The sequence below is a fragment of the Pseudomonas sp. P7759 genome (assembly GCF_013386445.1).
GTDB lineage: Bacteria > Pseudomonadota > Gammaproteobacteria > Pseudomonadales > Pseudomonadaceae > Aquipseudomonas > Aquipseudomonas azotoformans_A.
This window is the reverse complement of record NZ_JACART010000006.1, coordinates 172,099-402,057: the sequence shown is the minus strand read 5'-3', so window position 1 is coordinate 402,057 and position 229,959 is coordinate 172,099. Positions and strand designations below refer to the sequence as shown.

The 229,959-nt window shown below is 59.4% G+C and carries 213 protein-coding genes, 2 tRNA genes and 4 pseudogenes (2 of these 219 cut by a window edge); 103 read left to right on the top strand and 116 right to left on the bottom strand.

The window, feature by feature from the left end; all coding sequences use genetic code 11:
- From gltB to HX823_RS07770, 9 genes and pseudogenes are all read right to left on the bottom strand, one after another.
- Positions 1–4,358, bottom strand: partial view of a glutamate synthase large subunit gene (gene gltB / locus HX823_RS07810; protein WP_038846427.1) — the 5' portion only. The gene continues 88 nt to the left of window position 1, outside the view; the window shows 4,358 of its 4,446 coding nt (coding positions 1–4,358); it begins with the start codon at positions 4,356–4,358; its stop codon lies off the left edge, out of view.
- A gap of 352 nt (positions 4,359–4,710) precedes the next feature.
- On the bottom strand, positions 4,711–6,276 hold the full coding sequence (locus HX823_RS07805; RefSeq protein ID WP_038846424.1) for an SPOR domain-containing protein: 1,566 nt from the start codon (positions 6,274–6,276) through the stop codon (positions 4,711–4,713).
- 10 nt (positions 6,277–6,286) lie between these two features.
- A complete protein-coding gene (gene aroB / locus HX823_RS07800; protein WP_177074566.1) occupies positions 6,287–7,387 on the bottom strand; it encodes a 3-dehydroquinate synthase in 1,101 nt (366 codons plus the stop codon).
- A gap of 125 nt (positions 7,388–7,512) precedes the next feature.
- Positions 7,513–8,031 (bottom strand): shikimate kinase AroK, encoded by a 519-nt coding sequence (gene aroK / locus HX823_RS07795; RefSeq protein WP_016979191.1) that lies wholly within the window; start codon positions 8,029–8,031, stop codon positions 7,513–7,515.
- 4 nt (positions 8,032–8,035) lie between these two features.
- A pseudogene (locus HX823_RS07790) lies at positions 8,036–9,292 on the bottom strand (type IV pilus secretin PilQ); the annotation flags it as partial.
- Positions 9,293–9,430: 138 nt separating this feature from the next.
- On the bottom strand, positions 9,431–10,390 hold the full coding sequence (locus HX823_RS07785; protein WP_177074565.1) for a pilus assembly protein PilP: 960 nt from the start codon (positions 10,388–10,390) through the stop codon (positions 9,431–9,433).
- On the bottom strand, positions 10,387–10,941 hold the full coding sequence (locus HX823_RS07780) for a PilN domain-containing protein (protein WP_038846416.1): 555 nt from the start codon (positions 10,939–10,941) through the stop codon (positions 10,387–10,389). Before HX823_RS07780 ends, HX823_RS07785 begins: the two co-directional genes overlap by 4 nt.
- Positions 10,938–11,378 (bottom strand): annotated as a pseudogene (gene pilM / locus HX823_RS07775) (pilus assembly protein PilM); the annotation flags it as partial. The pseudogene pilM and the gene HX823_RS07780, both read right to left, overlap by 4 nt.
- Before the next feature lie 66 nt (positions 11,379–11,444).
- Positions 11,445–11,591 (bottom strand): hypothetical protein, encoded by a 147-nt coding sequence (locus HX823_RS07770; RefSeq protein ID WP_021492324.1) that lies wholly within the window; start codon positions 11,589–11,591, stop codon positions 11,445–11,447.
- A gap of 51 nt (positions 11,592–11,642) precedes the next feature.
- Here HX823_RS07770 and HX823_RS07765 point away from each other — a divergent pair, with 51 nt between their 5' ends.
- Positions 11,643–14,102 (top strand): penicillin-binding protein 1A, encoded by a 2,460-nt coding sequence (locus tag HX823_RS07765; protein ID WP_371317947.1) that lies wholly within the window; start codon positions 11,643–11,645, stop codon positions 14,100–14,102.
- Positions 14,103–14,375: 273 nt separating this feature from the next.
- On the opposite strand, the gene HX823_RS07760 is transcribed toward HX823_RS07765, so the two are convergent.
- From HX823_RS07760 to rpmE, 3 genes are all read right to left on the bottom strand, one after another.
- A complete protein-coding gene (locus tag HX823_RS07760; protein WP_016979185.1) occupies positions 14,376–15,644 on the bottom strand; it encodes a malic enzyme-like NAD(P)-binding protein in 1,269 nt (422 codons plus the stop codon).
- 181 nt (positions 15,645–15,825) lie between these two features.
- Entirely contained in the window at positions 15,826–16,632 is an 807-nt protein-coding gene (locus HX823_RS07755) for a thermonuclease family protein (RefSeq protein WP_177074563.1), read from the bottom strand.
- Positions 16,633–16,646: 14 nt separating this feature from the next.
- Positions 16,647–16,877, bottom strand: a complete 231-nt coding sequence (gene rpmE, locus HX823_RS07750) for a 50S ribosomal protein L31 (RefSeq protein ID WP_033897755.1) — start codon at positions 16,875–16,877, stop codon at positions 16,647–16,649.
- Between the two features lie 215 nt (positions 16,878–17,092).
- On the opposite strand from rpmE, the gene HX823_RS07745 reads away from it, so the two are divergent.
- From HX823_RS07745 to HX823_RS07700, 10 genes are all read left to right on the top strand, one after another.
- Positions 17,093–19,312 (top strand): primosomal protein N', encoded by a 2,220-nt coding sequence (locus HX823_RS07745; RefSeq protein WP_177074562.1) that lies wholly within the window; start codon positions 17,093–17,095, stop codon positions 19,310–19,312.
- Between the two features lie 110 nt (positions 19,313–19,422).
- Positions 19,423–21,159, top strand: a complete 1,737-nt coding sequence (gene argS, locus HX823_RS07740; protein ID WP_038846408.1) for an arginine--tRNA ligase — start codon at positions 19,423–19,425, stop codon at positions 21,157–21,159.
- Between the two features lies 1 nt (position 21,160).
- The gene (locus HX823_RS07735) at positions 21,161–21,862 is read left to right on the top strand and encodes an SPOR domain-containing protein (protein ID WP_038846407.1); all 702 of its coding nucleotides are present in this window, start codon (positions 21,161–21,163) and stop codon (positions 21,860–21,862) included.
- A 245-nt stretch (positions 21,863–22,107) separates the two neighbouring features.
- Positions 22,108–22,638, top strand: coding sequence for an ATP-dependent protease subunit HslV (hslV, locus tag HX823_RS07730; protein ID WP_049710414.1), 531 nt, complete (start codon positions 22,108–22,110; stop codon positions 22,636–22,638).
- A 36-nt stretch (positions 22,639–22,674) separates the two neighbouring features.
- Positions 22,675–24,012, top strand: a complete 1,338-nt coding sequence (gene hslU, locus HX823_RS07725) for an ATP-dependent protease ATPase subunit HslU (protein WP_038844805.1) — start codon at positions 22,675–22,677, stop codon at positions 24,010–24,012.
- 79 nt (positions 24,013–24,091) lie between these two features.
- A complete protein-coding gene (locus tag HX823_RS07720; protein ID WP_033897751.1) occupies positions 24,092–24,469 on the top strand; it encodes a gamma-butyrobetaine hydroxylase-like domain-containing protein in 378 nt (125 codons plus the stop codon).
- A gap of 249 nt (positions 24,470–24,718) precedes the next feature.
- Positions 24,719–26,398 (top strand): class II poly(R)-hydroxyalkanoic acid synthase, encoded by a 1,680-nt coding sequence (gene phaC, locus HX823_RS07715; protein ID WP_177074561.1) that lies wholly within the window; start codon positions 24,719–24,721, stop codon positions 26,396–26,398.
- A gap of 149 nt (positions 26,399–26,547) precedes the next feature.
- Positions 26,548–27,393 carry a poly(3-hydroxyalkanoate) depolymerase gene (phaZ, locus tag HX823_RS07710; protein WP_016979176.1) on the top strand — a complete coding sequence of 282 codons (846 nt, stop codon included), beginning with the start codon at positions 26,548–26,550 and terminating at the stop codon, positions 27,391–27,393.
- A gap of 89 nt (positions 27,394–27,482) precedes the next feature.
- Complete coding sequence (phaC, locus tag HX823_RS07705; protein ID WP_177074560.1) at positions 27,483–29,165, top strand: class II poly(R)-hydroxyalkanoic acid synthase; 1,683 nt, start codon at positions 27,483–27,485, stop codon at positions 29,163–29,165.
- A gap of 27 nt (positions 29,166–29,192) precedes the next feature.
- Positions 29,193–29,813 carry a TetR/AcrR family transcriptional regulator gene (locus tag HX823_RS07700; RefSeq protein ID WP_033897748.1) on the top strand — a complete coding sequence of 207 codons (621 nt, stop codon included), beginning with the start codon at positions 29,193–29,195 and terminating at the stop codon, positions 29,811–29,813.
- Positions 29,814–29,826: 13 nt separating this feature from the next.
- Here the strand turns inward: HX823_RS07700 and HX823_RS07695 are convergent, their stop codons facing one another.
- Positions 29,827–30,501 carry a response regulator transcription factor gene (locus HX823_RS07695; RefSeq protein ID WP_235165415.1) on the bottom strand — a complete coding sequence of 225 codons (675 nt, stop codon included), beginning with the start codon at positions 30,499–30,501 and terminating at the stop codon, positions 29,827–29,829.
- Positions 30,502–30,869: 368 nt separating this feature from the next.
- Here HX823_RS07695 and HX823_RS07690 point away from each other — a divergent pair, with 368 nt between their 5' ends.
- The 6 genes from HX823_RS07690 to HX823_RS07665 all read left to right on the top strand — a co-directional run bounded on the left by HX823_RS07690 (position 30,870) and on the right by HX823_RS07665 (position 37,262).
- The gene (locus HX823_RS07690) at positions 30,870–31,451 is read left to right on the top strand and encodes a fimbrial protein (RefSeq protein ID WP_038844798.1); all 582 of its coding nucleotides are present in this window, start codon (positions 30,870–30,872) and stop codon (positions 31,449–31,451) included.
- 63 nt (positions 31,452–31,514) lie between these two features.
- Positions 31,515–32,291: a molecular chaperone gene (locus HX823_RS07685; RefSeq protein ID WP_038844797.1), complete on the top strand. Its 777-nt coding sequence runs from the start codon at positions 31,515–31,517 to the stop codon at positions 32,289–32,291.
- Between the two features lie 6 nt (positions 32,292–32,297).
- Positions 32,298–33,053: a molecular chaperone gene (locus tag HX823_RS07680; protein ID WP_038844796.1), complete on the top strand. Its 756-nt coding sequence runs from the start codon at positions 32,298–32,300 to the stop codon at positions 33,051–33,053.
- Positions 33,054–33,176: 123 nt separating this feature from the next.
- Positions 33,177–35,738 (top strand): fimbria/pilus outer membrane usher protein, encoded by a 2,562-nt coding sequence (locus HX823_RS07675; RefSeq protein ID WP_177074559.1) that lies wholly within the window; start codon positions 33,177–33,179, stop codon positions 35,736–35,738.
- Between the two features lie 43 nt (positions 35,739–35,781).
- Positions 35,782–36,717 carry a fimbrial protein gene (locus HX823_RS07670; RefSeq protein ID WP_177074558.1) on the top strand — a complete coding sequence of 312 codons (936 nt, stop codon included), beginning with the start codon at positions 35,782–35,784 and terminating at the stop codon, positions 36,715–36,717.
- 17 nt (positions 36,718–36,734) lie between these two features.
- Entirely contained in the window at positions 36,735–37,262 is a 528-nt protein-coding gene (locus HX823_RS07665; RefSeq protein WP_038844790.1) for a fimbrial protein, read from the top strand.
- A 61-nt stretch (positions 37,263–37,323) separates the two neighbouring features.
- Here the strand turns inward: HX823_RS07665 and HX823_RS07660 are convergent, their stop codons facing one another.
- From HX823_RS07660 to HX823_RS07650, 3 genes are all read right to left on the bottom strand, one after another.
- Positions 37,324–38,319 carry a phasin family protein gene (locus HX823_RS07660; RefSeq protein WP_038844787.1) on the bottom strand — a complete coding sequence of 332 codons (996 nt, stop codon included), beginning with the start codon at positions 38,317–38,319 and terminating at the stop codon, positions 37,324–37,326.
- A gap of 12 nt (positions 38,320–38,331) precedes the next feature.
- Entirely contained in the window at positions 38,332–38,754 is a 423-nt protein-coding gene (locus HX823_RS07655) for a phasin family protein (protein ID WP_038844785.1), read from the bottom strand.
- Positions 38,755–38,859: 105 nt separating this feature from the next.
- The gene (locus HX823_RS07650; protein WP_177074557.1) at positions 38,860–39,135 is read right to left on the bottom strand and encodes a polyhydroxyalkanoic acid system family protein; all 276 of its coding nucleotides are present in this window, start codon (positions 39,133–39,135) and stop codon (positions 38,860–38,862) included.
- A gap of 144 nt (positions 39,136–39,279) precedes the next feature.
- Between HX823_RS07650 and ubiE the strand changes: the two genes are divergently transcribed.
- The 12 genes and pseudogenes from ubiE (at position 39,280) to HX823_RS07595 (ending at position 49,573) form a co-directional block, all read left to right on the top strand.
- A complete protein-coding gene (gene ubiE, locus HX823_RS07645) occupies positions 39,280–40,050 on the top strand; it encodes a bifunctional demethylmenaquinone methyltransferase/2-methoxy-6-polyprenyl-1,4-benzoquinol methylase UbiE (RefSeq protein ID WP_033897738.1) in 771 nt (256 codons plus the stop codon).
- On the top strand, positions 40,050–40,673 hold the full coding sequence (locus HX823_RS07640; RefSeq protein WP_038844781.1) for an SCP2 domain-containing protein: 624 nt from the start codon (positions 40,050–40,052) through the stop codon (positions 40,671–40,673). Before ubiE ends, HX823_RS07640 begins: the two co-directional genes overlap by 1 nt.
- Positions 40,670–42,274 carry a ubiquinone biosynthesis regulatory protein kinase UbiB gene (gene ubiB, locus HX823_RS07635; protein ID WP_033897736.1) on the top strand — a complete coding sequence of 535 codons (1,605 nt, stop codon included), beginning with the start codon at positions 40,670–40,672 and terminating at the stop codon, positions 42,272–42,274. The genes HX823_RS07640 and ubiB overlap by 4 nt, the downstream gene beginning before the upstream one ends.
- Positions 42,275–42,315: 41 nt before the next feature.
- A complete protein-coding gene (gene hisI, locus HX823_RS07630; RefSeq protein ID WP_012721796.1) occupies positions 42,316–42,708 on the top strand; it encodes a phosphoribosyl-AMP cyclohydrolase in 393 nt (130 codons plus the stop codon).
- Positions 42,709–42,710: 2 nt separating this feature from the next.
- Positions 42,711–43,043, top strand: a complete 333-nt coding sequence (locus HX823_RS07625; RefSeq protein WP_003187881.1) for a phosphoribosyl-ATP diphosphatase — start codon at positions 42,711–42,713, stop codon at positions 43,041–43,043.
- A gap of 26 nt (positions 43,044–43,069) precedes the next feature.
- The gene (locus HX823_RS07620; protein WP_003171180.1) at positions 43,070–43,348 is read left to right on the top strand and encodes a twin-arginine translocase TatA/TatE family subunit; all 279 of its coding nucleotides are present in this window, start codon (positions 43,070–43,072) and stop codon (positions 43,346–43,348) included.
- A gap of 10 nt (positions 43,349–43,358) precedes the next feature.
- Positions 43,359–43,763, top strand: coding sequence for a Sec-independent protein translocase protein TatB (gene tatB, locus HX823_RS07615; protein ID WP_038844779.1), 405 nt, complete (start codon positions 43,359–43,361; stop codon positions 43,761–43,763).
- Complete coding sequence (gene tatC / locus HX823_RS07610) at positions 43,760–44,548, top strand: twin-arginine translocase subunit TatC (protein ID WP_010213805.1); 789 nt, start codon at positions 43,760–43,762, stop codon at positions 44,546–44,548. Before tatB ends, tatC begins: the two co-directional genes overlap by 4 nt.
- A complete protein-coding gene (locus HX823_RS07605) occupies positions 44,545–45,252 on the top strand; it encodes a 16S rRNA (uracil(1498)-N(3))-methyltransferase (RefSeq protein ID WP_177074556.1) in 708 nt (235 codons plus the stop codon). The genes tatC and HX823_RS07605 overlap by 4 nt, the downstream gene beginning before the upstream one ends.
- 391 nt (positions 45,253–45,643) lie before the next feature.
- Positions 45,644–46,654, top strand: a pseudogene (locus HX823_RS32265) (methyl-accepting chemotaxis protein); the annotation flags it as partial.
- A 33-nt stretch (positions 46,655–46,687) separates the two neighbouring features.
- Positions 46,688–47,560 (top strand): methyl-accepting chemotaxis protein, encoded by an 873-nt coding sequence (locus HX823_RS32260; protein ID WP_371317946.1) that lies wholly within the window; start codon positions 46,688–46,690, stop codon positions 47,558–47,560.
- Between the two features lie 105 nt (positions 47,561–47,665).
- On the top strand, positions 47,666–49,573 hold the full coding sequence (locus HX823_RS07595; protein WP_177074554.1) for a methyl-accepting chemotaxis protein: 1,908 nt from the start codon (positions 47,666–47,668) through the stop codon (positions 49,571–49,573).
- Here HX823_RS07595 and HX823_RS07590 read toward each other — a convergent pair.
- The 20 genes from HX823_RS07590 to hutU all read right to left on the bottom strand — a co-directional run bounded on the left by HX823_RS07590 (position 49,568) and on the right by hutU (position 74,178).
- Positions 49,568–50,302, bottom strand: a complete 735-nt coding sequence (locus HX823_RS07590; RefSeq protein WP_038844774.1) for an amino acid ABC transporter ATP-binding protein — start codon at positions 50,300–50,302, stop codon at positions 49,568–49,570. The genes HX823_RS07595 and HX823_RS07590 overlap by 6 nt on opposite strands.
- Positions 50,295–51,254 carry an amino acid ABC transporter permease gene (locus tag HX823_RS07585; RefSeq protein ID WP_038844772.1) on the bottom strand — a complete coding sequence of 320 codons (960 nt, stop codon included), beginning with the start codon at positions 51,252–51,254 and terminating at the stop codon, positions 50,295–50,297. Before HX823_RS07585 ends, HX823_RS07590 begins: the two co-directional genes overlap by 8 nt.
- 141 nt (positions 51,255–51,395) lie before the next feature.
- The gene (locus HX823_RS07580; RefSeq protein ID WP_025999974.1) at positions 51,396–52,193 is read right to left on the bottom strand and encodes a transporter substrate-binding domain-containing protein; all 798 of its coding nucleotides are present in this window, start codon (positions 52,191–52,193) and stop codon (positions 51,396–51,398) included.
- Between the two features lie 219 nt (positions 52,194–52,412).
- Positions 52,413–53,213, bottom strand: a complete 801-nt coding sequence (locus tag HX823_RS07575; RefSeq protein WP_038844770.1) for a transporter substrate-binding domain-containing protein — start codon at positions 53,211–53,213, stop codon at positions 52,413–52,415.
- 186 nt (positions 53,214–53,399) lie between these two features.
- Positions 53,400–55,970 (bottom strand): glucans biosynthesis glucosyltransferase MdoH, encoded by a 2,571-nt coding sequence (gene mdoH, locus HX823_RS07570; RefSeq protein ID WP_038844768.1) that lies wholly within the window; start codon positions 55,968–55,970, stop codon positions 53,400–53,402.
- Complete coding sequence (locus tag HX823_RS07565; RefSeq protein ID WP_038844817.1) at positions 55,963–57,699, bottom strand: glucan biosynthesis protein G; 1,737 nt, start codon at positions 57,697–57,699, stop codon at positions 55,963–55,965. The genes mdoH and HX823_RS07565 overlap by 8 nt, the downstream gene beginning before the upstream one ends.
- Positions 57,700–57,966: 267 nt before the next feature.
- On the bottom strand, positions 57,967–58,404 hold the full coding sequence (gene dtd, locus HX823_RS07560; protein ID WP_033897726.1) for a D-aminoacyl-tRNA deacylase: 438 nt from the start codon (positions 58,402–58,404) through the stop codon (positions 57,967–57,969).
- Positions 58,401–59,372: a prolyl aminopeptidase gene (gene pip / locus HX823_RS07555; protein WP_177074552.1), complete on the bottom strand. Its 972-nt coding sequence runs from the start codon at positions 59,370–59,372 to the stop codon at positions 58,401–58,403. Before pip ends, dtd begins: the two co-directional genes overlap by 4 nt.
- A gap of 103 nt (positions 59,373–59,475) precedes the next feature.
- Positions 59,476–60,411, bottom strand: coding sequence for an alpha/beta hydrolase (locus tag HX823_RS07550; RefSeq protein WP_177074551.1), 936 nt, complete (start codon positions 60,409–60,411; stop codon positions 59,476–59,478).
- Positions 60,408–61,340: a choline ABC transporter substrate-binding protein gene (locus tag HX823_RS07545; RefSeq protein ID WP_038844762.1), complete on the bottom strand. Its 933-nt coding sequence runs from the start codon at positions 61,338–61,340 to the stop codon at positions 60,408–60,410. Before HX823_RS07545 ends, HX823_RS07550 begins: the two co-directional genes overlap by 4 nt.
- A gap of 129 nt (positions 61,341–61,469) precedes the next feature.
- Positions 61,470–62,270: an N-formylglutamate deformylase gene (gene hutG, locus HX823_RS07540; RefSeq protein ID WP_177074550.1), complete on the bottom strand. Its 801-nt coding sequence runs from the start codon at positions 62,268–62,270 to the stop codon at positions 61,470–61,472.
- A 12-nt stretch (positions 62,271–62,282) separates the two neighbouring features.
- Positions 62,283–63,488: an imidazolonepropionase gene (gene hutI / locus HX823_RS07535; RefSeq protein ID WP_038844757.1), complete on the bottom strand. Its 1,206-nt coding sequence runs from the start codon at positions 63,486–63,488 to the stop codon at positions 62,283–62,285.
- 15 nt (positions 63,489–63,503) lie between these two features.
- Positions 63,504–64,913, bottom strand: coding sequence for an amino acid permease (locus HX823_RS07530; RefSeq protein ID WP_177074549.1), 1,410 nt, complete (start codon positions 64,911–64,913; stop codon positions 63,504–63,506).
- Between the two features lie 215 nt (positions 64,914–65,128).
- A complete protein-coding gene (hutH, locus tag HX823_RS07525; protein ID WP_152514709.1) occupies positions 65,129–66,667 on the bottom strand; it encodes a histidine ammonia-lyase in 1,539 nt (512 codons plus the stop codon).
- A gap of 32 nt (positions 66,668–66,699) precedes the next feature.
- Positions 66,700–68,208 carry a histidine ammonia-lyase gene (gene hutH / locus HX823_RS07520; protein WP_177074548.1) on the bottom strand — a complete coding sequence of 503 codons (1,509 nt, stop codon included), beginning with the start codon at positions 68,206–68,208 and terminating at the stop codon, positions 66,700–66,702.
- Positions 68,209–68,224: 16 nt separating this feature from the next.
- The gene (locus HX823_RS07515) at positions 68,225–69,049 is read right to left on the bottom strand and encodes a glycine betaine/L-proline ABC transporter ATP-binding protein (RefSeq protein WP_050572407.1); all 825 of its coding nucleotides are present in this window, start codon (positions 69,047–69,049) and stop codon (positions 68,225–68,227) included.
- A complete protein-coding gene (locus HX823_RS07510; protein WP_010213842.1) occupies positions 69,046–69,897 on the bottom strand; it encodes a proline/glycine betaine ABC transporter permease in 852 nt (283 codons plus the stop codon). Before HX823_RS07510 ends, HX823_RS07515 begins: the two co-directional genes overlap by 4 nt.
- Before the next feature lie 71 nt (positions 69,898–69,968).
- Positions 69,969–70,934 (bottom strand): ABC transporter substrate-binding protein, encoded by a 966-nt coding sequence (locus tag HX823_RS07505; RefSeq protein ID WP_038844753.1) that lies wholly within the window; start codon positions 70,932–70,934, stop codon positions 69,969–69,971.
- A 69-nt stretch (positions 70,935–71,003) separates the two neighbouring features.
- Positions 71,004–72,449, bottom strand: a complete 1,446-nt coding sequence (locus tag HX823_RS07500) for a cytosine permease (protein WP_038844751.1) — start codon at positions 72,447–72,449, stop codon at positions 71,004–71,006.
- A gap of 43 nt (positions 72,450–72,492) precedes the next feature.
- Entirely contained in the window at positions 72,493–74,178 is a 1,686-nt protein-coding gene (gene hutU / locus HX823_RS07495) for a urocanate hydratase (protein ID WP_016979142.1), read from the bottom strand.
- Positions 74,179–74,632: 454 nt separating this feature from the next.
- Between hutU and HX823_RS07490 the strand changes: the two genes are divergently transcribed.
- Positions 74,633–75,031, top strand: a complete 399-nt coding sequence (locus tag HX823_RS07490; protein WP_156487790.1) for a hypothetical protein — start codon at positions 74,633–74,635, stop codon at positions 75,029–75,031.
- Between the two features lie 42 nt (positions 75,032–75,073).
- Here HX823_RS07490 and HX823_RS07485 read toward each other — a convergent pair whose 3' ends face one another.
- Positions 75,074–75,631, bottom strand: a complete 558-nt coding sequence (locus HX823_RS07485; protein ID WP_033897716.1) for a HutD family protein — start codon at positions 75,629–75,631, stop codon at positions 75,074–75,076.
- Entirely contained in the window at positions 75,628–76,338 is a 711-nt protein-coding gene (gene hutC / locus HX823_RS07480; protein ID WP_232920667.1) for a histidine utilization repressor, read from the bottom strand. The genes HX823_RS07485 and hutC overlap by 4 nt, the downstream gene beginning before the upstream one ends.
- Before the next feature lie 147 nt (positions 76,339–76,485).
- Between hutC and HX823_RS07475 the strand changes: the two genes are divergently transcribed.
- Complete coding sequence (locus HX823_RS07475) at positions 76,486–77,850, top strand: formimidoylglutamate deiminase (protein ID WP_177074547.1); 1,365 nt, start codon at positions 76,486–76,488, stop codon at positions 77,848–77,850.
- 116 nt (positions 77,851–77,966) lie between these two features.
- Here HX823_RS07475 and HX823_RS07470 read toward each other — a convergent pair whose 3' ends face one another.
- The 6 genes from HX823_RS07470 to HX823_RS07445 form a co-directional block, all read right to left on the bottom strand.
- Positions 77,967–78,536 carry a lipocalin family protein gene (locus HX823_RS07470; RefSeq protein WP_038841684.1) on the bottom strand — a complete coding sequence of 190 codons (570 nt, stop codon included), beginning with the start codon at positions 78,534–78,536 and terminating at the stop codon, positions 77,967–77,969.
- Positions 78,537–78,566: 30 nt separating this feature from the next.
- Positions 78,567–78,821 carry a lipoprotein gene (locus HX823_RS07465; RefSeq protein WP_033897714.1) on the bottom strand — a complete coding sequence of 85 codons (255 nt, stop codon included), beginning with the start codon at positions 78,819–78,821 and terminating at the stop codon, positions 78,567–78,569.
- Between the two features lie 176 nt (positions 78,822–78,997).
- The gene (locus HX823_RS07460) at positions 78,998–80,008 is read right to left on the bottom strand and encodes a class 1 fructose-bisphosphatase (RefSeq protein WP_033897713.1); all 1,011 of its coding nucleotides are present in this window, start codon (positions 80,006–80,008) and stop codon (positions 78,998–79,000) included.
- A gap of 109 nt (positions 80,009–80,117) precedes the next feature.
- Positions 80,118–81,473 (bottom strand): DUF3999 domain-containing protein, encoded by a 1,356-nt coding sequence (locus HX823_RS07455; RefSeq protein ID WP_177074546.1) that lies wholly within the window; start codon positions 81,471–81,473, stop codon positions 80,118–80,120.
- On the bottom strand, positions 81,473–84,523 hold the full coding sequence (locus tag HX823_RS07450; protein WP_177074545.1) for a DUF2339 domain-containing protein: 3,051 nt from the start codon (positions 84,521–84,523) through the stop codon (positions 81,473–81,475). Before HX823_RS07450 ends, HX823_RS07455 begins: the two co-directional genes overlap by 1 nt.
- An 84-nt stretch (positions 84,524–84,607) precedes the next feature.
- Entirely contained in the window at positions 84,608–87,058 is a 2,451-nt protein-coding gene (locus HX823_RS07445) for a glycogen/starch/alpha-glucan phosphorylase (RefSeq protein WP_177074544.1), read from the bottom strand.
- A 240-nt stretch (positions 87,059–87,298) separates the two neighbouring features.
- Here HX823_RS07445 and HX823_RS07440 point away from each other — a divergent pair, with 240 nt between their 5' ends.
- A complete protein-coding gene (locus HX823_RS07440; protein WP_017734855.1) occupies positions 87,299–87,733 on the top strand; it encodes a YkgJ family cysteine cluster protein in 435 nt (144 codons plus the stop codon).
- Between the two features lie 203 nt (positions 87,734–87,936).
- Here the strand turns inward: HX823_RS07440 and typA are convergent, their stop codons facing one another.
- Together typA and thiI are read right to left on the bottom strand one after the other, a co-directional pair.
- Positions 87,937–89,757 carry a translational GTPase TypA gene (gene typA / locus HX823_RS07435; protein ID WP_032890153.1) on the bottom strand — a complete coding sequence of 607 codons (1,821 nt, stop codon included), beginning with the start codon at positions 89,755–89,757 and terminating at the stop codon, positions 87,937–87,939.
- Between the two features lie 139 nt (positions 89,758–89,896).
- Entirely contained in the window at positions 89,897–91,351 is a 1,455-nt protein-coding gene (gene thiI, locus HX823_RS07430) for a tRNA uracil 4-sulfurtransferase ThiI (RefSeq protein WP_177074543.1), read from the bottom strand.
- A gap of 334 nt (positions 91,352–91,685) precedes the next feature.
- Here thiI and glnA point away from each other — a divergent pair, with 334 nt between their 5' ends.
- The 5 genes from glnA (at position 91,686) to ntrC (ending at position 97,066) form a co-directional block, all read left to right on the top strand.
- Complete coding sequence (glnA, locus tag HX823_RS07425) at positions 91,686–93,092, top strand: type I glutamate--ammonia ligase (protein ID WP_016979133.1); 1,407 nt, start codon at positions 91,686–91,688, stop codon at positions 93,090–93,092.
- Between the two features lie 128 nt (positions 93,093–93,220).
- Positions 93,221–93,757, top strand: a complete 537-nt coding sequence (locus HX823_RS07420) for a chorismate mutase (RefSeq protein ID WP_177074542.1) — start codon at positions 93,221–93,223, stop codon at positions 93,755–93,757.
- A 77-nt stretch (positions 93,758–93,834) separates the two neighbouring features.
- Positions 93,835–94,260 carry a cupin domain-containing protein gene (locus HX823_RS07415; RefSeq protein WP_177074541.1) on the top strand — a complete coding sequence of 142 codons (426 nt, stop codon included), beginning with the start codon at positions 93,835–93,837 and terminating at the stop codon, positions 94,258–94,260.
- Positions 94,261–94,547: 287 nt separating this feature from the next.
- Positions 94,548–95,633: a nitrogen regulation protein NR(II) gene (gene glnL / locus HX823_RS07410; protein ID WP_016979130.1), complete on the top strand. Its 1,086-nt coding sequence runs from the start codon at positions 94,548–94,550 to the stop codon at positions 95,631–95,633.
- On the top strand, positions 95,630–97,066 hold the full coding sequence (gene ntrC / locus HX823_RS07405) for a nitrogen regulation protein NR(I) (protein WP_016979129.1): 1,437 nt from the start codon (positions 95,630–95,632) through the stop codon (positions 97,064–97,066). The genes glnL and ntrC overlap by 4 nt, the downstream gene beginning before the upstream one ends.
- A gap of 395 nt (positions 97,067–97,461) precedes the next feature.
- Here the strand turns inward: ntrC and HX823_RS07400 are convergent, their stop codons facing one another.
- Complete coding sequence (locus tag HX823_RS07400) at positions 97,462–97,902, bottom strand: hypothetical protein (RefSeq protein ID WP_038841677.1); 441 nt, start codon at positions 97,900–97,902, stop codon at positions 97,462–97,464.
- Here HX823_RS07400 and HX823_RS07395 point away from each other — a divergent pair.
- Positions 97,901–98,356 (top strand): tRNA (cytidine(34)-2'-O)-methyltransferase, encoded by a 456-nt coding sequence (locus tag HX823_RS07395; RefSeq protein WP_016979127.1) that lies wholly within the window; start codon positions 97,901–97,903, stop codon positions 98,354–98,356. The genes HX823_RS07400 and HX823_RS07395 overlap by 2 nt on opposite strands.
- Positions 98,357–98,477: 121 nt before the next feature.
- Here HX823_RS07395 and secB read toward each other — a convergent pair whose 3' ends face one another.
- Genes secB through HX823_RS07380 form a run of 3 tightly spaced genes read right to left on the bottom strand, consistent with a single transcriptional unit; the run spans position 98,478 to position 99,668 of the window.
- On the bottom strand, positions 98,478–98,957 hold the full coding sequence (gene secB, locus HX823_RS07390) for a protein-export chaperone SecB (protein ID WP_010213875.1): 480 nt from the start codon (positions 98,955–98,957) through the stop codon (positions 98,478–98,480).
- Between the two features lie 41 nt (positions 98,958–98,998).
- Positions 98,999–99,253, bottom strand: coding sequence for a glutaredoxin 3 (grxC, locus tag HX823_RS07385; protein WP_033896917.1), 255 nt, complete (start codon positions 99,251–99,253; stop codon positions 98,999–99,001).
- 1 nt (position 99,254) lies between these two features.
- A complete protein-coding gene (locus tag HX823_RS07380; protein WP_010213877.1) occupies positions 99,255–99,668 on the bottom strand; it encodes a rhodanese-like domain-containing protein in 414 nt (137 codons plus the stop codon).
- A gap of 151 nt (positions 99,669–99,819) precedes the next feature.
- On the opposite strand from HX823_RS07380, the gene gpmI reads away from it, so the two are divergent.
- Positions 99,820–101,346 (top strand): 2,3-bisphosphoglycerate-independent phosphoglycerate mutase, encoded by a 1,527-nt coding sequence (gpmI, locus tag HX823_RS07375; RefSeq protein WP_038841672.1) that lies wholly within the window; start codon positions 99,820–99,822, stop codon positions 101,344–101,346.
- Between the two features lie 216 nt (positions 101,347–101,562).
- Here gpmI and HX823_RS07370 read toward each other — a convergent pair whose 3' ends face one another.
- Positions 101,563–102,075 (bottom strand): PBECR2 nuclease fold domain-containing protein, encoded by a 513-nt coding sequence (locus HX823_RS07370; RefSeq protein WP_177074540.1) that lies wholly within the window; start codon positions 102,073–102,075, stop codon positions 101,563–101,565.
- A gap of 243 nt (positions 102,076–102,318) precedes the next feature.
- Between HX823_RS07370 and HX823_RS07365 the strand changes: the two genes are divergently transcribed.
- The 5 genes from HX823_RS07365 (at position 102,319) to HX823_RS07345 (ending at position 108,785) form a co-directional block, all read left to right on the top strand.
- Entirely contained in the window at positions 102,319–103,614 is a 1,296-nt protein-coding gene (locus HX823_RS07365) for a murein hydrolase activator EnvC (RefSeq protein WP_061434945.1), read from the top strand.
- A gap of 30 nt (positions 103,615–103,644) precedes the next feature.
- Entirely contained in the window at positions 103,645–104,961 is a 1,317-nt protein-coding gene (locus HX823_RS07360; protein WP_038841666.1) for a S41 family peptidase, read from the top strand.
- 1 nt (position 104,962) lies between these two features.
- On the top strand, positions 104,963–105,748 hold the full coding sequence (locus HX823_RS07355; RefSeq protein ID WP_177074539.1) for a divergent polysaccharide deacetylase family protein: 786 nt from the start codon (positions 104,963–104,965) through the stop codon (positions 105,746–105,748).
- Between the two features lie 66 nt (positions 105,749–105,814).
- The gene (locus HX823_RS07350) at positions 105,815–107,404 is read left to right on the top strand and encodes a trypsin-like serine protease (RefSeq protein WP_177074538.1); all 1,590 of its coding nucleotides are present in this window, start codon (positions 105,815–105,817) and stop codon (positions 107,402–107,404) included.
- Between the two features lie 88 nt (positions 107,405–107,492).
- Positions 107,493–108,785, top strand: coding sequence for a Vps62-related protein (locus HX823_RS07345; protein WP_177074537.1), 1,293 nt, complete (start codon positions 107,493–107,495; stop codon positions 108,783–108,785).
- On the opposite strand, the gene HX823_RS07340 is transcribed toward HX823_RS07345, so the two are convergent.
- The 7 genes from HX823_RS07340 to HX823_RS07310 all read right to left on the bottom strand — a co-directional run bounded on the left by HX823_RS07340 (position 108,738) and on the right by HX823_RS07310 (position 114,609).
- The gene (locus tag HX823_RS07340) at positions 108,738–109,493 is read right to left on the bottom strand and encodes an ABC transporter substrate-binding protein (protein ID WP_177074536.1); all 756 of its coding nucleotides are present in this window, start codon (positions 109,491–109,493) and stop codon (positions 108,738–108,740) included. The two genes, HX823_RS07345 and HX823_RS07340, sit on opposite strands and share 48 nt — an antisense overlap.
- Before the next feature lie 67 nt (positions 109,494–109,560).
- On the bottom strand, positions 109,561–110,331 hold the full coding sequence (gene hisF / locus HX823_RS07335) for an imidazole glycerol phosphate synthase subunit HisF (protein WP_003171107.1): 771 nt from the start codon (positions 110,329–110,331) through the stop codon (positions 109,561–109,563).
- 9 nt (positions 110,332–110,340) lie between these two features.
- Complete coding sequence (gene hisA / locus HX823_RS07330) at positions 110,341–111,078, bottom strand: 1-(5-phosphoribosyl)-5-[(5-phosphoribosylamino)methylideneamino]imidazole-4-carboxamide isomerase (RefSeq protein WP_003187784.1); 738 nt, start codon at positions 111,076–111,078, stop codon at positions 110,341–110,343.
- A 39-nt stretch (positions 111,079–111,117) separates the two neighbouring features.
- Positions 111,118–111,375, bottom strand: coding sequence for a DUF2164 domain-containing protein (locus HX823_RS07325; protein ID WP_010213888.1), 258 nt, complete (start codon positions 111,373–111,375; stop codon positions 111,118–111,120).
- On the bottom strand, positions 111,376–112,014 hold the full coding sequence (gene hisH, locus HX823_RS07320; protein ID WP_038841654.1) for an imidazole glycerol phosphate synthase subunit HisH: 639 nt from the start codon (positions 112,012–112,014) through the stop codon (positions 111,376–111,378).
- Complete coding sequence (hisB, locus tag HX823_RS07315; RefSeq protein WP_003218037.1) at positions 112,014–112,607, bottom strand: imidazoleglycerol-phosphate dehydratase HisB; 594 nt, start codon at positions 112,605–112,607, stop codon at positions 112,014–112,016. The genes hisH and hisB overlap by 1 nt, the downstream gene beginning before the upstream one ends.
- A 340-nt stretch (positions 112,608–112,947) precedes the next feature.
- The gene (locus tag HX823_RS07310) at positions 112,948–114,609 is read right to left on the bottom strand and encodes an OFA family MFS transporter (protein WP_033896905.1); all 1,662 of its coding nucleotides are present in this window, start codon (positions 114,607–114,609) and stop codon (positions 112,948–112,950) included.
- A 327-nt stretch (positions 114,610–114,936) separates the two neighbouring features.
- Here HX823_RS07310 and HX823_RS07305 point away from each other — a divergent pair, with 327 nt between their 5' ends.
- The 7 genes from HX823_RS07305 (at position 114,937) to HX823_RS07275 (ending at position 121,794) form a co-directional block, all read left to right on the top strand.
- Positions 114,937–117,147: an AsmA family protein gene (locus HX823_RS07305; RefSeq protein ID WP_177074535.1), complete on the top strand. Its 2,211-nt coding sequence runs from the start codon at positions 114,937–114,939 to the stop codon at positions 117,145–117,147.
- Complete coding sequence (gene mutY, locus HX823_RS07300; RefSeq protein WP_038841646.1) at positions 117,144–118,211, top strand: A/G-specific adenine glycosylase; 1,068 nt, start codon at positions 117,144–117,146, stop codon at positions 118,209–118,211. The genes HX823_RS07305 and mutY overlap by 4 nt, the downstream gene beginning before the upstream one ends.
- A complete protein-coding gene (locus tag HX823_RS07295; RefSeq protein WP_010213895.1) occupies positions 118,208–118,480 on the top strand; it encodes an oxidative damage protection protein in 273 nt (90 codons plus the stop codon). Before mutY ends, HX823_RS07295 begins: the two co-directional genes overlap by 4 nt.
- 103 nt (positions 118,481–118,583) lie before the next feature.
- A tRNA-Phe gene (locus tag HX823_RS07290) sits at positions 118,584–118,659 on the top strand.
- A gap of 209 nt (positions 118,660–118,868) precedes the next feature.
- Positions 118,869–120,074: an integrase arm-type DNA-binding domain-containing protein gene (locus tag HX823_RS07285; RefSeq protein WP_177074534.1), complete on the top strand. Its 1,206-nt coding sequence runs from the start codon at positions 118,869–118,871 to the stop codon at positions 120,072–120,074.
- A 48-nt stretch (positions 120,075–120,122) separates the two neighbouring features.
- Positions 120,123–121,439, top strand: coding sequence for a hypothetical protein (locus HX823_RS07280; RefSeq protein WP_177074533.1), 1,317 nt, complete (start codon positions 120,123–120,125; stop codon positions 121,437–121,439).
- Positions 121,440–121,572: 133 nt separating this feature from the next.
- Complete coding sequence (locus HX823_RS07275; protein WP_177074532.1) at positions 121,573–121,794, top strand: AlpA family transcriptional regulator; 222 nt, start codon at positions 121,573–121,575, stop codon at positions 121,792–121,794.
- 466 nt (positions 121,795–122,260) lie between these two features.
- Here HX823_RS07275 and HX823_RS07265 read toward each other — a convergent pair whose 3' ends face one another.
- The gene (locus HX823_RS07265; protein ID WP_177074530.1) at positions 122,261–122,566 is read right to left on the bottom strand and encodes a hypothetical protein; all 306 of its coding nucleotides are present in this window, start codon (positions 122,564–122,566) and stop codon (positions 122,261–122,263) included.
- On the opposite strand from HX823_RS07265, the gene HX823_RS07260 reads away from it, so the two are divergent.
- The 11 genes from HX823_RS07260 (at position 122,556) to HX823_RS07210 (ending at position 136,989) form a co-directional block, all read left to right on the top strand.
- The gene (locus HX823_RS07260; protein ID WP_177074529.1) at positions 122,556–122,861 is read left to right on the top strand and encodes a hypothetical protein; all 306 of its coding nucleotides are present in this window, start codon (positions 122,556–122,558) and stop codon (positions 122,859–122,861) included. The two genes, HX823_RS07265 and HX823_RS07260, sit on opposite strands and share 11 nt — an antisense overlap.
- Positions 122,858–123,190 carry a hypothetical protein gene (locus HX823_RS07255; RefSeq protein ID WP_177074528.1) on the top strand — a complete coding sequence of 111 codons (333 nt, stop codon included), beginning with the start codon at positions 122,858–122,860 and terminating at the stop codon, positions 123,188–123,190. The genes HX823_RS07260 and HX823_RS07255 overlap by 4 nt, the downstream gene beginning before the upstream one ends.
- A 302-nt stretch (positions 123,191–123,492) precedes the next feature.
- The gene (locus HX823_RS07250; RefSeq protein WP_177074527.1) at positions 123,493–123,711 is read left to right on the top strand and encodes a hypothetical protein; all 219 of its coding nucleotides are present in this window, start codon (positions 123,493–123,495) and stop codon (positions 123,709–123,711) included.
- Positions 123,708–124,589, top strand: a complete 882-nt coding sequence (locus tag HX823_RS07245; protein WP_177074526.1) for a toprim domain-containing protein — start codon at positions 123,708–123,710, stop codon at positions 124,587–124,589. Before HX823_RS07250 ends, HX823_RS07245 begins: the two co-directional genes overlap by 4 nt.
- Positions 124,576–126,372 (top strand): DUF927 domain-containing protein, encoded by a 1,797-nt coding sequence (locus HX823_RS07240; protein ID WP_177074525.1) that lies wholly within the window; start codon positions 124,576–124,578, stop codon positions 126,370–126,372. The genes HX823_RS07245 and HX823_RS07240 overlap by 14 nt, the downstream gene beginning before the upstream one ends.
- A gap of 662 nt (positions 126,373–127,034) precedes the next feature.
- A complete protein-coding gene (locus tag HX823_RS07235) occupies positions 127,035–127,496 on the top strand; it encodes a GNAT family N-acetyltransferase (RefSeq protein WP_177074524.1) in 462 nt (153 codons plus the stop codon).
- Positions 127,493–127,951, top strand: coding sequence for a hypothetical protein (locus HX823_RS07230; RefSeq protein ID WP_177074523.1), 459 nt, complete (start codon positions 127,493–127,495; stop codon positions 127,949–127,951). The genes HX823_RS07235 and HX823_RS07230 overlap by 4 nt, the downstream gene beginning before the upstream one ends.
- A gap of 2 nt (positions 127,952–127,953) precedes the next feature.
- Complete coding sequence (locus HX823_RS07225) at positions 127,954–128,493, top strand: hypothetical protein (RefSeq protein ID WP_177074522.1); 540 nt, start codon at positions 127,954–127,956, stop codon at positions 128,491–128,493.
- Positions 128,493–130,625, top strand: a complete 2,133-nt coding sequence (locus HX823_RS07220) for a transglycosylase SLT domain-containing protein (RefSeq protein ID WP_177074521.1) — start codon at positions 128,493–128,495, stop codon at positions 130,623–130,625. Before HX823_RS07225 ends, HX823_RS07220 begins: the two co-directional genes overlap by 1 nt.
- Positions 130,622–136,735 carry a hypothetical protein gene (locus HX823_RS07215; protein ID WP_177074520.1) on the top strand — a complete coding sequence of 2,038 codons (6,114 nt, stop codon included), beginning with the start codon at positions 130,622–130,624 and terminating at the stop codon, positions 136,733–136,735. Before HX823_RS07220 ends, HX823_RS07215 begins: the two co-directional genes overlap by 4 nt.
- A 2-nt stretch (positions 136,736–136,737) precedes the next feature.
- Positions 136,738–136,989, top strand: coding sequence for a hypothetical protein (locus HX823_RS07210; RefSeq protein WP_010563107.1), 252 nt, complete (start codon positions 136,738–136,740; stop codon positions 136,987–136,989).
- A 209-nt stretch (positions 136,990–137,198) separates the two neighbouring features.
- Here the strand turns inward: HX823_RS07210 and HX823_RS07205 are convergent, their stop codons facing one another.
- Both HX823_RS07205 and HX823_RS07200 read right to left on the bottom strand, forming a co-directional pair.
- Positions 137,199–137,459: an AlpA family transcriptional regulator gene (locus tag HX823_RS07205; RefSeq protein WP_177074519.1), complete on the bottom strand. Its 261-nt coding sequence runs from the start codon at positions 137,457–137,459 to the stop codon at positions 137,199–137,201.
- Positions 137,449–137,715 (bottom strand): AlpA family transcriptional regulator, encoded by a 267-nt coding sequence (locus HX823_RS07200; RefSeq protein WP_010563105.1) that lies wholly within the window; start codon positions 137,713–137,715, stop codon positions 137,449–137,451. Before HX823_RS07200 ends, HX823_RS07205 begins: the two co-directional genes overlap by 11 nt.
- A 245-nt stretch (positions 137,716–137,960) precedes the next feature.
- Here HX823_RS07200 and mobV point away from each other — a divergent pair, with 245 nt between their 5' ends.
- Positions 137,961–138,938 carry a MobV family relaxase gene (mobV, locus tag HX823_RS07195; protein WP_371317943.1) on the top strand — a complete coding sequence of 326 codons (978 nt, stop codon included), beginning with the start codon at positions 137,961–137,963 and terminating at the stop codon, positions 138,936–138,938.
- Between the two features lie 46 nt (positions 138,939–138,984).
- On the opposite strand, the gene HX823_RS07190 is transcribed toward mobV, so the two are convergent.
- From HX823_RS07190 to HX823_RS07180, 3 genes are all read right to left on the bottom strand, one after another.
- Entirely contained in the window at positions 138,985–140,085 is a 1,101-nt protein-coding gene (locus tag HX823_RS07190) for an ImmA/IrrE family metallo-endopeptidase (protein WP_177074517.1), read from the bottom strand.
- Entirely contained in the window at positions 140,082–140,738 is a 657-nt protein-coding gene (locus tag HX823_RS07185; RefSeq protein ID WP_177074516.1) for a hypothetical protein, read from the bottom strand. The genes HX823_RS07190 and HX823_RS07185 overlap by 4 nt, the downstream gene beginning before the upstream one ends.
- 542 nt (positions 140,739–141,280) lie before the next feature.
- Entirely contained in the window at positions 141,281–141,493 is a 213-nt protein-coding gene (locus tag HX823_RS07180) for an AlpA family transcriptional regulator (RefSeq protein WP_177074515.1), read from the bottom strand.
- 360 nt (positions 141,494–141,853) lie between these two features.
- Here HX823_RS07180 and HX823_RS32255 point away from each other — a divergent pair, with 360 nt between their 5' ends.
- Positions 141,854–142,159 (top strand): hypothetical protein, encoded by a 306-nt coding sequence (locus HX823_RS32255; protein ID WP_371317945.1) that lies wholly within the window; start codon positions 141,854–141,856, stop codon positions 142,157–142,159.
- 75 nt (positions 142,160–142,234) lie between these two features.
- Positions 142,235–142,753 carry a hypothetical protein gene (locus HX823_RS07175; protein WP_064054108.1) on the top strand — a complete coding sequence of 173 codons (519 nt, stop codon included), beginning with the start codon at positions 142,235–142,237 and terminating at the stop codon, positions 142,751–142,753.
- A gap of 73 nt (positions 142,754–142,826) precedes the next feature.
- Here HX823_RS07175 and HX823_RS07170 read toward each other — a convergent pair whose 3' ends face one another.
- Positions 142,827–143,558 carry a hypothetical protein gene (locus HX823_RS07170; protein WP_064054109.1) on the bottom strand — a complete coding sequence of 244 codons (732 nt, stop codon included), beginning with the start codon at positions 143,556–143,558 and terminating at the stop codon, positions 142,827–142,829.
- Between the two features lie 156 nt (positions 143,559–143,714).
- Here HX823_RS07170 and HX823_RS07165 point away from each other — a divergent pair, with 156 nt between their 5' ends.
- Together HX823_RS07165 and HX823_RS07160 are read left to right on the top strand one after the other, a co-directional pair.
- Positions 143,715–144,398, top strand: a complete 684-nt coding sequence (locus HX823_RS07165) for a hypothetical protein (RefSeq protein ID WP_177074514.1) — start codon at positions 143,715–143,717, stop codon at positions 144,396–144,398.
- Between the two features lie 146 nt (positions 144,399–144,544).
- Positions 144,545–144,769 (top strand): hypothetical protein, encoded by a 225-nt coding sequence (locus HX823_RS07160; protein WP_177074513.1) that lies wholly within the window; start codon positions 144,545–144,547, stop codon positions 144,767–144,769.
- Between the two features lie 97 nt (positions 144,770–144,866).
- Here the strand turns inward: HX823_RS07160 and HX823_RS07155 are convergent, their stop codons facing one another.
- The 5 genes from HX823_RS07155 to HX823_RS07135 form a co-directional block, all read right to left on the bottom strand.
- Entirely contained in the window at positions 144,867–145,289 is a 423-nt protein-coding gene (locus HX823_RS07155; protein ID WP_177074512.1) for a hypothetical protein, read from the bottom strand.
- A gap of 1,034 nt (positions 145,290–146,323) precedes the next feature.
- Complete coding sequence (locus HX823_RS07150) at positions 146,324–147,916, bottom strand: glycosyltransferase family 39 protein (protein WP_177074511.1); 1,593 nt, start codon at positions 147,914–147,916, stop codon at positions 146,324–146,326.
- Positions 147,917–148,003: 87 nt separating this feature from the next.
- Positions 148,004–148,969, bottom strand: coding sequence for an arsenic resistance protein (locus tag HX823_RS07145; RefSeq protein ID WP_177074510.1), 966 nt, complete (start codon positions 148,967–148,969; stop codon positions 148,004–148,006).
- A 78-nt stretch (positions 148,970–149,047) separates the two neighbouring features.
- Positions 149,048–149,317: a type II toxin-antitoxin system RelE/ParE family toxin gene (locus HX823_RS07140; RefSeq protein ID WP_080642320.1), complete on the bottom strand. Its 270-nt coding sequence runs from the start codon at positions 149,315–149,317 to the stop codon at positions 149,048–149,050.
- On the bottom strand, positions 149,307–149,498 hold the full coding sequence (locus HX823_RS07135; RefSeq protein WP_016979109.1) for a hypothetical protein: 192 nt from the start codon (positions 149,496–149,498) through the stop codon (positions 149,307–149,309). Before HX823_RS07135 ends, HX823_RS07140 begins: the two co-directional genes overlap by 11 nt.
- 183 nt (positions 149,499–149,681) lie before the next feature.
- On the opposite strand from HX823_RS07135, the gene HX823_RS07130 reads away from it, so the two are divergent.
- Entirely contained in the window at positions 149,682–150,668 is a 987-nt protein-coding gene (locus tag HX823_RS07130) for an alpha/beta fold hydrolase (protein WP_177074509.1), read from the top strand.
- A 4-nt stretch (positions 150,669–150,672) separates the two neighbouring features.
- Entirely contained in the window at positions 150,673–151,086 is a 414-nt protein-coding gene (locus tag HX823_RS07125) for a hypothetical protein (protein ID WP_177074508.1), read from the top strand.
- Between the two features lie 54 nt (positions 151,087–151,140).
- Here HX823_RS07125 and gabP read toward each other — a convergent pair whose 3' ends face one another.
- On the bottom strand, positions 151,141–152,532 hold the full coding sequence (gabP, locus tag HX823_RS07120) for a GABA permease (RefSeq protein WP_033896896.1): 1,392 nt from the start codon (positions 152,530–152,532) through the stop codon (positions 151,141–151,143).
- A 554-nt stretch (positions 152,533–153,086) separates the two neighbouring features.
- Between gabP and HX823_RS07115 the strand changes: the two genes are divergently transcribed.
- From HX823_RS07115 to HX823_RS07095, 5 genes are all read left to right on the top strand, one after another.
- A complete protein-coding gene (locus tag HX823_RS07115) occupies positions 153,087–153,860 on the top strand; it encodes an ABC transporter ATP-binding protein (RefSeq protein ID WP_016979105.1) in 774 nt (257 codons plus the stop codon).
- 13 nt (positions 153,861–153,873) lie between these two features.
- Complete coding sequence (locus HX823_RS07110) at positions 153,874–154,626, top strand: ABC transporter substrate-binding protein (protein WP_177074507.1); 753 nt, start codon at positions 153,874–153,876, stop codon at positions 154,624–154,626.
- Between the two features lie 74 nt (positions 154,627–154,700).
- Positions 154,701–155,396, top strand: coding sequence for an ABC transporter permease (locus tag HX823_RS07105; protein ID WP_177074506.1), 696 nt, complete (start codon positions 154,701–154,703; stop codon positions 155,394–155,396).
- A 38-nt stretch (positions 155,397–155,434) separates the two neighbouring features.
- Positions 155,435–156,124, top strand: coding sequence for an ABC transporter permease (locus HX823_RS07100; RefSeq protein ID WP_038842240.1), 690 nt, complete (start codon positions 155,435–155,437; stop codon positions 156,122–156,124).
- Positions 156,105–157,292 carry a methyltransferase gene (locus HX823_RS07095; protein WP_177074505.1) on the top strand — a complete coding sequence of 396 codons (1,188 nt, stop codon included), beginning with the start codon at positions 156,105–156,107 and terminating at the stop codon, positions 157,290–157,292. Before HX823_RS07100 ends, HX823_RS07095 begins: the two co-directional genes overlap by 20 nt.
- 241 nt (positions 157,293–157,533) lie before the next feature.
- Here the strand turns inward: HX823_RS07095 and bcsQ (HX823_RS07090) are convergent, their stop codons facing one another.
- Both bcsQ (HX823_RS07090) and bcsQ (HX823_RS07085) read right to left on the bottom strand, forming a co-directional pair.
- A complete protein-coding gene (bcsQ, locus tag HX823_RS07090; protein WP_177074504.1) occupies positions 157,534–158,445 on the bottom strand; it encodes a cellulose biosynthesis protein BcsQ in 912 nt (303 codons plus the stop codon).
- Positions 158,446–158,655: 210 nt separating this feature from the next.
- Complete coding sequence (bcsQ, locus tag HX823_RS07085; protein WP_371317942.1) at positions 158,656–159,606, bottom strand: cellulose biosynthesis protein BcsQ; 951 nt, start codon at positions 159,604–159,606, stop codon at positions 158,656–158,658.
- A 346-nt stretch (positions 159,607–159,952) separates the two neighbouring features.
- On the opposite strand from bcsQ (HX823_RS07085), the gene HX823_RS07080 reads away from it, so the two are divergent.
- The 4 genes from HX823_RS07080 (at position 159,953) to HX823_RS31925 (ending at position 162,035) form a co-directional block, all read left to right on the top strand.
- Complete coding sequence (locus HX823_RS07080) at positions 159,953–160,186, top strand: DUF2790 domain-containing protein (protein WP_038842052.1); 234 nt, start codon at positions 159,953–159,955, stop codon at positions 160,184–160,186.
- A gap of 123 nt (positions 160,187–160,309) precedes the next feature.
- Positions 160,310–160,385 (top strand) — tRNA-Thr (locus HX823_RS07075).
- A gap of 1,099 nt (positions 160,386–161,484) precedes the next feature.
- On the top strand, positions 161,485–161,730 hold the full coding sequence (locus HX823_RS07070) for a hypothetical protein (RefSeq protein ID WP_177074503.1): 246 nt from the start codon (positions 161,485–161,487) through the stop codon (positions 161,728–161,730).
- A gap of 8 nt (positions 161,731–161,738) precedes the next feature.
- Positions 161,739–162,035, top strand: coding sequence for a hypothetical protein (locus HX823_RS31925; protein ID WP_256350018.1), 297 nt, complete (start codon positions 161,739–161,741; stop codon positions 162,033–162,035).
- Positions 162,036–162,063: 28 nt separating this feature from the next.
- On the opposite strand, the gene HX823_RS07065 is transcribed toward HX823_RS31925, so the two are convergent.
- From HX823_RS07065 to HX823_RS06940, 26 genes are all read right to left on the bottom strand, one after another.
- On the bottom strand, positions 162,064–162,954 hold the full coding sequence (locus tag HX823_RS07065; RefSeq protein WP_177074502.1) for an SGNH/GDSL hydrolase family protein: 891 nt from the start codon (positions 162,952–162,954) through the stop codon (positions 162,064–162,066).
- 51 nt (positions 162,955–163,005) lie between these two features.
- Positions 163,006–164,721 (bottom strand): GDSL-type esterase/lipase family protein, encoded by a 1,716-nt coding sequence (locus HX823_RS07060; protein WP_177074501.1) that lies wholly within the window; start codon positions 164,719–164,721, stop codon positions 163,006–163,008.
- 1 nt (position 164,722) lies between these two features.
- The gene (locus tag HX823_RS07055) at positions 164,723–165,673 is read right to left on the bottom strand and encodes a hypothetical protein (RefSeq protein ID WP_177074500.1); all 951 of its coding nucleotides are present in this window, start codon (positions 165,671–165,673) and stop codon (positions 164,723–164,725) included.
- Positions 165,646–166,356, bottom strand: a complete 711-nt coding sequence (locus HX823_RS07050; protein ID WP_177074499.1) for a hypothetical protein — start codon at positions 166,354–166,356, stop codon at positions 165,646–165,648. Before HX823_RS07050 ends, HX823_RS07055 begins: the two co-directional genes overlap by 28 nt.
- Positions 166,353–166,895, bottom strand: coding sequence for a DNA-binding protein (locus HX823_RS07045; protein ID WP_177074498.1), 543 nt, complete (start codon positions 166,893–166,895; stop codon positions 166,353–166,355). The genes HX823_RS07050 and HX823_RS07045 overlap by 4 nt, the downstream gene beginning before the upstream one ends.
- Positions 166,892–167,812, bottom strand: coding sequence for a hypothetical protein (locus HX823_RS07040; RefSeq protein ID WP_177074497.1), 921 nt, complete (start codon positions 167,810–167,812; stop codon positions 166,892–166,894). The genes HX823_RS07045 and HX823_RS07040 overlap by 4 nt, the downstream gene beginning before the upstream one ends.
- Positions 167,809–168,516 carry a phage tail protein gene (locus tag HX823_RS07035; RefSeq protein WP_177074496.1) on the bottom strand — a complete coding sequence of 236 codons (708 nt, stop codon included), beginning with the start codon at positions 168,514–168,516 and terminating at the stop codon, positions 167,809–167,811. Before HX823_RS07035 ends, HX823_RS07040 begins: the two co-directional genes overlap by 4 nt.
- 7 nt (positions 168,517–168,523) lie before the next feature.
- The gene (locus HX823_RS07030) at positions 168,524–170,125 is read right to left on the bottom strand and encodes a phage tail protein (RefSeq protein WP_177074495.1); all 1,602 of its coding nucleotides are present in this window, start codon (positions 170,123–170,125) and stop codon (positions 168,524–168,526) included.
- Complete coding sequence (locus HX823_RS07025; RefSeq protein WP_177074494.1) at positions 170,115–170,717, bottom strand: phage tail protein; 603 nt, start codon at positions 170,715–170,717, stop codon at positions 170,115–170,117. Before HX823_RS07025 ends, HX823_RS07030 begins: the two co-directional genes overlap by 11 nt.
- Positions 170,710–171,885 (bottom strand): baseplate J/gp47 family protein, encoded by a 1,176-nt coding sequence (locus tag HX823_RS07020; protein ID WP_177074493.1) that lies wholly within the window; start codon positions 171,883–171,885, stop codon positions 170,710–170,712. The genes HX823_RS07025 and HX823_RS07020 overlap by 8 nt, the downstream gene beginning before the upstream one ends.
- Positions 171,882–172,199 (bottom strand): DUF2590 family protein, encoded by a 318-nt coding sequence (locus tag HX823_RS07015; RefSeq protein WP_177074492.1) that lies wholly within the window; start codon positions 172,197–172,199, stop codon positions 171,882–171,884. Before HX823_RS07015 ends, HX823_RS07020 begins: the two co-directional genes overlap by 4 nt.
- A complete protein-coding gene (locus HX823_RS07010) occupies positions 172,196–174,178 on the bottom strand; it encodes a phage tail tape measure protein (RefSeq protein WP_177074491.1) in 1,983 nt (660 codons plus the stop codon). Before HX823_RS07010 ends, HX823_RS07015 begins: the two co-directional genes overlap by 4 nt.
- A gap of 7 nt (positions 174,179–174,185) precedes the next feature.
- Positions 174,186–174,326, bottom strand: coding sequence for a hypothetical protein (locus HX823_RS07005; protein WP_371317944.1), 141 nt, complete (start codon positions 174,324–174,326; stop codon positions 174,186–174,188).
- A gap of 23 nt (positions 174,327–174,349) precedes the next feature.
- The gene (locus HX823_RS07000; protein ID WP_177074490.1) at positions 174,350–174,643 is read right to left on the bottom strand and encodes a putative phage tail assembly chaperone; all 294 of its coding nucleotides are present in this window, start codon (positions 174,641–174,643) and stop codon (positions 174,350–174,352) included.
- 42 nt (positions 174,644–174,685) lie between these two features.
- Positions 174,686–175,138 carry a lysis system i-spanin subunit Rz gene (locus tag HX823_RS06995; RefSeq protein ID WP_177074653.1) on the bottom strand — a complete coding sequence of 151 codons (453 nt, stop codon included), beginning with the start codon at positions 175,136–175,138 and terminating at the stop codon, positions 174,686–174,688.
- 2 nt (positions 175,139–175,140) lie between these two features.
- A complete protein-coding gene (locus tag HX823_RS06990) occupies positions 175,141–175,674 on the bottom strand; it encodes a glycoside hydrolase family protein (protein WP_177074489.1) in 534 nt (177 codons plus the stop codon).
- Positions 175,671–175,877, bottom strand: coding sequence for a hypothetical protein (locus tag HX823_RS06985; RefSeq protein ID WP_177074488.1), 207 nt, complete (start codon positions 175,875–175,877; stop codon positions 175,671–175,673). The genes HX823_RS06990 and HX823_RS06985 overlap by 4 nt, the downstream gene beginning before the upstream one ends.
- Positions 175,874–176,086, bottom strand: coding sequence for a TraR/DksA family transcriptional regulator (locus tag HX823_RS06980; protein WP_177074487.1), 213 nt, complete (start codon positions 176,084–176,086; stop codon positions 175,874–175,876). The genes HX823_RS06985 and HX823_RS06980 overlap by 4 nt, the downstream gene beginning before the upstream one ends.
- On the bottom strand, positions 176,086–176,535 hold the full coding sequence (locus HX823_RS06975; RefSeq protein ID WP_068932245.1) for a phage protein: 450 nt from the start codon (positions 176,533–176,535) through the stop codon (positions 176,086–176,088). The genes HX823_RS06980 and HX823_RS06975 overlap by 1 nt, the downstream gene beginning before the upstream one ends.
- 6 nt (positions 176,536–176,541) lie before the next feature.
- Positions 176,542–177,657: a DUF2586 domain-containing protein gene (locus HX823_RS06970; RefSeq protein WP_177074486.1), complete on the bottom strand. Its 1,116-nt coding sequence runs from the start codon at positions 177,655–177,657 to the stop codon at positions 176,542–176,544.
- A gap of 11 nt (positions 177,658–177,668) precedes the next feature.
- Positions 177,669–178,352, bottom strand: a complete 684-nt coding sequence (locus HX823_RS06965) for a phage virion morphogenesis protein (protein ID WP_177074485.1) — start codon at positions 178,350–178,352, stop codon at positions 177,669–177,671.
- The gene (locus HX823_RS06960) at positions 178,339–178,785 is read right to left on the bottom strand and encodes a phage tail protein (protein ID WP_177074484.1); all 447 of its coding nucleotides are present in this window, start codon (positions 178,783–178,785) and stop codon (positions 178,339–178,341) included. The genes HX823_RS06965 and HX823_RS06960 overlap by 14 nt, the downstream gene beginning before the upstream one ends.
- A complete protein-coding gene (locus HX823_RS06955; protein ID WP_177074483.1) occupies positions 178,782–179,243 on the bottom strand; it encodes a head completion/stabilization protein in 462 nt (153 codons plus the stop codon). Before HX823_RS06955 ends, HX823_RS06960 begins: the two co-directional genes overlap by 4 nt.
- A gap of 97 nt (positions 179,244–179,340) precedes the next feature.
- Positions 179,341–180,063 (bottom strand): phage terminase small subunit, encoded by a 723-nt coding sequence (gene gpM / locus HX823_RS06950; RefSeq protein WP_177074482.1) that lies wholly within the window; start codon positions 180,061–180,063, stop codon positions 179,341–179,343.
- Positions 180,060–181,079 (bottom strand): phage major capsid protein, P2 family, encoded by a 1,020-nt coding sequence (locus tag HX823_RS06945; RefSeq protein WP_177074481.1) that lies wholly within the window; start codon positions 181,077–181,079, stop codon positions 180,060–180,062. Before HX823_RS06945 ends, gpM begins: the two co-directional genes overlap by 4 nt.
- Before the next feature lies 1 nt (position 181,080).
- Positions 181,081–181,998 carry a GPO family capsid scaffolding protein gene (locus HX823_RS06940; RefSeq protein ID WP_177074480.1) on the bottom strand — a complete coding sequence of 306 codons (918 nt, stop codon included), beginning with the start codon at positions 181,996–181,998 and terminating at the stop codon, positions 181,081–181,083.
- 162 nt (positions 181,999–182,160) lie between these two features.
- On the opposite strand from HX823_RS06940, the gene HX823_RS06935 reads away from it, so the two are divergent.
- From HX823_RS06935 to HX823_RS06925, 3 genes are all read left to right on the top strand, one after another.
- Positions 182,161–184,218 (top strand): terminase large subunit domain-containing protein, encoded by a 2,058-nt coding sequence (locus HX823_RS06935; protein ID WP_177074479.1) that lies wholly within the window; start codon positions 182,161–182,163, stop codon positions 184,216–184,218.
- On the top strand, positions 184,130–184,999 hold the full coding sequence (locus tag HX823_RS06930; RefSeq protein ID WP_177074652.1) for a phage portal protein: 870 nt from the start codon (positions 184,130–184,132) through the stop codon (positions 184,997–184,999). The genes HX823_RS06935 and HX823_RS06930 overlap by 89 nt, the downstream gene beginning before the upstream one ends.
- A 74-nt stretch (positions 185,000–185,073) precedes the next feature.
- A complete protein-coding gene (locus HX823_RS06925) occupies positions 185,074–185,331 on the top strand; it encodes an ogr/Delta-like zinc finger family protein (RefSeq protein WP_177074478.1) in 258 nt (85 codons plus the stop codon).
- 38 nt (positions 185,332–185,369) lie between these two features.
- Here HX823_RS06925 and HX823_RS06920 read toward each other — a convergent pair whose 3' ends face one another.
- Together HX823_RS06920 and HX823_RS06915 are read right to left on the bottom strand one after the other, a co-directional pair.
- On the bottom strand, positions 185,370–185,555 hold the full coding sequence (locus HX823_RS06920) for a hypothetical protein (RefSeq protein WP_177074477.1): 186 nt from the start codon (positions 185,553–185,555) through the stop codon (positions 185,370–185,372).
- Between the two features lie 81 nt (positions 185,556–185,636).
- On the bottom strand, positions 185,637–185,987 hold the full coding sequence (locus tag HX823_RS06915; RefSeq protein WP_177074476.1) for a helix-turn-helix transcriptional regulator: 351 nt from the start codon (positions 185,985–185,987) through the stop codon (positions 185,637–185,639).
- A gap of 84 nt (positions 185,988–186,071) precedes the next feature.
- Here HX823_RS06915 and HX823_RS06910 point away from each other — a divergent pair, with 84 nt between their 5' ends.
- From HX823_RS06910 to HX823_RS06835, 17 genes and pseudogenes are all read left to right on the top strand, one after another.
- Positions 186,072–186,284 (top strand): DNA-binding protein, encoded by a 213-nt coding sequence (locus tag HX823_RS06910; RefSeq protein WP_177074475.1) that lies wholly within the window; start codon positions 186,072–186,074, stop codon positions 186,282–186,284.
- 29 nt (positions 186,285–186,313) lie between these two features.
- The gene (locus HX823_RS06905; RefSeq protein WP_305729212.1) at positions 186,314–186,793 is read left to right on the top strand and encodes a YmfL family putative regulatory protein; all 480 of its coding nucleotides are present in this window, start codon (positions 186,314–186,316) and stop codon (positions 186,791–186,793) included.
- Positions 186,790–187,155, top strand: a complete 366-nt coding sequence (locus HX823_RS06900; RefSeq protein ID WP_177074473.1) for a hypothetical protein — start codon at positions 186,790–186,792, stop codon at positions 187,153–187,155. The genes HX823_RS06905 and HX823_RS06900 overlap by 4 nt, the downstream gene beginning before the upstream one ends.
- 73 nt (positions 187,156–187,228) lie before the next feature.
- Positions 187,229–187,468, top strand: coding sequence for a hypothetical protein (locus HX823_RS06895; RefSeq protein ID WP_177074472.1), 240 nt, complete (start codon positions 187,229–187,231; stop codon positions 187,466–187,468).
- Positions 187,465–190,158, top strand: a complete 2,694-nt coding sequence (locus tag HX823_RS06890) for a toprim domain-containing protein (protein ID WP_177074471.1) — start codon at positions 187,465–187,467, stop codon at positions 190,156–190,158. Before HX823_RS06895 ends, HX823_RS06890 begins: the two co-directional genes overlap by 4 nt.
- Before the next feature lie 21 nt (positions 190,159–190,179).
- Positions 190,180–190,497, top strand: a complete 318-nt coding sequence (locus tag HX823_RS06885; RefSeq protein WP_177074470.1) for a hypothetical protein — start codon at positions 190,180–190,182, stop codon at positions 190,495–190,497.
- A 140-nt stretch (positions 190,498–190,637) separates the two neighbouring features.
- On the top strand, positions 190,638–190,820 hold the full coding sequence (locus tag HX823_RS06880) for a hypothetical protein (protein ID WP_256350016.1): 183 nt from the start codon (positions 190,638–190,640) through the stop codon (positions 190,818–190,820).
- 274 nt (positions 190,821–191,094) lie between these two features.
- A complete protein-coding gene (locus tag HX823_RS06875) occupies positions 191,095–191,328 on the top strand; it encodes a hypothetical protein (RefSeq protein WP_177074379.1) in 234 nt (77 codons plus the stop codon).
- Positions 191,325–191,537 (top strand): DUF4224 domain-containing protein, encoded by a 213-nt coding sequence (locus tag HX823_RS31915; protein ID WP_371317941.1) that lies wholly within the window; start codon positions 191,325–191,327, stop codon positions 191,535–191,537. The genes HX823_RS06875 and HX823_RS31915 overlap by 4 nt, the downstream gene beginning before the upstream one ends.
- Complete coding sequence (xerC, locus tag HX823_RS06870) at positions 191,534–192,682, top strand: tyrosine recombinase XerC (protein ID WP_177074468.1); 1,149 nt, start codon at positions 191,534–191,536, stop codon at positions 192,680–192,682. Before HX823_RS31915 ends, xerC begins: the two co-directional genes overlap by 4 nt.
- Positions 192,683–193,003: 321 nt before the next feature.
- Complete coding sequence (locus HX823_RS06865; RefSeq protein WP_177074467.1) at positions 193,004–194,332, top strand: integrase arm-type DNA-binding domain-containing protein; 1,329 nt, start codon at positions 193,004–193,006, stop codon at positions 194,330–194,332.
- A gap of 901 nt (positions 194,333–195,233) precedes the next feature.
- A pseudogene (locus HX823_RS06860) lies at positions 195,234–196,212 on the top strand (integrase domain-containing protein).
- The gene (locus HX823_RS06855; protein WP_256350013.1) at positions 196,209–196,484 is read left to right on the top strand and encodes a hypothetical protein; all 276 of its coding nucleotides are present in this window, start codon (positions 196,209–196,211) and stop codon (positions 196,482–196,484) included. The pseudogene HX823_RS06860 and the gene HX823_RS06855 overlap by 4 nt, the downstream one beginning before the upstream one ends.
- Before the next feature lie 256 nt (positions 196,485–196,740).
- A complete protein-coding gene (locus HX823_RS06850) occupies positions 196,741–197,361 on the top strand; it encodes a hypothetical protein (RefSeq protein ID WP_177074466.1) in 621 nt (206 codons plus the stop codon).
- A gap of 207 nt (positions 197,362–197,568) precedes the next feature.
- On the top strand, positions 197,569–198,156 hold the full coding sequence (locus HX823_RS06845) for a hypothetical protein (protein ID WP_177074465.1): 588 nt from the start codon (positions 197,569–197,571) through the stop codon (positions 198,154–198,156).
- Between the two features lie 360 nt (positions 198,157–198,516).
- Positions 198,517–200,205, top strand: coding sequence for an ATP-dependent endonuclease (locus HX823_RS06840; RefSeq protein WP_177074464.1), 1,689 nt, complete (start codon positions 198,517–198,519; stop codon positions 200,203–200,205).
- Positions 200,206–200,282: 77 nt separating this feature from the next.
- Entirely contained in the window at positions 200,283–202,055 is a 1,773-nt protein-coding gene (locus HX823_RS06835; RefSeq protein WP_177074463.1) for an NACHT domain-containing NTPase, read from the top strand.
- Between the two features lie 538 nt (positions 202,056–202,593).
- On the opposite strand, the gene pelG is transcribed toward HX823_RS06835, so the two are convergent.
- The 9 genes from pelG to HX823_RS06790 form a co-directional block, all read right to left on the bottom strand.
- Positions 202,594–203,964, bottom strand: coding sequence for an exopolysaccharide Pel transporter PelG (gene pelG, locus HX823_RS06830; protein ID WP_038842095.1), 1,371 nt, complete (start codon positions 203,962–203,964; stop codon positions 202,594–202,596).
- Complete coding sequence (pelF, locus tag HX823_RS06825) at positions 203,965–205,479, bottom strand: GT4 family glycosyltransferase PelF (RefSeq protein WP_038842098.1); 1,515 nt, start codon at positions 205,477–205,479, stop codon at positions 203,965–203,967. It lies immediately after the preceding gene.
- Positions 205,469–206,464: a HEAT repeat domain-containing protein gene (locus HX823_RS06820; protein ID WP_038842100.1), complete on the bottom strand. Its 996-nt coding sequence runs from the start codon at positions 206,462–206,464 to the stop codon at positions 205,469–205,471. The genes pelF and HX823_RS06820 overlap by 11 nt, the downstream gene beginning before the upstream one ends.
- Positions 206,442–207,809 carry a PelD GGDEF domain-containing protein gene (locus HX823_RS06815; protein ID WP_038842103.1) on the bottom strand — a complete coding sequence of 456 codons (1,368 nt, stop codon included), beginning with the start codon at positions 207,807–207,809 and terminating at the stop codon, positions 206,442–206,444. The genes HX823_RS06820 and HX823_RS06815 overlap by 23 nt, the downstream gene beginning before the upstream one ends.
- 5 nt (positions 207,810–207,814) lie before the next feature.
- Positions 207,815–208,333, bottom strand: coding sequence for a hypothetical protein (locus HX823_RS06810; protein ID WP_016979090.1), 519 nt, complete (start codon positions 208,331–208,333; stop codon positions 207,815–207,817).
- 26 nt (positions 208,334–208,359) lie between these two features.
- Complete coding sequence (locus tag HX823_RS06805; protein WP_177074462.1) at positions 208,360–211,959, bottom strand: tetratricopeptide repeat protein; 3,600 nt, start codon at positions 211,957–211,959, stop codon at positions 208,360–208,362.
- Positions 211,937–214,750 (bottom strand): bifunctional glycoside hydrolase 114/ polysaccharide deacetylase family protein, encoded by a 2,814-nt coding sequence (locus tag HX823_RS06800; protein ID WP_038842109.1) that lies wholly within the window; start codon positions 214,748–214,750, stop codon positions 211,937–211,939. The genes HX823_RS06805 and HX823_RS06800 overlap by 23 nt, the downstream gene beginning before the upstream one ends.
- A 62-nt stretch (positions 214,751–214,812) precedes the next feature.
- The gene (locus HX823_RS06795) at positions 214,813–215,745 is read right to left on the bottom strand and encodes an SDR family NAD(P)-dependent oxidoreductase (RefSeq protein WP_177074461.1); all 933 of its coding nucleotides are present in this window, start codon (positions 215,743–215,745) and stop codon (positions 214,813–214,815) included.
- Between the two features lie 457 nt (positions 215,746–216,202).
- A complete protein-coding gene (locus HX823_RS06790) occupies positions 216,203–216,694 on the bottom strand; it encodes a hypothetical protein (RefSeq protein WP_177074460.1) in 492 nt (163 codons plus the stop codon).
- A 122-nt stretch (positions 216,695–216,816) separates the two neighbouring features.
- Between HX823_RS06790 and HX823_RS06785 the strand changes: the two genes are divergently transcribed.
- The 4 genes from HX823_RS06785 (at position 216,817) to HX823_RS06770 (ending at position 221,140) form a co-directional block, all read left to right on the top strand.
- Entirely contained in the window at positions 216,817–217,695 is an 879-nt protein-coding gene (locus HX823_RS06785; RefSeq protein ID WP_177074459.1) for an AraC family transcriptional regulator, read from the top strand.
- Positions 217,696–217,799: 104 nt separating this feature from the next.
- Positions 217,800–219,146: a CHASE2 domain-containing protein gene (locus tag HX823_RS06780; RefSeq protein ID WP_177074458.1), complete on the top strand. Its 1,347-nt coding sequence runs from the start codon at positions 217,800–217,802 to the stop codon at positions 219,144–219,146.
- 36 nt (positions 219,147–219,182) lie between these two features.
- A complete protein-coding gene (locus HX823_RS06775) occupies positions 219,183–219,548 on the top strand; it encodes a hypothetical protein (protein WP_038842122.1) in 366 nt (121 codons plus the stop codon).
- A gap of 14 nt (positions 219,549–219,562) precedes the next feature.
- The gene (locus HX823_RS06770; RefSeq protein WP_038842125.1) at positions 219,563–221,140 is read left to right on the top strand and encodes a M48 family metallopeptidase; all 1,578 of its coding nucleotides are present in this window, start codon (positions 219,563–219,565) and stop codon (positions 221,138–221,140) included.
- A 3-nt stretch (positions 221,141–221,143) separates the two neighbouring features.
- On the opposite strand, the gene HX823_RS06765 is transcribed toward HX823_RS06770, so the two are convergent.
- The 3 genes from HX823_RS06765 to HX823_RS06755 all read right to left on the bottom strand — a co-directional run bounded on the left by HX823_RS06765 (position 221,144) and on the right by HX823_RS06755 (position 223,574).
- Complete coding sequence (locus HX823_RS06765) at positions 221,144–221,845, bottom strand: SDR family NAD(P)-dependent oxidoreductase (protein ID WP_177074457.1); 702 nt, start codon at positions 221,843–221,845, stop codon at positions 221,144–221,146.
- A 20-nt stretch (positions 221,846–221,865) separates the two neighbouring features.
- Positions 221,866–222,069, bottom strand: coding sequence for a 4-oxalocrotonate tautomerase family protein (locus HX823_RS06760; protein ID WP_016979078.1), 204 nt, complete (start codon positions 222,067–222,069; stop codon positions 221,866–221,868).
- A gap of 203 nt (positions 222,070–222,272) precedes the next feature.
- On the bottom strand, positions 222,273–223,574 hold the full coding sequence (locus HX823_RS06755; protein WP_095014293.1) for an OprD family porin: 1,302 nt from the start codon (positions 223,572–223,574) through the stop codon (positions 222,273–222,275).
- A gap of 411 nt (positions 223,575–223,985) precedes the next feature.
- On the opposite strand from HX823_RS06755, the gene HX823_RS06750 reads away from it, so the two are divergent.
- Positions 223,986–226,073, top strand: a complete 2,088-nt coding sequence (locus tag HX823_RS06750) for a TonB-dependent siderophore receptor (RefSeq protein WP_177074456.1) — start codon at positions 223,986–223,988, stop codon at positions 226,071–226,073.
- Positions 226,074–226,132: 59 nt separating this feature from the next.
- On the opposite strand, the gene HX823_RS06745 is transcribed toward HX823_RS06750, so the two are convergent.
- The 3 genes from HX823_RS06745 to HX823_RS06735 all read right to left on the bottom strand — a co-directional run.
- Positions 226,133–226,348, bottom strand: coding sequence for a hypothetical protein (locus HX823_RS06745; RefSeq protein WP_038842134.1), 216 nt, complete (start codon positions 226,346–226,348; stop codon positions 226,133–226,135).
- 234 nt (positions 226,349–226,582) lie between these two features.
- A complete protein-coding gene (aguA, locus tag HX823_RS06740; RefSeq protein WP_177074455.1) occupies positions 226,583–227,689 on the bottom strand; it encodes an agmatine deiminase in 1,107 nt (368 codons plus the stop codon).
- Positions 227,690–227,812: 123 nt separating this feature from the next.
- A protein-coding gene (locus HX823_RS06735) for an aminotransferase (protein ID WP_177074454.1) crosses the window boundary here: on the bottom strand, positions 227,813–229,959 show its 3' portion. 754 nt of this gene lie beyond the right edge of the window; 2,147 of the gene's 2,901 nt are visible here — the last part of the coding sequence; the start codon falls outside the window, past its right edge; the stop codon is at positions 227,813–227,815.

Below are 229,959 nucleotides of genomic sequence, written 5' to 3'. Positions count from 1 at the left end.
TCGAGGTTTTCGGCGAGGTTGCGGCCCCATTCGCTGCCGGTCTCCTCGACATACTCGTCCAGCACGTGCTGCAAGTGGTTCCGGTAGGACTCCATGGCTTCGCCGCTGATCCGCTGGATCTCGACCAACTCGTGGTTGACCTTGTCGACGAAGGTGTTGTCCTGATCGAGCACGTAGGCGAAACCGCCGGTCATGCCCGAACCGAAGTTGTAACCAGTCTTGCCCAGTACCGCGACAAAGCCCCCGGTCATGTACTCGCAGCAGTGATCGCCAGTGCCTTCCACCACGGTGTGGGCACCGGAGTTACGCACGGCGAAACGCTCACCGGCGGTGCCGGCGGCGAACAGCTTGCCACCGGTGGCGCCGTACAAGCAGGTGTTGCCGATGATGGCACTGTCCTGGGTCTTGTAGACGCTGCCTTTAGGCGGAACGATCACCAGCTTGCCGCCGGTCATGCCCTTGCCCACGTAGTCGTTGGCGTCACCTTCCAGGTACATGTGCAGGCCACCCGCGTTCCACACGCCAAAGCTCTGGCCCGCAGTGCCCTTGAAGCGGAAGGTGATCGGCGCTTTCGCCATGCCCTGGTTGCCGTGCTTGCGCGCGATTTCGCCGGAGATGCGGGCGCCAATCGAACGGTCGCAGTTGCAGATATCCAGGGCGAACTCACCACCGCTGGCGTCGTTGATCGACGATCCGGCGATTTCCACCATCTTCTCGGCCAGCAGGCCTTTGTCGAAGGGCGGGTTGCGTTCGACGCCGCAGAACTGCGGTTTGTCGGCCGGAATGTGATCGCTGCCCAGCAGCGGCGTGAGGTCCAGGTGATGTTGCTTGGCGGTCTGGCCTTCGAGGATTTCCAACAGGTCGGTGCGACCGATCAGCTCTTCGAGGGAACGCACGCCCAGCTTGGCCAGCCACTCACGGGTTTCTTCGGCGACGTAGGTGAAGAAATTCACCACCATGTCGACGGTGCCGATGTAGTGATCTTTGCGCAGCTTCTCGTTCTGAGTGGCGACGCCGGTGGCGCAGTTGTTCAAGTGGCAGATGCGCAGGTATTTGCAGCCCAGGGCGATCATTGGCGCAGTGCCGAAGCCGAAGCTTTCGGCGCCGAGGATCGCGGCCTTGATCACGTCGAGGCCGGTTTTCAGGCCGCCGTCGGTCTGCACACGTACCTTGCCGCGCAGGTCGTTGCCGCGCAGGGTCTGGTGGGTTTCGGCCAGGCCGAGTTCCCACGGTGCGCCGGCGTACTTGATGGAGGTCAGCGGCGAAGCGCCGGTGCCGCCGTCGTAGCCGGAGATGGTGATCAGGTCGGCATAGGCCTTGGCAACGCCAGCGGCGATGGTGCCCACGCCAGCTTCTGCTACCAGTTTCACCGAGACCAGCGCCTGCGGGTTGACTTGTTTCAGGTCGAAAATCAGCTGCGACAAATCTTCAATCGAATAAATGTCGTGGTGCGGCGGCGGCGAAATCAGGGTTACGCCCGGCACTGCATAACGCAGCTTGGCGATCAAACCGTTGACCTTGCCGCCTGGCAGCTGACCACCTTCGCCAGGCTTGGCGCCCTGGGCCACCTTGATCTGCAGCACTTCGGCGTTGACCAGGTATTCCGGGGTCACACCGAAACGACCGGTCGCGACCTGCTTGATTTTCGAGCTCTTGATAGTGCCGTAACGCGCCGGGTCTTCACCGCCTTCGCCGGAGTTGGAACGCGCACCCAGGCGGTTCATGGCTTCGGCCAGGGCTTCGTGAGCCTCAGGCGACAAGGCGCCCAGGGAGATACCTGCGGAGTCGAAGCGCTTGAGGATCGACTCCAGCGGCTCGACTTCGCTGATGTCCATCGGCGTGTCCAGGGTCTTCACCTTGAACAAATCGCGGATCATCGACACCGGGCGGTTGTCCACCAGCGAGGTGTATTCCTTGAACTTGGCGTAGTCGCCCTGCTGCACGGCGGCTTGCAGGGTGTTGACCACGTCCGGGTTGTAGGCGTGGTATTCGCCACCGTGCACGAACTTGAGCAGGCCGCCTTGCTGGATCGGCTTGCGCGCGCTCCAGGCTTCGGCTGCCAGGGCTTTTTGTTCGGCTTCGATGTCGACGAAACGCGCGCCCTTGATACGGCTCGGCACGCCACGGAAGCTCAGGTCGCAAACCTCTTCGGACAGGCCGATGGCTTCGAACAGCTGTGCGCCACGGTACGAGGTAACGGTAGAGATGCCCATCTTCGACAGGATCTTCAGCAAGCCCTTGGTGATGCCTTTGCGGTAGTTCTTGAATACCTCGTAGAGGTCGCCCAGCACCTCACCGGTACGGATCAGGTCGCCTAGCACTTCGTACGCGAGGAACGGATACACCGCCGAGGCGCCGAAACCGATCAGCACCGCAAAGTGATGCGGGTCGCGAGCGGTGGCGGTTTCCACAAGGATGTTGGAGTCGCAGCGCAGGCCTTTTTCGGTCAGGCGGTGGTGCACTGCGCCGGTTGCCAAGGAAGCGTGGATCGGCAGCTTGCCTGGGGCGATATGGCGGTCGGTCAACACGATCTGAGTACGACCGGCGCGCACAGCTTCTTCAGCCTGGTCGGCGACGTTGCGCACAGCGGCTTCAAGGCCGAGGCTCTCGTCGTAGTTCAGGTCGATGATCTGGCGATCGAAGCCGGGGCGATCCAGGGTCATCAACGAGCGCCACTTGGCCGGGGACACGACCGGCGAGCTGAGGATCACGCGGGAAGCGTGCTCAGGCGATTCCTGGAAGATGTTGCGCTCGGCACCGAGGCACACTTCCAACGACATCACGATGGCTTCGCGCAGCGGGTCGATCGGCGGGTTGGTCACCTGGGCGAACTGCTGGCGGAAATAGTCGTACGGCGTGCGCACGCGCTGGGACAGCACGGCCATTGGCGTGTCATCGCCCATGGAACCGACCGCCTCGTAGCCTTGCTCGCCGAGCGGACGCAGCACCTGGTCGCGCTCTTCGAACGTGACCTGGTACATCTTCATGTATTGCTTGAGCTGGTCGACATCGTAGAAAGCCGAACCGTGGTCGTTGTCTTCCATGGTCGCCTGGATGCGCAGGGCGTTCTTGCGCAGCCATTGCTTGTACGGGTGACGGGACTTCAAGCGGTTGTCGATGGCGTCGGTGTCGAGGATCTGACCGGTTTCGGTGTCCACGGCCAAAATCTGGCCAGGGCCCACGCGGCCTTTGGCGATAACGTCTTCAGGCTTGTAGTCCCACACGCCGATTTCCGACGCGAGGGTGATGAAGCCGTTGGTAGTGGTGACCCAACGCGCCGGGCGCAGGCCGTTACGGTCGAGCAGGCACACCGCGTAGCGGCCGTCGGTCATGACCACGCCGGCCGGGCCGTCCCACGGCTCCATGTGCATCGAGTTGTACTCGTAGAACGCACGCAGGTCCGGGTCCATGGTCTCGACGTTCTGCCACGCTGGCGGAATGATCATGCGCACGCCACGGAACAGGTCGATGCCGCCGGTGACCATCAGTTCGAGCATGTTGTCCATACTGGAGGAGTCGGAACCCACGCGGTTGACCAGCGGGCCGAGCTCTTCCAGGTCCATCAAATCGTTGGCGAACTTGGTGCGACGGGCCACGGCCCAGTTGCGGTTGCCAGTGATGGTGTTGATCTCGCCGTTGTGGGCGAGGAAGCGGAATGGCTGGGCCAGCGGCCATTTCGGCAGGGTGTTGGTGGAGAAGCGCTGGTGGAACACGCAGATTGCGGTTTGCAGGCGCTCATCGCTCAGGTCTGGATAGAAGGCGGTGAGGTCCGCCGGCATCATCAGGCCTTTATAAATGATGGTCTTGTGGGAAAAGCTGCAGATGTAGTGGTCGGTGTCGGCGGCGTTGGAAACCGACGAACGACGACGGGAGGTGAACAGCTTGATCGCCATGTCCTGGTCGCTCAGGCCTTCGCCTGCGATGAACACTTGCTCGATCTGCGGCAGGCGCTCGTTGGCCAAGCGACCAAGTACGCTGGTGTCGATCGGCACTTTGCGCCAGCCGACGAGCTGCAGGCCGGCGGCCAGGATCTCGCGGTTCATGTTTTCGCGAGCGGCTTCGGCCTTGACCGGGTCCTGGTTGAAAAACACCATGCCCACGGCGTACTGCTTGGGCAGGTCGACCGCAAATTGCTCTTTTGCGACAGCGCGCAGGAACTGGTCGGGCTTTTGAATCAGCAAGCCGCAACCGTCACCGGTCTTGCCGTCGGCGTTGATCCCACCGCGGTGGGTCATGCAGGTCAGGGCCTCGATGGCCGTTTGCAAAAGGGTATGACTGGGCTCGCCCTGCATATGGGCTATCAGGCCGAAACCGCAGTTATCCTTGAATTCATCGGGTTGGTACAGACCTGCTTTCATAGACACTTTCTCACCAGGCTGCCTCTTATATCGAGGCAAATTTCTTTTCAATTCAACCGGTTACCTTCCACGCCGAACGTACGCCGGCTTAGCGGGGGCAAAAGGGAGGTCATTGTACACACCGACACAGACGCTCACAAATTTAGCGACGAAATGTCGCAAATCTATGTCGCATTTATGAAAGGTTTAAAGCGATATGCTGTGCTAGTCAAAACTTTTTTAATTCTGACCGCTACGACTCAAAAGCTACTGTGACGCAGACACCACAAAGCGCGCGGCCTGTAAGGGCAGCACGCACTTGCGGATTTTTTTGAGGTGCCGGGAGGGCGGCCTGGGTAAGGCCGCCGGATCTTCAGCGAGTTGTTGCGAGTTCTTGTTGAACGCTGGCAACAGTGCGAGGCCAAGGTTTACCAGCCTGAACCTTCGCTGGCAAGGTTTTGATCGCAGAATCGGCGGCTGCACGGCTGGAGAAGTTGCCGTAGGTGATCACGTAGAGAGGCTTGCCGTTGAGCACTTTCTTGAAATAACGGTACTCGCCGCCCTGCTCTTTCACGAACGCCTGGGCGTTGGCTTCGGAGCTGGTGCCGAGAATCTGCACCACGAAGTTGCCGGTCGGCTGGCTGGCATACCAGCTGCTACCAGCAGCGCCGGCTTTGGCAACGGTGGCGGCCGGTTTTTCAGCAGGCTTGGCAGCCGCAGCCGCAGCTGGCTTGGCGGCTGGCGCAGGCGCGACCGGCTTGGTCACAGGCGCAGGCTTTGCAGTGGCAACGGTCGGCGCCGGGGTCGGCTTGGCAACTGCTGCCGGCTGGCCCGCTGGCACGCCCGCAGGCGGTGCAGTGGTGGTCACGGTAGGCGGTGTAGCGCTGGAACCTTCCAGCGGCACGCCGTCGTCGCCTTCGGAGATGCCACCGGCTTCTTCGGCGAGCGGACCGCGCATCACCGGCTGGCCGACCATCGGCAGGTTGGTCGGTTGGCCGGAGTTGGCGAACTCGACGTTTGGCGTGGGCTTGCCCAGTGGCAACTGCGCCTGTTCGGTTGGCGCGCCGGCCGTGGTCGGTGCCTTGCTGCGGCCTGGAATCAACCAGGCGGCGGCGACAGCGACCACGACAACGGCGGAAATAGCCAATACGTGTTTCTTAGGCATAGTGAACCCCATCTTTGGACGCTTGACCGCAGTGCGGCTGGCAATCATGGCTTCGATCATGGCATCGCGGGCAACCTGGTTGATGGTGCCAGGCCAGCCGTCGGAGCTTTCGTGAATATCAGAGATCTGCTGAGCGGAGAAAAGTTCGATACCGGCCCCTGCGCCTTCAAGGCGTTGAGCCAGGTATTCGCGGGTTTCTTCCTCTTCGTACGGCTGCAGCTCGATGACGTGGAACAGCTCCTGGTCACCGCTGATCTGCTCCAACTCGGCGATCAGCGACGACTCACCAAACAGGAACACGTGCGGGCGACCTTCCGGTGTACCGGCTGCCAGCGCCAGCAGCGCTTCCAGGGCGGATTCGTCGAGCTGCTCGGCGTCATCCACCAGCAGGTAGACTTCCTGGCCGGTCAGGCCCAGCTGCACCACTTGCTTGAGGATCGCATTCGGCTCGGCAGTCGCTACGTCCAGCGCCTGGGCGACCTGGCGCAGAACGCCCGCCGCATCACCGGCACCACGGGCCGACACCACCACACTCTGCACCGACTGCTTGTTGGTGCTGGCCACCAGGGCCTGGCGCAGCAGGGTCTTGCCGCTGCCCAGCGGGCCGGTCACGACCAGCAGCAGCTGGCTGTAACGCGCGAGGTGGTGCAGCTGGCCGAGCACTGGCTTGCGCTGGGCCGGGAAAAATTTGAAGCCAGGCACCCGTGGAGCAAAAGGGTCGTGGCTTAACTGGTAATGGCCGAGGAACGCCTCGTCGGCATGCAAACTAGTCATCGGGATCTTATTAACCTTTAAGCTGGGCCAGGGCGCGGTAATCCGCTCCCAGCGTGGCCTGTAAAATCTCTTTCGGATAATCGTCGGTCACCACCGCTTCGCCCATGTGGCGCAGCAGCACCAGTCGCAGTCGACCGTCGATCACTTTCTTGTCTATTGCCATATGTTCGAGGAAATCCGCCTCAGTCATCTCCTCCGGCGGGATCACCGGCAAACCGGCGCGCTGGAACAGGCGGATGCCGCGATCACGCTCCTCGGCGCTGATCCAGCCCAGGCGCTGCGACATCTCCAGTGCCATCACCGTGCCAGCAGCTACGGCCTCCCCATGCAACCACACACCATAGCCCATGTGAGTTTCGATCGCATGGCCGAAGGTGTGGCCCAGGTTCAGGGTAGCGCGTACACCAGACTCCCGTTCGTCGGCATTCACCACCAGCGCCTTGGCGGCGCAGGAGCGCGAAATCGCTTCGGTGAGTGCCGCCTGGTCGAGGTTGCGCAGGGCATCCACGTGTTCTTCCAGCCAGGCCAGGAACGGCTCGTCGCAGATCAACCCGTATTTAATGACTTCCGCCAGGCCCGCCGACAGCTCGCGCGGCGGCAAGGTGTTGAGGGTCGCGGTGTCGATCAGCACGGCTTGAGGCTGGTAGAACGCGCCCACCATGTTCTTGCCCAGCGGGTGGTTGATGCCGGTCTTGCCGCCCACCGACGAATCGACCTGGGACAGCAACGTGGTCGGCACCTGGATAAAGTCCACGCCACGCTGGTAACAGGCCGCCGCAAAGCCGGCCATGTCGCCGATCACACCGCCGCCCAGGGCGATCACGGTGGTGCGGCGGTCATGACGTGCGGTGAGCAGGCCATCAAAGATCAGTTGCAGGGTTTCCCAGTTCTTGTGGGCTTCGCCGTCGGGCAGGATCACGGAGATCACCGAATAGGCCGACAGGCTGCGGCTCAGACGCTCAAGATACAGCGGCGCGACCGTTTCGTTGGAGATGATCGCCACTTGCCGCCCGGCAATATGCGGTGCGAGCAACTCGGGCTGGTCCAGCAGACCTTCGCCAATATGGATCGGGTAGCTGCGCTCGCCTAGATCGACCTTAAGTGTCTGCATGTGTCCCCGCGTTAGAGATATTGTGACGACCGATGACGCCACGTTCTGACGTCACCTGATGGCTCTACGCCACACCCCACAGGGTGATAGCGCGCCGCCGAGAATAGCGCATTTCGAGCCGGGCTTTAACGGGGTGGCAGCCGTTGCAGGCGCTCAAGAATGTCGAGGACCACCATCCGAGGTGGCCGCTCATCGGTTTCTACCACCAGATCGGCGATTTCCCGATACAGCGGATCGCGCAGCGTGAGCAGGTCCCGCAGGGTTTTCTCCGGGTTGGCCGTGCGCAGCAACGGGCGATTGCGATCGCGGGCGGTACGGCCCACCTGCTGCTCGACCGACGCATGCAGATAGACCACCCGACCACCGGCATGCAGCGCGCGACGGTTTTCTTCGCGCATCACTGCGCCACCGCCGGTGGCCAATACCACGCCGTCGAGTCCGCAGAGCTCGGCGATCATCGCCTGCTCGCGGTCACGAAAGCCCAGTTCGCCTTCCTTATCGAAGATCCATGGGATATTGGCACCCGTGCGCAATTCAATTTCCTTGTCGGAATCTTTGAACGGCAGGCGCAGCTCTTTGGCCAGCAAACGGCCGATGGTGCTTTTTCCAGCGCCCATCGGTCCTACAAGAATCAAATTTCGCACAGAATCAACGACTCACAGCAATCGCCTGGTTATTCATAATACGCGGAGTCAGGAATACCAGCAGCTCGGATTTTTTCTCCGCCAGCACATCGCGCCGGAAAAGGCGGCCAAGATACGGCACATCGCCCAAAAATGGCACTTTATCTACCACTTTGCTTTGGGTATTGGAGAAAACCCCGCCGATGACGATGGTCTCGCCATCCTTGACCAACACCTTGGCGTTGACCTCGTTCTTCTTGATCGGTGGTACGTCGTTGAGTTTGTTCAGGTAGTCGGGCTCGTCCTTGGTGACCTTGACCTCCATGATCACGCGGTCATCCGGGGTGATTTGCGGGGTGACTTCCAGCGACAGCGAGGCCTCCTTGAACGACACCGACGTAGCGCCACTGGAGCTGGATTCCTGATAGGGAATTTCTGTGCCCTTGAGGATGCGCGCGGTTTCCTTGTCGGACGTGACCACCTTGGGTTGCGAGACGATTTCGCCGTTGCCGGTTTTCTCCATGGCGGTGAGTTCCAGGTCCAGCAGCAGGTTGTCGGTGATATACGCGATACCCAGGCCCGAAGTGCCGGTGAGTGACCCCAGGTCCACAAAGGGTGAACTGGGTGGGTTCTCCGGCGGTTCCGCGCCTTCAGGCTGAGGTTTCGGAATGCCTCCTGCGCCCCAGTTGCCGCGATTGAGCCGCCCACCCCAGCGCGCACCCAGGCTTTTGTCGTAATCGACATTGGCCTCGACAATCCGCGCTTCGATCATCACCTGGCGTACCGGAATATCCAGCTGTGCCACGATCCGCCGCAGCTCCTCCAGCCGCTCAACGGTCTGGTAGGCGATGATGTTGTTGGTGCGATCATCCACCGCCACCGAACCGCGCTCATCGGTCACGCCTTCAAGGCCAGTGACCGACTGGAACAACTTGGCCAGGTCCGCCGCCTTGGCGTAATTGACTTGCAGCAACTCCCGGCGCAACGGCGCCAATTCGGCCATCTGTTTGCGCGATTCCAGCGTCAGCAGCTCACGCGCAGCCAACTCTTCGGCCGGCGCCACCAGCAACACGCCGGCCTTGACCCGCTTGTCCAGGCCCTTGGCTTGCAGCACCAGGTCCAGCGCCTGATCCCAGGGCACCTCCTTGAGACGCAGGGTGATCGAGCCTTGCACATCGTCACTGGCAACCAGGTTGAGGCCCGCCACGTCGGCAATTTGTTGCAACGCGGTGCGCAACTCGATGCTCTGGAAGTTGAGGGTGAGCTTATCGCCTGTGTAGGCGTTCAGTGTAGCGAGGCCGGGAGGCGGCAAGTGGATCAGATCCACACGATTGGGCACAGCAACAGCCATCGGTGTCGTGAACGCTATCCATAGCGCCACACCGAAGGACGAGAAAGTCCTTTTCATTGTTTGATTCCGTTATGAGTTGATGTTTAACAACAAGGTTCGCGGGCGTTCCAGCCATGCGCCCTGACCATCAGGAAACAGCTCGACCAGTTCTATAGCGCGCTCATGGATGGCTGTGATCCGACCATGGTCCGGGCCGAGGTAGTCCCCGACCGCCAGGCGATGGACCTTGGAGGCAGCCCGTAGCAAGGCAAATACCTGCACCCCACGGGACAGCGTGCCCACCATTTCAAACTGCTCCACCGCGAGGTTTTCCAGAACGCCACGTGGCCGGGCGAGGTCCGGCGCTCGGGTAGGCCGACCCTTCGGATGGTCGACCTGCGCTGCGAGCAGTTGAAATGGATCACGCAACCCCGACAAGTCGTAGGCAAAAGGCTGTCGCGGTACACGCTGCCCGCCGCCCTGCGCATGCCAGTAAGTCTTGACCAGCAGGTCCAGACGCAGCAGCTTGCCATGACGCCGCATGGCCATATCGTGCACCGTGGAGATGCGCGACAGGCTGCCCAGACCCGTGAGGAACATTGCCAGATCGTGATAAGTGCCCATGACGCCGACCTGCACGGGTTGTTCGTGAAAGAACGGCTGAGACTCCTCATCCAACGGCGTGACGCTCTCGACCAGCAAGCCATTGGCCAGTGCCAGGCGCGCGATATCTTCGAGCAAGCCAGGCATTCCGGACTCGCCGGGCAACGCCTGCGTTAGTTCATTGACCTTAACTTGCATCCGTTGAAGCTGCTGCGCGCGCGCTTCAAGGCTGGCGGCCAGGCCAGTCTTGTGTGCGATTTGCTGCTGTAGGGCCACTTCCCGCGCTTCGACCTGACGCAACCGCTCCCGCGAAGGACTCAGGTACACAAGGTCACCCACCACAAACACCACGCCCGCCAGCGCACAGCCCAACAGGGCCTTGCCAGTCAGGGGCCATTTTGCAGTGTTGTGAGTGAGTACGGAAAGATTGAGCCTTGGCAGGCTCAAGGTTGAGCCTCGGAGGACTCTCCCTGACGCACCATCAGCTGGAATTCATTGTTACCGCGCGCGCCATCCGTTCGCACATGCTGCAACCGCGCGGAATGGGCACCTTCCGCCGCCTCCAGGCGACGCATCAATTGGGCGATGTCCTGGCTGGACTCAGCGCTGCCGCTGATACTGACCGTATCGCCCTTGGCCACCACTTCATGCAGGTGCACCCCATCGGGGACCGCTCGCGCCAGTTGGTCCAATAGCTGCGCGCCTGGCGAGCGGGCATCGTGCAGGTCTTGCACGACCTTCATGCGCTGGGCCAATTGCTGGCTTTGCTCCTGCAGGTCATCGATGGTCTTGATGCGTGAATCCAGGCCGACGACCTCCTTGCCCAGATGGTCATTGCGGGTCACTTGACGATCAATGGCCTGGTCGATGACCTGGTCCGCCAGCCACACGGCCGCGAGCGCCGCACAGGCGAACGCCAGCAAGCACGCCAGTAGATACTTGCGTCGCCGCTCTGCCAGCGCCTGACGCCAAGGCAGTAGGTTGATTCGTGTCTTCAAGCGAAACTCCTCAGGGCCAACCCGCAAGCAATTCCCATCCCCTGGGCATCCACGGCCCATTGTGCACCATCGACGCGATGGCTCGGCGTGAAGCTGGCGAAATCCTGACGGCAAGCGCGCGCCAATGCAAACGCTTCGATATCGATTACCTTCGACACCAGCCCCGCCAGGGTCAAAACCGCCTCGCGGGCCTCCACGTGTTCCTTCAAGCATGCAGCCAGCAGTACCTCGACCCGACTCGGATCCAGGGCCGTCGGCCCGCGCACTTGAAAGTCGATAGCCACATCATCCAGCGGATAAGGAATGTACTGGTCCGCCTCCATCTGGATCATCCAGCTCATCTCATCATCAGAGAGCCCAGCGTCCATCTCGATCATCCGCGTGATCACCGAGGGCCCGGACACCGCAGCGACAGCACCACGAACCGATGTCGACACCCAGCAAGGTGCCACCTTTTCCCGTGAAAAATCCCTTTCCCATAAAACTCCCTAAAGCTTTGCCTGTCATACCGCCTGATTGCCGCTGGGCGCCATGCATTCGGTCGACTTGTTGAACAGGTGCGAATGACGTCCCAAGTCGAAAAATGCTTTAATGCCCAGCGTTTTTTCCCGCTTTTTATCTGCAGCTCGGGTCGATCCATCGTTTGCCATGCATGCCCCGACGCCTAACTCATTCTTTTCTCTGGAAATCCAAAAGCCTTGATTCGTCTGCTGAAGTTTTTCGGGTACTCCATTGTCGCCATCGTTTGCGGGCTGCTGCTCGTGCTCAGCGGGGCCTACCTCTACCTTAGTCCGGGTTTGCCCTCGGTAGAGGCCCTCAGAAGTATCCAGTTGCAGATTCCTTTGCGGGTCTACAGCAGCGATGAAAAACTGATCGCGGAGTTCGGCGAAATGCGCCGCACACCGATCCGTTTTGCCGATATTCCGCCCAATTTCATCAGCGCCCTTTTGTCGGCTGAAGACGATAATTTTGCCAACCACTATGGCGTCGACCCCAGCAGCCTGGTGCGTGCGGCGACACAACTGGTAAAAAGCGGACACATCCAGTCCGGCGGCAGCACCATCACCATGCAGGTGGCGAAGAACTTCTTCCTCACCAGCGAGCGCAGCTTTTCGCGCAAGGCCACCGAGATCCTCCTGGCGCTGCAGATCGAACGCCAGCTGACCAAGGACGAGATCCTTGAGCTGTACGTCAACAAGATCTACCTGGGCAACCGTGCCTACGGCATCGAGGCGGCTTCGCAGGTCTACTACGGCAAGTCCATCCGTGACGCCAGCCTGGCGCAGATGGCGATGATTGCCGGCCTGCCCAAGGCCCCTTCACGCTTCAACCCCCTGGCCAACCCGGCGCGCAGCAAAGAACGCCGCGACTGGATCCTGGGCCGCATGTACAAGCTGGGCAAGATCGACCAGGCCGCTTACGAAAGCGCCATCGCCGAACCGCTGAACGCCAGCTACCACGTGCCGACGCCGGAAGTGAACGCGCCTTATATTGCTGAAATGGCGCGCGCCGAGATGGTCGGCCGCTATGGCAGTGAGGCCTACACCGAAGGTTTCCGGGTGACCACCACGGTGCCAAGCAACCTGCAGGAAATCGCCAATGACTCGGTGCATTCCGGCCTGATCACCTACGACCAGCGCCACGGCTACCGTGGCCCTGAATCGCGCCTGCCGGGCAAGACCCTGAGCGCCTGGACCACCGAGCTGGGCAAGCAGCGCGCCATCAGTGGCCTGGAGCCGGCTATCGTCACCCAGGTGAAGAAAGACGGCGTACAAGTGCTGACCCGCACCGGCGAAGCCCATGTAGCGTGGGACAGCATGAAATGGGCACGCCCGTTCCTGAACACCAACAGCATGGGCGCGCTGCCCAAGCAGCCGTCTGACGTGGCGCAAGTGGGTGATTTGATCCGCGTGCAACGCCAGAAGGACGACAGCCTCAAGTTCAGCCAGGTGCCCCTGGCCCAAGGCGCGCTGGTGTCGCTGGACCCGCAAAACGGTGCAATCCGCGCGCTGGTCGGTGGCTTCGCCTTCGAGCAAAGCAACTACAACCGCGCCACCCAGGCCAAGCGCCAGCCGGGTTCGAGCTTCAAGCCGTTCATCTACAGCGCCGCACTGGACAATGGCTACACCGCCGCCAGCCTGGTCAACGATGCGCCGATCGTGTTTGTCGACGAGTACCTGGACAAGGTCTGGCGCCCGAAGAACGACACCAACACCTTCCTCGGCCCGATCCGTATCCGCGAGGCGCTGTACAAGTCGCGTAACCTGGTATCGATCCGCTTGCTGCAGGCCATGGGCGTCGGCAAGACCATTGACTACATGACGCGCTTTGGCTTCAACAAGTCGGACCTGCCGCCAAACCTGTCCCTGGCCTTGGGCACCGCGACCCTCACGCCGATGGAAATCGCCACCGGCTGGAGCACCTTTGCCAACGGCGGCTACAAGATCGCGCCGTACCTGATCGACAAGATTGAAAGCCGCAACGGCGACACCCTGTTCACTGCCAACCCGCCGCGAGTGCCGGGGGATGTGGTCAATGGCGTGGCGGCGACGGATGGTCTGGCGGCACCGAGCAATGGCGGTATCACCATTGAGCCGACGCCAGGCACTGCACCTGCCACAAACACTGCTGCAACCGAGCCGCAGGCGCCTGCCGTGGCCGAGCGCATCGTGGATGGCCGTACCACCTACATCCTCAACAGCATCCTGGAAGACGTGATCAAGAAAGGCACCGGCCGCCGCGCCCTGGCCCTGGGCCGTCCGGATATTGCGGGCAAGACCGGTACCACCAACGAATCCAAGGATGCCTGGTTCTCCGGCTACAACGCCGATTACGTGACCACCGTGTGGACCGGCTACGACCAACCGGAAAGCCTGGGTCGCCGCGAGTTCGGTGGCACCGTCGCGCTGCCGATCTGGATGAGCTACATGGGCGCCGCCCTGAAGGACAAGCCGCCGCACACCCAGCCGGAGCCGGAAGGCATTCTCAGCCTGCGCATCGACCCGGTGAGTGGCCGCGCGGCCTCGCCAAGCACGCCGAATGCGTACTTCGAACTGTTCAAGAGCGAAGACACGCCGCCGTCGGTCAACGAGCTGGGCAATGGCGTTGTGCCGGGCAGCCCGCTGCCGGCGGATGAGGCGGCACCGATCGATCTGTTCTGACTGTGAGGGAGGGCTTGTTGTGGTGAGCGGGCTTGCTGTGGTGAGCGGGCTTGTCCCGCGCTGGGCTGCGAAGCAGCCCTAAAACATACAACCGAGCTCTAACTGACTTACCGCATTGCCTGGATTAGGGCGGCTTCGCCACCCAGCGCGGGGCAAGCCCGCTCACCACAAAAAGCTCGCTCGCCACAAGAGCCTGCCCAGCACAAAATGATTCGCCACAAAAAAGCCCCGACTCGCGAGAGCCGGGGCTTTTTGTTGGTGCGTTACAACGGCTTAGCCGTTGAACACATCATCCACGCTTTGCAGCGGGTAGTGCTTCGGATACGGCAGGGTGGCCACGCCGGTCTCGATGGCGGCTTTGGCCACGGCATCGGAGATCAGGGTGATCAGGCGCTTGTCCATTGGTTTCGGAATGATGTACTCACGACCGAACTCCAGCTTGATACCACCGTAGGCGTCGCACACTTCCTGAGGCACCGGCAGCTTGGCCAGTTCACGCAAGGCGTTGGCGGCAGCCACTTTCATCTCTTCGTTGATGCGCTTGGCGCGAACGTCCAGGGCACCACGGAAGATGAATGGGAAACCCAGTACGTTGTTGACCTGGTTCGGGTAGTCCGAACGGCCGGTCGCCATGATCACGTCACTACGGGTGGCGTGAGCCAGTTCCGGAGAGATTTCTGGATCAGGGTTGGAGCAAGCGAACACGATCGGGTTGGCCGCCATGGACTTGAGGCCTTCGGCGCTCAGCAGGTTCGGGCCGGACAGGCCGACGAACACGTCTGCACCGTCGAGGGCGTCAGCCAGGGTGCGCTTGTCGGTCGCGTGGGCAAACATCGCCTTGTACTGGTTCAGGTCGGTACGCTCGGACTGGACCACGCCCTTGCTGTCGACCATGAAGATGTTTTCCAGCTTGGCGCCCATGCTCACCAGCAACTTCATGCAGGAGATGGCCGCAGCGCCGGCGCCCAGGCAGACGATCTGTGCGTCAGCCAGGGTTTTGCCAGCGATTTCCAGAGCGTTGATCATGCCGGCCGCAGTAACGATCGCGGTGCCGTGCTGGTCATCGTGGAATACCGGAATGTCGCACTGTTCGATCAGGGCCTTTTCGATCTCGAAGCACTCAGGTGCCTTGATGTCTTCCAGGTTGATGCCACCGAAGGTGATGGAAATGCGCTTGACCGTGTCGATGAAAGCCTGCGGGCTTTCGGAGTCGACTTCGATGTCGAAAACGTCGATGCCGGCAAAGCGCTTGAACAGCACGCCTTTACCTTCCATGACTGGCTTGGAAGCCAATGGGCCGAGGTTGCCCAGGCCCAGAATCGCGGTGCCATCGGAAATCACTGCAACCAGGTTGCCTTTGCCGGTGTACTTGTACGCCAGTTCAGGGTCGCGGGCGATTTCACGTACGGGCTCGGCAACACCAGGGCTGTAGGCCAGCGACAGGTCGCGAGCGGTGGCAGTGGCTTTGGTGAGCTCTACACTCAGCTTTCCTGGACGAGGATGGGCATGATATTCGAGAGCGGCAGTTTTCAAATCAGACATATCGGCATTCCGCTTTTACTGTTGGTCGACGGACCGCCGAGGATACGCGTGTCGCAAAGTCCCTACAAGACTGGGCAGTCACAGGTGTCAAGGGCCCTGCGCTACGACTTTCGGCCAAGAGCCACGGGATACAAGGGCTTAACTGTTCACAATCGACTAAAAAAATGTCTACAATTTTTTCTTAATCAGTCGATTTGAGCATGCTGGGGTCCGTCAATGGCAGCATCCAACGTGCCTGGCCGTTTTTAAGGCCACCGCGTTTGGCGCGATCCTGCACCCAGCCCCGCGCCTCGACTGCCTTGCCTTGCAGACCACTGAGGGTTGCGGCGTCGAATTGTCGGACGAGGTCGGGTGCAATGCGTAATACCAGTGAACCCTGCAATTCGATCCAGATTCCGCCGCGATTGCGTTCGATCTTGCTCACTCGGCCGCTGACCAAGGCGAAGCCGGATTGCTTGAGCCGGGCCACGTTTTGCACCGGCGATTGCCGCCACAGGCCCGACCGCGTGTCACGGGCGCTGTTTTCAGCGGCCTGCTGGCAGGCGACAAGATCGACGTTCGGCGCAACACCTACCTGAAAGCCCAGGCCTTCGGCCAGCAGCCGCGCCTCAAGATTCTCGCCATCCGCGCCGTACAGGTGGGCCAACGTGCGGCCATAGCGGTCCTTGCTCTCGCGCCCAGGCACCAACCCGACGCGACCGTCGCTCGCGTCGACCAATACCTGTAAACGCTGGCGGGCGGCAACCGCGTAAGGCTCGTCGGTGTGGCCTTTCTTGCCGGTTTCCGGGGCATTGAGGCCGATCATCCGCACGCTGCGGCCATCCGTGAGGCGCACCGTGTCGCCATCCACCACGCGCTGCACTTCTACCGGGACCAAGGAGGCCGGCGCAGGGCAAAACACCTCGGCCTGGGCAGCCGGCAGCCAAATCCCAGGCACAAAAAAGGCGCCCGCAAGGGACGCCTTTTTCAACAGCTGGCAAAAGCCCATAAGGCTTTTGAGCCTTACTCTGCTGGAGTAGCAGGCTTCTTGCCGAAAGCACCAAAGCGATCTGCGAAGCGCTGTACGCGGCCGCCGGTGTCCAGAGTTTTCTGCTTACCGGTGTAGAACGGGTGGCACTCGTTGCATACGTCAGTACCCAGTGGCTTGCACAGGTTCGAACGGGTCTGGAACTTGTTGCCGCAGCTGCAAGTTACGTCGATGACTTCGTACGCTGGATGGATATCGGCTTTCATGGCACTTCCTCGGGCTAGCGTGCCGCCACTCGACACTATTGTCGAATACCGCACGTAATTAGGCCGCGGATTCTACCAGACCTTTTTAATCGCGCAAGCCGCGTATCCGGCTGAAAACCGCCTTTCATCAGAAAACCGTGGCATACCCAAGCCCTCCCCTGTCTGCTAGGCTCCCGCCCCTGCGCCACCGCCTGCCTTTATATGAGACCCCCCGCGTGCCCGACGCCATTTTGCGCCTAGCCCTGCCCTCGCCCCTGCGCCGCCTGTTCGACTACCGGGCCCCGGCCGGCGTGCTGCGGGCACAGTTGCAGCCGGGCATGCGCGTGCGCGTGCCGTTTGGCCGGCGGGAAATGATCGGCATATTGGTGGAGGTCGCGGATCACAGCGAAGTGCCTGCGGAAAAGCTCAAGCCCGCGCTGGCCATGCTTGATGCCACGCCGCCGCTGCCGCCCGCCCTGTTCAAGCTGTGCCTGTGGACCGCCCAGTATTACCAGCACAGCCTCGGCGACACCCTCAGTTGGGCGCTGCCGGTGCTGTTGCGCCAAGGCGAACTGGCCGAAGCCCGCCAGGAACGTTTCTGGTCGATGGTGCCCGGTGCGCGCCTCGACGACCCGCGCATCGCCCGCGCCCCGCGCCAGCGTGAAGCCCTGGCGACACTGGCCCAGCACCCCCATGGCGTCGCGCATCAGCTATTAAGCAAGCTGATGCTGAGCAAAGACAGCCTCGACCTGTTGCTCGCCAAGGGCCTGGTGCAGGTGGAAATCCGCAAGCACGCCCCGGATGCCCGACACGAACACTGGCTGGCCCAACCGGAATTGCCGCTGAACCCCGAGCAACGCGCCGCTTATGAAGCGATTCGCGCCGGCTTCGACAGTTTCCATGCGTTCCTGCTGGCCGGCGTCACCGGCAGCGGCAAGACCGAAGTCTATCTGCAGTTGATCCGTGAGACCCTGCAAGCCGGCAAACAGGCGCTGGTGCTGATTCCCGAGATCAACCTGGGCCCACAGACCCTGGCGCGCTTCGAACAGCGCTTCAACGCGCGCATCGCGCTGGTGCACTCGGCAGTCAACGACCGTGAGCGTCTCGAATCCTGGCTGGCCGCACGGGATGGCGAGGCCGACATTATTATCGGCACCCGCTCGGCGCTGTTCACGCCGATGAAAAACCCTGGGCTGATCATCATCGACGAGGAGCACGACGGCTCCTATAAACAGCAGGAAGGCTTGCGTTACCACGCCCGCGACCTGGCACTGGTGCGTGCGCGCCAGGAAGACATCCCGATTGTGCTGGGCTCGGCCACGCCATCCCTGGAGAGCTTGCACAACGCCTACACCGGGCGTTACGGCCTCCTGCGCCTCAACGAGCGTGCCGGCGGCGCCAAGCAGCCAAAATTCCTGCGCCTGGACGTCAAAAGCCGTCCACTGGACAGCGGGATTTCCGGGCCGATGCAACAAGCCATCGGCCAGACCCTCGCCGCTGGCCAACAGGTCCTGGTATTCCTCAACCGGCGCGGCTTTGCGCCGACCCTGCTGTGCCACGACTGCGGCTGGATGTCCGAATGCGAACGCTGCGATGCGCGTATGACCGTGCACCAGCGCTACGGCGAGCTGCGCTGCCATCATTGCGGCCATGTGGAACGCGTACCGCGCCACTGCCCGCAGTGCGGCAAAGTCGACCTGCGACCGGTGGGCGCGGGCACCGAACGGGCTGAAGAGCGCCTGGGCATTCTGTTCCCGGATTACCCGGTTTTGCGGGTCGACCGCGACAGCACCTCGCGCAAGGACGCGATGAACCAACTGTTCGCCACCATCCAGAAAGGCCACCCATGCATCCTGATCGGCACGCAGATGCTTGCCAAAGGGCACCACTTTCCACGGGTGACCCTGGTGTCGATCCTGGATGCCGACGGCGGGTTGTTCTCCGGGGATTTCCGCGCCAGCGAGCGTATGGCGCAGTTGATCGTGCAGGTTGCTGGCCGCGCAGGGCGTGCCGAAGAGCCAGGCCGGGTCATCATCCAGACCCACTTGGCCGACCATCCACTGCTGATCCAGCTGACCGAACAAGGCTACTTCGCCTTCGCCGAGCAGGCGCTGAGCGAACGTCGCGCGGCGGGCCTGCCGCCGTTTTGCCATTTGGCCCTGCTGCGCGCCGAAGCCCACAAGCCAGGGCAAGCAGAGAGTTTTCTGGATGAGGCGTGCAGCGCCGCCGAACGTTTGCTCGGCGAACTGGGCCTGAGCGGCATCGAACTGCTCGGCCCGGTGCCCGCCCCGATGGAGCGTCGCGCCGGGCGTTATCGCGCTCAGCTACTCTTGCAGGCAACCTCGCGCGCACCCCTGCATCGGTTATTAAGTAGCTGGTTGCTTGCCCTGGAGCAAATGCCCAGCGGCCGGCAAGTGCGATGGTCATTGGACGTAGACCCGGTAGATTTGTATTAAGCCTGGCCATAGGTCCCGCGAAGGTTGGCAAGCCCGCCCTCGCCACGGATAATGCCCAGTTTTTCCACCTGCGCATCGCGCGCCGCCGCTTGCGGTCGAAAGAGAACACCATGAAAGACACCATTCGCCAGCTGATCCAACAAGCCCTCACCCAACTCGTCAACGAAGGTGTGTTGCCTGAAGGCCTGACGCCGGCGATCCAGGTGGAAAACACCCGCGACAAGACCCACGGTGACTTCGCCAGCAACATCGCGATGATGCTGTCCAAGCCTGCGGGCATGAAGCCGCGCGACCTGGCAGAAAAAATCATCGCCGCGCTGCCGGCCGACGAAAGCGTGACCAAGGCTGAAATCGCCGGCCCTGGCTTCATCAACTTCTTCCAGAACACCCAGGCCCTGGCTTCGCGCCTGGATGCTGCCCTGGCCGACGCCAAGATCGGCGTGCGCAAGGCCGGCCCGCTGCAACGCGTGGCGATTGATCTGTCGGCACCGAACCTGGCCAAAGAGATGCACGTGGGCCACCTGCGCTCCACCATCATCGGCGACGGCGTGGCGCGGGTCCTGGAATTTCTCGGCGACACCGTGATCCGTCAGAACCACGTGGGCGACTGGGGCACCCAGTTCGGCATGCTGATGGCCTACCTGCAGGAAAACCCGATCACCAGCAACGAGCTGTCGGACCTGGAAAACTTCTACCGCGCCGCCAAGAAGCGCTTCGACGAGTCCGAAGAATTCGCCGACCGCGCCCGTGGCCTGGTGGTCAAGCTGCAAGCCGGTGACAAGGAATGCCTGGAGCTGTGGAACCGCTTCCGTGAGATTTCCCTGTCCCATTGCCAGGAAATCTACGAGCTGCTCAACGTCAAGCTGACCATGGCCGATGTGATGGGCGAAAGTGCCTACAACGACGACCTGATCAACGTGGTCAACGACCTCAAGGCCAAAGGCCTGCTGGTAGAAAGCAACGGCGCGCAGTGCGTGTTCCTCGAAGAATTCAAGACCGCCGAAGGCGAACCGCTGCCGGTGATCATCGTCAAGGCCGATGGCGGCTATCTCTACGCCACCACCGACCTGGCCGCCGTGCGCTACCGCAGCGGCGTGCTCAAGGCTGATCGCGCGCTGTATTTCGTTGACCAGCGCCAGGCCCTGCACTTCCAGCAGGTGTTCGAAGTGGCGCGTCGCGCCGGCTTCGTCACCCACCCGATGCACATGGAACACATGGGCTTCGGCACCATGAACGGCGCCGATGGCCGCCCGTTCAAGACCCGTGACGGCGGCACCGTGAAGCTGATCGACCTGCTGACCGAAGCCCAGGAACGTGCCTACAACCTGGTGAAGGAAAAGAACCCGGAGCTGGCCGAGGCCGACCTGCGCAACATCGCCCGCGTGGTGGGCATCGGCGCGGTGAAATACGCCGACCTGTCCAAGCACCGCACCAGCGACTACAGCTTCAACTTCGAGCTGATGCTGAACTTCGAAGGCAACACCGCGCCGTACCTGTTGTACGCCTACACCCGTGTGGCGGGCGTGTTCCGCAAGCTGGGCAAGGACTTCAGCGAAGTCGAAGGCCAGATTGTGCTGGACGCCCCGCACGAACAGGAACTGGCCGCCAAGCTGGCGCAATTCGGTGAAGTGCTGAACAGCGTCGGCGAAAAAGGCACGCCGCACATCCTGTGCACCTACCTGTACGAAGTCGCCGGCCTGTTCTCCAGTTTCTACGAGAACTGCCCGATCCTGACCGCCGACGACGAAGCCCAGAAGCAAAGCCGCCTGCGCCTCGCCGCGTTGGCGGGACGGACCCTCAAGCAAGGCCTGGAACTGTTGGGCCTGGAAACTCTGGAGCGTATGTAAGTTGGCTGCCAAGAAAAAACCTGCACCCAAGCGCGGCGCCAGCCGCTACCAGGCCCCGGCGAAGAAGCCTATTCCAGGCTGGTTGTGGATGGCGATCGGCCTCACCGTCGGCGCGTTTATCGTGTTCCTGATGAAGCTGGACCCGGGCAAGGGCGATGACGTCAAACGGGTCAAGCAGGAACAGCAGAAGGCCACGAAAATGGCCGAAGCCAACAAGACGGCGCCGAGCCCGACCGCACCGGTGAAGCCGAAGTACGATTTCTACACGTTGTTGCCGGAATCGGAAGTGATCGTGCCGCCTGACGCCGTACCGGAGAAAACCCTGCCGACGCCACAGGTGCCGACCACCCCGGTCACCCCGGCGGAAGCGGCAAAAATCGACACGGCGCGCGCCCAGGCCGCGCTGGCCGGCATTACGCCGCCGCCAGCACCGCCGGTTGCCGAGACCAAAGCCGCGCCGGTGACCAAGTTCTTCCTGCAAGCGGGTTCGTTCCCGAAACAGGCGGATGCGGATCGCGTGCGGGCGCAGATTATTCTGCTGGGCCAGTCGGTGACGGTTGAGTCGGGTACGGTGAAGGAGGCGACCTGGTATCGCGTGCTGGTGGGGCCGTTCAGCAACCGTGAACAGCTGACCGTGGCGCAGAAGCAATTGGCCGGCGCGGGCTTTAGCAACCTGTTGTTACAACAACGCCAGAGTCGCTGAGACTAAGAGCGCAGCAGGCCCCATGTGGGAGCGGGCTTGCTCGCGAAAGCGGTATTTCAGTCAGTATTTCGGCGACTGACCCACCGCATTCGCGAGCAAGCCCGCTCCCACATTTTGTTTTGTGGCGTGTCAGAAAGATAAACACCACTCGTCCGCACACTGCCCCCGCGGTTGAAATCCCCCCCACCATCCCCATATCAGTTTCCATCAGGGCATTTTCGCCCCGCTGCGTGGAGACTCTCCCCTTGACCACCATCGTTTCAGTACGTCGCCACGGCAAAGTCGTCATGGGCGGCGACGGCCAGGTTTCCCTGGGTAATACCGTGATGAAAGGCAACGCCAAGAAAGTGCGTCGCCTGTACCACGGCCAGGTTCTCGCAGGCTTTGCCGGCGCCACCGCCGACGCCTTCACCCTTTTCGAACGTTTCGAAGGCCAACTTGAGAAACACCAGGGCCACCTGGTGCGCGCGGCGGTTGAACTCGCCAAAGAATGGCGCACCGACCGCACCCTCAGCCGCCTGGAAGCCATGCTGGCCGTCGCCAACAAAGACGCGTCCCTGATCATCACCGGCAACGGCGATGTGGTTGAGCCTGAACATGGCCTGATCGCCATGGGTTCCGGCGGTGGCTACGCCCAGGCGGCCGCCAGCGCACTGTTGAAGAAAACCGACCTGTCGGCTCGCGAAATCGTCGAGACCGCCCTGGGCATCGCCGGTGATATCTGCGTGTTCACCAACCACAACCAGACCATTGAGGAGCAGGACCTCGCCGAGTAAGCCGTAGGCTTATTCCGCTTGAGGCCGCCAAACACTATGTCCATGACTCCCCGCGAAATCGTCCATGAACTCAACCGCCATATCATCGGCCAGGACGATGCCAAGCGCGCCGTAGCGATTGCGCTGCGTAACCGCTGGCGCCGGATGCAACTGCCCGAAGAACTGCGCGTTGAAGTAACGCCCAAGAACATTCTGATGATCGGCCCGACCGGCGTCGGTAAAACCGAAATCGCCCGCCGCCTGGCCAAGCTGGCCAATGCGCCGTTCATCAAGGTCGAAGCCACCAAGTTCACCGAAGTGGGCTACGTTGGCCGCGACGTCGAGTCGATCATCCGTGACCTGGCCGACGCCGCCCTGAAAATGCTGCGCGAACAGGAAGTGACCAAGGTCAGCCACCGCGCCGAAGACGCCGCCGAAGAACGCATCCTCGACGCCCTGCTGCCACCGGCACGCATGGGTTTCAACGAAGACGCCGCGCCGGCCTCGGACTCCAACACCCGCCAGCTGTTCCGCAAGCGCCTGCGTGAAGGCCAGCTGGACGACAAGGAAATCGAGATCGAAGTCGCTGAAGTCTCTGGCGTCGACATCTCCGCCCCGCCTGGCATGGAAGAAATGACCAGCCAGTTGCAGAACCTGTTCGCCAACATGGGCAAGGGCAAGAAGAAAAGCCGCAAGCTCAAGGTGAAGGAAGCGCTGAAACTGGTGCGCGACGAAGAAGCCGGGCGCCTGGTGAATGAGGAAGAACTCAAGGCCAAGGCCCTGGAAGCGGTCGAGCAGCACGGCATCGTGTTTATCGACGAGATCGACAAAGTCGCCAAGCGCGGCAATTCCGGCGGCGTCGATGTGTCCCGCGAAGGCGTACAGCGCGACCTGCTGCCGCTGATCGAAGGCTGCACGGTGAACACCAAGCTGGGCATGGTCAAGACCGACCACATCCTGTTTATCGCCTCCGGCGCGTTCCACCTGAGCAAGCCAAGCGACCTGGTGCCGGAGCTGCAAGGCCGCCTGCCGATCCGCGTGGAGCTCAAGGCGCTGACCCCAGGCGACTTCGAGCGCATCCTCAGCGAGCCGCACGCGTCGCTCACCGAGCAATACCGTGAGCTGCTGAAAACCGAAGGCTTGGGTATCGAATTCCAAGCGGACGGCATCAAGCGCCTGGCGGAGATCGCCTGGCAGGTCAACGAGAAGACCGAGAACATCGGTGCCCGTCGTTTGCATACCTTGCTGGAGCGGCTGCTGGAGGAAGTGTCCTTCAGTGCTGGCGACCTGGCTGGCGCGCAAAATGGCGAAGTGATCAAGATCGACGCTGAATACGTCAACAGCCACTTGGGCGAATTGGCGCAGAACGAAGATCTGTCGCGCTACATTCTGTAGAGTTCAAGCTGTAAGCTACAAGCGACAAGTTGACCCCATTCAACTTGAAGCCTGTAGCTTGCAGCCCAAGGTCTTCCCAATGTCAAAATTTCCCACCGCTGTAAACCTGCACAAAACCTCCAACACCCTTGGCCTCACCTACGGGCCCGACGAGGTGTACCAACTCCCCGCCGAACTGCTGCGCACCCACTCGCCTTCCGCCGAGGTCCAGGGGCACGGCAAACCGATCCTGCAATTCGGCAAGCTCAACGTGAAGTTGATTAAGGTAGAACCCGCTGGCCAGTACGCACTGAAATTGACCTTCGACGACGGTCATGACAGCGGACTGTTCACCTGGGACTACCTCTACCAGCTCGCCGTGCGCCAAGACGCGTTGTGGGTCGATTATCTGGCCGAACTCAAAGCCGCTGGCAAAACCCGCGATCCGGATCAGTCGGTCGTGCGGCTGATGCTCTAGCCCAGGCCTCTTGCTCTTTAGAGGGCATTTTCTAATTTCATCTGCTTGAATGCCCTGTCGCGTGACCAACGATTGGTCCGCTTGCGAAAAAAATTAAACTCGGGTAACCAATGGAGCTGGCAAGTTCCCTGCATTTGACGATGCGGTATCAACGGTCACCCGAGTCGCAGTACCAGGCTTGTGTTGTGTATCGAAACTGGGTGCGCAGCGGTCCCCGGTACTCGTCTTTCGGACAATGGAGCGTCGTAGATGAGTAACAAGAACAACGATGACTTGAAACGCCAGGCCTCGGAAAACACCCTGGGGCTCAACCCGATCATCGCGTTACGTAAAAAGGATTTACTCGCCTCGGCGAAGATGGTGCTGACCCAAGCCATCAAACAACCGCTGCACAGCGTCAAGCACGTCGCGCATTTTGGCGTCGAGTTGAAGAACGTGATGTTCGGCAAATCCGCGTTGGTGCCCGAAAGTGACGACCGTCGCTTCCAGGACCCGGCCTGGAGCCAGAACCCGCTCTACAAACGCTACCTGCAAACCTACCTGGCGTGGCGCAAGGAACTGCACGACTGGATCGGCGACAGCAACCTGTCGGAACAGGACATCAGCCGTGGTCACTTTGTGATCAACCTGATGACTGAAGCCATGGCCCCCACCAACAGCGCGGCCAACCCGGCGGCGGTCAAACGTTTCTTTGAAACCGGCGGCAAGAGCCTGCTCGATGGCCTGTCCCACCTGGCCAAGGACATGGTGCACAACGGCGGCATGCCGAGCCAGGTCAATATGGGCGCCTTTGAAGTGGGCAAGACGCTGGGCACGACCGAAGGCGCCGTGGTGTTTCGCAACGACGTACTGGAGCTGATCCAGTACAAGCCGATCACCGAACAGGTGCACGAACGCCCGCTGCTGGTAGTGCCGCCGCAGATCAACAAATTCTATGTATTCGACCTGAGCCCTGAGAAGAGCCTGGCGCGCTTCTGCCTGCGCAATAACCAGCAGACTTTTATCGTCAGCTGGCGCAACCCGACCAAGGCCCAGCGCGAGTGGGGCCTGTCGACCTATATCGAGGCGCTCAAGGAAGCGGTGGATGTGGTCACGGCGATTACCGGCAGCAAAGATGTGAACATGCTCGGCGCCTGCTCGGGGGGTATCACCTGCACCGCCCTGCTCGGCCACTACGCGGCGCTGGGAGAGAAGAAGGTCAACGCCCTGACCCTGCTGGTGAGTGTGCTCGACACCACGCTGGACACCCAGGTAGCGCTGTTCGTCGACGAACAGACCCTGGAGGCGGCCAAGCGCCACTCCTACCAGGCCGGCGTGCTGGAAGGCCGCGACATGGCCAAGGTGTTTGCCTGGATGCGGCCCAACGACCTGATCTGGAACTACTGGGTCAACAACTACCTGCTGGGCAATGAGCCGCCGGTGTTCGACATCCTGTTCTGGAACAACGACACCACGCGTCTGCCAGCGGCTTTCCACGGTGACCTGATCGAGCTGTTCAAGAACAACCCACTGGTGCGCGCCAACGCACTGGAAGTGTGCGGCACGCCCATCGACCTTAAGCAGGTCACCGCCGATATCTATTCCCTGGCTGGCACCAACGACCACATTACGCCGTGGCAGTCGTGCTACAAGTCGGCGCAGTTGTTTGGCGGCAAGGTGGAGTTCGTGCTGTCCAGCAGCGGGCATATCCAGAGCATCCTCAACCCGCCGGGCAACCCCAAGGCGCGCTACCAGACCAGCGACAGCCTGACGGCGAAGCCCCTGGAATGGCAGGAGAATGCGACCAAGCATACCGATTCGTGGTGGTTGCATTGGCAAGCCTGGCAGGCGGAACGGGCGGGCAAGTTGAAGAAAGCCCCGACGGCGCTGGGTAATAAAACGTACGCCGCAGCCGAAGCAGCACCGGGCACATACGTACATGAACGCTAGATTGAAATGAGATCCAAATGTGGGAGCGGGCTTGCTCGCGAACGCGGTCCATCAGTATCAAATGTACTGACTGACACACTGCTTTCGCGAGCAAGCCCGCTCCCACATTTAGACCGCATTCCGGCTGTCACACTTCACAGGGCTTGAGCATGCCGCAACCGTTCATCTTCCGCACCATCGACCTGGATGGCCAGACCATCCGCACGGCGGTGCGCCCGGGCAAGCCTCACTTGACGCCGTTGCTGATCTTCAATGGCATCGGCGCCAACCTTGAGTTGGTGTTTCCGTTCGTCCAGGCGTTGGACCCAGACCTGGAAGTGATCGCGTTCGATGTACCCGGCGTGGGCGGTTCCTCCACACCCAATCGACCGTACCGTTTTCCCGGCCTGGCCAAACTCACCGCACGCATGCTCGATTACCTGGACTATGGCCAGGTGAACGCGGTGGGTGTGTCATGGGGCGGCGCGTTGGCGCAGCAGTTTGCCTACGACTACCCGGAGCGCTGCAAGAAGCTGATTCTGGCGGCCACGGCGGCGGGTGCGGTGATGGTGCCGGGCAAGCCGAAAGTGTTGTGGTTGATGGCCAGCCCGCGCCGTTACATCCAACCGTCCCATGTGGTGCGCATCGCGCCGATGATCTACGGCGGCTCGTTCCGCCGCGACTCCAAGCTCGCCGCCGAACACGCGAGCAAAGTGCGCTCGGCCGGCAAGCTGGGTTACTACTGGCAGCTGTTCGCCGGGTTGGGCTGGACCAGCATCCACTGGCTGCACAAGATCCGCCAACCCACCCTGGTGCTGGCCGGGGACGACGACCCGCTGATCCCGCTGATCAACATGCGCATGCTGGCCTGGCGCATTCCCAATGCACAGTTGCACATCATCGATGACGGCCACCTGTTCCTGATCACCCGGGCGGAAGCCGTGGCGCCGATCATCATGAAATTTCTCGAAGAGGAGCGCATGCGCGCGGTGATCCATCCGCGACCGGCCGTGTAAGGACCGCACCGCCGCGCAACTTGCCAGGAACCGGCTATGGTTCTGAATTGGCGTGCCTGTTTGATGGCTTGACGAAGGAGTGTTGGCTCATGCGAGAAAGACCCGTGACGAACCCGGCGCCCACCCCTGCCGTGTTCATCAATGCGCAAAATGCGATCACCGGCCTGCGCGGTCGAGACCTGCTGTCGACCCTGCGCAGCGTGGCCGCCCATGGCTTGCGCAACCCGGTGCATACCGCTCGCCATGCCTGGGCGTTGAGCGGTCAACTGGGCCGCGTGCTGCTCGGTGAAACCGTGCACGAACCCAACCCCAACGACGGCCGCTTCACCGACCCCACCTGGAAACTCAACCCGCTGTACCGGCGTAGCCTGCAAGCCTATTTGAGCTGGCAGAAGCAGACCCGTCACTGGATCGATGACAGCAACCTGAGCGCCGATGACCGCGCCCGAGCGCATTTTGCTTTTTCGTTGATCAACGATGCGGTCTCCCCTTCCAACACCCTGCTCAACCCGCTGGCGATCAAGGAACTGCTCAATTCCGGCGGCAACAGCGTGGTGCGCGGAGTGACCAACCTGTTCGAAGACCTGCTGCACAACAATGGCCTGCCGCGCCAGGTGAGCAAACACGCCTTCGAGGTGGGCAAGACGGTCGCCACCACCCCAGGCTCGGTGGTGTTTCGCAATGAGCTGCTGGAGTTGATCCAGTACAAGCCCATGAGCGAAAAACAGTACGCCAAGCCGCTGTTGATCGTGCCGCCGCAAATCAACAAGTACTACATTTTCGACTTGAGCCCGGCCAACAGCTTTGTGCAGTACGCCCTGAAAAATGGCCTGCAGACGTTCATGGTCAGCTGGCGCACCCCGGACGTGCGGCATCGCGAATGGGGCTTGTCCACCTACGTCGCTGCGCTGGAAGAAGCCCTCAACGTGTGCCGCGCCATCACCGGCGCCCGTGAGGTCAACCTGATGGGCGCCTGCGCCGGTGGCCTGACCATCGCCGCGCTGCAAGGCCACTTGCAAGCCAAGCGCCAGTTGCGCCGCATCTCCAGCGCCAGCTACCTGGTGAGCCTGCTGGACAGCCAGATCGACAGCCCCGCCACCCTGTTCGCTGATGAACAAACCCTGGAAGCCGCCAAGCGCCGGTCTTATCAGCAAGGCGTGCTGGACGGCCGCGACATGGCCAAGGTGTTCGCCTGGATGCGCCCCAATGACCTGATCTGGAACTACTGGATCAACAACTACCTGCTGGGCAAAGAACCGCCGGCCTTCGACATCCTGTACTGGAACAACGACAACACGCGCCTGCCCGCCGCGCTGCACGGTGACCTGCTGGACTTCTTCAAGCACAACCCGCTGAGCCATCCCGGCGGCCTGGAAGTGTGTGGCACGCCGATCGATTTGCAGAAGGTCACGGTGGACAGCTTCAGTGTGGCGGGCATCAATGACCACATCACGCCGTGGGACGCGGTGTATCGCTCCACCCAATTGCTGGGCGGCGAGCGGCGCTTCGTGCTGTCCAACAGCGGGCATATCCAGAGCATTCTCAACCCGCCGGGCAACCCCAAGGCCAACTACGTCGAGAACCTCAAGCTGAGCAGCGACCCGCGCGCCTGGTACTACGACGCCAACCACGTCGAAGGCAGTTGGTGGCCGCAGTGGCTGGACTGGATCCAGCAGCGCTCCGGCGCGCAACGGGAAACCCTTACCGCCCTGGGCAACCAGAATTACCCACCGATGGAAGCGGCGCCCGGCACCTATGTGCGCGTGCGCTGAGCTCAACGATCACATTAAGAAGACTGGATGAAGACCCGCGACCGTATCCTTGAATGTGCCCTGCAGTTGTTCAACCAGAAGGGCGAACCGAACGTGTCGACCATGGAGGTGGCCAATGAAATGGGGATCAGCCCCGGCAACCTCTACTACCACTTCCATGGCAAGGAACCGTTGGTGCTCGGGTTGTTCGAGCGTTTCCAGAATGAGTTGGCGCCCCTGCTCGACCCTCCCGCGGACGCGCAACTGGAAGCCGAGGATTACTGGCTGTTCCTGCACCTGATCGTCGAGCGCATGGCGCATTACCGGTTCTTGTTCCAGGACTTGTCGAACCTGGCGGGACGCCTGCCAAAGCTGGCCAAGGGCATTCGCAACCTGCTGACGGCGCTCAAACGGACCTTGGCGTCTCTGCTGGCACGGCTCAAGGCCGCCGGGCAATTGGTCAGCGACACCCAGGCGCTGGGGCAACTGGTTGAGCAAATCACCATGACCTTGCTGTTCTCCCTGGATTACCAGCGGATTCTCGATCGCGAAGGTGAGGTGCAAGTAGTGATCTACCAGATCATGATGCTGGTGGCGCCCCATCTGCAGTCGCCGGCACGACAAGCCACAGAGCAATGGGCGCTGCGTTATCTGGACAATCCGACTTAAAGACTCATTGAAATCAATCAGGTCGACCAAACTGTTTAGTGAACATGAAAAGTTCACTGTCGGTCCTGATCCCCAGCTTTCGATAAGCCGATTGTTTTTGTGTACTGATGGTACTTGCACTGCGCGAAAACTTTGCCGCAATTGAGTTCACGGACATGCCATCCAAAAAACAACGCAATACTTCTTGTTCTTTGGGCGTTAAAGAGCCACTTAATCGCAACGGCATAGCCGTTTCAAGTTTCGATTCGATATTCATCTGCCACAAAGCAGACTCCCCCTCCTGCAATACCGACAACATGCCGCGTTGCAGGTAAATCCGCCCTTGGGCGACGGTTCGAATAGCCACGACCAATTCCGTGAGCTGTTGGGTCTTGCCCAGTACCCCCAGGCTGCCTGCCTTCAGCGCCAGCGTGACCCTTGCACGTGTGCAGTGCGACGACACAACGAGCACCTTGCAGCGCTTAAAGCGCCGGCTCAGCATCTGGATCAGGCTGAGGCCATCGATGTCCGACGGCCCCAGCGTAAAGTCCATCACCACCACATCCACAGGTCGCTGTGTGAGCGCATCCAGTAACGCCCTGGACGTGCTGAATGAGCCGATAACGTCCAGATCGGTCTCTTTACGCAGGCCCAGTTCGATCCCCTGTCGAACCATCTCGTGATCATCCAACAACATGATGGTGTGCATATCGGCCACCAGAAAGTTCGCCAAAGTAGGTACAACTTAGTTCAAATACGCTCATTGCACGAACAGGGTATAGCGCAGCTTTTTTGATGCTTCAACATAGGAAAATCAACTCGACCCGCCCTTACAACTTAATCCTACATATATGCCTTACACCTGATTCTTACAGACGCAGACCCATACAATTGTTTTAATTAATATTTTGGACTTCGAACAATTACGAGATAAATCTCGTTACATCTCTATAGGCATCGTTAACGTTCCCAGCCAAATTAGAGCTCCCCGCAACTCGGTAAAAAAACGAAACAAATTACCGATGCAGCACATCACTGTGCGGCGGATTACTCAAATAACGCACGATTGGGAGCTCTATGACAGTCAACACTTTCTCCACCCTTGCCGCCGCACTTGCCTTGGCTGCGGCCGTTTCGCAAACGGCACACGCCGCCAACGACGGAACCATCAATTTCACCGGGCTGGTGAACGATACGACCTGCACCATCGAAGGCGCAGCGCCGGGCACCGGTGCCGTGGTCAAAGACGTCAACCTCGGCGGTGTGTCTGCCGCACGCCTGGCGAAGCCGGGTGATCGCGCCAACCTCACCGGTTTCACCATTCGCATTGGCGCGCCAGGCGAAGGCGGTTGCACCAACGGTCGCACCGCGATGGTTGCGTTCGACCCAACCAGCCCGGCCATTGATGTGGCAACCGGACGCTTGAACATCGACGGCTACGATGACCCGTCCGACACCACCAACGCCAAGAACGTACAGGTTGAAGTGACGAACCGGAACGGCTCGCCAATCAACGTCTACACCGAAAAATCCGAAGGCGTGGTGATCACCGACAACCAGGCGGTCATCCCACTGGCCGCGCAGATGTACGCCAGCGGTGCCGCAACTGAAGGCACGGTCAAGACCCGCGTCGGCTTCATGGTCGTGTACGACAACTAAACCGCAAGCGGGCCTGCAGTTGCCAGGCAGGCCCATCCGCCTGATTCGTAGAGAACATTGAGCATGAAAAAGCTGGTCTGCCTCGCGCTTGCCACCTGGGGTATCGCAGGGTTACTGCTGCACGCATTTCCCGCCCAGGCTGGGGTCATTATCTATGGCACCCGCGTGATCTACCCCGCCGATCAGCAGGAAGTGGTCGTGCGCCTGGAAAACAAAGGTGACCGCCCGGCCCTGGTACAAACCTGGCTGGACACGGGCGACATCCGCTCCACGCCAGCCACGGCGCAGACACCGTTTACCCTTTCGCCACCGATCTTCCGCATCGAGCCGCACCAGCAACAGGCGCTGCGCCTGCGCTATTCCGGGGAGGCCGCGGCCACCGACCGCGAAAGCCTGTACTGGCTGAACGTGCTGGAAGTCCCGCCGCTGACCGCCGGTGCCGAACAGAACAACCAGATCGAATTGGCCTTCCGCACCCGCTTGCGGGTGTTTCTGCGACCGCAGGCATTGCCTTACTCGGTGGGCAGCGCGGCGTCCAAGTTGCAATGGAAACTGGTTGCCCACCACCAGGGCTATGCCCTGCAAGCGACCAACCCCACGCCGTACCATGTTTCCCTGAGTTCAGTGGTCTTGGTGAGCGAAGGAAGACGCTTCGGCAAAGCCGCCAACAAGGAAGCCAACGACAGCCTGATGATGCCGGCCGGCGACGTGAAAGTATTCGCGCTGCCGTCGCTGCGCGAACGCCCTAACGGTGCGCTCAAGGTCGAATTCACCGCCGTCAGCGACTTCGGTGCCCGCGTTCGCCACTCGGCAGACCTTACGCCTCCAGTCGCCGGGTAACAGACCATGAACGCCGTTTTCGCTTCACACCTGTCGGCCCGCCTGATCGCGTTGGCCTTTGCACTGCTGAGCGCCGCCGCGCAGGCCAGCGTGGTCATCAGCAGCACCCGGATCATCTACCCACAGGACGACAAGGAGGTGACGGTCAGGCTGGAAAGCAAGAACCAGGCGCCCGTGCTGATCCAGGTGTGGCTGGACAGCGGTGACGAACACTCCACCCCGGATCGGGCCACGGTGCCGTTTATCGCCACGCCGCCGATCTTTCGTATGGAACCGGGCAAGCAACAGGTTCTACGCCTGGCGTACACGGGTGACAGCCTGCCGACGGAACGGGAAAGCCTGTTCTGGTTCAACCTGCTGGAGGTGCCCGCGCATTCCCAGGAGGCCAATCAGCTGCAACTGGCCTTCCGTTCGCGGATCAAGCTGTTTTTCCGGCCACCGAACCTGCCGTATGGCGTCGACGCCGCGCCCGGAAAACTGCAATGGCGGCGTGAGTCGACCGAGCACGGCCAGGCCTTGGAAGTCTATAACCCCACGCCCTATCACGTGACCTTCGAGCAGGTCGACGTACTGGACGCTCAGCAGCGTCATGCACGCAAACCCTCGGCTTCTGGTGCCGGGAACATGGTGCCGCCTGGCGGTCGCACGCGTTTTGAACTACCCAGCCTCAAAAAACCGTCGGGCAGCGCCGCCACCGTGGAGTTCCAGACGCTCGACGACTACGGCGTGCGCAGCACCCACAGCAGCCCGCTCTCGACATGACCCACACGGCCAGTCTGGCCGACGACTGACCTCACCGCACACGTTCGTCTGATGCCCATTTCTCGGGGCAGGGCTTTGCTTTGCCCGAATTCGGACAGCGCCCACTTTTTGGAAAGGGTACACATGAGTCTGAACACCCACGCCAGCCCGAACAGCTGGCCCCTTGCACATCATCGTTGGACGCTGATGACGCGCTGCCTTTGGCTGCTGAGCAGCGCCTATGCCGTGGGCGCCCAAGGTGCCGAGAACGTGGGGTTCAACCCCGCCTTCTTTCCGGATGGCGTGGGCGGCCGGCAGGTCGATATCGCCAAATTCAGCCAGGGCAACGTGGTGCTGCCCGGCAGTTACCGCACCGACGTTTATCTCAATGGCCAGTGGATCGGCCGTGAATCCCTGACGTTCGTCGCGGTCAAGGGCCGGGACGCTGCACAGATGTGCCTGGAGCGGGACGCCGTGCTCAGGTTTGGCATCGACTTGGAAGCGCCGCACAATCAACCCGCCGAAGCGGGTCAGGCGCCTATTCCCGCATTCGCCCCCTGCGAAGACATTGCAACCTACCTGCCAGGCAGCACCGCTCAATTCGACTCGGGCGAAAACCGCCTGGCGTTGCAGGTTCCACAGATCTACCTGGCGCGCAAAGCGCGCGGGTATGTCGACCCCAAACACTGGGACGGTGGGGTCGATGCGGCGTTTGTGCGCTACAACGCCAACACCTTCACGACGCGCACAAAGGGTCGCTCCATCGACTCTCATTACTTGGGCCTGAACACCGGGCTTAACCTGGGTGACTGGCACTGGCGCCACAACGGCAGCTTCAGCCAGAGCGATGCCGTCGCGGGCTACCAGGGCAGCAGCACCTATGTGCAGCGCGAATTGAGCCCGTTGCGATCACAGCTGATGGTCGGCGAAATCTACACCCCAGGCCAGCTCTTCGACAGCGTGCGCCTGCGCGGCGCCAGCCTGTTCAGCGATGATCGGATGCTGCCGGATTCCCAGACCGGTTTTGCCCCGGTCGTGCGCGGCATCGCCGAGACCAACGCGCGGGTCACCGTGCGTCAGCGCGGTGTGTTGCTGGATGAAGTGTCGGTCGCGCCTGGCCCGTTCGTGCTCAACGACTTGTTTGCCACCGGATATGGCGGCGACTTGACCGTCACAGTGACCGAGGCCGATGGCCGTCAGCGCGAATTCATCGTGCCGTTCGCCGCCAACGCCAACCTGTTGCGCACCGGCCACAGCCGCTATTCGCTGAGCGCCGGCTTGCTCGACGAAATCGGCCTGCGCCATCCCCCAAGGCTGATGCAAGCCACTTACCAGCACGGCCTCAGTAACCTGCTGACCGGCTACACCGGGGCGGTGGCGGGTGACGACTATCTGTCGCAGTTGCTGGGTGCGGCGTTCAACACACCGTATGGCGCACTGTCCCTTGACCTGACCCACTCGAACGCAGCGCTGCCAGGCCACGGCGCTCGCCAAGGGCAAAGCCTGCAGTTGCGCTACAGCAAGAACTTCACCGACACCGGCACCCACTTTGCCCTCGGCGCCTACCGCTACTCCACGCAAGGCTTTCTGAGCGTCGCCGACGCTGCACAGATTCGCGACCTCGCCATCGACGGGAACAACCTGGATAACGTCTCGCGCCTGCGCGACCGGATGGACATCAGCCTCAACCAAGGCCTGGCGAACGGTACGGTCTACCTGACCGGTTCCTCGCAAAACTACTGGAACCGCAGCAGCGGCAACCTGACCTTCACCACCGGCTACAGCGGCAGTTGGAAGGGCTTGCACTACACCGTCAGCGCCCAGCGCAGCAAGGATCTGCTGAGTGAGCGGGTCGACAAACAAGTGGAACTGACCCTGAGTCTGCCCCTGGGCAGCGACGCTCGCTCCCCCACCCTGACCACCACCGCCTATCGCGGCGATCAAAGCAGCGGTGAGCGGATGAACCTCGGCGGCACCCTGGGCGAACGCAGCCAATTCAGCTACGGCGTGGGCGGCAGTCGCACGCAGGGCAGCAGCAACTCAGTGACCGCCGACATGAAATACCAGGCCAGCCATGGCGTGCTGTCCGCAGGTTTCGGGCAAAGCAACGCCTACCGTGCGACCTCCCTGGGCATGACCGGCGGCATCGTCGCCCACGCCGATGGCGTGATTTTCGCCCCGGAACTGGGCGACACCCTTGGCATCGTCCAGGCGCCTGATGCGCAGGGTGCGCGGATCAACGGCAACCACGGCGCCCAGGTCGGCAAGCGCGGTTATGCCGTGGTGCCCCACCTCACTCCCTATCGCCAGAACGTGGTCGAACTGGATCCCAAGGACCTGTCCGTCGACGTAGAGCTCAAGACCGCCGCGCAAAACGTCGCACCCCGTGCGGGCTCGGTGGTGAAGCTGCAATTCGACACGGTCAGCGGCCAGGCGATCTTGATCACGGCCCTGCGCGAGGACGGTAGCTCGCTGCCGTTCGGTTCGGATGTGTTCGATGAAGACGGCGCCAGCGTCGGCATTGTCGGGCAAGGCGGTAAAGCCTTTGTGCGGGTCTCTCGCCCGCAGGGGCAACTGAAGGTCAAGTGGGGGGCCAATGCCTCTTGCCGGTTGCAATACGGCGTGGGTCCGCAGCGGGGGCCGGAGGGCGGCAACCGATTGCGCCATCTGGACGCAGGCACTTGCCAAGCCGCGGCCAACGGTTGATCAGGCGCGCTCGAACGCCCTATTTCTTACGACGGGACTGAAGATGAAACACTCCATCAAATTCGTTTTGACAGTACTGAGCCTGCCGCTGACCGCCCAAGCGTATTGCGATCGGTATCCAGACTCAACGCTGACCCTCAACCTGCCGGCGACCATCACGGTGCCGGACAGCCTGCCTGACGGGAGCCTCATCACCAGCCAGGCATTCAGCGGTCCTTCTCCGGCCTTCGTCGCCAATTGCCCTGTGGCTGTGCGCCGATGGTATGTCGGGCGATACCCGGACCAGCGATACCCAGGCTCCTTCATCTACCGCACCGAAGTCCCCGGTATTGGCGTACGCATTTCCCTGACGTGGGCCGACGGCGCCAACGAAGCGTTCTTCGCCATTCACACCCAGCCGCCCCAGCAGGTATACGGCAAGATCCCTAGCTACACCTCTGCGACGGCGCACTTTTACAAAATGGGGCCTGTCACAGACGGAACGATCCCGGCCGGAAACCTCTGGGAGCACCGCTGGATACACACCCCAGAGGTTTACCGTCTTGACCTCGGCAACGCGGTGCGCTTTGTCAGGCCCGCCGCCACCTGCGACCTGGCCGCCGGTGACGTCAACCGCACAATCACGCTCCCCACGATACAAGCCAGCGCCTTGAAGGACGTTGTCTACGCGGGCGTACATGACTTCGAGCTGACCGCCCAGTGCAGCGATGCGACCAACGTCACCTTCCGTTTCAGCGGCACCCCGGCACCGGGCAACCCCCTGCTCTTCGACAACACCGGCACTGCCGGCGGCGTAGACCTGTGGCTGTACTCACGCCTCAACGGCGTGCCCCAGACCATCAGCGCCAACGAAGATCGCACCGTGGCGGTGTCCGGCGACCGCGCGGTCTTGCCACTTAGCGCCGCGTATCACAAAAACGGCATGGTCAGCCAAGGCTCCCTGGCCAGTACCGCCACCGTCAACATCACCTACAACTGAAACCTGAGGAAAACCCGATGTACCTACGCAGCATTCCCCTTCTGTTGGCAATGACCGGCGGGCTCGCCAGCTTCAGCGCCCAGGCCGCGACAACCGGAACGTTGACCTTTGCCGGGCAGGTCGACGCCGGCACCTGCAACCTGGCCGCCGGCGACGAGAACCGCACCCTTACCTTGCCAACCATCAAGATTTCCGACCTGGACGCGACCCCCTCCGCCGGGCAGCTCGATTTCGAGGTCTCCGCCGACTGTGAATCCGATATCCGCAACGTGATCTTCCTGTTTACCGGCACGCCCTCAGCGGGGAATGGCGAATTATTTGCCAATACCGGTGGCTCGAAAGGCACCGCGCTGTTACTGGCGCATCGCGCACCCGCGCTTTCAACCATCCCGGCCAATGGCACCCCTGACCAGCGCAGCCGAACGGTTGCAACCAGCGGCAACAAAGCTGTCCTTGCACTTGCAGCGGCTTACCATAAAACCGGTGAAGCCATCACTCAAGGCAGCTTGGCCAGCGCTGTGACCGTGTCTATCACTTACAACTGATACTGACGCAAAAAAATGCCCGGCCTTTGCAGGCCGGGCATTTATTGTGTCCTGGGGAAAATCAGGACTGACTGGATGGCGTCGGGGTTGCCGGCGTTGCAGTCGGGGTCACAGCAGCAGGGGTCGGTGCGGACACCGAGTTGGCTGTGGAAGCGGTTGGCGCCGTTGCAGGCTTGGCCGCAACAGCAGGCTTGGGTGCTGCTGGTTTTTTTGCAACTGCTGGCTTCTTCGCGGCGGCTGGTTTTGCCGCTGGCTTGGCTGCAGCAGGCTTGGCAGCCGGTTTAGCGGCGGCCGGCTTGGCTGCAGGTTTCGCAGCGGCTGGCTTGGCAGCAGGTTTTGCAGCTGCAGTTTTGGCCGCAGGCTTGGCGGCTGGTTTAGCGGCGGCCTTGGCTGCTGGTTTGGCGGCTGGCTTGGCAGCAGCTTTAGCGGCAACTGGTTTAGCGGCAGGCTTGGCGGCCGGTTTGGCAGCGGCGGTTTTTGCCGCAGGCTTGGCGGCTGGTTTAGCCGCCGCTTTGGCGGGAGCCTTGGCAGCGGGTTTGGCAGCCGGCTTGGCGGCCGCTTTTACCAGAGGCTTGGCGGCAGTTTTCGCAGCCGGTTTGGCCGCTGCGGTTTTAGCCGCAGGCTTGGCAGCCGGTTTTGCACCAGCCGTTTTCGCGGGAGCCACTTTAGCGCCGGTCAGTTTTTCGATTTGCTTGGTCAGGGTATCGACCTTGCTGTGCAGCGTCTTCAGCTCTGCCTTGCTAGGCACGCCCAGTCGCGAAATGGCACTGTTAAGGCGCTTGTCGAAAGTTTCTTCCAACTTGCCCCACGTGTCAGAAATGCTCGACTTGGCGGAGCCGGCAGTTGCCTTGGCGGCTTCAACTTTTTTACCAACCGTGGTTTTGGTCAACTTCTCGGCCTTCTCGCCGTCCTTGACCAAAGTCTCGAAGTATTTGCCGCCGTCACTGCTAACCTTCGAGTACACGCCTAAACCAGCAAGCCAGATCTTACGGGAATATTTTTCAACTTCCCCGACCCACGAGCTGCCTTCTTTCTGAGTAGTCTTTTTAACAGCCATCCCGATGTCTCCTTAGTGTTTACGCGCGACACGTTCTAGCAATGTCGTCAGCTCTTCGAGCTTAGCAGAGAGTGTCTCAACGTCATGTTTAGACGCAATGCCGATTCGATTCAAGGCACTGGCAACGCGAGTATCAAAAGCTTTTTCAACTTTATCCAGCTGAACTTCTACCAGACCTTTGACGGCGGAGACATTACTCTTTACTTGGTCAATCTGACTGTTGGCGGCCTCAAGTTGTTCAACTGCAACTTTTTTGCCTTTACTTTCAACATGTTGACCGGTCTTAACCAGCTCTTTGAAGTACTCGCTGCCTTCGCTTCCAACCTTGGCGTAAGCACCAAGTCCTGCCAGCCAGATCTTGCGGGCGTAGGATTTAACCTCGCTCAGGGTAGTGGTCTGGGCGTCGATTTTTTTCTTCAGGATAACTTTGGCCATGGTGCACCTCACGCAGATTAGGGGGGAGGAACGGCCCGCAGGAGTTGAGGGCTTGGGCACAAAGTAGGCTGGAAAATTAGAATCGGCACCCTAAGAACAGACGGATCACACCAAGGCTTTATCCAGGGCTTTTTCGATTTCGGACTTGATGGTGCCACTCATGGCCGACATCAACAGGCCCAGTTCCACATCGATACGCAACGAATCTGCAGTGACTAATACCGTGCCCTTAACCCCCGAACGCTTGAGGTTCAAGGTATCGCCGGACCACGACGGCTCCAGGCCATATTGCTCTTTGAGTTTGAGCGCCAACTTGTCGGCCTTTGCCCGCGCGCCTTCTTTACCCAGGGAATGTGCGCGCTCAACGGTTATACGGGCCATTGCAATGACTCCTCTTTATAGGGACGTGAATACCTTCGATGCGGCAAAAGGTCTCGGTGACCACCCATCTTACCTGCAGCCTTGCCAAGACAAAGCAGGCCTTGGGGATTATCATGTCCCGCATTCTCTTTTGGTGACAGCGATATGACTGATCAGCGCAAAGGCAGCGATGCCGAACCCACCACTCACTTCGGCTTCAAGAACGTCCCGGAAAGCCAGAAAGCGGAAAAAGTCGCTGAGGTGTTCCACTCGGTCGCGGCCAAGTACGACCTGATGAACGACGTGCTGTCGGGCGGCATGCACCGCTTGTGGAAGCGCTTCACCATCGAGTTGTCGGGTGTTCGCCCTGGCAACCGTGTACTGGACATCGCCGGCGGCACGGGCGACCTGGCGGCCAAGTTCTCCAAGCTGGTGGGCCCGACTGGCCAAGTGGTACTGGCCGACATCAACGGCTCGATGCTCAAGGTCGGGCGCGACCGCCTGCTGGACAAAGGCGTGGCCGGCAATATCGAATTCGTCCAGGCCGACGCAGAAAAACTGCCATTCCCCGACAACCATTTCGACTGCGTCACCATCGCCTTCGGCCTGCGTAACGTCACCCACAAGGAAGACGCGATCCGCTCGATGCTGCGCGTGCTCAAGCCGGGTGGCCGCCTGCTGGTGCTGGAATTCTCCAAGCCGACCAACGCCATCATGTCCAAGGTCTACGACACCTACTCCTTCGCCTTCATGCCGTTGATGGGCAAGCTGATCACCAATGACGCCGAGAGCTATCGCTACCTGGCCGAATCGATCCGCATGCACCCTGACCAGGAAACCCTGAAGTCGATGATGGTAGAAGCCGGTTTCGACCGCGTGACCTACCACAACATGACCTCGGGTATCGTCGCCCTGCACCGTGGCATCAAGCCCTGATGTTGCTCGCAGGCTTTCTCGCCAGCGTTGAACACGGCCTCAACCGTGTGCTGCGCCTGGACAGCACCGCCCTGGCGCGGCTTGCGCACCTCAATGGCAAAGTGATTGCCGTCGACTGCCGCAGCCCCGCTTTGCAGCTGTTTATCCTGCCCAGCGATGAAGGCCTGATGCTCGCGACCCAATGGGCCGCCGACGCCGACTGCACCCTGCGTGCGCCGGCGTCGAGCCTGTTGCACCTGGCCCTGAGCCGCAACAAGACCGCCATCCTGCACAGCGCCGAAGTGGAGCTGGAAGGCGACAGCTCGGTGCTGATGGACCTGGCTGCCGTGCTGCAAGACCTGGAACTGGACTGGGAATACGAGCTGTCACGCTGGATCGGCCCCGTCGCCACCCAGTTGATCAGCGGGCACCTGCGCAGCCGTTCGCGCTGGTACCAGCAAGGGTTCGCCAGCCTCAACCAGAACCTCGCCGAATACCTGAGCGAAGAATCGCGCACCCTGGTCGGAGAACGGGAAGCGCAAGCGCGCTTTCGTGAACTCGACAAGGCCAAAATCGACCTGGAACGCCTTGAGGCCCGCTTCGAGCGCCTGAGCCGTTCCCTTGATCCAAGCGATAACGCATGAAGCTGCTCGCCGTCCGCCGTTTGTTTCGTATCCAGCGCGTCGTAATCCGCTACCAACTCGATGACCTGCTGTTCGCCCTGCCCCTGCCATGGTTCCTGCTCGCGGTGCGCTATGTGCTGCCGTGGCGCTGGTTCCCGCGCAAAAAGCTGGAGCTCAGCCGTGGCGCGCGCCTGCGCCTGGCGTTGCAGGACCTGGGGCCGATCTTCATCAAGTTCGGGCAGATCCTCTCGACCCGCCGCGACTTGCTGCCTGAAGACATCGCCGACGAGCTGATGCTGTTGCAGGACCGCGTACCGCCGTTCGACTCCCAACAGTCGATGGCGCTGATCGAAGAACAATTGGGCAAGAAGATCAGCGAAGTCTTCAGCCGCTTTGACGTCGAGCCTCTCGCGTCGGCCTCCGTCGCCCAAGTGCACGCGGCGCAGCTCAAGACCGGCGAAGAGGTGGTGGTTAAGGTGATCCGCCCCGGCCTCAAGCCGATCATCGGCCAGGACCTGGCGTGGCTGTTCATCCTTGCCCGCGCCGCCGAGCGTTTCTCGGCCGATGCGCGCCTGCTGCACCCGGTGGACGTGGTCGCCGACTACGAAAAAACCATCTACGACGAACTCGACCTGCTGCGCGAAGCCGCCAATGCCAGCCAGCTCAAGCGCAACTTCGAAGGCTCGCCCCTGCTGTACGTGCCGCAAGTGTATTGGGACTGGTGCCGCCCCAAAGTCTTGGTGATGGAGCGCATCTACGGCGTGCAGGTCACCGACCTCGCAACCCTGGCCGACCAGCGCACCGACATGAAGATGCTCGCCGAACGCGGCGTGGAGATCTTCTTCACCCAGGTGTTCCGCGACAGTTTCTTCCACGCCGACATGCACCCCGGCAACATCTTCGTCAGCACCGTGAACCCGTGGAGCCCGCAGTACATTGCGATCGACTGCGGCATCGTCGGCAGCCTGACCCCGGAAGACCAGGACTACCTGGCGCGCAACCTGTTCGCCTTCTTCAAGCGCGACTACCGCCGCGTGGCGCAGTTGCATATTGATTCGGGCTGGGTGCCGGCAGAAACCAAGCTCAACGAATTCGAAGCGGCGATCCGCACCGTGTGCGAGCCAATCTTTGAAAAACCGTTAAAAGATATTTCCTTCGGCCAGGTGTTGATGCGCCTGTTCCAGACTGCGCGGCGCTTCAACATGGAAGTGCAGCCGCAGTTGGTATTGCTGCAAAAGACCCTGCTGAACATCGAAGGCCTGGGCCGCCAGCTGTACCCGGACCTCGACCTGTGGAACACCGCCCAGCCGTTCCTGGAACGCTGGATGCGCGAGCGCATGAGCCCGAAAACCGTGCTGGGCAACCTGCACAGCCAGATGGAACAACTGCCGCATCTGGCCAACATGACCCGCGACCTGCTGGAGCGCATGTCCCAGCCGCACGCCAAGGACCCGGCGCCGCCCTGGAAACAGCGCAAGGACGACTGGTTCCTGCGCCTGCTGGGCGCTGCGCACCTGGTCGGCGGGGTGATGCTGGCCATCGGTGGCCCGCTGAACCAACTGGGCCACTGGCCGGCTGGCATCATGGTCGCCGTCGGTGTTTATCTGATCGTGCGTCGATAGCCAATCCGGTTATACACTGTCGCAAATTGCCGGAGCCGAACATGAAAGACTGGCTGGACGAGATCAAATGGGACAGTGACGGCCTGGTGCCGGCCATTGCCCAGGACTACAAGACCGGGCGCGTGCTGATGATGGCCTGGATGAACCGCGAGGCCCTGAGCCTCACCGCCACTGAGCAGCGCGCCATCTACTGGTCACGCTCGCGTGGCAAACTGTGGCGCAAGGGCGAAGAGTCCGGGCACGTGCAGACCCTGCACGAGATGCGCATCGACTGCGACGCCGACGTGGTGATCCTCAAGGTCGAGCAGATCGGCGACATCGCCTGCCACACCGGCCGTCACAGCTGCTTCTATCGCGTTTTCGAAAATGGCGAATGGAAAGTGGTGGAGCCGGTGCTCAAAGACCCGCACGCCATTTACTCGGCAGGACACTAGACATGAGCGATACCCTGAACCGCGTGGCCCAGGTGCTGGAAGACCGCAAAGGCGCGGACGCCGACAGTTCCTACGTCGCCAGCCTGTACCACAAGGGCTTGAACAAGATCCTGGAAAAGCTCGGCGAAGAATCTGTCGAGACCATCATTGCGGCCAAGGACGCGCAAATCAGCGGTGATTACAGCGATGTAATCTATGAGACCGCAGACTTGTGGTTCCATAGCCTGGTCATGCTCGCCCAACTGGGGCAGCATCCGCAGGCTGTGCTGGATGAACTGGACCGACGCTTCGGCTTGTCCGGGCATGCCGAGAAAGCCTCGCGCCCGTCCGCCTGAATAACTAAGACTTGAGGATTTGCAGCATGGGCATTTTTGACTGGAAACACTGGATCGTCATTCTGGTGGTGGTGGTACTGGTGTTCGGCACCAAGAAACTCAAAAACCTGGGCACCGACGTGGGCGAGTCGATCAAGGGCTTTCGCAAAGCCATGAACGACGACGAAAAACCCGCCGACCCGGCCGCCAACCCGGTGCCTCCGGCGCAGCCTGTGCACCCGCAGGCCACCCAGCCGATCACCGAGCGTCGCACCTTCGACGTGCAGGCTGAGAAAGTCGAAGAGCCGACCCGCAAAGACTCGTGAGCACTGACTAATGTTTGGTATCAGCTTCTCTGAACTGCTGCTCGTCGGCCTCGTGGCCTTGCTGGTACTGGGGCCGGAACGCCTGCCCGGTGCAGCACGCACAGCCGGCCTGTGGATCGGGCGCCTGAAACGCAGTTTCAACGCCATCAAACAGGAAGTTGAACGGGAAATCGGCGCCGACGAGATCCGCCGGCAACTGCACAACGAGCACATTCTGTCGTTGGAGCAAGAAGCCCGGAAGATTCTGTCGCCGGTGCAGGAGCCCGCCAAACCGGCGGAGCCTGTGGCTGAAAACAGCATCGCACCGGCCGCTGAAGCCACACCCGTCGCACCGACCGCGCCCACCGAGCCTGCGCCGACGCCCACCGCGTCGCCCGCGCCCCATGACCCTACATTGCCGCCGCGAGCCCCATGAGCGCTGATAAACCGGAAAACGACCAGCATATGCCGCTGGTCTCGCACCTCACCGAGCTGCGTACCCGCCTGCTGCGTTGCGTAGCGGCCATCTTCATCATCTTTGCCGGGTTGTTCGCCTTTACCCAGCAGATCTACACCTTCGTCTCCACGCCGCTGCGCCAATACCTGCCGGCCGGCGCGACGATGATCGCCACCGACGTGTCGTCGCCGTTCCTCACGCCGTTGAAACTGACCATGATGGTTTCGCTGTTCCTGGCGATCCCGGTGATCCTGCACCAGATCTGGGGCTTTATCGCGCCGGGCCTGTACAAGCATGAGAAGCGCATCGCCGTGCCGTTGCTGGTGTCGAGCATCCTGCTGTTCTACACCGGCATGGCGTTCGCCTACTTCCTGGTGTTCCCGCTGATCTTCAAGTTCTTCGCCGCCGCCACCCCGGCCGGCGTGGAAATGATGACCGACATCACCAGCTACCTCGACTTCGTGATGACGCTGTTCTTCGCCTTTGGCGTGGCCTTCGAAATCCCGGTGGCCGTGGTGCTGCTGGTATGGATCGGCGTGGTCAACGTGGCATACCTGAAGAAGATCCGCCCGTACGTGATCATCGGCTGCTTCGTGGTCGGCATGATCCTTACGCCACCGGACATCTTCTCCCAGACCCTGCTGGCCGTGCCGATGTGGATGCTGTTCGAGATCGGCATCCTGTTCAGCGGCTTGATCAGCAAGCGCGGCGAACACCCGGATGACCAGCCCGACGACGACCAGCCGCCAGCGACCCAGCCGTGAACCTGCTGCTCCTCGAAGAGGCCGACTTCATCGCGGCCGACCGTGTGGTGCTGCGTGATCGACGCCTGGTGCACATGCAGGAAGTCCACCGCGCCGCCGTCGGCGACAGCCTGCGCGTCGGCCGCATCGGCGGGCAGATGGGCAACGCCCAACTGCTGCGCCTGGAAACGACTGAAGCCGAGCTGCACGTCAGCTTCGACCAACCGCCGCCGGCCAAGCTGCCACTGACCCTGCTGCTGGCCCTACCACGCCCGAAGATGCTGCGTCGGGTGCTGCAGACCGTGGCCGCCATGGGCGTACCCAAGGTGGTGCTGCTCAACAGCTACCGGGTCGAAAAAAGCTTCTGGCAAACCCCATTTCTTGAACCCGAGGCGATTCGCGAACAACTGATCCTCGGCCTGGAACAGGCGCGGGACACGATCTTGCCCGAGATCATCATCGAAAAACGCTTCAAACCCTTCGTCGAAGACCGCCTGCCGGCCATGACTGCGGGCACCCTGGGCCTTATCGGCCATCCCGGTGATTACCCGTCCTGCCCACGCGGGCTGGACGAGCCGGTGACCCTGGCGATCGGCCCGGAAGGCGGCTGGATTCCCTACGAAGTAGATTTGCTCAACAAAGCGGGCTTACAGCCTGTGCAACTAGGCGCACGCATCCTGCGCGTCGAAACCGCCGTCACCGCCCTGCTCGCCCGGCTCTTCTAACATTAATATCGACACAACGCTGTAACCCCCCCTAACCACGATGCGAAGCGAGCCGCTCTTGATCTTGATCTAGCTTTTGATCTTAGGCGCCCNNTGCCGAGTGTTGGGGCGAAGACCTTTTGGTTACTTTTGGGTCTTTCCAAAAGTGACCCGCTGTAAGAGCGGAACCAATAGCGGCCGTTACAGCAGCAATGGATATGTACTCAGTCTGATCCAACATCCTAGTCGGCCGCCAGGCCGCTGACGGGAGCAAGCTCCCTCGCCACAGGTCCAGCGCCATACCCCGAGCAGCCGCAGACGCCATCACCGGCAAGCCGGCGCCTACAGAATATTCCCAACCTGCCGATAACCTTTGAATAAGTCCAAGCCTTGTTCCAGGGGAGTTCGCAGCATGTATCGTTGGTTAGCCGAAAAGCTGGGGAATATCAGCGTCAAAACCAAACTCGGCGTGGGCTTCGGCCTGGTCTTACTGCTGACATTAATGATCACCTTCACCGGCTGGACCGGCCTGGGCGATGTGATCAATCGCGGTGACAAGCTGGGCTATATCTCCAGCCTCAACGGCCTGACCAAGGACTTGCGCCTGGCGCGCCTGGACTTCGAAATGCGTCGCGGCGAACAAGGCACCGACGCGGTCAACAACTTGATCACCAAACTGGACAGCGGCCTGAAAACCGCCGCCGACCTGATCGAGCAACCCGACGACAAGGCCCTGGTAGAACAGCAACAAGACGCCCTGAACCAATACAAAAAGGCCTTTGCCGCCATGGTCCAGGCCGGGCTGAAGCGCGAAGGTGCCCGCAGCAAACTGGGCGACACCGCCGACAACGCCGTGGCGAAGGTTAGCGAGGTCGAAAAAAGCCTACTGCAAGGCGACAGCGTCACGCAGTTCAACAGCGTGGTCGACCTGAGCAAGCTGATTCAGCAAGCGCGCTTCCAGGTGCGCGGCTACACCTACAGCGCCAAGGTCGAGGCTGAACAGCCGGCCCTCGATGCCATTGATAACGCCATCAAGAAGATCACCGAACTGGAAGGCCAACTGCCCGCGCAGTACCAGGCCAACCTGCAGCAGGCCAGCACCTCGCTGCAAGCCTACCGCGCGGCCGTCAGCCAGTACCGCGACTCCCAGACCGCCGCCGCCGAGGCGCTGAAAATCATGAATGCCCAGGGCGATATCCTGCTGGGCCACAGCGAAAAACTCACCACCTCGCAAACCGTGGTGCGCGACACCGACGCCGCGCAGGCCAAACAACTCTTGCTGCTGGCGACCGTGCTGGCGTTGATCTTCGGCTTGGTGGCCGCCTGGGCGATCACACGCCAGATCGTCATCCCGCTGAATCAGACCCTCAAGGTGGCCGAACGCGTCGCCTCCGGCGACCTGAGCCACAACCTGACCTCCACGCGCCAGGACGAACTGGGCCAGCTGCAACGCGCCATGCAAAGCATGACCGTCGGCCTGCGCGAGCTGATCGGTGGTATCAGCGACGGTGTCACCCAGATCGCCAGCGCCGCCGAACAACTGTCGGCCGTGACCGAACAGACCAGCGCCGGGGTCAACAGCCAGAAGGTCGAGACCGATCAGGTTGCCACCGCCATGAACGAAATGGCCGCGACCGTGCAGGAAGTGGCACGCAACGCCGAGGAGGCCTCCGAAGCTGCCGTGGCGGCTGACCAGCAGGCCCGTGAAGGCGACAAGGTGGTCGGCGAAGCCATCGCCCAGATCGAACGCCTGGCCACCGAGGTGGGCAACTCCACGGTCGCCATGGGCGACCTGAAGCGCGAAAGCGACAAGATCGGCAGCGTGCTCGACGTGATCAAGTCCGTGGCCCAGCAAACCAACCTGCTGGCCCTCAACGCCGCGATTGAAGCCGCGCGCGCCGGTGAAGCCGGGCGTGGCTTCGCCGTGGTGGCGGACGAAGTGCGCAGCCTGGCCCAGCGCACCCAGAAGTCCACCGAAGAGATCGAAGAACTGATCGTCGGCCTGCAAAGCGGCACTCAACAAGTAGCGACCATCATGGACAACAGCCGTGGCTTGACCGACAGCAGCGTCGAACTGACCCGCCGCGCCGGCAGCGCCTTGGCGAGTATCACCCGCACGGTCTCGACCATCCAGGCGATGAACTCGCAGATCGCCACGGCCGCCGAGCAACAAAGCGCAGTGGCGGAAGAGATTAACCGCAGCGTGTTGAACGTGCGCGATGTGTCGGAACAGACCTCGTCGGCCAGTGAAGAAACCGCTGCATCCAGTGCCGAGCTGGCCCGCCTGGGGATTTACCTGCAAACGCTGGTGGGGCGTTTCCGGATCTAACCAGCAGCTTGTGAAATTTCCTACATAGTTATCAGCCCAGCATGACCCCGAATCGAATTAGCGTTTGTTCTGTTGCGAAACGCTTTTCCGATTCGGAGGTTCATCATGTTTTCTTGGCTGACCCGCTGGCTGGTCAATGCCAGTGTCCGACTCAAACTCGCCCTGGGTTTTGGTCAGGTGCTGATCCTCAGCTTCATCATCGCCATGACCGGCTGGCAAGCCTTGAATGCCGTGCTATTTCGTTCAGGCAACCTGACCGAGCTGGGCAAGCTGGCCGCGGTGGCAGAAGCCATGCGCGCCGACCGTATCGTGTACCGCACCCTGACGGACACCGCCAGCCTGGGCAAAATGAAATTGCAGATCGAAAAAATCGACCAGCACCTCGACTACCTGCAAAACCACCTGAAAGACACAGCCGACCTGCAACGTATCCAGGAAGCGAAGGGTTTGGTGGTCAGCTTCAAAACGGCACTCGTTGAACTGTCGCCGCTGATCGAACAACGCGAAACCACCCGGCCTGTGCTGCGCAAATCCGCCCTACAGGCCAGCGACACCCTCGCCCAATTAGCCAGTGAACTACCCGACCAGCAGGATCAAAAAGCACTCGATGCCATCGAGAACCTGCGGCAAACCATGGAACAAGCTGAAGAGCGTGCCCGCAGCCCTGCCTGGGCTGCCGAATCGCTAAAAGCCTATGTCGAAGTGCTCGGTACAACACTCGACGCTCTGGACATCGCTCAAGCCGCCGTCACGGAGCTGCCCGTGGACTCGGCGCTGCTCAAAACCGACCTGGCCAATTATCGCGCGCAGTTACTGGCGCTGAAGGACGCTCAAGTCACGACTGAAACCGTGCAGAACCGCTTCGAGCAACAACTCAACCAGTTGCTCGAAAAAACCGACTGGGTGAGCGAGGGGCAAATCGTCAAGCGTGACGGTGAGGCGCAACAGACTCGCCTGTTGCTGGTGAGCGTCACGGTTGCCGCACTGTTGCTGGGTACGCTGGCGGCCTGGTGGATCGCCCGGCAAATCGCCCTGCCGTTGCGCCAGGCCTTGGCCGCGGCGAACCGCATCGCCGAGGGCAACCTGAGCGACAACCTTGTGGTGGAGCGTCGGGATGAACTCGGCCAACTTCAGCAAAGCATCGCGCAAATGTCTCGTAACCTGCGCAGTTTGATCAGCGGCATCGGCGACAGCGCCCGGCAGATCGCCAGCGCGGCCACCCAGCTCTCCACCGTCACCGAACAGACCCGCAACGGGGTCAGTCACCAAAGGGACGAAACCGACCAGGTGGCCACCGCCATGAATGAAATGCTCGCCACTGCCCAGGAGGTCGCGCGACATGCCGAACAAGCCTCGGCGGCAGCCAGGGAGGCCGATGAACAAGCCACGGCTGGCGACAGGGTTGTCGGGCAGGCCGTGGAGCAGATTGGTCATCTGGCCCACGAAATGGCGCGTGCCGGCCAGGCGATGGTTGCTTTGCAACAGGAGAGTCAAAAAATCGGGGGCGTGTTGGACGTTATCAAGTCCGTGTCGCAGCAGACCAACTTGCTGGCGCTGAATGCCGCCATTGAAGCCGCGCGGGCAGGCTCGGCAGGTGAAGGGTTTGCCGTGGTCGCCGACGAAGTGCGCAGCCTGGCCCAGCGCACCCAGGCATCCGCTGAAGAGATCGAAGGGCTGATACTCGGGTTACACGCCGGTACTCAGCAAGTGGCCGATATCATGGACGGCAGCCGCGCCCTGACTGACTACAGCGTCGACCTGAGCCGTGATGCAGGCGATGCACTCGCGGCGATTATCCGCACAGTGTCGATCATCCAGGAAATGAACCCACAAATTGCCGCTGCCGCCGAGGAACAGAGTGCAGTGGCGGAAGAGATCAATCGCAGTGTGTTGAAGGTGCGCGATGTATCCGAACAAACCGCCGCCGCCAGTGAAGAGACGGCGGCGGCGAGTGTTCAGCTGACCCGGCTGAGCCTGGATCTACAAGCGCTGGTGGGCAAATTCAGGCTATAGGACCTGGCGCAGGAAGGCCTGGGCTCGCGGGTCTTTTGGTGCATCGAAGAATTCGGCCGGTGCGGCGTCTTCCAGCAACTTGCCATGGTCGAAAAACAGCACGCGGTCGGCCACTTCACGGGCAAAGCCCATTTCGTGGGTAACGCAGACCATGGTCATGCCTTCCAGGGCCAGGGTCTTCATCACGTCCAGCACTTCGCCGACCATTTCCGGGTCCAGCGCCGAGGTGGGCTCGTCGAATAGCATGACCTTGGGGTCCATCGCCAGGGCCCTGGCAATCGCGACGCGCTGCTGTTGGCCACCGGACAAGCGTGATGGAAACTCATTGGCCTTCTGTGCAATCCCGACTTTTTCCAGCAACGCCAGGGCTTTGGCCTCGCGCTCCTTCTTGCTGCGCTTGCGCACGACTTTCTGCGCCAGGCACAGGTTTTCCAGCACGGTCATGTGCGGGAACAGGTTGAAGTGCTGGAACACCATGCCGACTTCGCGGCGATAGGCATTCACGTCAGTCTTCGGGTCGGCCAGTTGCAGGCCGTCGATGCTCACCGAGCCCGAGTCGAATTCTTCCAGGCCATTGAGGCAACGCAGGAAGGTGGACTTGCCGGAGCCGGACGGGCCGATCACCACCAGCACTTCACCCTTGGCCACTTGGGTGGTCACGTTGTCGACCGCGCGGACCACCTGCCCACGGGTGTCGAAGACTTTTACCAGATCGCGGACTTCAATCACTTTGCGCGAGCCTCCGCTCAAGCCGGCTGGCCATTTTCGACAGCGGCAGGTTGATCAGCAGGTACAGGCCTGCGACGCAGAACAGGATTTCAAACGGCGAGAACGAGGTGGTGATCACCTCACGGCCGCTCTTGAGCAGTTCGGTAATCGCAATCACCGAGACCAGCGAAGTGTCTTTCACCAGGCTGATAAATTGCCCGGCCAACGGCGGTAGCACGCGTTTGAACGCCTGCGGCAATACCACATGGCGCATTGACTGGCTGGCACTCAGGCCCAAGGACCGCGCGGCTTCGTTCTGGCCACGGGTAATGGACTGCACGCCAGCGCGGACGATTTCCGCCACGTAGGCGCCGGTGAACAGCGACAGCGCGGCGATCCCGGCAAATTCACGGGACAGGTTGAGCACCGTGCCGATAAAGAAGTAGAAAATGAAGATCTGCACCAATAGAGGCGTGCCGCGTACCAGTTCGACGTAGATCGTCGACAGATCGCGCAAGGTAGGGTTGCTGGACAAACGGCACAGGCCGGTCGCCAGGCCGATGATCAAGCCAAGGATGCCAGAGACAACAGACAGCCACAGTGTGGTCCACAAACCCCACATCAGCGGGCCCAATGCCCAATGGCGGGTCACGCCCACCACGTCGCCCTCGGCCACGTCATCGCCGCGCGCCACTTGCAGGCTGTTGTCGGCAACGGTCAGCTTCTGCTCGGCGCCTGCGTCATTGCGCAGGGTCACTTCGGCCACATCGCCTTTGCGCACCAACTCGACCACCGTGGAGATATCAGCGGCACGCTGGGACTCTTCAGCCTGGTAGGCGAAGTACTGCGGTACACGGTTCCAGCGCCACTCGTAGGACATCAGCGACGTGGCGTAGTACAAGGCGCCGGCCAGGCCGACCAGCACGACCACGGTCAGCAGGTGCCAGGGCCATTGGGCTTTTTTCTGTTTCATTTCAGGTTCCGGGATGGGTGTCGCCTGTCACGCCGCCTTCGCGAGCAAGCCCGCTCCCACACTTGATCGCATTCTCATGTTGGAACTCGGTCAAGTGTGGGAGCGGGCTTGCTCGCGAAGGGCACGACTCGGTCTAAAGCCTTATTCCATGTCCTTGAGCCACTCGGAGCTCTTGAACCACTTGTCATGGATGCGATCGTAGGTGCCGTCGTTGCGGATCTGGTGCAGGAAGTTGTTGATGAAGTTGATGCTGTCGTAGTCGCCTTTCTTCAGGCCAAACGCCAAAGGTTCGAAGGTGAAGGGTTCTTCCAAGTAAACCAGCTTGCCGTTACCGACCTTTTTCTCGGCCACAACGTTGTACGGCGCGTCATACACAAAGGCGTCGGCCTTGCCGTTGACCACGTCCAGCACGCCTTCCTGCTCGTTGTCATAGCCGTGGTACTTGGCCTTGGAGATCAGCTTCTTGGCGACCATCTCGCCGGTGGTGCCGAGCTTGGAGGTCAGGCGGTATTTCTCGTCGTTCAGGTCTTTGTAGGACTTGATGGTGCCTTCCAGTTCCTTGCGGATCAGCAGGGTCTGGCCGACCACAATGAAGGGTTCGCTGAAGTTCAGGCGCAGGTTGCGTTCCTGGGTCAGGGTCATGCCGCTGCCGATCATGTCGAACTTGTTGGTCAGCAGGGCCGGGATGATGCCGTCATAGCCGGTGGAGATCGGCTCGAACTTGACGCCCATGGACTTGGCCATGGCCTTGAGGATGTCCACTTCGAAACCGATGATTTCGCCGCGCTTGTTGGTCATCTGGAACGGCATGTAGGTCGGGTCCATGCCGACTTTCAGCGTGCCACGCTTGACCGCATCATCGATGGCACCGGCCTGGGCCGCATTGACCGCGACCAGCGCGGTGACGCCAAGCAGCAGCATCGAAAGATACTTTTTCATCATCAAGTCCCCTGAACGATTCTTATGAGGTCGGCGCGCAAACGGGCTGCACCATTTCGGGGTGCGATCCTAACCCACTCGTCTGCTGTCACAAAGGTTTCACGGCTATTTGTTGTCGGCGCATGTCGGAAAAGCCCCACAACCGCGCAGCAAAGGGCAGATGTAGACACGTGCAAGGTCGATGGAAGCAACGGCTTGATGTGTAAGCAGTTATGACCTTCAGTCGATCTCCGCCAGCCAGGCGGTGTCTTTAAACCACTTATCGTGAAGACGATCGTAGGTCCCGTCCTGGGCAATCTGGTTGAGGAAATGGTTGATCCAGTTGAGGCTGTCGAAATCGCCTTTGTTCAAGCCAAACGCCAGCGGTTCAAACGTGAAAGGTTGCTCGAGCGCCAGTAGCGTGGTGTTTTCCGGGCGGTTCAGGGCGATCAGGTTGTAGGGCGCGTCATAAATAAAAGCATCTGCCTTGCCCTGTACCACTTGGCGTACTCCTTCCTCCGGCGTGGGGAAGCTGCTGAGGCGGGCTGCCCCTAGAAACCGCCGCGCTGCCAGCTCGCCGGTGGTGCCTTCGGTGGTGGCGATCCGGTAGCTGGCGTCGTCCAGGTCTTCGACACTGCCGACCTTGCCCGCCAGGCTTGGGTGCAACAGCACGGACTGGCCGACCACAATGAACGAGTCGCTGAAGTTCAGCTTGAGGTTGCGCTCCTGGGTGACCGTCATGCCGCTGCCGATCAGGTCGAATTTCTTCGCCTGCAACCCCGCCACCAGCTCGGTGTAGGGCACCGCGACCAACTCAAGTTGCACACCCAGTGCTTGGCTCATGACGTTGAGCAGGTCGATTTCAAAGCCGATGATTCGCCCCTGTTTGTCGGTCATTTCGAAAGGCACATAGGTGGGTGTGGTGCCAACCTTCAGCACGCCGCGTCGTACGGCGTCGTCAATCGCGCCGGCCTGCGCCAACCCCGTGTGAATCAATGCGGCAGCGCTTAGCAGCAGCGCCAAACAATAGCCTTTGCTCATGAATACCCCTGTGATACGTCCAAATCCGGGGCGATGCTAACCCAGTCACGGGCACGGCAATATGCCTCGAAAGAGGGGCTTTTGTTTCGAAAAAACAAGAGGTTAGCGGGTGGTAGGAGGGAGCGGAAAACGCTGTAGGACCAGCGCTTGGAACGCCCCCGAAGAGAACCCTCGGGGGCGTCTGAATCAGGCCGGTTGGGCCTGGGACGACAGCGGTTGCAACGGTAGCAACGGCGCGTGCGGATCAGCCTTGATCGAGTCACGCCAGGCGGCGAGCCACTCGGCATGGCCTTCGTTCCAGACGTGCTCATGCAGGCGAGCCAGGGCGACCGGGTCGCTGAGCAAGGCGAGGCGTTCGCCGTTGTTGAGGCCGGCCGGGCCGACTTTCAGCGCGTGACGCACACGTTCGGTACGCAGGTACTCAATCGGCTCCGCTTCACGATGACGCGAAGTCGCCAAGGCGCAGGCCAGGGCGTTCTGCTGCGGATCGACCACCGAACGCACGAAGCCATCGTTCAGCGCGTGCCAACGGTTTTCGTGGGTGTACTGCTCGGTCGACAGCAACGCTTGCGGCGGATTGTATTCCTCGGGGATCAGGAACAGGCTCTCGTCGCGGGACTTGAGGCCCAGCCCGACACGGCTGGAGATCACCGACACCGGGATCGACAGCATCAGCGACCCCACAATCGGCACCAACCACCACAGGAAGCTCGGGTTCAACCACACCACCAGCAGGGCCCACAGGAAGCCCAACACGGTTTGCGGACCGTGGCGCTTGACCGCTTCGCTCCATGGGGTGGAGTCGTCGTCACGCTGCGGCGAGTTCCAGGTCGCAGCCCAGCCGAGGAACGCGGCGAGTACAAAGCGGGTGTGGAAAATCATCCGCACCGGCGCCAGCAGCATGGAGAACAGCATCTCCAGCAGCATCGACAAGGTCACCTTGAACTTGCCGCCGAATTCTTTCGCGCCCTTGGCCCAGATCAGGATGATGCTCAGCAGTTTCGGCAGAAACAGCAGCACGATGGTGGTGGAGAACAGCGCCACCGCCTTGTCCGGATGCCATTGCGGCCACAGCGGGTACAACTGGCGTGGTGCCATGAAGTACTGCGGCTCCATCAGGGTATTCACCGCCAGCAGCGCCGTGGACAGCACCAGGAACAGGAACCACAACGGCGCCGACAGATAGGACATCACGCCGGTCAGGAACACCGCACGGTGCACCGGGTGCATGCCCTTGACCAGGAACAGGCGGAAGTTCATCAGGTTGCCGTGGCACCAGCGACGGTCACGCTTGAGTTCGTCCAGCAGGTTCGGCGGCAGCTCTTCGTAGCTGCCCGGCAGGTCGTAGGCAATCCACACGCCCCAGCCGGCACGACGCATCAACGCCGCTTCAACGAAGTCGTGGGACAGGATGGAACCGGCGAACGCGCCTTTGCCCGGCAACGGCGCCAGGGCGCAGTGCTCGATGAACGGCTTCATGCGGATGATTGCGTTGTGACCCCAGTAGTGGGATTCACCCAACTGCCAGAAGTGCAGGCCGGCGGTGAACAGAGGGCCATACACGCGGGTAGCGAACTGCTGCATGCGCGCATACAGGGTGTCCATGCCCGACGCACGCGGCGCGGTCTGGATGATCCCGGCATCCGGCGTCGCTTCCATCAAGCGCACCAGGCTGGTCAGGCATTCGCCACTCATCACGCTGTCCGCGTCGAGCACGACCATGTACTTGTAGTCACCGCCCCAACGACGGCAGAAGTCGTCGAGGTTGCCACTCTTGCGCTTTACGCGACGGCGGCGGCGGCGATAGAAGATCTTGCCGAAGCCACCGGCTTCGCGGCACACGTCGAGCCAGGCTTGCTGTTCGGCGATACAGATGTCGGCGTCATTACTGTCGCTGAGCACGAAGAAATCGAAGCGGTCCAGGTCACCGGTGGCGGCGACCGATTCGAACGTGGCGCGCAAACCGGCGAATACCCGAGGCACGTCTTCGTTGCAGATCGGCATCACCAGCGCGGTACGGGCGTCTTTCGGAATCGGCTCGTCACCGGCACTTTTACCGGAGATCCGGTATTTATCGTGACCAGTCAGCAATTCCAGGAAGCCCATCAACGCGGTCCAGAAACCGGCCGATACCCAGCAGAACAAGATCCCGAACATGATCAGGATGCTGGTTTGCAAAGCGTATGGCAGTACCTGGGTGGCGGTTTGCAGCAGGGTCTGGTTGCGGATTTCGTCGAAGTCGACCAGCGACCATCCCTGGTAGGGCATGATGCCTTTCATGTACCAGCCAGCCACGATGGTCTGGCCGAGCATCAGCACCAGCAGGATGTAACGACGGATCGAACCGACGGTACGCCAGCGCGCGGCCGGCAATACACGCTCATCCTTCGGCGGCGCCGGAGGATTGCTGCGCCCGGTGAGTCGGCGCCAGCCGCGCACCAGGATATTGGTGCGCCACGGCTCCGGCACCACGCGGGTACGACGGATTGGCGGCGTGGCCTTCAGGCACACACGGCCAGCAGCGTCGAGCGCCAGCATTTCGGCGTCTTGCAGCTCTTCGGCGGTGTTGAGGGTCAACCGCGTGCCAACCGACGCCTGGGCGGCGTCGACCGGCGCGTCGAATGTCGACGACGACAAGCGCTCGTGCAACTCGGTGAAGGATGTGCAGCCCGCCAATTCGGCGCGCTGCTCAGCGGTCATCGGTAGATGCGCCAGATACTCCTGCAGAGTTTCTGGCTGGACTTGAGAATTACTCATCGGCAGGCAACTGATAGCTCCAGGTTTCGGTCAGGACTTGTTCGGTCTTGATCGGCTCCGGCGTGGCTGGGGCAGCTTCTGGCTGCTTGGCTTCCTTGTCTTTCGCGTCTTTCTTGGCCTGTTTTTCGTGCTGCTTGGCCAGGACCTTGTCAGCCTTGAGCACGTGGCTCGAGTCCTGCTCAGGAGCCGGTGGCGGAACGTCCTGCACCAGCGCGGCGCGCATTTCGGTCGGCTTGCCTGCGTCCTTGATCTTCATACGCAGGGTCAGGCGCCAGCCTTTGGTGTGTTCGTTGTAGCGCACGCTGTTCTCAACCAGTTCGGCGTTGTCGCCGACGCTCACCTGGCTGCGCACCGGGGCATCCGACGGCAGGGCCTTGAGGGACGGGCCCTCGAAGTCCACCAGGTAGGCCACGCTGCCGTCTGGCTGGCGGATTAGGTTGGATTGCTTCACGTCACCGGTAGAACGCAGGGTCTGCTTGACCCAGGCGCTGTCGCTTGGGTGCAGGGATTTTTCGTCCATGGTCCAGTGCAAGCGGTAGGACACATCCAGTGGCTTGCCGACTTCAGGCAGCTCGGCCGGGCTCCAGAACGCAACGATATTGTCGTTGGTTTCGTCAGCCGTCGGGATTTCCACCAGGTTGACGGTGCCTTTGCCCCAGTCGCCTTCAGGCTCGATCCAGGCGCTTGGGCGCTTGTCGTAGTTGTCGTCGAGGTCTTCGTAGTGGCTGAAGTCGCGACCGCGTTGCAGCAGGCCGAAACCTTTCGGGTTCTCTACGGTGAAGTTGCTGACCGACAGGTGTTTAGGGTTGTTCAGCGGGCGCCAGATCCACTCGCCGTTGCCGGCATGGATCGACAGGCCGCTGGAATCGTGCAGCTCACGACGGTAGTTGAGCACTTTGGAAGGCTGGTTCGCGCCGAACAGGTACATGCTGGTCAACGGGGCAACGCCCAGTTTGCTGACCTTGTCGCGCAGGAACATCTGGGATTTCACGTCGACAATGGTGTCGGTGCCCGGACGCAGGATCAGGCGATACGCGCCGGTCGCCCGTGGGGAGTCCAGCAGTGCAAAGATCACCAGTTGTTTCTCACCCGGCTTTGGACGCTCGATCCAGAACTCGGTGAAGCGCGGGAATTCTTCGCCGGACGGCAATGCAGTGTCGATCGCCATGCCACGGGCAGAGAGACCGTACGCCTGGCCCTTGCCGACCACGCGGAAGTAGCTCGCGCCCAGCATGGTCATGATTTCGTCTTGCTTGTCGGCCTTGTTGATCGGGTACAGCACACGGAAGCCGGCATAACCCAACTGTTCGGTGGCTTTGGGATCAAACTTCACGTCGCCAAAATCGAAGCGCGTCGGGTCGTATTTGATTTCCTGGACACTGTCGGCGGTGACTTCGTTGATTTTCACCGGTGTATCGAAGTGCATACCCTGGTGATAGAAGGACAGCTTGAACGGGGTGTTCTGATCGGCCCACTCGGCTTTTTCGTTGCGGAAACGAATTTTCTGGTAGTCCGCGAACTTCATTTCGCGGAATTCGTTCGGCAGATTGCTGCGCGGAGCTTCGTATTTCTGCCCGGCCAGCTCTTTTGCCTTGGCCGACACATCATCCAGACTGAATGCCCACAGTTGACCCGCGCCGAACAGGCAAAACAGGGCGGAGCCCGTCACCAGTGCGTTTCGTAACCGTTTGGCAGACAATTTTGGTGCATTACAGGGACTAACAATCACGAGCAACCCTCGCCGAAAACAGATCAAAAAACCAACGGCCAGCTATCTATATGCCAGGTTGGCGAGCATTGTTCCGACTCCCCTGGGGCAAAATGATTCCCCATTGGTTGTCGGACAAGTCTCTACCTAAGTCAAAAATGGACCAAACAACGCTGATCCCCGTAGCGCGCGATTATCTAGTAGCCCGCGAGACAACGCATCAGGGATAACGAAGTATTTGTAGCGAAACCCTGCGTTTTTAGGCATTAAAAGTCGTTTTTAATACATTCACGTCTGCAAGAGGAAGGTCACAGGGCCATCATTGACCAAATGCACCTGCATATCCGCGCCAAAACGCCCTGACGCCACCTTGCCATGCAATTGTTGCGCTTGTAACAGCAAGTGATCAAAAAGCGCCGCTCCCAGGGCCGGTGGGGCCGCTGTAGAGAAGCTCGGCCGCAGCCCGCTCTTGGTATCCGCCGCCAGGGTGAACTGCGACACCAGCAGCAAACCGCCGTCGATATCCTTCAACGACCGGTTCATCTTGCCTTCGTCGTCGCTGAACACCCGATAGTTCAACAGCTTGTGTAACAGCTTATCGGCACTCTCCGGCGTATCCGCAGGCTCGACGGCCACCAGCACCAGCAACCCCTGGTCGATGGCGCCGACGATTTCGCCCGCGACCTCGACCCGGGCGCCGCGCACCCGTTGCAGCAGGCCCTTCATGCTTCTTCGGGCGGCAGGTCGAGCAAGCGACGTGCCATCTGGCTGGTCGCCCGCACCAAGGCATCGGTGATGCCGGGCTCGGACGCGGCATGGCCGGCCTCGCGAATCACCTGCAACTCACTGTTGGGCCACGCCTGGTGCAACTCCCAGGCGTTATCCAAAGTGCAAATCATATCGTAGCGCCCGTGAATGATTACGCCAGGCAGATGGGCGATCTTGTGCATATCGCGGATCAGCTGGTTGGGCTCCAGGAAGGAGTTGTTGGTGAAGTAGTGGCACTCGATCCGCGCGATGGACAGCGCGCGCTGTGGCTCGGAAAACCGCTCCACATGCTGCGGGCTCGGGCACAGGCCGAGCATGCGCCCTTCCCAACCGGACCAGGCCTTGGCCGCGTGCATCTGGGCGATCTGGTCGTTGCCGGTGAGGCGCTTGTGGTAGGCCGCGATCATGTCGTGACGCTCTTCCGGCGGGATCGGCGCAATGTAGTCCTGCCAGTAATCCGGGAACAGGCGGCTCGCGCCTTCCTGGTAGAACCAATGGATGTCCTGCGGCCGGGCCAGGAAAATGCCGCGCACGATCAGGCCGTGCACACGCTCCGGATGGGTTTGCGCGTAGGCCAGGGCCAGGGTCGAGCCCCAGGAACCGCCGAACAGCACCCATTTGTCGATGCCCAGGTGCTCGCGGATGCGCTCAAGGTCAGCGACCAGATCCCAGGTGGTGTTGTTTTCCAGGCTGGCGCGCGGGGTGGAGCGCCCGCAGCCACGCTGGTCGAAGGTGACGATGCGGTACAAGTTAGGGTCGAAATAGCAACGGCTCTGGGCATCACAACCGGCACCCGGACCACCATGGATAAAGACGACGGGCAAGCCTTCGGGGGAGCCACTTTCATCGACGTACAGCGTGTGGATGTCATCGACGGCCAGATCGTGCCGGGCGTGGGGTTTGATCTGCGGGAACCAAGTCTGCATTGCGCGCTCCGTAAGGGGTCGGGTTCATCCCTGGGGGGACGTCTTTTATTTTGCCGTCTGGCACTATAAACCCGAATTGTGCAATGAGCATGTCCTAGAGCACTTAGACCTGTGTCAGCCCTTCGCTCCCCAGGTAGTCCAGCAGGTATTCATAGAGCCGGTCCACTTCCGGCGCTTGCCGCCGCGCCCGCAGGCAGCCGTGGACCAGGCCTTTGCCGGGATACAGCACGGCGGCCACGCCTGCCGCCTGCAGACATTCGGCGTAGAGCATGCCGTCGTCGCGCAGCGGGTCGAACTGGGCCACGGCGATCAACGCCTTGGGCAAACCGCTGAAGTCTGCGGCCAGCAGCGGCATCGCGTAGGGCGACGGCCTTTCGCTGCCCTGCAGGTACAGCGCCAGGTAGCCGTCGGTGTCGGCGCTGCTGAGCAAGGGCGCGTCCATGCAGTCGCGCCGTGACGGCAAGTCGCAGGGGCCGCCCAACCCTGGATAGATTAAGACCTGGGCGCGCGGCAACGGTTGCCCGTCGTCGCGCAATCCCATACACAATGCTGCCGCCAGGTTGCCGCCTGCACTGTCGCCCATGACCACCAGGCGCCGCAGGTTGATGGCATACGGCGCCTGCCCCGCCTGGATGGCCTGCCACACGGCGCGACAATCCTCATAGGCGGCCGGGAATGGGTGTTCAGGCGCCAGCTGATAATCGATGGCGATCACCAACACCTGCAAGGCCGTGGCCAGCTCGAAGCAGATGAAATCGTGGGAATCCAGCCCGCCGACGACCCAACCGCCGCCATGCATATAAAGGAGGCAAGGCCAGCCATCAGCAGGAACCGGCGAGGCCGGCAGATAACTGCGCACGCCGACGCCAGCCAAGGTCAAGTCCTCGACCTGCAAGCCTTCGGGTTTCGCCGGGGTGAATGCCTGGCACATGCGGTCGTAGTTTTGGCGTAAGCCCGCCAGCGATGAGTCGTCGCTGGTGAAGGACTCCGTCTTCTCCACGAACGCTGCCAGTTCTGGCGAGATCGGGTATCGACTCATTTAAGACTCGCCTGCACTGCCGCCGCCCCATCGCTGCCATCGAACGCCTTGACCCCAGCCAGCCAGCGCTGCAAATCCTCGGGGTGATCACGCAGCCATTGCTTGGCCACGTCCTGCGGCGATTTGCGCTCCATGATCGGCACCATCAACTGGCTTTCCTGGGCGGCAGTGAAGGTGAGGTTTTCCAACAGGCGATTGGCGTTGGGGCAGCGCTCGGCAAAATCCGGCGCCGTGACGGTGGAGACGGTGGCGCGGCCTTCGTCGGGGCCGAATACGTCTTCACTGCCGGTGAGATAGGCCATCTTCATGTTGATGTTCATCGGGTGCGGCGTCCAACCGACGAACACCACGAACTCCTTGCGATTCACCGCGCGCTGCACCGCCGCCAGCATTCCGGCTTCACCGGAGGCGACCAACTTGAAGCCGCCAAGGCCGAAGCGGTTGGTGTCGATCATTTTCTGGATATCGGTGTTGGCGCCGCTGCCCGGCTCGATGCCATAGATCTTTCCGCCGAGCTTGTCCTTGAAACGGGCGATATCGGCGAAGGTCTTCAAGCCCGCATCCGCCACGTATTGCGGCACGGCCAGGGTGGCCTGGGCGTCGGCGAGGCTGGGTGTATCGAATACCTTGACCTGCTTGGCCGCCAGGAACGGCGCGATGTTGTTGTCCATCGCCGGTTTCCAGTAACCGAGGAAAATATCCAGGCGCTTGTCGCGGATGCCGGCAAAGATGATCTGCTGCACGGCGCTGGTCTGTTTGCTGTCGTAGCCGAGGCCATTGAGCAGCACGTCGGCCATGCCGGAAGTGGCGACCACGTCGGTCCAACTGACCACGCCCATGCGGATGTTTTTGCAGGAGGCCGGCTCGGCGGCCATGACGTTGGCGCTGAGCAACGCGGCGCCGGTGAGGGTCAACAACAGTTTTTTCATGGTAGAGGTCTCACTCGGCAGCTTTATTATAGGAGTGGCGTCTGACGCGCCGTATCCACAACCTTACCCAGCGAGACCTCGATAAAAGCGACCTGTGGCGACCGGGTTTTGCACCCAGGCGACAGACGGTCAGCCGTAGCGCTTCTGCCCCCACGCCAACAAACCTTGCAACAATTGCTTGAGCACCACCCGCGTCGGCTCGGCCAGATCCGCTCGATACCGGAACGGCTCGAACTCTTCCATGTAGGCGCTCTGGCACAGCTCCAGCTGCACCGCGTGGATATCCTGGGCCGGGTCACCGTAATGCCGGGTGATGTGGCCGCCCTTGAAGCGCCCGTTCAGCACATGGGTGTACTGCGGATGCGCCGCGCAAATAGCTTCCAACTGGCTGGCAAGCTCCGGATCACAGGCGGCGCCATTGAAGGTGCCGAGGTTGAAGTCCGGCAGCTTGCCGTCGAACAGGTGCGGGATCACCGAGCGGATCGAGTGCGCATCGAACAGCAGCGCGTAGCCGAACTCGGCCTTGAGCCGTGCCAGTTCCTCCTGCAGGGTGCGGTGATACGGGCCCCAGACCTTTTGCAGGTAGCTTGCGCGCTCGGTCTCGCTGGGTTCCAGGCCTTCTTGGAACAACGGCACACCGTCGAACAACGTGGCCGGGTACAGGCCGGTGGTGGCGCCCGCGTACAGCGGCTTGTCGTCGGAGGGACGATTAAGGTCGATGACGAACCGCGAGTACTCGGCCGCCAGGGTGCTGGCGCCCAGTTCTTCGGCAAAGTCATACAGCGTGGGGATGTGCCAGTCGGTGTCCGGCAGGCTTTGCGCCTCGGGGATCAACCCCGCCTCGACAGCAGGCGTCAGGCGCAGACCCGCGTGGGGCATGCTGATCAGCAGCGGCACACGGCCTTGTTTGAAGTTCAGAACCTTATCCACGAACAGTACTCCTCACACAGTGACATCGACGCCGTGGCGTACGACGCGTTTATCCAGCTCGCCGCCCAGCCAATAGGCCAGATCGGCGGGACGATCAATCTGCCAGGCGACGAAATCCGCGACCTTGCCCACTTCCAGGGAGCCGTGGGTATCGCCCATGCCCAGTGCGGTCGCCGCATGTTGAGTGGCGCCCGCCAAGGCTTCTTCCGGGGTCATGCGGAACAGCGTGCAGGCCATGTTCAGCATCAGGCGCACCGACAGCGCCGGCGAGGTGCCGGGGTTGAGGTCGCTGGCGATGGCGATCTTCACGCCGTGCTTGCGCAGGGCGTCCATCGGCGGCAACTGGGTTTCGCGCAGGAAGTAGAACGCGCCCGGCAGCAACACCGCGACGGTGCCAGCAGCAGCCATGGCGATGGCGTCTTCTTCGGTCATGAACTCCAGGTGGTCCGCCGACAGCGCCTGGTAACGCGCCGCCAGGCTGGAGCCGTGCAGCGACGAGAGTTGCTCGGCGTGCAGTTTCACCGGCAGGCCGAGTTGCCGGGCAACCTTGAACACGCGCTCCACCTGCTCGGTGGAAAACGCCAGGTATTCACAAAACGCATCCACCGCGTCCACCAGCCCTTCCGCCGCCAAGGCCGGCAGCATTTCGGTGCAGATGTGCTCGATGTAGTCGTCGGCGCGGTCCTTGTATTCCGGCGGCAACGCGTGGGCCGCCAGGCACGTGGCGCGCACGCTGACCGGCAGCGCTTCACCAAGGCGACGGGCGACGCGCAGCATTTTGCGTTCGTTGGCCAGGTCCAGACCGTAGCCGGACTTGATCTCCACGGTGGTCACGCCATCGCGTAGCAGACTGCGCAGGCGTTTTTCAGCGCTGGCAAACAGCTCATCTTCCGTCGCCGCACGGGTGGCGCGCACGGTACTGGCAATACCGCCGCCCTTGGCCGCGATCTCGGCGTAGCTCACGCCTTCGAGGCGTTGCTCGAACTCGCCGCTGCGGTTGCCGCCGAACACCGTGTGGGTGTGGCAGTCGATCAGCCCGGGGGTGACCCACGCGCCTTGCAGGTCATGCACCTGGGCGTAATCCGCCGTGGGTGCCTGGCTGCGGGGGCCGATCCACTCGATGAGCGAACCGACGGTCACCATGGCGGCATCCTCGATGATCGAGTATTTGCCCTGTGCCATGGTTGCGACGTGGCAGTGTTGCCAAAGCGTTTTCATCAACGCCTCCCTAGATTAACGATGAGACAAAGCCGGGTCGTAATGGACCTTGGCCGCTTGCCCGGCAGCGGGCTTGACCCACAGCAGGTAAGCCACCACCAGCAGAACGATCCACACAGCACCGACCAGCAAAGCGGCCTGGGTGTCCGGGAAGTAACCCAGCACGCCAAACACGAACAGCATGAACACAATGGCGGCCGCCGGCGCATAGGGCCAGAACGGCACGGGGAATTTCAGTTCGGCCACCTGCTCTTTAGTCATCGAACGGCGCATGGCGACCTGGGTGAACAGGATCATCAGCCACACCCACACGGTGGCGAAGGTGGCAATCGAGGCGATCAGCAGGAACACGTTTTCCGGGATCAGGTAGTTGAGCACCACACCGCCGAGCAGCGCCGCGCCCATCACCACCACGGTCATCCACGGCACGCCGTGTTTGGACAATTGCGCAAAGCCTTTGGGTGCCTGCCCTTGCTGGGCCAGGCCGTACATCATGCGGCCGGCGCCGAAGATGTCGCTGTTGATCGCCGAAACCGCCGCCGAGATCACCACGATATTGAGAAGGGTCGCCGCCGAGCCGATGCCGAGGTTGCTGAAGATCTGCACGAACGGGCTGCCTTGGCTGCCGATCTGCGGCCACGGATAGATGGCCATCAGCACAAACAGGGTCAGCACGTAGAACAACAGGATGCGCAGCGGCACGGCGTTGATCGCCTTGGGGATCACGCGCTGTGGGTCTTTGGCTTCACCGGCGGTGATGCCGATGATTTCGATGCCGCCAAAGGCGAACATCACCACCGCGAACGAGGCGATCAGGCCGCCAATGCCGTTGGGCATGAAACCGCCGTGAGCCCACAGATTGCTGAGGCCGCTGGCCTGGGTTTCACCGGCCGAATGAATGCCAAACAGCATGATGCCAAACCCGCCGAGGATCATCGCCACAATGGCACCGACCTTGAGCAGCGACAGCCAGAACTCCATTTCGCCAAACACTTTGACGTTGCACAGGTTCAGGCCGCCGATCAAAAACACAATGCCGAGCACCCAGACCCAGCGCGCGACGTCGGGAAACCAGAAGCCCATGTAGATACCGAAGGCGGTCACGTCGGCCAGGCAGACGATGATCATTTCAAACGCGTAGGTCCACCCGAGGACAAAGCCGGCCATAGGGCCAAGGTAAGTGCTGGCGTACTGGCCGAAGGAGCCGGAAACCGGATTGTGCACGGCCATTTCGCCGAGGGCACGCATCACCATGAATACGGCGGCGCCGCCAATCAGGTAGGCCAGCAGCACGGCGGGACCGGCCATCTGGATGGCGGAGGCGGAGCCATAGAACAGCCCGGTGCCGATCGCGGAACCGAGTGCCATAAAGCGAATATGTCGGGCGCTGAGCCCGCGTTTCAATCCTTTCTCTTGCTGGTGCATTTCTCTTCCCTAGTTATTTTTATCCCGAGAAAATTCCGACCCTGTCGCCTGACAACTGTAGTGAGCGGGCTTGCCCCGCGCTGGGCCGCGAAGCGGCCCTGAAGTTGCCACCGCATTTCTTCAGGCAGAACGCGGCGGCAGTTTTTGGGGCTGCTGCGCACCCCAACGCGGGGCAAGCCCGCTCACCACAGGGAGCATGCCGTCCTCTGGATCGGTTACAGACTCGGCAGCAGCTTGGCCGGCACCAGCTCATTCAGGCAGCGGCTGGCGAGCAGTTCGCTGGCGGCGTTGATGTCCGGTGCGAAGAAACGGTCCTTCTCATAGAACGCCACTTTGTCGCGCAGGATCCCGCGCGCTTTTTCCAGCGCAGGCGAGGTTTTCAGGCCTTCGCGCAGGTCCAGGCCCTGGCACGCGGCCAGCCATTCCACGGCGAGAACGCCACGGGTGTTCTCGGCCATTTCCCACAGGCGCTTGCCCGCAGCGGGGGCCATGGACACGTGGTCTTCCTGGTTGGCCGAGGTCGGCAGGCTGTCGACGCTATGGGGATGGGCCAGCGCCTTGTTTTCGCTGGCGAGCGCGGCGGCAGTCACCTGGGCGATCATGAAGCCGGAGTTCACACCGCCATTGCCCACCAGGAACGGCGGCAATTGCGACATGTGCTTGTCCATCATCAGCGAGATACGACGCTCGCTGAGCGAGCCGATTTCAGCGATGGCCAGTGCCATATTGTCGGCGGCCATGGCCACCGGCTCGGCGTGGAAGTTGCCACCGGAAATCACGTCGCCTTCGGCGGCAAATACCAGCGGGTTATCCGACACGGCGTTGGCTTCTACCACCAGCACCTCGGCGGCCTGGCGGAACTGGGTCAGGCACGCGCCCATGACTTGTGGTTGGCAGCGCAGCGAGTACGGGTCCTGCACCTTGTCGCAGTTCTGGTGCGACTGCGACACCTGGCTGCTTTCGCCCAGCAGGTGACGATAGGCCGCCGCCGAATCGATCTGCCCACGCTGGCCGCGTGCGGCATGAATGCGTGCGTCGAAGGGTGAGCGCGAACCCAGCACTGCTTCCACGGTGAGCGCGCCGCATGCCAGGGCGCCGGCGAACAGGTCTTCGCCTTCGAACAGGCCACGCAGGGCATAGGCGGTGGACACTTGGGTGCCGTTGAGCAGCGCCAGGCCTTCTTTGGCGGCGAGGGTCAGCGGCGTCAGGCCGGCGACTTTCAGCGCTTCGGTGGCTTCCAGCCATTCGCCCTTGTAGCGTGCCTTGCCTTCGCCCAGCAGCACCAGGGACATGTGCGCCAAGGGCGCCAGGTCGCCGGAGGCACCGACCGAACCTTTCAACGGAATATGCGGGTACACCTCGGCGTTGATCAGCGCGATCAGCGCGTCGATCACCTGGCGGCGGATCCCGGAGAACCCACGGCTGAGGCTGTTGACCTTGAGCACCATGACCAGCCGCACCAGCGCATCGCTGATCGGCTCACCGACGCCGGCGGCGTGGGACAGCACCAGGGAACGCTGGAGGTTTTCCAGGTCTTCGCTGGCGATGCGGGTCGAGGCCAGCAGGCCGAAACCGGTGTTGATGCCGTAGGCGGTGCGGTTCTCGGCGAGAATCTGCTCCACGCAAGCAACACTGGCGTCGATCTGCGCCGTGGCGCTGTCATCCAGACTGAGGGTTACCGGCTGCTGGTAGATGGCTCGCAGTTGGGCAAGGCTCAGTTGGCCTGGAATCAGGTTTAGCGCAGTCACATTCATACTCCTTTTGAATTGTTCTTTTGAATAAGGCTTCAGTGCAAATTTGGTAAGTCGGTGCTTTTGAGCAGTTGGGCAGCGGCCGCAATGTCCGGCGCCAGCCAGCGGTCCTGCTCGTAGGCCGGGACCACTTCACGCAACAGGCGCCACGCGCGGTCGGTGCCGGCGCCGAAGCGCTGGTCCTTCAAGAATTCGAACGCCTGGGCCGCCAGCAAGTACTCGATAGCGAGGATCTGCGTCACGTTGGCCAACACCTGGTGCAGCTTGAGCGCGGCATTGGTGCCCATGCACAGGTGGTCTTCCTGCAGGCCCGAGGTGACGAAGTTGTCGAGCACCGCCGGTTGCGCCAACTGGCGGTTTTGCCCACACAGCGAAGCGGCGACGTACTGCACGATCATCATCCCGGAGTTGACCCCAGGGTTGCTCACCAGAAACGCCGGCAAGCCACTGACATGCGGGTTGATCAGGCGGTCCAGGCGACGCTCGGCCACCGAGCCGATTTCGGCCATGGCGATTGCCAGCATGTCCGCCGCCAGTGCCACGGATTGTCCGTGGGGGTTGGCCTGGGACACCACGCGGTAATGGTCTGGCGTGCCGAGTACCAGCGGGTTGTCGGTGGCGCTGTTGAGTTCGGTCTCGATCTGGCGCGTGGCGTGTTCCACCTGGTCGCGGGCTGCACCGTGGATCTGTGGGATCGAACGGATGCTCAAGGCGTCCTGGGTGCGAATGCCCTTGCTGCTGGCGATCACTTCACTGCCATCGAGCAACGCGCGCAGGTTGATGCCGACGTGTTGCATGCCTGGGTGCGGTTTTAAGGCGATGATCTCTTCGTCAAACGCGTCGATCTGGCCGCGCTGGGCTTCAAAACTCATGGCACCGATCACGTCGGCCCATTGCAGCAAGTGATGGGCATCGGCCAGGGCCAGGCAGCTCAGGCCGGTCATGCACGGCGTGCCGTTGACCAGGCACAGGCCGTCTTTGGCGCCGAGCACGACCGGATGCAATCCTTCCGCGCTTAAGGCCTCTTGAGCCGGAACGATGCGGCCTCGGTAACTCACATTGCCCACGCCCAACAAGGCCACGCCCACATGGGCCATGTGGGTCAGGTAACCCACCGAACCCTGGGACGGCACTTGCGGTGTGATGCCATGGTTGAGCAACGCCAGCAACGAGTGCACCACCTGCGGATGCAGGCCGGATTTGCCGTGGCTGTAGTTGATGATCGCCGCGCAGATGATCGCGCGGGTCTGCTCGTCACTCAGCACCGGGCCAACGCCACAGGCATGGCTCAGCAAGGTATTGCGCGACAGCTGGCTGAGTTGTTCGCCCTTGAGCGACACATTGCACAGCGCGCCCAGGCCGGTGTTCACGCCATAGGCGCGCTCACCGCTGGTGACGATGCGTTGCACGATGGCCTGGGCATTGTCGATGCGTGCCCAGGCCTGGCCCGAGAGTTCGAGGACCGCACCGTGGCGGGCGACGGCGACGACGTCCTGCCAGCGCAACGGCGTATCGGCGAGGGTGATTTTTGTTGCCTGGGACATGGTTGACCTCTTCAATTCAAACCACCGCCGCCCGCCGCTGAACGAACCGATCCACATATTCATCCGCCGGCGAATGCAGGATCTCCCGAGGGGTGCCGACCTGGATCAGCTTGCCGTCCTTGAGGATCGCAATGCGGTTGCCGATGCGCACGGCCTCGTCGAGGTCGTGGGTGATGAACACGATGGTTTTGTGCAGGGTCTTTTGCAGCTCCAGCAACTGGTCCTGCATCTCGGCGCGGATCAGTGGGTCGAGTGCACTGAAAGCCTCGTCCATCAGGATGATGTCGGTGTCCGCCGCCAAGGCGCGGGCCAGGCCGACGCGCTGGCGCATGCCGCCGGAGAGCTGGTGCGGGTATTTGTTTTCGTAGCCCTTGAGGCCCACGGTTTCGATCCAGTGCAGGGCGCGTTCGGCGCAGACCTGCTTGGTTTCGCCACGTACCTTCAAGCCGTAGGCGACGTTGTCGAGCACGCTCTTGTGGGGCAGCAGGCCGAAGCTCTGGAACACCATGCTGATCTTGTGTCGCCGGAATTGGCGCAGGGCTTCCATGTCCAGTTGCAGGATGTCTTCGCCGTCCACCAGGATCGCGCCACTGGTGGGGTCGATCAGGCGGTTGAAGTGGCGCACCAGGGTGGACTTGCCGGAACCCGACAGGCCCATGATCACGAAGATCTCGCCAGTGCCGATGCTCAACGACAAATCGTTCACGCCGACCACGCAACCGGTCTCGGCCAGCACCTGGTCCTTGGTCTTGCCCTGGCCGATCAGCGACAGCGCATCCTTGGAGCGGGCGCCGAAGATCTTGAAGACGTTTTTAACTTCGATTTTGCTGACAGTAGTCATTTGCTCGCCTCATGCCGTGGACGACCATAGGCCTGGGTAATGCGGTCGATGACCACTGCGAGAATCACGATCGCCAGCCCGGCTTCGAGGCCACGGCCGACGTTGAGGGTCTGGATGCCGACGAGCACGTCTTCACCCAAGCCTCGGGCGCCGATCATCGAGGCGATCACTACCATCGACAGCGCCATCATGGTGGTCTGGTTGATCCCGGCCATGATGCTCGGCAAGGCCAGCGGCAGTTGCACGCCGAACAGTTGCTGCCAGCGGTTGGCACCAAAGGCGTTGATGGCTTCCATGACTTCGCCGTCGACCTGGCGAATACCTAAGTCGGTGAGGCGGATCAGCGGCGGCGCGGCGTAGATCACGGTGGCGAAAATCGCCGGGACCTTGCCCAGGCCGAACAGCATCAGCACCGGAATCAGGTACACGAAGCTCGGCATGGTCTGCATGATGTCGAGCAGCGGCATCAGCACCGAGCGCAGGCGATTGCTGCGTGCGGACAGAATGCCCAGCGGCACGCCGATCAGCACCGAGATCACCGTGGCGACCATCATCAAGGCCAGGGTCTGCATCAGCTTGTCCCACAGGCCAACCGCGCCCACCAGGAACAGCAAACCGACGATCACCGCCGTGGTTACCACCTTGCGGGTGGCGTGCCAGGCGACGCCGCCGACGATGGCCAGCATCAGCCACCAGGGCGCTGCGCGCAGCAGCCCTTCCAGGTTGACGATGGCCCATAGCAGGGTGTCGGAAATGTGCCGGAACACATCACCGTAGTTGGTGACCAATGAGTCCACCCAACCGTTGACCCAGTCGGCGATGGAAAACGTAAAACTCTCAGGAAACATATCGTGCTCTCGATCCAGTGGGTTGTGGCCAGGCGCCCGGCTGCCCCTCAGGGTAGCCGGGCACGCTTGACCTACAAGGCCGCGTCGATTTTCTTGGCTGCGTCGTCGCTCACCCAGGCGTGCCAGACTTCAGGATGTTCCTTGAGGAAAATTTTCGCCAGTTTTGGCGACTCAATTCGCTCCTTGGCCATGCGACCCAGGTTCTGGTTCAGCAGGTCGATCGGCAGGTTGACCTTTTCCAGCACGGCCACCAGTTCCGGGGCTTGCTCGTGGAAGGTCTTGGACAGGCCGACCTTGATGCTCACGCTTTTATCCACACCGGGTTTTTCTTCCAGCTTGACCAGGTCGACCTGACCCATCAGCGGGGTTGGCGACCAGTAGTAGAACAGGATCGGCTCGCCGCGCTTGTAGCTCGACAACACCGCCGCATCCAACGCCGGGCCGGTGCCTGGGCGGAAGTTGGTGTAGGAATTTTCCAGGCCATAGCTTTTCAGCATTTCGCTGTTGTCCAGCTCGCAGGTCCAACCGGCCGGGCAATTGTAGAAACGGCCTTTGGAGGGCTCTTCCTGGTCCTTGAACACCGCAGCGTACTTGGCCAGGTCAGCAATATTTTTCAGGTCCGGAGCCTTGGCTTCCAGCTTGCGCTTGGCATCGCCTTCGATCACATAACGCGGCACGTACCAGCCTTCGATGGCACCGACTACCGGGGCGCCGACGCCGACGACTTTGCCGGCCTTCTCGGCCTTGTTCCAGACTTCACTGCGGCCCACCCACTCTTCGGCAAAGACCTGGATGTCGTTGCTGCTCAGGGCGTTTTCCATGGTGATGGAGTTGCCCGGCAGGCTGTCGGTTTTGCAGTCGTAGCCTTTTTCCAGCACGGTTTGCAGGATGTCGGTGAGCAACATGCCGCTTTCCCAGTTCAGGCCTGCGAATTTCACCGGCTTGCCGGATTCGCACCAGCCGGCCGCCTGGGCGCCAGCGCTTGCCAGCAAACCTGCAGAGAGCAGGGTGGCCATCAGGGTCTTATGCATTTTCATTGTTGTGACGCTCCCAATCTTGAAATGGATTACGGCAGTCAGTAGGCATCCTGCCCTGTCCACGTCCCATCAGGCTTGTGCCGCCAGCCCGGTTGTTGTTGGTATAGCGCCCTGCTCTGTTGGCAGGATCAGTTGATCGGGCACCGTGCCGTGCCATTTTTTCGCACACAGGTAATACAGCGCTGCCGGCAGTACCAGACCGATGATCCAGGAAATGTCCACATCACCCAGCGCGGCCACCAAAGGACCGGTGTAGAACTTGGTGGAGATGAACGGCAGTTGCACCAGCACGCCGAACACGTACACGCTGATCCCCAGCAGGTTCCAGCGACCGTAGCGACCGTTCGGATCGGCCAGCGCCGGTACGTCATAACGCTCACGGGTGATGCAGTAGTAGTCCACCAGGTTGATCGCGCTCCAGGGCGTGAAGAACGCCAGCAGGAACAGGATGAAAGACTTGAACGCACCGAGGAACGAGTGCTGGCCGAGCAAGGCGATCAAGGTCGCGGTGCCGACAATCGCCAGCACGAACACCAGGCGTTGCAAGCGCGTGACCTCCAGGCGGCCACGGAAGCCGCTGATGATGGTCGCGATGCACATGAAGCTGCCGTAGGAGTTGAGCGTAGAGATGGTGACCTTGCCGAACGCGATGCTGAAGTACAGCAGCGCCGCAGTGGCCCCAGTGCCACTCAAGCCGACGATGTAGGCCACTTCATGACCGGCGAATTGCCCGTTGGACATGGCCGCGGCAAACACGCCGAGAACCATCGCCACCTGCGCGCCAATCACCGAGCCGGCACCGGCGGCGAGAAAGGTTTTTACCGAAGAGGTCTTGCTCGGCAAATAGCGCGAGTAGTCCGCCACGTAAGGGCCGAAAGCGATCTGCCAGGACGCCGCAAGCGACACCGCCAGCAGGAAGCTGCTCCAGCTGAAGTGGCGGATCTGCAGGAGTGCGCCAACGTCGGTCTGGCTCATCAGACGGCTGAACAGGTAGACAAAGGCGATCACGCCAATGACGCTGGCGACACGACCGATGAAATGGATTACCCGGTAACCCAACACCGTGACCAGCACAATGACACTGGCGAAGATCAGGATGCCGATGCTGTCGCTGACCCCGAACAACTGGCCCAGCGCCTGACCGGACAATACCGTGCCGGTGGCGGTGAAGCCGAGGTACATCAGGCACACCAGCACGATCGGAATCGCCGCGCCGTACACGCCAAACTGCACCCGGCTGGAGATCATCTGCGGCAGGCCCAGCTTGGGCCCTTGCGCCGCATGCAACGCCATCACACCGCCACCGATCAGCTGACCGACCAACAGGCCGATCAACGACCAGAACACATCACCGCCCAGCACCACGGCCAAGGCCCCGGTAACAATCGCGGTGATCTGCAGGTTGGCACCCATCCACAGGGTGAACTGGCTCAATAGACGACCGTGTCTTTCCGCTTCCGGGATGTAGTCGATCGAACGTTTCTCGATCAACGGGGTGGTGTCATTTGCAGCCATGGGTGTTCAACCTCTGATGGATTGTTGTCAGGGTGGTGCTGGCTTACTTGATCATCGGCAGGTTCAAGCCCTGCTCCTTGGCGCAATCAATCGCGATCTGGTAGCCGGCGTCTGCGTGACGCATCACCCCGGTGGCCGGGTCGTTGTGCAGTACGCGGGCAATACGCTCGGCCGCTTCGTCGGTACCGTCGCAGACGATGACCATGCCGGAGTGCTGAGAGAAGCCCATGCCCACGCCGCCGCCGTGGTGCAGCGAAACCCAGGTCGCGCCGCTGGCGGTGTTGAGCAAGGCGTTGAGCAGCGGCCAGTCGGACACGGCGTCGGAACCGTCCTGCATGGCTTCGGTTTCGCGGTTCGGGCTGGATACCGAACCGGAGTCCAAGTGATCACGGCCGATCACCACCGGTGCCGACAGCTCGCCGCTGCGTACCATTTCGTTGAACGCCAGGCCGAGCTTGGCGCGCTGGCCCAGGCCCACCCAGCAGATACGCGCCGGCAGGCCCTGGAAGCTGATGCGCTCGCGCGCCATGTCCAGCCAGTTGTGCAGGTGAGCGTCGTCGGGGATCAGTTCTTTGACCTTGGCGTCGGTCTTGTAGATGTCTTGTGGGTCGCCGGACAGCGCCGCCCAACGGAACGGGCCGATGCCACGGCAGAACAGTGGGCGGATGTAGGCCGGGACGAAACCTGGGAAGTCGAAGGCGTTTTCCACGCCTTCTTCCTGGGCCATCTGGCGGATGTTGTTGCCGTAGTCGAAGGTCGGGATGCCTTGTTTCTGGAATTCCAGCATGGCTTTGACGTGCACGGCCATCGACTGCTTGGCGGCCTTGATCACAGCAGCCGGCTCGGTCTTGGCGCGGGCGCGGTATTCGTCCCAGGTCCAGCCGGCTGGCAGGTAGCCGTTGAGTGGGTCGTGGGCGCTGGTCTGGTCGGTGACCATGTCCGGGCGCACGCCGCGCTTGACCAGTTCCGGCAGGATTTCCGCCGCGTTACCTAGCAGGGCAATGGAGATGGCCTTGCCTTCTTTGGTGTACTTGGCGATACGCGCCAAAGCATCGTCGAGGTCGGTGGCTTGTTCGTCGACATAACGGCTGTTGAGGCGGAAGTCGATGCTGACCTGCTGGCACTCAATGTTCAGCGAGCACGCGCCGGCGAGGGTCGCGGCCAAAGGTTGCGCGCCGCCCATGCCGCCGAGACCGGCGGTGAGTACCCAACGGCCAGTCAGGTCGCTGTTGTAATGCTGGCGACCGGCTTCGACGAAGGTTTCGTAGGTGCCTTGGACGATGCCCTGGCTGCCGATGTAGATCCAGCTGCCAGCGGTCATCTGGCCGTACATGGCCAGGCCCTTGGCATCCAGTTCGTTGAAGTGTTCCCAACTGGCCCAGTGCGGCACCAGGTTGGAGTTGGCGATCAGTACACGCGGGGCATTGCTGTGGGTCTTGAATACGCCGACCGGCTTGCCGGATTGCACCAGCAGGGTTTCGTCGTCATTCAGGTTGGTGAGGCTCTCGACGATCTGGTCGTAGCACTCCCAGTTGCGCGCCGCACGGCCGATACCGCCGTACACCACCAATTCTTTCGGGTTCTCGGCCACTTGTGGGTCGAGGTTGTTCATCAGCATGCGCAGCGGCGCTTCAGTCAGCCAGCTTTTGGCGGTGAGCTTGTTACCGTGGGCGGCACGGATTTCGACGTCGCGGTATTTTGTAGGCTTGGCTTTAGAAAAATCGGTCACTGCTGGACTCCTCGGCACGATGCGCGAACATGGATGGTGCGAAGGAGAGTCTTACGCACACATCTTTACTTGTACATACAAGCATATGCAATCAAGCGGCCAACTTTAGAAAGGCGTCGTCGGGATTTTTCGTGGAGGGGTGTGCAAGCCTTGGAAATTGAGGCTTTGAGGCTTGATGAAATTTCTTGCAGACGTTTCTTGCCGGGAGAGGGGTTTGTCACCACAACGCAGCGTTGCGCCGCATTGGGGCATTCGGTAACAAAATGGTGCGCACGGTTGGGAAGCGAGGGTGGGCATGCGTAGCAGTGAAATAGCGCGCCTGGCCTGCCAGGCAAAAGGCGCGTCCCAACGACGATTTTTCTGAGTTATCTGTAGCCCAGTAAAAACGGATTTTTTCGTATATTCAGTGGTTTAGAGTCGGCTTTCACACACCCAACACCCTGGAAGACTTATCGTGACCACTCTAAAACGGGCAGGCATCTTTATCGTACTCATGGCGACAAGCATGGCTTCAGTCCAGGCCATTGCCGCCACCTTTACTGCGACCCTTGATAAAACAGGAAAAGTTACTGCGCAGTCACCCAAGTGGATCAAGGACGTGAAACTCACCGCCCAACCTGATTACTTCTCCGATTACAAAGTCAGGTTTGTGCCGGGAGTGTTCAAGGACGCGCCACGGTTTTGCACCGTGTCGGTGACGGACGTCAGCTCCAATGATCACATCTTCTACGGCCACGCCAAGTTGGGGAGCGTCCCGGCGATCAACTACGTCAACGTTTTAACGCTGAAAGTGGGAGACAACAAACCCGCGGGCGATTCTTCGATGGGCTTTCAACTGATGTGCGTTAAGTAAACCCATCTCTCCATACTGGCTGAGCGCCGGTCATACAAGCGCTCAGCGGTTGCTCAGTTCGATAACACAACAGCGACCGCTCACGGCAACCTCCAGCAGGTCAGTGTTACCGTCCACTTGCAGGCAGTCGTGATGGCCAAGTTTCTGGTCCAGCACCTTCACTTCATCCGCAACACTGAACACCAGCACCGTCTGCGCGGTGCTGAAGAAGCGCTGTTCGCCATCGATCCATTGCAGCCGTGCGTGGTAACGCTGGGGCGAATAGATCAGGTTGAAGTCGCGGATCGGCCCGGTAATCAAACGGCATGACACCTGGCTGTCACCCTTGAACGCAAAAGCTTGCAGCGGCAGCAACCCGCGTTGTTCTTCGCCGTCTACGGTCAACACCATGCCAGCGCCCTGGATCACGGTGATCACGCGCTGGTAGCCGGCAAAGGTGGAGAAGCCGCCGGACTCAGCGATATCCGCAATCGACAAGCGCCAACCAAAGCCATCCAGCCCTGTACCGGCATCACGGGTGATTTCTTCGGTGCTGCCGCCGCCGTTTTTCCAGGGCATGCGTACGTAATCGGCGGCGCGCCAGACTTTTACGGAACTCATTTACTGAAACGTCCTTCCAGGCTGTGACGGGAACCGGGGTGGATCAAACGCGCGGCGGTCACCGGTTGGCGACCCGACCAGGTGCGTCGGCGAATCAACAGGCACGGTTCGGTGGGTTCGATCTGCAGCAGCTTGCACTCGGCGGCGTCGGCAAGGATGGCTTCGACCACGTGCTCGCCTTCGGTCAGTGGCGCCACCTGGTTCAGGTAGGCATACGGCGTTTGCTGGGTGAAATCCTGTTGAAGGTACTCCGGCGCGACCAGGGCATTGACGAAACGGTCTTCGATTTGCACGGGAATATCGTTTTCGAAGTGAACGATCAATGAATGGAAAACGCGCCCGCCTTCACGCATCTCCAAGGCGACGGCGCGCTCGGAACCGGCGGCCTCTTCGCCCAGGTGGATGACCTGGCAAGTATGCCGATGACCGCGGGAGGCGATCTCATCGGCAATGTTGTGCACTTCGAACAGGGCTGACTGGCTCTTGGGCTCGGCGACAAAGGTGCCGACACCTTGCATGCGCACCAGCAAACCTTCAGCGGTGAGCTCGCGCAGGGCGCGGTTGATGGTCATGCGGCTGAAACCCAGCTGGCTAACCAGTTCGCTCTCCGACGGCACGCGGTAATGGGGCGGCCAGTTGCCGTTGAGAATCTGCTGGCTGATCATTTGTTTGACGCGGGCATACAAGGGCGCCGGACTTTCGTCCATGTGGGCAGCCAGCGAAGACTTGGCAGGCGGAGTCGGCACAGGGAATCCTTGCAGGGGGAAAAGATGCATAGATTGCCGGAGTTTACCGAGCAGGCAAACGTCTGTATATGTATATACAAATAAACACACGACCGGGGTGCCTTGATCATGTCCGCTTTCTTTGCCGAACGCGCGCTGCTGCCTAATGGATGGGCCAATGATGTACGTCTTGAAGTCAGCGCCGATGGGCGGCTGACAAAGGTTGAGGCCAACGCCAGCGCAGAGGCTGCCGAACGGCTGAGAGGACCGGTTTTAGCAGGTATGCCGAACCTGCATTCCCATGCGTTTCAACGCGCCATGGCGGGTTTGGCGGAAGTTGCCGGCAACCCGAATGACAGTTTCTGGACCTGGCGCGACCTGATGTATCGCATGGTGGGCAAGATCAGCCCGGACCAATTGCAGGTGATCGCGCGCCAGCTGTATATCGAGATGCTCAAGGCCGGCTACACGTCGGTGGCCGAATTCCACTACGTACACCATGACGTCAGCGGCCAGCCGTATGCCGATCGCACGGAACTGTCGCGACAGATCAGCCAGGCAGCGGCCAGCAGCGGGATTGGCCTGACACTGCTGCCCGTGCTTTACACCCACTCCGGGTTTGGCGGCCAGGCGCCAAATGAAGGCCAGCGGCGGTTTATCAACAGCACTGAAAACTACCTGGACCTGCAGGCGCGGTTGAAACCCCTCCTCGCCGCACAACCGGCGCAGCAGTTGGGGCTGTGCTTCCACTCGCTGCGCGCAGTCACGCCGCAGCAAATCAATGATGTGCTGGCCGCCAGCGACAAGGCGTGCCCGGTGCATATCCACATCGCCGAACAGCAAAAGGAAGTCGATGACTGCCTGGCCTGGAGCGGCAAGCGCCCGCTGCAATGGCTGTATGACAATGTTGAAGTGGATGAACGCTGGTGCCTGGTGCACGCCACTCATGCCGATGCGGATGAAGTCGCACGCATGGCCAAGAGCCGCGCGATTGCCGGCTTGTGCCTGACCACCGAGGCCAACCTGGGTGATGGGATCTTCCCGGCGGTGGACTTTCTGGCCCAGGGCGGACGCATGGGTATCGGCTCCGACAGCCATGTGTCATTGAGCGTGGTAGAAGAGCTGCGCTGGTTGGAATATGGTCAGCGCCTGCGCGATCAGCGGCGTAATCGTTTGTATCGCAGTGATCAGCCGATGGTCGGCCGTACGCTGTTTGACGCCGCGCTGGACGGCGGTGCCCAGGCGTTGGGCCAGCCGATTGGTCGGCTGGAAGTGGGCAAGCGTGCGGATTGGATAGTGCTGGATGGCAATGATCCCTACCTGGCGACGGCGACTGAGGATGGGATTCTCAATCGCTGGTTGTTTGCGGGCGGCGATCGGCAAGTACGGGATGTGCTGGTGAACGGAAAGTGGGTGGTGCGCGATGGGCGGCACGCTGGCGAAGAAGACAGCAATCGCGCATTCACACAAGTCCTGAAGGACCTACTCGGTTAAAACTGTGGGAGCGGGCTTGCTCGCGAAAGCGGTTCGTCAGCCAATACATCTGCCGACTGATCCACCGCTTTCGCGAGCAAGCCCGCTCACACATTTTAGTCCGCGTTTATTCAGGGTTATTGCGAGGTCTTCGCCATCTGCTTGTCCGACGTGCGCCAGATCAACCGCGTGGTGTCATACCCCTGCTGCCGCGCCCTGCTCAGCAGGTCTTCGCGGGTGTCCGCACTGACCGTCGGCGTGCGCGACAATATCCACATGTAACGCCGGCTCGGGCTGCCCACAATCGCGGTCTTGTAGTCATCACTGACGTACAGCACCCAGTAATCGCCCTTGGCGACGCCCGGCAACAGCGCGGTGAACCAATTGTTGAATTCCACCCAGAGCTTGTCGGTCTTGCCAGGCACTTGCGGGGTGGCGGTGCCCTTGGCTTCTTCCCACTTCCATTCGGTCGTCAGGCAGCGGTTGAACACCGACATGTCGCCATCGGGCAACAAGGTGTAGCGGGCTTCGGACTGCGCGCAGTTGCGCTGGAAGTACATCGGCAATCGAGCCAACTCATACCAGGTGCCCTGGTAACGCTTGAGATTGACGTTGCTCGCTGTCTTGGGTTGCAGATCATCGCCAGAATGGCTGGCGCAGCCCGCCAAAAACAGGCTGGCACAAAGGAACAAAACAAAACGGATCATTCTTCTTCTCCCGCAGGCTCTCGCCCCGGTTTACTTCAGGCCTTGCCCGGAAAACATCAGAACCTTGTCACCGGCATATTGAACGCTGATAAAGCTGTTTTTATCGCCCCAGGTGCAACTGGACATGCCCAGCGCGCCGGAGCAATCGGTTGGCTTGCCCAGCAACGACTCCACTTCAGCCTTGGCCATGCCAGCCGACAATTTTTGATAATTTTCTTGGTTGACCTTGCTGCAAGCGGCCAACAGCACGCAAAAAGCCAGCAAAGCGAGACGGCGTAACGACATGGAAAAACTCCTGGAGGGACGAAGCAGCGTGGGTATCTGCCAGAAGCTTAGAAGGGAAAAGAGGTGTCTGGTTCCCGATGAGCGAAAACAAAAAAGCCCCGAAAACGCTGAAACGTTTCGGGGCTTCTTCAAGGGTGAACCGGCTCACAACAACGCCAGCCACTTATCGCATCACGTTACTTCTTGTGATACGCCGTCACCCGCTCAACTTCTTCCTTCGAACCCAGGAACACCGCCACACGCTGGTGCAGGCCTTCAGGCTGGATGTCGAGAATGCGCTGGTGGCCGTCGGTGGACGCGCCGCCGGCTTGCTCAACCAGGAAGGACATCGGGTTGGCTTCGTACATCAGGCGCAGTTTGCCTGGCTTGGACGGCTCGCGGCTGTCGCGTGGGTACATGAACAGGCCACCACGGGTCAGGATACGGTGCACGTCGGCAACCATCGCAGCGACCCAGCGCATGTTGAAGTTTTTCTTCAACGGGCCTTCTTCACCGGCCATCAACTCGCCCACGTAGCGGGTCACAGGTTCTTCCCAGTGGCGCTGGTTGGACATGTTGATCGCAAATTCCTGAGTAGAAGCAGGAATGGTGATGTCTTCGTGGGTCAGTACGAAGCTGCCCATTTCGCGGTCCAGGGTGAAGCCCTTGACGCCGTCGCCCAAGGTCAGCACCAGCATGGTCTGTGGGCCGTAGATGGCGTAGCCGGCAGCAACCTGTTGGGTACCTGGCTGCAGGAACGCTTTCTCGTTCAGCGGCTCGTTCTGGCTCAGGTATTCGTTCGGGCAACGCAGTACCGAGAAGATCGTACCAACCGGAGCGTTGATGTCGATGTTGGACGAACCGTCCAGTGGGTCGAACACCAGCAGGTAGGCGCCTTTCGGGTATTTGCCGGGGATCTGGTAGGCATTGTCCATTTCTTCGGACGCCATGCCGGCCAGGTGACCGCCCCATTCGTTGGCTTCAAGCAGGATCTCGTTGGAGATCACGTCGAGTTTTTTCTGCACTTCGCCCTGCACGTTTTCGGTGCCCATGCTGCCCAGGACACCACCCAGTGCGCCTTTGGACACGGCGTGGCTGATTTCCTTGCAAGCACGCGCCACCACTTCGATAAGGAAGCGCAGATCGGCAGGCGTGTTGTTGCTGCGGGTCTGCTCAATCAAATAGCGACTCAAGGTAACGCGGGACATGTAAGGCTCCGGAAAAGGGGGGGCTTGAAAACCCGCGCAGTTTAACGCGAGTCGGGGCGTATTTCCTCCTATCAGAGGATTTAAACCCAATAGAGTTCATGGACTTTATTTAACGTGCCACCGGCGGCTTGCGCAGCAAACTGTAGGCCATGGCGCCCAGTGCCGCCACGCCGAGCAGCAACACGGCCCAGAGGCCGAGTTTTTTCCAGTCTGTTGCGGTATCGGCAGCGGGCGCGACCGCGGGCGGCGCAGTGGCGATTTCCCCGGTGACCGTTGCCTGCCCCAACGTCTTGAGACGCTCGGCGCTGTAGTCGGGGATCAAGGTCGAGAGCGGGAGGTTCGCCGCCTTGGCCGACGCATTGCCCAGCGCCAGGATGAACGGCGGCTCGCCCCGCGCCAGGAACACCAACTGCGTAGCACGCACCGCAAAACGCAGCGCCGGCGCCTCGCCCCCCAGGCCGCCACCGCGCTCATCGACGGTCAACTTGAGTTCGGCAACCGTCTGGCCCGGCAGCTGCAATTCATCCTGCACCACGTCCCGACCATTCTGGGTCAGGCGATACAGCACGCCATTGCTCAGGGGCTGCCAGGCCTGCTGGCTGTCCCTGCGCCCCGCCAGCGTCACGGGCGCCAAGGTGTTGGGTTGTTTCAACTCGATGCGCAGCCGCTCAAGACTCAGCCCCGTGGGCAACTGCCAGCTGTATTCCCCGGCCTTGAGCCGCGTGCCCGCCAACGGTTGCGACCATACCAATGGCAGGGGCAAGTGGCTGCGGGTGGCACTCACCAACTGGGCAGAGGTCAGCAATGGCGCGGCCTGGCCTTGCCAGACCAGGCGCAAGTAACGCGCCGATTGCCCCGGCAGGCTCACGTCATGCTGCTCGACCCGTTCGTCGGCAAATGACAAGCGCGCCACTTGCCCATCGCCCCAGGCTTGCCAGTGCTGCAAGTCATCACTGGCTTCAATGCTGAAACGCTGGAAGCCTTCTTGCTCATGGCTCCAGTCCAGGCTCAATTGCTGCAAAGGCGCCTTGATTGCACTGGCGTCCAACACCCAGCCGCGCAGCACTTGCTTGCCGGGTTTGGGCGCAGAGGATGGCGTGATTTCCACCAGGGTGCCTGTGGTGGTGGCCTTCATCACCACGTCGGGCAAGGCTTGCTCGGTATCGGCAGCGTACAGCGGGAACCACTTCACGTCGGTGACGTTGCGAGTCTCGGAGCGTTGCGCGGACTGACGCGACAACGCATAGGCCTGGGGTTCACCGGCAGCGTTGAATACCCGCACATCGCTGAGATCGGCCTGACGTGCACTTAGTTGAACCGCCAATGGCAGCTCCAGGCGATACCAGGGACCCGTGCCGCTCACGGCCAGCGGCACCTGGGTGGCGAAATCGGCCGGACGTTCTTGAGCAAACGCCGCCGAGCACAGCATCCACACCGTCAACCCACTCAGACTCAGCTTGCCCATCAAGAAGACGCTCCCTCAGTTTCAACGCGTTTGGGCGGCAGCGGCGCAAAGTAGCCCACCACCAGCAACAAACCGCCCACGCCGATAAACGACACGATCCGCGCCAAGCCGCCACGATTGCTCAGCTCGACAAAGAACAGCTTGGCCACCACCACCGCAATCAGTGCCGCACCGATCAGCCACACTTCGCGGCGATGGCGCAGGTGGCCGCCGATCATCAGGCCGAGGGCGATCAGGGTCCAGACGATCGACAGGCCAGCCTGCACCAACATGGACTCCAGCAGCGCATCCAGATAAAACGGCACGCCGCCCCAATGGTGGGCTGTGCGCATCACCAGCGCAGTAAAAAAGGCGAACAGCGAAATGCCGGCCACGCCCTGGGCAATCAGCTCGACACGCGGCCCACGCTCCGGCGCCACACTGCGCGACCACAGGTAAATGCCCAGCAGCGCGAACAACAAGCCCAAGTCCAGCGGGTTGAGCAGCGGCACATAGGGCAGCGGCTTGGCCGTGCCGTCACTGAAGATATTCGCCAGCCAGAACCAACCGAGCATCAGCACCGCCAGCGGCAACGCGGCGAGCACGCGGTATTCCCTTGGATATGCCGAAACGGGCCACGGCCAACTGCGCGGCGCGGCGGCCAGCACCAGGTACAGGCTTGGCAGGATCGCCCAGCCCAGCCAGCGCCAGGCGTTGTATTCGCTCGACAGCACCAGCAGGCCATAGCGCAATTCCAGCGCCAGCACGCCGATCAGCATCCAGCAGCCCAGCACATGAGCCGCGCTCAAGACTTTTCCAGGCACCAATGCCGTCAAACGCCGCAGCGAGATGAAATGCACCACGAACACCGCCAGCCAGGCCAGCCAGCCGAACTGCGCGGCCGGGTGGTAATACTCGGTCCACGCGCCCCACAACACCAGGCCCGCCGCAGGCATCAGCAACGTGCTGGCGATACCCAACGCCTCCCAGCGCAAACGCGGCGCCACTGCCGCCCAGATCACCCCGCTCAGCGCAGCCGCCAGCAGCAACAGCGGCGCGTGCAACGCCGCAGGTGCCAAGCGCCACACTTCAATGATCACCGCCAGCGCCCACCACGCCACGCCCCAGGCCAAAAGACCTGCGGACAAGCGGCCACGGGGTAAGCGCCAGGCGCCGAGCATTGCCGCCAAGGCAATAATCATCGGCGTCCAGGCATTGTTCACCGGGTCGAGGGCAAACAGCGCGCCCGCAAGCACTTGCACAGCAACGCCACAGCGCACCATCACTGGCGAGCCGATACGCTGGCCCGCCCACACGGTCGCGAGGCCAGCAACTGCCCAACTGACGATGCTGCCTTGGGTCGAAAACAACAGCGGCGCCAGAAGGTAGGCGCAACCCAGGCCGAGTACGGCGAGTGCCGGAGCGCCGATGCGCTCCCAACGCCGGGTCTGTTCCGGCGCGGCTTTGTGTAGTTGATAAAAGCTGAACAACAATGCCGCGCCCAGCAACAACGCCCCTAGTGGAGGCCCCTGCAGCAACGTGTCCTGGCCATCGCGCAGCTCGCTGAGGAAGGCGAACAGCGAACCCAGTTGCAGCAGCAAGGCGAACGCCCGCGCCACGGGGCGATGCTGGCGTAGACCGAGCCAGAAGATCCCGGCGCCTTCGACAGCCCACGCCGCAGCCGTCCAGCGCGCATCGAACCCCAAGGGGATGGCCAGGCTGGCGAAGATCACGCCCAGGGCCAGACAGGTTTCCGTCAGGAGCACGGCGCGCCCGCCACTGAGTACACGCGCCAAGACCATGTAAAGGATGCCCAGGCCCAGCGCACTGAACGCAGCGGCGAACTCAAGGTGTTGCACCAGCGCGAACTGCAAGCCAAAGCCCACCAGCGGCGGGCCGAACAACAAGGTGCCGTCGACATAGTCGCCTTTGCGCCATTGCGCACCCAGGCTGTCGCCCTCGCCCGCCTCCCGCAATTTACGCCGGGCGTACAACAGGCCGATGGCCAGGTACATCGCGAAAAACAGGATCAGGAACGGCTCGGTGCTCCACAACAGCTCCGGGGTGTAAGAGCGCATGCCCCAGGCGAAACCGATGCCGAAGGTGCCTACAAAACCGATCACGTTCAGAAGGCGCCAGGCTTTGAACCAGGCAATCACGAGAATGCCGGCGTTGAGCAACGCAAAGTAGCTGAACAACGCCACATGGCTTCCGGCGCCGGTCGACACCAGGATCGGCGCCGCAAAACCGCCCAACGCTGCCGCACAGGCCAGGCCGAGCGCATCCTGGGCGATCGCCAGGATCGCTGAAAATACCGTGACGGCAATCAGCAAGCCCATCGCCGCGCCGGGATCGATCAGCGGATGCAAACGCATCGCCGCAAATACTGTGAGGTACAACACCGCAATACCCGCACCTTGCAGCATCAAGCCGTAGTTGCTGTTGCGCAGCCGCAGCCACCAGCCCAGGCCCAGCAGGCCCAATGCAGCGGCGGCAACACCGGCGTACCGCAGCTCGATCGGCACCACCATGCCTTCAGTGGCATAACGCAGCAGGAAGGCCAGGCCGAGGAATAACAGCACCACGCCGACGCGCAGCACGGTGTTGCCGCCGAGCAGCCAATTGCGCGCGCCGTCGATGGCGCGTTCGATCAGGTTCGGGCCGCGAGGGGTTGCGGGTGCTTTAGGCGTCGGCGCTGGCGTCCACACGTCATCCAACAGCGGCTGGCTTGGCTCAGGGACCAGGGCAACGGGTGCCAATTCGGCAGGCAGCTCCCACACCAATTCGGGCGACTTGGCGACAGGTGCCGATTCAGGAACAGAGGGTTCAACCCTCATGCTGCTTGCAGGCGCAGGGACTTCCAACTGCCGCAGGCGTTCGCCCAGCGCAATCAGCGACTTCTGCGTGGTTTCCAACTGACGCGCCTGCTGGTCCGCCTTGGCCGACAGCTGCGTCAGGCGAATCGCCTGGCCAATGCCCAACCCCAGCAGCGCACCGATGCCCGCATCACTGAACGACTCGTCGAGCGTCCAGCCGAGCACCAGGCCAATCAGCATGAAAATCCATTGCATGGTCGATATCCCTAAGCAAACCGAGGCCTAGTATATCGACAAGGCCCAACAGAGGTTGGGCCTTGGGGCACAGATCTGGAAAACTCAGTCGAGGGCTTTCCAGATCTCGGTCGCGTACTCCCTGATCGTACGATCCGAACTGAACCAGCCCATACGCGCCGTATTCAGCACCGCCGAACGCCACCAGGCCTTGGAATCATGCCAATGCGCCTCGACCCGCGCCTGGGCGTCCCAGTACGAATCGAAGTCGGCACAGACCAAAAAGCGGTCGTAGTCGATCAGCCCATCGATCAACCCTACGTAGCGGCCCGGATCATCCGGCGAGAACACCCCGCCCCGGATCGCTTGCAGCACGTCGTTCAACCGATGAGAGGCCGCGATATCAGGACCCGCATTGAATTCACCCGCATGCTTGCGGGCTTCCACCTGCTGCGCACTGAGGCCGAAGATAAACATGTGCTCGGCGCCCACACGCTCATGCATTTCCACGTTGGCGCCGTCCATGGTGCCGATGGTCAGCGCGCCGTTGAGGCCGAATTTCATGTTGCTGGTGCCCGACGCTTCGAAGCCGGCAGTGGAGATCTGCTCCGACAAGTCCGCCGCCGGGATGATGCTTTCCGCCAGGCTGACGTTGTAGTTGGGCAGGAACACTACCTTGAGCAAACCGCGCACGGTCGGGTCGTTGTTGACCGTTCGGGCGATGTCGTTGGTCAGTTTGATGATCAGCTTTGCCTGGTGATAACTGGCCGCCGCCTTGCCGGAGAAGATCTTCACGCGCGGCACCCAGTCGGTGCCCGGTTCGGCGCGGATCGCCTGGTACAGCGCCACGGTGTGCAGCAGGTTGAGCAGTTGACGCTTGTATTCGTGGATGCGCTTGACCTGCAAGTCGAACATCGCCGCCGGGTTGACCGCAATGCCCAGGCGCTCATGAATGATGTCCGCCAGCGCCCGCTTACTGTGCAAACGCTGCTCGGCAAAGGCCTTGCGGAACGTCTGTTTTTCGGCAAATGGCTCAAGCTCCACCAGCCGTTCTTCGGGCTTGTCGAGAATGTCCGGGCCGAGCGCTTCCACCAGCATGGACGTGAGCTTGGGGTTGGCCTGGTACAACCAGCGACGGAAGGTAATGCCGTTGGTTTTGTTGTTGATGCGCTCCGGGTACAGCTTGTGCAGCTCGGAGAACACGGTGCTGCGCATCAATTGGGTGTGCAAGCCGGACACACCGTTGACGCTGTGGGAACCGAGGAACGCCAGGTTGCCCATGCGCACGCGGCGGCCGTTGTCTTCTTCGATCAGCGACACGGCGCGCAGCACGTCAAAGTCATGGATGCCTTTGGCGCGCAGCGAATCGATGTGTTGGGCGTTGATCAGGTAGATGATCTGCATGTGCCGGGGCAGCATGCGTTCCATCAAGCCTACAGGCCAGGTTTCCAATGCCTCAGGCAACAAGGTGTGGTTGGTGTAGGAAAGGGTTTCGACAGTGACATCCCACGCGGCTTCCCATGGAATGTCGTGCAGGTCCACCAACTGACGCATCAACTCGGCCACGGCGATGGACGGGTGGGTGTCGTTGAGCTGGATCGCAGCGTGTTCGCCCAGGCTCAGCACCGAGCCGTGCATGTTCTTGTGGCGGCGCAGCAGGTCTTGCAGGGAGGCGGCGACGAAGAAGTATTCCTGGCGCAGGCGCAGTTCCTGCCCTGCTTCGGTGCTATCGGCCGGGTAAAGCACTCGGGAGATGCTTTCGGCACGCGCTACTTCGGCGACGGCGCCCAGGTGATCACCGGCGTTGAAGCGTTCCAGGTGCAGGTCTTCCACCGCACGGGCACGCCACAGGCGCAAGGTGTTGACGCTTGCGCCGCGCCAGCCGACCACCGGCGTGTCATAAGCGATGGCGCGCACGGTTTCATTGGGGGTCCATCGCTGAACCATCTTGCCGGTGCCGTCATCCAGGGTTTCGACGCTGCCGCCAAAGCCGATCGGGTACACCACTTCAGGGCGTTCGAATTCCCAGGGGTTGCCGAAGTCCAGCCAGTGTTCGGTCTGCTCCTGTTGCCAACCATCGACAATCGCCTGGCGGAACAGGCCGTGTTCATAACGGATGCCATAGCCGTGGCCGGCCACACCCAGGGTCGACATGCTTTCCATGAAGCACGCCGCCAGGCGGCCCAGGCCACCGTTGCCGAGCGCCGCATCGGGCTCCAGCAGGCGGATGCGCTCCAGGTCGACGCCCAACTCCGATAGCGCTTCGCGCGCAATCTCCAGCACGCCGAGGTTGCTCAGGCTGTCATAGAGCAAGCGGCCGATGAGGAATTCCAGGGAAAGGTAGTAAACCCGCTTCTGGCCTTTGCGGTAGATGCGCCGGGTGTGGTCCATCCAGTGATCGACCATCTGGTCGCGCGCGGCCAGGGCAATGGCTTCAAACCAGTCGTGGTCGAAGGCGTGATCCGGGTCCTTGCCCACCGCGTAGGTGAGTTTGGTCAAGACGGCATCGCGAAATGCGGCTACCTCTGCTTCTCGTGCAAGTGGTTCCTGAGACATCAATTGCGACCTCGGGCGAGATAGAAGGAGTTGCTAGAGCCTAGACGGTCTGACAGACGGTAGACGCTCTGGTTCGGCAGTTTTTTAACGCATTTACCTTTGCAGGGTTTTGATGCATTGGCCGTGCCTGCTTTTGGCAAACGCGCACCTTCTGGCCGACACCCACAAAATATTGTTCAAAAAATCACCAATCCCGGTATGATCGCGCGCCCGGATACAGCCCCACCTTTTGGAACCCTGATGAAGCCTCAATTGATCGCCGCCGCGGAACTCGACCGTCTCGAAACGTGGCAGAAATATTCCGCGCACATGTGCGGTGGTTGCGTGTCCAGCTGCTGCACGCTGCCGGTCGAAGTGAAGGTCAAGGACCTGATCCGCATTGGCCTGGTCGATGAATTCGAGCTGGGCGACCCGGCGAAGAACATCGCCAAGCGGTTGCAGAAGGAAGGCATCGTCGAGCGCTTCAACTCCAAGTCCGAGATTTTTACCCTGCAGCGCATGAGCAACAACGATTGCCTGTTCCTGGATCGTAAGACGCGCTTCTGCACTATTTATGACAAGCGCCCGGATACTTGCCGCAACCACCCAAAGATCGGGCCGCGGCCGGGGTATTGCGCGTATAAGCCAAAGGAAGTGGTGCGCGAGACTAAGTTCAAGACCCTCGACAAGTTCTGATCCCAATTTTGTATTGCTTGGACTACCGCTTTCGCGAGCAAGCCCGCTCCCACATTTGAACGCATTCCAAAGTTGGAACTCGGTCGAATGTGGGAGCGGGCTTGCTCGCGAAGGGGCCAGTACAGCCACTACACAAACTGCAGGCACAAAAAAACGCCCCCGGCCTTTCGACCGGGGGCGTTTTTCATTCAGCCTGAGTTAACTCAGTTCTTGGCTTTCTTGGCAGCGCGGGTACGCTCGCCTTCGTCCAGGATCTTCTTACGCAGGCGGATCGACTTAGGCGTGACTTCGCACAGCTCGTCGTCCTGGATGAATTCCAGGGCCTGTTCCAGGGTGAAGCGAACAGGTGGAACCAGAGCGATGGTTTCGTCTTTGCCCGAAGCACGCATGTTGTCGAGCTTCTTGCCTTTGGTTGGGTTGACGCCCATGTCGTTGTCACGGCTGTTCAGACCAACGATCTGACCGTTGTAGATCTCTTGACCGTGTTCAACGAACAGCTTGCCACGCGCCTGGAGGGTTTCCAGGGAGTAGGTCAGCGCCTTGCCGGTTTCTACCGATACCAGAACACCGTTCTGACGGCCGGACATGTCGCCGGACTTCATGGTGTCGTAGCGATCGAAGATCGAGGTCAGGATGCCAGCACCGTTGGTCAGGGTCAGGAACTGGTTACGGAAACCGATCAGACCACGCGCAGGGATGTTGTATTCCAGACGTACACGGCCTTTGCCATCCGGCACCATGTTGGTCAGGTCGCCTTTACGCAGACCCATCTCTTCCATCACCTTGCCCTGGGATTCTTCCGGGGTGTCGATGGTGACGTTTTCGAACGGTTCCTGCTTCACGCCGTCAACCTGACGGATGATCACTTCTGGACGACCAACGCCCATTTCGAAGCCTTCGCGACGCATGGTTTCGATCAGTACCGAGAGGTGCAGCTCACCACGGCCGGAAACCTTGAACTTGTCAGCCGAGTCGCCTTCTTCAACGCGCAGAGCAACGTTGTACAGCAGCTCTTTGTCCAGACGCTCCTTGATGTTACGGGAGGTCACGAACTTGCCTTCTTTACCGCAGAATGGCGAGTCGTTTACCTGGAAGGTCATGGAAACGGTTGGCTCGTCAACGGTCAGAGGCTTCATCGCCTCGACGTTGTCTGGCTGGCACAGGGTGTCGGAGATGAACAGCGAGTCCATACCGCTTACGCACACGATGTCGCCGGCGAAAGCTTCTTCAACGTCGATACGGTGCAGACCGTGGTGACCCATCAGCTTCAGGATACGACCGTTACGCTTCTTGCCGTCGGCGCCGATGGCGACAACCGGGGTGTTCGGCTTGACGCTACCACGAGCGATACGGCCAACACCGATAACACCCAGGAAGCTGTTGTAGTCCAGTGCCGAGATTTGCATCTGGAACGGGCCGTCACGGTCAACTTTCGGCGCTGGTACGTTGTCGACGATCGACTGGTACAGCGGGGTCATGTCTTCAGCCATGTCGGTGTGTTCCAGACCGGCAATGCCGTTCAGGGCCGAGGCGTAGACGACTTTGAAGTCCAGTTGTTCTTCGGTGGCACCCAGGTTGTCGAACAGGTCGAAGATCTGATCCAGAACCCAATCCGGACGCGCGCCTGGACGGTCAACCTTGTTGATGCACACGATCGGACGCAGGCCGGCTTCGAAAGCCTTCTTGGTCACGAAACGGGTTTGCGGCATAGGGCCGTCTTGAGCGTCAACCAGCAGCAGAACGGAGTCAACCATCGACATTACGCGTTCTACTTCGCCGCCGAAGTCGGCGTGGCCCGGGGTGTCCACGATGTTGATGTGGTAGCCGTTCCAGTTGATAGCGGTGTTTTTAGCCAGGATGGTAATACCGCGCTCTTTTTCCTGGTCGTTGGAGTCCATCACGCGCTCGTCGTTGAGCTCGTTGCGCTCCAGGGTGCCGGATTGACGCAGGAGTTTGTCTACCAGGGTGGTTTTACCATGGTCAACGTGAGCAATGATGGCGATGTTACGTAGATTTTCGATCACTTGTGTATCTCGATCAGAGGATTCGGTGTGCTGACAGGTCGTGGCAGCGATTAACAGTAGAGTCAGGCCTTGCCGTTACAGCTTGACGGCAGAGTCGGGGGGCCGGTGACGCAGGCCACAGGCAAACAGCCCCGGGCTCTTAGCTCGGTCGATAAACGCGCACATTGGCATGCCCCTCACTGAGCAAATGGTGGGCATGCAGGCGACTCATCACGCCTTTGTCGCAATACAGCAGGTACTGACGGCTGTTATCCAGTTCCTTGAAACGCGCGTTCAATGCATAGAACGGCAGCGTTTGTACGTCGATGCCGGCGATTTCCAGCGGCTCATCTTCAGCGGCATCCGGGTGACGGATGTCGATGATGATCTGGCCGGCCAGGGCTTCGCTGACTTCTTCGATCTTCACATCCTGGCCCAGTTCGTCGATCACACGATCGATCGGGACCAGCTTGGCGTTCTCGAGCGCACGCTCCAGAATCGCCATGTCGAATTCTTTCTCTTCATGCTCCACGCGGTGACGCTTGGCGTGGGTCTTGGGGTTCACCGAAATGACCCCGCAGTACTCGGGCATGTGCTTGGCGAAGTCGGCGGTGCCGATTTCTTCTGCCAGGTCGATGATGTCCTGCTTGTGGCTGGCGATCAGCGGGCGCAACACCAGCTTCTCGGTAACGCAGTCGATGATCGACAGGTTCGGCAGCGTCTGGCTGGACACCTGGGAGATCGCCTCACCGGTCACCAGCGCGTCGATCTGCAAGCGATCGGCAATCTGCGACGCGGCGCGCAACATCATACGCTTCAATACCACGCCCATATGACCGTTATCGACTTTACCGAGAATTTCGCCCAGCACTTCCTCGAACGGTACGCTCACAAATAGCACGCGTTGGGAGCTGCCGTATTTCTTCCAGATAAAGTGCGCGACTTCCATCACGCCCAATTCGTGTGCACGCCCGCCCAGATTAAAGAAGCAGAAGTGGCTCATCAGGCCACGGCGCATGATCTGGTAAGCGGCAACCGTGGAATCGAAACCGCCGGACATCAAGACCAGGGTCTGTTCCAGGGCGCCCAGCGGGTAGCCGCCGATGCTGTTGTGCTGGCTGTGGATGACAAACAACCGTTGGTCGCGAATTTCCATGCGCACTTCAATTTGCGGCGCTTTCAGGGAAATTCCGGCGGCGCCGCACTCGCGACGCAGCTTGCTGCCGACGTATTTTTCGACATCCATGGAGCTGAAAGTGTGCTTGCCGGCACGCTTGCAGCGCACCGAAAAGATCTTGCCTTCCAGCTCACTGCCGTAATGCTGTTTGCACTTCTCGGTGATGTCGTCGAAGTCGCCCAGCGGGTACTCATCCACCTGCAGGAAATGCGCGATACCCGGCATGCAGCTCAGGCGCTCGGTCATGTCCTTCAAGGCTTTGGGCTCGGTAACACGGGTTTCCAGCTCGAGGTTGTCCCACACGCCGTTCACCACCACAGCCGGGTCCAGATCGCGGAGCACGGCACGGATGTTCTTGGCCAATTGACGGATGAAACGCGTCCGTACCGGTCGGCTTTTGATGGTGATCTCGGGGAAGACTTTTACGATTAATTTCATGGAAACAGCGCGCGCCGGGCCTGCTGAAAAAGGGGGGCGCGGATTATAGCGGAAATCGCTCAAGGTTTAACCAGTTAATATGCATCACAAGCGCAACGCACTAAAGAGGTGCATTTGTGCGCCTTTGCGCTACATTGCGGTGCGCTATTTTTGGGCTTTTGTCGCAATGCACCTTTATAGGGGCGTTTTTGGAGCAGAAAACCCATGTTGGCGCACTGGCATGCAATTTGCTCTCTTGTGAGGCAGGTTGCCATGGCGGACTATCCGCGCCGGCATCACCCACATTCTAAGGGCTAACTCCACTACCCCAGCCCGAAGCCACCCGGAGGACACTATGTCGAAGTCGGTTCAACTCATCAAAGATCATGACGTTAAATGGATTGATCTGCGCTTCACGGACACCAAAGGCACTCAGCACCACGTGACCATGCCGGCTCGCGACGCGCTGGATGAAGCTTTCTTCGAAGAAGGCAAAATGTTCGACGGTTCCTCCATCGCTGGCTGGAAAGGCATCGAAGCCTCCGACATGATCCTGATGCCGGACGACAGCACTGCCGTACTCGACCCGTTCACCGAAGAGCCGACCCTGATCCTGGTCTGCGACGTGATCGAGCCTTCGACCATGCAAGGCTACGACCGCGACCCACGTGCGATCGCCAAGCGTGCCGAGGAATACCTGAAGTCCACCGGTATCGGTGACACTGTATTCGTAGGCCCAGAGCCAGAATTCTTCATCTTCGACCAGGTTAAGTTCAAGTCCGACATCTCCGGCTCCATGTTCAAGATCTACTCCGAACAAGGCTCCTGGATGTCCGACCAGGACGTGGAAGGCGGCAACCATGGCCACCGTCCAGGTATCAAAGGTGGCTACTTCCCAGTTCCGCCGTTCGACCACGACCACGAAATCCGTACCTCCATGTGCAACGCCATGGAAGACATGGGCCTGGTCATCGAAGTGCACCACCACGAAGTGGCCACTGCCGGTCAGAACGAAATCGGTGTGAAGTTCAACACCCTGGTTGCCAAGGCTGACGAAGTACAGACCCTGAAGTACTGCGTACACAACACTGCAGTCGCTTACGGCCGTACCGCTACCTTCATGCCTAAGCCACTGTACGGCGATAACGGTTCGGGTATGCACGTTCACCTGTCCATCGCCAAAGATGGCAAGAACACCTTCGCTGGCGAAGGTTATGCCGGCCTGTCCGACACTGCCCTGTACTTCATCGGCGGTATCATCAAGCACGGTAAGGCCCTGAACGGCTTCACCAACCCGTCGACCAACTCCTACAAGCGTCTGGTCCCAGGTTTTGAAGCACCGGTCATGCTGGCCTACTCGGCACGCAACCGTTCCGCTTCGATCCGTATTCCTTACGTGTCCAGCCCTCGCGCTCGCCGTATCGAAGCCCGCTTCCCGGATCCAGCAGCCAACCCGTACCTGGCATTCGCGGCCCTGGTCATGGCTGGCCTGGACGGTATCCAGAACAAGATCCACCCTGGCGACGCCGCCGACAAAAACTTGTACGACCTGCCGCCTGAAGAGGCCAAAGAGATCCCACAAGTGTGCGGCAGCCTGAAAGAAGCCCTGGAAGAGCTGGACAAGGGCCGTGCGTTCCTGACCAAAGGCGGCGTGTTCAGCGACGACTTCATCGACGCTTACATCGGCCTGAAAAGCGAAGAAGAAATCAAGGTTCGCACCTTCGTACACCCACTGGAATACGAGCTGTACTACAGCTGCTGATCCGGTAGCGCTATTTAACGTAGCGTGATGAAAAAGACCTCCTTCGGGAGGTCTTTTTTTGCCTGACATAAAAGCCTGACACCCTCACTATTGAGACCTCGCCCAACTGCCCGACAAGGAAACCGACCTTGAACCTGCGAATCGCCTTTGCCCTGCTATTGATCAGCACCAATGCCTCTGCGGCGCCCGCCACGCTCGAGCCTCTGCTCAACAGCATCGCCGAACGCCTGGAGATCGCCGACCAGGTAGCCCTGAGCAAATGGGACAGCCACAAGCCTGTAGAGGACAAAAAGCGCGAACAAGAAGTGATCGCCAGCGTCGTCGCCCAAGCACCGAGCTACACATTGGCGCCTGCCGCGGTCGAGCAGTTTTTCGCGGCGCAGATCGAGGCGAACAAACTGGTGCAGTACACCCATCTGTCCGACTGGCAGTTCCAGGGCAAGGCGCCTGACGATCCGCGGCCGGACCTGGTGAAACAGATCCGCCCGCAGCTGGACGAACTGCAAAAACGCCTGCTGCAACAATTGGCGGACTTCACCCCGCAGCGCACCGACCCACAGTGCCCACAGTGGCTGGCCGAAGCCGTGCATGAGCCGCTGAATGATCCGTTGCGTCAACTGGCGATGATCCGTGCCACCGCAGAGCTCTGCGTTCGACCTACCTGATTTGAGGAACCGTCCTGCATCTTCACCTGGGCCGGCAGCCATAGCCTGAGCGCTCACTCACTGAACAGGACGGAACCATGGACACCCTCAAGTGCTTGATTGCAGCAGCGCTAGGTTTGTCGTTGCTGGGCTGCGGCACGCAGGCAAAGGATGCGGCACAGATCGAGAAAGAGGTTTTGCTTGAACGCAGCGAGTCGTGGGATGGCACACCCTACAAAGCCTACCCTTCCGGCCCGCCGCAGCTCACGCTGATACGCCTGAAGATCCCTGCGCGCACGCAACTGCCCTGGCACACCCACCCCATGCCCAACGCCGCCTACATTGTTTCGGGTGAGTTGACCGTTGAAGCCCGCAGCAGCGGGGCTACGCGCACCTTGAGGCAAGGCCAAGCCCTGGCCGAGATGGTGGGCACCGAGCATCGCGGCGTCACCGGAGACACCCCGGTGGAGCTTCTGGTGTTTTATGCGGGCACCCCAGGCATGCCACTGTCAGAGCAACACTGACCGCTGCGGATCGTTTTCACCTCATATAGAAAACGGTCGGCTCACCACTTCCTGAACAACCTTCACAAAACCGCACTATATTGGTGCGATAGGCTGCACCCTTCCCACCTGCCCAGCCCATTTTGGTTCGAAACTTCCCGAGCAAGCTGGCAGAACGCCACAGTTTCGCGCCTAAAACCCCCATTTCAGGGCTTGCACGCTTCTTTTCGGAGCCTTGGTTTGGTTTTTGCATTTTCCTTGTATCAGCGTGTGCCTCAAGCCCGCGCCTTGCTCCAAAAGAGGTCCTGATGACCATCAGCGATGCACTGCACCGATTGCTACTCGACAACCTGACCACCGCGACCATCCTGCTCAATGATGACCTGCGCCTTGAGTACATGAACCCGGCGGCGGAGATGCTCCTGGCTATCAGCGGCCAGCGCAGCCATGGGCAGTTCATCAGCGAATTGTTCACCGAGTCGGCCGAAGCCTTGAGCTCGCTGCGCCAGGCGGTGGAGCAGGCACACCCGTTCACCAAGCGCGAGGCGATGCTCACGGCCCTTACCGGCCAGACGTTGACCGTCGACTACGCCGTGACCCCGATCCTGAGCAACGGTGCCACCCTGCTGTTGCTGGAAGTGCACCCCCGTGACCGCCTGCTGCGCATCACCAAGGAGGAAGCGCAGCTGTCCAAGCAGGAGACCAGCAAGATGCTGGTGCGCGGCCTGGCCCATGAAATCAAGAACCCACTCGGCGGCATCCGTGGCGCGGCGCAGTTGCTGGCCCGCGAGCTGCCGGACGAAAACCTCAAGGACTACACCAACGTCATCATTGAAGAAGCCGACCGCCTGCGTAACCTGGTGGACCGCATGCTCGGCTCCAACAAGCTGCCGTCGCTGGCGATGACCAACGTGCACGAAGTGCTGGAGCGTGTCTGCCAACTGGTCGAGGCCGAAAGCCAGGGCTGCATCACCTTGGTGCGCGACTATGACCCCAGTATTCCGGATGTATTGATCGACCGCGAACAGATGATCCAGGCAGTGCTCAATATCGTACGCAACGCCATGCAGGCCATCAGCAGCCAGAACGAGCTGCGCCTGGGCCGCATCAGCCTGCGCACCCGCGCCCTGCGCCAGTTCACCATCGGTCACGTGCGCCATCGCCTGGTGACCAAGGTCGAGATCATCGACAACGGTCCGGGCATTCCTGCGGAACTCCAGGAAACCATTTTCTTTCCCATGGTCAGCGGCCGCCCAGACGGTACCGGGCTGGGCCTGGCCATTACCCAGAACATCATCAGCCAGCATCAGGGCCTGATCGAATGTGAGAGCCATCCTGGCCACACCACCTTCTCGATCTTTCTGCCACTGGAACAAGGAGCCCCATCGACATGAGCCGTAGTGAAACTGTCTGGATCGTCGATGACGACCGTTCTATCCGCTGGGTCCTCGAGAAAGCCTTGCAACAGGAAGGCATGACCACCCAGAGCTTCGACAGCGCCGACGGGGTGATGAGCCGCCTGGCACGCCAGCAGCCCGACGTGATCATCTCCGACATCCGCATGCCCGGCGCCAGCGGCCTGGACCTGCTGGCGCGGATTCGCGAGCAGCATCCACGCCTGCCGGTGATCATCATGACCGCGCACTCGGACCTGGACAGCGCTGTCGCGTCCTATCAGGGCGGCGCCTTTGAATACCTGCCCAAGCCGTTCGACGTGGACGAGGCGGTGGCGCTGGTCAAGCGCGCCAACCAGCACGCCCAGGAACAGCAGAGCCAGGAAGCACCACCAGCGCTGACCCGCACCCCGGAAATCATCGGCGAAGCGCCGGCGATGCAGGAAGTGTTTCGCGCCATCGGGCGCTTGAGCCACTCCAACATTACCGTGCTGATCAACGGCGAATCGGGCACCGGTAAAGAACTGGTGGCCCACGCGCTGCACCGCCACAGCCCACGGGCGGCCTCGCCGTTCATTGCACTGAACATGGCGGCTATCCCGAAGGATTTGATGGAGTCCGAGCTGTTCGGCCATGAAAAAGGCGCGTTCACCGGCGCGGCCAACCTGCGCCGCGGCCGCTTTGAACAAGCGGACGGCGGCACGCTGTTCCTCGATGAAATCGGCGATATGCCAGCCGATACCCAGACGCGCCTGCTGCGCGTGCTGGCGGACGGTGAGTTCTATCGGGTGGGTGGGCACACGCCGGTCAAGGTCGACGTGCGCATCATCGCCGCGACCCACCAGAATCTGGAAACCCTGGTCCACGCCGGTAAATTCCGTGAGGACTTGTTCCATCGCCTTAACGTGATCCGCATTCACATTCCACGGATGTCGGACCGTCGCGAAGACATTCCCACCCTGGCCCGCCATTTCCTCAGCCGCGCTGCCCAGGAGCTGGCCGTCGAGCCGAAGCTGCTGAAAAGCGAAACCGAGGAATACCTGAAGAACCTGCCGTGGCCCGGCAACGTGCGCCAGCTGGAGAACACCTGCCGCTGGATCACAGTGATGGCGTCCGGCCGTGAAGTGCACATCAGCGACCTGCCGCCGGAGCTGCTGAGCCTGCCACAGGATTCGGCGCCGGTGACCAACTGGGAGCAGGCCCTGCGGCAATGGGCCGACCAGGCCCTGGCTCGCGGCCAGTCGAACTTGTTGGACAGCGCCGTGCCGGCGTTCGAGCGAATCATGATCGAGACCGCCCTGAAGCACACCGCCGGTCGCCGTCGCGATGCCGCCGTGTTGCTGGGCTGGGGCCGCAATACGCTGACTCGCAAGATCAAGGAGCTGGGGATGAAGGTCGACGGTGGTGACGATGACGAGGGCGACGAGGGCTAAAGGTGCACCGCTTCAATGCACCATGAACCGGCATTGGGCATGGATCCAACCTATGAGACTTCGGCCTCACTGATAAAAATCTAAAAGCCTAAAACACCAAAGCCCCGTATTCCGGGGCTTTGCGCTTTCTGGAGAAATTTTTTGGCACACTTTGCCGACTCTGGCACGCGCCCTGCAATAACCCCTGTACTACCCAGTTTCGGGGACCTTGGTACAGGCAGGCCGAGAATCCCCTCTTTACACCCGGGGTGCTTGATGCGAATCGCGTCGCGCTCCACACCGCTTTGGGGAACCTCGGTACAGGCAGGCCGGGGATTCCCTCTTTAACACCGAAGCCTTGAAAGCTTCACCCCGTTTTGGGAGCCCTGGTACAGGCAGGCCGGGAACTCCCTCTTTTATTGCTCTTGGAGATGGATCTCCAGCCGCCAGCGGCCTTCAGTCTTTTCTCCTTTCCATTCCCCGCGCAACGGCCGAGCCGCCACCAGGTTCAGTAACAGGCCGCCATCGGTCTTGCGCACGCGCCAGTTCACATCCTTGTCATTGACCTTGAGTTGCCCACTGGCAGCCTTGCCTTGCGCGTCGAACAGCAGCGCCACGGTGCCGTCGATATGCTCGCCGTGCAGCTTGGGTTCGCTGTTGAACCACACCACTACGCCGTCCGCTGCGGTCTCGACCTGTTGCAGCTCGACCGGGTCCGGCGTGGTCAGGCGGCCGATCATCAGGCCCACCATCAAGCCAACAATTGCCAAAGAGCCCATGACCCGTGGCATTAGCTTCGGTCTTGGGTCCTCTTCGGGGGTAGAATGCAGCGCATCTTTACCTTCGGAGCCGTGCATGTTTCACGTCATCCTTTTTCAACCAGAAATTCCGCCGAATACCGGCAACGTTATCAGGCTGTGCGCCAACAGTGGCTGCCACCTGCATTTGATCGAGCCTTTGGGCTTTGACATGGACGACAAGCGCCTGCGCCGTGCCGGGCTGGACTACCACGAGTACGCCACGCTCCAGCGCCACGCCGACCTGGCCAGCTGCCTGGAAAGCCTGGGCCACCCACGGTTGTTCGCGTTCACCACCAAGGGCTCGCAGCCGTTCCATGATGTCAGCTTCGCCGAAGGCGACGCCTTCCTGTTTGGTCCGGAAAGCCGGGGCCTGCCGGCGGAGGTGCTTGACGCGCTGCCCGACGGTCATCGCCTGCGCTTGCCGATGCGCGAGGGCTGCCGCAGCCTGAACCTGTCCAATACCGTGGCGGTTGCTGTCTATGAAGGTTGGCGCCAACTCGGCTTCAAATAACACCGCAAAACAAATGTGGGAGCGGGCTTGCTCGCGAAAGCGGTGTGTCAGTCACTGAAGATATCGACTGAAGTACCGCATTCGCGAGCAAGCCCGCTCCCACATTTTTTACCGCGTCGACTTACTGAACCGTCGACGAACCTTCCTGTTGCATGCGCTGCAGCTCTTGAGCGTACAGGGCATCGAAGTTCACCGGAGCCAGCATCAGCGCCGGGAACGAGCCACGGGTGACCAGGCTGTCCAGGGTCTCGCGGGCATACGGGAACAGGATGTTCGGGCAGAACGCGCCCAGGGTGTGGCTCATGGACGCTTCGTCCAGGCCCTGGATCAGGAAGATACCGGCCTGTTGCACTTCAGCGATGAAGGCCACTTCTTCGCCGTTCTTGACGGTCACGGAGAGGGTCAGCACCACTTCGTGGAAGTCGCCTTCCAGGGCTTTCTGGCGGGTGTTCAGGTCCAGCGCAACGCTTGGGGTCCATTCCTGGCGGAAGATGGCCGGGCTTTTCGGCGCTTCGAACGACAGGTCACGCACGTAGATGCGCTGCAGCGAGAACTGTGGCGCTTGGGCTTCTGCAGCTTCGGTGTTCTGTTGGTCAGTCATCGCAGATCCTTGTGATCTTGGGGTCTTTTAGGGTTTAGGAGTCAGACGAGCAGCAGCGCATCGAGTTTACCGGCGCGCTCAAGGGCGAACAGGTCGTCGCAACCACCGATGTGCCTGGCGCCGATCCAGATCTGCGGCACGGACGTGCGCCCCGCCTTCTGGGCCATTTCGGCGCGCACCTGGGGTTTGCCGTCGACCTTGATTTCTTCGAAGGCAACGCCCTTTTTCTCAAGCAGGGCCTTGGCCCGCATGCAGTAAGGGCACCAATCGCTGGAATACACGACAACCTGGCTCATATCACTTCACCAGCGGCAGGTTATCGGCGCGCCAGCTGCTGATGCCACCGGACAGCTTGGCCGCGGTGAAACCGGTCTTGAGCATTTCACGGGCGTGGGTGCCGGCGTGCTGGCCTTGGGCGTCGACCAGGATAATGGTCTTGGCCTTGTGCTTTTCCAGCTCGGCCAGGCGCGCGATCAGCTTGTCCTGCGGAATGTTCAGGGCACCGACGATGTGGCCGGTGGCGAAATCCTTGGCTGGGCGGATGTCCACGACAACGGCCTCGTCCTTGTTGACCAGCGCGGTCAGCTCCGCCGTGCTCAGGCTGCGGCCACCGCGGCTCAATTCGTGAGCGATCAGCAGCGCCAGCAGGATGACGAAGGCACCCACAAGCAGATAGTGGGCAGTGGCAAATGCAATCAGGTGATCAACCATCAAGGAGGTTCCAGGGCGTTAAAATGGCGGTAAGTATACACAGCCGTCAGGGGGGGCCAACCCCCGTAAAGCGGTGACGTGGTCGGAACTTCGCTTTAAACTGCCACTCCCTTTTCAATTGTCTTCCTTTATTACCGCCGCGAGAGGATCTATGACTACTACGCCTAAACCTTTGGTCCTGATAATTCTCGATGGCTTCGGACACAGTGAAAGCCACCACGACAACGCGGTATACGCGGCCAAGAAGCCGGTACTCGACCGCCTGACCGCCACTGTACCCAACGGACTCATCTCCGGTTCCGGCATGGACGTAGGCCTGCCGGACGGCCAGATGGGCAACTCGGAAGTCGGCCACATGAACCTCGGCGCCGGACGAGTGGTATACCAAGACTTCACCCGCGTGACCAAAGCGATCCGCGATGGCGAGTTCTTCGAGAACCCGACCATCTGCGCCGCGGTAGATAAAGCAGTGGCCGCCGGCAAGGCCGTGCACTTCATGGGCCTGCTGTCCGATGGCGGCGTCCACAGCCACCAGGACCATCTGGTGGCCATGGCCGAACTGGCCTTCAAGCGCGGCGCCGATAAGATCTACCTGCACGCCTTCCTCGACGGCCGCGACACCCCGCCGAAAAGCGCGCAGTCGTCCATCGAACTGCTCGACGCCACCTTCGCAGCGCTGGGAAAAGGCCGCATCGCCAGCCTGGTGGGCCGTTACTTCGCCATGGACCGTGACAACCGCTGGGACCGCGTCTCCCAGGCCTACAACCTGATCGTCGACGGCCAGGCCGAATTCCACGCCGCCACCGCCCAGGAAGGCCTGGAAGCCGCCTACGCCCGTGGCGAGAGCGATGAATTTGTCAAGGCCACCACCATTGGTGAGCCGGTGAAGGTAGAAGACGGCGACGCCGTGGTGTTCATGAACTTCCGCGCCGACCGCGCCCGCGAGCTGAGCCGTGTGTTTGTCGAGGACGGTTTCAAGGAGTTCGAGCGTACCCGCCAGCCAAAAGTGCAGTACGTGGGCCTGACCCAATACGCCGCCAGCATCCCAGCCCCCGCCGCTTTTGCAGCAGGCACGCTGGATAACGTGTTGGGCGACTACCTGGCGAAAAACGGCAAGACCCAGCTGCGCATTGCCGAAACCGAAAAATATGCCCACGTGACCTTCTTCTTCTCCGGCGGCCGCGAAGAGCCGTTCCCAGGCGAAGAACGCATCCTGATCCCGTCGCCAAAGGTCGCCACCTACGACCTGCAGCCGGAAATGAGCGCACCTGAAGTCACCGACAAGATCGTCGACGCCATTGAACACCAGCGTTACGACGTGATCGTGGTCAACTACGCCAACGGCGACATGGTCGGCCACAGCGGCAACCTGGAAGCCGCGACCAAGGCCGTGGAATGCCTGGACCTGTGCGTCGGCCGCATCGTCGACGCCCTGGAAAAGGTCGGCGGCGAAGCGCTGATCACCGCCGACCACGGCAACTGCGAGCAGATGTCCGACGAATCCACCGGACAGGCCCACACCGCCCACACCACCGAGCCAGTGCCATTCATCTATGTTGGCAAGCGTGATTTCAAGGTGCGTGATGGCGGCGTGCTGGCGGATGTGGCGCCGACCATGCTGATGCTGATGGGGTTGGAGAAGCCGGTGGAGATGACTGGCACCTCAATCCTGGTCTGAAAATATTTCAGGGGTTGCTCAATGCGAGTAGCCCGTCAATAATAGACCTGAGCGCGAAACCAGTTGCCTCCAGCGGCGATAACTGGCGTAGGAACCCCGTCGATGGCTGGACATCAGCGTAGGGTGAGATCTCCACACCCCCGCTTGAGGGTGTGTATATGAATATCAAGCATGTCATTTAGGGCAGTTCTCTCGAACTGCCCTTTTCTTTGCCTGCTATAAAAGTTGGTAACGCCTGTAGATCAGTTCGCCATGACGGTGTTTATTCAAAGCCTTGGCATCGGTCTGCATGAAATTCCACAGCAGATTGCCTTCCTGGATATTCACAACCACCAGCATTTGCCGTTTGGTTTCATAAGCGCCAATGAAGGCCAAACGAGTCGAGCCATCACTGTAAGCGACACGCCAAATTTCCAGAGGTCCGGTCAGTGTATCCAGCGCGAACTTTACATATCGCTCTCTGGCATCTTGTCGTTTTTCAACTATGTGCCGCAGGGTTACACGCCGGATCAACACTTCTCCTAACGGAGAAACGATACGAATTTCTGAGGACGCTGAATCGGTAAATCCCAAGTTGGAGGCCACGACTTCAACAGCATCAGCAATGTCCTTGCCTGTCGTCACTTCCTCAAGCGAACAGGACCGAAGAGCCCGGTCGAGGCTACGCAAGTCGGGCAAGCCGTGATCAAGCCAAGTTTTCTGGCCTTTGAGTTCATGAATACGGGGCATTACCGATCGGGCCGACTACCTAATGAGCGGGTTCGAGAGTCTATTCCCAGAACCAAAACTCCGTTCAAGCGGAGCGTTTCAAGGCGTTTCTTCGATTTGGTTTAAACCCTTAAACCAACCGATTAAATCGCCCTAAACGGCTTTTTATGACGAACGCCTCAAAGCAGTTGGCTTTGAGGCGTTTTTTTTGCTGCGGTTGGCGGGCATACTAGGCCGTCCATTTCCCTGGTGTCGCCCGCCTCTATGCTTCGCGCCTTGATTACCCTTGCTCTTGTCTGCCTGCTCCAACCGGCGTTTGCCGATGAGCGCGCACAAACCCAACAACAGTTGGACGCTACGCGTCAGGACATTACCGAGCTGAAAAAACTGCTCGGCAAGCTCCAGGAAGAGAAATCCGGGGTGCAGAAAGACCTGCGCGGCACGGAAACCGAGATGGGCAAGCTGGAGAAGCAGGTCCAGGAGCTGCAAAAAGAATTAAAGAAGAGCGAGTCGGAACTGGAGCGACTCGACGCTGAGAAAAAAAAACTCCAGAGCGCACGCGTTGAACAACAACGCCTGATCGCGATCCAGGCCCGTGCCGCCTACCAGAACGGCCGCCAGGAATACCTAAAGTTGCTGCTCAACCAGCAGAACCCCGAGAAATTCGCGCGCACCCTGACCTACTACGACTACCTGAGCAAGGCCCGCCTGGAGCAACTCAAAAGCTTCAATGAGACCCTGCGCCAGTTGGTCAATGTCGAGCAGGAGATCGGCAACCAGCAATCCCAGCTGCAAGACCAGAAAGTCGCCCTCGACACCCAGCGCAACGAATTGGACAAGGTCCGCAAGGAACGCCAACTGGCCTTGGCCAAACTCAATGACGACGTAAAGGCCCGTGACGCCAAGCTGCAGGCCCGCGAGCAGGACCAGGCCGACCTGGCCAAAGTGCTCAAGACCATCGAAGAAACCCTGGCCCGCCAGGCACGTGAGGCCGAAGAAGCGCGGCAGAAAGCGCTGATCGCCCAGCAGGAAGCCGAAAAAAAGCGCCAGCGTGAGGCCGAGCTGGCTGCCACCTCGGACGCGCCGGCCCCGCGTAAACCGGCGCGTGCAGCGCCTGGCCCGCTGGTTTCCAGCGCGGGTGAGAACTTCGGCGGCCCTTTTGCTTCAGCCCGCGGCAAACTTCCATGGCCCGTTGATGGTCGATTACTGGCACGCTTTGGGGAAACCCGTGGCGATGACACCCGCGCGAAGTGGGATGGCGTGATGATCAGCGCCTCCGCCGGCAGCCAGGTGCACGCCGTCCACGGTGGGCGCGTGGTGTTTGCCGATTGGCTGCGCGGCGCTGGCTTGTTGGTGATTCTTGACCACGGTAATGGCTATTTGAGCCTTTACGGCCACAATCAGACTTTACTCAAGTCGGCAGGTGATGTTGTAAAAGCCGGTGAATCCATCTCCACTGTCGGTAACAGTGGTGGCCAGGACACCCCGGCGCTGTACTTCGCTATTCGTCAGCAGGGTCGCCCGAGCGATCCTGCACAATGGTGCCGTTCCCAAGGATAGGGCTGCATCTACATTAGGAGTTCGTTCGACATGCTGCATTTGTCCCGCCTCACTTCGCTGGCCCTGACGATCGCCCTGGTGATCGGCGCGCCTCTGGCATTTGCCGACCAGGCCGCTCCGGCGGCACCTGCTGCCTCGGCCGCGACCACCAAGGCGCCGTTGCCGCTGGACGAGCTGCGCACCTTTGCCGAGGTCATGGACCGGATCAAAGCCGCCTATGTCGAACCCGTAGATGACAAGACCCTGCTGGAAAACGCCATCAAGGGCATGCTCAGCAACCTCGACCCGCACTCCGCCTACCTGGGCCCGGAAGATTTCGCCGAGTTGCAGGAAAGCACCAGCGGTGAATTCGGCGGGCTGGGCATTGAAGTCGGCTCCGAAGACGGCAACGTCAAGGTGGTCTCGCCGATCGATGACACCCCGGCGTCCAAGGCCGGCATCCAGGCCGGCGACTTCATCGTGAAGATCAACGGCCAGCCGACCCGTGGCCAGACCATGACCGAAGCCGTCGACAAGATGCGCGGCAAGATCGGCCAGAAAATCACCCTGACCCTGGTACGCGACGGCGGCAACCCGTTCGACGTGACGCTGACCCGCGCGACCATCGTGGTCAAGAGCGTGAAGAGCCAGCTGCTGGAGTCGGGCTACGGTTACATCCGCATCACCCAGTTCCAGGTCAAGACCGGTGACGAAGTGGCCAAGGCCCTGGCCAAGCTGCGCAAGGACAATGGCAAGAAGCTCAACGGTATCGTGCTCGACCTGCGTAACAACCCAGGCGGCGTGCTGCAGTCGGCGGTGGAAGTGGTCGACCACTTCATCACCAAGGGCCTGATCGTGTACACCAAGGGCCGTATCGCCAACTCCGAGCTGCGCTTCTCGGCCACCGGCAACGACCTCAGCGAAAACGTGCCCCTGGCCGTGCTGATCAACGGCGGCAGCGCCTCGGCCTCGGAAATCGTCGCCGGCGCCCTGCAAGACCAGAAACGCGGTGTATTGATGGGCACCACCAGCTTTGGCAAAGGCTCGGTGCAAACCGTGCTGCCGCTGAACAACGAGCGTGCGCTGAAGATCACCACCGCGTTGTACTACACGCCGAATGGCCGTTCGATCCAGGCCCAGGGCATTGTGCCGGACATCGAGGTGCGCAAGGCCAAGATCACCAACGAGATCGACAGCGAGTATTACAAAGAGGCCGACCTGCAGGGTCACCTGGGCAATGGCAACGGCGGCGCCGACCAGCCGACCGGCAGCAGCAAGAAAGCCAAGCCGATGCCGCAGGACGACGATTACCAGTTGGCCCAGGCGCTGAGCCTGCTCAAGGGCCTGAGCATCACGCGCAGCCGTTGATATGCGTTTTGCCCTGATCATCGCTGTGCTGTGCAGCCTGGCTGGAGTCGCCCACGCGACCCCGGCCAGCGAGCCATCCAAAGCCTACCTGTCCCTCATCATCGACGACCTCGGGCAAAACCTGCCCAGGGATCGGCGTGTGCTGGCCCTGCCTGGGCCGGTGACCACGGCAATCATGCCCGACACGCCCCACGCCGCCGAATTCGCCCGCGAGGCGCATAAGGCCGGCAAGATCGTGATCCTGCACATGCCCATGGACCCGGCCACCGGTCCGTTCGCCTGGCACCCCGAGCGGCCCATCGAAGAACTCGGTAAGCGCCTGGACGCCGCCTTCAAGGCGGTGCCCTACACCGCCGGCATCAACAACCACATGGGCAGCCGCATGACTGCACAACCCGCCGCCATGGCCTGGTTGATGGCTGAGCTGCAACGGCGCAACAAGTTCTTTGTCGACAGCCGCACCAGCGCGCAAACCGTGGCGGCGGCCGAGGCCCAGAAGATTGGCCTGGCCCATGTTTCACGGGATGTATTCCTGGATGACGAGCGCACTGAAGCGGCAATCACCACGCAGTTGCAAACCGCGATCAAGTTGGCCCACAAGCAGGGTTCAGCGGTGATGATCGGCCACCCGTATCCGCAGACGTTGGCGGTGCTGGAGCGCGAACTGCCCAAGCTCAAGGCTCAAGGTGTCGATTGGATCGATATCAAGTTGATGATCAGCGTGCGCAGCAACCAGGCGATGGCGGCACACGGTAAAAACGGCACCTATCGCCCGGCCGCTAGATAAGTACAGCCGGGTTCACCTCTCGGTCCTCAATAGTGAGCCTTCAACCTCACTTTGACAGGGCACTCCGTGAACATCACCACCCTTTGTATTTCCGGGCTGCTGCTCAGCAGTCTCTCGGGAGCGATCAACGCCGCGCACAAGGATTTTGGCGAAGGTTTAACCAACGCCAGCCCCGCGCGCATGCTGACCAATGCCCACCACGAACACGACCACTGGAATGGCGTTGGTCGGATCAGAAACGACGACCAGTCGCTTTGCACCGCCAGCCTGCTGGACACCCGCGATGAAAACGGCAGATCGGGCCCAGCCTATGTCCTCACCAGCAGCCATTGCCTGCATCACCTGAGCGGCTCAACGCAAAAAGACCTGCCGATCAAGGGCAGCATCAACTTCAACTACTTCGACGACACCCTCGATACCTTCAAAACCTACCCACTGAAAACGCTCAAATGGAGCAGCAATCAAGGTGTCGACCTGGCAGTGATCGAATTGCACAGTTCGCTGACCGACATGATCAAGGCCGGCATTCACCCATTGAAGCTGGCTGACGTGGTGCCGGCCGACGGCACCGACATCCTCACCTTGATGGCGCCGGAGTGGAACACCCTGCACGTGTCGGCCTGTGTGCAGCAAGCTTCCCGAGAACTGGTGGAGCAACCCTTCATCTGGCGCGAAACCATGAAGAACCAGTGCAATGGCACCGAACGCGGCAGCTTTGGAGGCGCTTTGCTGGACCGGCAAAGCAACACGCTGTTCGGCATTCTGAGCACCAGCACCCACGGCCAACCGCAAGAGCGCAAGTGTCAACGTGACGCTCCCTGTGAACTGATCGACGGCCAGCCCACCTGGCACCCCGAAACCAACTACGGCAGCCCGGTCACCTTTCTCAATCGATGTTTTGTAAAAGGCGTGTTGCAGGCCGACAGCCAGCAATGCGACCTCTTCCCGAGCGCCTCCATCACCTTCATCAACCCCGAGCCGATCCAGCAATACTTCACTCGTCAACCTGACGGCAAAGGCAATGACATCGTGCCGCGCTGGAACCTGACATTCTCCACCAACACCCCGTTCTACCGCTACAAGACCACTCGGCGGGCTATCGACTGCGAAAACCCTGTGCACTACAGCTCGCCGATCAAGGCGGACAACGCCCGGATCAACGATGCCATTGACGCACAGACCGGCCTGCACATGCTGTGTATCGTCGGGGTGACATCTGCCGAACAGACCGTCACCAACAACATGATGAGAAATGCCTTGAGCCTGGCCGTTGAACTGGCCGAACCCGGCCCGGCGCGCACGCCCAGCGTTACCATCGCGCTCGACAAGCTGGGATCGTTGGCCTACACGGTCATCTGGGGCCTTGACCCGCCGTTCATGCGTCGCTACACCTATAAATATGGGCCGGTAGCTACCACTGACTGCGCAAGCGCCTCCAACTACTTGCCGATTCCTGGGAAGCCCGCGCTCGATGGGGACGATGAAGACCCGCCGATCGACCTGGTGTACCCACTCAATGACCCTGCGGGCAAACCACAAAAAAGATTCGCCCAACTGATCAGCGTCAGGGACACGCCGATCAAGATCTGCACCTACGCATTCGATCAGGCTGACCAACCTTCTCCCCTGCGTGTCGATCTGCTCAAACCGCGCTGAGCGATCATGCACAACCCTACATAGCTACCACTCGCCAATAAGGGGCCTGGCCGATAGTGAGCTCTCCTATCAACTGGAGAGTTCTTCCATGCCCCTCCTGCAATTCAATGACCTGCTCATCAGCTTCACCAGCGAATTCCTGCCCCTGTGGAACGACAAGGGATCAGGTGCGCACAACGCCATCGGCTTGTGGCGCCCCAGCACAGCGTCCGACGCACTGAACCCGTTTTTTTCCTTGGGCGACATTGCGGTCAATCACTATCGCAACATCAATCAAAGCAACGTCGTCGCCGTGGTCAGCGACGCCAACAAAGTCGATGGCACAGCGCTGCGCCCGCCAGTGGATTACCAATTGGTGTGGCACGACGAAGGCACCGGTGCACTCAGCAACGCATCTATCTGGCGCCCCATACCACCACAGGGCTATGTGGCGATGGGGCTTGTGTACGGCGTGAACTACGACAAACCCTCGCGCCATGCCGTGCGCTGTGTACGCGAAGATCTGGTGGTGGCGTCCAAAGTGGGCGAACGGATCTGGAATGACAAAGGCAGCGGTTCCGCCAGCGATTTGAGCACATGGTCGATCATGCCTCCCGATGCATCGGCTGGAGAAATCTACTTGGCTCCCGGCACGTTCGTCGCCAATAACAGCTATGCCAGGCCAGGCCTTGCAACCTATTCGCTACGCCTGGCACTGACCGCGCAGCTCAACGACCTGCCGCCAACACCCGTTCTCTTCGGCACTGAAAGCCCTACCCTTGAAGAAACCACGCCGACTCTCCAGGTATGCGAGATTCCATGGTTCTGTGTAAAAGACCCGGAATTGACAGCAGTCGAACAGTTTCAGTCGTCACCGGTTTACCGGCTGGAGCGCACCGATCGCCACATGCTCGCAGGCTTCGGGCACAACACTGAAGCAACCAGCCAGCCATTCATGTGGACCGCCACCAAAGGCGAGCTGGGAGGCAATGCGAAGGCCTTGGCATTCAATACAAACGTCGACCTGAGCCGAGAGTGGCCCGTGTACGCACCCGCCTTTGATCCGGCCTTCTCGGCGCATCTGGACCGCGAGTTCACCCATACGCAACGCTCGGCAAAAGGCTGGAGCCAACCGTCGCCACTGGAAATCATCACCTACATTGCGCCGAACAAAGCCGTCGCGGCCTACCTTCTGCACAGTGAATACCGCCTGCTGCGCCAGGACGGCAGCCAAGTGTCGGGCACGATCAGCTATACCAATGGCGATCACGTTTACCTGAGCGAATCCCAAGAGACCGAGCCACAACCCGAAGAGACAGTTGAACGCTTGAGTCCCCCTCAAGCCCAGCCTGAGCTAGAGGTAACGAGCTACGATCTGTTCGACGACACCCTCACCCCGTAACTGATCGAGTGCCGCCTGAAGCCTGCCGACCACCTCATCCGGCACGTCTTTGTTCAACGCCAGATACAACTGGGCGCTGTTGAAACGCAAGACGGTTTTGAGTTGAGTCACGCCGACCTGGCGGGCCAGATAACGGCCCGCCGGATCGCCGGTGGCCCACAGGTCGATCTGGCCATCCATCAGCTTTTGCGCGTTGTCCTGGTCACGCAGCGCAACGACCGGATTGAGTCCCTGCTTCTCGAGGGTCTCGGCGATGGCATCGCCTTTATACGCGCCGATCTTGTAGCGCCGTGCGTGCTCAAGGTCCGTCAGTTGGATCTTACTGTCAGCCTTGGCCAGCAATACCCAATCGTCCGGACCGATAGGGCCGACCCATTTGAACAGGGCTTCACGGTCCGGCAGGCGGGCCATCACGAACACGCCGTAACCGGGCTTTTCCAGGGCGAGTTTGTAGATGCGCTCCCAAGGAAAACGCAGGGTGAGGTTGTAGGAAATGCCAGCGCGCTTGAAGGTTTCGCGCACGATGTCCACGGCGATGCCTTCGATGTTGTCTTCCTTGGCGAAGTTCTTGCCGTTTTTCGCCATGTTGTAGGGCGGGAAGTTTTCCGTCAGCAACACCAGGGCGGTGTCAGACGGCTCCTCGGCGTGGGCCGGGCCTGCCAAAAGGATGGAGGTACTGGCGAGGGCAAGCAGAAGATGTTTGAACATGAAGGGCTACCGGAATCCATGGCAAGCGCAGAGAGTGCCGCGCACTTGCCATGGTGTCCAGCAGCATTCAGCGAACGACGATACCGCGCGCCGCCATATAGGCTTTTGCCTCGGGAACGGTGTATTCGCCAAAGTGGAAAATACTCGCCGCCAGCACTGCACTGGCGTGGCCTTCGATGACACCGTCGGCCAAGTGTTGCAGGTTGCCGACGCCGCCGGAAGCGATCACCGGAATACCCAGCGCATCACTGATGGCACGCGTCACGCCCAGGTCGAAGCCGTTTTTCATGCCGTCCTGGTCCATGCTGGTCAGCAGGATTTCACCCGCGCCCAGGCCTTCCATCTTCATTGCCCACTCCACTGCGTCCAGGCCGGTCGGCTTGCGCCCGCCATGGGTGAAGATCTCCCAGCGCGGGGTTTCGCCCGGGCCCGAGACTTTCTTGGCGTCGATGGCAACCACAATGCATTGCGAGCCGAAGTGCTGCGCGGCTTCACCGACAAACTCCGGGTTGAACACGGCGGCGGTGTTGATCGAGACCTTGTCCGCGCCGGCATTGAGCAGGTTGCGGATGTCTTGCACGGTGCGCACGCCGCCGCCCACGGTCAGCGGGATGAACACCTGGCTCGCCATGCGCTCCACGGTATGCAACGTAGTGTCGCGGCCGTCGACGCTGGCGGTGATGTCGAGAAAGGTGATCTCGTCGGCACCTTGCTCATCGTAGCGACGGGCGATTTCCACCGGGTCGCCGGCGTCACGGATGTTCTCGAACTTGACGCCCTTGACCACGCGACCGTTGTCGACGTCCAGGCAAGGGATGATGCGTTTGGCCAGCGCCATGGTCAGTCCTCAGCCGTTGTAGGCGTCGCAGTAAGCCTGGGCTTCGGCGACGTCCAAAGTACCTTCGTAGATCGCGCGACCGGTAATGGCGCCGATGATGCCGGGCGCCTTGGCGTCCAGCAGCGACTTGATGTCACCCAGGTTGTGGATACCACCCGAAGCGATCACCGGGATCTTGGTCGCCGCAGCCAGCGCGGCGGTGAACGGTACGTTGCAGCCCTGCATCATGCCGTCTTTGGCGATGTCGGTATAAACGATGGCGGAGACGCCGTCGGCTTCGAACTGCTTGGCCAGGTCGATCACCTGCACGGTGCTGATTTCAGCCCAGCCGTCGGTGGCGACGAAACCGTCCTTGGCGTCCAGGCCAACGATCACTTTGCCAGGGAACGCGCGGCAGGCTTCGGCAACAAACGCCGGGTCTTTCACAGCCTTGGTGCCGATGATCACGTAGCTCACGCCCGCCTTGACGTAATGCTCGATGGTTTCCAGGGAGCGGATACCGCCGCCGATCTGGATCGGCAGGTTCGGGTAGCGCTTGGCAATGGCAGTCACCACTTCGCCGTTGACCGGCTGGCCTTCGAAGGCGCCGTTCAAGTCCACCAGATGCAGACGACGGCAGCCCCCTTCCACCCATTTGGCAGCCATGCTCACCGGATCATCGGAGAACACGGTGGAGTCTTCCATGCGGCCTTGGCGAAGACGGACGCAGGCGCCGTCCTTGAGATCGATAGCGGGGATAATCAGCATCTGGCAAACCTTATTCGATATTCAGCAATGCTTGGGAAATCAGGGTTTCTCAAGCGACCACAGGTCGCTTTCGATGCTTTCGAACCTTTCTTTAAGGAGCGTCTGCGTATCGAAAATCGCCCTGTTGTAATAATGCGGAGCCACTTCGGTGGTGAACAACTCAAGAATCTCGGCAACCTCGAATGAGCCCAATTTGAGCTCGAAGCGGTCCTCCATGAAGCGCTTGATCTTGAGGGTAGCCTCACTCTCCTGTTCGGGCGTGAGGTTCAAGATCGGCTGCTTCGGCTTCCTGGCCATTTACCAGCGCCCATCCCAGGCGGCGAAGTTCTGCAGCAATTGCAGGCCATGGGTATGGCTCTTCTCCGGGTGGAACTGCACGGCAAAGCGCGAACCCTCGGCCAGCGCGGCGGCGAAATCGACGCCGTAATGCCCGCCACCCACCACCTGGCCGGGTTGACCGGCGGCGATGTAGTAGCTGTGCACGAAGTAGAAACGCGCCAGGTCCGGAATGTCGTGCCACAGTGGGTGGTCGACGGTCTGGCTGACTTCGTTCCAGCCCATGTGCGGCACTTTCAAGTGGGCGCCGTCTTCATGCAGGTCCTTGCCGAAGAACTTCACCTGGCCTGGGAACAGGCCGATGCAGTCGACGCCGTCGTTCTCTTCACTGCGGTCGAGCAAGGCCTGCATGCCCACGCAGATACCGAGGAACGGACGGTCCTGGCTGACTTCGCGCACCAGGCTGTCAAAGCCCAGGCGGCGGATCTCGGCCATGCAATCACGAATCGCGCCGACGCCGGGAAACACCACCCGGTCGGCTTCGCGAATCACGTTGGCATCGCTGGTGATCAGCACCTTGCCGGCCCCTACGTGTTCGAGGGCCTTGGCCACCGAGTGCAGGTTACCCATGCCGTAATCGATAACCGCGACCGTCTGCATTACAGGACGCCCTTGGTCGAGGGCATTTGCCCGGCCATGCGGTCATCCAGCTCGACGGCCATGCGCAGCGCGCGGCCAAAGGCCTTGAACACGGTTTCGATCTGGTGGTGGGTGTTGGTGCCGCGCAGGTTGTCGATGTGCAGGCTGACAAGTGCGTGGTTGACAAACCCCTGGAAGAATTCCTGGAACAGGTCGACATCGAAGCCGCCCACAGTGGCGCGGGTATAGGGCACGTGCATCTGCAGGCCTGGGCGGCCCGAGAAGTCGATGACTACGCGCGACAGCGCTTCGTCCAGCGGGACATAGGCGTGGCCGTAGCGACGGATGCCTTTTTTGTCGCCGATGGCCTTGGCAAAAGCCTGGCCGAGGGTGATGCCCACGTCTTCCACCGTGTGGTGGTCGTCGATGTGCAGGTCGCCCTTGCTGACGATATCCAGGTCGATCAGCCCGTGACGGGCGATCTGGTCCAGCATGTGCTCAAGAAAAGGTACACCGATATCAAATCGGGCCTTTCCGGTGCCATCCAGGTTGATCGAGGCTTTGATCTGGGTTTCCAGAGTGTCGCGCTCGACGGACGCCTTACGTTCGGCCATCACCAGCTCCGCAAAATCATTGGGCGAAAAAGGCAGCCATTATAGGGGCGCGGGCGCTAAACAGAAACATCGGAGGGGATAAGACTGACGAGTTGAAGCGAGGAATGTCGGGGATAGACATGTGCATACATGTGAACGCCCCCCTGTCTGAGGGCTTGCTTGTTGTGGTGAGCGGGCTTGCACCCGCGCTGGGCTGCGCAGCAGCCCCAAAAGCAGCCACTGCGCTTTATCTGAAAAAGCGCAGTGGTTTCAGAAGGGGCGGCTTCGCCACCCAGCGCGGGGCAAGCCCGCTCACCACACAAGCTCACTCACCACAACAGTCCCGTAAGGGCGTTCGGTGTTAGTGGAACAATACCGCCGTCTTCTGCAGGGTCACCCACACACCCCACGCCAACGGAATACCTACCACCAGCCACGCGGCAATCGCCAACGGCACGGTGCCAGGGGCGGCTTTCCACTCCAGGGAAGTGGTCGCGTCCGCGCCTTTGTCGTGGCCCAGCGCCTGTTCGGCGGCCAGTTCGGCGTCGGTCATGAAGTACTTGTCGGCCACCGGGCGCACCAGCAGGTTGCAGATGAAACCCAGCACCAGCAGGCCGGCGAGGATGTACAAGGTGATGTCATAGGCAGCGGCGCGCTCTACGCCGATGCTCAGTTGATACTCACGCAGGTAGTTCACCAGTACCGGGCCCAGCACACCCGCCGCAGCCCAGGCTGTCAGCAGGCGACCGTGGATCGCACCGACCATCTGTGTACCGAACAGGTCGGCCAGGTAGGCCGGAACGGTCGCAAAACCACCGCCGTACATCGACAGGATGATGCAGAACGCGGCCACGAACAGCGCCACGTTGCCCAGGTGACCCAGGTTCGGGATCAGCGCGTACAGGGCAAAGCCCAGGGCGAAGAACACGAAGTAGGTGTTTTTACGGCCCAAGTAGTCGGAAAACGACGCCCAGAAGAACCGGCCACCGATGTTGAACAGGCTCAACAGACCGGTGAAACCTGCCGCGATGGCCGCGATGGAAGCCAATTGGCCCGCATCCAGTTGACCGAACGGTACATCCACACCCAGCAGCTTGCCGCCGAACACTTCCTGCAGCAGTGGCGAAGCCATGCCGAGGATGCCGATACCGGCGGATACGTTCAGGCACAGCACCAGCCAGACCAGGCGGAACTGCGGGGTTTTCCACGCTACGTTCACGTGTACGTGACGGTGAGTGATCATCGCGTTGCTGGCTTTTTTCGCCGGCGCGGTCCAGCCCTCAGGCTTCCAGCCGGTCGGCGGAACGCGGTAGGACAAGGCGCCACCGATCATGAACACGAAGTAGATCGCAGCCATCACCAGGAAGCTCTGCCACACGCCCACGCTGTCTGGGGTGGCGAAGTGGCCCATCAGTGCTGCTGCCAACGGAGCACCCACCATCGCGCCGCCGCCGAAGCCCATGATCGCCATGCCGGTGGCCATGCCACGCTTGTCCGGAAACCACTTGATCAGGGTCGACACGGGCGAGATATAGCCCAGGCCCAGGCCGATACCGCCGATGACCCCGGAGCCGATCCACATCAGCCAGATCTGGTGGGTATAGATCCCCAACGCCGAGATCAGCAGGCCACCGCACCAGCACAATGCCGATACAACGCCAGCCTTACGTGGCCCGGCGTGTTCCAGCCAGCCACCCCAGATCGCTGCCGAGCAGCCCAGGAAGATGAAGAACAGGGTGTAGATCCAGCCCAGCATGGAGATGGGCCAGTCGCATTGGGACGAGAAGACTTGGCTGATAAAGCTCATGTCCGGCGCGCAGGCGACCGGCTTGGTGATACCCAGCGCCTTGGACAATGGCAGCCAGAACACCGAGAACCCGTAGGCCATGCCGATGCACAGGTGGATGGCCAAGGCGGCCGGTGGAACCAGCCAGCGGTTGAAGCCGGGCTTGGCGATAATGCGTTCCTTGGACAGGAACGCAGGCTGTGCGGCAGTTGAACCCGCCGCAGTGCTAGTGCTCATTGGTGTTTCCCCCAGTTGTTAGTATGTGTCCGTCAGGCGCTCTCTCCCTCGGCCTTGCACGCAAAGCGTTGGCCGTTGTTGTTGAGTAAAGCTCCATTTAAGCGCGACGCTATGTCGCAGAAGGCAGACGAACCTGCGCAGATTAGCACCTGTGGATGACAGAAAAACCAAACTGATATCACCTTTTTCAGGAAATCTGTTTTGTTTGACGCCAAAAACCCGTTTCACCCCCCCTGGATACAATGTAACGATCGGGGGCACTGACGCAGGCCGTCGGGCGTTATACTCTGCGGCTAAATTTTGAAATCGACATACAAGGACTCGCCCATGAAAGCGTTCGGCAAAATCCTGGGTCTGGTACTTCTCGGGCTGTTGCTGATCATTGTGGCTCTAGGCTTTGCCCTGACCCATCTCTTCGATCCCAACGACTATAAAGACGAGATTCGCCAGATTGCCCGCGACAAGGCCCACATCGAGCTGACGCTCAATGGCGATATCGGCTGGAGCCTGTTCCCCTGGCTTGGCCTGGAACTGCACGAAGCCAGCGTGGCGACCCTGACTGCGCCGACCCAGCCTTTCGCCGACCTGCAGATGCTCGGTCTCTCCGTACGCGTGTTGCCGCTGCTGCGCCGCGAAGTGCAGATGAGCGATGTACGCGTCGAAGGCCTGAACCTGCGCCTCAACCGTGACAAGCAAGGCCACGGCAACTGGGAAGACATCGGCAAGAACGTCACCGAGGCGACCGTCGGCAGCCCTGGCTCGACCGAGCAACCTGCCGAGACCGAACCGGAAAAACCCTCGAAGCCCATCCGCCTGGACATCGACAGCCTGACGGTGAACAACGCCCGCGTTGAATACAACGACGAGCAGACCGGCAAGCAGTTCAGCGCCGAAAGCATCCAACTGAGCGCCGGCGCCGTGCACGAAGGTGCCAGCATTCCGGTGAAACTCACCGCCTTCTTCGGCAGCAACCAACCGGTGATGCGCGTCAAGACCGAGCTCAACGGCAACCTGCGTATCCAGCGTGCGCTCAAGCGCTATCAGCTTGAAGACATGAAGATTACCGGCGAAGCCACGGGCGAGCCGCTGCAAGGCAAGACCGTGACGTTCTCCACCCAGGGCCAATTGCTGGTGGACCAGGCGGCCAATATCGCCGAATGGACCAACATGAAGTTGTCGGCCAATCAACTGCGCGCCTTGGGCGAGCTGAAGGTCAACGACCTGGACAAGACCCCGCAACTCAGCGGCGCGCTGTCCATCGCCCAGTTTGACCTGGCCAAGTTCCTCGATGGCATCGGCCACCCGTTGCCGCCGATGGCCGAGGGCAGCCTGAGCAAGGTCGAACTGGTCAGCCGCCTCAAAGGCACGCCGACCAGCCTGGCCCTGGAAGACCTGAACCTGAAACTCGACGGCAGCACGTTCACCGGTCGCCTTGCCGTAGAGGACTTTGCCAAGCAATCCCTGCGCGTCCAGCTCAAGGGCGACACCTTCAACGCCGACAACTACCTGCCGGCCAAGTCTGAATCCGCCAAGGGCGCAGCCGCTGCCCGACAGGCCGAAGTGCAGAACAGCGAAGCCGGTGCCATGGCCGCCGGCGGCACCACGCCGCTGCCCGACGCGCCGACCAAAGGCGCCTGGAGTACCGACAAACTGCTGCCTCTGGCGCGCCTGCGCACGCTGGATGTAAACGCCGACCTGGCTTTCGGCCAACTGACCTTGAGCAAGCTGCCGATCCAGAATGCGGCGCTCAAGGCGTCCGGCATCGATGGCCAGCTCAAGCTCGACACCTTGAGCGGCGGCCTCTACAACGGCACCTTCCAGGCCAACGGCACGCTCGACGTGCGCCAGGACATTCCGGTGCTGGCGCTGCAAAGCCATATCAAGCAGGTGCCGGTCGAACGCATCCTGCAAGCCCAGGGGCAAAACCCGCCGGTAAAGGGCCAGATCACCCTCGACAGCAACCTCACGGGTCGCGGCAATAGCCAGAAAGCCCTGATCGACAGCCTGAATGGCACCGCCAGCTTTGTGATCAACAACGGTGTGTTGCTCAACGCCAACCTCGAACAGCAACTGTGCACCGGTATTGCCCTGCTCAACCGCAAGACCTTGAACAGCACGCCGCAGGGCAAGGACACGCCGTTCCAGGAGTTGAAGGGCAACCTGACCTTCCGTAACGGTGTGGCCAGCAACCCTGACCTGAAAGTGCGCATCCCAGGCCTGACCGTCAACGGCAACGGCGACGTCGACCTGCGCGTGCTGGGCATGGACTACCGCGTCGGCATCATCGTCGAAGGCGACCAGCGCGAAACCCCGGACCCAGCCTGCCAGGTGGGCTCGAACTTCCAGGGCATCGAAGTGCCACTGCGCTGCCGTGGCCCGCTGGAACTGGGCGCCAAGGCCTGCCGCCTGGACAAGGACGGCCTCGGCCAGGTCGCCATCAAGGCCGCCGGCAACCGCCTGAACGAAAAGCTGGAAGAGAAGCTCGACAAGGTTAATCCGCAGCTCAAAGATGCTTTGAAAGGCCTGTTCAAACGATGAGAAACGAGCAGTTTTCAACGGCGGTGCTGGACTGGTACGACCGCCACGGTCGCCACGACCTGCCCTGGCAACAGGGCATCACGCCTTACCGGGTGTGGGTCTCGGAGATCATGTTGCAGCAGACCCAGGTGAGCACCGTGCTCAATTACTTCGACCGCTTCATGGCCTCGCTGCCGACGGTCGAAGCCCTGGCCGCCGCGCCGGAAGATGAAGTGCTGCACCTGTGGACCGGCCTGGGTTACTACACCCGGGCGCGCAACCTGCAAAAAACCGCGAAGATTGTCGTGGCCGAGTACGGCGGCGAGTTTCCCAGGGATGTCGAGAAGCTCACCGAGCTGCCTGGCATCGGCTTGTCCACCGCCGGCGCAATCGCCAGCCTGAGCATGGGCCTGCGTGCGCCGATCCTCGACGGCAACGTCAAACGTGTACTGGCGCGCTTTACCGCGCAAGAGGGCTACCCAGGCGAGCCCAAGGTGGCCAAGCAACTGTGGGCCACCGCAGAACGCTTCACGCCCCATGATCGCGTCAACGCCTACACCCAGGCGATGATGGACATGGGCGCGACGCTCTGCACCCGCAGCAAACCCAGCTGCCTGTTATGCCCGCTGGAAAAAGGCTGCGAAGCCCACATGCTCGGCCTGGAAACGCGCTACCCGATCCCCAAACCGCGTAAGACCATCCCACAGAAGCGCACGTTGATGCCGTTGCTGGCGAATGCCGAAGGCGCGATCCTGCTTTACCGTCGCCCTTCCACGGGCCTGTGGGGCGGCCTGTGGAGTTTGCCGGAGCTGGATGACCTGCAAGACCTGGAACACCTGGCCAACCAGCACGCGCTGGAGCTGGGCAATCAACAGGCGCTGCCGGGGCTGGTCCACACTTTCAGCCACTTCCAACTCGCCATCGAACCCTGGCTGGTCCAGGTCGAGGAAACCGCCCATCACGTGGCCGAGGCCGACTGGCTCTGGTATAACCTCGCCACCCCGCCGCGCCTGGGCCTTGCCGCCCCGGTAAAAAAACTGCTGAAGCGCGCGGCCGACGTATTGAATGCAGGAGTTCCGTCATGACCCGCACCATCATGTGCCGCAAGTACAAAGAAGAATTGCCCGGCCTCGAACGCCCTCCGTATCCAGGCGCCAAGGGCCAGGACATTTTCGAGCACGTCTCCGCCAAAGCCTGGGGCGACTGGCTGAAACACCAGACCCTGCTGATCAACGAAAAACGCCTGAACATGATGAACGCCGAAGACCGTAAATACCTGGCGGGCGAAATGGACAAGTTCTTTTCCGGCGAAGATTACGCCAAGGCCGACGGCTACGTGCCGCCTGCTCAATAATTGATCAAAAACCGGGGTCTGCACGTAAGCGACGGTAATAATTAAATATTTTTTGAAAACTTGCTTGACGACCCCCTGAAAAACCCGTTTAATGCGCCCCGTTGCCCAGATAGCTCAGTCGGTAGAGCAGGGGATTGAAAATCCCCGTGTCGGCGGTTCGATTCCGTCTCTGGGCACCACCTTTCGTTTCCAGGTGATGCCAAGCACACCCGGAAGCACACAAGAAGCCCGCCTAGTGCGGGCTTTTTGCTTTCTATGGTTCCCCACCGTTCCCTTGTAAGCCCAAACGGATGTGAGTAGATTCGTGAGTAGATCCAGTTCGGTCTAAAAATCTACTCACACCACGCCGGCAGAACGCCCGCCTGGTGCGGCCTGCAAGGGGGCTGCTTTGCCACTGTCCGATACCACCATCCGTACCGCCAAGCCCAAGGACAAGCTTTATCGCCTGACCGATGCCAACGGTCTATGCCTTGAAGTCACCCCTACGGGCTCAAAACTCTGGCGCTACCGCTACCGCTTCAACGGTAGCGCGAAGATGCTGGCTCTCGGCACGTACCCAGCTGTAACGCTGCTCAAAGCTCGCCAGATGCGCGATGAGAGCCGTCAGATGCTGATTGAAGGCGTTGACCCCGGCGAGCAGAAGAAAGCCACCAAGCAAGCGCAGAAGGTCGAAGGGATCACATTCGAGACACTCGCACGTGAGTGGTTCGCCTATAACGCGCCGCGCTGGGCAGAAAGCACCACCTACAAAGCCAAGCTTTATCTGGAGAATGATCTGATCCCCGGCATTGGATCACGGGCTCTGAAATCCATTACCCGACCAGAACTGGTAGATCTTGTTCGCAAGGTCGAAGCTAGAGGCACGTTGAATGCCGCCGGCAAGATTCGCCAGTGGCTTCACCAGATCTTCCGCTATGGCCTGGCCAAGGGCGTCGTTGATGCGAACCCTGCCACCGATCTAAGTGTGGTTGCAGCGCCAGCCAAGGCAGCTCGGCACCATCCACACGTCCCTTTCGCTGAGCTGCCCGAGCTTTTGAGCAAGTGCGAAGCCGCGAACATTCACACCCTTACCCGCCACGCGATCAAACTTCTGGTACTAACAGCTGTTCGTCCGGGTGAACTGCGTCAAGCGCCATGGGCTGAGTTCGATCTGGACAACGCCACCTGGACAATCCCGAAAGAGCGGATGAAGGCCCGGCGCCCTCACATCGTCCCTCTGCCCGGACAAGCGGTATCCATCCTGCGCCAACTCCAAGAGATCACAGGACGTTATTCACTGGTATTCGCTGGCGCCAATCCCGAAAGACCCATGAGCGAAAACACAGTCAACAAGGCTTTGCGCCAGATGGGCTACGAAGGGCGACAGACCGGCCACGGATTCCGCCACTTGCTCAGCACCGAATTGAACGGGCGCGGGTACAACAAGGACTGGATCGAACGGCAACTCGCTCACGGTGATACCGATGAGATCCGTGGGACTTACAACCATGCCGCCTACGTGCCGCAACGTAGAGAGATGATGCAAGCATGGGCCGACTCGATCGATGCCATATGCGCTAGCGCGGACATAGTGAGTATTCAGCTGCGAGCCTAAACATTGGCTGGCCTATACAAATTGAGACTTAGGCCAGGGAGACATGAAATGACCGACGACAATAGCTCTTCACCCGCCTCTCCAGAAGATCCTCACCTTGCAGATCCGACAATGAGCCTATTCGTTAAAGAAGATGCACCACCCTCCTCGTCCCTACGGGAGCTGGAGGCGTTGATGCTCAGCCGAGTTGAGTCTGTTGGCCTGGACTCCGTCGCCCAGGCGATAGGCGGTAGTGCCGGCGAGCTTTTCAAAAGTTACAAGCAAGACGTGAAAAAGTGGGCAGAGCTTTTGGGATTGCTTGGGTTGCAGGTTAGCCATGAACCGAGCGGTAGCTCGCCGGCGCAGCCGTACGCTCCCCTCTCCGCGCCTGCAATACTGCAGCTCGGCGAACCGGAAGAGGTCTATCGCCATTTGGATTACCTTACGGCAGACCAAGCTCTCGACTGGATGGAGCGCATATCCGGTCATCACGTTGAGTGGCACACGCTCTGGGCGATGGTCGGCTTTGAAATGTGCGATGCCTTCATGGACTGCCGAGCTGTTCGGGGGCTCACATACGCCGCAGAGGGGGAGCATGAGCATCGAAAAGTCTTTGGGCTGGGCATCTGTCAGGTAATGAATGCGGTGAAGGGGGAAGGTGATCCGCTGCACCTATTGGGGGCAGCAATTCATGTCGATCGGTACGGTCTCGAAGAGATCGTGCCAAAACGCCGCTGGTGGATTAACGACCTGGAGGACTATGAAGTTCTGTTCCGGCCATCTGACATCGAACGGATGGGCCAGATTGTTGATGAACGCGGTGGCTGGTCTAGCGTTGAGCCCCACCAGCCTGATGAGCAGCCCCCCGAATACAACGGCTCGGAGCTGGCTCAGCGCCTTGGAAAGCTGCAGATCTCGATCAATCATTTCAACGATCGGTTGAGCTACTGCATCAAGTTTGAAGATGGTCGCTTATTGGCGGAGCTAGGCTCAGATTTGACCCCCTTGAGGGCAGGCCTTGAAAGCTCGCAGCAAGCCGGCACTACTTCTCATGCACATGAATCGGAAATATTGGATCTGAAGGAGCTTGTCGCTGCGCAAAGCGAACAACTGCTATCACTTCAGCAGTCGAACAACCCGGAGGCAGATGGTTCTTCTTCAGGTATTAGCTTCCCATATTCCACAAGAGGGCTTGAGGCTCTGCGATCTGTAGCCATGGAAAAATGGGCGGGCTACACGCCAGACAAGCGCCAGCCGACTCAGAAGGAGATCGGGTATGCGATATGCGAAGCATTAGGCGTCGACTATCAGAAGACCAACGAGCCACCGCGCAAAGCGAAGGAACTAGCAACCATCATCAGACCTGATGACCTGCCAGACCTATGAATTCGCCTTTAGACACAGCGACATGACTACATGTCAGGGTGACATGACGCCATGACACCCCTTCCTGACATACCGCCATCCTCTCCAGCATTGCCATCGTCGATTACCCAAACCGCCCTAGGAGGCGCAGACGATGGCAAGCGCAACCAATCAAGCCCCGTCCCGCAAGTTCATCAAAATCATCCACGTCAAAGAGCTGTCCAGTCTTTCGACGTCTGAGGTCTATCGGCGAATTGCCGCCGGCACATTCCCCAAGCAAGTCACCCTGGGCCCTAAGTGCGTTGTCTGGATCGAGGCAGAGGTTTTGGCCTGGCTGGATGCCCGCATTGCCGAGAGTCGCGGTGAAGCGGCATGAATCGTTATCAACGGCTCCCAACGCTTGCCAAGCCTTCTCAGGACGACTACAGTTCGCCTGTCACTGCAAATTCAGTGGCCGGGTGTAGGAACCCGAGTAAGCAAAAGGCGCCCAGCGCCCAGAACTCTATCTCAGGCGTTTTTTTATGCCTGAAATATCGTTTTATGGCGGCTGTGTGTGGGAGGGCTTCGGCCCTGCCGGGTTCCTTTTGCCCCGGTATTCCTACCCTGCACACAGCTGCCACCCAATCCCGTAGGAAGGATCGTGGCAGCTCCTCAGCAGAAGGAGCTCCACCTATGCACGCTCTCACTCCGTCCAAAATTCGCGCCTGTGTTCATCGTCACCTGGCCTTGAGCGCTCTCCGCGCAAACTCATCCCTTGCAGTCCGCTTGAACCGCTACAACGCCCACATGGCAGCCGCTCGCGGCCTGGAAAACCTCGGGGGTGCGCAATGAGCACTGTGGACTCAATCGCCATCAAACATGGCGAACTCCAAGCCCAGACAAACGCTAACGGCTACGTCATTGGCCCCGTCTTGCTGTCCACGTCTGACCTGATCGGCCTGCGCAATGCTCGCGTAATGTTCGACGAGTTGAGGTCGCTCCTTACCGATGCCGTCCTCCCCGCTATCGGCGGTGCACGCCATCCAGTGAGCGTCCGTCTCACGACTCTGCTGAGCGAGGTTCATCTTCACTCGGCCGGTTTCCTTGCTCAGCACTGGCGTGAGGCTGATCGCTTCGCGGAAGCCAAGGAGGTGGTAAATGTCGATCATCGCAATCACTAATCCTGGGGCAGCACGAGGTGACAGCTACTTCATGGTCATGACGCCGGCTAAACAAGGCAATGGCATCCTCATCGCCAGAATCATTGCCCCGTTCGCGACAGAGGCTGATGCAACAGAGGCAGTAGAACTCTTGAACCGTCGCTATCCAGGCAGCACATCAAGCATCGGCTCGTCCCAATACACGGCCGATCACAATGCTGAGGATCTGGACTGGCTCTATTGCCAAGCTCGAGGCGACCTCGCCGAAGTGCTGACAGACCTAACAAAGAGGGCCGTCCAATGATCCGCGCCACTCATTGCACAAGCGACGTGCCCAGTGGTTTCGTTCGCTATGTAGTAAACGCCTACTTACCAGAGGCAGGCCTGAACATCCAAGTGGCTCAGTTGACACAAAGGGCGGCGGCGATTGATCTGGCCAACTTGATAGCTCCTGAGTTCCCCGAAGCCAAGGTACGAATCAGCATGTGGGCAGCTGAGTTCAAAGAATTGCCCGAGGCGAAACGAGTCAATGCAGCGTTGATGGAGGCGCTCGCGACCTCATTGCAGGCGGAAAGGCCTGGACACGAGTTCTTGACCCTAATCGGCTACCGCTCTAAGTCTCAAGGGGCCTAACCAATCATGAACAACCAAACCTGCAAATTGGCGGGAAAGCCGAAGGCTTGCCTGAAAAAAGTCACTGAGCTGTTTTTCGTCACGCACCCCAAAGCACCGAAACCGCTCATGGGGCCCTTTCTGACTGCGTCTGACGCCGAATGTGGACGCGTAGTTATGCGTAGCCCTGGAGCCTTGGTGACATCGAGCCAGGTTGAATCCTTGGACGAGCCGACCTATTGGCGCTGCATGAACAATGGGTCAATCGCCCGAACGTTCGCTGGCACAGAACCTTCACAGCCAATCACAGTGGAGACACTGCCATGTCCGTGATCCCGTTCGATCCGACAATGAGCGTGTCAGCCAAAGAGCGCCCGCATATCGACGCTCGCAGCCTGAGCATGATCAACGTTGGCCTGGATCATCTGATCAAGCTGCGTGATCGCGAGCAGGATCCTTTGGGCAAACATTGCTTGGACGGCATGGTGGAATTGCTGACCGCAGTCGTCGAACGGCACACCCCGCCAATGGGTGCCGCATGACTGACGCAATCTTCCTATTCCGTGACGCACTCCAAGCCACCTATGGGCAACTTGATTGGCTTCCCGAGCCAGACGGTGCCATTCACCGGTTCCGCGTTCCAGAGGACAAGACCGGCACTCTCAACGGTTGGTATGTCCTGTACCTGGACGGTATCGCTTCCGGTGCATTCGGTAGCTGGAAGTCCGGCGGCGCCAGCACCTGGTGCAGTCGTGAGCCTGTGGACGCTCGCGAAGCCGCACAGATCCGCGAGCGAGTTGATCAGGCACGACGCCAACGCAAAGCAGAGCAACTCCAGCGCCAGCAGAAGGCAACGGAACTTGCCGACCGCTGGTGGCGAAATGCACGGCGCGCCGACCCAGATCATCCTTACTTGGTCTCCAAAGCGGTGCGCCCTCATGGCCTGCGCCAGCGAGGTACTGACCTGCTTATCCCTCTGTACTTGGATGGCCGCCTGATCAACCTACAAAGAATCGCCCCGGACGGAGCCAAGCGCTTCCTACCGGGAGGCCGCGTGAAAGGTACCTATTCACCGCTGGGCATCATCGAGCCAGGCTCAGTTCTCTGCATCTGCGAGGGATGGGCGACGGCGGCCAGTCTCCACCAGCACGGCGGCTACGTCGTTGCCGCAGCCATGAACGCGGGGAACTTGATTCCGGCAGCCATGGGGCTCCGCGCCCGTTATCCAGGTCAGCCAATCGTTATAGCCGGCGACGACGACCGACTCACAGACGGCAACCCAGGACGCAAAGCTGCAAATGCCGCAGCGGCAGCCGTGGGCGGCCAAGTGGCATTCCCAGAGTGGCCGGAAGGTGCACCCGATGACCTCACAGACTTCAACGACCTCGCCAACTGGAAGCTCACAAATGGCCAAGCCTGATACCAACGTGATCAACCTTCGGCCTGATGCTGCAGTAATTGCGCCTAATCGTCCCTGCTGGGCGGTGTACGACCAATGGGTCACCAACGAGAAAGGCCGCAAGCTCAAGCCTGGCGTTTACTGGCACGGCTTCAAGCGCGACTCAGATCAGGACGACGTTGATGGCGCCAGCGATGACCGAGCAATCACCGATGAGTGGATCTCTAGCCCCGTCAAAGTCGTAGCTCGCACTACCAACAGCGATGACGGTAGTGAGGGCCGCTTGCTCCGTATGGTCACCGACAACGGGGTGAAGGACTGGATTATTGCCATGGAGGTGTTCGGCGGTAGCGGTGAGGAAGCCAGGCGAGCTCTGTTTTCTATGGGGGTGATCATTTCCCTCAAGAAGCGCAGCCACTTCATGGAATACCTGCTTGAGCAGCACCCGACCGAAGTTTTCGTCACCACGAGCCGGCCAGGCTGGCATGAGTCGGGGGCGTTTGTTTTGCCTGGACGAACTATCGGGAGTGACAAAGTTCGCTACCAAGCCAGCAGCCAAGCGCAAAATCTGTTCAAGACGAAGGGCGACCTGGCCACCTGGCAACTGGAAGTCGCGGCCAAGTGTGCCGGCAACCCGGTACTGACACTTTCCATCGGCTGCGCGCTTGCTGGGCCACTTCTGAGCCTGGTCGGCGTACTCGGCGGTGGCGTTCACCTCGTAGGTGACAGCTCAAGCGGTAAGTCATTGGTTCAGTTGGTTGGATCATCAGTATGGGGTGACCCCGGTGTCTTCGCGGCATCGTGGGACATGACCAAGGGTGGTTTGGAAATTGAGGCGTCATCACGAAACGACACCCTCCTTCCATTGGATGAAATCAAGCGCGCCGATCCAAAGCGCGTTCAAGAAATGGCCTATGCACTGGCAAACGGGCAAGGCAAAGGAACGATGACCCGGGAGCGTGAAGGCAGAGCCAGGCTGAATTGGCGCCTGCTTGCACTCTCAAGCGGCGAGCGGTCTCTGTCCGAGCACGCTGCGATCTCGGGCAATGCCGCCCACGCCGGTGCCGAGTTGCGAATGGTCGACGTGAACGCGGGCACTCGCACCCACCGTGCCTTTGACGAACTGCACGGCCTTGAGGGTGCGGACTTCCACCGCCAACTGACTGTCGCTGTCACTCGCAGTCATGGCCACGTCGGGCCGGCGTTCGTTGAACGGCTACTGGCTAACGATGATCGTCCAGGGTTACTGGAAGACTTCGCCAAGGTGCGCGCCACATTCGCGGAAGACAATGCACAAGCCGGACGAGTAGCCGACCGCTTTGCGGTCATCGCGTTGGCTTGCGAAATGGCAGTCGCCTACGAACTGCTCCCATGGCCTGAAGGTAGCGCCCTGGCGGACTGCCAACTGCTGTACCGCGAATGGCTCAACAGAGTTGGCAGTGGCAACGCTGAAGACCGCCAGATCTTATCCGGCATCCTGGACTTCATTGACCGCCACGGTAGCAGCCGATTCTCCGATGTAGCCGAAGGCCAGTCAGAGGTGAAGGTTTCCAACCGTGCCGGCTATTGGGAAATGTCCGGCACCAAGCGGCTTTACCTATTCAACAAGTCCGCGTTGATCGAAGCAGCGCACGGTTATGGACTGAGCCGCGTCGTCAAAGCTCTTGAAGGCGCGGGAGCCCTTGCCAAACGCGACTCCGACAAGAAGCGCCATACCAAGAAATACCGACTTCCAGGAGGGGGAACTAGCGGCCTGTACGTAGTCGATTCAGAGGCCATGGATCGCGAGGCACTCGGCCAATGACCAGTCTTCGCCCCCCAATCCAGCCAAATTCGTGCAGCAGCTCTGTTCCCACCAACTCTCATAGTGGGAACAAGTGTGAACGCCTGGAGCCCTTACTGGCCGGGCTCGTTCCCCCGGTTCCCACTGTTCCCACCGTTTTCAGAATCACAGAAACACATTGTGGTGATCGTGCTGAGAAGACTCGATTCGCGCCCCACGCTTTCGAGCTACTGCATTGGGCAAAGGGAAAAAGTGGTGGGAACAGTGGGAACGGTGGGAACAGCCAGAGCGGCCGTGGGCTGCGAGCGTTCCCACTAAAACAAAGAAGTGTGAACAGGTGGGAACACACATCTGTTCTGGAGAACCGGCCATGACAGTCCTAGGAGGCATGTTTGAGCGGTTGAGTGCGGTAGCACCGCCAGAACAACCACAGCCAAATTTCGAAATACAGGCGGATGCATACGCAGAGCCAACAGAGCCAAGCCATTCCCATTGGTGCGTGGTTCGAGAGGGAAAAGTGCTCTGCAGCATGATCGGAGAGCCCATGACAGAAGCCCAGGCCTTGGAAGAAGTCCGGTACCGCTGGCCAAACGCCGAGGTTCTCCGACCAGAGCCCGTCCCAGCATCACCACTCATAGCCAGCTCTCGTCCTCAACCACAAGTACACGCACAGGAACCACGTCATGGGCATTGAAACGATTATTCGAACCTGCACGGTGGCCGAGCTGGAGCAGGCCGGCGCATTGCCTGAGTTACTGGCTGCCTATGGCGATGAATCGAGCATCCCTGAGTTCGGCAAGGTTGATGCCTGCTTTGCAACGTATCGGGCATTGGAGACGAGCGGCGCACTGCACATCCTCGGCGTGTTCGGCCCTGACTTGGTCGGGCTTGCCTCACTGCTGGTTTATGGATTGCCGCACTACGCGGGCCGCCGCATCTGCGCGATGGAGTCATTCTTCGTTGAGCCGCATGCACGCAAGGGCGGGGCTGGTATCAAGCTGTTGCGTGCAGCCGAGGCCCGCGCCTTCGCACTGGGTGCATCTGCCCTGATGATCAGCGCGCCCATTGGCAGCAGGCTGGCGATGGTTCTGCCCCGCTCCGGATACAGGGAAACCAACCAGGTATTCCTGAGGGTGCTCGCATGAACAACATCACCTCAGCGGCCCCATCACTCCCCGCTATGACAAGTGCCGACGTTGAGAAAGTCCGGGGCTTGGAGTCGCATCTGCTTGGTATGGAACAAGTGGCCATCCACACCCAGCACCACTTTCACGCCGGGCTCTACTCCCGAACCATCCGCGTTCCAGCCGGCGTAATGATCACCGGCGCCCTGATCAAGATCCCCACGCTGCTGATCGTGTCGGGCCACGTCACGGTTTTCATCGGTGGCGAAACAGTTGAGCTGAAGGGATACCACGTCGTCCCGGGGCAGCCTGGCCGTAAACAGGTGTTTCTAGCGCATGCCGACACCGATCTGACCATGACCTTTGCCACCCAGGCCAAAACGGTTGAAGACGCCGAATCTGAATTCACCGATCAACCCACCGCACTCATGTCGCGCCAGCAAAGCGACGACCTGATCATCACCACTGGAGAATAACCATGTCTGGATACACCACAGCTGTTGCCTTAGCCACCGCCGTTGCTGGTACGGCCTATTCGGTCTACTCAACCCAGCAGGCCGGTAAGCAGGCCAGCTTGAACGCTGATGCTCAATCCGAGCAGGCACAAAACGACGCCAATGCGGCCGCCAGTGCCTCAATGGTGCAGGCCGACCGTATCCGACGGATTGCCCGCAACCAGGCCAGTGAGGCCAACACGGCCCTTGCAGGGTCTGGTGTTGAGGTGGGTGAAGGCACCGCCGTCAACATCAACGAAGAAATCATCGGCAATGCCGAGGAAGACGCGGTGTTGACCATCTTCAATGGCCAGAACCAAAAGGCCCGCGGCTCCGTCGATGCCAGCAACTACAAGCTGGCAGGTAGCCAGGCTCGATCTAACGCGAACGCCCAATCCATTGGCACCGTGCTTTCCAGCGGGGCTCGGATCGCAAGCGGGTGGAAAGCATCCGCTGCAGGTCGGGACATGCAGGGCCAAACGCAAGAACTGAATGCCAATCCAGCCTGGGTGAGGAATTCCTGATGGCACAGATACCACTTGGCCCGGGCGTACGTGTATTGCCAGAGGCGCCCCAAAATCGCGTTATTACACCAGACCCGAACAATCTGAATCGCGGCGCGCAACAGTTAGCCGGCACAGTTCAGAACGCAGCGCTTTCCTTCCTTGACCAGAAAAACAAAGAAGACCAGGAGCTTTCTAAGGTCAAGGTAAGCAACGCGCTGTTGGACTATGAGAGCCAACTAGACACCGGGGTAAACGAGCTCAGCGGCAAGCTGAAAACCCTGGAAGTCCAACCTGATCAAGGCGAATCAAGCTATCAGCAATTCATCAGCAAGCTGGAGCCGGTGAAAGTCGCAGGCCTGGATGCATCTGACCAAGAGCATTTGAATCTCGCTGTACGCAAGATGCAGGCAAACAAGCTTCAACAGATCCAAGGATCGGTGCTGGAGGCCCGCACAGGCGTGGCTAAAAGTGAGCTCAGGTCTCGCTTTGATCTGTTGGAGAATGCAGCTGCCAGGCCAGATGCTGACTTGGGCCAGATCCTCAGCAGAGCGCGGGCGGATGGTGTTCAGACCGTTGGCCGTAGCGCTTATGGCATCGATGGTTGGGATAAAGAGGTGCGCACGTTTGAGCAGTCGGCCTATTCGGCTAACGCACTGGCGCGTATCCACAGTGCAGGGAACAACCCGGAGCAACTGCAGCAAATCCAGCAAGATCTGTCTAACTGGGACGATGGCCCGTATTCATCGCTTACCCTGAAGAACCGAGAAAGCCTGATCAAAACCCTGAACCCGCTACTGGATCGAAGCATAGGCGTCAGCGTTGGAGCACAGGCGGTCGAGCAAGCCAAAAGCGGGAGTGGGTCGGTGTTCGCGGCAATGCTTCAGGCCGAGAGCGACGGTCGCCAAGTCGACGCATCCGGAGCGCCACTTACCTCCAATCGTGGAGCGGTAGGCATCGCCCAGGTGATGCCAAGCACTGGCCCTGAGGCTGCTCAGGCTGCTGGCTTGCCTTGGGACGAAAAGCGATTCAAGACCGACGCGGACTACAACCGCTCACTTGGAGAGGCGTACTACGGGAAGTTGCGCCAAAGGTTCGATGGTTCGGACGCGCTGGCCGTCGCCGCCTATAACGCGGGCCCTGGAATGGTTAACGATTGGATCAACGGCACCAACACCACGGGCAAGAATGAAAGCAAGCTGAAACTGGGTGACCCCAGGAAGGGCGAAATCAGCGAAGCCGACTTCATCAAGGGTATCCCCTTCAAAGAGACGAAGGACTATACCCAGAAAGTTCTCAGCAGCGTCCAGCAGGAGGCCGAACCGACATTCGGCCAAATCGCCAAGGGCATTGATGCTCGCAGCGATCTAACCCCTGATCAGAAACGCATCGCCATCGCTGATGCACGCGACCGATTCAGTTGGCAGCAAGATCAGCAAAAGCAGGAGCACATTCAGAACCAAGGGCAGGCTTGGGACTTCATGCTCAAGGGCAACAAATGGCAAGACTTGGATCCCGACCTTTGGGCCAAGCTACCTGCAAAAGACCGCAAGCAATTGATGGCGTACAAGCAGAATCAGCAAACCGATCCTGAGGTGTATACCCATGCCAGGGATCTCATCGCCCAAGGGAACGAAGTCAACCTGCTCGACATGCGTGACAAGCTGAGCAATGAGGACTTCACCCGCCTGACCGACCTGCAGATTAAGCGGCTGACCGGCGGGCCAGCAGCAACAGCATCGATCTCGACGAGCACAGCTCTGTTCAACGACGCTTTGCGCAACGCAGGCATGCCTTCCAGCCCTAAACCGGGATCAGCGGTAGCCAAGCAAGTGGCAACGGCACGTCGCTATGTTGATGACCAGATCCGGGGGCTAGAGGCGCAACAGAACAAGAAGGCCACACACGAGCAGGTGCAACAGATCGTGGATCACGCCTTCATCGAAGGAACGGTTGAAGGGTCAGGACTGTTCGGTTTCTTCACCAACAAGCAACGCGCGTTTGAGCGGAAGCCTGGGGACAACGTTCGGGTCACGGACATCAAGCAGATTCCCGCCGATGAGCACGAGCAGATTACCGCGGCGCTTAAGCGCCATGGCCGCACTGCGAGTGATGCCGAGATCCTCAACCTGTTCAATGAGGCCAACCAATGAGCCAGTACGACAACATCCTCGCCGGCAAAGAAGAACCTCAGGGCGTAGAGACAAACAAGTACGACGTTGCCATCCAGCGCCAGCAGAGCAAGCCCAACCCGCGCACGGCTCTGAGCTACGTTGCTGACAACAACCCGGATGAGCAAGCCAGCATTCAACGCCTGGCCGAACTGACAGGGCTCGCTCCTGACATGGTTGTTCGCAACCGCAAGCAGGTTGAGCGACAAGCCAAGCTGGCATCCGTGGACTACGACGCCCTGATTGAGCGAGCGCCGGCCACCAACCAGTTCCTGACTGACCCGGACAACGCCAGCGTGGCCCACGACGATATCGACGGGCTGTCGAACGTCGAAGGTGCCTTTGATAACTTCGTCAAAGAGTCCGGTCAGCAGCACTCAACGAGTAAGAGCGATGCACTGACCAAGGGTTTTGGTCAACTGGGAATAATCGGTGAGGCCGGCGCTAACATGCTGGACAGGGCGCTGTCTTCGGTTGGTGGTTTTTTCGTGAACGCACTGGCACCGCAGAGCGCTTTGGATCGCAACAAGGGAGAAGAGCCGAACTATACGGGCCGCACGGAAAGCAACATCACCAACACCGCCCAGGGATACCTGGCTCTACCACGCGACCAACGTATTGCTTTCGCAGGACAGATATTCGACAAAGCCCGCGACGGCGGTGCTGGTGTGGGTGGCGCGGCGAGTGATACCGCCCTGTACGCATTACGCAACCCTGGATTGATCGGCAGCGCACTGACTGAATCGCTACCTAGCCTTTTGGCAGGCGGGGTTATAGGCGGGATTGCGGCGCAACCGGTGAAGAACTTCGCTGTCAGTCGTCTTGCCAGCACCTTTGCGCAACGTGCTGCTGAGAAGGCAATCGTGGTGGGAGGGGTAAACCTCGGTACCAGCATCGCCGGCGGTGCAGGAGAGAACCTGGCCGAAGGGCTCAAGAAAACCGGCGACTTAGACCAGGCATACGCCTACAGCTTCAAGCGCACTGCGACCGAAGCCGCGATCAACGCATTAGGCGGCATGGTGCCGATTCCGTTTGCCGGCCGCGGCATAGCAGGAAAGCTGGGCAACGTCGCAGTTGAAGGTGTAGCCCAAGCTGCAGGCGCTGTTGGTGGCACGGTCGCAGGTGCTGCTGCCGTCGGCGAACAGGCAACTGGGGGAGAAATGTTCTTGAACGCCTTCCTGGGTTTGGCAACGTCGCCGGTTGATGTCGCTATCGCAAGTGCCAGCTCGGGCAGACGATATTGGCAAATCGAGAAAGATCTGGCTGCCGTCCAACAACTGGGTGACATGGCTCAGAACTCCAAGATGTTCAAACGCTCACCACAGCGAGCCGAAGCACTCGTGGCCAGGCTGAAAGAACAGGCCGGCGGCAATGTAGAAAACATCCTGGTACCCGCCGAGCAGTTCCAACGCTACTTCCAGGAGAACAACCTCGATCCTGAGCAGTTCGCCAAAGCGGCGACAGGCAACCCCGATGCCCTTGGAGAAGCCCTGGCCCTTGGTGCAGATATCTCAATCCCTTTGGAGAAGTGGGCGTCGGTCATTGCCAAGGACGGGCACCACCGCGGCCTCGAGCAGGATATGCGCGCAACTCCCGACGCGATGACGCTACGAGAACTTGCTGAGTTCCAGCAACGCGCGCCTGAGGAGCTTGAGCGCCTTCGTGATCGTGTTGAGCAAGACCATGTCGCTGCATCGGATCGCCGAGTGTTTGAGGATGTTCGCGGTCAGTTGCTTGGTATTGGTCGCGAAGCACAGACAGCAGACAGAGAGGCATCGCTTTATCAGTCCGCCTTTCGCTCTCTGGGAGAGCGCTCAGGTATCGACCCTTACGATCTGTTCAACCAGTATCGGCTCCGCATCGGCCAGGACATTCCTGAGGTGCTGCGCAAGCCTGGCGGATCTGATCAGCTTGACCTGCTGATTGATCGCCTGCGCGCCGCCGATGTTCCCGACGACGCGAAGATCTACGGCGCCTCGCTAATAGACTTCATTCGTGAGCGCGGCGGCATACGCGACGATGGTGGCGAGCTGGCGGCCCGTGATGCTGATGTGGGCCGTCGAGGTAACAACCGAATTGCTAGGAAGGGTGGGCGCAGTCTGGACGATATGGCCACTCAAGCTGCAGAAGCCGGATACTTGGGAAATGTGCCAACCGCAACGCCGGAAATGCTCTTGGCCTCACTGGACAAAGAACTGCGCGGCCAACGCCAATCAGCGCCCGCCAATCTCAACCAAGAGCTTCTCAATGCACGCGGCTCGCTAGATGACCTGCAACGAGCACTTGATCAGTCTGGCCTTGATCTGAACGTCTTGGACAACGCCGCAGTACGAAAAGCATTGCTCGGGAGCGACGCCGTCCGCTTCGATCAATCAGAGGACGGTACACGCGGCTTTATCCAGTTCGGCGCCGACCGCAAGTTCGAAATCAAACTGACCGACAAGGCGAACCTTTCTACCTTCCTACATGAAACCGGGCATTTTTACCTTGAAGTGATGGGTGATCTCGCATCGCGCACGGATGTCCCGGATCAGGTGAAACAGGACTACCAGACAATTCTGGATTGGTTCGGCGTCAATGAGCGCACCGACATCAAAGTCGATCAGCATGAACAGTTTGCGCGGGGCTTTGAAGCGTACTTGCGCGAAGGGAAGGCACCCAGCGCAGCATTGCAGTCGGCATTTTCACGCTTCAAGGCGTGGCTGACCCAGATCTATCGCGATGCCAGTCGGCTGAACGTCCAACTCAATGACGACGTACGTCGGGTGTTTGATCGACTGTTGGCCACCGATGATGAAATTGCTGTTGCTCAAGCCCCCTTCCGCACTCTGTTCAGCGATGCCCAGACCGCCGGCATGTCACCGGCCGAGTTCGAGGCTTATCACGCTGCTGCCAACAAAGCTGGCCAGGCTGCAGAGGAACGGCTGACAGCCGAGTCGCTACGCGAGCTGACCCGTGAACAGGAAAAGTGGTGGAAGGATGCACGCGAGAAGATGCTGGGTGACGTCACCAAAGAAGTCGACTCACAACCGGTGTACCGCGTCCAAGACTACTTGCGCAAAGGGTTGCAGACCGATGGGACGATTGGAGAGCCGGTAAAACTGCTGCGCGAGCCGCTGCTGGAACGCTACGGCAAGACGGTCGTAACACGCCTTCGTGGCATGACTGGCGATGAGGGGATTCATCCCGACCTGGTTGCCGAACAGTTCGGGTACACATCAGGTGATGAACTGGTGCAGGCTCTAGTAGGTGCCCGCGCACGTAGGGAGCTCATCCAAGCGGAAACAGACGCCAGGATGCGCGCCGAGTACGGTGACATGCTTAACGATGGCTCTTTGGCAGACCGTGCCATTGAGGCAGTGCACAACGATGATCGTGCCAGGGTTCTCCGCGAAGAGCTGCGCGCTATTGATCGTCTTCGCCGCCAGGTCGACAAGGTGCAGAGGGCTCAGGATGCCGACTCTCGGGCTCTGCGCAACGATGCTTACGACGCTATACCGCCTCTGGAAGCTATCCGCTCAGTCGCCAAACAGGTGATCGCAGACAAGGTTGTACGAGATATCCAGCCTCACCTGTACCTCAATGCCGAGCGCAAGGCCAACCGGGACGCCTTCAACTTCGCCACGAAAAACCGCTGGCAAGAGGCCGCCGAGTCCAAGCAACGGGAGTTGCTGAACCATTACTTGTTCCGGGAGGCGACAGCTGCGCGCAAAGAAGAAGACCGGATTTATACCTTCATGCACCGCTTTGAGAAGCCAGCAACCCGGGAACGCATAGGCAAAGCCGGGGCCAACTACCTAGAGCAAATCGAGGGGCTGCTGGATCAGTACGAGTTCCGCAAGGTCAGCGGCCCACAGGTTGAACGTCGCCGTAGCCTCGCCCAGTTCGTCAGGGAGCAAGAGGCCGCCGGCAACATCGTCGCGGTACCGCAACACCTGATTGAACAGAGCGCCCGCGTCAACTATCGGGAACTGACATTCGAGGAGCTTGGCGGCCTACGTGACGCAGTGGCAAACATCGAGCATATGGCCAGGCTGAAAAACAAGCTGCTGAACCGCAAGGACAAGCGCGATTACGAACAGGCAAGGACTGATCTCATAGCTGCGTTAGACACGAATGTGCCCGTACGCGCACGACAAGTGGCTGTATCCGAAAGCAGCGAAACCATCGGTGACAAGGCAGTAGGTCTTCTGCAGGGGCTGGATGCCTCATTGACGCGGATGGAGAACGTGATCAACCGCTTAGACGGCAGGGACACCAGCGGCCCCTGGCACCAGTTGATCTGGAGCCCACTCGCAGAGGCCCAAGCCAATGAGCGTCAGTTGTTCAATGCCGGCATCCGCACGATAGTTGAGCGCTTTGCGGACATGAACGCCGAACGCCTGGCCGATCGGTTCCACATCCCCAGCCTTGGAAAATCATTCAACCGCCGCGAGCTAATCATGCACGCGCTCAACACCGGCAACGAGTCAAACCGCAACAAGTTGTTGAAAGGGAACAAAGTCGACGAAGCATCACTGGCTGACATGCTGGGACGCCTCGACAAACAGGATTGGGATCTGGTGCAGTCTGTATGGGACTCGTTCGACGACCTGTGGCCCGATATCGCTGCAATGTACAAACGCCTCTCCGGTGTGGAGCCACCCCGCATTGAGCCGAAACCAATCACAACCGCCTTCGGTGAATACCGCGGTGGCTACTTCCCAATCATCTATGACCGCAAGCGTGCAGGCGCACCGCCAGCGGCAGTCGGCGGCGAGCTGTTCGGTGAAGGGTTCGAAGGAGCGCTACCGGGTAACGGATTCACCAACCAGCGTAACGAGAGCATGTCAGGGCCACTACTGCTCGACCTCAGCGCCATCCCCCAGCGCCTGGCCCAGCATGTCCACGACCTGACCCACCGGGAAGCGTTGCAGGACGCCCACCGCCTTACGCAGGATCCCTACGTCCGGGCTGTGCTCATCAATAAGCTTGGCCCACGCGGAGCTGATGCATTCCTGCCCTGGTTGAGGGCCATCGCTAATGACCGAAACCCTCCGGAGACTGGCAACTTCAACCAGTTCCTCGACACGGCACGGACAAACACGTCCATCGTAGGACTAGGGCTTTCGACAACAACCCTACTGGCCCAGGCAGCTGGACTTATACCTGGCCTGCTGTACGTGAAGCCTCGTGAACTCGCTACGGCCCTGCTTGAAGGCGTGCGGTCGCCGGTTGATACCTACCGGATGATCACCGAGGCTTCTCCTGCGATGCGCCTACGCTGGGACATGGAAGACGGCCGACTGCAATCCAACATGAGCGCCCTCATCGGCCGCAATGCGTTCTTCCGCAAGAAAGCCGACTTGGTGCGGTTCTCGTTCAATCTGCTGGGATACCTCGACCGAGGTATTTCGGGTGCGATTTGGCTAGCGGCTTACCGTGAAGGTGTTGCAGCAGGCAAGGAAAGCACCGCCGCAGTGTTGGATGGTGACAAGGCTGTACGCCAATCTCAGGGCGGCACCGGAGCCATGGACATCGCGGCAATCCAACGCAAAGACCAGGGCGCCGCAATGCGCTTGCTGACGATGTTCTACACACCGTTCAGCGCCTACTACAACCAGAACCGAGACCTGGCCTTTGAGGCACGCCAAGGGACAAGAACTGTCGCCAGTGCCGCAGCTTCAATGCTGGCATTGGCGTTCTTCCAGGGAGTCATCGGCGATCTGCTGACGGGTAAGGGCCCAGAAGAGGACGAGAACACCGCAGCCTGGATGGCAAAAAGCACACTGGGTTTCGGTGTCTCAGGCTTTCCGGTCATTCGGGACACTATCGGTTCCGCATTGAGCGGTCACGCAGGGTCGTTGTCACCTGCATGGCAGGCAATCAATGCTGGCCGCCAACTAACCTCTGCGGTCGCCGGCGTAGCAAGTGGTGACAAAGACCCAGGGCAAGTGGTCAAATCCGCTGTAACGGCAACTGGCTACCTGCTAGGCATCCCGGTCAAACCGCTCACCAGGCAAGGCACTTACCTGTGGGATATAACGGTTGGGGATGAAGAGCCGGAGGACGCTGCTGCGTTCATGAAAGGACTTCTCACAGGGAAAAAATAGCCATGATGCGACTACTCGGTATCGTTTTGAATCTGGCCCTGATCGGGGTGGTGTTATTCCTAATCAGCGAAGAAGGGATGCCGGGCGGAGGGTGGCAGATCGCTTTGGTTGTGCTGCTAGTGCTCGCCCCCTTGTTCAACCTGGTGCTTTTGCGAAGCCACGCTGGTCAATCAACCGGTCAGGGGCTCTTGTCCCTTTACCTGGAGCGAAAGGCTTTGGAAGAGCGCCAGAAGATCGCTGAGTTGAAAAAGTAACCTGATGACGCAGAAAAGAAGACCCGCTGATGCGGGTCTTTTGCTTCCTGCAGCCAGTTGTAACGAAGCCGTAACGTTTCATGTAACGGCGATGCAAGCTCGTTGCAACACAGTGTCAACGAGCGTTCAACGACCGTTGGTTACTAATCCCACAATTTCCGAAGCAATTCCAACCGCAGAAGCCTACAGATCGCGCACTCCACCGCTAACTAGCCTTGGTTGCTCATCGGTTGCTGATCATTAGGAGGAGGAGGCAAACCATGCCCACGGGAGCGGTTGACTTGCTTTCGGTTCCACTCCAGCACCTCGGACTTGACCCACGCCACAGAGCGGCCCCCCAACTTCACCTGATGCGGAAAACTGCCATCCTTTGCCATTTGATAAATCTTCGTGGTGCCGAGGCCGGTTATCAATTTCACTGCCGGAAGACGAAGAAACTCAACAGGTTCATTCAACGAGTTAGCTGGCATGACGTACCTCATCGTTAGCGAAGTGAAGAGGATCAGCGCAATTAATCTGGTGCCGGGTTCTAGCTATCTGCTCTCGACTCCATCGCTGAACTTCTGACTTGATCCAGGCCACGGCCTTGACCCCTAGCTTTACCTGTTTCGGAAAAGCACCGCTGGCCGACATCCGGTAGATAGTGCTGGTACTCAGGCCTGTGAGCCTTTTTACCTCCAGCAAGCGGATGAATTCGATTGGTTGCTCATCGGATGCATTGCTCATCGTTCTCTCCAAATATCAAACGTCTGAATGACGGCCGTCGCTACCAACACCGAGCCGCCGACTAGGATGCTCCGCATTGGCATCAGAAGACCGTGAAGCCTGATAGCCGGCCACAGATGCGTGCGCCTGCTCCAATGATCTTCCACGGCACGTGGCGAACAACAAAGCTTGCTTTGTGTAGTGAGTACACAAGCTGAAGGCTTGGGGTGACTTGCGCTGATCTTTGCTCCACCCGCAGGCTGAAGATGAACACCGTCAGAACGGGGGCCGGTATGCCATACGCAATACTAAGAACAAAAAAGCTCAAAGCGATCACAGGGGTACTGGGATCGGGGCGGCACACATTCCGAGAGATGCCAACGCCGAACTCCGATGGCACCCCCAGCATGCATATGGCTGGTGCAACACGCTCCGTCGAACTGGGTCGAGCAGTCTTGGCCAGGCTTCCACAAAAGCGACGGAAAGGCGCGGTGATCTGCATCGAATACTTGATCACAGCAAGCCCTGAGGCGTTCGCGAGGCATGGCGGGGCAATGCCTGACACCGGCGGTTACTTTGATCGAGCCTTTGCATGGCTCAAGGCGCGTCATGGGTCAGCAAACATCGTGTGCGCCGAGGTGCATCTGGACGAGAGAACCCCGCACCTCGTTGCTTACGTGACACCCCTAACACGTGACGGGCGCCTGTCTGCCCGTGACTTCCTAGGAGGCCCCGCCAAGCTGCGCAAGATGCAAACCGACTTCCACCATTGGTGTGGCAAGCCTTTCGGACTGTCTCGTGGCATTGAGGGGGCCAAGGCACCGCACCAGAAGGTTTCCCAGTATTACCAGGCCCTCGTTGCAGTCGAACCGAGTATTGCTAGATCAGACCTGGTGGCCGCCGCGATGGGCATACACACGCAGAGCTATGCCATGCTGCTAGCTAGCGCCCACGCTTCGGCTACACAAGTCAAACTCCAAAATGCGGCTGAGGTTGCTTTGCAAGATCGGCATGCTGCACTGCAGCGTCAGAAAATTCAGCTCGAGCGCTTTCAGCGGGGGCTTGAGGATCGGGAGATAGTGCTAGAGAAAGGACTTGATCAGCTCGGAAGGGTTAATCAGGAGCTAGAGATGGCCCGGCTTACTGGGAATCAAGAGAAAGAACGCGCCGACAGGCTAGCTAAGAAGCTCACCCATATCCTTCGACGCGTATCCAACGGCGACACCCCGCTATTGCCCTACTGATACTCGCAAGCTCAAACAACAAAACCCGGCACAGGGCTAGGTATTCTCAGTTTACGAGACGAAGATTCGCCCTCGGCGGAGTCTTGATAGAGCTTCCTGTTGATGTGATAGCGATAGGGGCCAGACCAAATAGTATTTGGTTCAACTCATTGGGGCTCACTAGAATTTCAGCGGCAATGGAGCTGATACCTGTCCCCTTATCGCGCAGAAAACCTAAAACTTTCTGCAATATCTGAGAGGTCTCTTTTGGCGCCGGGTCAGGCTCACTTTTTCTTGCACCCATTACACTCAGATCAATACAGAGGCCTTTATATGTGTGTTCAGAGATCAATCCAATATGATTCAAGCGATACGTGAAGGCCATAGCAGATACATTCCAAGACTTCTTACGCGCTAAGATGTCCGAGACCGTTCTGCAACCATATGAGGTTCCTAACATCCCTTTCTTCGGCATTAAAAATGCGGAAGCAAATGCGTTGGCCTCATTCTCTACGGGCTTACCTTTATTTTCACCATGCCTATGCAGAACTAAGTGTCCCAATTCGTGAGCTGCATCGAAGCGGCTGGACTCACTAGACTTCATGGTATTCAGGAAGACGTAAGGGGAAACCCCTCCGCGCCAGCACGAAAACGCATTCACCTGGCTAGTTTCCTCCGCAAGGCTAAAAACCCGTACCCCCTTCGACTCAAGAAGATGAATCATATTCTTGATCGGGCCATATCCCAGGCCCCACATGGCCCTGACCGCATCAGCCGCAACCTCAGGTTCCATCCCGGAGCAGTCAGGTATAGCGATCTCAGGAAGGTTGAAGCGAGACGCGACCCAGTCACTGAAAAAATAGGCGATTCCGCCGGCTGCTAATGCTGCGTCACGCTGTCCCGAGGTCATCCTAGAGAACGATCTGAAACTCGCATTTAACTCGGTAGGAGTGTCTATGTCCTTGCCGTAAAAGAACCCCTCTGGAAAATTCAAAGCACTCGCAAAAGACGTGATCATTTCAGCTGACGGTAAGTGTCCGCCATTTTCTACCTTGCTGATGCTAGACAGACTAATCCCGGACAATTCCGACAAACCCTTCTTAGTCAGAGCTCGACGACGCCTGGCCAATACCAAGCGATTCAAGTTAAAAGATATTTCGTTGTTCATAATTTCGGCGTTACAGGAACGTCAACTTCCGCTGGGCTATCAGGGGCTTTTCTCAAAGCAGGCTCGTCGTAGGAAACCGGTGGCATGATTAAACGATGAGACCAGCCATTCACCTTTGATTTCTCACTCATGGATGTAGGGCGTGATAACTCGTAACGCACTTCCCTCTTTTCCACATCAATATAAAAAAGGAGCATCCACAGCTCTTCCGAGGGAGCATCTTCCGTCTTCCTAGGCAAGCTAACGATGTTAAGTTGCGAGGGGAAAAGCTCACCCTGCTGAGAGTTATAATGCGCGCACTTGGTGGTCTGAGAGCCTTTGTCATTTCTGGTCTGTGGCTCTTTATTCGGGTTACCGGTATTCGCATCACCACTGCTGACCGTAATAGCCACCTTCTTGTCAGGAGACACGGTTCGAGGCTGATTGTTGGGCTCGTCTGGAGTCCACCCAAGCGGGATGGTCTCCTCCCGGAGAACCTCGATACCGCGCTGCCAGGCATTCGTACCAGGCGCGCTCTTTGGCTTGTTGGGCCCAGTGGCCCTGAAATCACGCAGGAGCTGCTCGATGACGGTAGGCAAAATATGAGCAGGTAGCCCTAGCGACGACAGTACGTCTTCAATCGAGAGCGACCGTTGATCAACGTTTTCTAGCATTTTCGATGCCCCTGATGAATTGCTCGTTTTTTAACATCATCCGATGTAGAAAAACAAGCAATACCGGACAGGGGGATCGTGGCCAATACGCATTAGTCATCCCATGAGAGAGGTGCGAATTGATAAGGAAGAGCCCGTCTCTGATTAGATCAAAGTGTCTTCCCTCGCGCGCGCGCGCGTTTGTGGGGATTCTATGAGCCGTCGCATAGCGCCTGCAAGGTCAATTGATTGGTTTCAAGTGATCAACGAAATATCACGCGCAGGCCTTCCGATGCAGGCGATTGCAGAGTCAATCGGGGTGGCCCGAACCACGTTGATCGGCTGGAAACAGGGAGCTGAACCTAGGCACTCCGAAGGTGATCGCTTACTAACGTTCTGGACTAATGTGACTGGCCACGACAGAGCTGCTGTGCCCATGGTCTCGATAAGCGACTGGTGGGCTTATCACGCAAAATAGGTGCTCACCCAGGTGATAAAAGCCGACAACGCCAATGTCACGCAGCGTCACACTTAGTCACAGCGCAATTGCTGCTCGCATCACCTCACTGGTTGCGAGAAGCCTTCTTGTCGGCGATCCACTGTTCGACCTCGACCGGATCGAAGCGGCATCGAGCGCCACGTGCGTCACTGGTCTTGATCGGTTCAGGGAACGTCTTGTCGCGAACCCGCAGCTTGTTGAGGCCGGACACACTCTGCATGCCGAGCATCTTGATTACTTCGGCGTTGCCCACCAGGGCGGTGCGTTTTCGCTCCACGGGTATTTCCTCGCTTTAATTGGCCTCGACATTAAACGCCACATTTGTCCCATCGCATGCTTTCCGACCCTGATCGGATATTTTTCCGGCCCTTAGCAATCATCCACTGCAAGAGCCGTTCGGCACTCCGCGAAGCGACTCTAGGAGCCAGCGCTACACTGAGATCTTGGTGCGGCCTCGACCCCACGACCCTAACCGGCGCTCACTGCAGAGTAAGATCGAGGCCACGCCATCCTACCAAGTCTCTAGTATCGCGATCAGAGCCAACACACCATGCTCTTAATCTGGCGCGCCCCAATGACTGACCCATATGGGCAACCTCGAATCCTTAGAGCCAAGCACGCACCGTCCTATCTGGGAATGTGCCGGGCGGAGTTCGACAAGACGGTTCGCCCACACGTCAGCGAATTCCCCATCGGCAAACAGGGAGTCGGGTTTGACCGACTAGAGTTGGACGCATGGGCAGACGCTTACATTGCGGCTCACTCGATTGATAAGTGCACACCATCTGAGAATGCTCTGTCGTCTGACTCGCGGGCGGCAGTGAAGAATCCACAGGTCACCTCCCGTAAATCAAACCCCGCAGGAGCACGAGACCCTCATGCGAAATCGAAAGCGGAACTCCAGAGAGTCCTCGACCTCGTGAGGGGGAAAAAGAGGCCATGATTAGCCGACCCATGCCAAAACGTGTTCCACAAAGGTAAGCTGCGGCCACAGGCACTGACGCCAAGGAATATGGCCATGACTAACGAAGTAATCTTTTACACCCAGCTCGCTTCAATCGTCTCCTTCATCATCGCCCTTTTCACAGTTTATAGCGTCCTGGTACAGGCAAAGGAGGCATCGATCCAGGTGCTCAAAGAACGTCTGATCAATAAGGACGAGCAGATTGCGGCGCTAAAAGCTCAGACGCCCGACTCACTGGTGTCCATCCTCAATGATCGGATCAAGATCACTCAAGATGAAATTAGCCGCCTCGAAGCAGACAGGGACGTACATCGCAGCGAGATCGAGCTGAAGAAGGGAGAACTCCAAGGCATTCAGGACAAGCTGTCAGCCCTATCCGAACTGATCCGTAAAAGCGATTTAGTGTGCCCCAAATGTGGGGATCCGTTGGCCGGCCGTCAATCACATACGATTTATGGTGGTGTTAACGGTGAGCAGGAAGCCGATATCGAGATACTCAATTATGAATGCGGCTACTCAATTGCAGACGATGGGAAAGAGCTGGGCCGCTGCGCACATCACGTTGACGGATAATTAAAACCGTCGCGACCACAACCGACATCACCAACAACAAACCTTATTGCTGCAAACTGTGGAAGAAACGCTGCTAGCCGCCAAGTATTTTTTTGTGCTGCTGCCTTACTCGAGCGTACAGCCAATTCACCTGTTTCTGAGGTTTTTCACCCTCTGCCTTCCTTAACAAATCCTCGAGACGCAACAGCAAATTAGTATAGATTTCGACTGCCTTGTTCGTTGGAATCCCCATGAACGTACCATCTGGAATCGACTCCTTCCTTAGATAATCTGACTTGATGAACTCCAGCGTGTAAGGGTCGACGTACACTCCGAGGGCGTCAGCGCCCACCATCCCCTCAACGAGCTCGACGTCTTTCAGCCCCAGGATGCTTTTGTCCAAGATAACTCGAGGGTAGAACCCATTGGACTCTAGGCTATGAGCGACGTTGAGCGCTGGGCCAAATACAATATCGTTTTCGTGATGGATATCTCCGACGGTGACACCTGCTCGTAGCAGAAATCCCGATAAGGCTGCCCCTACAAACACGTTGGACAGACCATAAATCACTTGAGAAAGCTCCTCCTGCTTAAATGGAATACTGATCACGCAGCAGTCGGAGAAAGAAGTGATCCGCGCCTCTCCAGCCCCCACAGCCTGCAAGACTGTCGAGCTTTTCAGCAGTCTAGGTATCAGCGAGAGATTCCCGACTTTTACGGGATCGCTGCCTGCATCTGTGACAAGTGTTTTCCAGCCCATGACGTCAAAAAAAACGACGAGCCTCTCGGAGTAAGTGATCGGGCTGTTGAAGTCTGTGCTATCCATTAGTGTTCTTCCTTGGCTCGAAAGCTAGTTTGGGTGCAAGCGAGTGATCCTATCAGCAACCCACAATCAGCAAGAACGTGCTTTGAGCAGCCTCTAGGCGCTACCTAACGCGTTCGCAGGTCGAGATTTTTTCAGGCAGCGTAGGATTATTGCTCGATGCAGAATTACACAGAGTCTTTTAAATTGGCGATGGCGCGAACCGATGATTTAACCGGTCGAATGTCAAACTACCCGCTTGAGCTCGATACGAGCATGACGATAAACCAGGTCGCGGTTGTGGCAGCTATTGCCAAGGATTTCGCAGAGTTTTTACCTCACACCGACGTCCTGCCGGGCAAGTGCTTCCGAGTTGCGCGTGAACTTTCCTATGTTTTGTTCCATCTCGGCATCAGGCACACCGTGACAGTTGGAGACGTTGCACTGATTGATGGTCTATATGCGGGCGTGGCGCCAGATAAGCTGCTGAGCGATGTCTCGATGGGGTATCAACTTGACTTTATGGATGGCCGCCCCGTGGGACGGCCAATTGATGCTCACGCCTGGATAACGCTGGAGAACGGCTGTGTCATCGATGCAACGGTGCTCGCGTCGCAGCATCGTAAAAGCTTGAATCCATCGGAGTTACTGTCTTTTCAAGACGCCATCTATTACACCGGCAAGCCGAATACCCCAGTGATTCACCATATACCGATGCTAACCGGGCTGGTTTATCACCAGAAGGTTTTGACAGCTCCCATGGATGGAGACTTCCAGAACTACTGTCAATGGTATGAAGATTACCCAAGGCTGATGGGCCGACTAGATCTGTTGAGACTGGTGCCCGCCCTTGCACCCACGTGAGCCCCGCCCATCTATCAAGACTCTTGCTTTCCACTCAGGCATAAAACCGCCCTGATCACCTCAAGGGTCAATCATGGCCGAGTGGACACCCGAGAAGCTCAGAGTTTTTTAAAGTGCTAGGCTTCCTCGAAACACGGAGAGCCACAATGACGGATATCAAACTGATAGGAAGCCTGTTCGACCGCCTCAATCAAAACCAGCTCGCCCTGGGCGCCGCAGTGGAGGAGCTTTCCAATTGGGTCGAGCAGCGCGGATCGGCGGACATTGCCGACAACGTGCGCGGCGCGCTGGAAACGCTTGATGAGAACCCGGTGTTCATTCGCGAGGGGATTGCTGAGTTGATAGTCGCAGGAAGCCTGGGCCCGCCGTAACGAACCCAATAACTTTGGATGAGGTCTGGATGGAGTTCAGGCGCGATTAACTGCACTGCATGCTGCCGAGAATACGCTGGCACTCCTCACCTAAAAATTAACCCGCAGGAGCTTGATTATCAGACCGTGAAACCTCAACCGTGGCTGATACCTCAATTTCTGTACGTATTGCCTCAGGGGGAATTCTATTTTTTATAGTAGCAATGATTTTTTTAATACTGGTTCTCGTTCTCCACCAGCTAATTAAAAGATAAACCCCGAGCAGTATCCCAACAACGGAAATAACCACATAAACTGTTTGCAGGATCTGCGACTCAACAATAGCAGTGCTCAAGGTTAGAATTGCAGAAAACGCTATGGATAGAAGAAAAATTGAGAAATTCAGCTGAAGGCTAGCAGGAGAACCTTGCTCTAACATCTCTAACTCATGCTCCTTCACCTCAAACAAATCTACCGAGTCCACGCGCCCGCGCCGAACAACAAGTTTTTCCCCGAGATAGCTTTCATCCTTTGGCGGCATCACAGCTTATCCTTTAGCCATTTGGAGTTTTCGTCACCGTAAACATTTCGCCAAGCAGCTTCGACCCCTGATTTGATAACGAATATTTTATCTGTGGGAGAAATTTCGGACATCAAATTATCTCTGACTTGCACCGCCGTTTGAGGCGTTACAACAGCCCAGCAATTTGAGTTTATAGGACAATAAGAGCGATAGCCTTTCATCTTTTCTATAAGCTTTGTTCTATGCTCAGCACGATCTACCTCGAAACACACCACATAACATATCATTAGAACTTCCTTTACCTTTTTCAAATATGTTAAAAGACTAAAAAACACTCAACCGCATAAAACCATAATCACACGCCACCTAAACTTCCAAGCTTAAAGTCAAATCTCCCCTTTCATCGCTCATACTTAACCGCTATTACTAAACTTAGACTTCTATCTGCGCCAATGATTATTGCTTCCAGAGAGACGCTGTCAATACAAATTGTCGCGAGCAGTCTGCTGCGCTTACCGTGACGCCCCTCTAACCGCGCAACTGATACACCGTCAAGCGGGAAGCCCCAAATAAAATAACTGACAAAACTCAATGCGAAGTCACGGTTGGTAGGGCGAAAAGGCAAAAAAAATCGATTTGCGGGAAATGCCAAGGGGCTCCAAGGATTTCACCTCAAAAGTGTGGGAATGAACAGTGATCGCTACACCTTTGTACGTCTACAGGTTTCCTCAAAGGCCGTACCACTCGTCTATCAACCGTGAGCAGGAGTCAGCACCATTTGAGATACCGTTATCGGAATCAGAATGGCGTCGCATTTCAAAAAGAGAGTAGATTTGTGAGTAGATCTACGTACCGACTCAAGACAAACCATCTAAAATCAAGGCCTTTAGCAAACTATTCGATTCCGTCTCTGGCACCACCTTCAGCTTTCAGGTGGTGTCAACATCACGTGAAAGCAATCAAGAAACCCGCCTAGTGCGGGTTTTTTGTTGCCTGGGATTTATTGTGTTGTCTTGGGGCGACCTACGCCACCCCGAAACGAACAGCCTCTATTACTTCAACAAGAACACCATCAGCGGATTGTCGTTCAGACGCCCTTCAAACCTTGGTACCAGCGATTCCAGATCCGTTCCTTGGAGCAACGCGGTTTCCTTGCGCGACACAATCACCCAGGCTGGCCGAGGCAAAGTTCCCAGTCGCCCGATCTCGCTGCCTCCGATAAAGATCGGTTGCTCATCATGGTCAAGATTCATCATGTAGCGCACCGCCCAGGTGTCTCTCCCCAGATTGATAAACACCAGCGGCCCAGGCGTCTCGGCACGCAGCGCTTCAACCTGACCGACAAACTTGCGGGTATCGAACTGCATATCCTTGGACGGCTCCACCACCGTCACCAATAACAACCATTGCGCCAGCAATGCGATCAGGCTGAGCCACACCAACCGCCCCGCTCGCCGCCAGGCAATCAGCGCTGCCACTTGCAGCACCACCAGCACACCCATCAACAGCGGCAGCGAAACGTCGGGCCAGTAACCATGCTTTTGCCACCCATGCCGACAGACAAAGACTACAACCACGCACAACGCCGGCAGCGCCACGACCAGCCCTTCGTAGCATCGGCGCACGCCCGAGAGCCAACTCGGCGCCTGAAGCAGCCCATAGGCCGCGACAGCCGCAAACATCGGCACCATGGGCAAGATGTAATAGGCGCGCTTGAAGTGCGGCACCGACAGCCCGAGCAAGATCATCAAGCCGCAAGCGGCGAGTCGCACCACCAGTTGCATATCGCCTTCGAGCCGCTCGGACCAGCGATGACGCAGCGCAATCATGGTGGCCAGCGCCAACGGCACCACCGGGAAGTAGCGGTACAGGCTCAGTTGGAAGTAGAAATAGAACGGCTCGCCGGTTTCATCGAGGCGGCCGCCCACCTGCATCTTGAACACCTCGTCGGCAAAGGCGTCACCCCCGCTGATACGCGCCAACTTCACCAGCAACCACCAACAGGCTGCCAACAACGCCAGGCCAACAGCGCCGTGAACCAGCACCTGTTTCACCCGCTCCCCAGGCTTGCCCAACGCCCAGTACACGCACACCACGCCACAGACTTCGATCAACCCCAGCGGCCCGCGTATCGCAAAGCCCAGGACGAACAACGGAAACACCGCAAGTCGCCTCCAGCGCCCGCCACTGTGCAGCAGGTAAAAACTTCCCACACACAACAATGCCACCATCTGATCCAGGCAGACCGAGCGGGATTTTTCGAGCAATTGAGTCGTGAGCAAGGTCAACAACACAGTGAGCAGCGCCCACTGGCGATTCGCCGGGACCAGCAGGCGATAGACCACGGCCACCACGCCCGCAGACGCCAGGGCGGTGGGCAGCACATTCGCCAAATGGTTGGGGGCGCCAAACAGCCGGGCAAACACATAGCTGAAGAACGTCGCGGTGCCGGGGTAATCCGCGTAGGGCTGACCATAGGTGGTCGGGAAAAGGCTCGCGCCATGGCGAAACATTTCTTGCAGGAACAGCGCCCAGCGTCCGTCAAATCCTTGGGGCTGCTGATCCCAGATACCCAGGGTGAACAACAGCAGGGCAAACAGGAAAATGCCCAGGGACTCCAGGCGAAAACGGTTGCGGTGATCCATCGGTTGACCTGTCAGGTAAGGGGCGCCGACTTATGGTGCCGACTGCCCTGCTGAATAGCGCCTGAACAGACCTGAATATTCCGGTGTTTACCGACCCACGGGCCACACCCATTTCGGGATCAATCGAATGTAAATCAACTCACCCAGCAGTTCGACCAGGGTTTGCAGGATCACCGCCGTCGCCGCCAACCCGCGTACATCCTCCGGAAGCGCCAGCGCCAAGGGCAACACCACCAGCGAATTGCGCGTCGATGCACTGAACGTCACCGCCCTGGCCGTCACCGCTGGCAGCGCAAACAGCCGCGATGCCAGCGCCCCCATCAACGGCGCCAGCAACAGGAAAGCGATGTACACAGGGATCACCGGCAGCAACATATTGATATCCCGTACCACCGAGGTGATTTGCGAGCCGATCACCACAAACAGCACCAGCGCCATCGCTGGCACCGGCATCCACGCCCAGGCGTCATTCCAAGCACTGACGAGCGATGATCGCCGTGCCAGGGAAGTGGTGAACACCGCCAGAATCATCGGCACCACGATCAGCAGGAAGAACGCCTCGATAAACGGCCCCACCTCCACCACCACCTCAGATTGCGAACCGAGCATTACGCTCAGATAGATCGGCAACAACGCCAACTGCAACAACAACAGCACCGGCGTCGCCGCCAGCATCAGCCGCGAATCGCCCTTGCCGATATGGGTAAACACCACCACGTAGTCGATGCACGGGGTCAGCAATACCAGCAACGCTCCTACCATTAGAGCCGGGAGCCCTGCCAGGCCTTGAGTCAATGCCCACGCCAGTAACGGAATGAGGATGAAGTTGGCGAACAGCAACGCTGACAGGAAGCGCTTGTTGCTCAGGCTTTGACGTAGGTCCAGAAAGGGGATTTGCAGGAACATTGCGTACATCAGCACCGCGATGGTGGGTGTGATCAGTGTGCTGACGTGGTGGGCGAATGACGGAGCGAGCAGACCGAAACCGGCCGCCAGCAGCACGACTACGAAGTACAAAGGGATCTGGTTGCGTTCGAGGGTATCGCGGGTCATAAGACAGCTCTATCGGGTCGCAGAGCGCAAGGTTATGCGTCTACTGATCCAACGTCGAGCGACACAAAGAAAAGGGTATCAGGGGTACTCCTGGCGGGCATGTAACACTGTCACTATTTCGATCCAATCCGTGATTCGATACACCACCAAATAGTTAGGATGCACGACAATTTCTCGAGTACCAGGGATTCGGCCCAGACGGTAGAGATACGGATGATCAGGAAGAGCCGTTGTCGCTGCCTCGATGGATTCGCTCAAACTACTGGCTGCCACGGTATTGCGCTCAAGGATATATTCCAGAATGACTCTTAGCTCGGCGCGAGCTTCCGGCCGCCACTCAACCTGCATCTTGCGCTTTTCGCTTCGATTCAATCAGAGCGCGCATCTCTGCCATAACCTGATCATGCGGAATATTTGGACGAGGATCATCAATCGAAGCCTGCACCTTGGCACGGAACCAACGGTCATAGCTGGCAGCCTGCTCTTCAGTTTCAAACTCAGAAACGATGGGAGAAAGTGGGATGCTCATAGAGACCTCCTTAATGGATGCCTGCCAGTCTAATCGGTCCATGGTTTGCTGTCGTTCCTCTCGGATGTATGGCTTTATCAGCGGGTATCGAAGGTTAATGACCCTGCCAGACGCGGTGCAACTACTGGCAAACTGGTGAACTGTTACTAAAAAAATAAGAAACCTATAAAGGCCGAGAACCCAATGAATTTGAACGACGCCTCTTTGCGACTGCCCTCGGCCTCACCTGCGCGCGACCACGGCGAATCCTTCAAGGAGCCCGCCGCCGACGGCCACCTGCTAGGCGGCTTCGCCTGGCGCCACATCAGAACCGATCCCACACGCCCCGTGGTCATCATCAACGCTGCCACCTCCGTGCGCTGCCGCCACTACGCCCGCTTCGCCGACTACCTGTACACCAACGGCTTTGACGTCATCACCTACGACTACCGTGGCATCGGCGAATCCCGCAGCGGCTCATTGCGCGGCTTCAAGGCTTCATGGTCGGACTGGGGCGTGCTGGATTTCGAGGCCATGTTGCAACGCGCGCAACGGGAGTTTCCGGGGCAGCCGATTGATGTGGTCGGCCACAGCTTCGGTGGCTGCGCGGCAGGGCTCGGGGCGTCGGGTGCGGTCATTCGGCGAATGGTGACCGTGGGCGCGCAGTTTGCGTACTGGCGCGATTACGCAGCGAGTGTGCGCTGGCGGATGTTTGCCAAGTGGCATGTGATGATGCCGCTGCTGACCGCACTGTGCGGACACTTTCCCGGTAAGCGCCTGGGCTGGCTGGAAGATACACCGGCGGGCGTGGTGCGGGATTGGAGCACCCCGACGCCCAGATATGAAACCCGCCCCAGCGGACGAGCCCTGGGTGAGTTGCCGTTCAGTCGCGTGAAGGCGCAGATACTGGCTATCAGCATTACCGACGATCCGTTCGGGACCGTCGCCGCCATCGAACGGTTATTGGGTTATTTCGACGGCAGTGAGCGCACTCATTTACGGATAGCGCCTGAGGATATAGGCGAAAAGGTAGTCGGACATTTCGCATTTTTTCGCAGCGAGTATCAGGATCGGTTGTGGCCGATTGCACTGGCGTGGCTTCAAAACGGCCAATTGACTGCAGATACCCTTGGGATTTTCCCCAACCTGCGCTTCAATACCCCACCCAGACCCAAAACCCTAGGACGCTGAGCCCATGGCCTCGCCAAACAAGCAGCAAAAACGTGCCCACCGGGCCAAGGCCAAGGCCAAGCAGAACCGTACCCAGCGCGCCGTCGCGACCAAACCGGATGCGTTTGCCGGCGATGACAGCCGCATTGACCTTGAGTCAGTGGATCTGACCGAGCTGTTCGTAGAGATGCGCACCGCTGGCGAAACCAGCCAGCAGGCCCTGTGCGCGGTATTCCTGGCCCATCCGTTGCTGGCACTGGTGCTGGAGCAGGAAGGCGAAGAAGAAGCCACCGACTTTATCCTCGCGGCGCTGATTGAATATCGCCAGTGGGTTACGGATACCGATGATGAAGCCGCGGCACTGGCGTGGATCGAGTCGCCGGAATTCCAGGCGGATTACGTGGCGGCCTCACAAGCGCTGACCAGCTCGGCTGACTAATTGCACACATAAATAAGGGAGCCAAATGGCTCCCTTATTGTTTTCTTCAACAGATCAATTCAGCACCGCAGCACCCACTCTCTGCGCCTTGCGACGGCTCGCCACAATCAGCCCCGCCGCCACCACCAGCAAGCTCAACACGCCGGTCGCAATGATCTCGACCCGGTGCGCTTCCTGGAACAGCATGATGGTCAGCGTGCCCACGATGAACACCATCACCGCGTAGGTCAGGCCTGGGAACAGCCACATCTTGAAGACAATCTTCTCGCCCGCTGCCGTGCGCTTCTGGCGCATGCGCAGTTGCGACACCGCGATCACCAAGTACACCAGCAACGCAATGGCGCCGGAACTGGCCAGCAGGAACTCGAACACTGCCGCAGGGGCCACGTAGTTGGCGAATACCGCCAGGAACGCCGCGCCAGTCGACAGCAACACCGCCCAGTAAGGCGTGCCGCTCTTGTTGGTGCGCTTGGCCACCGCCGGTGCATCACCGCGACGGCCCAGGGAGAACAGCATGCGCGAAGCGGTGTACAGCGCCGAGTTCAAGCAGCTGGTCACCGCAACCAGTACCACCAGGTCGACGATCAGCTTGGCATTCGGGATGCCCATGCGCTCCAGCACGGTCTGGTAGGAACCTACGGCCGCCAGGGTCGGATCGTTCCATGGCACCAGGGACACCACGATGAAGATCGACAACAGGTAGAACAAACCAATGCGCCAGATCACCGAGTTGGTGGCCTTGGTGATCTGCTGGCCTGGGTTCTTCGATTCAGCTGCCGCGATAGTGACGATCTCGGTGCCCATGAAGGAGAACATGGTGGTCAGGATCGCGGCCAATACCGCGCCCATGCCGTTGGGCATGAAGCCTTGGGTGTCGAACAGGTGCGAAACGCCGCTGACCTGGCTGGTCGGCAGGAAGCCGAAGATCGCGGCCAGGCCGAGGATCACGAAGCCGACGATGGCCACAACCTTGATCAACGCGAACCAGAACTCGAACTCGCCGTAGTTCTTCACGCTAAACAGGTTGGTCGCGGTCAACAGCAAAGTGATAATCAGCGTAAAGGCCCAAATGGCCACGTCCGGGAACCAGGCATGCAGAATGGTCGCTGCCGCGTTGGCTTCCAATGGAATCACCAATACCCAGAACCACCAGTACAACCAGCCGATGGTGAAACCGGCCCAATGGCCGATCGCCCGGTCGGCGTAGGTGGAGAACGAACCGGTGTCCGGCGACGCCACGGCCATTTCGGCCAGCATGCGCATCACCAATACCACCAGCGTGCCCGCTGCGGCATAGGCCAGCAGTACGGCCGGGCCGGCAGCAGCAATCGCGTGGCCGGAGCCAACAAACAAACCGGCACCAATAACGCCGGCAATCGACAGCATGGTGACGTGACGCGGTTTGAGCCCCTGTTCGAGGTCATTGGAGCTTTGCGTACTACTCATTGACACACCTTTACGAGGAATTGCGAAAACGGTCCGCCCGGCCCGGAATCTTTCTCGTGAAAAGAAACCAACAGGGCGTTCTTTATTTTTTACGCAAGATTTGCGCCAAAATGTTACAGAGCCGCGATTGACGCGGGCTGTAGGACGTTTCAACACGACTCGCAAGTCATTGAGAACAATGGCATTCCGCTATAGCGTTACCGTGCGACTCACATTCAAGACGAATAAACGCACCATAAACACACACAAAAAGTACGTGACGCCCTACAAAAGGGCTGATATGCACCGTTTGCCCGGTTAACCCTTCCAACACCCGGCCAAAGCTGGCACCATCGCGCCCTTTTTTACGCGAAGCCTGCGGTTTTTCGGGTTCAAACGGATGTTCGGTTGTTGATGGCGCGACACGCTGCTGTGCCGATGCGACACCCTGCCGCACACCACCTGTTTACCGCCGGCCATGCTGTTGGCTGCCATCAAGACGCTATGCTAGCTTGGCGCCTCGCCAGGAAGGCGGCCCAACAGCAGGATCGCAACGAACACAATGAGGACCCCACATGGCCGAGGCCACGCCCGCGCTTGAAATCCGCAACTTGCATAAACGCTATGGTGAGCTGGAGGTACTTAAAGGTATCTCGCTGACCGCTCGCGACGGCGATGTGATCTCGATCCTGGGTTCCTCCGGTTCCGGCAAGTCCACCTTCCTGCGCTGCATCAACCTGCTGGAAAACCCGCACCAGGGCCAGATCCTGGTGGCTGGCGAAGAACTGAAGCTCAAGGCCGCGAAAAACGGCGAGCTGATGGCCGCCGACGGCAAGCAGATCAACCGCCTGCGCAGCGAAATCGGTTTTGTGTTTCAAAACTTTAACCTGTGGCCGCACATGAGCATCCTCGACAACATCATCGAGGCCCCTCGTCGCGTGCTTGGCCAAAGCAAAGCCGAGGCCATCGAAACGGCCGAAGCCCTGCTGGCCAAGGTCGGCATTGCTGACAAACGCCACGCTTACCCCGCGCAATTGTCCGGCGGCCAGCAACAACGGGCGGCCATTGCGCGCACCCTGGCGATGCAGCCTAAAGTGATCCTGTTCGATGAGCCCACTTCGGCGCTTGACCCGGAAATGGTTCAGGAAGTACTTAATGTGATCCGCGCGCTGGCCGAAGAAGGCCGCACCATGCTGCTGGTCACCCATGAAATGGGCTTCGCCCGCCAGGTGTCCAGTGAAGTGGTGTTCCTGCACCAGGGCCTGGTCGAAGAGCAAGGATCGCCACAGCAGGTGTTTGAAAACCCGCTTTCGGCGCGCTGCAAACAATTCATGTCCAGCAACCGCTAACGGAGCAACATGCATGCAGAACTATAAAAAATTCCTTCTGGCCGCGGCCGTCTCGATGGCGTTCAGCGCCACGGCCATGGCAGAAACCTTGAAAATGGGGATCGAAGCGGCCTACCCGCCGTTCAACAATAAAGACGCCAGCGGCAATGTCGTCGGCTTCGACAAAGACATCGGCGACGCCCTGTGCGCCAAGATGAAAGTCGAGAAGTGCGAAGTGTATGTGTCCGACTGGGACGGCATCATCCCGGCCCTGAACGCCAAGAAGTTCGACTTCCTGGTGTCCTCGCTGTCGATCACCGACGAGCGCAAGCAGGCCGTCGACTTCACCGACCCGTACTACTCCAACAAGCTGCAATTCATCGCGCCTAAAGCCACCGCCGACTTCAAGACCGACAAAGCCTATCTCAAGGGCAAGACAATCGGTGCACAGCGCGCGACCCTGGCCGGTACTTACCTGGAAGACGAACTGCCAGACACCACCGCCAAGCTGTATGACACCCAGGAAAACGCCTACCTCGACCTGACCTCCGGTCGCCTGGATGGCATCCTCGCCGACAAGTACGTGCAGTACGAATGGCTCAAGAGCAAAGACGGTGCGCCCTATGAATTCAAAGGCGACCCGGTTGTAGAAAGCGACAAGATCGGTATCGCCGTACGCAAGGGCGACCCACTGCGCGAACGCCTGAACAAAGCCCTGGCAGAGATCAAGGCAGACGGCACCTACAAGAAGATCAACGACAAGTACTTCCCTTTCAGCATCGAATGATCTGAACGGTATGCCCGGCGCGCTCACTTGAGCGCGTCGGCTTTTTGCAATGCCTGCCGCGATATGAAAACACCATGAATTTCGATCTCTACGGATTCGGCCCGGCGCTCGCCGCTGGCGCGCTGATGACCGTCAAACTGGCGCTCACGGCCCTGTGCCTGGGGCTGCTGCTCGGCCTTGCCGGGGCCTTGGCCAAGACTTCGCCGTACAAGCCGCTGCAATGGGTGGGCGGGGCGTATTCGACCATTGTTCGCGGCATTCCCGAATTGCTGTGGGTACTGCTGATTTATTTTGGCACGGTCAATCTGATGCGTGCCCTGGGTGAGTTCTTCGGTAACCCCGACCTTTCCCTCAGCGCCTTTGCCGCCGGGGTGATCGCCCTGGGCCTGTGCTTTGGCGCCTACGCGACGGAAGTGTTCCGTGGCGCAATCCTCGCCATTCCCAAAGGCCACCGCGAAGCCGGTGTAGCGTTGGGGCTGTCGAAATTCAGGATTTTCACTCGGTTGATCATGCCGCAGATGTGGCGCATAGCCCTGCCGGGCCTGGGCAATCTGTTCATGATCCTGATGAAGGACACCGCACTGGTATCGGTGATCGGCCTGGAAGAAATCATGCGCCATGCGCAGATCGGCGTGACCGTCACCAAGCAGCCATTCACCTTCTTCATGGTCGCCGCCTTCATGTACCTGGGCCTGACCGTGCTAGCCATGACCGGCATGCACTTCCTGGAAAAACGCGCCGCCCGCGGCTTTGCAAGGAGCACCCAATGAGCGGCGACTACAGCTGGCTGGCGCATTTTGACCTGGGCCTGAACTGGGCCGTGATCATCAAGTGGCTGCCAAGATTGGCCCAGGGCGCTACGCTCACGCTGGAGCTGGTCGCCATTGCAGTGATCGCCGGCTTGCTGTTGGCGATCCCGCTGGGTATCGCTCGCTCCTCGCGCCGCTGGTACGTGAGCGCCCTGCCCTACGCCTACATTTTCTTCTTCCGTGGCACGCCCTTGCTGGTGCAGTTGTTCTTGGTCTACTACGGCCTGGCGCAGTTCGATGCGGTGCGCGAAAGCTTCATGTGGCCCTACCTGCGCGACCCGTTCTGGTGTGCCACCGCCACCATGACCTTGCACACGGCCGCCTACATCGCCGAGATCCTGCGCGGCGCGATCCAGGCCATCCCGCCCGGCGAGATTGAAGCGGCGCGGGCCCTGGGCATGTCCAAGCCGAAGACGCTGTTCTACATCATCCTGCCACGCGCCTCGCGCATCGGCCTGCCGGCCTACAGCAACGAAGTGATCCTGATGCTCAAGGCCAGTGCCCTGGCCAGTACCGTCACCCTGCTGGAGTTGACCGGCATGGCGCGGACCATCATCGCCCGTACCTATTTGCCGGTGGAGATCTTCTTCGCCGCCGGCCTGTTCTATTTGTTGATGGCTTACATCCTGGTACGAGCCTTCAAGCTGCTGGAACGCTGGCTGCGCGTCGATGCCTGCCAAGGACGCTGAGGCACGCTTCCAGGCACTGGATGCGTTCCTGATCGAGCACCAAGGGCTGTGGAAACCACGGCCCTTTACGCATCGCCAGCTCTCTTGGGAAACCGAGCATCCGGACCTCGCCCAGTGGCTGCGCCAGCGCTCGCTGGCCGATGCCGAGACCAGTCATAACCAACCCCATGACCTGCTGGCACCGGCACCTTTTCCACAACTCGCTGCGCAAGCTCGCCAGCTCAGCGCTGTGGATAAGTTACCGGCGCAACCCCTCGCACCCGCTCGCCATCGCCTGAACGTCGATGTTCCGGGCCGCAAGTGGGACCAGATCGAAGCCTTCGGCGCCGCACTGCAGTTCAAGCAAGTGCCCACGCACTGGCTGGACTGGTGCGCGGGCAAGGGCCATCTGGGGCGCCGCCTTTTACAAAACGGTCAAGCACTGACCTGCCTGGAGTACGACCCGGCGCTGATCGCGGCAGGCCAGGCCTTGAGTGACCATCACGGCCTGCCGGTCACCCATCGCCTGCAAGACGTAATGGCCGATGTGTCGATCAACCGCGAACACACGCCCGTCGCCTTGCATGCCTGTGGCGATCTGCATGTGCGCTTGCTGCAACTGGCCAGCACTGCTGGCTGCCAACAGCTCGCGCTGGCACCCTGCTGCTTCAACCGCATCAACGCAGACGCCTACCAGCCACTGTCCAATGCAGGCCGCGCATCACGCCTGAAACTGTCGATTGATGACCTCGGCCTGCCGCTGAGCGAAACCGTCACCGCAGGCAAGCGTGTGCGCCTGCAACGGGACACATCCATGGCGCGACGCCTGGGCTTCGATCAACTGCAGCGCGAACTGCGTGGCGTCGACGAGTACCTGCCCACGCCATCCCTGCCCGCCAATTGGCTGGAAAAACCCTTTGCCGACTACTGCCGGGAGCTGGCGCACCTCAAAGGGTTATCCACAGCCGAACAGGATTGGACGGCGCTGGAAGCGTACGGCTGGCGCCGCTTGGCCGAGGTCCGAAACCTGGAATTGATGCGTGGTCTGTTTCGGCGCCCGCTGGAAGTGTGGCTGGTGCTGGATCGGGCCTTGTATCTCGAAGAAAACGGCTACAAGGTCCAGGTAGGCACCTTTTGCGAACCCGCACTGACGCCGCGCAACTTGATGGTGCTTGCCGAGCGCGATTAAGGGGCAGAAATGTCGCCGCGCAGCCTGTGGATAACTCTGTTGATGAATTCTTTACGGGGCCTGTAGCCATCAGCGCTACAGAACATAAACCGAGCTGGTCATTTTTTGTTCACAAAATAAAACGCACGCAAAACAGGCAGTTGCGGCGTGATGAGAACAGCTCCACAAAATGGCTTTTTCGTGACAGGGCCATCCAACCGATTGTGCATAAGCATCTGGCGTTAAGCGTATAAACCGCGCTTTAGGTACGTTTTCCTGGGGCCTTCAGAAACTGGCAGAGGTCGTTGATATCGTCGCCTGCCAGACTCTTCGCCACGCTATCCAATGGGTCGACACCAAAGGCCAAGGCTTCATTGATCGCTACATCGCGGTGCACGTGCAGCGCTTCTTTGCCCAGCCGTTGCTTGAACGCCTCGACCATGTCCAGGCTGAAGGCATTCCTTTCATCCACTTGGTTGATCACCACCTGCACACTGGGCGGGCGCTCACCCTCCAAGTGCGGGGCAAGCAGAACATCCAGATGGTCGAGGGTGCCCAGGCACGCAGCATCGGCCTGCACAATGACCAGGACCACGTCGGCAACACTCAGCGCTTGATGAAAGTAAACGTTGTTACCGGAGGGGGTATCGATGATCACCGTATGCCGCGCGCTCAAGCCCAGGGACGCGAGGCGTTGAGCCAGCCAACGCGGCTCGTGCTTGAGCCAGCGCTCCAGGCTTTCCTGCTGCGGGATATCGATCTCGCCAAAGGTGATCACCTGGCAACCGGCAAAGCTGAGCTGTTGGAGTTGGCTCCATTGCCCATGCTCCAGACTGGTGCGCCCGATGCCCGGCAATGCCGAGCTGACCCCGAAGTGATGTTGCAAGGCGTTCTGCGGGTCCAGGTCCAGCGCCACGACGGACTCGCCCTGGCGCTGCAGACCACTGCTCAGGGCGGTGACCAGAGTGCTGCGGCCAACACCGCCATTGATCGACACCAGCGCTACCACTTTCGGGCTCAAGGCCAAGGCGGGCGCGGGCTGGGCGCTTTCGTTGGCGGCGCCATCGTCCCGGCTGGGAATGCTGCCGAAGAAATGCAAACGCGACGCCATGCCACGCTCATCTTGGCAGACATCCTTGCCGAGCAAGGCTAAAAGACCATCAGTAATGCCCATAACAAACCCCTCATCACGGCGAAGCTCAAAGACGTGAAAAGGTCAGCTGATACGACTGCTTACCGCAGGTCTTTTTGTGGTCGCCCTAGTGCAGGCAGTCTGCTTCAGGACAGCAAAAGTGTCATTATTTTGATGAGTTAGTTGTACATTTTTTAGACAAACGGCAAATCGTCAATTTAATGGCCAGCAATGCTTTGACCCTAGATGCGCTTAATTGATTCGCCCAAGCAAGCTACGACAAAGCCTGCTCAAGTCCTGGCACGCGGCGCTGTTGGTCACCGGATCAAGCGGGTCGCGCCCGTAAGCCTGAGCCTCGATAAACGAGGGATCGCGCTGGATCGTTCCAAGCAGGGCATCCCCCAGGCGTAGCTTGAATACGTCGACCATGTCCTCACTGAACCGATGAGCAAGGTCAACCTGGTTGATCACGTAGAAACGATACGGTGACTGCGCGTGGGCAAGGTATGGGGCAAGCACACTGTCTACTTGAGCCAGGCTACGAAATGACGCGACATCCGCTTGCGCCACCACCAACACCACGTCGGCAACCGACATGGCCTGGCTCAGGTACGCGCTATTGCCCGCCGGCACATCGATGATCACCGTGTCCCTGCCACTCAATTTCATCCCACCCAGGCGCTTGGTCAGAAACTCCAGATCCTGGCCCAGCCAACGATTCAAGCTTTGCTGCTGCACAGGATCTGTTTCACCGAACGCCACCACGCGGCATCCGGCAAAACCACGAACCGGTAGCGCTTGCCAGGTTTTGTTGAGCAGGCTGGTCGCGCCGACACCCGCCATATTCACACCGGGCGCCAGGTGATGACGCAGGGCGTCTTGCGGATCCAGGTCCAGCGCGAGCGCAGGATGACCCTGTCGCTGCAAACCGCTGGCGAGTGCCGCCGTGAGCGTGGTGCGGCCAACCCCACCCTTGGCAGAGACCACCACCACAACCTTGGGCGCCGATGGGTCCGAGTACACTTCGCCCAGCGGGCCTTCCATCAACTCAGGTGGATGAAGATGCTGGGTGGCGCCCTGATTCAACTGATCGAGCAAGCCTTGCAGACCAGGCGAAATCGGCTCATCAACCTGGGGTTGATCAACACGGAGAGTGCCAGTCAGTGCGTCGTATAGTTTGGAAATATCATCTGCGCGACTCACTGTCCTGCTCCCCCCTCTGAGTGTTTGAATAAATAAGGCGCGCATTGTGTGATATCACCTTGATAGTGTCAGTATTTTGATGATTTCAACTAACTTGTTTCAGATGAGTGGCTTGACGCCATTTATATGACTTATTATTTTCACTTTAAATATCAGTCATTTAAGATTATTTAGCGCAATTTCTGATCAACTTATCAAGAATTCAGCCAGATGCGTATTCCCCTGTAGCTACGCAGACGCTTCATACAAAACGAAACAAAACCCGAGTTTCGCGACACACCCCATATACCTCCCGAGCATTCAATAGGACCCACACCCACTGTTGATCTGCACCGAGGACGCAACCATGAACCCCAACAACTGGAACATCTTCATCGCCGCCAGCCTGCTTGCCTTCACCCTCAACGCCCACGCCGACACAAAGCCGAAGCCGGACATCCAACGCATCGTCGCCACCGTGCAGGACAACACCGCCTCCTGCGGCGTGGTCAATGCCCACATGACCTACCTGGACTCCCACGGCCAACAACGCGTACTGAACTACAGCAAATTCGCCGACAACTGCGCAGACGGAAGCTGACAGAAGAAGCCCCGCCACAGCCCTGAAACCGCGCCAGATGAAAAAACCTGCGGATTTGCAAAAATAGTCAGAATTCAGGGGTTTACAGAACCTCGCCAATCGCTATAATCGTCGCCCTAACACGCCGGTATAGCTCAGTTGGTAGAGCAACTGACTTGTAATCAGTAGGTCCCGGGTTCGACTCCTGGTGCCGGCACCATATAAATCAAGGGCTTGCAGCGATGCAGGCCCTTGTTTTTTGCGCTAGACGTAACAAGCGACGTAATAAGCCTTCCCTATGCCCTCCCCTGGCGTGGGTCGCGCTCGTCGGAATGGCCCAGCGGCGGACGTCTCCGCACACAGCAGCGCGCAACTCGGGAAGCCGGCCATACCAGGGCGGATTTTCTAAAATGTGCTAATGCCTGAAAAAAGAGTGATAAAGGTAATATTGCAGTCCGAATCAAGCTGTAAGCCACGGCCGATAAGGCTTTGAGCGGTATTCGGGAAGGGTGATATTTAAGTGATATAGAAGTAATTGTATTACTCTTTTATAAGGTGATATTCCAAACTGACCAAACCCAATGAAACCGGGGGTTTGGCCGGAATATTACTTTTCATATCACTCCATATCACTTCTCAATGTGATATCTGACCCCCAATGAAACCGTGGTCTCCAGCCGATTCCCGATCGTCTCTTGCCCTTATTACTCTTTTAAAAATGGCCACCCTCCACCTGGGAATCCCTCTCATCTATTGGGCGTTTTTCTGCACGGCAGATCTACATCTATAAAGCTCCGAAAAGCTTCCGATGCAGTGTGCACAAATGAAACGGCCCCGAATCGCTAAAACCCACGAAAATCGAGGGCTGTAGCGATATCCCCCTCTACCCGCACGTACGCTGTTGCCGCCTCAAATAGACTCGTCGCGTTTTTGAAAACCCGGGAGTCCGAGCGTTTTCAAATTTTTCGCCCAATGAAACTGGGCATCCCAGCCGATCCCCGTTCGTGCCCGTCCGAGCCAGCGCTTTGCAACACCACTGCATTTCTGTTCAAAATTTTGCAATCTGTGAAATTGCCGATCGCCCGCAGAGCCCCCCGGCCCGCCTGGGCTGCAGGTTTGTTTGCACCGCCTCCCGCTTTGCACAAAAAAAGGACGCAAACCCCGTCGGCGGGAGGGGGATAAGTGCTTTTTCTGAAGGATTTTTCTCGCAGCAGCAAATTTTCTGGCACTGACCTTTTGTCGACCGTATGACCATGCGATTCCGATCATCGCTATACTGTTTGCATATACAGTATTTTGTGACATAGAGAATGTTTCCCATGGAACTACAGGAAGACAACGTCAAGGCACAGTCGCTGGGGGACTGGAAAGCTCTACTGGCGAATAAGGAGGCGCTACTCACGCAACCGGGCGCCCATCACGCGATGCTCCTTAAACGGGCTTATGGCCTGCATCAGGTGCAATTGATTAATCGTGATGAACTTGCGGATTTGCTCGATCTGGCTGACTCGGCTCTTGAGTACGCTTTTGAAGAGTTACTGCACATCCCTGTAGAAAATCGCTAGGGGGTTCCATGCGAGTACTCGTAACCCCGCTACGCGATCGGGGAGTGGCATTGAGCAAAGAGGATCGGCGCCGCTATCCGGCTATCCGAGGCAGCGTCTTGGTGAACGCTGAAACTTGTCAGGAGTTAGGGCGCAGTTCAAACGTCGCGCACCTGGTGTCGGGTATGCCAATGGAGGCGGAACCTCTGCCGCCACTGTTGGACGCAACACTGGCGGGGATGGCTAATACGGGGTTTGTGCTTAGCGGCATCGAATTTATAGACGGTTGCGCTTACGCCCAAACCTGGTGGTGCAGAGAAGCGTGATGTCGGGGTGCCATTGCACCCCGAACTACTACGACATTTCTATGGCTGAAATAATGTTCTGTGCCGTTATCGAGTGACCGGCTACAGATGGATGAATACCGTCGGGAATAAGGGACCGAAGGTCTAGCCCTTCGAACGCTGCATAGTTGTCGATAAAGTCTACACCGCAAATTTTCGCAGCATCCAAAGTCGCAGACCTTACAACATCCATACCAAACAGATACTTGGAAGACTGAATGCTTTCTGGGTTAGCACACATCAATATAACATTCGAAGTTTTTTTAACCTTCGAAACCAGGGCAACAAGATTGTCTGCTAGTAGCTTTTGGGTACTTGGGTTTCTAGATGATTCAATTCGATCGTTTGTTCCAAGCTGGACAAACACAAAGCTATCATCGGGTAGCACCGCATAGTTCACACCGTCACCAGCGGACAGCAAATTACGCGCCATGTAACTTGATGTACTTGCACCGTTGATTCCCTGATTGCTGATTCGCACCTTTTTTTGCGGTGTATTTTCCGAATCATATCTAGAGAATTCAACAATAGATTGCCCACTAGGTGAAGAACGCCAATTGGCAAGCGACACTTGGGATCCAAGCATGTACTTATCGCCAATGTATCGCTTCACATTGTTGACATAGCTTTCACTGGCGAAATTATCCCGTGGATCTGTCAGGGTTCCATTTCTAGGGTTTGGATTTGGTCCCTGGGCGGTGCCGGTGCCCCAGGTGATGGAATCACCGATGAACGTGATCCCAACCAAGGGCGAGCCAGGATCAGCAAGCGCCGCTTTGAGCCTTGCAAGCTGACCACCATTTACATGGAAGCGGCGCTGATCGATCAGCGGCCCAACGACTCTATAGGCCGGGTAAGCTGCGACAAGCGCCGCAAGGGTAAGGAACCGTCTCCTGTTCACGCGTCAATCCATTCTGAAAAGGAGACGATTCTACATTATCAACAGCCTTGGTCAGGAAGACTCCAAAGAGTTGATGACGTTTCGGGCCATCAACGTATAACCAAGTGGGTTCGGGTGCAGGCCGTCATTTGTAATAAGGCTCATATCTGCAATCGACAGAGCAGTATAGTTATCAATCATATCTAAACTCCGAGTGCGGGCTTGGCGATATATCTCACCACGAACATCCTGCATAGTGAACGAATATACGTCAGAACTTTCGTTCGTCGCCGGATTGGCGCACATAAGAATAACACTCGTCATAGGCTGCAAGACATCAAGCAACGCGCTTAAATTCGCTGAAAACTCATTCACCCCTTGTGGAAACAGCGCGCTTTTGATTCGGTCATTTGTTCCAAGCTGACATAGTACATAGTTGTCCTGAGGGCCAACAGCTGAACCGTGCGCATAGGGATTACCCGGCAGGTTATTAGCCTTGTATGTGCGGGTACTTGCGCCATTAATTCCTTGGTTCGAAATACGTATTTTTTTATTGACCCTTATTCCTTCCACTCGAAATATTTTTGTTCCGGACGTCTGACTAACTCTACGCTTAGTTCTCAGCTCTACCTGTTTGTTTCGAATATAGCTAAATGTATGAGTTCGAGTGCGATTATTACCAAAGGTTAAACCGTCTTCTCCCTCACTCGTTGTATACACCCCTAGGGTTATACCATCGACAAATAGTTCATAATCAAGACCGTCACCAGAAACACCGAAATACAAAGTAAAAGAAGTACCGGTAAACGGGAATGAGATTGAATGATAGGAAGTCTGCGCCAAATTCCCATCCGAAAGTTGACGCTGAAAGCCGGTGATCCCTGAAAGGTTTGCAACATCGGTGATAGAAAGTGACACGCCCACGGACTTGGTTGTGAAACTACCCCCACGGGGAAACAGGTCACGTACTACTGAATATTCAACAATTGATTCGCCCGAAGGGCTTGCCGGCCAGTTGGTCAAGACCGGTAATGCGCCGGCAGCGTAATTGGCACCGATATAGCGCTTCACCTGGTTAACCCATGACGGTGTGCCAAAGTAGTCACGGGGGTCGGCGAGGGTGCCATTGCGCGGGTCCGTCGGCGCCTGCTCCCCGGCATTCCCGCTGCCCCAAACGATGGAATCACCGATAATAACGATAGAGGTAAGTTGTTCCAGCGGGTTAGTCAGTGAGTTTTTCAACGCTGCGAGCTGACCACCGTTCTTGTGGAATCGCGGTTGTTGTGGCGACAGGGGGTCGTTCATGGTGACCGCCTGGGTGAACCCGCCAACCTTGAAGGCTCCGTTCACATACGCGTTTTTACTCGGCACTGCCGCAACGACGTATACGGCACCACCCAAGTCCACCCGACGGGCCTTGTTCACCAGTTCAAAGGCCGCGAAGGCGGCGGTATCGTCTGTCACACCGTCGCCCCGGGCGTTAAACGGCGCGTCCTTGGGGATCGGCTCAGCCAAGACCCTGGCGATAGTGTTGGACACATCCAGGCACTGGATATGAATACGGTTATCCCGCGCACCACTGACCACGCGCAGGTCGTACAGCCCGTCTGCTGCAGCAAACTCCACCCGGCCATCTCCAGCCGCCGGGAACGGGTTGGCCAAGTTGCCGCCTGTGGCGTTCTTGAGACCAGTTACCAGCGTTTCCGTACCGCGCTTGTACAGGTAGCAGGTCGCGTTCGGCAGGGCGTTGCCCGCGTCGTCCTGGGCGAAAAAGTTTTTGAGTTCCAAATCAATCTCCGGTGATGGGCTCAAGCTGCCCAGTAAGTTGTTGGCCGATAGCGGCATTAGTCGTGAAAGCGGCGGCCGTGGCCGGTACCGGGCTTGGCCCGTGGACATGCGCTGCCAGTTGGGTGTTCATTTGCGTGACCAGCTCGATCAGGTCGCACAGCACCTGCAGCACGTTGACCTCTTCAGAGCCCAGCCAGGTTTGCTTTGCAACGCTGCGGCGGGCGCCCTCGATGCGCTCCAGCAGGCTGCCGCCGACCGCAAGGTTGAGCTTTTGGCCTACGGCCTGGTTCAGATCGCGGCCGGTGGCCAGGTGCAAGTCATCCAGGGCGGCCAAGCTGGCCGAGCCGCCTGAAAGCAGCTTGAGTGCACCCAGCGCCTCGATCGTCTTGCGTCCGCCGACCGTCTCCGTTGAGTGGTCATCGATGGCCACCGCGCTGATCTGGTGCCGTTCGGTGTTCGATAGGCTCTCAACATCCCGGTCTATGGATTTGTCGCGTATCCGCCCTTCGGTCTGGCGCAGCCAGTTTCCATCGGCGTCGACGCGCTGCTGGGCTGCGTCACTGTGCTGCCAGACCTGGTCACCCTTGGGCACCTTCGGCAGGCTCAGGCCATGAGGCAAAATGGTCTGGATATAGGGCTTGTTCGGCAGACCATAGGCAAAGCACACGACAACCCGGGTGCCTTCCTCAGGGAATGCAAGGAATCCCATCTCGTCGCCGCCCACGGGCATAGGCAGCGGCACACCGGCGAGCGTCGGCATGTCCTGCAGCGGTTCGTCGTCCTCGCCCAGCAGCTGCAGGTCGACCGCAAACCGAGGCCGGAAGTCGTCGCAGATCCCAGCGCCGGCGGGCGCATCGGCTACACCAGTGACCTTTGCGAAGCGCGGCAAGTGATAGCCACCGGTCAGCTCAGGGAATTGCCGCTCTACGCTGCGGCGGATTGCGTCTTCCATCGGATCGCCATTTGGTTGCCGGTGAGGGTCACATTGGTGATCCGCTCGCCCTGGTTGATAGATGCACCTGGTCGCAACCCGGGAAGGGCCGCAACCATTGCGCTTTGGTTGCCTTGGTAGCTGTTGAAGAGTTCGGCGGGGAGCTGCAGCGGGGCGCGTGCGCCAAAGAAGCTATCGGCCCAACTGCCCACAAACACTTCGCCATCGCCCTGTTGCTGCCAGATAAAATCAGCAATGCCGAACACCCGCGCCAAGCTATCCATCGCTTGATAGCCGGCGGCCAGGTTGTAGAAGAATGGGGCTTTGACCTTGGCGTATGCCTTGTCCGGAATGCGGAATTTCAAACCGGTTTTCTGATTGATCTCTGTCAGGACGGTATTCAAATCTGCGTGGCGCAGGTTCAGCGGCAGAGGGTTGGCCAGGATCGCCGCCAACTCTCTGCAGAACACCACCTGCTCCAGCGCATTGGACGACGTACACCGCTCGACGTAACCAATGAAGTAGCGCTGCAGTGGGCTGTCGTTGTACCCAATATCCAGCGTGACGAGCCCTTTAACCGGTGCCGTGGCCTGGATCGTCAGATTGGCGCGCCCTGGGCTGCGCAGCTCCAGCCGCACATCGTCAGCCACCAGGGGATAAACCTCGCCGCCGATCCGCAACACCTTGTGCAGTTTCATGCTCATTCGGCGCCGCCCAGGTAGTTATCCAACCGTTTCAGCGTGGCTTCAAAACCGGTCAGTTCTTCACCTTCGGCGGCGCTACCGTCCGAACTGGCGCTGCCAACTGATTGACCTGGTGCGCTTTGCTGGGTGACAGCCTTTGCCGCCCTCCGACCCTCCACGCGTTCGGGGTTCGACAGTTTTTCAGACAGAGTGAACTGGATACGCCAAGCGTTCAGCGTGTCATCTTCCCGGGCAGTGATCCCTTCGGAAAACTCGACTTGCCGGATTCCAAACCCCGACGCCGTGTCGTTGACCACGCGATACGTCTTGCGCTGGCCACCGGTGCCTGTGGCCTCCGCCAGGCGCATCAGTGAGCGCAGATCGCCAGAATCCACGAACGCGATCAACAACGAGACCGCCAGCGTTTTTGGCTTGAATCCTTTGTGGGCCGAATCGGTACCGCTGGTTTGCCCAGACAGATCGTCGCTCTCGATCCGCAGGTTGGCCGTGACTTTTAAATGCTTGCCTCGCACCTGTTCGCCATCGAGCAATAGGGTCATAGGCCTACCAACTCCCGAACAAAGGCCAGGCCGTTCAGCGAACCAACCAGCAGCAACCCGGCAGACAACCCCCACTCGTGACCTGGTGCATCGCCCTGGAGCATCTGCCGACGTAATTCCGTCGCGTCACCAGGTCCGATGAGGCGGGCGCGCATGGTCTCGTCAGTGGCGGCGCCGGCGAACATCGCTTTGAGTTCGGCCATCTTCTGGTTTTGAGCCTGAGCCTGGGCTGATTTGCGCTGTGCCAACTGGCCCAGGTCACCCATGGGCGAGCTGTCGGAATAGCATTCCATCACCGACAGTTGACTCTGCAGGGCCTGACTCGCGATTTTGGTCACGGTGCACCGCTCCAGGGGCAACATTCCCCATCGCGGCAGCGTGCCGGCGATAGGCAATTCCCACTTTTCCGCGTCGAGGGCTGCCAGATTTTTCGAGCGGCGTTCAGCGCGCTGCAGATCGGGAGTCGGCAAAACGGCATTGAACCGTGCCAGGGTTTGGGAAAACTGGTCGTAGCGTGTGCCCAGGAACATCACAACCAGGGCGTACTGCGGACCAGTCGGACGGCCATCATCGCCGGCGTCCACGAGTTTCTCCCCCAACTGCTGCAGCATGTTTGGCGCGGACAAATACCGCTGATAGCCTCGGCCCTGGCCTACTCCACTTTGAAAAGGCGTCACCACGAGGCACGCCGGCGCCTCGCCCAAGGACTGATCGAGGGCAGCACGTCCTGCAGCGACTGCGCCACCTACAGCAGCACCGACCGGCCCGGGTGAGGTTGTAGCCAATGCCGCCAACCCCTGCAGGCGCTGGGCGGTTTCGGTCTGCTCATTGCCAGCCAGCAGTTTTGCGTCATCGAGCGCGCCCAGCCATTGGGTCGACTGCTCCGGCCACCGCATGGTGATCGGCGCCCAGCTCATTGCTCGGCGCTCCAGGTGACGGCGTTCAGGGCCTCCAGATCTAAATTCGCACGCGCTGTTGCCAGCGCTTGCTTCAGGCGGTTCGCCTTCTGCAGCGCCTGTTGCTTGAACGTGGTCAGCTCATCACTCAACTGGCGCAACTGCTCGATGGTGTGTTCAACAAAGTCTTGATTGCCCAATTCGTCCCGGCAGTTACAAGCACCATCAAGCCCGCGCAGAACCATACCGGTGAGATTTAGCTGATCCTCTAGTTGCGTCTGGTAGTAGTGGCGCTCCCCCAGCACCGTCGACCAGAGGCCACCAGCGATATGCGCGGCACAGGCAGCATTAACCGCTGCCAGTTGCTCGACGTAGCGAAGTTCGATCACTGCCGGCACATCGTCCACCCAATGACCATTGCTCCAGATCTGCCCGGGGCCTGGCACTTCAAGGGTGTGGCCAGGCGGCAAAGCACCAAGGCGATCGATCACCAGGGGCCCACGGGTTTCGGTGCTGTAGGCCGTCAGCCCCTGATAGGAGTCAACCAGCTGCCAGGCCTGACCGTCCCAGTAGGCAGCTTTGTATTCAGGAATCACCGGCGGCGCCACTTCGACGCAGCCCCGGGGCAACAGCCATACACCCGGTTCCATCGGGGATTCGTCGGCAAGCGCATCACCTACGTAAATGCCCAGGTGGTCGGTTTGGTAAACAGTCTTGGAAGTCATGCGGGCCTCAGTACTTGATGCAGCCGAGCGCCGCGATGTTGCGCGGGCGCGACTCGGTGCCGGTGCTGTTGATGGTCAGGGTGTGGCTGTGCGACACGCTGTTGGTGTTGCCCGTGACGGTGTGCGTATGCGCGCCAGAGCAGGCAATGGCGGTTTTGTCCACAGAAGTAACCCCGTTGCCTCGGTAGACCCCGTAAGGCTGGGTCTCAGACGCGTACTGGCCACCATTGGCAACCACATCATGGGTGTGGGCACCACCAGACGCCGCTGATCCCGTCAGCGTGTGGCTGTGGGCTTCGGATGAGATGGTGCCGGTGTGCCCGTGGGCCTTGTTGTCGTCGCCTTGGGCGGCATTTAGGGCACGGCCAATGTCAACGCCGCGCCCGTCATCCAAGCCCCGGACAAACTCGCCGCGCACGTCCGGCAGGTTGAAGGTGGTCAAACCGTCGCCGACGCCGAAAGTTGTACCGATCTCGGCAAAAAGACTGGCGTAGGCAGTTCTTGATACGGCCGCCCCGTTCGCTTTCAGCCAGCCCGCCGGCGCAGTGGTTCGGAAGAAATAACCCAACACCCCGACAAGGCCCCGAACAGCCTCTTGAGCGGCTTTACGTGCGCACTTGGTTGTGGCCAGGATGTCGCTGCTGTCAGTACCAGGGTCATCGCTCTTGGCATTAGGCAGCTCGCCCAGGTCCACGTCGTCCTTGGTCGTTGCTCGTGCGCGCAGGTTTTCATAGTCACCGTCGCGGGCGGCGAAGTACCGCACCAGGTCGGCGGTGATGGGCTGGCTGGCACGCAAGTCGGTAATTTCGCCGGACGTGGCCACGCTGGCCAACGGCACCACAAAATGCGCGATACCGTTGCTGTCGGTGTAGTCGGGCTTCGTCTGACCAAACACCACTTTCCACGTGGCCACCACATCACTGGCCGATCGGGCCAGGGACACGTCCAACCAGACGTTGACCGGTAACGCCGGCAACTGCACCTGGACAGGTTCAGCCAGATCGATCCGCACGCCCTGGACATAGGCCAAGCCGGGTTTGAGCTGGTACAGGCCAAAGCTCCGTTCCATCTGCAGGCCGCTGGCCAGGAAGCACGCACGCCCGAAAACGTCCAGATTGCTCAGCCGCTCGCGTTGATCGACGCCGGCGAAACGGATAGTGAAGTCGTGCTGCCAGGTACTTGCGTCGACGGTTATCCCGGTCAGTGCCTGGGCGCCGTTGAACTCCAGCAGAATATTGCGCGTGACGTTGTTGCCGATCTGCTGCGGCGGAATGTTCTTGCGCTTCTGCTGCAGGGGCACGGTCGAGACCGCAAACAGAACACCCTCGGCAGTTTCCAGGCCGATCCAGTTGAAGTCCCAATCACCAATGTCAGAACCCATCATCAGGCTGTAGATCACCTGGTTGGGTTGGACGTAGCCCTTACGGGTATAACCGGAGGTGTACACGATCTGGGACGCGGGCGGCTTACCAGCGGCACGATTGATCGGCGCCGATGGATTGAGTCCTGGAACGTTGGCCAACACAAAGCGGGCAATTTCCAGCACCTCTTGAGCGGCCTGCTTTTGGGCTTTAAGGCTTTCGCCGGCGAAGGTGATGCTAGCTGCCATGAGCGCTCCCGGTAGGGTCAGTGATAATTGCCAGCTCGTTGATCACGACCAGGCGGCTGGCGCTGTCGTCAAGCTTGGCGATAAGGGTTTGTTGGTCGTCGTTGAAGTCGGCAATGCGCATGCCCAGGCTGACTGGCGTGATCGTCACGAACTCATAACGTCGGCACGTGCGCCCGTATTGCTGCATCAGGACGCGCAGCAGCTCGGGGTTGTCGCTCAGTTGGGCGTCGGATAGATGCAGCAGCACAATGTCCCAATCAAGATCAGCGACACGCTCTTGGATCTCGACATAACCCACGCCTAGGCGCTCGAAAATCCGGATCATCCCGGCGGTGCTGCCGGCATCGACGGCGTTGATGAAGGCGTATTTGACGCGCAGTCGGTAGAGCTTTTCCGGCTCGGTGTGGAAGCGCTGGATGTCGCGCTGCCACGCCAACAGGTCGAGGACCGTCAAATGGCAGGTTTCTGCGTCCATCTGCAGCAAAGGCCAGTTGACCCACACCTCGACCTTGTTCCACCAGGACTGGGCGGCAGCTTTGAGCTTCGTCAGCTCAGGGCCATCGAGCCAGAAGGGCAAGCCGAGCTTAAGCATTCGCCACCACCACGACGTCGGCCAGGCGCGGAATGTTCAGCTGCGAAACGATGTCGACGTTATCGAAGTCCAAAGAGTCGATACCGGGAAACTGCAGGTGCAGTTCCTCGCCCAGCCGGCTGAATGAAAACCGCGACTGTGGGTAGGTCAGCGTTGGCTGGTAGTCGACGGCCGTGCTTTCGCGAAAGGCAGCACGGATGAACAACTCCACGTCGGCCAGCAGCGCCGGCGTGCGCTCGGCACCGACTCCCGCCTTTAGCCAAACCGTCAATTTGACTGTGTGCTGCGTGGCGGGCATCTCCATCACCAGCAGATCGTCGCCGTGGCCATGGTTGCCCTGATCGCGGATATAGCTGTTGATCGACGCCAGGTAGGTTTCTGAGGGCGAGTCAGCTTCGAACAGGACATAGGCGTTCGCGCTGCCTGGGCCCCGGGGCGCATTGTGTTCAAAATAAACGCCGTCAGGCTGCACGCCTGGGAAGGACGCGATCATCGCCCGATACACTGCATCGGTGTGCCATTGGTTCACGGCCGAAAATTGATTTCGCACCCGTAAACGCAGGTCGTCGTCATGCTCTTTATCTGCACCAGGTTGAGTAAGCCAACCGTCAGCGTTGACCACCTGGACGACTCCGGGCACCGGCTCGGGCAGGATTGAAAAGTAACCAGGTGCAAGGTTGAAGCCGCTGCCAGCAGCCTTTGCCCGGGCCAAGACGTTTATCTGCGATTCACCGTCGATAAAGCTGACCGCCGCGATCGTTGCCAACTCGTACACGTTGCCGTTGATGGCAATCGACTGGACGCGGGTGCCGGCGGGAATCTCCAGGACGCCGGCCAAGGCACTACGCGTAAACAGCAAGTTACCCTCAGCAAAGGTCGGCGGTTTGCGCGTGACGTTCACCGCCCAGGCGAGCATATCCAGCCAGGCATCTTTGGCGGTCTTCACGAAGAAGTTAGGCAGCACTGTGCCGGCGATGAACTCAATCAGCCACATAACCGGCTTGGTCACCAGGGCGGTGATCAACCGCCAAAACGGCGACCAGGTACTGGTGTTGCTCAGTTTGCTGCCCTGGGCCAGCACTTCTTTTTCCCAGGCCGCACGCAGCTTGGCTTCAGTGGTTGGAATTCCGGCATCGTTCAGCGCTTGTTTAAAATCTACGTCACTCACAGCACTACCTCGACAGAGCCAAATTCAACAGTTTTCGCAGTCACCAGGTACTGCCCTTTTCCCTCGATCAGGATCTGCGCCGTCCCCGGCACCAGACGAACATCGGCCTCCACCAGCAGCTCCAGCTGCTGGATGCAGTCGGCCTGGCGGAAGCGGTCGCGCTCAGCGACGAGGGTCACCAGCAGCCCGCTTTCGCGGATCATGTGGGCGATGTCCTGGGCGATACTCGCCCGATCGTCCACCAGCAGCGGCTGGCTCGACGGGTCCAGGGTCAAGTCGTTATTGGTGATCAGCAGATCGATATAGAGGCTCACCCTCCTACCCCCATCGCCACCATGTTTTCCAACTCCAATTGGGTCATTGGCTTGGCGGTGTGGATGTTTACGTTCTCAACATGAGTGCCCTTGTTCTGATTGCTGGTGTTCTGGATGCTGGTAAGCAGCCCACCAGGTGGCACGGCGGTTGGCCGCACCGGCGACAGGCTTGGAATCGCCGCGTTGATGGTCTGCTGGGCGCGCTGCGCCGCTGCAGCACTGTCCACCGTGTTGGCGCCAATGTCGGTACCGGGCACCTCGGGCATCGCTCCAAAGCGGGTTTCAATGTCGACTCCGGGGATCTTGTTGAGCATCTCGATCAGGTTGTTGATCGCCGTGTGAAAGATCGCGACGATCCCGTCCCACGCAGCCTTGGCCATCCCAGACCAGCCGCCCATTGAGGCGAACCAGTCCGACAGGGCGGTCAGCTGGTCGCTGACCCACTTGAACGCCTCGCTGTTCATCAGGGCGGTCGTCCACTCATCCCAATAGACAATCGCCAAAGCGACGACAGCAATCAGCGCCACGATGCCCCCTACAATGAGCAAAACGGGGTTGGCCCACATTGCGGCGTTGACCAACCAGATCGCGCCCTGCCACAACAGCATCACGCCTCGAACCAGGCCAAGCGCGGCGGTTAGGCCATAAACCACGGCGATGTAGGTCAACATCAAGAGCTTCTGCACCAGGAACACGGCGGTGGTGCGCAAACTGATCATCTGCACCACTTTCCAGACAGTGACCATTGCAAGCCAGGCCATGCGGCCAGCGCCGACGGCGAAGGTCAGCAACGACATGACGGCAATCAGGGCCAGGATCGTTAGCGTGACAATGCCGATCAGCCGGGTGATGTTGGGGAACATCTGCGTCCAGCGGGTCATGGTGCCGGCGATGCCGGACAGCTTGGCCATCAGCGGTGTAAGGATCGGAATCAGCACCTGGCCAAAGGCAATACGCAGCCCTTCGACCGCTGCCCCAAACTGTTGCCACGGGTCAACCATGGCCATGGTCATGTTCTTCGCATCTTCCAGACCGCGCACCTTGCCCAGCTTGTCCATGCCGTTGCGCAGGCGATCCGTGTCCTTGGCCAGGGCGCCAATCACCTGGGCGCCCTCCCCGCCAAAAGCTTCCATCAGCTTGGCGCTGGCCGACGCACTGGTGAGGTCGCCAAGTTTGCCCTGCAGCTTGTCCATGATCTGCAGCATGGGCAGCGCTTTGCCGTTTGAGTCGGTGAATTTCATGCCCATTTTTTCGGACGCAGCGCCAAGGTTTTCAAAGAACGCCTTGTAGCGCCCACCGGCGTCGCCGCCTTCCATGGTGCTGCTCAGCGAGCCAATCACCGCGAACTGCTCGGCGATATCGACGCCGGCGGCCGTGGCGATCGAGCCCACTTCCTTGAAGGCGTCCTTGAGCTGGGCGCCGTCGGTGCGGAACAGCTGCACCGCCAGGGCGGTCTGCCCGCCAAGCTTTTCAACCCATTCGCCCTTGCCCATTGCGTCGGCCTGGCCCTTGAACAGGTTGTACATGGTGCCCACGTAGGCGCCCATGGTCTCGGCGTCGGATTTGGTGGCCTTGGCCAACAGGTTGCTGGTGTTCGTGAAGGTGGCCAGTTGACTGCCCGTCAGGCCCTTGATAGCGCCCTCAATGCTGTACGCCGACGCAACAAAATCCCGGGCGTTCTCGCCATAGTTCACCGAGAACTCCAGGGCCTTTTGATTCAGCGCGGTCAGCGCGTCTTCGGCCACGCCCAAGGATTTGACCTCGCCCAGGGCGCGGTTCATCTCCAGCGCGGGCTGCAGCGCCTGATTGATGCCGACAAAAGCGCCCGTCACACCGCCCAGGCCAAGGCCCATGGTCTTGATGTTCTTTTCGCTTTGCTCGGTCAGCTCGGAAAAGCCCATCTTCACCTTGCCCAGGGGCGCGGTTACCTTGTCGGTCAGGGCCAGGATAAAGTCCAAGCGGGCGCTACGATCGGCCATGTGGTTCCTATCCGTTCAACGCATGGGCAATGCCGCTTGCGACGGCAAATTCCATGCGTTTCCAATATTCGTCATCCAGCCACTTGGCCGTGCCCATGTTCTCGATACTGGGCTCGGCGCCGGGTAGCCATCGGGTGGTCAGGGCCAGTAACTGGCCCAAGCCGTCCTCGGTCAGGCGGTCAGCGTGCTCAAGGGCTTTTTTACGATGATCTCGACGTCAGGCGCGTATTCCTCCAGCAGAGCGCCGGCGATTTGCATGGTCATCACGGGGTTGGCCAACACCTCGCGCAGTTCGGTCTTTTCCGCTGGCAACACGGTGCTGCTCAGCAGATTGAAGGACGGTGCGACCTTGTTATTGGCGGTCATGGCATTGAAGTACTTGGTCACGTCCTGGGGCGTCAGGGTGAAGGTGAATTCCTTTACGCCGACTTCCAGGGTGATTTCGCGGGCTTGGATCTGGCTCATGTTCGTGTCCGTTATGGTGGTGGGTTTGAAGGGGTTTTCAGGTCAGCGCAGGCACACCTGGTGCACGTAGTCCTGCAGGCCCAGGATCATTTTTTGACTGAGGGCAAGCTGATCTCTGAGGGTGAAATAATCCGGTCGAGCGTCTGTTGCGAGTTCGGCGGTGCTTGCATCAGCCACGCCGCCGGCGCTGGCTTTTTCGGCGCCAGCGGCGCTGCAGGTGGCTTTGACGCGCAGCCGCTGACGGCCATCGTCAACAGCACGACGCCGCTCAAGGTTTGAAGCGCGTTCATGGTCAAGCTCCAGGGTTCGTTTAAGATCGATTGCGTCACGGTCGGCCAGCATCTCGCCGCTGATACGGGCCGCTTCGCGCAGGCCTGTCGCCTCGAACAGGGCGGCGTCACGTTCAGAGCGCGCCTGATCGCGCTGACCGGCGATACGGTCATAACCAACCCAAACCGACAGGCAAATCAGTAGTAGAAAAAGCGCATCGCGCATGGTCATAGCCCCTCCGCACACATCGCGGATTCGGCCCGCCGGCGAGCATGGAGCCCGGGCACAAAGCGCTTGCGGCCCTGGGCGTCAGTGACCGACGACCACACCGGGCTCTTGCCGTCGGGGCCCCATGCGAGCGCCTTGCAGCCTTCGGCGATCTTGCCGGCATTGATCAAGCCAACGGCGCGACTGGCACAGGTGCTGGGTACGCCGAAGTTGTGACCATGGCTGCTCAGGGAGTCGAAGGTCTTCTGCCCGATCGCTGGATTGGTCAGGCAGTCAGCCAGCGCCAGTTGGCCTTTCTCGACCACCAGCTGCTCCACCTCGGCGCAGCGCTCCGGCGACCAGTAGTCACCGACGATCAGCGGATACGGACTGGTGTAACGAGTAATGCCCTTGCACACCGTGGGCAGGCCACGGGCCAACTTGTCGGCATATACAACGTTCTGGCCGTTGCCTTCCCACTTGCCCAGGAATGCGAGCAAAGGCGCGCTGACCAGCACCAGCGCGCCGGTGGCGATCTTGGCGCGCAGGCTCACGACTTGCCCTTCCAGTCGAGTAGCATCTGGCGATACTTGGGAACCAGTAGAAGGATCTGCAGCACCATGTAAAGCGCGGTCAGCATGTAAGCGACCGCCGACCAATCGACGGCGCCCGTTACACCTGTGGCGGCCACACCTATTGCCGGCGACGCCTTGGCCAAGGCAACGGCGGTGTCCTGGGCGACCTGATTCGCGCTCATCGCAGAACCTCTTTCTCAAAAATTGTTTGGCACGGCACGCAGCGGGTCATACCGCCCAGCGCCTGGCGTTTTTCCGGGATCGATTGATCACAGTCTTCACAGTGGGTCAGGCTGGGCCCGATCGGCCGCGTGCGCGCCAGTTGGGCGGCGATCGCCTGATCACGCTGGCGTTGTTCCAATGCTTGAGCGCGGTCGAACGGGCAAACCATTAGCGCAGGCCCTCGATCTCTGCAGCAGCCAGGTATGGCACGCCGTTGACGCGGATAAAGTCCGGGCTGGTGACGTCAAAAGGCACCTTGTGCTTTGACTTCTCGCCGCCCTTGGGATCGACGCTCAGCAGGCTGGAGACCTTCAACTTGCAGCCGAAGGCCTCAATGCGCAGCTCTTCGTCGCCGGCCTTGGCAAAGAACACCGAGTCGAACGGTTCCAACTGGCGGAAACTGCCGGCACTGCGGGCGGCTTCAATCAGCAGGTTGAAGTTGCTGGTGTCGAATTCGAATTCGCCGCTGCACGACACATCGCCGTCGACGTGCCCGTTGGGCACACCCCGGGATTGCGCCACGGCGGTGTTGTCGGTGATATCCAGGGTGCAGCTTTCAACATGGATCTGCAGATCGCCCAGGTTGATGTCGAAGTTTTTACCGCCAATACGGGACATACGGGATTACTCCGAATCGTCGTTGGAGAGGTCCAGGGCGATGTTCGCCGTGAGGTCTTTCGGGCAATTAAGGGGCCTGATCTTGATGTACACCTCAACCTTGGTTTTGGTGTGCCAGACCAGCTGAATGTCGCCGTCTTTCGGGGATTCGATCTCGCCCGGGAACACCTCGCCGGCGAACACGGTGGACTTGGCCATCACGCGCAGCGGCTTCATAAAGGCGCTGATTGCAGCGGCCATGCTGTTGGGTGTGTTGTTCAAGCGACGATCAGCCACACGGCGGATCAGCAGCGGCCGGACCTGGCGAGCGGCCTTGTCAGCCAGGCGCAAGTACTCGACCACTTGGAAGTCACTCGCCGGCGCATCCAGCATGTTGCCGTCGCCCCAGTACACGCCCGGATAATCGGGATAGGTCTGGGATACAGAGAATCTGGCCTTGTCCAGCTCGGCTCGGATCGAGGACGGCAGCGGCACACCCTCGCTATCTACAGGCACAGCGCCCAATCCCAGCAGTGAGCCGGTGGCCACACGCATAGGGCTGTCGGCGACGCTTACCGCCGAGTTAGCCAGGCGACCGGCAAGAACGCCCTGGTCATTACCGTGCAACTGGGGCACCACCAACACACGCGGTGCGGAAAGGTCTTTGGTGATCGCCTTCTGCTCGACCAGGTACTGGTTCCAGGTGAGAGGTCCAGACAGGCCGCCAGTGGCTGCCATGACGAAAGCACGGCGGCCATACACGTTGTTCAGTTCGATGGCCGCGTCGTGCATTGCCGTCAGTTCGGCACCGGTGGCAACCGGCTTGGTGATCACAATCGCCTCCACCGAAAAGCCTTGTTGCTGGGCCTTTGCCAACGCGTCCGACCATTTGCCGTCTGCACCAATGGGAGCAGCAATACAGGCCCAGCGGTCACCGCCATTCAGTCGCGCCGCTGTGATCTGGGTTTTCAGGTCACTGGCCGCGACGCCCAGCGCGCCGTCCAAATCGCTTTGGGTGTTCAACGCGATCAGTTGGCCAACGCTTTTGCTGGCCGGACCGATAAAGAGAAAATAGCGCTCGATCTCCGTCACGGCACCCTGGCCCAGATTGAGATTGTTAACGCTGACTTGTCCGAGTGCCATGCAGTGCCTCGCTAGCGGGGTGAATTAAGGATTTGTTGCAGCACCTGGTTCAGCAGCAAGCCGGTATCGCGCTCGGTGCTGACCCCAATGAACTGGCGTTTTGGCAGGGTTATTTCCCAGCTTTGGGCGCCGGTGCCTTCTTTCTTTTCGTCGTCCAGGATGCGAATGAGTAAGCCCGCCTTGGCGTAATTCACATGCTCTTTAATCCAGGCCACCGAGGGCCTGGTCAGGGCCTTTTTCCCCGCCTGGCGTACCTTGAAACCGAGGCGACGCAGCCGCTTTGCCTGTTTGTCGGTCGCCGCCAAGCCAGGGGCCACGTTGTTCCACTTGCGCATCTGCGCGGCGGTACGACGCTCGCTGGCCCCGTTGTGCTGCTGCGCGGCGACCCAACTTGTCAGGGCGTTGCGCCAACCCAGCACGGCTTCATCCGGGCTCACACGCGTGACCTGCATCAGCTTGGCCAGGCCCGCTTCCATCTTCTTTTTGCCCTTGGTGTCGCCTTTGCGTGCGGCGAAAGGCGAACCGTCCAGGTTCTGCTGATCTCTGACCCGCTTGCGGCTCATGGTCCGCACGCGCTTGGTCACGTTATTCAGCAAACGCCGGCGTAACTGCGGCGACAGACTCAGCAGGGCCAACTGCTCACGGACGCCCAGGTAGCCCCGTGCATCCAGCTCAAAGGTGCTACGGCCGGCCATGGCTGGAGACCTCGCCGTGCTGCGCAACCCACAGATCGAATGGGACAAATGACCAGAGCTTGCCGAAAGCCTCGATCTCGCCGGCAGGGTCTTCGGCCAGGTACTGCGGCTCGACGAACTCCAGGGTGATGTCCACGTCCGCCAGATCGTTGTCCAGCATCGTGATTTCGAACTTTGCCCCTGGTAACTCGTCGCGGGCCTGGTCATTGGTTTCAAGCCAGCTTCCGACCAGCGCCATCAGGCGCCCTGGGTGATCGGCGAAACGCTCCAGGGCAATCGTGGCGATATAGCGCATGTCACCCATGTGCATGCCGTCAACGTCGGGCTTCCAGATCAGCTCTAGATTGACTTGGTCGGTCCAGCTGTCGAGCTGCTCAGGCTCGACCAAGCGGCGATCGATCAAGTAGGCAGTCAATGCCTTGAGCTTGATCACAACAACGCCGCCGTGATGCGCCCACGGCCCTGCAGGGCGCGGACGGCCTGCTGGCTGAAAGCTAGGAAGGTTTCCGCACGCTCGGGGGCTTCTTTGCCGGTGTTCTCGGCGCTTTCGCGGCGGGTCACGGTGGGGAACTGCGGCAGCGCGTTACCTTTGGCGCGGCAGTACACCGCGCGCTTGTACAACCTCACCTGGAAGGCGCGCTCAGGCAGCACCGTGGAATCCGCGGACTCGACACGCGTGACGCCGTTGGCTTGCCAGCGGGCTTTGCACTTGGCCAAGTCCGTATTGACCTCAACCATTGCAGTGTTCAATGCGTCGGCCAGCAGCTCTACCAGGTACTCCGCCGGCAGGCGTTGTTCCTTCTGGAATTCGGACACGGAGAGGTCGGGCCAAAAGCCGTCGTTCTCAATCGTCTGTTCCACAAAGGTGGTGGGTTTCCCGGAAAAGCTCATTGCTGGCCGCTCAAATAGGGCGGGGAGCCTGTTTTCAGTGGGACGGTCCATAAATGGGCGGCTCACTTCCACAGGTCCCCGCTGGGGGGGTAGTCGGTTATTCGGTGGTCGGGTTAGCGGCCGCTTGTTTTGCCAGGGTCTTGCGGACCTTTTTGATGCGGGTGTCATTGCCTGCCTGGGCGTACAGCTCGGTGGAGCGCTCCAAATGCTTGAGCGCGACTTCCCACTGCTCGGCCTCCATGGCGCGCATACCGATCAACTTGTGGTACTTGCTGGGGATCTGCTCCGTCAGATTCCACACGCCATCAACCAGCGGCAGTAGGTCGGACAGGTACGGCTCCGGGCTGCGCTTGGCGTTGTACTCGGCGTAGGCCCACTCACACACGGCGTCAGCCACAAACGTCTGGATGTCGCGCTTGAAGCGCTCCGGCATCTGCTGGCCTTGCTCCATAAGAAAGTCGGCCAGCTCCAGGGCGTCTTCGAACTGGGTCGTGTCGAACAGCCAGACCATGACCTGCACAGCAACGCGGTTCGGGAAGTTCAGCCCCGATTCGCAATAGCGCTGGACGTATTCCTGGTACTTGGGCAGCAGTTCTTCGCGCTTAAGCGACTGTTTGCTGGCCAGGTTTTTGAGGTCACTCAGGCGGGCCAGGTCCAAGTCCAACGCCGCTTCCTGCAGCAGCAGGTGCTTGCGCGCATTGGCCGGGCTGCTTAGGGCATCGCCCGGGGTGTAGGCCATGCCTGCAGTAGCGGCGAGTGCCGCTACTGCAGTGCTGCCCAAGGCCAGGACGCGGCGCTTGTGCGCAAGGGCCAGGCTCACGCCAACAGCTCCACGTTTTCGGTCAGGGCGATCTTTTCCAGCTGCTCGATCACGTAGCCTTCGTTGCGGCTGTTGTAGTCCTCGACGCGGGAGCGTTTCGGATTCTCGATCGTCTGCTTGCGCCAGCTGGTGTCCTGGTAGTAGATCGAGAGGTTGTCCCAACTGGTGACCAGCACCGCGTTGACCGGGAAGTTCGGCACGCTGAACGCCGGCAGACCGCCGTAGGTGGCAATGACCTGGGCGTTTTCAATACGCTCCTTCTCGGTTGGCGTGTCGCCCTGCTTGGTGTACAGCTTGGCTTTGTCAGCAGCGAGCAAGTCGGTACCGATGATCGCGACCAGGTCACCGTCTTCGCGCAGGATCTCGTCCACCATTTGCTTGGTGTCGTGAACCAGGGCATCCAGGTTGGCGTAGTCACCACCAGCACCCAGCGTTACCTTGCCGGCAGTGGCGCCCTCTTTCAGCACCTGCTGCGGGGCCTGCTCGCGCAGTTGCTGCAGCCAGCCCTTGTTCACGTCCTGCAGCTTCGGATTCGCTGCCAGGTCGGTCTGCGTTGCAGCGCGGGTGCCGTGGAAACCGATAACGATTCGGTCCTGGGCAATACGCTTTTGCACAGCAGCGGAATAGCGCTCTTTGAAGTCGGGGAACTTCGCCCAGGCGTCGATCTTGGCGTACGGCAGGCCCACGTCCGACTGGGTATCAGCCAGCTCGTAGGTGCTGTTGTCCAACGCAGACGCATCCTTGGCTTCGCGGTCGGTGGTCTTGGTGTTGGTGCGGCCGGTGACCGGGCCATTCACGCCGATGAAGACCTTTTCACCCTTGATCTCGCTGACCGGGGTGACGTTGATGCGCTCCAGGAAGTCGGCCTTCGCGGTGATCGCGTCGTTCAGCTCCTGGGCAATCGTTGGGTCCACACTGAACATGCGGGTCGAATTTTCGATGCCGTAGGCTTCGGCAATCGCATCCTGCAGCTCGGCGTACTGTTTGGCGCCACGGGCGCTTAATGGCTGGGCCATGTCAAAGCACCTTGCGTCGAGGGGTGTTTACCGGGCCTGGGTTGCGTGGCAACTGGCGACCGGAGGACGTGTTCTGCAGCGCAGTGAAACGCTTTTCCAGCGCGGCCATGCTCGCCAACAACGCCTTATTCGTAGCCCCGCCCTTACGGCTGAACTCACGATCTTCTTCGGCAGTGGTGACAATGCCGTCGACGGCAGCTTGCACGTCATCGATCGGCTCAGGCTCTGGCTCGGGAGCTTCTTCGGCGACGGGCTCAATCACAGCTTGAATGCCGGCAGCGACAATCAGCAGTTGAGCCAGCAGGGCCTTAAGGGCCGTTGCGGTAGCTTCATCCATAGGGGGTTGGGTCTCTGTTGGGGTGGTGGGTTCGACGGACTCAGCGTCCGTCGCGAAGCGCTTGAAAAAACCAGTGAGCAAACCAATCAGCTTGCCCATTTCGCCTTGGGGCTCCTCCTCAAAGGCGCCCAGTTCAACGGAAGCGGCGTAATACGTGGCTTTGTTGGTTCGGCGGGAGAAGTACAGTTCCTGGGTGCCAAGGCTCGAAGGGGTGTCGGTGACCGCAAGACCGGTCAGGTAGGATTTGCCGGTACCTGCAAAATTCGGCCAAATCTCAATGCTGGTGAACAGCTTCTGCCCCTGGTCATTCAGATACAGCAATCGATCGTTGGGCTTGAGCTGGGCCTCCAGGGCGATCTGCCCTTCCTCCAGGTCGTCGCCTTCTTCAACCAGACGCACCGCGTATACGGTCCCGAAGGAGCCTTCCGAACGCTGGTGTTCGCACCAGATCACAGCGGTGTATTTCGAAGGCTTGTAGGTTTCAGCGATGTCGCGCAGCTCCTGGGGAAGGATCTCGCGACCATCGGCGGTGATGCCGCTGGTGGCGACACGTTTCCAGAACGAAACAAGGGAACGGGGCATGGACGATAACTGCGCTCAATCGCTGAATGAGCCGCCAAGATAGGGAGCCATCAGCCCTCAAACAAACGGTTCAAATGCGCGTTTCTCCTATAATCGCGATATAGGTGGATCACGGAATTTAACCCCGCGTTTCCAGCGTTTTCGCCGCATAGACTGCGGCCCATGTACTACTCGACCGAAGTTAAAGAAGCCGCTAAACGTCTGTTTCTGCGCCGCTGTAAGGCCAAGGAAATTCAGGCGCAGCTCAACCTGCCCAACATCCGCATCGTCTACTACTGGATCCGCCAGGGCGGGTGGGAAGACATGCTGTCGGACGAAGAGCCACTGACCGCCGTCGGCCGGCGGATCACCCTGCTCCTGGACAAGGTTGGTAGCCTGTCCAAAGACGACCTCAACGAACTGGACCGCCTGACCGCTGTTCGCGAACGCCTGCTGAAACAAGCGGCAAAGCCCGCACCGGTGCCGGCATCGAACGGCGACGATCAGGGCGAGCCCCAGGAACCGCGCAGGCGACCGCGTGGGGAACGCTCTAGCCGTGGCGAAGGCGGTGACAGGAAAAAGGAAAAGAAAGCCAAGAACGACATCAGCGGGCTGACCGAAGTCGACTTCCTGGATAAGTTCATCAGCAAGATGTACCGCTATCAGCAGGAGCTGTTCGCGGCAAAGCAAAACCCGCTGACGAGCCGGATCCGTAACATCCTCAAAAGCCGCCAAGTTGGTCTGACCTACTACTTCGCTGGCGAAGCGTTCATGGATGCGGTGCTGACTGGCGACAACCAGGTGTTCCTGTCGGCCAGCCGCTCACAGTCTGAAATTTTCCGCAGCTACATCATCCAGTTTGCCAAACAGTGGTTTGACATTGAGCTGACCGGCAACCCGATCACGCTCAGCAACGGCGCCGAACTGCGCTTCCTGTCGACCAACAGCAGCACCGCCCAGGGCTACCACGGCCACGTCTACGTCGATGAATACTTCTGGATCCGTGACTTCGAAAAACTCAGCACCGTGGCCAGCGCCATGGGCACACACAAGAAGTGGCGCAAAACCTATTTTTCGACGCCCAGCGCGGTATCACACCAGGCCTACCCGTTCTGGTCAGGCGAGGAATTCCGCAACAGCAAGCGCGGTAAGAAGGCCGGGGGCACATGGCCCGTCGAAGCGGCCTATACCCAAGGCGCGCTGTGCCCCGACGGACAGTGGCGCAAGACCATCACCATCCAGGATGCGATCGATGGCGGCTGCGATCTGTTCGACCTGGAGCAACTGCAGCTGGAGTACGACGAAGACAAATTCCAGCAGTTGTTCTACTGCAAATTCATCGACAGCAGCCAGAGCGCGTTCGGTCTCAAGGATCTGGAGCGCTGCTATTCCGACCTTTCGTTGTGGGAGGACTTCGATCCGGAACTGGATCGCCCTTTCGGCAACAGCCCTGTTTGGCTTGGGTACGATCCGAGCCGTACCCGCGACGACGCCACATGCGTGGTGGTCGCCCCGCCGCTGGAGCCTGGAGCGAAATTCCGCATCCTGGAAAAGCACAGCTGGCGTGGGCAATCGTTCAAATATCAGGCTGATCAGGTCAAGAAACTTACAGAGCGCTTCAACGTGCAGCACATCGGCATCGACACGACCGGTATCGGCTACGGCGTGTTTGACCTGGTGCGCGACTTCTACCCGCGTGCGACCGCGATCCATTACAGCCTTGAAACAAAAAATACTCTGGTACTCAAGGCCCAGGACACGATCCAGGGCAGCCGCATCGAATGGGACGCCGGCTGGACCGATATCGCCCAGGCGTTCCTGACCATCAAGCGAGGCACCACCACCAGCGGCCAGGTCACCTACAGCGCTTCGCGAACAGACGCCACCGGTCACGCCGATATCGCTTGGTCGATCATGCACGCCCTGTTCAATGAACCCCTCAACACCAACAAGCGGCGCCGTAGCCGCTATGTCACGAGCGGAACCAATGCCCAAGTCACGACACAAAAAGCCCCAAACCAGCCAACAGGCGCGACAGCCACAGCCCATGAGAGCGTTCACCTTCGGGGAGCCCGAACAGGTGCTGTCAGGCAACATCGGCGAGTACCTGGGCGTGTTTCTCAGCGACGACGGCGAGATCTACAAACCACCAGTGTCGCGGGCGGGCTTGGCCAAGCTGCTGCGCGCCAACGCGCACCACGGCGCCATTCCCAAGTTCAAGCGCAACCTGCTGCTGCGTGAATTCATTCCTTCCGAGGGCTGCAGCACGCAGACCATGGGGCGGGCGAGCCTGGATTACATGGTGTTTGGCGAGGCGTATTTCTATCGCGATACCAACGCCTTCGGCGAAGTGCTGGAGATGCAGCACCTGCCGGCGATCAACATGCGGGTGAAGGTCGACGGCGGCTTCAGGATGCTGCTGCCCGATAGCAAGTTCATGGACTTCGACCAGGACGAAATCGAACACGTCCTGGACTATGACGTGGAACAGAACATTTACGGTGTGCCCGATTACCTGGGCGGCCTGCAGGCACTGTTGCTCAACGAAGCCGCGACCCTATTCCGCCGGCGCTACTACAGCAACGGCGCGCACGCGGGTTACATCTTCTACACCAACGACCCGGACTTGACCGAGGAGGACGAAGAAAACCTGCGCGCCCAGATCAGCGCCAGTAAGGGCGTGGGCAACTTCCGCTCGATGTTCGTCAACATCCCCAACGGCAAGGAAAACGCGATCCAGATCATCCCAGTGGGGGACTTCCAGGCCAAGGACGAGTTGGAGAAGGTCAAGAACATCACTCGCAACGACGTTATCGCCGCCTGGCGGATGAACCCTGCCCTGGCCGGGATCATTCCGGAAAACAGCGGGGGGTTTGGTGACATCGAGAAGATCGATCGCGTGTATACGAGCAACGAGATCAGGCCGATTTGTCAGCTGTTCAACCAAGTGAACGACGTGCTACGCAGAGACAGGCGAATAACCTGGAGATCGACCGAGGCACCCGGCGAAATCATTACTTAATGTTTCAACAGCAGGGAATAATCCTGCATCACATGCGAACATAGTGGCAATTTGCTGCACCCTGGGGAGGGATGATGAGAGTAACTTGTAAGTGCGGGCACAAAGGAAGGATTGCATCACGTGAGGTGCTATCCGCTGACTTTGCGAAACTCTACTGCCAGTGTCTGGACGCCAAATGCGGACACAGTTGGGTCGCTAACCTCACGTTTTCCCACACGCTAAGCCCCTCAGCCCAGACCTTTGATCGGATGCTAATTGATCGTTTGAGAGACATGCCTCGGGCCCAGCAACGCGAGCTTTTTGAAAGGCTTGGATCGCAAGCCGTCGCATGATGAAAACCGCCGACTTCTACTCGCCGGCGGCCCAAGGATCAATCTTCGTTGGACTGTTCCGGGTTGCTTACCAGCGCCTCGGTAAGCCTGCGCAATTGCTCCTGGTCACGTTGGCTCAACTGACGATAAATCCCAATCAGGCGGCGTTCGATATGCGAAAGCTCATACCGCGCCGGTGCTGCCATCTCAACGTGGCAGACACCCGCGTTTGTGCGATCCAACATGCTCACTACTCCATAAAGTGCATTTCCAAGGCAGCGTTATGGGGGCTGGTAAGAAAATTTCTGGATGTGTTTTGTATTTGTTTAAGTCGTCCCTTGGGCCGCGTCGTCTGCCATCGCTTTTACAAAACGCCGAATCGCTCTTTGATCATCTGCCGGGATACTCCGGTATTGCTTAATGATCCGGTCTTCCAGTTCATCCAAAGAATCAACGGCCACTGTGCTGCGCCGCCCAGTCAGGATGAAAGGCACGTCAAATTCGAACTGGACAGCGACCTTACTCAGGTACGACGCAGTGGCATCGCTGGATCCAGCCTCATAGTTCGCCTGTGTGCGCTTTGCAATCCCCAACGCTTGCGCAACTTGGATCTGCGTCATGCCGCATCGCTTCCTTTCTTCTTGCAGCCGAGAACCAATCTGTACAGAAAGATGCACTTTTTTTCATCCTTAGTATTTACAAGTGCACCAAAGTGCATCATTGTGCATCTCACACCACATGAAATTGCACGGATCTGCACTATGCCGAACTCAAGCGTTACCGAGCAAGCCCGTCAACAAGCACGGGAAGCATTAGAAAAACGGGGTCAGTCAGCAAAAGACTTTGCAAAACAGCACCAGCTCAACCCCAGCACCGTTTATGCGGTTCTGAGTGGCCAAAGCCAATGCCGCCGAGGGGAGGCGCATCGCGCTGCGGTCCTACTTGGAATCAAAGACGGCGTGATTGCACAGTAATGGCCACGACTCTGAGGGAACAGCAGAAAATGAAAAGCAGGGTTCTAAAAACACGTCGCGAAGTAGTCAGTGCAATTATTTGCACCTACGAGGGCGGACGCGAATGCGCGGCAGCTCGTATAGGCCTGTCACTTAAGAAGTTTGATAACCACGCCTACGAGAACAACAACTGCCGCCCGCTGACGGATTCACAGATCTACCAGCTGGAACAAGTCACTGGTACCCATCACTTGGCCAACTATGTTGCTGGGATGTACGGCGGCATGTTCGTACCGGTGGCCCTTCCAGACAGCCTGGATAACGTGGAGATGTACGCTCGGGCCATGCAGAGCTCAGCCAAACAGGGAACAGTCGACCAGATCATTGCTCAAGCGCTCGATGATGGGGTGATCAACGATAGCGAAGCCGAACTGATCCGGAACGCCCACACCTTGCACATGGCCGCACGCACGGCCGAAGTGTATGCGGCAATCGACCTCTATCGCGCCAAATCGGGGAATGCCAAATGACTGTTCAGACCAATACCTTGGACTATCAAGAGTGCATGCAAAACGCCGCGCTGGCTTTCCTTGAGCGCCATCAAGCCGAACACCTGGGCGATCTGTCGGCGTTTCTTGACCGCGCCATCAATCACCTGGTGGCCACCTTTGACGTATCCGAATCAGTTGCAATTAAGCTGACCTCCCTTGCCCATTTAGAGCTGCAGGAAGTCGCTTACCGTCAACGCCTCGATCTGGACTACAGCAACACCACCGTCGTGGTGATCAAGGATCCCATCAAAGGGGTCTACTGGTCCGTACCCGTCAGCCTCATCTATGAACGCATCTTGACCGCTCCTGACAACGTACGTCTGCGCTTCACGAACTCGTAACACAACCCCAACCAAAAGCCGGCCCCACGTTTCGTGGGTTTGGGTGAGCTGCGCCTGAAATCGAGGTTTAACGATGGTAAACGCCGTAACTGTCACCACTCAACTGCCCCCGGCCGAGGCCGAAGCGTTGCTGGCCGCACTGCGTGAACAGTATCGCTTGAGCCTCAATGAACATTGGTACGACGACCAATTCCGCCTGGTTGCGGACGGTCTGCGCCACGGCGCAATTCTCGCCCACGTCCCGGCAATGGCTGCGCAAAAACGCCTTATGGCAGCCCTATCCCAAAGCCTTAAAGCAGTGAAGCAATCATGAAAGAAGATCTTCGGCACGACGTCCTGCAGCGGCTTGAGTCCGACTACGGGCTTAAACACCGTAGCGGCACCGATTACATGCGCGGCGGTGAATGTCCCAAGTGCCATAAGCGCGAGCTGTATTCGCGCCACGACAAGCCGTGGCTGGTGATCTGCGGCCGTTCGGAGAAGTGTGGCCACACCCTGCATGTTAAAGAGATTTACGACGATCTATTTGAAGACTGGAGCAAACGCGCGCCAGCGACAGACAACGCTCCCACGGCAACGGCACGCGCTTACCTGGAGTTCGGCCGCGGCTTCAACATCGAGCTGATCGCCGGCTGGTTTACCCAGGAAACTTACTTTTCAGCCCAGCAAAACGCCGGCAGCGCCACGGTGCGATTCGCGCTCGAAAAAGGCGGGTACTGGGAACGGCTGATCGACAAGCCCGCACGGTTCGGCAAGATGAAAGCTCGCTTCGCACCTGGTGAAAGCTACCGGGGCACGTGGTGGTGCCCGCCGTGCGTGGACGTGCTGGAAGCGAAGGAAATCTGGATCGTTGAAGGCATTTTCGATGCCATCGCCCTGGTCCATCACAATATTGCCGCCGTATCGGCTATGTCTTCGAATGCCTTCCCGGCCGATTCGCTGCAGGCGATCGTGGCAGCCCGTCCAGGCAACTTGCCGAAGCTGGTGTGGGCACTGGACAACGAGCCAGGTGCACACGCCTACACGAAGCGTTGGGTGCGTATGGCGCGTGAACTGGGGTTCACCTGCGAAGCAGCACAAATTCCCCAGCGGGATAACCGAAAGGTCGACTGGAACGATCTGCACCAGCGTTGGCAGTTCCTGGACGAGGGCGCTAAGCGCGACACCCAGTTTGACAAGGACATCACCACTGCCCGCCACCACGGCGCGCTGCTGATTGCCGACAACGCCACGGAGAAGGCCCTGGTAATGTTCGATTGGAAGCGCCGTAGCGAATTCCACCTGGAGTTCGGCAACCGCCTCTACTGGTTCAAGCTCGATTTGGAGAAGTACAACAAAGCAATCCAGGAACTTGAAGACAGCGAACACCACGACGAGCAGCAATTAAACAATAAGCAGATGCGTGCCAAGGCCATGCAGCAGTGCGGCGCCCTGCAGCGTATCGCTACATGCAATCCCAAAGCGCTGTACTACCAGGAAAACAAGCTCACCGACGAGTCCTGGTATTACTTCCGCATCACCTTTGCACACGACGCCGCGCCTATTAAGAACACCTTCACCAGCTCTCAGATTGCATCGTCTGCAGAGTTCAAGAAGCGCTTACTTGGCATTGCGCCAGGCGGGATGTTCACGGGCACCACGCAACAATTGGATGCGTTCATTGAAGAGCAAACCGACGCTCTGAAAACCGTTCAGACCATTGATTTCACTGGGTATACCCGTGAACACGGGGCCTACGTCTACGGCGATGTGGCCGTTCGCGACGGGAAGGTGTTCAAGCTCAACGAGGAAGACTTTTTCGATATGGACCGGCTCAGCATCAAAACCTTGAGCCAGTCCGTGATCCTCAACCTGAACACCGACCTGCAGAAGTTTGAGACTGAATGGCTTGAGATCATATGGGAGTGCTTCGGCGCCAAGGGCCTGGTAGCGCTGGCTTTCTGGTTCGGCTCCCTGTTTGCCGAGCAAATCCGGCAACACCAGAAAAGCTACCCGTTTATGGAGATCATCGGCGAGCCAGGTGCCGGCAAATCCACCTTGATTGAGTTCCTGTGGAAGCTGTGCGGCCGTAGCGATTACGAGGGCTTCGACCCAACCAAGGGCACACCGGTAGCCCGGGCTCGTAACTTCGCCCAGGTCGCCAATCTGCCGGTGGTGCTGATTGAATCCGAGCGGGAAAAGACCGACGGCAGCCAGACCAGACAGTACGACTGGGACGAACTGAAAACCGCTTACAACGGGCGTAGCGTCCGCTCCACTGGTGTGAAAAACAACGGCAATGACACCCGGGAACCGCCTTTCCGTGCGGCCGTGGTCATTGGCCAGAACCACGCTGTCAACGCGTCAGAACCCATCCTGCAGCGGCTTGTGCACATCGCAATGACAAAGGAAGGCCAGACACCTCAGACCAAACTGTTGGTGGAAAAGCTGGAACGCATGCCGGTCGATCGCGTCAGTGGCTTTCTGGTGAAGTCCACCATGATGGAAAGCGCGGTGATGGAAACCGTCCGCGAGAAGGGCCCCCAGTACGAACAGCAGCTGCTCGCCCTTCCCGAAATCCGCACGGTTCGGATTGCGAAAAATCACGCTCAACTGCACGCCCTGGTCGACGCCCTAGTGCACGTAGTCCCGCTGAAAAAACACCAGGTGAACGCGGCCCATGCCGAGATCCAGAACATGGCCAAGGATCGCCAGCTGGCCATCAACGCCGACCATTCAGTCGTTGTGGAGTTTTGGGAGCTGTTCGACTACCTCAATGGCCCGGACGGAGACCTCAACCACTCCCGCGCCGACGGATTTATTGCAGTCAACCTGAACGAGTTCGCTGAAATGGCCGCGAACAAGCGTCAGAAAGTCCCGGATCTGACCGAACTCAAACGACATCTCAAAACCAGCAAGTGCCCCAAGTTCATTGAGACCAATCGCACCGTTTGCTCGGCACGGGCTAAGGACGCGTTCGACAAGGCAAAGACCGTGCGCTGCTGGATGTTTCGTAGCGACTGACCACCACCAGGAGCAACACCGATGCACATACAAATTATCACCGGCGAAGGTCGGGACGGCGCTACGAAACAACTCAAACACATGATGGAGCTGCAGCAGTGGATTGGCGAGGCCAGCCAGCTGGTACACGCCGAGGCATATAGCGCTGCCGGCCTGGTCGAGATTCTGGAAGTCCGTGGTGCCACGGAGAACGAACTTCTGGTTCTGCACTGCACAAGGCAGCAGATCCAGGCGGTATTGGAATGGCAGTCAGCCACGGACGAGGTGATCGAGTTGGAGAACCTGGTGATTCACCTGGTTAGACAAGTGCAACCAACCACAGCCGGCGAAGGCCGGTAATTAGGACGGTACCGAGGAGTTACAGCTCCCCGGCACCAACCACCACTGAGGGCAACACCATGCAAGCACAACCCAACAGTAGCAGCGACGACAAGGCTACCACAGTGCCAGGCGAAGGCACGCAGGAGGCGCGACACCTTATGGCCATCCGTATCGTCGGTACCGCCCTTTTCGATTATCAGGTCCACAAGACGCCCGCCGCCCGGATCCGTCTGGAGGCATTCACCACCATGGCCCACCTACAAGGTGATCTCACAGTAAACGAGGCGGCATTTGTGTCCCAACTGCTGACCACACTAGCGTCCGACGGAGCATCCGTATGAGTTCCAGGACAAGGCCGACGATGGCTAGCACGCGACTAGATCTCCCAAGCATCTGCGATATCTGCGGCTTCGCTCGGTCGACACGCCGGCACCAGGGGTGCAGCAGGCTACGTCAGCAACGGAAAACCGAGGAATGGGCTTCTTTGATGGCGGAGAAGCTAACCGCAAAGCTGGCTAAAACACGTCGCTACTCCCGCTGACCTGATTAGCCGGCCTGCCCTGGGGCAGGCCGGCGCCATATTCCGAAAGCATTTACCATTTAAGGTCGTTCCTTATGACAACCCACAACATCGTCAGTGTAAGCGGCGGCAAAGACAGTACCGCAACGCTGCTGGTGGCCACCGATGCCAATGCCTGCAGTTCCGCATATGGTCTATGTGATAGCGATGTCAGCAGCATCGAGACAGAAACTCTTGATCGAGCTTCTGTTACATCTATTCAAACAGCGCCCGCTAAACTGGTAAGCAGCAACGATCGGCAGGCTCAAGCTTTGAGGGCTGCACTGTGAAAGAAGCTACGACCGGCGTTTTGACGTTTCAAGACTTACAGCACATAACTGGTTATCAGCGTCGATCAGATGTAGAGAGGACGCTTGTTGACCAGGGCGTGAGGTTATTTCGTGGACGGACAGGCCCCTGGACTACCATCGATTTGGTCAACCATGCCGGTGGCGTCACCCCGACCAGCTCTGACAGGTACGACTCCGACATCCTATGAAAAAAGCACGGAAGCGGAAGCATAATCCGCACATTCCCGACCATATCGATCAGGCCGCTCTCCCAGCGGCCGTTTACTTTGACCATCGAAAAGGACAGGTCTGGTACACGCTGCACTATGACGAAACGGGCAAACAGCGCCGGCGCAACATTGCGCCGGCAGATGTTTCCTTGGCGGATCTGCATCAGATCATGGACGAGGCGTCCAACGTCGACCGTGGCACGCTTCGCTACGTTTGCGCGCAGTTCCACGAAAGCGATCGCTATAAGAAGCTCAGCCCCAAAACCCATGATGACTACTGTTATTCACGTGATGTCTTGCTGACGTTGCCCACCAGATTGGGCAAGCCACTGGGTGATTTGGCTGTGCGGAAGTTTAGTTCTGCCCTGGTGCAACGAATCGTCGATCGGCTAGCAGACGAAGGCACCCCGTCCAAAGCTGCGCACGCCCTCCGCTACCTGCGCCGCGTGTTGCAGTGGGGGCGCAACCGCGGTTATCTGGAAGTGAACCCCGCCCTAGGCATTGAAGCCCCGGTCGAGCGCAAGCAGCGCCGCCTGCCAGATCACCAGGTCATGGACACCCTGATCGATCGGGCGATTGCACGGGGGTTGCTGGTACGTGGCGAGAAAGGGGGCTGCCCCGAATACCTTGGTTACGTCATGGAGCTGGCCTATCTTTGCAGGCTGCGCGGAATCGAAGTCGTAACCCTGACCGACGCAAACGAGCTGGACACCGGAATTCTAACCAACCGTCGAAAGGGAAGTCGGGACAACATTGTTCGCTGGACACCGCGCCTGCGCAAAGCTTGGGATCATGCAAAGGCCTATCGGGCAAAGGTTTGGGCCAAGCGCAAAACCGCGATACCGATTGCGCCGTCACGCCGCAACATCATCGTGGCCAGCCATGGTGGCCCACTTCGCAAATCAAGCCTGGATACGGCGTGGCAACGCTTCATCACCCTGGCTCTGGCAGACGACATCATCACACCGGACCAGCGGTTCGCGCTTCACGACCTGAAAAGACGCGGCATCACTGACACGGTGGGCACCCGCGCCGATAAACAGGAAGCCAGCGGCCACCGTGACGCGAAGATGATGGACGTCTACGACCACAGCATACCGACCGTCTCCCCTTCTGCAGACTGAGCAAATTGGACGTAACAAGCGACACAGGGCCCGCCATGTACGCGGGCCTTGGCGTGTCTGGACGTAATAAGGAATCACGTAACCAATTGATTTATATGCTTGAAGCACCTTCCTTGTAATCAGTAGGTCCCGGGTTCGACTCCTGGTGCCGGCACCACATTAGGCTCCATTGCATTCCACCGAATGCTCTGGAAGCCCCGAAAACCCGCCATTTGGCGGGTTTTTTCGTTCCAGGACCCTCTGTCGGGATCCAACAAAATCCCCCTTCCCTGAGGGTATGTTAGGGGTACTGCGATTTTCCGATCAGGAGCGCGTACCCCTATGCCACGTCTAGCGATCCCCCTCAGCGACCTGCAATGCCGCACGGCCAAACCCCGCGAACGCGCCTACAAGCTTTTCGACGGCGGCGGCATGTACCTCTTCGTGAAACCCAACGGCGTCAAGACCTGGCGCTTGCGATACTTCAAGCCCAGCGGCAAGGAAGGCACGCTGATCATCGGCAACTACCCTATCGTCCCGCTGGCCGTCGCCCGACGTAAACGCGACGAAGCCAAAGCGCTGCTGCTCGATAACCTCGACCCCATGGAAGAGAAGAAGAAGGCCAAAGTCGCCGCCCAACGAGCGGCACTGCTTTTTGAAACCGTGGCGTTAGAGTGGCATGGGGAAATGTCCCGCCGCTGGACCGAGGGCCACGCCAAAACAGTGATGAGCCGACTGCGCACCCACGTCTTCCCGTTGATTGGTCAAAGGCCCATCGCTGAACTGGATACCCATGACCTCCTAGAGATCACCCAACGGATCAAGGAACGGGGAACGATGGATGTGGCGCTCAGGGTGCAGAACTACATGTCCACCATCATGCGTGGGGCCAAAAGGGCCCGGCAAATCACCCAGAACCCAGCCCTCGACCTGGCCGGTTCGATCTACGCACCGCGCACGGTGCATCGCCCTGCCCTCTCACTCAACCGCTTACCTGAACTGCTTGAGCGCATCGACAACTACCAAGGCCGAGAACTGACCCGGCTCGCGGTGCTACTCACCCTGCATGTGTTCGTCCGCTCCAGTGAGTTACGTTTTGCTCGGTGGAGCGAATTCGACCTGCAGCGAGCCATGTGGGAGATACCTGATACGCGCAAAGCGATCGATGGGGTACCCAACTCCACTCGCGGCACCAAGATGAACGGAGATATCCAGATCGTCCCGCTGTCGCCACAGGTCATTGAGATTCTGGAACGGCTGCGGAGCATGAACCGCTTCTCCGAACTGGTACTGCCCGGCGACCACAAGTATTGGAAGCCGATCTCCGAAAACACGGTGAATCAGGTTCTGCGCAACATGGGCTATGACACGACCAAGGAAGTCTGCGGGCACGGCTTCAGGACCATGGCCTGTAGCGCCCTGCTGGAGTCTGGGTTATGGACCGACGCAGCCATCGAAAGACAAATGAGCCACAAGGAACGCAACCGCGTGCGCGCCGCGTATATCCACAAAGCTGAATTTTTGGAGCAGCGACGGCTGATCATGGCGTGGTGGAGCAACTACATCGACGCCAACCGCCATGGGCATGTAACACCCCACGAATTCGCTCACCCGGTCGGCGACAACATCACCGCCCTACAAAATAGCCGTGGCGCATCCAAACGTGGGTAAGCCTGTGAGATCAACGTTGTCCGCCCTTCCACGCGGGTCCATCCAAGCGGGGCTGCAAAGCCGCCCTGCTTGGATGGACCTCATTTAAAAATCTAAAGCCCACGCAACTGTCTGTGGAAAACTACTGATTTCCACCGATGGATAATTTCATCCACAGCCGCAGAACTCCCGAAAATTAGAGCCTTGACCCAAATTATCCACAGGCGTAGAAAAGATCGGACAAAGCGCTGTCGTTGACAGCAACCCAGGTAGCCAGAACCTTTAAGGCTACGCCACACCGTGGTGGTTCACCCAAAGTGCGATTAGCGTCCGGCGGCTCGCACGGTCACAGCGATGTGATGGATGCCTACTTTTACCAGTGTGCCCACTGCGGCAACTCATCCCCTTACATAGCTGCCCTGCAGCAACCTATCCCCTTGGCCATTCCTTGCGCCAACCTGCGCCCGTCTCTTTCTCCCGGAAAGAGACGGGCGCTCCTATCGCTGCTGCAGCCCAACTCGTACAAGGCTTTGCGGCATTCCCCATCGTGACAATCGACGTGACAAACACCGAAGTCACCAGCAACAGCGATGCAGATGATGTTGCCGCAGCCCACGGAATGGACTGCACCTGACTGACAGTCAGGCACGCCCCGGTCATCGCATCACTGCCTTCACCTGACTCAGGATCTCGCGGCGCCGGCCTCGTCAGCCAACGCAGCCTCCACCCGCCCACTTCTTTGGAAGTGTTCAGGAGGTCAGATCATGAGATGCCCAAGCTCCCGGTCGTAAGGAGCCGCCAGTCCCGCGTTAGTGGACACCCTCACAGGTCGCAGGGGCCTTGATCCCTGATAACACTCAACGTTCGTGGCGGGATGACGTGGGGAAAGTTTCAAAGGTTTGGCTTCGAGAGGAGTTCTATCATGGCACTGGTAGGTAAACGTGACGGGAGCAATTTCGGCTATGGCCGGCAACTGAGTTATGCCGGACCGCAGGCATTGAAAGACCTGTTTGGCGGAGGTCATTACGGCACGGTCAAAGCGCACAGTGACCGATGGCAGGCATTTGTACGTTGGTGCCGCTCGGAGGATGGGCCGAGGTTTAACGATGCGCGGCAGATTGATCGGCAGACGTTGCGGAACTATGCCGGACATCTGCGCCACCAGGTTGAACAAGGCGCTATTGGCATCGCCACCGCGCAAAACCGATTGCCCAGCGTGAACCGGACCATGGCTGCGCTTCGCGGTGATCAGTATGTGAAAGTCGTGAGTCCGAGCAAGGCGTTGGGAATGCGGCGTACCAGTGTTCGTTGCTCGGCGCCGCAAGGCCAAGACCGCGAACACGTGAAGCGGATCGTCGAGGTGCTCTGCGAACACCAAATGCCGCGCGCGGCGGCCATCGCTCAGTTGGCGCGCGCCACCGGCATGCGCCTACGCGAGGCCATTTTGGCCGACCTTTCGCACCTAAAGCGTGAGGCCGAACAACTCCGCAAGATCAACATCCAGGACGGCACCAAAGGTGGTCGTTCAGGCTCGTCAGCACCTCGCTGGATTACGGTAGATGATCATATTCGTGACGCGCTGAGGTTTGCCGAACAGGTCTCACCCGACGGTAGTCGCAACCTGCTTGCGCCGAACGAAAGCTACCTCGATTTTCAACGGCAGATCGTCCGCCCTGCACGGGACATCCTCCATACGCACAACCTCCAAGGCTTCCACGAATTGCGTGCGGCCTATGCGTGCGAACGCTATGAGCAAATCACTCGACATCTTGCGCCCATCTACGGCGGCAACTGCTACCAGCTCGACCGACTCCTTGATCAGGAGGCCCGAGTGCAAGTCAGCTATGAGCTGGCACGGCCGTATCGACGTAGTGTCGGCTTACATTGGGGGTCGAGCATGAGCATGGCATTCGATATGGAGCTGTTCCTGTCAGGCGTCCTGACCGGGTCGCATACAACACGCCAACGCCACTTGCGTCAGGCGAAGGCTATCCAAACAGCAATCGCTGAGCGCTGGCAACGCGACAATCCATGGACTTGGCAGAGAAAACACCTTGCGTGGTTTTTGAATCACCACCTAAACCAGCACACTGAATCGACGCGCTATTACTATTTGCTGACCATGCAATTACTCACTCATCGCTTAGGAAAACCCTGGCAGTTCCACCGCTAGACGAAGGTCAGAAAACGGCCATAAGCAGATGCTCGCAATCGCCTGCTTACGACCGAAAGCCGTCATCGAGTGCCTAGGAAATCCGGGGCCACTCCCTAGGTTGGCGTAGGCAATAGTCGAATAATGCGCGTGGACTTAAGCCAGAGGCGTGATGGACAAAATGATGGCAAAAGAATAGCGTTCCATCAGCGCACGCATTTCAATCGAATAAGCAGCGTGCCGACCTGATGAAGCACTCGACGTCAAAGGAAGGGTTATGGGCAGGGATTACATAAGGAAAGAACAAAAAAAAGCAGAGATCGAGAAGCTGCTCAGAGAAGAAATGCGTTCGACAGGTATTCCGGAAACAGTGCTAGAAGACGCGCTTCGCAAGTTGATGGACTCTGCCATACGGATATCGCCACCAGAAGAAGAGTCACGGTTCATGGAGATGATTGTCATGAACTCGTCGGCCAGAGGAGGTGGAAGGAGCACCAAACCGGGCAATATCAGGCTGGATTTAGGCCTGTTGCTTGAGACCATAGCTGGGGGGACGCTGACTCTCGAGTCAATAAATACTTGGTGGACGTTTCCGTTGGCTCTGTTGATGGTGTTGCGTAGCCTTAGTCGAAATCTGAGCGTCCAGTTGACCGAGTCTGATGCCGTAACCATCATGGCCATGTGGCAAGCCGGCATCAATAATGGCTTAATCGCCAAACTCGCAGATATTAAGGCCCATGCAGACCTGCACGCGAAAAAGTACGGTCGGAACGTCCTCTCCCCTGCTGATATCCTGCATTCCATTACCAATCTCGTGGCTATTGGTAGCGTCACGCCGATCAAAGGCGTAGCCGACAAATGGAAGGTTCATGAGGAGATAAGATTTATCTACCGATGACCACGTAGGACAAAAAGGGGGAGGCATTTATTTTTTTAAATAGACTTGTCCAGAGTTCGAAAGCATTTTTTCAAATGCCATCTATAGGTATAGGTGAAATTGAATCGTCCCTAGTTTCATAGACGTATCTGACGGACTACTTGTGGCCGATTTATGCCTGGCACGACCGGCCGGTCATTCCAAATATATTTTTTCTCGTGGTGAAATATGGCAAGGATAGAATCAAGAACCTCCAACTCTCGATATCTAGAATCAATTGGGTTAACTTTGCTTGAGGAGGCTAAATCTACAGAGCCAGGCTACATATTCAAAAAACTGGTCCCCGCAATGGCGTTTTTCTGCTTTGCCTTTGAATCAAAATTAAATGGTTATGGCGATGCAGTATTCATCGGCCAAGAGCTAAAAAAATATATCAACTCTACGATCATTGGGAAATTTCAATGGCTCTGCAACCGCATAGGAGTGGAAGGATCTGACACCTTTCAGGAATTATGCAAAACTATTGAATTGATGGTCATCTTTCGCAACTCCTTAGTTCACTCAAAAATCGTCACCATCGAAGAAGAACGCGAGTTGAGTGAGCTTGAAAAGCTAAACCCTAGATTTATTCGACCAAAAACCTCTGATTCTGACTTCATGATGATCAGATCAGTTGAGAACGCTGAGAAGTTCCAGGAGGTCACTACTACGTTAGAGCTAATCTGGTCCAATTACTGCATAAAAAACTCTATTCATATCGGAGATAATCGGGGCTCTTTAATCTCAAGGGCACGCATACTCTCCGACGACCAATAGAGTGCCAAATAAGAAGCCAAGGGTGATAGCTGACCACTTCAAACTACACAGAGTCACCGATCAGGCTGCATTGCCCAGCCTTTACTAGGCAGACGGTGAGAAAGCGTCGGGCTCGATCTTGATGCTTTTTAATCTTCACTCAGGGTCTGCTATCGACCCAAACCGGTCGGTCAGGCCGCCTACGAAAACAGGGGCGATTCAGCCTTGGCCATCGTGCCTCATTGCATAAAAATAATGGTTGGTGTCATCGCATTAGATTGAGATATACACCATACGATGAAAAGGGTAGTTTTAAGCCAATAACGGCTTTCATCTGTTCGCGTGCACCTCTAATCAGTTGAAATCAATAAGGAGATAGATTTGCTTAGCAGTATAAAAATTGAGCGCTTCAAAAATATCACAGATATTGAAATACCTCTTGAAGGAATCAATCTACTAATCGGATCGAATAATGCTGGCAAGAGCAGCATACAACAAGCAATCCAATTCTCTGTCTCTATCGCTCAAACGACTGCTCAACAAGGCGCGCGATGGGCTCAAGATAGATGTCCATCATCGCTCTCGAGTGAATCTTTGATTTATTCTCCATTGAGGGATATCGAAGCGCTAGCACCATACGGAAGGCTTCAGACATCGTTAGAACATGCGATCAAAATCACCTTTAACGAGCTTACAAGTTCGACCGTAACAATCCGTAAGGGAAAGAATAGAAATATCACAACATCCCTAGAGGGCAGAGAGTTAGGAGAACATCTCCAGAACATCGAAAATCCATATTCAATGATTGTTCCTGGCCTCGCAGGCATACCTTCATTTGAAGAGTACCGGCCGCCATCAGTGGTGCGAAAAGCTGCCGCAAAAGGTGACTCCAACAGCGTCTTCAGAAATATTTTGCTATTACTATCGAAGGAGCAGGAATCATGGGGCTCCTTTAAAAATAAGTTTAAAACGGTATTTCCTGACTATGAAATAAGTGTCAGATTTGATCCGAATGTGGATGAACATATCAATGCCAGGGTGACGAGTAATGAAATCTCGTTACCGATTGACTCGTGCGGAACAGGGATTCTGCAAGCCATTCAAATATTGGCCTATTACTATCTATATAAGCCAAAGTTGCTGATACTGGACGAGCCAGACTCACATCTGCACCCTAACAACCAACGAATTCTAGCGATTTTGCTGAAAGAACTTCATCTGGAAACCGGCTGCCAGCTTATTATCTCGACACACTCCCGACACTTTTTTGATGCGTTAAAAGATGATGCCCGCGTCCACTGGATAAATAATTGTTCTTTGATAGAGAATTCGGAAGACCTTGAACGAAGCATTCTGTTAGAAATCGGCGCACTCGATAAGGGCGACCAGTTAAGGAATGGCGAGATACCTTGCATATTATTAACTGAAGATGCGGACGCAGAATACATAAACCTCATAGCTGAATCCTCGGGATTCTTGCCAGAGGAGTATCAGGTTTGGTCATACAACGGTTGTTCCAACATACAAGTCGCCCAGGCATTGAATTCTTTTATAGTTGAACATGCCCCTGGCACTTCTGTAGTAGTCCATCGCGACCGGGATTACATGACGGAGCAAGAGGTTGCGGGATACAAGGCCAGCCTAGAAGCCGTAGGCATCAAGGTCTTTGTTTCCGCTGGGAATGATGCCGAAAGTCATTTTGTGAACGAAGAACATATTAATGCGCTCTACCCACAGCTAACACACCAACAGGTTGCCGAGTTAATTGAAGAATGCCTCGTAGAACGGCGAGACTCAATACTTGAGAAATATATAAACACAATATACAACAGACGGTTGCAGGACTCATACCGAGGAGCAGACAAGCCCAACGCTGGTGCGATCGCGCGGGAATGCACTCAAAGTTTTGACGGCAACAGGCGCGGCTTCATGCACGGTAAAATCGTAGAACGGGCGATCAGAGGCAAGCTTCAAGCGCAGATTGGCCAAAATATCGACCTCTGCAGGGTGACAAGAGGTATAGCAGATCCGACTTTGACTGAATTCGCAGAAGCGATCTGGAATGCCTAAACGCCGTCTAAGGGCCGCCGTGTGGGGCGTCGGATCCGTGAGGGAACTTCTACAATAGTTTGAACAGCGAGCTTACAATGCCAATAGAAGTAACAAGCGCATCTTTGTTAAAGTTATTAACACCACTTATTACAATAATTGGCAAGGAGTGCGCTTCTTTCATAAAGGACTCTAAACTAAAGTGGGAGACCACTACTATTGCTGAGAAGCTCTCAAAGAAGGTTTTGGATATCAATACCATCAAAACAATGTGGTCGAGGGATACAGGCGTTTTAATAGATGACTTTTACTTTCCTTCAAAAGTTATAGAAAAATATTCCAAGCAAGAAATAGATGTACTACAAAGCCTCTCAAATTCCAATATTACAATTGAGGGGATAGTCGGGCAGGGTAAGTCTATTCTTATGCGCCACACTTGTAATCGCCTCTTGAGTAACGGGGTCATCCCGATATTCATCGAAATGAGAATGCTCTCAGCAGAGCGAGGCTTACAAGATCTGATTCTTGATTATTTAGATACCTGCGGGATTGGCGGTGGCGTCTCCATTTTGTCATATTTGGCAGCAAATGGAAAAATAGCATTAGTACTTGATGGCTTTGATGAGGTTCCAACTGAGTTGGTCAAATCAGCAGTATTTGCTATTGAGCAACTACGAACAAAAAATAATGAGCTTAGAATCATAATATCCTCACGCCCCTATCACGCCGCTCAGAATCTGCAAGGATTCAATGTTTACGCACTAGCTGAGCTTGTAAGTTGCGACTATGAAATTTTTCTAAGGAAAATCATTCCGGAATCCGTAGACAGATTTAGCATCACCGATGCCATTTCTCAAGCTCCTGAAAGCATCAAAGGTATTATTACAACGCCACTGATGCTTACACTTTTAGTGTTGGTATACAAAAATGAGCGTGAGATACCTAGCACGCTGCCGATCTTTTTCGATAAGTTGTTTAATACGGTATTTACAGGGCACGACAGACTGAAGGCAGGATTTAGGAGAGAACACTTTACAGGGCTTTCTGAGAGTAAGATTCAAACGCTATTTGATGCGTTTTGCATGACCATAATGCAATTAGGTGGAGATCGAACAATAAGCTTTGATGACTTTAAAAAAGCGTTCAATCTTGCCTTGAAATATGCCCCAGAATCAAAATGCGAAATGGAGAATTTTCGAAAGGACATAATAAACACCTCATGTCTGATGCTTGAAGACGGCTTCGATGAAACCACATTTTTGCATAAAAGCATTATGGAGTATCACGCTGCATCCTTTATTAAGAATGCACCCGACTCTACAGCACATAAATTTTATCATATTGCCCCGAGCAACATGTTGAACTGGGGAACCGTACTGCTTTTTCTGAGCAGTATAGATAGTTATAGATATGGCAAGCTGTATGTGCTGGCAGAATATCCGCAAGAGCTTACAAAAATCACTGAACTACTGTCCACTCGCAGCGATGCTGCACTTATAAAATACCTAAATGGTATGTTTCCAAACTTGCAGATTGTCATGTCGAATTTTCGCGTATCATCCGTTAACTCTGGAATAACTAGGCACCACCCTTTTACTTTAGAAATTCAGCAGCTACTGTCTGAAATAATTTTTCTCGCGATTGAAAAGTCAGATAACAGAACAATTCAAAGAGCAGTACGGCAATCCCCTCAAACTGCAAATCCAGGGACAATTACGATAGGTGTACGATCTATCGTAGAAAACATCGACATCTCTTCGATTTGGTTAGGACTATCAAAAGTCGAGCAGTCTATGATTGAGGAAGTTAAAAAATATCGACTATTAGTCGATGTTGAGCAATCTAAGTGCCAAATATTTGATTTGTTTTAAAAAGGCCGGAATCGTTGGCTGCTAGCCTTCGCTCTGTTTAGTGGTTTATGGGGCATGGTTGATTGGCGTTCAGGACGCACTACGCAAAACGTCCGCTATTGGCCGTCTGCTGCCTGTCGCCACGGCAGCTATTGGCGGATTCCTGCCTATTCTCTACGAAAGAGATGATCGACAACGTTCACATTCAGGGGGTTTACCATTCCTATGCGGCTCTGAATTACTTACAGACTGACAATGGGCTCACATCTAAAAAATCCCGGATTCGATTCCACCGAGCGCCATAAATAGCTGATTTATTTATAGTTACTTGTTGAGGTACGCCGAATTTTCCAGCGAACTCCAAATGCTCGAAAAACCTAGCCTTCCCGAAACATACCGTTCGTCTGGTGCCGCACCATATCTCGAAGCCCCGCAATGCGGGGCTTTGTGGTTTCTGGAGTACGGGAAACCAAAGCACAACCGCCCCATCAAGCCCCAGCGACAAAAAAGGCACCTGCCGTCCCCGACAAGTGCCTTCGTCACATCTCCTACCAGCCAATCACCGCGCCAACATAAACGTCTCATACTCCAGATCTTCCAGCGCCGACGACAGCCGCGCCAGCCCCAGCAACACGCACACCAGCAGCGACAGCGTAAACCCATACCCAAAGAAGCTAGGCCCCAGGTGCATGCTGAGCAGGGTCAGGGCGGCGTTGAGGATCGCGAACAGTACGCACAACTCCAGCACCACGCGGCGTTTGTCGAGGTAGAAGAACACGTTGAGCAACGCCATGAACACCACTTGGATGCTCACGCCGATCAGGTCGATGTAGAACAATGGCAGGTAGTAGCTGGAGATGCCGATCCACTCCAGCAGGCGTGGGGCGAAGAGGAACAGCAGCACCACCGTGAGGCCTTGGACCTTGCAGATTTCCAGCAGACCTTGGCGGATGGAGAGGGTCATTTCGGTTTTCAGCGAGCCGATGTGCTGCAAGGTCTCGCCGTCGCGGATGGCGCGGAACAGGCGGTCGTACCATTCAGCAAAGTCGGTTTCGATACGCACCAGGAACACGGCCATGCCGGGGATGATCGCAAGGTAAGCGATGAAGATCGGCATGTCGTACAGGATCGAGGCGCGCAGCGGGCCGATGACCGCGTTGGAGGTGCCGGGGTTGAACCAGAACAGGATTTTGTCGACCCAGATGCCGAAGTTGTAGAAGAACCCGGTCACCAACAGGCTGAGGAATACGTTGCGACGATTGAGGAAATCGAAGGCAATCATTTTCTCGGCGCGGTATTCGCGCAGGATGTCGTACAGGTACAGGAACAGCAGGCTGCCGTGCCCGATCAACAACGCCAGCAACAGGCCGGGCATTTTCAGGAAGCTCAGCAGGTAGGCGCTCGCCACCATCAGCGAGTAACCCACCACCATCACCAGCAGGATGCGGTTGTACTTCTTCATCCCCGAAAGAAAGATGATCACCAGCCACAGGTTGCACAGCACCACGAAGTTGGACAGCACCAGCACGCGGTAGATCAGCGGCTGATCGAACAACACCGCCAGCACGATAATCCCCAGCACCCCGGCGCCGACCGTGACCATTAACAGGATGCCCAGCAGGTTGGGCAGGATCTGTTCGTAGTTGCGCTCAAACAACTGGTCGGACACGAAGCGGGTGAAGAACAACTGCAGGCCGCCCGTGAGGATCAACGAGCTGGCCATCAGGTACGTCACCGTGACCAGGAACTGCCCCACCAGCGAGTTGGGCAACAGCAGGCCCAGGCTGATGATCCCCACCAGCATCACGCTGATGATCGACAGCACCCACGGGCCGGAGCTGATCAGGCCCGCGTACACATAAGCATGCAAGGTGGCGGTGTATGAGTCGCGCGAGAGGATCTTGCGCAGTTCGAAGCCAATGCCGGCCATTTAACTGTTCTCCATGGCTGCCTGGTACAGGTCGCGGTAGCGCTGCAGCATCAAGGCTTCGGTGTAGTAACGGTTGACCCGCAGCAAGCCGGCGGCCTGTGCGGCCTTCCAGCGCTCGGGGCTGCGCAGCAGTTCGAGGATGGCCGCGGACGTGGCCTGAGGATCGGCAATCGCCACCACCTTGCCCGCCACGCCCAGGTCGCGGTCTTCGGCGCTGCCGCCTTCGATCAGCTCGCGGCATGAGCCGACGTCGCTGCTGATCACCGGCGTACCGGCGGCCCAAGCCTCAAGGATCACCAAGGGTTGCGCCTCGCTGATCGAGGTCAGCACCATCAGGCCCAGCTTGGGCAGGATGTCCTGGATGCGCTGGAAGCCCAGGAAGTGCACTTTGCCTTCAAGCCCAAGGCTCGCCATCAAGCTGCGGCACTCACTGACGTATTCCGGGTCTTCCTCTTCGGGGCCGACAATCCAGCCTTCAGCGTTCGGCATGGCGCTGATCACGCCACGCATGGCACGCAGGAAGGTTTTCACGTCTTTGATCGGCACCACGCGGCCGATCAAACCCACGACAGGCGCGATGCCGGGCTCACGGGTTTCCATGGCGCGGGACCACTGCGACAGGTCGATGCCATTGGCGATCAACTCCGTACGGCTCGGGTCGGCACCGTCCTTGATTTGACGCTGACGGTTGCCGTCATACAAGGCAATGATCTTGTCGGCGCTGTTGTACGCCAGTTGGCCGATCCGTTCGAAGTAACGCACCCACAGCGTGCGGATGTACCCCGAACCGCCGTCGAGGCTGCGGTTGAGCGCCTGCCCGGAGCTTTCGGCAATCCACGTGGCCTGCGCCAGGTCGATCTTGCGCTCCTTGGTGTAGATACCGTGTTCGCTCAGCAGGTAAGTGCACTTCCAGCGGTGCTTGAGGATGCAACCCAGCAGCCCGGCGTAACCGGTGGAAATCGAATGCAGCACCCGCGCCGGCGGCATCTTGCGCGAGGCTTCGGCGAGCATCAGCAAGGGCGACTGCAATGAACGCAGGGTCCAGAAATAGTTGACGAACGAGGGGTCGGCGCAATGCTGGCGGTAGCCTTCGCTGAGGGTGTCCCAACTGGCACGGCTGCGCAGCACGTCATCAAGGGTCATGTGGCCCTCGGCGATGCAATTGAGCATGCGCTCACCCAATTCCCGCTCGGGCTGGTCCGGATGATGCAAAAAGCGATACAGGTCGGCCAGCTGCTGCGGGTCGGCATCGCGTGGCGTACCACGGGTGTCGGCAGGGTGCGTCGCGTCTTCGAGGAACATCTCTTCGATGTGCAACACGTTCGCCGGCACTTCATAACGCCGCGAGGTGTACGCCGAACGCTGACCACCGATGAACATCACCGAAAAAGTCAGTTCTGGCAGGCCGAGGATCATCTGGTGAATCCAGCTCGATACACCGCCGCGCACGTACGGCCAGGTGCCTTCCAGCAGCAGGCAGATGTCGGCCGTCGGGGTCGCGTCTTTATGATTCATTCCAGCTCCTCACCAACTCAGCGAAAGGTGGCCGCTGACGGGTTTTTTCCGGCAGGCTGGCGAGCAACCCGGGGATTTCGTGATAGCGACCCGCTTCGAACGCCAGCTCGGCATGGAACGGCAGTAACTGAGCCGCGCCCAAGCCGTTTCTCTCGGCCTCATGCAAGAGCGCTTCGGCTCGCTCATTTTCACCGCGCTCCAGGGCAATACGGCCGGCCAGCAATAACAGCTCACCACCCTCACCGGCCGCCAGGCCTTGCTCGGCATGCTCACTGGCTTGGTTCAGTACGTGCTCAAGCACACTGCCTTGGGCCAGGCCGAGGTAGGCCAACTCCCAATACCAGCGCGCCAGCATGCTGTGCACCGGGCCGGCTGTGCGAGGGCTGACGCCCGCCAGCTGCTCAAGGGCCATCTGGATGTGCAGGTTGATGTCGCTTTCCTGCTTGTCGAGCATCGAGTACGCCAGCAGACGGACGTCATCACTGGGGTCACCCAAGGCCAGCTTGAGGATGGGCACTGCGTCCTTGCCAGGCATGCGGCGTGTCGCCAACAGGGCGGCCAGTCGCTGATCGGGGTTGGGCGCGTGACGCAATACGTCCTGCAACCCCCCATCGGCGAAGATCGGCGTGCGCGTCTGGGCCTGTGCACGGAACGGCAGGCCTGGAATACCGACCGATTGCCACGCTTGCTGGTCGCGCTTACGCGGCAGGTACAGCGCCGGGAAGATCGACGCCACCACGCCCAGGGTGCCGATCACCGGCACAAAGAACGCCAGGCTGAAAATGAACAGCGGGCTCCACGGCAACGGCGCGCGGTAGCGTGCCGGCAACAGCAACCAAACGGCGCCGCAGAGCATCAGGCAGGCCAATCCGTGGCTGAAGGTGAATACCAGCAATTGGTGGACCTGCGGCGCATCGAGCCACAAACTGGCCCAACTGCCCGCCTCCAACAACACGGCGCCGCTAAACAGCCACTTGCTGATCATTCAGGCCACACTCGTTGTAAAGGAAGTTACGCAGCCCGTTGCGATCACAGCCAGGCTCCAGATTGAAAGGCATGACCCGTACACCCAGGCTGTCCAGATCCGTGTCGATGCCAAAGTGTTCGTGCAGCAACAGGCCGATACGCGCGAGGTAGCCTTGGGTGCCTTCCGGGCTGGTCAACGGCAACAGCACCAGCAACAGCGCGTGATCGCGGTTGTTGCGCACCGGCAGGTGCAGGTCAAGGCCACGTTGGCTGCGCGCCATCAGGCGGGTCAGCTCGTCGTTGGCGCGTGTCATCTCGAACGCAAACAACCCGGCAGGCAACGTGTGCTGTTCCACATCCACCAGCGATCGCTTGAGCTGCAACGAAAATTGCTGGGCGTCCGCATCGGGCAGGCGCAGCACTTGCGAATCGCGGCGCAACAAGTCGGCGATGTGGCCCGCCAGCAGCGACAAGAGGCTCAAGGTGCGATCCTGGAACGCAAAGAACGGCATCTGCCGAACCGCCAGGATCGCCAGCAGGCGGCCTTCGGCATCGATCAACGGGATGCACGCCTGCAGCGAAGAAAACTGCGCGGCGTTGCCGGCATCGATCAGTTCCTGACGCACGCTGACAAGCTCGCCGCGCTCCAGGCACAGCTGGATCAAACCGTCATCGGTTTCCAGCGGCCCCATCACACCGATCATCGCCAAGGCTTGGGGCAGTACGTTTTTCTCGCTGTCGTCGACGCGGTACAGGCCCGCCACACGCAGTGCGCCGTATTGGCCGAGCATCGCCACGATCGGGTCGGCCAGCTCGCTCAATGCATCGCCTTCGACCGACATGCCACGCAGTTTTTCACGCAGGCCCAGCAACGAGCTGCGCAGGCTCTGGTCACTGCCGGCCACGCGCTGCTCCAGCAGGTCATGGGACACCCGTAGAATCTGGTGGGCGCGGGTGAATTCGTCGAGGCGGTACTGACGGTATTCGTTAGCCATCTGCAGACGTTCCAGGCGGCGCATCCACAGGTCGCGGACCTCACCCACCAGCATCCCGCACACCAGCACACCGACGATGAACGACGGCTCCAGCTGGGTATAACCTTGATGCCCGGTGTAACGCAGGGCAAACAGCGCCGCCACCAGCAGCACAGCGCTGAACAGGCCGCGCACAAAACCGTAACGCACACCCAACAGCAGCGGCGCCAGGATTGGCCAGGGGAAACCACCGTGCATCTGCAACGGGTCTTCGGGAGTCAGCCAGAAGCCGAGGCCAATGGCCAAGCCCGTCACCAATAGCGTTTCCAGCCAAGACACCGGCCCGCTGGCGCGAGGCGCCAGGCTGTAATCCATGTGTGGAGAATTCATTGCGTTCACTCGAATCGAAGGGCGCCAACCAATTTGTCGATTACCGTCTGAGCATTGCCCGCCAGGCTTTCACGGGACCAGCCGGCGCGCGCGCCGCTTTTGCTCCAGAGCACACGACCGCTGTTGGCTTCCAGCACACGCAGGCTGATGCCCACCGCTGGCTCGCCGTCCAGGCCGTTCTTGTACTGCCACTCTTCGACGCTGCCGGCAACGACGTAATCGAGCTTCTGCTCACGGGCCCATTCCAGGGCACCGGTGAGGCGCTCATTGTCGTCCATCAGCGCCTGTTCGCCCTGGGTGCTGGTTGGGTAGACCCGAGGTTGCAGGCCGTGGCTGCTGAGCACGCTGAGCAGGATCTGCTCGCTACGCTCACCCGCTTGCGGAGTCTGCGAATAGTTGATCATCGGCACGATGCCCCACTGCGCATTGCGCGGCAGGTTCGGGCTGTTTTCACTGGTGAAGCTGGAGCAGCCGGCGACGAACAGGACTGTCAGAGCCAGGCTCAGGTTACGAATTGCTTGCATAGGTTTTTCTCCCGTAGATTCTGTAATCAGCGCCCGAAACGCACGCCGTAGCTCATACCCAGTGTGCCGCCGGACTTGCCATCCCCGCCCTGTGGCGCAGATTGGTAGCCGAAGGTGAGGGCCAGTTCGTCGTCACCCAGGACTTCGAAGCCGACGCCGGTGTTGATGCCATAGTTGAAGGTTTGGTCGGTCCACTGCCAGCCCGCCGTCATGTCCACCAGCCAGGTGTATTGCGGCTTGCTGCGCACCAGCGCGCCAGGGATGCCGCGACGCCAGGACGTGCCGACGTAGAGTTGGCCGTAGCGGCTTTGCAGCAGGTCGCCCGACGGGATGGTCTGCAACTCGATCGGATCACCAGGCTCAGGCGGCGCGACATCAGGCACCCGAATCGGTCCTTTGAAATCGCTGGAGAGGTAGTCCAGGTTGCGATCCTTCACGTTGTTCTTCTGGTAATCCACGCCACTGCGCACCGTCCAGTTAGGCCCGGCGAATTCCAGCGTATGGTTAAGCTCCACCTTCAGCGCATGACCATTGCCCAACGAGTCGCCGGCACGGGTCGAGAACGAGCGCTGTGCCACTTCCCAGCTCAATTGGTCCCGTGCCGTCAGGCCATGGCGACCGCCGACCCAGGCGCGGTCCTGTTGGCCGAAAGCGCGCATCAGGCCGCTGTCGTCGCTCTTGCGATGCCAGTCCAGGCCGGTTTCGATCTGGTGGCTGTTGCCCAACTGCCACATGCGCGACAGGCCCAGGCCGTTACGGTCGTCGTCCTTGCGCTGGCTGGTGTCGGCGAACAGCTTCCAGCTGCCGTTTTCCACCGAGCGCACCAAGGTCAGGGCCGCGTTGCTCTCGTCGCCGATGCGCGAAGAGATGACGTCGTCGCCTTTATAGTTGCCGTGTTCCATCTCGACATCGGCGTACCAGTTGTCACCCAGGTTGTGGGCGATTTCCAGGCGCGGCGAGTCAAACGACAAGCCACCGAAGTCCTGTTTCTGATACGACAGCAAGGCACCTTGCGGGGTGGCTTCGTGGATCTCCACCGCTTGGCGACGCAGTTGCTCGTTTACCGAATCCTGCTGGTCGTCGCCCAGTGCAGACAGGCTGGTTTCCAGGGCCTCGTTGGTACGGCCCAAACGGCTGAGCGCTTGTGCACGCTGCGCCGGGTTCAGGTCGCTGCTGGCCAACAGGGTTTCAACCTGGGCTTTATTACGGCTGCGCAAGGCTTCCTGGATCTGCTCGTAACGGTCGACCTTGAGACCTTGGGTACGCGCCCAGGCCAGCCAGTCGTCTTTCTGCGCTTGCTGGTTGGTCGCATCCAGGCGGGCCAGCAGGCGCTCGAACCACAGCTGTTTCATTGACGGCGAACCGTCTTTCCACTTCAGCAATTCTTGCTGGGCCTTTTGCGGCGAGTAGCTGCTCGACATCAGGCGCAGCCAGATCGCATAGCGCTGGGACGAGGGTTGCAGATTGTCGGCTTCGGGGCTGCGCAGCAACTTCAAGCGCAGGCGCTGGGCGGCGTCCTGGTACCCGGACGTTTCCAGTGCGTCGGCATACGCCGCCTGCACCAGCCAGTCGTTCGGGCTGAGCTTGAGGTACAGGCGATACCAGGCCAATGCCTCGGCATCGCGCCCCAATAGCTGGCTGGCACTGGCGAACGGCAGCCAGAGCAGACGGTCTTCCCGTGCATAGGCACGCCACTTGGTCAGCAGAGGCTTGAGCTTTGCCGTGTCGGCCTGGTCGACGTACAGCCAGGTCAAGCGCTCGCGGAACAGGTTGTCATCCGGGTAGCGCGACAAGCCCAGCAGATAGAGACGCTCGGCCTCGGCAGTATCGCCCTGCTCCACTGCCAACGCACCGCGTACCGCCAGGACCTGCGCTTGCTCGTAGGCCGCCGGATATTTCTTGGCGTCTTCCAGCAGGGCCACGACCTGGTCCCATTCCTGTAGCTCCTGGGCCAGTTGCAGCGCCTCGACCAGCCGTTGCGGGTCCTGGGCGCGGTGCCAACTGTCGACCATCAACTTCAAGGCGCGCTGGGGATCGCTGGTGCGATACAGGGTGATCAACTGGCTTTCGTCGCCACTGGTCAGCTTGCCGTTGAGGGACAGCAGCTTTTCCAGGGAGACACGCAAGTCTTCGTCGCGCTCCAGGTCCCAAGCGAGCGCCGCACGGGTGCGCCAGTACTCAGGGTCATCGATGGAGGCGTCGTCCGACTTCACCACTTCCCAGGCCGCTTGCTCATCAAACAGCTTCATTTCCGTACTGGCCCAATCGACCAATTCGGCGGTGGTCAGCTTGTAGCGTTTGGCATAGTCCTTGTAGAGCTTGCCTTTGGCCGCGAACTGTCCGGTGTTTTCCAGATTCTGCAACAAGCGTGTCCAAGCCAGGCGATGGGCCGGGTACTTGCGCAGGTAGGTGCGCAACCAGGACTCGGCTTCAGCGGGAGTGCCGCGTGATTCATGGCCGTAGATCAACGCATCCAGTTCGGTATCCGTGAGCGGACGCTGCTGCATGATCTCAGCGAGCAGCGGGATCGAGCGGGCAAAGTCGAATTGCAGGCTGGCGAGACGCCAGGCGTGCTCGCGGGTTTTTGCGTCTTCCTTGAGTTTGAGCAGGCGAATCCAGTAGTCCAGCGCGGCCTCGTTATCGCCGCGCCACTCACCGAGCTTGGCCATTTGCTCCAGCAACGCGGTGTCATCCGGGTAATCGATGACCAACTCTTGACCGGTTTCCCATGCACCCGCCAGATCATTGATAGACAAACGCACCTGGAATTCCTTGACCAGGATCTTGCGGTTATCAGGCTCCAGGTCATGCCACTGCTGGAGCACACGCTGGGCCAAGTCGAACTGCTTGGTCGCAACGGCGATATCCACGCCTTGCTCCAGCCATGCCACGTCGGTTTGCGGGTTCTTCAGCTGGGGCAACTCATCCGCCAGCACTTGCGCGGCCTGCTCGTCACGGCCGGCCGAGAGCAGGCTGTTGAACGCGAGTTGTGCGTATTCCCGTCGCTCACTCGGTTGTTGGGCTTCACGCTTGAGTTGCAGATAGATGTCTGCGGCGCGCGCCGGTTGCTCACCCGCCAGGTACCACTGCGCGGCTGATTTGAGCGCCTCGGTATGTTGCGCCGGGTCACGCCCGGCGATCTCTTCGAACACCGTGGCAGCAAATGCCGGCGCCTGCAGGGTCAACGCCAGCTTCGCCAGGTTTTGCAGCTGGGCCACCGGCAGCTTGCGATGATCGAAGCTTTGCAAACGCTCGACCAACGCCTGTTGCGCGATCAAGTCGTTGCCACTGGCCGCGATCAGCGCATCCAGTTCCAGGCGATAGTAGGCCTGGATTTCCGGCTGTGGCTTGGGCCAGGCATCCACGTGTTGCCGCGCTTTGGTGTAGTCACCGAGGCGAATCAGCAGGTCGACCAGTTGCAAACGCAAGTGGTCGTCCTCCGGGTGCGCCGTCAGCAACAGCTCGGCATAGTTGGCCGACACGGCGTCGGGTTCACGCCCGTCGGGCTGGAACACTTCTTCACGCTGGAAGGTTGCCCACAGCAAGCCGCCCACGGCCACCGCGACCACCGCCAATGCCCATGGATTGAGCAGGCGGCTGCTTTTAGTTGCAGAGGAGTTGACCATTACTCACCTGCTTCATAGGAAGTTGAAAAGTCCAAAGGCCGGCCGAAGCCTTGCCCGCGAATCGTTGCCCATCGACTTCCACGCGGCAGGCGGTGGCCGAGCGCACGGAGAAGGTCAGGTCGAACTGACCGGCGAAGGAAAAGCTCACGCGACGATCGTCCAAATAACGCCAATCGAGTAACGGCACGTTGGCGTCCTCCAGTGCAGGTCGGGGGTCTCTGTCGGCACGCAATACCAGCAACGCCCGGTCACTGCTCAGGGCAACGTAGCGCCCTTGCGGCAAGTCGCGTACACCCGCGATGCCTTGGGAGTTGAGCAAGTCCGGCCAGCCCATTTGCGCATCCAGGCGTACGGTACGCAGTGCGTCCATCCCGCGAATCTGCCAGGCGCCGTCAGCCGTACGCGCCAGGCTCGACTGGTACAGGCCATGCAGACGGTCGACGTAGTCACTCATCCACAACGACATCGGTTGCTGCTCGCGCATGTAGCCGTAGATCTCGTGCATGGCCTTGATCGACGCCTGCTTGGTGCTGGAATAGAAGTGGTAGTAGAGGTGCAGGCCACGCAGACGGCGCGGGCTGTCAGTCAGTTCGAAAGTCTCGATCAACTCACGGAACCCGTAGTACGGGCCTTTCCACAGGTTGGTGTACAGGTTCTCGTTGATGATCGGCGCGTAGTATTGCAACCCGCCAGGCGTCGGACGCAGCAAAGGGTTGAGGCCGGTCAGCGACGGGTTGGCCTTGGTCATGATGGTTTCGGCGCCGTTGACGTTCTTCAGGCCGGCGTCATACGCCAGCTTGAGAGTGTCCGAGGACGGCAGTGCATCGCCTGGCCAGAACACCATTTTCACCGGCTTTTGCGGGGTGGTCAGGTTCTGGTTGATGTAGTCGCGCGAACCAAAGATCTCGCGGCGAAAATCGATTTTGTCGTAGCCGGCGATTTTCATGTTCAAGCCGTATTCCGGGTTGAAGTTCTCGCGCTTCTTGGCTTTGTCCGGCTGCATGAAAAACGGGTGACTGTAGGTGTGCGTGGCCACTTCGACTTTAGGGTTGGCGAAGATCTCACGGGCAATCGGCTCAAGCTCACGCGCCAGGAACGGGAAGGCACCGCGCGGCGAGATCTCGCCTTCGATGATCGACACCGACGTCAGGAACGGGTTGGGCTTGATGTAGTCGTCCAGGGTGTGACGACCGGCGTAGGGCGTGCCGCGCACTTCGGCACGGGAGGGGAAACCGTCGCCATCGATGTGCACGGTCGCAATGCGCCGGCCATTTTCGGTGGTGGTGTCCGGTCGCGGTTGCGCCGGCAGACGCAGGCTGGCCTGGAGGAATGCGAACGGGTCGAGAATCCAGCGGCTGCGCTCGTTGTTGATTTCAAGCAGGTAAGGCGCAAGGGCAATGCCGCCCCATTTGCCGACCACCACCGGGTTGAAAACGGCGCCATTGGCACCGCTCAAGGACAACGCCGGGGTTGGGCCGTTGGGCAATACAGAAACCGCTGCCAGATCGCGCGAGCGCGGCACCACCGGTGCCTCGAATGCACCCAGCAAGGCTTTGTCCTGGTGGGTGACGGTCAACACTTGAGTGGCAGGCGGCGCATCCCGCTTGAGGCCCAGGCGCTTGAGCAGCAATTTGTCTTCAACCGGCAAGCCACTGAAAAACACCACCGGGACCTGTTCGTCCAGGCGTGCATTGATAAAGCGATTGAACGCCGGCGCATCCTGCGGTGGGCCGCTGGTCATCCAGGTCACTACGCCCGCGTACAAGCCACTGAAACCGTAGAGCGGCAGGTCACTGTTGGCGGGCAGATAATCGACACGGTAGCCAAGATACTCCAGCAAACCGCCCAGGTTGCTATGGCCGGCAGCATCCTCCAGCGCGCCTTCGCGTGGATCGTAGATCATCGCAATGCGACGCGGCTGGACCTCAATGCTGCTGATGCCCAGGGTGTTGAGGTCGGGAGTGCTGATGTAGGGAATGAAACCTTCATCGCGCAGACGCTTGGCGAGTTTGCGCGCTTCTTCACGACGCTCCGGTGGCAGGTAGTCGATGGCCACCAGCGGCACGCCTTTGGCGCGTAGCGGTTGCAGGTGGGTTTCGAGCCACTGGCGATCAGACTCGGACACCGGGCGATAGCGTTTGGCGGAAGCATCCCAACCGGCATGGATCGACTCGACTGCCACGGCGGCGGCAACGCCGTCCAGCTCGGGCAACACTTCGAAACCACGGTTGAAGAACAGCTTCAGGTTTGGCTGACGCTTGTGCAGCTCCCGCAACAAGCTGGCCAGGCCGACGCGTTGGCTTTCGCGCGAGGCCTGGGGCATCAGTTGGAAGCTGTCGAGCGTATCGAGGAAAAGGCCGGCATAGCCTTGCGCTTCCAGCGCCTTGGCACGCCCGAACAGATGCTCGCGCCAGGCCGTCGACGTGAGGTCCATCACTTGGCTGTTCCAGGCGTCGTTGCGCACCGGGGAAACCGCTTTGCTCAACCCCGCTTTCTCGACCTCGGCCTTGTTGCCATCGAATTCACCGATGGACAAGTAGGCAAACGGCTGGCTGCCCAGCGCCCGCAAGGTCTTTACATCGGCGGGCGTCATGTGGCCCGGCTCGACCACGGCCCAGTCGAACTGCGACAGTTCCGGCAGCGGGGGTTGCTCGGCGTACCAGAAAGCTACGCTGCTCGGCTGGGATAAAGCAGCAGCGTGCACAGCCGGCCCACCGACGAATAAGGCAAGAGCGGCGAACAGCCGCTCAGCGATCGCGCGGACACGCGTCCTGCGGAAAACGATTTCCATAATTCACTCTTGAAGATGACTGAGCCAATACTGCGTAAACGTCGGGCGAAGTGACCGGCGAACTACAAACTGCGCAAAAGCTGCGCCAAACCCTGACCGATGGATGTCGGTTGCGCGAGTGCAAAACGCTCCAACAGACGGGTGTTATCGGCGCGCGAATGGCGTATGTCGCCTTGGCGTGGCGCCTGGTACGTCACGTTCAACGGGGTGCCGGTGGCATTGCCCAGTTCGGCGATCAGGTCGTTGAGGCTGGTCGAGCGGCTAAGCCCTACGTTGATTGCTTCAGGTGCCGGTTCGCGAGTCTCGACTGCCTGGACGAGGATGCTCACCAGATCCTGCACGTAGACGAAATCGCGGGTTTGCTCGCCGTCACCAAATACGGTAATCGGCTTACCCGCCAACGCGCGCTCGGTGAAGATGCTGATCACACCGGAGTACGGCGAAGACGGATCCTGACGGGGACCGAAGATATTGAAGAAACGGAATATCACCGGTTGCAGGCCGTGCTCGCGACGGTAGAAGTCCAGGTAGTACTCACTGGCCAACTTGTCGCTGGCATAAGGCGTCAGCGGGGACTTTGGGGTGTCCTCGGCGATGGCTGTGCCTTCGCCGTTGTTGCCGTAGGTCGCAGCGCTGGAGGCAAACACGACGCGCGCCACGCCTGCCTTGAGCATGCTTTGGCACACATTGAGCGTGCCGACGAAATTGGCCTGGTGGGTCGCGACAGGGTCGTCTACCGAGGCCTGCACCGACGCCACTGCAGCCAGATGCACGACGGCGCTGCAATCACGCATGGCCTGCTCGACCACGGCGCTGTCTGCGACATCACCTATCATCAGCTCGAGTTCTGGGTTCCCGGCGGGCAGATTAGCCACCTTACCGGTCGACAAGTTGTCCAATACGCGAATCTTGTAGCCTTTACCCAGCAAAGCCTCTACCAGATGTGACCCAATAAAACCTGCACCACCCGTAACCAGAATTCGTCCTACAGCCATGAAGTTTGCTTCCTAAAGACTCGAGCGCAGGCACGCAGAAGCGGACCCGCAAATTGAAGGTGACAGTGTTTAAGGGCTACCCTGACCAACATCGCCTGGCCATCCGAGTCCAAGCCGCCTTATCCCTGAATCTTGAAGAACCACAGCATGGGACGAATGCGCGTCGCTAATGTCATTTTAATGGCTTAGAGCCATCAAAATCGTCGCGAATAATGTTGGATCCGCAAGAGACTGTCAACGCATTGTCTTACTTGCCGCCAAACGGCAGTTTCAGTCAAAAATAAGTCATTTAATTGACGGCACTAATTGATCACAGGTCACGCCGCACGACCGAACTTGCCCTGTAGCGTGCGGCACAATCAGCACACTAAAAGGCAAGGACGTCCGAGGATTTTTGCGGGCGGCATACAGGATACCGAGGGGAATGGCTTTACTGGCGGGGAGGTCTTGCTGAGTTTCAGTGGCTGGCGATAAGGCGCGCCTTTCTGCGCAAATGAACCATCTGTACGGCCAGGCCAACCACCAGCATCACGGCGATAATCGCTTGCGCGCCAAGCAGTACCGGGGATTTCAGATCGGTCACGAAAGGGTGGCCATCCGGCACACGACGCAGCGTTTCGGATACGGTGGGCACCATCAGAAAGAACGCGGTCAGGCTCAAGAAAACGGTTTCCAGGTACGCGCGCGCTCTTCCCAGCCAAACGACGTACTCGACTCCGTAGCCCGCCAACAGCAGCGCAAGGGTAATGACACCGATCACAGGACTGACGGGTTGATGCGCGACCAGAAATACCGTCAAGCCACCGATCAACATCGACACGAAGTAGAACAACCCCGGCACCGACCGAGGAACAATGCGCCCGTGTTTGATAAACATATAGGCGGCCAGTGGAACGGCCGGCAGGCTGCCGAGGGTGTGCAGCCAGCCAAGGGGGGAGATTCCGAACATTTGAGTGTTCCCATGCAATTGGATGTTGTGCATAGACGAGCGGCGCTGAAAACGTGCATCCAGACGGCGGCGGCGCGCTATGATCTCGAGCCTCAGCTTAATCAGGATGGGGTCGGCGCGACATGATGGATCCTTTGGAAAACTTGATCATTCATCCAGAAATGCAACTCGAAGGTTTGGCCAAAGGGGATCTGCTGTCCCAGGTCCTGGCGCAGATCCGCCTGACGGGTGACCGTGTTTATGCCTGCACGCTGGCGCAAGCGCAGCCCCTGGAACTCGATGAAAAAAGCGCTCACATCTGTGTGCTTCAGCAAGGCCAACTGCGTTTGGAGATTGCCGGCCAACCGCCAAAAACACTCAACCAGGGCGATGTCATCCTGCTGCCCCACAGCCCCGCGGGCTTGGTGATGACGGCAGTGGAGGGGGCCGCCACCGTGGTCATCTGCCGCTTCTGGTTTGATGCGAGCAGCTTTCAGGCCATGCTGTTTGCCCTGCCGCGGCTGATCCATATCCAGCATGCCGACGCGGCCGCCTGGTCGGAAGGCATCCTGCATTTCATGTTGCTTGAAGCCCACGACACGCAGCCAGGTGGGGCATTGATGATTTCGCGGCTGATCGACCTGGTGGTAATCCGTATCCTGCGCACCTGGGTGCACCAGGGGCTTGCTTTCGGATGGCTGGGTGGGTTGTCGGATGCGCGGATCGCCCGGGCACTTAAAGTCATTCACGAAACGCCTGGCAAGCAGTGGCGCATCGATGCCCTGGCGGAGATGGCGGGCATGTCGCGGTCGAATTTCTGCGACCGCTTCAGCACACTGGTAGGACGCTCACCGTTGCGTTATCAGAATGAATGGCGGCTGGCACTGGCAAAAACCATGCTGTCCAAACAGGACGCCCGCATCGGAGAAGTTGGCTTCGCGATTGGCTATGAGTCTGAAGCGGCATTCAGCCGCGCCTACAAAGCCTATTTCGGGCGCTCTCCAAGGGAGGACAATGCTTAGTCAGCGGGCGCGCCACACACTTATGGCACTTAGCCACCTTTTTCATTGACACCCCCTCCTCGCTCCGTTAAAAACCCTGCCTTGCTTGTGCTTTTTATCGAGACATGGATTTGTCGACCCCTGCGCTTTTCAATCACCGCCGCTACTGGCTGGCGGCAATCATCGTGCTACTGGCGATCCTGGACCCTTTCGGCCTGGCCAGCTCCAGCGACAAGGCGTCAGCTCAGTGGCTGAACCGGATGTTCGCAAGCCACTACTCCAGCGAAGGTCAACAACGCGTGGCGGTAGTGGTGATCGATGATGCCTACTTGATGCGCAACGGCACCTCTTGGCCGATGCCCTACGGCGAGCAAAGCAAATTGTTCAAACGCTTGCTGGCGTACAAGCCCAAGGCTGTTTTCGTCGATTTGCTGTATAGCCATGACCATTCTTTTGGCGACCCGGCGCGGGGCAGTCAGCTACTGGCAAATGTGTTCGAGCGATATCAGCGCCAGGGCATCCCGCTGTGGCTGGCCAATACCGGCGTCGTGCGAGGCGAGGCGGGCCAGGCCAACACACTGCAACCCTTCGCCGAGGTCAGTAGCCCAGGCCTGGTGGCCTGGGAAGGCGTGGGCGATCAGTACCCGTTGGCAGTTCAAACGCCACTCGGGCTGATGGAAACGCCGGCCATGGCGCTCTACCGCGAGCACTGTAGGACGCAAGAGTGCCCGTCGCCGCCGGTGGATGCCCAAACCGCCGCACAGCTGCAGCCTATCGCCGTGCAGTGGGGGCTGAAGCTGGCTCCAGAGCAGGCGCGTATTGCCGATGTGCGCCACTGCGCTTCGGCGCGGCACTTTGTCCTGGATGGGCTCGCGCAGTTTTTCCAGGCGGTGTTCTGGAAACTCGACGACTCTGCCCAGGCCCGCTGCCCTTATACCCTGACCGTGTCAGCCAGCGACTTGGAAGTCAGCGACCCGCAAGACCAAGCCTTGCTCACCGAGTTGTTGCGCAACCGCCTGGTCCTGGTCGGCGCCAATATCACCTCCACGGGCGACCTGGTTGAATCGCCGGTTCACGGCCAACTACCGGGCGTGTACCTGCACGCCATGGCCTTGGACAACCTGATCAACTCAGGCATGGACTACGCCCACGAGCCCGGCAACTTTCCCGGCCTGCCCTTCAATTGGCTGGACCTGCTGGAGCTTGTCTTGTTGGCGCTGATCGCCGTGCTCAAGGCGCTGCATGCGCGACGACTGGCGGGTCACCGCACCTGGAGCCGTTGGCGCCGCAGGGAAATCCGATTTTTTTCTTCACCGTGCCCGTCGTGGCTATTGGTGATGTCCGTACTTGTCCTGGTGAGTGTGCTGTTGAGCGTCAACCACATCACCCCGGTCAACGTGCTGGGCATTGTGTTGCTGTCATTGGTGCTGTTCAGCGAACGGATCGAAGCCTTCTTCGACCGCGATCGCTGAGGGGCCACTCAGATGTCTTTCTCAAGGAACCCAAGGATGAACAGAAGCCTCATTGTGTTGCTCGCCACCCTCTTTACCCAGGGCGCCTGGGCGGAAACCCACAGCATCAAGGCCTTCCTCGCCGACCCGGTCGCGGTGCTGGATGAGCAAGGTAAACAACAGCGCGAGTTATCGAAGCAAGAGACGCCTACGCAGCCTTTGCCGGTGTTGCAGTACAACCAGGCGCTGGATTTGGTGCAGGTGGAACTGGCCGGCCAGAAGGTCTGGCTGGACACCATGGACCTGCGCATCGAGCCGCCGCTGAACGTGGTGGATCTTCCCTGCCAAGGCCTGACCAAAAGCCAGGCCAAAGACAGCCGCAACAACTCCACCATTGGCTTTGGTGCCGGCTGTAATCAATAACAAGGAGCGCTTCGGTGAAAGGATCTCTATGGGCGGCCAGCCTGCTGGCAAGCACGCTACTCAGTGGCTGCGCGACGTTGAAGGGCGCCGATCAGGCGTTCATGAACCTGGTGGGGCCTTCGACCCAATCCCGGGTCCAGGGCCATTATGTGGATAACACAGACGTGCGCCCGTATTACAAACTCGACCCGCAACGCCAGAGCCAACAACGCTTGAGCTATGACGGACGCGCAGTCCCCGCCGCCGAGGCCCGCCAGCAGAACCTGGTGGATATTCCGATGCTGCAGGTGTACCTGCAGGGCATTGTCACGCGCTTGTCCAAGGGCTGGCCGGGCGAGTTGCCGGTCTTGCAGGTAAAAATCACCGACAGCTACAGCTTCGGCCCGTCGGCTGACCCTTACGGAAATGTGTTCGTGCCCCTGGGCATGCTGGATAACGTGGGGAGCGAAGACGAAATTGCCGCGATGCTCGGTCATGAGATGAGCCACGTCTTGCTGCACCACCACGACCGCATGGCCGCCTTCCAGCAGCAGAAAGAGATGTTCACCACGGTCGCCTCCACGGTCGCGCTGGCCACCATGGCTGCCGACACGGGCGTGGATCGCAGTTCCGGCACGATGAAACTGTTCAGCAAAGACCCGGCCGGCACCCAGAAGACCATCGGCAATACCGTGCTGTATACCGCGCTGGCCAACACGTTTTCCGACCATGTCTGGAGCACCGCCTGGGGCCGCACCCAGGAAGACCAGGCCGACCTGCTCGGCACTGACTTGATGATCCGCGCCGGTTATGCGCCCCGTGCCGCCACCCACAGCCTTGAGCGCCTCAACGATTTTCAGGGCAAGCAGAAACCGTTGCTCACGGGCTTTCTGACCGCACGTAAAGATGCCATGCAAGACTCGCTGCAGCAGTTCAACCTGAACCGGTTTACCCAGGAACTGGATGTGCTGGTCAAAGGCGGCCTGACCACCAGCATCACTGCGACGGCCCAGTACTTCAATCGCTCCCATATGTCGGCAACCGATCGCGATACCGAGTTACGCCAGTACCTGCAACGCGAATATCGGCAGGAACGCCGCGCCCGCGTCAGCACTGCAAGCTGGACGAAAATGAAGAACACCCCGCAAGTGGCGAAGGCCATGCAGGGTTACAAGGATGCCTATTTCGCCAACGATGCCCTGGAAAAAAACAAAGTCCCGGACGCTGATGGATTCATCCGCAAAGCCTTGGCCTCCCCCGTCAAAGATCAGCCAGGCATCCGGCGCACCGCCTACACCGTGCGGCTGGCCCAGGGCCGGAACAGCGATGCGCTGAAGGAACTGCAAGCGATCAAGGACTGGAGCCTGGCGGGCCCCTCCACCTACGACCTGATGATCAGCTATCACCTCAAACGCGGGGATGGGCAGTCGGCGCTGGCGATGATCGACAAGGCGGAGCGCCACCTCGGCTCAGAAGAGCTGTTCATCACCGAGAAACTGTTGGCCAACCAGCAAATGCAAAATGCGCAGCAGGTACAAACCGTGCTGCGCAAGTGTGAGCAATATCCGGCACGTAAAGACAACTGCAAAAAACTGGCGCCGGCCAAAGCCTGACCTTTAGTGACCGGCGCTTTGCCCACCGTCTACGTGCAGAATTTCGCCGGTCACGAACCCGGCGTTCTCCAGGTAGACGATCGCCTGGGCGACGTCACTCACCTCCCCCATATGCCCGACCGGGTGCAATTGCCCCAGCGCAGCGTGGGTGTCTGCGCCGTGCATCGGCGTCTTGATGATCCCTGGGCTCACCGCGTTCACCCGGATGCCACGCTTGGCGTACTCGATCGCCAGGGACTTGGTCGCTGAATTCAGGCCGCCCTTGGTGAGGTTGGCGAGCACCGACGGCACGCCGTCAATCGCGTGGTCCGCCAGGCTGGTGGTGACGTTGACGATGTGGCCGGCGTGGTTCTTTTCCATCTCGGCAATGGCGAGTTGGGTGATGTAGAAGAAACCGTTGAGGTTCACCGCGAGCACATTGGCGTAGTCCTCTTGGGTGTAGGCCGTGAACGGCTTGGCGATGAAGATACCGGCGTTGTTGATCAGGCTGTCGATGCGCCCGAAGGTGGCCAGGGTTTCGCGAATGACGCGCTGGGCGGTGGCCGGGTCGGCGATGTCGCCGGCGACGGTGAGGATATCCGGGTCGCTGGACGGCTGGATCGAGCGCGACGTGGCGACTACGCGGTAGTCGAGGGCGCGGTAGGCCTGGACCACGGCGGCGCCGATACCTTGGGACGCGCCGGTGATGATGACGACTTTTTTCATGAGGGTTCTCCAGTAGGGATTCAGGCTTGGGATTTGCGGTATTCGGTGGTGGTGATGCCGGCGTAGCCCCAGTTATCGGTATCGACTTCTTCGATGACGATGTGGGTCAGGTCCGGGCGTTTGTGCAGGACGCGTTCGAGGGTTTCGGTGAACTCGGCGATGACCTGGGCTTTTTGCTCCGGGGTAACGCCGTCACGGGTGATGCGCAGGCTGACAAAAGGCATGGCGATGACTCCAGTGGCCGGCCATCAGGGTGATGGGCTGGCAGTGGGGCCAATTTAGGCTTGCGTCGGGAGGGGATAAAGGTGGGGCCGGGTACTTCATTCGTACTGCGGTGTAACAAGACGCGATGGAATGCCAGGCATAAAAAAACCCCGAACCAGTCGGGGTTTTTTATCGCCTGGAATCAGGCGCGACGCCGGATCAATTAGAAAACGTTGATCGGGTAGTCGGCGAACAGACGGATTTCGTTACCGCCTACGTTGTACTGGTCAGCGTTGTTGGAGACACGCAACCAAGAGGCGCGAGCACGCAGGCTCAAGTCTTTGGCTGGACCGCTCTGGACCACGTACTTGAACTGGTTCCAGATTTCACGCTCGGTGCCATCGCCACGGTTGGTACCGTCGTCGATGTTGGTACCGCGAACGTAGGCAACGTTGTAGGTCAGGCCTGGTACGCCGAAGGTGGCGAAGTCGATGCCGTAGCCAAGCTGCCAGGAACGCTCGTCCTTGCCGTTGAAGTCGGACCAGTAGGAGTTGGCCAGCAGGATGGTGTTGCCACCGTCGCCGATGCCGCCAGCGTTGCGGTAGCCGCCGTACAGGTAGCCAGTGTCGCCGGTGCTGCGCTGGTGAGCGACGGTGAAGCTGTGCGGGCCAACAGCCCACGTGGCGCCCAGGCTCCAGATTTTGTTGTCACGCGCGTTTTCGTCTTTCTGGTTTTCCAGCGCGAAGCTCTTGTCCAGCTTGGTTTTGTAGCCGTTGAAGTCAAAAGTCAGCGACTGCTTCTCTGGCAGGGCCAGCACGTAGTTGACGTTGACGTATTGCTTCTTCAGCACGTCCTGCATGTCGGAGGCGTACAGCGCAGCCGACAGGCTTTCGGTGAATTTGTAGCTACCACCGATGTAGTCGATGCTTTTCAGGCGACCGCTGTCGGTGCCTTCCATGCTCTTGCGGGCTTCTTTGGTGAAGTGACCCGCGTCCAGTTGCAGACCGGCGATCTCTTTGGAGACGATCGAGGTACCGGTGTAGGTTTCCGACAACAGACGGGAGTTGTCGTACTGCAGCACAGGCACGGCCGGGAACTGATCACCGTACTTGAGCACGGTGTTGGAAACGCGGAATTTGACGGCAGCGCCGCCCTTGGCCAGGTCGTGGGGTGCCGAGCCAGGGTTGTTGGCAGTGCCATTACCCGGTTTGAAGAAGTCGATACCGCCGGCGCCAGCACGGCCTTTACCACCGTCCAGACGAATAGCGTATTGGCCGATCACGTCCACACCCACACCGACGGTGCCTTGGGTGAAACCGGATTCGAGCTTGCCGATGAAGCCTTGGCCCCACTCGGCTTTGTCTTGCTTGCCGTTTTTGTAGTCACGGCTGATGTAGGCGTTACGTGCGGCGATGTTCAGGTGGCTGTCTTCGATAAAACCCTTGGACTGGTCCTGGTCGTTTGCCATTGCTGTCGATGCGCTCAAAATCCCCAGAGCGATCAGACTCATCCGTTGCTTCAACATTTTCTTGTATTCCTTATTCCTGGTTGAGTACGCGCTGTGACACCAGGCTCCGTGTTGCTTTTTCTGGTGTCGACTGATTCCGGAAAAAAGAAGGCCCGCGGACGACTTAACAGGCCGCGGGCCTTTTTTATTGGATGAGTCATGGCGGTTAGCCACAGGCGTTGGGCGCAATCCTAGTCGCGCCCGGAACTATGTGTCAATTTCGCGAATCGTCTGTATTTAGGCGAAATAATTCTAAGCAAGCGCCTACAGCGGTTCTGTTAGCGACAAGAAACCGCATCCAAAACGGCAAAAAACACATCTAGTAACACATTTCAAAGCCGATACGTTTGATAACGGATAACGCGCGCAAATGCAAAGCATTACCATTAACGCGCAATTTCCTCCCAAACAATTCGGATACATTTCTCCATGCCTGCCCCTCGCCTGACGCCCATCACCCTTGGGCTTTCTGTTCTGCTGTCTGCCGGTTTTGCCTGTGCGGCCACGACTTTGCCCGAAACGTCGATCAGCGCCGAAGCTGATGAAGACGATCCGCGCGTCAAGGAATCCAGCACCGCCACCCGCACCGCCACCCCCGTGCGGTATGTGCCCCAGGCCATCGACTCGGTAAAGACCGAAAGCCTGCGGTCCTACGGCACCAATGACCTGGGCCAGGCGTTGAGCGGCATTCCCAACGTCAGCAGCGGCGCCGACACGCGCTTCGACAGCTTGCGCATCCGCGGTTTCGACGCGAGCAACGACTTCTATCTGGATGGCATTCGCGACGACAGCCAATATGTGCGCGACCTGCACAACATCGAGCGCATCGAAGTGCTCAAGGGACCAGCAGCTGTGCTTTACGGGCGAGGCGGTCAGGGAGGGATCGTCAACCGCGTGAGCAAACTGCCTATGGCCGGGCATAAATCGAGTATCGAGGCACAAGGCGGCAGCAACGACTTGCGCAGTTTGTACGCCGACCTCAGCACCGACCCCACCGATAACATCAGCCTGCGCCTGAACATGGGCAACCAGGACAACAACAGCTTCCGCGACGGCGTCAGTGGCAATCGCCAGTTGTTCGCACCGTCCATGAGCTGGCAACTCACGCCAGACCTGAACTGGCTGGTGCAATATGAATACAGCCGCTACAACCGCACGCCAGATCGTGGCATTCCCGGCGTCAACGGCCGACCAGCAGACGTAAGCCGCAGCACCACCTACTTTGATAACCGCGACTACATTGACGACAAATCCCAGTCGCTGCGCTCCAAACTGGCTTATGAACTCAACGACAACTGGCAACTGCGCCAGACACTCGGTGTGTTCAAGCTCGACAGTGATTTCGACAACACCTACCAAACCGCCTACGTGCCGGCGAACAACAGCGTCACACGCCAACGCTGGCAGCAAGACCTCACCACTCTCAATATCTTCAACAACGTCGAGCTCGAAGGTGGCTTCAGCACCTACGGCCTGGAGCACCGCCTGCTCACCGGCCTCGAACTGGGCAGCCAGCGCCGCGATCCGAAGCTGTATACCGCCACTGCAGTCAGCCGAGGCGGCCAGGCCGTGCCGAGCCTGGACCTCAACCAGCCCAACCGTAACCTCAGCCACACCGGCCGTATGAGCGTGTCGAGCAACAATCACACCGAAGTCGAAAGCCGCGCACTTTATGTACAGGACCAACTGCGCCTGAATGATCAATGGCAAGTCCTGGCAGGCCTGCGTTATGACCGCTTCGAAGTCGACACCAAGAACAAGCTGACCCACGCCCAGCAGGCTGTCAAAAGCCACAGCACCAGCCCGCGTTTCGGCCTGGTGTGGACGCCACTGGAGCACCACTCGTTCTACGCGTCGTGGAGCAAGACATTCTCGCCTGCGGGCGGCGGCTTGATCGGTATCACCCCGAATGCTGCCGGCAGCGTCAACGACCTGAGCCCCGAGCTGACCAAGCAGAAGGAAATCGGGGTCAAGAGCGACTGGCTCGACGACCGCCTGAGCACCACCCTGGCGGTGTACGAACTGGAACTCTACAACCGCCGCACCAGCGACCCGCTGGACCGCACCATCACCCTGCTCAGCGGCTTGCAGCGCTCACGGGGCGTGGAGCTGACCGCCACCGGCAAGCTCGTTGGCAATTGGTATGTACGCGGCGGTGTCGGCCTGCAGGATGCCAAGGTCGAGAAGGACAACAACGGCTTCGAAGGTAAGCGCGTCAGCGATGTGGCCAAGCGCAATGCCAGCCTGTTCATCACCTGGAAGCCGGAAATGGGCTGGTACGCGGAAACCGGCCTGACGCTGGTGGGCGACCGTTATGCCGACAGCCTCAACACCGTGGTGTTGTCGGGTTATGGCCGTTGGGATGCGCTGGCCGGGTTCCGGCAGAAGGAATGGGACGTGAGGGCGGCGCTGAACAATATCGCGGATAAAAATTACTACGCATCGGCGACCAGTGTGGCGCAGATTCAGCCGGGAGAGCCACGTAGCCTGGTGGTGACAGGTACCTACAGCTTCTGAAGAACGCGGTCCGTGTGGGAGCTGGCTTGCCTGCTCCCACATTTGATTTCGGTGTTCCTTTAGTTATTCATTAACTCACACAGCGCGTGCACTTCATCCTCACTGAACAACCCCGCCGGGTAACGTTCACTCATCACGCTGCGCAAGTCAGTCGGTTGCCTGATCTGCCGCGAGCCGTTTTCCTTCAACCAGAGCGCCAGCGCATGGATCGCGTCGCCGTTCACCCGCAAAGGGTGGAACGTGCGCGTGTACATCAGGTTGATATCGGCATTCATTTCAGCGCTCTCTCCTACTGCGTGAGCGGCTAACTTACTCAAGGTTTATGACAGAACTGCGCAGTCATGACCCTGAGCTACTGTCACAACGGCGATACAAGAGCTATGCCAATGTCTCGGGCCCATAGGCGTTTGGACACAAAAAAGCCCGCGACCTGTCTGGGTCGCGGGCTTGTTGTGGACACCTGAACCGATCAGCGCCGGTTCGTCCTCATAGCGATGTTACAACCGCACTCAATTTTTGTGCGGCGCTGGCTGCTGTTGGGTCAGGCAATGGATATTGCCGCCACCCAGTAACAGTTCGCGGCCCGGCACCATCACCACTTCATGCTGCGGGAACAGGTCCTGCAGGATGGCCTTGGCCTGGCTGTCCAGCGGGTCGTCAAAGCTCGGCGCGATGATGCCGCCGTTGACGATCAGGAAGTTGACGTAGGAACCGGCCAACCGCACGGTCGGATTGCGCTCCTGGCTGCCGTCAACCGGATCGACACCCGCGCATTCATCCTCGGTCGCGTACAGCGGGCCAGGGATCGGCATTTTATGCACTGTGAACGGGCGTCCCTGGGCGTCGGTGCTGCTTTGCAGCACGTCCATGGCGGCGTGGCAACGCGCGTAGTTCGGGTCTTGCGGGTCGTCGGTCCAGGCCAGCAGCACTTCGCCTGGGCGCACGTAGCAGCAGAAGTTATCCACATGGCCGTCGGTTTCGTCGTTGAACAGACCGTCCGGCAGCCAGATGATTTTATCCACAGCCAGGTTGGCACTCAGCACCGCCTCGATCTCGGCACGGTCGAGGTGCGGATTGCGATTGCGGTTGAGCAGGCATTCCTCGGTGGTGATCAGGGTGCCTTCGCCGTCGACATGGATCGAACCGCCTTCCAGCACAAAGCCTTCGGTGCGATAGCGCGGTGCGCGTTCGATTTCGAGGATCTTGCCGCCGACCTGGGCGTCGCGGTTCCACGGCGAATACAGGCCGCCATCAAAACCGCCCCAGGCGTTGAAGTCCCAGTTCACGCCGCGCACTTCGCCAGTGTTGTTGATCACGAAGGTTGGGCCGGTGTCGCGCACCCAGGCGTCATCGCTGGACATCTCGACCACGCGGATATTCGGCACATCCAGGCGTGCGCGGGCGTTTTCGTATTGACCGGCGGAAACCGCCACGGTGACCGGCTCAAAACGCGCAATGGCCTTGGCCACCGCCACATGAGCGGCCTGCGCGGGTTTGCCACCCAGGCGCCAGTTGTCCGGGCGCTCCGGCCAGATCATCCAGGCCTGGGTCTGTGGCGCCCATTCGGCAGGCATGTGGAAGCCATCGGCGCGGGGGGTGCTGTGCAGGGTGGTCATGGCGATCAGGACTCCGAATGGGGGGTGAAGGCCGATTTTATAACGGATAAAAATCGGCTTTAGAAGCTACATGAGATGATAGCGGGTGAATATTACAATAGTTAGCCGATAACAATCGATTAATCACAGTTGCTCATCGAGCACCTTCGACAGCATGTCGACGAAAAAATCCACGCTACGCCGGGAGGTGACCATCGGCGGCTTGATCTTGAGGATGTTCAAATAATCACCCGTGGGCTGCATGAAAATCCCCAGCTCCCGCAGGCGATCACACAGCAACGTGGTTTCTTCGGTGGCGGGTTCCAGGGTTTGCCGGTCGCGTACCAACTCCAGTCCGAGGTAAAAACCGGAACCATGGACGGCACCGACTAATGGATGACGATCAATCAGTTCCTCCAACCTTGCCTTGAAATGCCCGCCAACTACCTGGGCGTTTTCCCATAGATTTTCCTCTTCCATCACATCCAGCACCGCCATGCCAATGCGGCAACTCACTGGGCTGCCGCCCGACGATGAGAAGAAATACCCTTCAGCCTCCAGCGCCTCGGCGATTTCACGCCGGGTAATCACCGCGCCCAGCGGCTGGCCATTGCCCATGCCCTTGGCCATGGTGATGATGTCGGGCACCACGCCCTGTTCTTCGAAGCCCCAGAAGAAATGCCCCATCCGGCCGTAACCCACTTGCACTTCATCGGCGATGCACACGCCGCCCTGGGCGCGGACAAGTCCATACACCTGCTGCAAATAGCCCGGCGGCAACGAGATACCACCGGCATTGCCATACACCGGCTCGCAGATGAAACCCGCCAGTTGGCGTTTGCTCGCGGCGACTTTCGCCAGGTTGTGTTCCACGCTTCGTACGTAATCCGGCGCACTGTCCTGTCCACGGAACTCGCCGCGATAGGTATTGGGCGCGGTCACCGGGTGCACCCAGTCCGGGCGGCTGCTCAATGCCTGGGGGTTGTCGGCAATCGACGTGGAAACTGCATCCGCCGCCACCGACCAGCCGTGGTAAGCCTCCAGCACGCTGAGCATGTCGCGCCCGCCGCTGAAGGCCCAGGCCAGGCGGATCGCCAAGTCATTGGCCTCAGTGCCGCTGTTGACCAGGAATACCCGGTCCATGCCTTCAGGCGCCAGCGACAACAAACGTTCGGAAAATTCGGCAATCGCCGCGTAGTGGAAGCGCGAGTTGGTATTGAGCAAAGACCACTGCCGCGCCGCCACCGCCGCCATGCGCGGGTGGCCGTGGCCCAACACTGCGACGTTGTTGAGCATGTCCAGGTAGGAACGGCCCTGCATGTCGATCAGGTGGTTGCGCCAGCCACGCTCGATACGCGGCGGGTCGACGTAATAATGCTTTTGCGAACGGGCGAAACTGGCGTCGCGACGGGCCAGCAGGGCCTCGGGGTCCAGCTCGGGCTCGGCATCGCAGGCCAGTCCCAGCAACGCGGCCGGCGATGGGCACAGCGTTTGCCAAGCCTGTGCACGGGACGGTGTGCAGAACAGCGGTGCGGGTACATCAGCACGGCATAGCTGCACGGTGAGCGGGCCTTCGACCTCACCGATCACCTGGCCCTTCAGCACCGCAGCACCTGGCTGCAACTGTGCTTTAACGCCCCATAGCCGCACGCGTGCCTCGCTACTGTGTACCTGCAACTCACCGTGGGCGTCCGTTTGCACAACACCCGCAAATGGTGCTTCGACGGAGGTACCCAACGGCACGTGCAGTTCGACATGCAGCGGGAACGTCTCTGGCTCATTCGCGCTGTCGGGCTCGGTACGCGACAAACGGTATTGCCCATAGCGACTCGCCGCCAGGCCATGCACCGCCGCTGCTTCCTGTAACAGGCGCTGATCAATGCCGGGCTGCTCCCAGTTTCCAGCCTCAAAATGCGGGCTGAGGACGCCCAGGTCGATCAACGCGAACTCGCGCCCTACCAAACCCGGCAACAAGGGCGCAAAACCCTGGCTGGCGATCGGTGCGGGCGCCAGACCGACACACCCCAGAATCGCCGCCTCCATCAACTCAAACGGCACTGACGTCGCCACGTGGAAGATTTCCCACTCATGCTCGGCGTTTTTCAGCAGGTAACTGTTATCCGGATCCAGGCGTTGCTGCTGCTCACTGCTCAACACCAGCACCGCCGCACGGGCGACGATCAGCGGCCACAGCGCCTGCAATTCTTCGTGCTGCAACGGCGTCACCGCGTGGCACGCCTGGATCGCCGGCAAGATTGCAAAGGGATCGCCGTCGGCGTGGTGCAGCAATG

Excerpts from the sequence above, each read along its gene's own strand:
- HX823_RS07805 (WP_038846424.1), bottom strand. The coding sequence starts at position 6,276 with ATGACTAGTTTGCATGCCGACGAGGCGTTCCTCGGCCATTACCAGTTA.
- aroB (WP_177074566.1), bottom strand. The coding sequence starts at position 7,387 with ATGCAGACACTTAAGGTCGATCTAGGCGAGCGCAGCTACCCGATCCAT.
- HX823_RS07770 (WP_021492324.1), bottom strand. The coding sequence starts at position 11,591 with ATGGCAAACGATGGATCGACCCGAGCTGCAGATAAAAAGCGGGAAAAA.
- HX823_RS07760 (WP_016979185.1), bottom strand. The coding sequence starts at position 15,644 with ATGTCTGATTTGAAAACTGCCGCTCTCGAATATCATGCCCATCCTCGT.
- HX823_RS07755 (WP_177074563.1), bottom strand. The coding sequence starts at position 16,632 with ATGGGCTTTTGCCAGCTGTTGAAAAAGGCGTCCCTTGCGGGCGCCTTT.
- rpmE (WP_033897755.1), bottom strand. The coding sequence starts at position 16,877 with ATGAAAGCCGATATCCATCCAGCGTACGAAGTCATCGACGTAACTTGC.
- argS (WP_038846408.1), top strand. The coding sequence starts at position 19,423 with ATGAAAGACACCATTCGCCAGCTGATCCAACAAGCCCTCACCCAACTC.
- hslU (WP_038844805.1), top strand. The coding sequence starts at position 22,675 with ATGTCCATGACTCCCCGCGAAATCGTCCATGAACTCAACCGCCATATC.
- HX823_RS07720 (WP_033897751.1), top strand. The coding sequence starts at position 24,092 with ATGTCAAAATTTCCCACCGCTGTAAACCTGCACAAAACCTCCAACACC.
- phaC (WP_177074561.1), top strand. The coding sequence starts at position 24,719 with ATGAGTAACAAGAACAACGATGACTTGAAACGCCAGGCCTCGGAAAAC.
- phaZ (WP_016979176.1), top strand. The coding sequence starts at position 26,548 with ATGCCGCAACCGTTCATCTTCCGCACCATCGACCTGGATGGCCAGACC.
- phaC (WP_177074560.1), top strand. The coding sequence starts at position 27,483 with ATGCGAGAAAGACCCGTGACGAACCCGGCGCCCACCCCTGCCGTGTTC.
- HX823_RS07700 (WP_033897748.1), top strand. The coding sequence starts at position 29,193 with ATGAAGACCCGCGACCGTATCCTTGAATGTGCCCTGCAGTTGTTCAAC.
- HX823_RS07695 (WP_235165415.1), bottom strand. The coding sequence starts at position 30,501 with ATGCACACCATCATGTTGTTGGATGATCACGAGATGGTTCGACAGGGG.
- HX823_RS07690 (WP_038844798.1), top strand. The coding sequence starts at position 30,870 with ATGACAGTCAACACTTTCTCCACCCTTGCCGCCGCACTTGCCTTGGCT.
- HX823_RS07685 (WP_038844797.1), top strand. The coding sequence starts at position 31,515 with ATGAAAAAGCTGGTCTGCCTCGCGCTTGCCACCTGGGGTATCGCAGGG.
- HX823_RS07680 (WP_038844796.1), top strand. The coding sequence starts at position 32,298 with ATGAACGCCGTTTTCGCTTCACACCTGTCGGCCCGCCTGATCGCGTTG.
- HX823_RS07675 (WP_177074559.1), top strand. The coding sequence starts at position 33,177 with ATGAGTCTGAACACCCACGCCAGCCCGAACAGCTGGCCCCTTGCACAT.
- HX823_RS07670 (WP_177074558.1), top strand. The coding sequence starts at position 35,782 with ATGAAACACTCCATCAAATTCGTTTTGACAGTACTGAGCCTGCCGCTG.
- HX823_RS07665 (WP_038844790.1), top strand. The coding sequence starts at position 36,735 with ATGTACCTACGCAGCATTCCCCTTCTGTTGGCAATGACCGGCGGGCTC.
- HX823_RS07660 (WP_038844787.1), bottom strand. The coding sequence starts at position 38,319 with ATGGCTGTTAAAAAGACTACTCAGAAAGAAGGCAGCTCGTGGGTCGGG.
- HX823_RS07655 (WP_038844785.1), bottom strand. The coding sequence starts at position 38,754 with ATGGCCAAAGTTATCCTGAAGAAAAAAATCGACGCCCAGACCACTACC.
- HX823_RS07650 (WP_177074557.1), bottom strand. The coding sequence starts at position 39,135 with ATGGCCCGTATAACCGTTGAGCGCGCACATTCCCTGGGTAAAGAAGGC.
- ubiE (WP_033897738.1), top strand. The coding sequence starts at position 39,280 with ATGACTGATCAGCGCAAAGGCAGCGATGCCGAACCCACCACTCACTTC.
- HX823_RS07640 (WP_038844781.1), top strand. The coding sequence starts at position 40,050 with ATGTTGCTCGCAGGCTTTCTCGCCAGCGTTGAACACGGCCTCAACCGT.
- ubiB (WP_033897736.1), top strand. The coding sequence starts at position 40,670 with ATGAAGCTGCTCGCCGTCCGCCGTTTGTTTCGTATCCAGCGCGTCGTA.
- hisI (WP_012721796.1), top strand. The coding sequence starts at position 42,316 with ATGAAAGACTGGCTGGACGAGATCAAATGGGACAGTGACGGCCTGGTG.
- HX823_RS07625 (WP_003187881.1), top strand. The coding sequence starts at position 42,711 with ATGAGCGATACCCTGAACCGCGTGGCCCAGGTGCTGGAAGACCGCAAA.
- HX823_RS07620 (WP_003171180.1), top strand. The coding sequence starts at position 43,070 with ATGGGCATTTTTGACTGGAAACACTGGATCGTCATTCTGGTGGTGGTG.
- tatB (WP_038844779.1), top strand. The coding sequence starts at position 43,359 with ATGTTTGGTATCAGCTTCTCTGAACTGCTGCTCGTCGGCCTCGTGGCC.
- tatC (WP_010213805.1), top strand. The coding sequence starts at position 43,760 with ATGAGCGCTGATAAACCGGAAAACGACCAGCATATGCCGCTGGTCTCG.
- HX823_RS32260 (WP_371317946.1), top strand. The coding sequence starts at position 46,688 with ATGCAAAGCATGACCGTCGGCCTGCGCGAGCTGATCGGTGGTATCAGC.
- HX823_RS07595 (WP_177074554.1), top strand. The coding sequence starts at position 47,666 with ATGTTTTCTTGGCTGACCCGCTGGCTGGTCAATGCCAGTGTCCGACTC.
- HX823_RS07585 (WP_038844772.1), bottom strand. The coding sequence starts at position 51,254 with ATGAAACAGAAAAAAGCCCAATGGCCCTGGCACCTGCTGACCGTGGTC.
- HX823_RS07580 (WP_025999974.1), bottom strand. The coding sequence starts at position 52,193 with ATGAAAAAGTATCTTTCGATGCTGCTGCTTGGCGTCACCGCGCTGGTC.
- HX823_RS07575 (WP_038844770.1), bottom strand. The coding sequence starts at position 53,213 with ATGAGCAAAGGCTATTGTTTGGCGCTGCTGCTAAGCGCTGCCGCATTG.
- mdoH (WP_038844768.1), bottom strand. The coding sequence starts at position 55,970 with ATGAGTAATTCTCAAGTCCAGCCAGAAACTCTGCAGGAGTATCTGGCG.
- dtd (WP_033897726.1), bottom strand. The coding sequence starts at position 58,404 with ATGAAGGGCCTGCTGCAACGGGTGCGCGGCGCCCGGGTCGAGGTCGCG.
- pip (WP_177074552.1), bottom strand. The coding sequence starts at position 59,372 with ATGCAGACTTGGTTCCCGCAGATCAAACCCCACGCCCGGCACGATCTG.
- HX823_RS07550 (WP_177074551.1), bottom strand. The coding sequence starts at position 60,411 with ATGAGTCGATACCCGATCTCGCCAGAACTGGCAGCGTTCGTGGAGAAG.
- HX823_RS07545 (WP_038844762.1), bottom strand. The coding sequence starts at position 61,340 with ATGAAAAAACTGTTGTTGACCCTCACCGGCGCCGCGTTGCTCAGCGCC.
- hutI (WP_038844757.1), bottom strand. The coding sequence starts at position 63,488 with ATGAAAACGCTTTGGCAACACTGCCACGTCGCAACCATGGCACAGGGC.
- HX823_RS07530 (WP_177074549.1), bottom strand. The coding sequence starts at position 64,913 with ATGCACCAGCAAGAGAAAGGATTGAAACGCGGGCTCAGCGCCCGACAT.
- hutH (WP_152514709.1), bottom strand. The coding sequence starts at position 66,667 with ATGAATGTGACTGCGCTAAACCTGATTCCAGGCCAACTGAGCCTTGCC.
- hutH (WP_177074548.1), bottom strand. The coding sequence starts at position 68,208 with ATGTCCCAGGCAACAAAAATCACCCTCGCCGATACGCCGTTGCGCTGG.
- HX823_RS07515 (WP_050572407.1), bottom strand. The coding sequence starts at position 69,049 with ATGACTACTGTCAGCAAAATCGAAGTTAAAAACGTCTTCAAGATCTTC.
- HX823_RS07510 (WP_010213842.1), bottom strand. The coding sequence starts at position 69,897 with ATGTTTCCTGAGAGTTTTACGTTTTCCATCGCCGACTGGGTCAACGGT.
- HX823_RS07505 (WP_038844753.1), bottom strand. The coding sequence starts at position 70,934 with ATGAAAATGCATAAGACCCTGATGGCCACCCTGCTCTCTGCAGGTTTG.
- HX823_RS07500 (WP_038844751.1), bottom strand. The coding sequence starts at position 72,449 with ATGGCTGCAAATGACACCACCCCGTTGATCGAGAAACGTTCGATCGAC.
- HX823_RS07485 (WP_033897716.1), bottom strand. The coding sequence starts at position 75,631 with ATGAGTTCCGTAAAAGTCTGGCGCGCCGCCGATTACGTACGCATGCCC.
- hutC (WP_232920667.1), bottom strand. The coding sequence starts at position 76,338 with ATGGACGAAAGTCCGGCGCCCTTGTATGCCCGCGTCAAACAAATGATC.
- HX823_RS07475 (WP_177074547.1), top strand. The coding sequence starts at position 76,486 with ATGTCCGCTTTCTTTGCCGAACGCGCGCTGCTGCCTAATGGATGGGCC.
- HX823_RS07470 (WP_038841684.1), bottom strand. The coding sequence starts at position 78,536 with ATGATCCGTTTTGTTTTGTTCCTTTGTGCCAGCCTGTTTTTGGCGGGC.
- HX823_RS07465 (WP_033897714.1), bottom strand. The coding sequence starts at position 78,821 with ATGTCGTTACGCCGTCTCGCTTTGCTGGCTTTTTGCGTGCTGTTGGCC.
- HX823_RS07460 (WP_033897713.1), bottom strand. The coding sequence starts at position 80,008 with ATGTCCCGCGTTACCTTGAGTCGCTATTTGATTGAGCAGACCCGCAGC.
- HX823_RS07455 (WP_177074546.1), bottom strand. The coding sequence starts at position 81,473 with ATGGGCAAGCTGAGTCTGAGTGGGTTGACGGTGTGGATGCTGTGCTCG.
- HX823_RS07450 (WP_177074545.1), bottom strand. The coding sequence starts at position 84,523 with ATGCAATGGATTTTCATGCTGATTGGCCTGGTGCTCGGCTGGACGCTC.
- HX823_RS07445 (WP_177074544.1), bottom strand. The coding sequence starts at position 87,058 with ATGTCTCAGGAACCACTTGCACGAGAAGCAGAGGTAGCCGCATTTCGC.
- HX823_RS07440 (WP_017734855.1), top strand. The coding sequence starts at position 87,299 with ATGAAGCCTCAATTGATCGCCGCCGCGGAACTCGACCGTCTCGAAACG.
- thiI (WP_177074543.1), bottom strand. The coding sequence starts at position 91,351 with ATGAAATTAATCGTAAAAGTCTTCCCCGAGATCACCATCAAAAGCCGA.
- glnA (WP_016979133.1), top strand. The coding sequence starts at position 91,686 with ATGTCGAAGTCGGTTCAACTCATCAAAGATCATGACGTTAAATGGATT.
- HX823_RS07415 (WP_177074541.1), top strand. The coding sequence starts at position 93,835 with ATGGACACCCTCAAGTGCTTGATTGCAGCAGCGCTAGGTTTGTCGTTG.
- glnL (WP_016979130.1), top strand. The coding sequence starts at position 94,548 with ATGACCATCAGCGATGCACTGCACCGATTGCTACTCGACAACCTGACC.
- ntrC (WP_016979129.1), top strand. The coding sequence starts at position 95,630 with ATGAGCCGTAGTGAAACTGTCTGGATCGTCGATGACGACCGTTCTATC.
- HX823_RS07395 (WP_016979127.1), top strand. The coding sequence starts at position 97,901 with ATGTTTCACGTCATCCTTTTTCAACCAGAAATTCCGCCGAATACCGGC.
- HX823_RS07400 (WP_038841677.1), bottom strand. The coding sequence starts at position 97,902 with ATGCACGGCTCCGAAGGTAAAGATGCGCTGCATTCTACCCCCGAAGAG.
- secB (WP_010213875.1), bottom strand. The coding sequence starts at position 98,957 with ATGACTGACCAACAGAACACCGAAGCTGCAGAAGCCCAAGCGCCACAG.
- grxC (WP_033896917.1), bottom strand. The coding sequence starts at position 99,253 with ATGAGCCAGGTTGTCGTGTATTCCAGCGATTGGTGCCCTTACTGCATG.
- HX823_RS07380 (WP_010213877.1), bottom strand. The coding sequence starts at position 99,668 with ATGGTTGATCACCTGATTGCATTTGCCACTGCCCACTATCTGCTTGTG.
- gpmI (WP_038841672.1), top strand. The coding sequence starts at position 99,820 with ATGACTACTACGCCTAAACCTTTGGTCCTGATAATTCTCGATGGCTTC.
- HX823_RS07370 (WP_177074540.1), bottom strand. The coding sequence starts at position 102,075 with ATGCCCCGTATTCATGAACTCAAAGGCCAGAAAACTTGGCTTGATCAC.
- HX823_RS07365 (WP_061434945.1), top strand. The coding sequence starts at position 102,319 with ATGCTTCGCGCCTTGATTACCCTTGCTCTTGTCTGCCTGCTCCAACCG.
- HX823_RS07360 (WP_038841666.1), top strand. The coding sequence starts at position 103,645 with ATGCTGCATTTGTCCCGCCTCACTTCGCTGGCCCTGACGATCGCCCTG.
- HX823_RS07355 (WP_177074539.1), top strand. The coding sequence starts at position 104,963 with ATGCGTTTTGCCCTGATCATCGCTGTGCTGTGCAGCCTGGCTGGAGTC.
- HX823_RS07345 (WP_177074537.1), top strand. The coding sequence starts at position 107,493 with ATGCCCCTCCTGCAATTCAATGACCTGCTCATCAGCTTCACCAGCGAA.
- HX823_RS07340 (WP_177074536.1), bottom strand. The coding sequence starts at position 109,493 with ATGTTCAAACATCTTCTGCTTGCCCTCGCCAGTACCTCCATCCTTTTG.
- hisF (WP_003171107.1), bottom strand. The coding sequence starts at position 110,331 with ATGGCGCTGGCCAAACGCATCATCCCTTGCCTGGACGTCGACAACGGT.
- hisA (WP_003187784.1), bottom strand. The coding sequence starts at position 111,078 with ATGCTGATTATCCCCGCTATCGATCTCAAGGACGGCGCCTGCGTCCGT.
- HX823_RS07325 (WP_010213888.1), bottom strand. The coding sequence starts at position 111,375 with ATGGCCAGGAAGCCGAAGCAGCCGATCTTGAACCTCACGCCCGAACAG.
- hisH (WP_038841654.1), bottom strand. The coding sequence starts at position 112,014 with ATGCAGACGGTCGCGGTTATCGATTACGGCATGGGTAACCTGCACTCG.
- hisB (WP_003218037.1), bottom strand. The coding sequence starts at position 112,607 with ATGGCCGAACGTAAGGCGTCCGTCGAGCGCGACACTCTGGAAACCCAG.
- HX823_RS07310 (WP_033896905.1), bottom strand. The coding sequence starts at position 114,609 with ATGAGCACTAGCACTGCGGCGGGTTCAACTGCCGCACAGCCTGCGTTC.
- HX823_RS07305 (WP_177074535.1), top strand. The coding sequence starts at position 114,937 with ATGAAAGCGTTCGGCAAAATCCTGGGTCTGGTACTTCTCGGGCTGTTG.
- mutY (WP_038841646.1), top strand. The coding sequence starts at position 117,144 with ATGAGAAACGAGCAGTTTTCAACGGCGGTGCTGGACTGGTACGACCGC.
- HX823_RS07295 (WP_010213895.1), top strand. The coding sequence starts at position 118,208 with ATGACCCGCACCATCATGTGCCGCAAGTACAAAGAAGAATTGCCCGGC.
- HX823_RS07280 (WP_177074533.1), top strand. The coding sequence starts at position 120,123 with ATGACCGACGACAATAGCTCTTCACCCGCCTCTCCAGAAGATCCTCAC.
- HX823_RS07275 (WP_177074532.1), top strand. The coding sequence starts at position 121,573 with ATGGCAAGCGCAACCAATCAAGCCCCGTCCCGCAAGTTCATCAAAATC.
- HX823_RS07260 (WP_177074529.1), top strand. The coding sequence starts at position 122,556 with ATGTCGATCATCGCAATCACTAATCCTGGGGCAGCACGAGGTGACAGC.
- HX823_RS07265 (WP_177074530.1), bottom strand. The coding sequence starts at position 122,566 with ATGATCGACATTTACCACCTCCTTGGCTTCCGCGAAGCGATCAGCCTC.
- HX823_RS07255 (WP_177074528.1), top strand. The coding sequence starts at position 122,858 with ATGATCCGCGCCACTCATTGCACAAGCGACGTGCCCAGTGGTTTCGTT.
- HX823_RS07250 (WP_177074527.1), top strand. The coding sequence starts at position 123,493 with ATGTCCGTGATCCCGTTCGATCCGACAATGAGCGTGTCAGCCAAAGAG.
- HX823_RS07245 (WP_177074526.1), top strand. The coding sequence starts at position 123,708 with ATGACTGACGCAATCTTCCTATTCCGTGACGCACTCCAAGCCACCTAT.
- HX823_RS07240 (WP_177074525.1), top strand. The coding sequence starts at position 124,576 with ATGGCCAAGCCTGATACCAACGTGATCAACCTTCGGCCTGATGCTGCA.
- HX823_RS07235 (WP_177074524.1), top strand. The coding sequence starts at position 127,035 with ATGGGCATTGAAACGATTATTCGAACCTGCACGGTGGCCGAGCTGGAG.
- HX823_RS07230 (WP_177074523.1), top strand. The coding sequence starts at position 127,493 with ATGAACAACATCACCTCAGCGGCCCCATCACTCCCCGCTATGACAAGT.
- HX823_RS07225 (WP_177074522.1), top strand. The coding sequence starts at position 127,954 with ATGTCTGGATACACCACAGCTGTTGCCTTAGCCACCGCCGTTGCTGGT.
- HX823_RS07220 (WP_177074521.1), top strand. The coding sequence starts at position 128,493 with ATGGCACAGATACCACTTGGCCCGGGCGTACGTGTATTGCCAGAGGCG.
- HX823_RS07215 (WP_177074520.1), top strand. The coding sequence starts at position 130,622 with ATGAGCCAGTACGACAACATCCTCGCCGGCAAAGAAGAACCTCAGGGC.
- HX823_RS07210 (WP_010563107.1), top strand. The coding sequence starts at position 136,738 with ATGATGCGACTACTCGGTATCGTTTTGAATCTGGCCCTGATCGGGGTG.
- HX823_RS07205 (WP_177074519.1), bottom strand. The coding sequence starts at position 137,459 with ATGCCAGCTAACTCGTTGAATGAACCTGTTGAGTTTCTTCGTCTTCCG.
- HX823_RS07200 (WP_010563105.1), bottom strand. The coding sequence starts at position 137,715 with ATGAGCAATGCATCCGATGAGCAACCAATCGAATTCATCCGCTTGCTG.
- mobV (WP_371317943.1), top strand. The coding sequence starts at position 137,961 with ATGAACACCGTCAGAACGGGGGCCGGTATGCCATACGCAATACTAAGA.
- HX823_RS07190 (WP_177074517.1), bottom strand. The coding sequence starts at position 140,085 with ATGAACAACGAAATATCTTTTAACTTGAATCGCTTGGTATTGGCCAGG.
- HX823_RS07185 (WP_177074516.1), bottom strand. The coding sequence starts at position 140,738 with ATGCTAGAAAACGTTGATCAACGGTCGCTCTCGATTGAAGACGTACTG.
- HX823_RS32255 (WP_371317945.1), top strand. The coding sequence starts at position 141,854 with ATGTGCCGGGCGGAGTTCGACAAGACGGTTCGCCCACACGTCAGCGAA.
- HX823_RS07175 (WP_064054108.1), top strand. The coding sequence starts at position 142,235 with ATGACTAACGAAGTAATCTTTTACACCCAGCTCGCTTCAATCGTCTCC.
- HX823_RS07170 (WP_064054109.1), bottom strand. The coding sequence starts at position 143,558 with ATGGATAGCACAGACTTCAACAGCCCGATCACTTACTCCGAGAGGCTC.
- HX823_RS07165 (WP_177074514.1), top strand. The coding sequence starts at position 143,715 with ATGCAGAATTACACAGAGTCTTTTAAATTGGCGATGGCGCGAACCGAT.
- HX823_RS07160 (WP_177074513.1), top strand. The coding sequence starts at position 144,545 with ATGACGGATATCAAACTGATAGGAAGCCTGTTCGACCGCCTCAATCAA.
- HX823_RS07155 (WP_177074512.1), bottom strand. The coding sequence starts at position 145,289 with ATGCCGCCAAAGGATGAAAGCTATCTCGGGGAAAAACTTGTTGTTCGG.
- HX823_RS07150 (WP_177074511.1), bottom strand. The coding sequence starts at position 147,916 with ATGGATCACCGCAACCGTTTTCGCCTGGAGTCCCTGGGCATTTTCCTG.
- HX823_RS07145 (WP_177074510.1), bottom strand. The coding sequence starts at position 148,969 with ATGACCCGCGATACCCTCGAACGCAACCAGATCCCTTTGTACTTCGTA.
- HX823_RS07140 (WP_080642320.1), bottom strand. The coding sequence starts at position 149,317 with ATGCAGGTTGAGTGGCGGCCGGAAGCTCGCGCCGAGCTAAGAGTCATT.
- HX823_RS07135 (WP_016979109.1), bottom strand. The coding sequence starts at position 149,498 with ATGAGCATCCCACTTTCTCCCATCGTTTCTGAGTTTGAAACTGAAGAG.
- HX823_RS07130 (WP_177074509.1), top strand. The coding sequence starts at position 149,682 with ATGAATTTGAACGACGCCTCTTTGCGACTGCCCTCGGCCTCACCTGCG.
- HX823_RS07125 (WP_177074508.1), top strand. The coding sequence starts at position 150,673 with ATGGCCTCGCCAAACAAGCAGCAAAAACGTGCCCACCGGGCCAAGGCC.
- gabP (WP_033896896.1), bottom strand. The coding sequence starts at position 152,532 with ATGAGTAGTACGCAAAGCTCCAATGACCTCGAACAGGGGCTCAAACCG.
- HX823_RS07115 (WP_016979105.1), top strand. The coding sequence starts at position 153,087 with ATGGCCGAGGCCACGCCCGCGCTTGAAATCCGCAACTTGCATAAACGC.
- HX823_RS07110 (WP_177074507.1), top strand. The coding sequence starts at position 153,874 with ATGCAGAACTATAAAAAATTCCTTCTGGCCGCGGCCGTCTCGATGGCG.
- HX823_RS07105 (WP_177074506.1), top strand. The coding sequence starts at position 154,701 with ATGAATTTCGATCTCTACGGATTCGGCCCGGCGCTCGCCGCTGGCGCG.
- HX823_RS07095 (WP_177074505.1), top strand. The coding sequence starts at position 156,105 with ATGCCTGCCAAGGACGCTGAGGCACGCTTCCAGGCACTGGATGCGTTC.
- bcsQ (WP_177074504.1), bottom strand. The coding sequence starts at position 158,445 with ATGGGCATTACTGATGGTCTTTTAGCCTTGCTCGGCAAGGATGTCTGC.
- HX823_RS07080 (WP_038842052.1), top strand. The coding sequence starts at position 159,953 with ATGAACCCCAACAACTGGAACATCTTCATCGCCGCCAGCCTGCTTGCC.
- HX823_RS07070 (WP_177074503.1), top strand. The coding sequence starts at position 161,485 with ATGGAACTACAGGAAGACAACGTCAAGGCACAGTCGCTGGGGGACTGG.
- HX823_RS31925 (WP_256350018.1), top strand. The coding sequence starts at position 161,739 with ATGCGAGTACTCGTAACCCCGCTACGCGATCGGGGAGTGGCATTGAGC.
- HX823_RS07055 (WP_177074500.1), bottom strand. The coding sequence starts at position 165,673 with ATGGAAGACGCAATCCGCCGCAGCGTAGAGCGGCAATTCCCTGAGCTG.
- HX823_RS07050 (WP_177074499.1), bottom strand. The coding sequence starts at position 166,356 with ATGAGCATGAAACTGCACAAGGTGTTGCGGATCGGCGGCGAGGTTTAT.
- HX823_RS07045 (WP_177074498.1), bottom strand. The coding sequence starts at position 166,895 with ATGACCCTATTGCTCGATGGCGAACAGGTGCGAGGCAAGCATTTAAAA.
- HX823_RS07040 (WP_177074497.1), bottom strand. The coding sequence starts at position 167,812 with ATGAGCTGGGCGCCGATCACCATGCGGTGGCCGGAGCAGTCGACCCAA.
- HX823_RS07035 (WP_177074496.1), bottom strand. The coding sequence starts at position 168,516 with ATGACTTCCAAGACTGTTTACCAAACCGACCACCTGGGCATTTACGTA.
- HX823_RS07030 (WP_177074495.1), bottom strand. The coding sequence starts at position 170,125 with ATGGCAGCTAGCATCACCTTCGCCGGCGAAAGCCTTAAAGCCCAAAAG.
- HX823_RS07025 (WP_177074494.1), bottom strand. The coding sequence starts at position 170,717 with ATGCTTAAGCTCGGCTTGCCCTTCTGGCTCGATGGCCCTGAGCTGACG.
- HX823_RS07010 (WP_177074491.1), bottom strand. The coding sequence starts at position 174,178 with ATGGCCGATCGTAGCGCCCGCTTGGACTTTATCCTGGCCCTGACCGAC.
- HX823_RS07000 (WP_177074490.1), bottom strand. The coding sequence starts at position 174,643 with ATGAGCCAGATCCAAGCCCGCGAAATCACCCTGGAAGTCGGCGTAAAG.
- HX823_RS06995 (WP_177074653.1), bottom strand. The coding sequence starts at position 175,138 with ATGCGCGATGCGCTTTTTCTACTACTGATTTGCCTGTCGGTTTGGGTT.
- HX823_RS06985 (WP_177074488.1), bottom strand. The coding sequence starts at position 175,877 with ATGAGCGCGAATCAGGTCGCCCAGGACACCGCCGTTGCCTTGGCCAAG.
- HX823_RS06980 (WP_177074487.1), bottom strand. The coding sequence starts at position 176,086 with ATGGTTTGCCCGTTCGACCGCGCTCAAGCATTGGAACAACGCCAGCGT.
- HX823_RS06975 (WP_068932245.1), bottom strand. The coding sequence starts at position 176,535 with ATGTCCCGTATTGGCGGTAAAAACTTCGACATCAACCTGGGCGATCTG.
- HX823_RS06970 (WP_177074486.1), bottom strand. The coding sequence starts at position 177,657 with ATGGCACTCGGACAAGTCAGCGTTAACAATCTCAATCTGGGCCAGGGT.
- HX823_RS06965 (WP_177074485.1), bottom strand. The coding sequence starts at position 178,352 with ATGGCCGGCCGTAGCACCTTTGAGCTGGATGCACGGGGCTACCTGGGC.
- HX823_RS06955 (WP_177074483.1), bottom strand. The coding sequence starts at position 179,243 with ATGAGCTTTTCCGGGAAACCCACCACCTTTGTGGAACAGACGATTGAG.
- HX823_RS06945 (WP_177074481.1), bottom strand. The coding sequence starts at position 181,079 with ATGGCCCAGCCATTAAGCGCCCGTGGCGCCAAACAGTACGCCGAGCTG.
- HX823_RS06940 (WP_177074480.1), bottom strand. The coding sequence starts at position 181,998 with ATGCCCCGTTCCCTTGTTTCGTTCTGGAAACGTGTCGCCACCAGCGGC.
- HX823_RS06935 (WP_177074479.1), top strand. The coding sequence starts at position 182,161 with ATGTACTACTCGACCGAAGTTAAAGAAGCCGCTAAACGTCTGTTTCTG.
- HX823_RS06925 (WP_177074478.1), top strand. The coding sequence starts at position 185,074 with ATGAGAGTAACTTGTAAGTGCGGGCACAAAGGAAGGATTGCATCACGT.
- HX823_RS06920 (WP_177074477.1), bottom strand. The coding sequence starts at position 185,555 with ATGTTGGATCGCACAAACGCGGGTGTCTGCCACGTTGAGATGGCAGCA.
- HX823_RS06910 (WP_177074475.1), top strand. The coding sequence starts at position 186,072 with ATGCCGAACTCAAGCGTTACCGAGCAAGCCCGTCAACAAGCACGGGAA.
- HX823_RS06905 (WP_305729212.1), top strand. The coding sequence starts at position 186,314 with ATGAAAAGCAGGGTTCTAAAAACACGTCGCGAAGTAGTCAGTGCAATT.
- HX823_RS06900 (WP_177074473.1), top strand. The coding sequence starts at position 186,790 with ATGACTGTTCAGACCAATACCTTGGACTATCAAGAGTGCATGCAAAAC.
- HX823_RS06895 (WP_177074472.1), top strand. The coding sequence starts at position 187,229 with ATGGTAAACGCCGTAACTGTCACCACTCAACTGCCCCCGGCCGAGGCC.
- HX823_RS06890 (WP_177074471.1), top strand. The coding sequence starts at position 187,465 with ATGAAAGAAGATCTTCGGCACGACGTCCTGCAGCGGCTTGAGTCCGAC.
- HX823_RS06885 (WP_177074470.1), top strand. The coding sequence starts at position 190,180 with ATGCACATACAAATTATCACCGGCGAAGGTCGGGACGGCGCTACGAAA.
- HX823_RS06880 (WP_256350016.1), top strand. The coding sequence starts at position 190,638 with ATGGCCATCCGTATCGTCGGTACCGCCCTTTTCGATTATCAGGTCCAC.
- HX823_RS06875 (WP_177074379.1), top strand. The coding sequence starts at position 191,095 with ATGACAACCCACAACATCGTCAGTGTAAGCGGCGGCAAAGACAGTACC.
- xerC (WP_177074468.1), top strand. The coding sequence starts at position 191,534 with ATGAAAAAAGCACGGAAGCGGAAGCATAATCCGCACATTCCCGACCAT.
- HX823_RS06865 (WP_177074467.1), top strand. The coding sequence starts at position 193,004 with ATGCCACGTCTAGCGATCCCCCTCAGCGACCTGCAATGCCGCACGGCC.
- HX823_RS06855 (WP_256350013.1), top strand. The coding sequence starts at position 196,209 with ATGAGCATGGCATTCGATATGGAGCTGTTCCTGTCAGGCGTCCTGACC.
- HX823_RS06850 (WP_177074466.1), top strand. The coding sequence starts at position 196,741 with ATGGGCAGGGATTACATAAGGAAAGAACAAAAAAAAGCAGAGATCGAG.
- HX823_RS06845 (WP_177074465.1), top strand. The coding sequence starts at position 197,569 with ATGGCAAGGATAGAATCAAGAACCTCCAACTCTCGATATCTAGAATCA.
- HX823_RS06835 (WP_177074463.1), top strand. The coding sequence starts at position 200,283 with ATGCCAATAGAAGTAACAAGCGCATCTTTGTTAAAGTTATTAACACCA.
- pelG (WP_038842095.1), bottom strand. The coding sequence starts at position 203,964 with ATGGCCGGCATTGGCTTCGAACTGCGCAAGATCCTCTCGCGCGACTCA.
- pelF (WP_038842098.1), bottom strand. The coding sequence starts at position 205,479 with ATGAATCATAAAGACGCGACCCCGACGGCCGACATCTGCCTGCTGCTG.
- HX823_RS06820 (WP_038842100.1), bottom strand. The coding sequence starts at position 206,464 with ATGATCAGCAAGTGGCTGTTTAGCGGCGCCGTGTTGTTGGAGGCGGGC.
- HX823_RS06815 (WP_038842103.1), bottom strand. The coding sequence starts at position 207,809 with ATGAATTCTCCACACATGGATTACAGCCTGGCGCCTCGCGCCAGCGGG.
- HX823_RS06810 (WP_016979090.1), bottom strand. The coding sequence starts at position 208,333 with ATGCAAGCAATTCGTAACCTGAGCCTGGCTCTGACAGTCCTGTTCGTC.
- HX823_RS06805 (WP_177074462.1), bottom strand. The coding sequence starts at position 211,959 with ATGGTCAACTCCTCTGCAACTAAAAGCAGCCGCCTGCTCAATCCATGG.
- HX823_RS06800 (WP_038842109.1), bottom strand. The coding sequence starts at position 214,750 with ATGGAAATCGTTTTCCGCAGGACGCGTGTCCGCGCGATCGCTGAGCGG.
- HX823_RS06795 (WP_177074461.1), bottom strand. The coding sequence starts at position 215,745 with ATGGCTGTAGGACGAATTCTGGTTACGGGTGGTGCAGGTTTTATTGGG.
- HX823_RS06790 (WP_177074460.1), bottom strand. The coding sequence starts at position 216,694 with ATGTTCGGAATCTCCCCCCTTGGCTGGCTGCACACCCTCGGCAGCCTG.
- HX823_RS06785 (WP_177074459.1), top strand. The coding sequence starts at position 216,817 with ATGATGGATCCTTTGGAAAACTTGATCATTCATCCAGAAATGCAACTC.
- HX823_RS06780 (WP_177074458.1), top strand. The coding sequence starts at position 217,800 with ATGGATTTGTCGACCCCTGCGCTTTTCAATCACCGCCGCTACTGGCTG.
- HX823_RS06775 (WP_038842122.1), top strand. The coding sequence starts at position 219,183 with ATGAACAGAAGCCTCATTGTGTTGCTCGCCACCCTCTTTACCCAGGGC.
- HX823_RS06765 (WP_177074457.1), bottom strand. The coding sequence starts at position 221,845 with ATGAAAAAAGTCGTCATCATCACCGGCGCGTCCCAAGGTATCGGCGCC.
- HX823_RS06760 (WP_016979078.1), bottom strand. The coding sequence starts at position 222,069 with ATGCCTTTTGTCAGCCTGCGCATCACCCGTGACGGCGTTACCCCGGAG.
- HX823_RS06755 (WP_095014293.1), bottom strand. The coding sequence starts at position 223,574 with ATGTTGAAGCAACGGATGAGTCTGATCGCTCTGGGGATTTTGAGCGCA.
- HX823_RS06750 (WP_177074456.1), top strand. The coding sequence starts at position 223,986 with ATGCCTGCCCCTCGCCTGACGCCCATCACCCTTGGGCTTTCTGTTCTG.
- HX823_RS06745 (WP_038842134.1), bottom strand. The coding sequence starts at position 226,348 with ATGAATGCCGATATCAACCTGATGTACACGCGCACGTTCCACCCTTTG.
- aguA (WP_177074455.1), bottom strand. The coding sequence starts at position 227,689 with ATGACCACCCTGCACAGCACCCCCCGCGCCGATGGCTTCCACATGCCT.